Genomic DNA, 227,734 nt, shown 5'->3' with positions numbered 1-227,734 from the left:
CGCCCACCCGCACCGGCACCGCGTCGGCCTCGGGCAGCACGGCCGAGGCCTTGGCGGCGACCGCGCTGTCGGGATCCGGCTTGGGCGCCATCAGTGACGGGTCGGGGTCGATCAGGGTGCCGATCTTGGTTCCCGGCGGTGTGGCGAAGCCGTAGTCGAGTAGGTGCGCGGCCTGCTGCCACGGCGGAATCGGTTGGCGCGTACCGCGCAACAGCACCGCCACCAGCCGGCGGCCGTCGCGGTTCGCGGCGCCGACGAATGTCTGTCCCGCGTCGTCGGTGTAGCCGGTCTTGCCGCCGAGTGCGCCCGGATAGTTGTAGAGCAGCTGGTTGTCGTTCTCCAGCTCATAGGCGGGATGGTCGCCGTCCTCGCCCGGCTTGGCCGGATGCCCGGGGAAGTTGTACTTCTCGGTGGCGACGATGTTCGCGAAAGTCGGGTTCGCCCAGGCGTATCGGTAGAACAGGCCGATGTCGTAGGCCGACGTACTCATGCCCGGGCCGTCGAGGCCGGACGGTGTCGCCGCGCGGGTGTCCTGCCCGCCGAGCTTGCGGGCCAGTCCGTTGATCTTCTGCATCGCGGTGTCCCAGCCACCGACCTGCATGGCCAGCGCGTGCGCGGCGTCGTTGCCGGAGTGCATCAGCAAGCCGTGAAGGAGATCGTTGACGGTGTAGCGGCCGCCCTCGTCCACCCCCACGCGGGTGCCCTCGGCGTTGGCGTCGTCTTGGGTGCCGGTGACGATCTTGTTCAACGGCAGCTCGTTCATCGACTGCATCGCGATCAGGACCTTGATGATCGAGGCGGGGCGGTGCCGGGCATGCGGATCGCGCGCGGCGATGACGTCGCCGGTGTCCAGGTCGGCCACCAACCACGACTCGGCGGAGATGTCGTCGGGAACGGGTGGCGTACCCGCCGCGACGATCACTCCGCAGCCGGACAGCGCGTCGCCGCCCACCGGCTTTGCGGGGACGGGCAGCGGCAGCGGCGGGTCGCCGGCCTCGGGCACCTCGGAAGAGTCGACGGCCGGCGGGGTGGTCACCCGGTACGGGCAGGTGTTGGGGTCGGCCGGATCGGCCGAGGCGATCGCCGGTGTGCCGACGACGCACAGCGCCGCGGCCACTGCGGCAGCACACCGCGTGAGTAATTTCGAGCTCGCCATCGAGTCGCAGAGTAGGGGATCGGAGCCCCGAAATAGCGGAGCCGCGCTGTGACTGGAGTGGTAGTTGTTACAAATCGAGACATGCGATGGCGGACGCGCCGATGCAGCCCAACCAGAGTTTGCGGTCGTGTTCCACCAGGCCGGTGGCCAGGCCGAACCGTGGATCTTCTGCGTGCAGTTGAGCGCGGACCCGGCCGTCGAGGTCGACGGCGATCGCCCACACCACCGGCTTGGGGTTGGGCATCCAGCTGTACGGGAGCTTCCACAGCAGCCGGCGCAGCACCGGGGCGCGCGGCGCCAGCCATTCGCCGACCGCATTCCGCTCGCTGACCAGCGCCACCCAGATCCGGCCGTCTGGGGCGGTCGAGATGTTGTCCGGATAGCCGGGGAGGTTCTCGATCAGCGGCACCGGCTCCCCGATTCCGGACCCCGTCAGCGGGTACCTCGAAACCCGGCATGCGGTGGTCTCGGCGACCACCAGCGCCGACTCGTCGGCGCTCAATGTCACCCCGTTGGCGAACCGCAGCCCGGTGGCCAACGTTGTCACGGTGCCGTCGGCGTCGCGGCGGAACAGTGACCCACCCGCGCGTGCCTCCAACACCGCACCCTTGTAGTACTCGTAGTGGAAGCGTGACGTCGACTCGGTGAAAAAGATTGTGCCGTCCGATGATTCGACAACATTGCTGCAGAACCTCAGCGGTCGCCCGGCCACCTCGCTCACCAGTGTCTCGAACGTCCCGGTCGCCGGGTCCAGCCGCAGCAGCCCGCGGTGGCTGTCACAGATCAGCAGCCGCCCGTCGCGACTGACCGCCAAACCCAGCGGTCGCCCGCCGGTGTTGCCCACCATCTCGGGCGCGGAGCCGGGCCCGATTCGGATGATCGCGCCGTCGTCGGTGCCGGTCCAGATCGCGCCGTCGGCGTCGATGACGACATCCTCGGGGGCGTGCGCCGGAATGTCGATGATTTCCAGGGGTCCGGTGAGATTCGGCGGGGGCAGCGCAACCGAAGGCGGCGGCTGCCACCGCACGGGATCGACCGGAGGTTTAATGCCAGGCGTCGCCACGGGTCTGCAAGTGATCCCAGGCCTGGGTGAACACGCGGCGCAGGATCTGCTCGATCTCGTCGAAGACGGCCTGGTCGCTGATCAGCGGCGGCGCGAGCTGCACCACCGAGTCGCCGCGGTCGTCAGCGCGGCAATATAACCCGGATTCGAACAGCTCGACGGACAGGAAGCTGCGCAGCAACCATTCGGAGAGCTCGTCGTCGAGGACCGCCTTGGTGGCCTTGTCCTTGACCAGCTCGATGCCGTAGAAGAAGCCCTCGCCGCGGACGTCGCCGACGATCGGCAGGTCGAGCAACTTCTCCAGCGTCGCGCGGAACGCCGGTGCCGTGCTCTTGACGTGGTCGTTGAGGCCCTCGCGCTCGAAGACGTCGAGGTTGGCCATCGCGACCGCCGCCGCGACCGGATGCCCGCCCCAGGTGTAGCCGTGCGCGAACGTGGTCTGGCCGTCGTTGAACGGCTCGAACAGGCGGTCGGAGGCGATCATCGCGCCCAGCGGGGCGTAACCGGACGTCAGACCCTTGGCGCAGGTGATGATGTCGGGCACGTAGTTGAAGTCGTTGCAGGCGAACATCGAACCGATGCGGCCGAAGGCACAGATCGTCTCGTCGGAGACCAGCAGCACGTCGTACTCGTCACAGATCTCCCGGACCCGCTCGAAGTATCCCGGCGGCGGCGGGAAGCAGCCGCCGGCGTTCTGCACCGGCTCGAGGAAGACGGCCGCCACCGAGTCGGGGCCCTCCATCTCGATGGCCTCGGCGATACGGTTGGCCGCCCACTGTCCGAACTCCTTGATGTCGGTGTCGTGGCCTTCGGGCGCGCGGTAGAAGTTCGTGTTGGGCACCCGGAAACCACCCGGGGTGATCGGCTCGAACGGAGCCTTGAACGTGGGCAGGCCGGTGATGGCCAGCGCGCCGTGCGGGGTGCCGTGATAGGCGATGCTGCGCGAGATCGCCTTGTACTTGCCCGGCTTGCCGGTCAGCTTGAAGTACTGCTTGGCCAGCTTCCATGCCGATTCGACGGCGTCGCCGCCGCCGGTGGTGAAGAACACCCGGTTCAGGTCAGCGGGCGCGTAACCCGCCAGTCGCTCGGCCAGCTCGATGGCCGGCGGGGTGGCATAGGACCACAGCGGGAAGAAGCCGAGCGTCTCGGCCTGCTTCTTGGCGGCTTCCGCGATCTCTTCGCGGCCGTGGCCCACCTGCACCACGAACAGGCCCGACAGGCCGTCGATGTAACGCTTGCCGTTGCTGTCCCATATGTGGACACCGTCGCCGCGGGTGATGATCGGCGGCGTGATGCCGGCGCCGTGGCGGGCGAAGTGGCCCCACAGGTGCCGGTCTGCCTTCGCACCGAGTTCGGCGGTCAGGTTCTGGCTGGCGGTGGTTGTCATCGGGTACCCCAATTGTATTGTTGCTTAACTAGTTTCAAATAGACCAGCGTCTCGGTGGAGGTCACTCCCGGCACGGCGCGGATCTCGGTGTTGAGCAGCTCCAGCAGCTCTGCGTCGTCCTCGCAGACGACTTCGGCGATGGCGTCGAATGTGCCTGCGGTGAGCACCACGTAGTCCACCGCCGAGATCTGCGCCAGCTTCTCGGCCACCTTGGTGGTGTCACCTGTGCAGCGGATACCGATCATCGCCTGCCGGGTGAAACCCAGCTGCAAGGGATCGGTCACGGCGACGATCTGCATGACCCCGGAGTCGACCAGGCGCTGCACTCGCTGGCGCACCGCCGCCTCCGACAGCCCGACGGATTTACCGATCGCGGCATACGACCGCCGGCCGTCTTGCTGCAGTTTCTCGATAATGGCCTTGGACATCTCGTCCAGTTGGACGGGCCCGTTTCCACCCGCCGCAACGGTGCGGACGGGAAACCGAGTGGCCGGTACACCCGAGTCACGCATGCCCATGATTGTGCACGGAATCCGTTGTTTAAGGCAACCAGATCGATGAAATTGGTGGTCATTACCCACTCATACTGCGGGAATGCGTAGCAGTGCCTGAGCGGGTCGGTTACGGTGGGGCGGTGACAACTCTCGCTTCGAACAAGACCCGCATTGTGCCAAGTAGCTGGATCGATGGCGCCCCGGTGACCACCGGAGGCGGCCTTCACCGGGTGGTCAACCCGGCGGACGCCCACGTCGTCGCGGAGCTGGCGCTGGCCGAGCCCGCCGACGTCGACATCGCCGTGGCGTCCGCACGGGCCGCTCTGCGCGGCTGGTCGCGGGCCACTCCGGTCGAGCGGGCCACCGTGCTGGCCAAACTGGCCGAGCTCGTCGAGGCCCATTCGGACGAGATCGTCGCCGAAGAGGTCAGTCAGACCGGCAAGCCGGTGCGGCTGGCACGAGAGTTCGACGTCCCCGGCAGCATCGACAACATCGCGTTCTTCGCCGGGGCGGCCCGTCACCTGGAAGGTAAGGCCACCGGGGAGTACAGCGGCGACCACACATCGTCCATCCGGCGCGAGGCCGTTGGAGTGGTCGCGACGATCACCCCGTGGAACTACCCGCTGCAGATGGCGGTGTGGAAAGTGCTGCCCGCCTTGGCTGCCGGCTGTTCGGTGGTGATCAAGCCCGCCGAGCTGACGCCGCTGACCACGTTGACGCTGGCCCGGCTGGCCACCGAGGCGGGCCTGCCCGACGGTGTGCTCAACGTCGTGACCGGGGCCGGTGCCGATGTCGGCTCGGCGCTGGCCGGCCACCGCGATGTCGACGTCGTGACGTTCACTGGTTCCACCGCCGTCGGCCGCCGGGTGATGGCCGCCGCGGCGGTGCACGGCCACCGCACCCAGCTGGAACTCGGCGGCAAGGCGCCGTTCGTGGTGTTCGACGACGCCGACCTGGACGCCGCGATCAACGGGGCGGTGGCCGGATCGCTGATCAACACCGGGCAGGACTGCACCGCCGCGACCCGTGCGATCGTCGCCCGCGATCTCTACGACGACTTCGTCGCGGGGGTGGGCGAGCTGATGAGCAAGATGGTCGTCGGTGACCCGCAGGATCCCGACACCGACCTCGGTCCGCTGATCTCGGCCGGCCACCGCGACAAGGTCGCGGCGATGGTGGCCCGCGCGCCGGGAGAGGGCGGTCGCATCGTCACCGGCGGCGCGGCGCCGGACCGGCCGGGCTCGTTCTACCTGCCGACGCTGGTGGCCGATGTCGCCGAGACCTCCGAGATCTACCGTGACGAGGTCTTCGGCCCGGTACTGACCGTGCGCACGTTCAGCGACGACGACGATGCGCTGCGTCAGGCCAACGACACCGACTACGGGCTGGCCGCCTCGGCGTGGACCCGCGACGTCTACCGCGCCCAGCGGGCCTCGCGGGAGATCAACGCCGGCTGCGTGTGGATCAACGACCACATCCCGATCATCAGCGAGATGCCGCACGGTGGCGTCGGCGCGTCCGGGTTCGGCAAGGACATGAGCGACTACTCCTTCGAGGAGTACCTCACCATCAAGCACGTGATGAGCGATATCACCGGGGTCGCCGAAAAAGACTGGCACCGAACGATATTCAAGCTGCGGTAAGCCCTAGCTCTGCGGCCCCCTGGTGAACTCCTCACCGGTCTCGGGGTTGAGCGCCGTCTCGCCCGGCGGCAGGTTCGACAGGTCCGGGGAGATGACCGTCGGCATGTCCCCGGAGTCGGGCAGGCCGAAGTGCGCCTCGACGGCGGTCGCCGGTGTCAGCACCAGATCGGCGCTGGAGCGCCGCGAGAGGGTGCGGCCTGCGAAGAAGTCGGGCGACATCAGCCACCACACCACCATCAGGATGACGCCGAGCACCAGCGCGCCGATGCCCACCACGGCGACGGCGCCGAACCCGAAGATCGTGACGTTGTTGCCCTCGTCGTCGGTCAGCCAGTCCGGCATCGCGTACTGCATGAGGCCGTAACCGAACACGACCAACAGGATCACTCCGCCCAGCAGCGGGATCACGCCGCGCATCATGAAGTCGCGGACGGTCTTGGTGAGGTCCTTGCGGTAGAACCAGACGCACGCGAACCCGGTCAGGCCGTAGTAGAACGCGATCATCAGGCCGACCGACCCGATCAGCGCCGACAACAGGTTGGGGCTGACCAATGTGAACAACACGTAGAACACGATCGACACGACGCCCATCACGATGGTCGAGGTGGTGGGGGTCAGGTAGGTGCGGTGGATCTTGGCGAACGAGTCCGGGAGCGCCTTGTAGACGCCCATCGACAGCGTGGTCCGCGCGGTCGGCAGGATCGTCGTCTGGGTGGACGCCGATGCGGACGTCAGGATCGACGCCGCCAGGAGCAGCAGCCCGATCTTGCCGAGGACGCTGTCGCCGAACAGGTCTGGGCCGATCGCGGCGAAGGCATCCGCGGCGTTGTCCGGATTGCCGAGGCCGATGCCTTCGGTGCCGGTACCGGCGAAGGCGATGGCCGCGACGCTGACCAGCGCATAGGTGGCCAGCAGCAGGAAGGTCGAGATGACGGCGGCCCGGCCGGGGGTGGTGCCGGGGTCCTCGGACTCCTCGTTGCAGGCCACCGCGGTGTCCCAGCCCCAGTAGATGAAGATGGCGGTGAGGATGGCCGGAGCGATGACGGTGCCGAAGTCCAGTCCGGCGGGCCAGAACCAGGACAGCGACGGCATCAGCGAGTAGCTCTCGGCTTGGTGCGTGTAGACCTTGAACAGCGCGACGACCGAGAACACCAGCAGCACGACCAGCTCGATCCCGAGCAGGGCGTACTGGATTCGCGCCGACACCTCGATGCCGCGGTAGCAGATGTAGGTCATGACGACGATCCAGATGACGCCGGCCACCGTGGACCACAGAGTGCTGTTGGCCAGGCCGGCCGCCGACGACCAGCCGAGTTCGCCGACGAAGGTGAACGAGTAGGCGCCGGCGATCTGGGCCAGGTTGGCCATGACGATGACGTCGGCGGCGATGATGCCCCAGCCACCGAGCCATCCGATGAGCGGTCCGAATGCCCGCGACGCCCAGGTGAACGTCGTGCCGCAGTCCGGCTCGGCCTTGTTCAGCTCTTGGTAGGCGACGGCGATCATGTACATCGGGATGAAGGCGATGAGCACGATCGCGGGAGCTTTCTCACCCGCCAGCAGCGAGCCACCGCTGGCCACGATCAGACCCAGTGTCGCCGCCAGCGAGTAGGCCGGGGCGGTCGAGGCCATGCCGACGACGATGCTGGACAACAGTCCCAGCGCGCCGCCTTTGAGTCCCTTGCTTTCTACTGCGGTGGAATTACCGGCACCGCCGGGATCGAGCGCAAGCTCGCCTTTGCTCATGGCATCTCCTGGGTGAACGCCTGGATCTGAACGAGACGAGACTACGGTTTCAGTGGTCGAAGTGCGCAGTATCCACGGAATTGTTTTCGTGCAGGTAATAATGCAATGGAAACCGTGGCCAGATGGCCCTAGCGCTAAGAGCTGCGAGCCGCTAGGTGGCCCACGGAATGCGGCAGGCGTCGCCCGAGCTGAAGCCCTGCTCGGTGATGCCCAGCGCCGAGTTCATCCGCGACCGCATGTTCTCCACGCCGACCTGATAGGTCAGCTCCACCACGCCGGCAGCGCCGAACCGCCGCCGCAGATCGTCGATCTGTGCCTGGGTGATTGCGTGCGGATCCGTCGTCATCGCGTCGGCGTAGGCGATCGCGGCCCGCTCGTCGTCGCTGTACAGCGGCGAGGTCGCGTAGTCGTCGATATGGGAGAGCCGGTTGGAGTCCAACCCCTCCAGCCGCATCAGCATCTGCCCGAAGTCGACGCACCACGAGCAGCCGACGGTGCGAGCGGTCCAGAACACCGCGAGTTCGCGGACGCTGGTGGGCAGGGTCTTGGATGCGTTCTGCAGCAGGCCCTCGTGGGCGGCGTTGGCCACCAGCAGGCGGGTGTGATGGGCGTAGACGGCGAACGGTTCGGGAACCTCGCCGAAGCGGCGCTTCGCCCAGCGGTACATCAGGCGGGTCAGCAGCGGAGCCTGTTCCGGTGTGAGTGCTTCGAGTCGTGGGGTCATGTACTCAAGATGCTCGCGGGACGAGAAATGTGACACCCCGAAGGCCATCAATATTGGGTTGACGGACTAACTACTCGGCTAGGGTGCTCACTTGTGGATTTCGACCTCGACGCCGGACAGCGCGCCTGGTTGGCCGAGGTTCGGGAATTCCTGCGCGAGAACGTCACTGATGCCCTTCGTGCCGAGATCGCCGAACACAATCTGGAGCACCCCGGCGGGGAGGTCGCCGCGTTCCGGGCCAAGCTCGGCGCGAAGGGCTGGTTCGGCCTGAACTGGCCGGCGGAATACGGCGGGCTCGGGCTCGGCCCGGTGCACCTGCACCTCTTGATGACCGAATTCGAGTACTGGGGCGCACCCGGCCCCGATCTGACTGTCACCTCGATCGCGCCGATGATCATGCGGCACGGTACCGAGCAGAACAAGCGTGAATTCCTTCCGCTCATCGCCCGCGGTGAGATGACCTGTGCCCTGGGCTATTCCGAGCCGGACGCCGGAACGGACCTGGCCTCGCTGCGGACCAGGGCGGTGCGCGACGGCGACGAGTGGGTGATCAACGGATCCAAGATCTGGAACAGCGGCGCCCAGCGGTCTACCCACGAATGGCTGTGTGTGCGCACCGATCCGCAGGCCCAGCGGCATCGCGGTATCTCGGTGATCGTCGTTCCCGTCGACAGTCCCGGTGTCCGGATCCGCCCGTTGATCGCCTGGTCCGGCTACCGCACCAACGAGGTCTTCTTCGACGACGTGCGGGTGCCGGTCACCAACCTCATCGGCGAGGAGAACCGGGGCTGGTCCTATATCACCGGCGCCCTCGACCTGGAGCGGGGGGCGCTGACCAATGCCGGCGACCTGCGTCGGGCGCTCGACGAGCTGCAGGTGCTGGCGCGCATGCCCCGGCGCGATGGCACCGTCCCGATCGACAACGCGGGCTTCCGCCGCCGGCTGGCGCAAGCCGAGGCTGACGTCGAGGTCGCCGGGCTGATGGGCTACGAGGCCTCCTCGATGTTGTCCGACGGGGAGATCCCGACCGTGGAAGTGAGCATCGAGAAGGTGTTCAGCAGCGAATTGCGTCAGCGCATTGCCGACTTGGGCATCGACCTGCTGGCTGCCGAAGGTCTGCTGGCACACCGAAATCCCGAGGCTCCCGCAGGCGGGCGGTTCGAGAAGCTCTACCGGTTCGCTCCGCTGATGCGCTTCGGCGGCGGCACCAATGAGGTGCTCCGAGACGTCATCGCCCAGCGCGGCAACGGCATGCCCTCCTACGGACGTTGACATGAAACTCGTTGCTTCTCAAGATGATCGCGACCTGGCGGCTAGCCTTCGCGGACTACTCGGCGCGGGCCGGGCCGACCTGTGGAACGACCTCGCCGCGGCGGGTGTGATGGGACTGGGCCTGCCGGAATGCCACGGCGGAGCCGGGGGGACGTTGTCGGATCTTGGGATCTTCGCCCGCGAGGCCGGCCGGGCGCTCGGCCCGGTGCGGGTGCACAGCACCGTCATCGCCGGGTACGCGCTCTACGTCCTCGGCAGTGAAAAGTCATGGGCCAGATGGCTGCCCGATCTCACCGCCGGCCGGATCGCTGGTACCACCGCACTGTGGAACCCCAACGACGCATCCGACGTCACCGCCACCATGCGCGCCGACCAGGCCAAGGACGGCAGCTGGCGACTCACCGGCACCGCTGATTTCGTCACCGACGCCGACACCGCAGACATGGTCGTCGTGACCGGGTTCGACAAGTCCGGCAACACGGTGGCCTTCGTCGTCGGGTTGCGCAACGAAGGTGTGACGATGCGGCCCCTGGCGCTGATGGGCGGCCATCACGCCTCGGTGGTGCGTTTTGACGACGTGCCGGTCGACGAGGTGCTGGGCGACGGGGTCTTTTGCGGCCGCGACGAGCTGCGCCGGGTGGCCAACGCCGCGATGGCGTTGGCCTCGCTTGACCTCGTCGGTGTCGGGGAGGCGGTGCTCGAACGCACCGTGCGCTACACCACGATGCGCCACCAGTTCGGCCGGCCGATCGCCTCGTTCCAGGCCGCCCAGCACATCGTGGCCGATATGCACATCGCTCTCACAGCGGCCCGGCTTGCCGCCCAGTCCGCGGTGCACGCGATCGACCGGGGCCGCACCGCCATCCGCGAAACCGCCATCGCCAGAATCCAATCCGCCACCGCGGCCAAGTGGGCCACCCTCGATGCCCATCAACTGCACGGCGGTATGGGCTACGTCGTCGAGACCGATCTGTACCTGTGGTCGGAACGGGCCAGGGTGCTCTCCACGCTGGGCGGCGGGGCCGACATCGCCGCCGGCTGGCTCGACGACGACCAGATCAGTCGCACGGCGGTCGCCGATCGGTTGCGGCGCAAGGACGGCCAGTGACGGGCAGCCTCATCGACCCGGAGACGGCTGCGCGGGTGGGCACGGTCGCCGCCACCGCCACCGGCGAGGTGATCCGCCGGGACTGGCAGCGCTGGGCTGCCGCCGTCGGCGACGAGAACCCGTTGTGGTTCGACCCGGACTATGCGCGCGCCAACGGTTATCGGGACGTCATCTGCCCGCCGCTGTACCTGCAATACGCAATCCTCGGTGTCAGCCCGCTGTCGGGGCTGCGTCCCGACGGCTCGTCCGGCGCGGTCTCGGGGAGTCTCGCGTTTCCGAAGGCGCCGCGGCGGATGGCCGGCGGCGAAAGCACCACGTTCCATCTGCCTGCCTACCATCGCGACGAGATCGAGATGGTGCGCACCATCGAGTCCGTCGTTGAAAAAGAAGGTCGATCAGGGCGATTCGTTCTCGTCACCTGGCACACCGTTTATCGCAACCAGCATGACGAACTCCTCGCCGAAGCTTCCACATCGATGATTGCCCGGCCATGACCCAGCTGTTCTACGACGACGTCATGGTCGGGGACGAGCTTCCCGGGCTGACCGTCACCGTCGACGAGACGCAGATGTTCTTCTTCAGCGCGGCCACCTACAACGGTCACCGCATCCACTACGACAAGGACTACGCCCGCGGCGACGAGGGCTACGACGACATCCTGGTACAGGGTCCGCTGCAGGCCGCGCTACTGGCCCGGGCGATCACCGACTGGATCGGCGGCCGCGGCCGGCTCGTCGACTATTCGGTGCAGAACCGTGGGGTGGCGTTTCCCGGCCAGCCGCTGACCTTCGGCGGCACCGTCACCGGTAAGCGGGTGCAAGCGGGCCGAGGTCTGGTCGACTTGGACATCGCCGGCCGGCGGGAGTCCGACATCCTGATGCCCGGTACTGCGACGGTGGAACTGCCGCTCCGGCAGGGGGATTCCTGATGCGGTTGGCCGGTGAAGCGGCGATCGTCGGGATCGCCGAGCTACCCGCCGAACGCAAACCCACGGGTCCCGAACTGTTCACCCTTGACCAGTACGCGGCGCTGGCCAAGCTGGTGCTCGACGACGCGGGGCTCGATGCGGGTGTGGTCAATGGCTTGATCTCGCATGGGCTGGCCGAATCCGACATGTTTGTCCCGGCAACACTGTCCGAATATCTAGGACTGCCCATCGATTTCGGTGAGCGGGTCGACCTCGGCGGGGCGACCTCGGCGGCGATGGTGTGGCGGGGCGCCGTGGCGGTCGAGCTCGGGCTCTGCGACGCGATCCTGGCTGTGTTGCCCGGATCGCGGGCCCTGCCGCGGTCGACGCGCCGGGCAGCGTTGGCCCCGGGCTGGTTTGGGGCGTCGAGCAACAACTACGGCTCCCCGCAGGCCGAGTTCGAGATCCCGTACGGCAACGTCGGGCAGAACGCTCCCTTCGCCCAGATCGCCCAACGCTACGGCGCCCAGTACGGCTACGACCCGTCGGCGCTGGCGAAGATCGCGGTCGACCAGCGCACCAACGCCTGCGCGCATCCCGGTGCGGTGTTCCACGGAAAGCCCCTCACCGAGGCCGACGTGCTGGGAAGCCCGATGATCGCCGACCCCATCCACATGCTCGAGACCGTCATGCCGGTCCACGGTGGCACCGGCGTCCTGATCGCCAACGCTGACCTGGCGCGCAAGGCGCGCCATCGGCCGGTGTGGATCAAGGGTTTCGGTGAGCACATCTCGTTCAAGACCACGACCTACGCCAAGGACCCGATGATCACCCCGATCGCGCGCTCGGCACAGCGGGCCTTCGCAATGGCAGGGCTCACGCCCGCCGACGTCGACATCGCCTCGGTCTACGACTGCTACACCATCACGGTGCTGATGACGCTGGAGGACGCCGGCTTCTGTCCGAAGGGGCAGGGCATGGCATGGATCAAGAACCGGGACCTGACGTTCCGCGGCGACTTCCCGCTCAACACCGCGGGCGGCCAGCTGTCCTACGGGCAGGCCGGGATGTCGGGGGGAATGCACCACGTCGTCGACGCGGCCCGCCAGTTGATGGGCCGGTCCGCGGCGGCCCAGGTGCCCGAGGCCAACACCGCGTTCGTCGCCGGCACCGGAGGCATCATGAGTGAGCAGGTGGCGCTCGTGCTGGGAGGCGACTGATGGCCGAGCCGATGCCGGTGCCCGAACCCACCCCGGTGTCTCAGCCATTCTGGGATGCGTTGGCCCAGCACCGAATTCTGATCCAGTACTCCCCGTCGGCGGGTGGCTATGTTTTCTATCCACGCACGCTGGCCCCGGGAACACTGGCCGATGACCTGGAGTGGCGCGAGATCGACGGTGCCGCAACGTTGTACACCTATACGGTCGCGCGCCGCCCGACCGGTCCGCCGTGGGCAGACGCCGTGCCGCAGTTGCCTGCGGTGGTGCAGTGGGATGTCGGTCCTCGCTTCTCCACCGAGTTGGTGGACGTCGACCCCGCTGATGTGCGGATCGGGATGCGGGTCACACCGGTGTTTCACGACCTGCCCGACGCCGGCATGACTCTGCTGCGCTACCGACCGGCCGGCACATGATCGACACCGTCCAGAAGCTGTTGCGGACCCGGTGCAACGACGACACCGTCGCGGTGATCTCGGCCGAGCTCAGCTGGACATGGCGTGAGTACCTGGCCGCTGCGACTGCCGAGGCGTCGGCCTTACTGGCCATGGCCGATCCCGAGCGTCCGCTGCATATCGGTGCGCTGCTGACCAATTCACCGGCCTACGTGCGGTCGATGGCCGCTGCCGCGCTCGGCGGCTATGTGCTGTGCGGTATCAACACCACGCGCCGCGGTGAGGGGCTGGTCTCCGATATCCGTCGCTCGGACTGTCAGCTGCTGCTGGTCGACGACGACCACGCTGAGCTGCTCGAAGGACTGGACCTCTCCGGCGTCATCGTGCTGAACGTAACAGGCGTGCGCTACGCCGACGCCGTTGCCTCCGCGGAACCGCTTGTCCCGCATGAGGTTTTCGGTACCGACCCGTTCATGATGATCTTCACCTCCGGCACCAGCGGCAACCCCAAGGCCGTGCCGTTCGCCCACGCGATGAGCGTGATGTGCGGCCTGAGCCTGGTCGCGCAGTTGGAGATCACTGCAGACGACGTCTGCTATCTCGCGATGCCGCTGTTCCACTCCAACGGTGTGGCCGTGGGCTTTTCGGTGGCGATCACCGCCGGGGCGGCGATGGTGCCGGTGAAGTTCTCGGTGTCGCGGCTGCTGGACGACCTGCGCGGCTACGGCGTCACGTTCATGAACTACGTCGGCAAACCGCTGGCGTTGGTACTGGCCACCCCCGAACAGCCCGACGACGCCGACAACCCGCTGCGCATCATGTACGGCAACGAGGCCACCGACCGCGACATCGCCGAATTCTCTCGCCGATTCGGCTGCCGCGTGATCGACGGCTTCGGGTCCAGCGAGTTCGCGGTGGTCGTGGTCCGCGAGGAGGGCACACCGCAGGGTTCGATTGGCAAAGGCTGGGGCGGTGTGGCGATTTACCACCCTGACACGGTAACCAAATGTGCGACAGCGGTGTTCGACGACAACGGGGTACTGCTCAACGCCGACGAGGCCATCGGGGAACTGGTGAACGTCGCGGGCTCGGGCCCGTTCACCGGCTACTACAACGACCCGGAAGCCACTGCGGAGCGGCTCCGCCACGGCATGTACTGGACGGGTGACCTCGCCTACAGCGATGCCGATGGCTGGATCTACCTGGCCGGCCGCACATCGGACTGGATGCGGGTCGACGGTGAGAACATGGCTGCGGCTCCGATCGAGCGGATCCTGCTGCGGCTACCGCAACTCAACCAGGTCGCCGTGTACGCGGTGCCCGACGACAAAGTGGGCGATCAGGTGATGGCGGCAATCGTTCTGCGCCAAGGTGAGTCGCTGATGCCCGCGCAGTTCGAAGAATTCCTGGCCGCGCAGGCCGACCTGTCGCCGAAGGCCTGGCCCCGGTTCGTCCGCATCAACGACGACCTGCCGCAGACCGCCACCAACAAGGTCCTCAAGCGCGAACTGAGTGCGGCCGGGGTGACCGCGGGCGACGGCGTGCTGTGGGAGCGGGACGCGCGCGGGACCAGCTACCGCCAGTTAGCCCCGCGAGCAGACGCGAAACCCCCCAAATTGGGCTAATTTTGCGGGGTTTCACGTCTGCTCGGCAAGAAAAGTCAGCGCGCGAACATGAGCGCGCGCTTGACCTCCTGAATCGCCTTGGTGACCTCGATGCCGCGCGGGCAGGCGTCCGTGCAGTTGAACGTCGTGCGACAGCGCCACACCCCGTCGACCTCGTTGAGGATGTCGAGCCGCTCGGCGGCCCCCTCGTCGCGGCTGTCGAAGATGAACCGGTGCGCGTTGACGATCGCGGCAGGCCCGAAGTACGACCCCTCGCTCCAGTACACCGGGCAGCTGGTCGTGCAGCAGGCGCACAGGATGCACTTGGTGGTGTCGTCGTAGCGGGCCCGGTCGGTCGGGCTCTGGATGCGCTCCCGGGTGGGCGGGTTGCCCGACGTCATCAGGTACGGCTTGACCGCACGGTAGGCGTCGAAGAAGGGCTCCATGTTGACCACCAGGTCCTTCTCAACGGCCAGGCCCTTGATCGGCTCGATGGTGATGGTCAGCGGTTTGTCTTTCTTCGGTAGCAGATCGCGCATCAGCACCTTGCACGCGAGCCGGTTCACCCCGTTGATCCGCATCGCGTCCGAGCCGCACACGCCGTGTGCGCACGAGCGGCGGAAGGTCAGCGTGCCGTCCAGGTAGCTCTTCACGTAGATCAGCAGGTTCAACAATCGATCCGAAGGCAGGCACGGCACCCGGAAGCTCTGGTAACCGGCGGCGTCGGGATCCTCGGGGTTGAACCGCGCGATCTTCAGTGTCACCATCACCGCCCCGTCCGGGATCGGCGGCAACGCGGGTTCCTTCACCTCGGGCGCGATCGTCATCGTCAGTACTTCCGTTCCATCGGCTCATACCGCGTCTGCACCACCGGCTTGTAGTCCAGCCGGATGTCGCTGAGTAGCTCGGCACCGTCCTTGTACGCCATGGTGTGGCGCATGTAATTGGTGTCGTCGCGATTGGGGTAGTCCTCGCGGGCATGTCCGCCGCGAGACTCTTTGCGGTTCAACGCTCCGACGACGGTGACCTCGGCCAGCTCCAGCAGGAAGCCCAGCTCGATCGCCTCGAGCAGGTCGCTGTTGTAGCGCTTTCCCTTGTCATGCACCGAAATCCGGGCGTAGCGCTCCTTCAACGCGTGGATATCGGTCAACGCCTGCTTCAACGTCTCCTCGGTGCGGAACACCGCGGCGTTGTTGTCCATGGACTGCTGGAGCTCGCCGCGGATGTCGGCGACGCGCTCGTTGCCGTGCTCGGAGAGGATGTCGGCCACCCACTTGACCACCATGGTCGCCGGCTGATCGGGCAGGTCGACGAAGTCGTGGCCGAGCGCGTAGTTGGCCGCGGAAATGCCTGCACGGCGGCCGAACACGTTGATGTCCAGCAGCGAGTTGGTGCCCAGCCGGTTGGCGCCGTGCACCGACACGCACGCGCACTCACCCGCGGCGTACAGGCCGGGAACCGTTGTGGTGTTGTTGCGCAACACCTGTCCGGTGATGGTGGTCGGGATGCCGCCCATCACGTAGTGGCACGTCGGGTAGACCGGCACCAATTCCTTGACCGGATCCACACCCAGGTAGGTGCGTGCGAATTCGGTGATATCGGGCAGCTTGGCCTCGAGCACCTCCTCGCCGAGGTGTCGCACGTCGATGTAGACGTAGTCCTTGTGTGGACCGGCGCCGCGGCCTTCGAGAACTTCCAGCACCATCGAGCGGGCGACGATATCGCGTGGGGCCAGGTCGACGATCGTGGGGGCGTAGCGCTCCATGAATCGCTCACCCTCGCCGTTGAGCAGCCGGCCGCCCTCACCGCGGACGGCCTCGGAGATGAGGATGCCCAGTCCCGCCAGACCCGTTGGGTGGAACTGATGAAACTCCATGTCCTCCAGGGGAAGTCCCTTGCGGAAGACGATGCCCAGCCCGTCACCGGTCAGGGTGTGCGCATTCGAGGTGGTCTTGTACATCCGGCCCGAGCCACCGGTGGCGAAGACGATGGCCTTGGCGTGGAAGATGTGGATGTCACCGGTCGCCAGCTCGTAGGCGATGACGCCGGTGGCCACCGGACCGCTGGGCGTCTCGGTCAAACACAGGTCCAACGCGTAGAACTCGTTGAAGAACTGCACGTCATGCTTGACGCAGTTCTGGTACAGCGTCTGCAGGATCATGTGTCCGGTGCGGTCGGCGGCATAGCAGGCGCGTCGCACCGGTGCCTTGCCGTGGTCGCGGGTGTGCCCGCCGAACCGGCGCTGGTCGATGCGGCCCTCGGGGGTGCGGTTGAAGGGCATCCCCATCTTCTCGAGGTCGAGCACCGCGTCGATGGCTTCCTTGCACATGATCTCGACGGCGTCCTGGTCGGCGAGGTAGTCGCCGCCCTTGACGGTGTCGAAGGTGTGCCACTCCCAGTTGTCCTCTTCGACATTGGCCAGTGCCGCGCACATGCCGCCCTGGGCGGCACCGGTGTGCGAGCGGGTCGGGTACAGCTTGGTCAGCACCGCGGTTCGCGCCCGCGGGCCTGCCTCGACGGCGGCGCGCATGCCGGCTCCGCCTGCGCCGACGATGACCACGTCGTAGCGGTGTTCGGTAATCATTTTCGCCTCAGGAACTAGGAGATGTTCGGATCGAAGGTCAGCAGCACGTAGGTACCCACCACCAGCACGATGAGCATCGAAACCACCAGCAGTGAGTTCAGCCAGAACTTGGTGGAGTCCTTGCGGGCGTAATCGCCGATGATCGTGCGGATCCCGTTGCCGCCGTGCAGCTGTGCCAGCCACAGCAGCAACAGGTCCCAGGTCTGCCAGAACGGCGAGGCCCAGCGCTGCGCCACATAGTTGAAGTCGATGCGGTAGACGCCGCCGTCCCACATCAGCCCGATGAACAGGTGCCCGAGCGCCAGGAAGATCAGGATGACGCCGGAGAAGCGCATGAACAGCCAGGCGTACTTCTCGAAGTTGGGCATCCCGCCGCGTCGGCGCGGGGTGCGCGGATTGTCCAGACCGGCCGGCCGGTCGTGGCTGCGCTCCAGGATCGGTGCCGGCGGTCCCAGCCGGCTCTCCGGCGCGCTCACAAGAACCGCTCCGCCATGTGCATGCCGATGATCACCAGCGACGGCACCATCACCAGCAGCCAGACCCCCGCGACCGCCCACAACATCTGGCGTTGATAACGCGGTCCCTTCCACCAGAAGTCGATGAGAATGATCCGCACACCGTTGAGTGCGTGGTAGAGCAGCGCGGCCACCAGCCCGATCTCCATCAGGCCGACGATCGGCGTCTTGTAGGTCTCGACCACCTCGTTGTAGGCCTGCGGGCTGACCCGAACCAAAGCCGTGTCGAGCACGTGGACGAAGAGGAAGAAGAAGATCGTCGCGCCGGTGATGCGGTGCAACACCCACGACCACATGCCGGGGTCGCCGCGGTAGAGAGTGCGCCGTCGCCGGACTGTACTCATCAGCGCCTCCAACGCCATCGTTGCTTTTTGGTGGACTCTAACTCCGTTTGTGGGGTCGAAAGAACTACCGTGCAGAGATGAGAGGCGGCTGCGCGGCCGAATTGGCCGGGTACCCGCCGAAACGCAACTCCGGCGAGGCGGTTGGTGAATGCATTCAGTACGGGTGTGGTGAGCGACACATGACCACGAGAATCGACTGGAAATCATTGCGGGCCAAGGCTATTGAGGTAGCCGCGCAGGCGTATGCGCCCTACTCGCGGTTCCCGGTCGGGGCCGCGGCACTGGTCGATGACGGCCGGGTCGTCATCGGATGCAATGTGGAGAATGTCTCATATGGCCTAGGTCTCTGTGCCGAGTGCGCGGTGGTCTGCGCACTGGTTTCCGGCGGCGGCGGCCGCCTGCTCGCGGTGGCCGTGGTGGATGCCACCGGCGCGACGCTGATGCCCTGCGGGCGCTGTCGTCAGTTGCTTCTCGAACACGGCGGGCCGGGCCTGCTCGTCGACCACGCGCACGGGCCGCGGCCGTTGGCAGAGCTGCTGCCCGACGCTTTCGGTCCCGACGATCTGGCCCGAGTGGAACAGGAAAAGCCGTGACGCAGTTCACATTCGACGCTCCCACGATCATCAGGGCCAAGCGCGACGGCTTCCGGCTGTCCGACGAGGCCATCGACTGGGTGATCGACGCCTACACCTACGGGCGGGTGGCTGACGAGCAGATGTCGGCGCTGCTGATGGCGATCTTCCTGCGCGGGATGGACCGCGGTGAGATCTCCCGGTGGACCACGGCGATGATCGCCTCAGGCGAGCGCCTGGACTTCAGCGATCTGCGCCGCGACGGGCGTCCGCTGCGGACGGTGGACAAGCACTCGACCGGCGGTGTTGGCGACAAGATCACCATTCCGCTGGTTGCTGTCGTCGCGGCGTGTGGTGCGACGGTTCCGCAGGCTGCGGGCCGCGGTCTCGGCCACACCGGCGGCACCCTGGACAAGCTGGAGTCGATTCCCGGGTTCACCGCTGAGATCACCAAAGCCCAAGTGCGCCAGCAGCTATCGGAGATCGGTGCGGCGATCTTCGCCGCCGGTGAGCTGGCTCCCGCCGACCGCAAGATCTATGCGCTACGTGACGTCACGGGCACGGTGGAGTCCCTGCCCTTGATTGCCAGCTCGGTGATGAGCAAAAAGCTGGCCGAGGGTGCCGACGCCCTGGTGCTCGATGTGAAGGTCGGTCGGGGGGCGTTCCTGAAGACCGAGGCCGAATCGCGGGAGCTGGCCGCCACCATGGTGGAGCTGGGCCTGGCGCAGGGCATACCGACCCGGGCGGTGCTGACCGACATGGACATCCCGCTGGGCCGTACGGTCGGCAACGCCCTGGAGGTCGTCGAGTCACTCGAGGTGCTCGCCGGTGGCGGGCCTGAGGATGTCGTGGAGCTGACGGTCGCCTTGGCGGCGGAGATGCTGGATCTCGCCGGGATCGACGATCGCGATCCGGCGCAGACCTTGCGCGACGGCACCGCGATGGACAGTTTCCGCGCCCTGGTGAGTGCGCAGGGCGGTGATGTTCACGCGCAGCTTCCGATCGGTGTCCATTCCGAGACCGTGCTGGCGCCGCGAGGCGGCACAATGGGGGACATCGATGCGATGGCGATGGGGCTGACGGTATGGCGGCTCGGCGCTGGCCGGGCCACCCCGGGCGAACGTGTGCAATCCGGCGCCGGCGTTCGCATCCATCGCCGCCCCGGTGAACCGGTTTCTGCTGGTGAGCCGCTATTCACCCTCTACACCGACACCCGGGAGCGGATTCCGGCCGCCATGGGCGAACTCGAGGGTTCCTGGTCCGTCGTCGACGCTGCGCTTCCGCCGGCACGACCGCTGATCATCGATCGGATCGCCTGATGTCCACACCGCTGACGCTCGACATGATCGGCCAGGCCCCCAAAGCGCTGCTGCACGACCATCTCGACGGTGGGCTGCGGCCGGCCACCGTACTGGAGATCGCCGGGCAGATCGGCTACGACGGGCTGCCGGCCACCGACGAGGCCACGCTGGCCACGTGGTTTCGCACCGCCGCGCACAGCGGATCGCTGGTGCGTTACCTCGAACCGTTCGCCCACACCGTCGCGGTCATGCAGACGCCTCAGTCGCTCCACCGGGTGGCCTTCGAATGCGTCGAGGACCTGGCCGCCGACAACGTGGTGTACGCCGAGGTGCGGTTCGCCCCCGAACTGCACATCGACGGCGGCCTGTCCCTCGACGAGGTGGTCGACGCGGTGCTGGCCGGTTTCGCCGACGGCGAGAAGGCCGCGGCGGCTGCCGGGCGTCCCATCGTCGTGCGCTGCCTGGTTACCGCCATGCGGCATGCGGCTCGATCTCGGGAGATCGCCGAGCTGGCGATCCGGTTCCGGGACAAGGGAGTTGTCGGATTCGACATTGCCGGCGCCGAAGCCGGCTACCCGCCCACCCGTCACCTCGACGCGTTCGAATACATGCGAACCAACAACGCGCGGTTCACGATTCACGCAGGTGAGGCGTTCGGTCTGCCGTCCATTCACGAGGCCCTTGCGTTCTGCGGAGCCGATCGCCTCGGCCACGGCGTGCGCATCGTCGACGACATCAAGCTGCAGCCGGACGGGTCGATCCGGCTGGGACCGCTGGCGGCAATCCTGCGCGACAAGCGCATTCCACTCGAGCTGTGCCCGAGCTCCAATGTGCAGACCGGTGCCGTGGACAGCATCGCCAGCCATCCCTTCGACCTGCTCGCCCGGCTGCGCTTTCGGGTCACCGTCAACACCGACAACCGTCTGATGAGCGACACCACGATGAGCCAGGAGATGCTGCGGCTGGTCGAGGCGTTCGGCTACGGGTGGAGTGACCTGGAGCGCTTCACCATCAACGCGATGAAGTCGGCGTTCATCCACTTCGACGAGCGGCTGACCATCATCGACGAGGTCATCAAGCCCCGCTATGCCGTGCTGGTCGGCTGAGTGCTACGGCCCATGAATTTGGTGGGCTCGCGTTGTTTGCTCCAGCGTGGCATGCAGGTCTCCGCGGCACGCGGGGTAGCCCAATTCGGCGTACGATCCGATTCGCGGGCCACGTCTCGCCACGAATTGTGTCGCCACCTCGTGATACATGTCCGGGTGTTGGCGCGATGTAACTTGGTGTGATGTCCAAGCGCGCCGTTTTCAGGGGCGTGTCACCACATAAGCTCCTCACGGGCTTGGGTCGGGTGATCGTTCGCCACCCCCTGCTCGTGATCGCTGCTTGGCTTGTGCTGGCCGGAGCGCTGATGGTCTTCATCACTCCGTTGTCGGTCGTCGCCGCCCGCCAGACTCCGGATCTGCTTCCCAAGGACGCTCCTGTCCTGATTGTCGGCAAGCAAATGCAGGAGGCGTTCAAGGAGGCCGACGCGGGCAACTTCGCGGCCGTCATCCTCAGCAACGACGGCGGGCTCACGCCGGCCGATGAGGCCACCTACCGCAATGTCGTCGACAAACTGCGGGCCGACACCAAGAACGTCACGTCGATCCAGGATTTCGTGCACATCCCCGAGCTCCGCGACGTGATGACCAGCAAGGACCAAAAGGCCTGGAGCCTGCCGGTCAGTATGGCCGGGACCATGGGCACCCCGGAAGGTCAGGAGTCCTTCCGCAACGTCCTCAAGACCGTCCAGGACGCGGCTAAAGGTTCGTCGCTGCAGGTCAACGTGGTCGGTGGCGGCGCGACTTTCGAAGACATGAACCAGATCGGTGCGCGGGATCAGCACATGATCGAGGCCGCCACCGTGTTGCTGGTGTTCTCGATACTCCTGCTGGTGTACCGCAGCATCGTTGCGATGCTCATGCCGCTGGTGACGATCGGCATCTCGTTTTTGGTGGCGCAACAGCTGGTAGCCGGTCTCGGAGAGCTGGGCTTGGGGCTGGGCCCGCAGACGATGATGCTGATGGTCGGCATGATCATGGGCGCCGGTGTCGACTACGGCGTATTCCTGTACAGCCGCTTTCAGGAGCTGATCAAGTCCGGCATGGCCTCCGACGATGCTCTGATCGAGGCACTGCGCTCCATCGGTGAGGTGATCGCCGGCTCGGCGGGCACCGTCGCCATTACCTTCCTCGGCATTTCGTTCACGAAGCTGGCCATCTTCTCCACCGTGGGACCGGCCCTCGCGGTGACCGTCACCGTCGGCTTCCTGTCGTCGATCACGCTGCTGCCGGCCCTGATCGTGCTCGCTGCCCGGCGCAACTGGATCAAGCCGCGGCGTGATCTGACCGGACGTTTCTGGCGGCGATCCGGCGTCCACATCGTCCGTCGGCCCGTCATCTATCTGGTGACCAGCCTCGTCATCCTGGGCGCGCTCGCTGCCTGCGCGTTGCTGACCAAGTTCAATTACGACGACCGCAAGAACCTGCCCCAGGATTCGGCGAGCAACCGCGCCTACGAGGTGATGGACAAGCACTTCCCGATCAGCAGCACGCTGCAGCAGTTCCTGTTCATCCAATCGCCCAATGACTTGCGCACGCCGAAGGCGCTGGCCGATATGGAGCAGATGGCGGCGCGAATTGCCCAGCTGCCGAACATCGACATGGTCCGCGGTATCACCAGGCCCACCGGAGAAGTGCTCGAGCAGGCCAAGACCAGCTACCAGGCCGGCGAAGTCGGCAGCAAGCTCGGCGACGCATCCAACTTGATCCGCACCAACGACGACAGCCTCACCTTGTTGACCGGGGGTGCGGGGAAGATGGCCGACGTCCTGGGGCAGATCCGCGCCCAGGTGGTGGGATCGATCGCCAGCGTCCGTGGATTGACCAGCGCGCTCGACGCGATGTCGCAGAAGTTCGGTGGGTCCAAGACGCTGGATCAGATCGACAAGACGGCCACCCTGGTGACCAACATGCGGACCCTGGGCGACTCGTTGGGGGTCACCATCCTGCGCGTGACGAGCATCAGCGATTGGGCCACCCCGATGGTTCTCGCGCTGAACGTCAGTCCACAGTGCGACGCGGACCCGGCCTGCGTGGCCTCGCGGTCGGACCTGCAGAAGATCGTCGACGTCAGTAATACCGAGGCCGTGCACTCCATCGAGGCGTTTGCCCGCGAGCTGTCGGCGACCGAGGGGTCGCAGAAACTCGACGAGTCGGTCCGGGCGTTGAGTCAGAACGTTCAGAAGGCCACGGCGGCCGCTCGAGCGCTCGGGGTGGGACAACTGGGCGGTGTGGAACAACGGCTCAACGAAGCGGTCCAGGGTGCCAACCAGCTCGCCGACGGGAGCCGTCAACTCGCGCTGGGCGTTCAGACTCTCGTCGACCAGACCAGGAATCTCGGGCAAGGCCTGGATCAGGCATCGTCGTTCCTCTTGGCGATGAAACGGGAGGCAGCCGACCCACCGATGTCGGGTTTCTACATACCGCCGCAAGTCCTGACGATGGACGAGTTCAAGAAGGCCGCCAAACTGTTCGTCTCCGAGGATGGGCACTCCGCGCGATACCTCGTCCAGACCGCGCTCAATCCGTTCAGTACCGAGGCGATGGATCAGGTCCAGACGATCGTCGACACCGCGAATGCCGCACGGCCCAACACCCAGCTGGAGGGTGCCGAGATCTCGATGGTCGGCTTCTCGTCGATCAACGCGAACATCCGCGACTTCTACAACGCCGACGTCCGCTACATGATGATCATGACGTTGGTCGTGGTGTTCCTGATCCTGATCATGCTCTTGCGTGCGCTCGTCGCGCCGCTGTATCTGGTGATTTCCGTTGTCATCTCGTACGCGTCCGCACTCGGTATCGGTGTCGTGCTGTTCCAATTCATTCTCGGCCAAGAGATGTCGTGGGGGGTGCCGGGACTGTCGTTCATGGTGCTCGTCGCGGTCGGTGCCGACTACAACCTGTTGCTGATTTCCCGGATTCGCGATGAGGCGAAATATGGTGTGCGGTCGGCAGTTATCCGCACGATCGGCGCAACGGGTGGCGTGGTGACCTCGGCGGGCCTGATCTTCGCAGCATCGATGCTCGCTCTCACCGTCAGCAGCGTGCTGACCGCTGTGCAACTCGGCTTTGTCATCGGCGTAGGCCTGCTCCTCGACACCTTCCTGGTGCGGACCATCATGGTGCCGGCGGTATGCGTACTGATGGGCGACGCCAACTGGTGGCCGTCGAAGCCGCCGCGAGTGAAGATCGAGGCCGCGAAGAAGTTGGCCGCCGCGGCCGCCGCGGCGGCCACTGTATCCGCTTCTGCCGTAGCGGTTCTCGACGACGGACCGGTCGAAGAACTGCCCGAAGACGTCGTGGACTTCGACGAGATCGACGAGGACGAGCCTCCTACCGACCTCCACCTCGAAGCCGAATAGCGGCCGCCGGCAGCCACGGAATCCCGCGGGCGGCGAAGCTGACCAGGTTGTCGGAGACCGCGTCCTCGAGTCGGTAGCGGGTGTTCACCGGATCGCCGGTGTCCCACAGCGAGGCGATCACCTGGCTCAGCCCGTCGATGCGCAGCAAGTTGAACTCGGAGTCGTCCTCGAGCCCCATGGCGCTCACCGCCGCGTGATGCGGAAGGTCGATCTTCATCGGCGTTGCGAGCCCGTCGATCCCGAACCCGACCAGGCCGCCCGCGTCCTCCAGGCGAACAAGCGTGGCGCCCTTGGTATTCGGTATTTCGTGGCCCATCGGGTGTCCGGACAGGACCGCGGTGCTGCCGGTGACGGTGAACGATCCCTCGCCCTGCCGGTAGGGTTCACGCACCTCGCCGCTCTTCCCGCCCCGGAAACGGTATTCGATGTTCACCCCGCCGGACACCCGATGACTGCGGGCCGAAGTCGGCGGCAGCAGTCCCAGCCACGATCTCACCAGCGCCAACGCGTGGTAGCGATATCCCATCTCGGACATCGAGATTCGGCTGACCTCGCCAAGTGCGCCGACCCGGATGGCGTCGCCGACCAAGCGGTACTGCGGCATGTTCATCCAGTCTTCGCCGACCCGGATCTTCGACCACTTCCGGAATACGGACAGTCGGGCAAGATCGTCGAGGCGACCGATCCCGGGGGTGTCGATCACCAACGAGGCGCCGGGAGCCAAGTGGGCGATCGACTGCAACACAGCCAGGTTGTTGGTCACGGTTACCGACACCAGCGCGAGGTCGATGTCGCCGGGGCGCAAGGTCCGAGGATCCTTGATCGCCTCCACGCCCCATCGCTGCCCGGCCCGGCGCGCGTTGTCGTATGTCCGAGAATGGATTCCGACGACCTCGATGCGGGAATCCAGCAGGTTCAACGCCGGAAGGAAGGCGTTGCGGACTCGGTATCCGGAGCCGACGACAAGCGCCCGCAGCCGGTTACGGGGTTGTGTCACACAACGCCCGCGGCGGCCAGCACCCGGAAACCGACGGTCTGGGCGCGGATGTAGGTCGCCTGCGCCCGCGACAGCTCGTTGCGCGTCGTCGGCGGCAGCGGAGTGCCGGCCGGAATCTCACCCCGATCGTGCAGTGGGGTGGTGGTGCCCACCCGGCTTTCGTCGATGAGGGCAAGCAGGGCCGGATCGGTCAGGTGTGCCTTGGCGTCGGTGAACTCCTGCAGCCCGATGCGGTCGTTGGGCAGGCCGGCCGGCTGGAACGACACCTTCAGGACGCGGCGGCGCAGCGCACCGCGGTTCGGTGACGCGCGGTGGAAGTAGGAGCGATTCCACATCGCGGCCGTGCCGACCGGGCCGACCAGTTGAACCGCGTCGCCGCCGGGGCGCATTCCCTTGTTGGGGCGGTGTGGGTAGAACTCGAAGGCGCCATCGCCCTCGCCGACCGGCGACAGCAGGATGAAGATGCTGATGAACGACGGGAAATCGACGGTGTAGGCGCCGATCGTCTCGGTGTCGCGATGCCAGCCCAGCGGCTTGTCGCGGTGAATGTGCGGCCGGCCCTGATTGGCGGCGATCTCGTAGCTGTGGCAGTGGTACAGCAGCGCAGAGGGGTGAATGCCGGCGATGACCTGACGGACGGGCGCACTGAACAGTTCGGCGAAGATGCCGGTCTCGGCCAGCGCGTCGGCACTCGCGTACGACCGTCGCTCACCGTCGGTCCCAGCGAAGATGGGATCGAGTCGACGATTCCAGTCTTCGACCATGTCGACCGGCCAGAGCCCGGTCAAATCGGCGATGCCCTGGTTTGCCAGCAGATCTGTCAGGGTCAGTGTCGATGTCACCACTAATACCTCCTAAGCGATCCCACGCTACAGGCTATCGGCGCTGGCTGCGAGGGCCGGAAGTCCCGCGATCACTTGGCGAAGACGAACAGCCGGTGCTGATACCCGTCGACGTTTGCCCAGTTCTCTTCGTGCAGGCTTTCGTAGCCCCGATCCCGGAAGAGCGTCCGAATTTCTTCCTCGAGGTAGTTGTTCAGCCAGCCCCGGCTGATCCGATCGACGGCCCCGAGCTTGGTGCGCCGGAACTGATCGTTGGTGTCCGGGCAGCCGTAAGAGATGACGCAGCGCGGGACGTATGCCGACAGCCAGTCGAGCACCCCCGGCACGTCGCGAAGGTATTCCAGGACTCCCATGATCACCGCGACGTCATAGGTGTCCTTGCCCAGGTTGGGCAGCGGGGGCTCGTTGAGATCGCAGACAATCGTGCCCGGACCGCGGTCGACGAGATCGGACGGGGTGTAGGTACACGACGGGTCGAGGTGCTTCTCCAGGGTTCGGGTGCCCGCACCGAACTCGATCACCCGGCTGCCTGCCGGAATCAGCTCGGCGGCCCGCTGCGTGCGCGGCTCCCACTCCGAGTACAGATTCCGGGTATCGGCCCAGCGCTTGGTGTCCGTCTTGCGGCGTAGTGCGGCGATTATCCCCAACTTCGGGATATGGACTCGGCTCACGGGTTAGAAGGTTAGCACCCCGGCGGCTTCGGTTTGCGGGCGCGAGGCTCCAGCCGACAAAGTCCAGTCGACCCGCGCCGGGCGATGGTGCCGCGGGTTTGCCGGCGACCCCGTCGTCCCGAGCTGCAAGCTGCGGCGATGCGGCAATCACGTGGTAGCGGGCCGGGGCCGTATCGCAGCGGTCGCACGCCATCTTTCGGCGGGGCTCTCAGTCCGGGCTTTGCTGATACAGTATTTCAGGCCTAGTCGGGGGCGGGTGCGCCGGTTCGTCGTGCTCGGTGTTGGCGGGATAAGGGGAGTGGCCCGATATGCGCCTGGCAGCTCGCAGCACGGCAGTGGCGATCGCCGGACTGGCGGCGTTCCTGTCCTTCGTCCTACTGACGACCACCTCGGCTGCGCTCAAGCTTCTACTCGCCGGCACAACGGTGCTCGTGATGGGCGGCACGGGTCATTCGCTGTCTCCTGCCGAGGACACCGACGAGTTCGTCCAGAGCTACCTGGCCAGTGCGGTCGGCAATTACGTCGACCCCGCGTCGACCCTGGGTACCGGCGTCCCGTCGGGTCCCTACAACACGGTTGCCGTGATCACCCCCGAACAGTCCGCGCCGAACAACGGCACGCTGACCTTCGATCAGTCTGTCGCGCTGGGCCGGCAGAACCTGGACAACTGCATCAAGGCCACCTCGTGCAGTTACAACGATCAGGTGGGATCGGTCGCACCGACTCCCGGCGACACCTTCGTCGTCTACGGCTTCTCCCAGAGCTCGACGGTCGCCACACTCGAAAAGCGGGCATTGGCAGCCGAATACGCACCGGGAGAGGGCCCGGACGTCAGCTTCGTGCTGATCGCCAACGGCAATCGCCCCAACGGCGGATTCCTCGCCCGCGGGCCCGAAGGCGTCACCATCCCATTGGGTCTGCCCTTCGGCGGGTCGACGTTCAACGGATCCACCCCGACCGACACGCAGTACGACACCGTCGACATCGCCGCGCAGTACGACGGCTGGTCGGACTTCCCGGTGAATCCGCTGAACCTGCTGGCCGTGATGAACGCGATGATGGGCGTCGACTACCTGCATCTCGGCGGCACGTACGACGACACCACGCTCACCGATCCCGGCGTCATCGATCAGGGCCAGTACGGCGACACGCACTACTACTTGATCTCGACGCCGGTGCTGCCGCTGCTGATGCCGCTGAACAACCTCGGGCCGCTCGGCCATGCGCTGGCCGATACCCTGGACGCCCCGTTGCGGGTGATCGTCGAATCGGCCTACGACCGCACGACCAGCCCGGGCGTTCCGACGTCGTGGAACGTCCTGTACTTCCCCAACCCGGCCACGTTCGCCACCAACCTGGCCATCTCGATTCCGACCGGCCTGGACAACGGCATCCAGGACCTGTTCGGCGTCCGCCCGTTCCGGACGACGCGCCCCGGGCCCTACGGGGTCGGCGGTCCCGACGTCACCTACACCGAGTCCGACACCACCGACTCGACGAGCACGGCGGCGGCGACGGACACCACGGCCGCGGCCAAGACGCCGTCGACTGACACGGCGTCGACCGAGACCACGTCGACGGTGAAGAAGTCGACCGGTGGCTTCAAGCCGCATGTGTCTCTCGCGACGCCGACGACCACCGCGACGAAGACCGCTGCGGCGGCCGCCACCGCGAAGAACGACACCAAAAGCACCAGTGACTCGTCGAAGTCGTCGACGTCCGCGACGTCGAAGCACAACAACGGCGTCGGCGGCTCCAAGCGGGCGAAGGCCAGCGCCGGCGCGAGCTCCTAAGACGTCACTCGCGGCGTAGCCGCGACTCCACGAAGCGCTCGATCTCTTCCCACTCCTTCACCGCGGCCGCGTAGGGCCCGGCGGGACGGGAGTGCTCCTCGGGATCGAGCACGTGATCGACCAGCTTGCCCAGCGCCCGATCCTGCGCCAAAAGCTTGTCTACCACGTCCTCCTCGGAGTACTCGCCGACGTCCCGGACGAACTCGATGGCCAGCTCCAGCTGGTCGCGGTCGATCGCGTCGGGCCCGTCGGAGATGTCATCGGACAGACCGGTGAGCATGTAGATGTTTTCCTCGGTGACGTCGACCCGCAGCGAGCCGTCAGTGGCCGCGGTGTGAATGTCGTCGTATGTGCTCAGATCGGCCAGATCATGGTCGCGCTGGTCGGCCAGTGAGCGGGCCAGCGAGCGCTCCGACCCGAACACGCTGATCCTGCCGTTGCGGCCCAGGAAGATCGGGCGATCGTCGAAGTAGCAGCGCAGCGTGTACACCGTGCCCGATCCGAGCGTGATGCGCACCGGGTCGATGCCGACCTCGGTCCAGAAGTCGGCGTCGCTGCCGAGCACCACGCGGTCCTGCGGCGCCGGGTCGGCGGGCGCCTCCTCGGGGCGGTCCTCGTCGTCGCCTTCGGAGTCGGCCGTCTCTTCGGGCTCTTCGGGTTCCTCGTACGGCTGCTCGAGCTCGTCTGCCGCCGTCTTGGCGGCCCGCCCGTCGACCTCGGGGATGGAGATGACCTCGTCGATCGCGGACAGCACGCCGTCCCACCCGCGGCCGACGATCTCGCCGACGACGCTCCAGCGCTTGAGGCCCGCCTTGCCACTGAACTGTTCGAAGCCGCCGGAGAGCAGGCCCAGGTTGGGATTGCCGTTGAAGAAGCGCGTCACTGCGGGCAACTCGCACACCGAACCGATCGAGGAGACGATGGCCATGGTGTTGGCCAGCGCGGTCACCGACTCTTCGGTGGGCTTGTCCGACAGCAGCTCCTCGACGGAGATCAAGTCGACCTCGCGGTCTGCCTTGGGCTCCAGCTTGTGGGCGTTGGCCTTGGTCAGGTCCTGCCATGCCGGATGATCAGCCAGGTCGTTGTCGGTATCGGTACGCACGAACGCGGCCAGGTCCGCCACCGATTCGAAGGCGAACAGGTCCTCGTCCTTGCCGAGGAACGCCTCCCACTCGTCGCCGCCGTCGCGCCAGCGGGGCGCCCACAACGTGTACAGGTCACCTGCGGTCACGCCGATGCGGACCGGAACGAGCTCAGCAGCCATGCCGCACAGCCTAACGACGCTCGCTGGCCGGTAGCCTGCCCCCCGTGGGGACATGGGGTCGCGCGGTCGCGATCGTGGCGGCGATATGCGTGGGGACCGGTGGTGTCCTGGGGTTGGCCGGGTACGTCCTGTTCAATCGCCCGCAGGTGGACCCTCTGACCAAAGCCGACGCGATCATCGTGCTCGGAGGTGAGAACGACGGCCGGCTGCAGTATGGCCTGAGCTTGGCCGAGCAGGGCTACGCCGACACGGTCATTTTGTCCGACTCGTACTTCGACTCCGAGGTGGATTCCGCGGACTACGCTCGTGCCTGCGCGTCCGGGACCGCGACCGTCACCGTCCTCTGCTTCCGGGCGTCGCCGTACACCACTCGCGGCGAGGCGATGTATCTGGCACGACTTGCCAAGCAACACAACTGGACTCATGTGATCGTGGTGTCCTGGAACTACCACATGTTTCGGGCGCGCTACATTTTCCACCAGTGCTTCAGCGGCACCGTCACGATGCGGCCGGTACCGCGCACCTACGACTTCACCGTTGTGCGGTGGGCCAAGGAGTATGCCTACCAGTACACCGCGCTGGTCAAGGCCGCCGTGCTCGGCTGCGACAAACCCTGAAACCTCACTACAGTCTCTGCGCATGGATGTGCGTGTGATCGACCACCCGCTGGTCAAGGTCCGGCTGACCACCCTGCGCGACGAGCGCACCGACAACGCCGCCTTCCGCTGCGCCCTGCACGAACTGACCCACATGCTCGTCTACGAGGCCACGCGTGATTTGCGGTGCGACGACGTCGCCATTCACACCCCGATGGCAGGCACCACCGGCTCACGGCTGGCCGCCCCGCCGCTGTTGGTGCCGGTGCTGCGGGCCGGGCTCGGGATGGTCGACCGGGCGAGCGCGCTGATCCCCGAGGCGCAGGTCGGTTTCGTCGGTGTGGCTCGCAACGAGACCACTCATCAGCCGACGCCCTATCTGGAGTCACTGCCCGACGACTTGAGCGACCAGCCGGTCATGGTGCTCGACCCGATGCTGGCCACCGGCGGCTCGATGGTCTACACGATCGGGCTGCTGCACGACCGTGGCGCGCGCGATATCACCGTGGTGTGCGTGGTGTGCGCACCGGAAGGTATTGCCGCTCTTGAGCAAGTCGCACCCAACGCCCGCCTGTTCACCGCCACCATCGACGACGGCCTCAACGAGATCGCCTATATCGTCCCCGGTCTCGGTGACGCGGGTGACCGCCAGTTCGGACCGCGCTGACTACCAGTTACGGACGGATTCCAGCAGCTGTTCCTGTACGGCGGCCGCACGCTCGCGCGCACCGACCAGATCTGTTCCGACAGTCTGGCCGACCTCGGTGTAACACTTGACTTTCGGCTCGGTACCGGAGGGCCGCACCACCACCCGCACCGACGTCTGCCGGTCACCGCCGGTGAGGAATACGGCGTCGGCCCGCATGCTGGCTGTCACCGCAAAGCCCGCCAGCTCGGTCGGTGGCGTGGTGTGCAGGCGGGCCATCATGGCCGCGGCTTCCGCGGGGCCGGCGACCCGCCGCGACACCGCGGCAGTGCTGTGCACGCCGTGTCGCAGGGCTAGTCGGTCGAGTGCTCCTGGGATTGAATCTCCCTGCGCAGCAAGGTGTGCCACCAGATCACAGACGACTATCGCGGCGCTGATGCCGTCCTTGTCGCGGACGGCTACCGGGTCGACGCAGTGCCCGATGGCTTCCTCGTAGGCGTACGCCAGACGGCAGCCGGGCACCTCGGCGTCGGCGCGGGCGAGCCATTTGAACCCCGTCAGGGTCTCGACATGCCGGGCACCGTAATTGGCGGCGATCTTGCCGAGTAGCTGAGAAGAGACGACACTGCTGGCCACCACGCTGGCGGCGGCCTGACCCTGGGGCATCCCCGACAGGATGTAATCGCCCAGCAGCCAACCTGTTTCGTCGCCCGAGAGCATCCGCCAGCCAACGGAAGTCGGGACGCCGACGGCGCACCGGTCGGCATCGGGATCCAGTGCGACCGCGACGTCGGCGCCGACCCGGCCGGCCAGCTCCAAGAGGGCGTCGGTGGCGCCGGGTTCCTCCGGATTGGGGAAGGGCACTGTCGGGAAGTCCGGATCGGGAGCGAATTGGCTTGTCACCGTGTGCACGTCGTCGAAGCCCGCTGCGCGCAGCGTGCGGACTGCGAGCGCACCGCCGACCCCGTGCATGGCCGTCAGTGCCACCCGCGGCGTTCGGTTGGCCGTCCGCCGTAACGCCGCCGTCCGCGCGACGTACGCGTCGACCAGCGTGTCGTCCAGGGGTGACACGGCTTGGCGGAGGATCTGGTCGGCGGGCGGTGCGCCGGCGATGGCGGCCTCGATCTCACGATCGGTCGGCGAGATGATCTGCAGTCCGCCCTCGAGATACACCTTGTAGCCGTTGTCGGCCGGCGGGTTGTGCGAGGCGGTGATCTGCACCCCGGCGGCGGCGCCGACGTGCCGGACGGCGAACGCGACGATCGGAGTCGGCGCTGGGTGTTCCCAGGAGATCACCGAAAAGCCCTGGGCCGCGAATACTTCGGCAGCCGCGTTCGCGAACCGCGCCGATCCGTGCCGGGCGTCGCGGCCCACTACGACGGTCGAGCCGGCAAGGCCGCGGCGTGTCAGCACCTGGCACAGCGCCCAGCTGACCCGCAGCACCACCGCGACGTTCATCGCGTCGGGTCCGCCGCGTACCGGTCCGCGCAGTCCGGCGGTTCCGAACGTCAGCGGACGGGCGAACCGGGCGGCGAGTTCGGCGGGAGCCAGGGCGGCCAGCTCGGCGGCCGTGACCGGATCCGGGTCGTGGGCGATCCAGTCCTCGGGGGTCACGGGACCGATTGTGCCCCGGGGTCGGCGTCGGCGAGCTTGCGCAGCACCGGCGCGGTCAGCATCAGCAGATTGACCTCCAGTTCGGAGAGGTGATCGCGCATGGATTCGTACAGCCAGGCGTCGCGTTGTGCACGGTCGCGCAGCAGTAACTCCAGCCCGTCACCGGTGAGCTCGACGAGTTGCCGGCGGCGGTCGGACTCGTCGGGCCGGCGGGACAGCAACCCGCGGGATTCGAGCTCGTTGATCGAGTCGGTCAGCGACTGGACCCGCACATGCAGCCGGGCGGCGATCTCTGCCGGTGTCGTCACCCCGGCCCGGCTCACGTCACCGAGGAGCTCGAGCTGGCTGAGTGTCAGCCCGTTGTCGGGGCGGTGCCTGCGAAGTTGCCGGGCCAGCGCCATCATGGCTTCCCGCAGCTCCGTGGCCGCGGCCGAGGGTGCGATGCTTACGGTCATATTCCAAGTTATACCTTGCTAATCAGTGAGATATATCGCGTGAAATGCGGCTATCAGCGAGAAAAAGCTAAGGATATACTTGCCATATGCTGCGTTGGGTTCTGTTGGTACTGGTGACCGTCGGGGTCACCGTGCCGCTGGACCGCCTCGGCGTCCCCTCGGCGGCCCTGTTCGCCGCCCTGCTGGTCGGCATCGTCCTGGCGATCGCCCGGCTTGCGCCGGCCGGAGTGCCGCGCGTCGGGGGTCTGGCGGCGCAGGGCGTGCTCGGTGTCTACATCGGCACCATGGTGCATTCCGACGCGTTGTCGTCCCTAGGCCCGCACTGGCCGGTGGTTCTCGGCGTCGGCGTGGCCACCCTGCTGCTGAGCATCGGCGCCGGCGCTCTGCTCGGACTGCACCGGGACGTCAGCCCGCTCACCGGCACGCTCGCACTGGTCGCGGGCGGGGCGTCCGGCCTGGTGGCCATCGCACGCGAACTCGGCGGTGACGATCGGGTCGTCGCCGTCGTCCAATACCTGCGGGTGGCCGTGATCACCGCGACGATGCCCGTGGTCGTCACCCTCGTCTACCACGCCGAACGGTCGTCACACGCGGCTGCGGCGGCGACCCAATCTCATTCCGCTCCTTGGTATCTGAGCGTGATGATGATCGTGGTGCTGGTTTTCGCCGGATCGGTCGTGGGCCGGCTGGCACGGCTGCCCGGCTCCGGTCTGCTCGGCCCGATGGCGTTGACGATCATCGTCGAGCTGAGTGGCTGGTCCTTCGGGCTGACGGTGCCTGCGCTGCTGGTGGCGGTCTCGTACATGCTGATCGGCTGGCAGGCCGGGGTGGCGTTCACCCGCGAGTCATTGCGGGCGATCGAGCGGATGCTGCCCGCCGCGCTGGGGCTGATCGTGCTGCTCAACGTCGCCACCGCCGGGCTCGGTGTGGCGCTGTCCAAGATTGCCGGCGTCAGCATGCTCGACGGGTATCTCGCGACCAGTCCCGGCGGGATCTACGCCGTGCTGGCCACCGCGGTGGAAACCGGCTCCAATGTCACGTTCATCATCGCCACGCAGGTGCTGCGGGTATTGCTGATGCTGTTCGCCGCGCCCCTGCTGGCCCGTGGCTTCGTGCGACTGACCTATAGGCGCGCCAAGACCGCTGCCAGCAACGACCCCATGGCCGTCGCCGACGCCCGGCCTGCTGCCAGAACTTCGTCGTGACTCAGCGGCTGGCCGGTCATCCCGGCGGCCAGATTCGTCACCAGTGAGAACGCCAGCACTTCGGCGCCGGCCGCCCGCGCGGCGATGGTCTCGTGGACGGTCGACATACCGACCAGGTCGGCGCCCAGCGTGCGGAGCATCCGGATCTCGGCGGGCGTCTCGTAGTGCGGACCCGGCATGCCCGCGTAGACGCCTTCGGTCAAGCTCGGGTCGACGGATCGGGCCAGCTCCCGAAGCCGAGGGGAGTACGCGTCGACCAGGTCGACGAACTGCGCCCCGACCAGTGGCGAGCGAGCGGTCAGGTTGAGGTGGTCGCTGATCAGCACCGGCTGGCCGACCTGGTATTCCGGTCGCAGGCCGCCTGCCGCGTTGGTCAGTACCACGACCCTCGCGCCGGCGGCCCGTGCGGTGCGGACCGGATGGACGACGGTCGGCAGTTCATGGCCTTCGTAGGCGTGGATGCGGCCCAGTAACACCAGCACGTTGTGCGAACCGAGCGGCACCGACAACACCCGGCCGCGGTGCCCGAGTGCCGACGGGGGAGTGAAGCCGGGGATCACCGACATCGGGATCTCGGCTGCCGGTGTCCCGAGCGCCGCAGCCGCCGGTGTCCAGCCCGATCCGAGGACGACGGCGATGTCGTGCCGCGCGACGCCGGTGCGTTCGGCGATGACCGATGCGGCGTGTTCGGCGTCAGGACTCACAGCCTGCGAGCCTAGCCCCGAATGCCATACTTCGTGGATGCCAGCAGCCACTGCGTCGACCCGCGTCGAGGACGCGGTGACAGCACGTCGCGGCGACCTCGTGGAACTCTCGCACGCCATTCATGCCGAGCCGGAACTCGCCTTCGCCGAGCATCGCAGCTGCGCCAAGACCAAGGCCCTGGTGGCCGAGCGCGGATTCGAGATCAGCGCCGCGCCCGGTGGTTTGGACACGGCATTCCGCGCCGACTTCGGGTCGGGCCCGCTGGTGATCGGGATCTGCGCCGAGTACGACGCGTTGCCCGGTATCGGCCATGCGTGCGGGCACAACATCATTGCGGCGTCGGCGGTCGGCACCGCGCTGGCGCTGGCCGACGTGGCCGATGAACTCGGGCTCACCGTGGCCCTGATCGGCACGCCCGCAGAGGAGTCCGGTGGCGGCAAGGCCCTGCTGATCGACGCGGGTGTGTTCGACGACGTGGCCGCGGCCGTGATGCTGCACCCCGGACCCGTCGATATCGCCGCCGCCCGCTCACTGGCGCTGTCCGAGGTGATCGTGACCTATACCGGCCGCGAGTCACATGCCGCCGTTGCGCCGTATCTGGGCGTGAACGCCGCCGACGCGGTGACCGTCGCGCAGGTGGCGATCGGGTTGCTGCGCCAGCAGATGGCGCCCGGTCAGCTGGCCCACGGCATCGTCACCGAGGGTGGCTCGGCGACCAACATCATCCCGGGGCGGGCCCGGCTGCAGTACACCATGCGGGCGGCCGACACCGAGTCGCTGCGGGGGTTGGAGGCCAAGATGCGCGGGTGTTTCGCGGCCGGTGCCCTCGCCACCGGATGTGAGCATGAAATCGACGAAGCTGCACCGCCGTACGCCGAACTGACTCCGGACCCGTGGCTGGCCGAGGTGTTCCGTGACGAGATGACGAAGATGGGCCGCAACCCGGTTCCGGTCGAGGTGGAAGCCGGAATGCCGTTGGGGAGTACGGATATGGGCAATGTCACGCAGCTGCTGCCGGGCATCCATCCGGTGGTCGGTATCGAATCGGGCGGCGCGGTGATCCACCAGCCCGGCTTCACCGTCGCTGCGGCGGGGCCCAGTGCGGATCGCGCGGTCGTCCAGGGGGCAATCATGTTGGCGCGCACAGTCGTTCGGTTGGCTGAAACCACTGCCGAGCGCGACCGGGTGCTGGAGTTGCGGGACCGGCGGGGGGATCGGCCATGAGCATCGCGGACGCGTGTGAATCCTGGCTGGCCGGGCACTTCGACGATCTGGTGGCGTGGCGACGGCACATTCACCGTTATCCGGAACTGGGCCGCCAGGAGTTCGCCACCACCCAGTTCGTCGCCGATCGTCTGGTGGAGGCCGGGCTCAACCCGAAGGTGATGCCGGGTGGGACCGGCCTGACATGCGACTTCGGTCCCGAGCATGCGCCAAGGATCGCGTTGCGCGCCGATATGGATGCGCTGCCGATGGCCGAGCGCACCGGCGCCCCGTACAGCTCGACGATGCCGAACGTCGCGCATGCGTGCGGTCACGACGCTCACACCGCGATGCTGATCGGAGCCGCGACGGCGTTGGCCGCGGTGCCGGAACTGCCGGTCGGTGTTCGGCTGATCTTCCAGGCCGCCGAGGAGCTGATGCCCGGTGGAGCGATCGACGCGATCGCCGCCGGCGCGCTGGTGGGGGTGTCGCGAATCTTCGCGCTGCACTGCGATCCCCGGCTGGCGGTGGGCCGGGTCGCGATCATTCCGGGGCCGATCACATCGGCTGCGGACTCGATCGAGATCACCCTGCATTCGCCGGGCGGTCATACCTCGCGCCCGCACCTGACGTCGGATCTGGTCTATGGGATGGGCACCGTGATCACGGGGCTGCCCGGTGTGCTGTCTCGGCGGATCGACCCGCGGCACAGCACCGTGATGGTCTGGGGTGCGGCCAACGCCGGCGTCGCGGCCAATGCGATCCCGCAGACCGGGACGTTGGCGGGCACGGTGCGCACGGCCAGCCGTGAGACCTGGGTTGGCATGGAACAACTTGTGCGTGAGACGGTTTCGGGTCTGCTGGCGCCCTTGGGCATCGAGCACACACTGCAATACCATCGCGGTGTCCCGCCGGTGGTCAACGAGGAACGCTCGACGCAGATCATGACGCACGCGATCGAAGCCGTCGCTCCCGATGCACTGGCCGACACCCACCAATCCGGTGGCGGTGAGGACTTCTCCTGGTATCTGGAAGAGGTTCCCGGCGCGATGGGCCGGCTCGGGGTGTGGAGCGGTCGCGGGCCGCAATTGGATCTGCACCAGCCGACGTTCGACCTCGATGAGCGGGCGCTCGCGGTGGGAGTTCGGGTTCTGGTGAATATCGTCGAGCAATCCGCGGGATACTGATGAAGCTTCTCGTCACCGGCGGTGCGGGCTACGTGGGCAGTGTGTGTGCCACGGTGCTGCTCGAGCAGGGGCACGAGGTCGTGGTGGTCGACGACCTGTCGACGGGTAACGGCGACGCGGTGCCGGCCGGGGCGCGGTTCATCGAGGCCGACATGGTCGACGTCGCACCGGAACTGCTGAGCGACGGATCCTTTGACGGGGTTGTGCACTTCGCCGCGAAATCGCTGGTTGGCGAGTCGGTGGCGGAGCCGGAAAAGTACTGGAACAGCAACGTCGTCAAGACGATTCAACTGCTCGAGGCGATGCGGGCAGCCGGCACGCCACGGCTGGTGTTCTCCTCCACCGCGGCGACCTACGGTGAGCCGGAATCGGTGCCGATCACCGAGGACGCGCCGACCCGGCCGACGAATGCCTACGGCGCGACCAAACTCGCGGTCGACCACGCGATCACGTCGTACGCCACCGCGCACGGGCTGGCCGCCACGAGCCTGCGGTACTTCAACGTCGCGGGTGCCTACGGCGGCTGCGGTGAGCGTCACGGCACCGAGACGCACTTGATCCCGCTAGTGCTGCAGGTGGCGGCCGGTCAGCGCGCCGAGATCCTGGTGTTCGGCACCGACTGGCCCACCCCGGATGGCACGTGCATTCGCGACTACATCCACGTCCGCGACCTGGCCGATGCGCATCTGCTCGCACTGCAGACCTCGAAGCCGGGCGAACATCGCATCTACAACCTGGGCAACGGCACGGGCTTTTCGGTCCGTGAGGTGATCGCCTGCTGCGAGCGCGTGACCGGCGGACCGATCGCGGCGCGTGACGTCGAACGCCGCGCGGGTGACCCGGCCGTGCTGATCGCCTCGAGCGAGAAGGCGATCACCGAACTCGGCTGGCGTCCGCAACACACCACCATCGACGAGATCGTCTCCGATGCTTGGGAATTCACCCGCTCGAGCTGATCGCGAGCGTGCGTGTCGGTACGGCGACACGCCGTGTTCGTGGGCATTTCGCGCACGCTCACTATCCACAGGGCTGACTTTCCGATGTGATCGCGAGCGTGCAGCATCGCGCATGTGCGTGATGAACTGGCTGCGCTCTTCCAGAGGCAGGAGGGAGTGGCGACCGCCGAGCAGATCCTTGCCATAGTGAGTCGGCGCTACCTGGAGATGCTCGTGGAATACACGGCGGTGGAACGCATCTGGCGAGGCGTCTATTGCTGGGGTGCCGCCGACACCGCGCGCAAACTCAAGGGTCTCGACCTGGCGTGCGGTGAAACCGTCGGTATCTGCATGGCTACTGCGGCCGGTGCCTACGGTTTCGATACCGAGGGCGCCGCCGAGTTGCACGTGCTGAATCCCGTTGGGCACCAACTGCGGCCCGTTGAGGGTCTGGTCGTCCATCGTCGCGACGGTGCTCCGCTGGTCATGGTGTCAGGTCGTCCGGCGACAGCCCCGGCATGGACGGCCGTAGAGGTGGCCCGAACACTGCGTCGTCCGCGCGCACTTGCCACACTCGATGCCGCCCTGCGGTGTCTCGCGCCGCGGTGTTGCAACAAGGAAGGCGAGGGATCGTGAAGGTGCGCCACCTACTCCCGCTTGCCGACGGGCGAGCCGAGTCACCTATGGAGAGCGAGGCTCGCCTGGTCATGATTGATGGCGGTCTTCCGAGCCCGGTTCTGCAGCATGAGGTTGTCGATGCAAGAGGGCGGCTCCGCAGGCTCGATTTCGCCTGGCCGGCCCAACGGGTTGCCGCGGAGTACGACAGCGACGAATGGCATGTCGGGGCCGAAGCGCTTCGGCGCGACAGGGAAAAGCTGGCCGCCCTGCAAGACCTCGGATGGATGGTTGTGCCCGCGGTGACGGCGTGCGGACACGCACGCTCGCGGGTGGGTGCTAGCCGCTGGGGTGCCCGGGGCCGATGTTGCGCGCGGGGCGGGTGCGCAGGTCGTGCACGTACTCCGCTGGCGCACCGGCGATCTCGGCGGCGTCAGCCATCACGCCGAGGTAGCGCGCCGACGGTAGGCCACCCTCCCAAGCGTCCAGCACGTAGAGCCAGGCGAGCACGGGATCGGTTGTGGTGTCGGTGGATTCACATTCAATGCGGCATCTGATCTTCTTGTGGAAGCCCAGCTCCGAACCTTCCCAGCGATCCAGGTTCTGCTCGTCGGAGGTCGTCATGTCGTAGAGCACCACGAACACCTTCGAGTCCGGGTCTTCGACCAGCGTCGCCAGTGCGCCCTCCCAGCCGATGTCCTCGCCGGCGAAGGTCAACCGCCAGCCGTGCAACCAGCCGGTGCCGGCCATCGGGGAATGCGGCGCGCGCTCCAGCATCTGCTCGGGATGCATGTTGGACCCGTAGGCGGCATAGAGCGGCACGGGGAAAGCCTAGAGCGTCCTCTCGCAGCGAGCGCGGGGACTCCGATGATTAGGCTGATGCGCGTGACGACGCGGATCGTGATCATCGGTGGCGGGCCTGCCGGTTACGAGGCGGCACTGGTCGCAGCGGGGCGGGCCGAGGTCACCGTGGTGGACTCCGACGGCATCGGCGGGGCGTGCGTTCTCTTCGACTGCGTACCCTCCAAGACGTTCATCGCCTCGACCGGCGTGCGCACCGAGTTGCGCCGCGCGTCGGGATTGGGCTTCGACATCGGCATCGACGACGCCAAGATCTCGCTGCCGCAGATCAACAACCGCGTGAAGACGCTGGCCCGCTCGCAATCCGCCGACATCGGCACCCAGCTGCTGCGCGAGAAGGTCAACGTGGTGCAGGGTCGCGGCGAGCTGATCGACACCGTGCCGGGCATGGCGCACCATCGCGTCAAGGTCACCACGGCCAACGGGCAGGCCGGTGTCCTCAAGGCCGACGTGGTGCTGATCGCCACCGGCGCCAGCCCCCGCGTCCTGCCCAACGCGGTGCCCGACGGCGAGCGGATCCTGACCTGGCGCCAGCTCTACGACCTCCCTGAACTGCCCGAACACCTGGTGATCGTCGGTTCGGGCGTCACCGGTGCGGAGTTCTGCAACGCCTACACCGAGCTGGGCGTCGATGTCACCGTGGTGGCCAGCCGCGACCAGATCCTGCCGCACGAGGACAGCGACGCGGCCGCCGTGCTCGAAGAAACCTTCGCCGAGCGCGGCGTGACGCTGGTCAAGAACGCCAGAGCCGACTCGGTGCTGCGTAGCGCAGACGGGGTCAAGGTCACGATGGCCGACGGCCGCGTCGTCGAGGGCAGCCACGCCCTGATGACCGTCGGCTCGGTACCCAACACCGCTGGTTTGGGGCTTGAGCGGGTCGGCGTCGCCCTCGGGCCAGGCAACTACATTCCCGTCGACCGGGTGTCCCGGACGTCGGCGTCGGGCATCTACGCCGCCGGCGACTGCACCGGCTTGTTGCCGTTGGCCTCGGTCGCGGCGATGCAGGGCCGCATCGCGATGTACCACGCGCTCGGTGAGGGAGTGGCCCCGATCCGGCTGCGCACGGTGGCCTCGGCCACCTTCACCCGGCCCGAAATCGCCGCCGTCGGGGTGCCGCAAACCGCCATCGACAACGGTTCGGTGCCCGCGCGCACGATCATGTTGCCGCTGAACACCAACGCGCGGGCCAAGATGTCGTTGCTGACCCGCGGCTTCGTCAAGATCTTCTGCCGCCCCGCCACCGGCGTCGTCATCGGCGGGGTCGTGGTCGCCCCGATCGCCTCCGAGCTGATCCTGCCGATCGCCTTGGCGGTACAAAACCGCATCTCGGTGACCGATCTGGCCCAGACGCTGTCCGTTTACCCGTCGTTGTCCGGGTCGATCGTCGAGGCTGCGCGCCGCCTGATGGCGCACGACGATCTCGACTAGCCTGGGCCCATGAGCGACCCGATCCTTAGACCGGGCACCGGTCAGACCTTTCTCGGACCAACCGAGCGCGCGCGAGCCTGGGAGCGACTGGGCAGCGAACAGTTCGACGTCGTCGTCATCGGCGGGGGCGTGGTCGGTGCGGGCTGTGCACTGGATGCCGCGACCCGCGGGCTCAAGGTGGCCCTCGTCGAGGCGCGCGACTTCGCCTCGGGAACGTCGAGCCGTAGTTCGAAGATGTTCCACGGCGGCCTGCGCTACCTCGAGCAGCTGGAGTTCGGCCTGGTGCGTGAGGCGCTGCATGAGCGCGAACTGTCGCTGACCACACTGGCACCGCATCTGGTCAAGCCGCTGCCGTTCCTGTTCCCGTTGACCAAACGGGTGTGGGAGCGGCCGTACGTCGCCGCGGGCATTTTCCTCTACGACCAGCTGGGTGGCGCGAAATCCGTTCCGCCGCAAAAGCATTTGACCAAAGCCGGAGCGTTGCGATTGGCGCCTGGCCTCAAGCGCAGCTCGCTGGTCGGGGGCATCCGGTACTACGACACCGTCGTCGACGACGCCCGGCACACCATGACCGTTGCCCGCACCGCCGCCCACTACGGCGCGGTGGTGCGTACCTCGACCCAGGTGGTGAAGTTGCTGCGTGAGGGCGACCGGGTGATCGGGGTGACGATCCGGGACTCCGAAAACGGCACCGTCGAGGACGTTCGTGGGCACGTGGTGATCAACGCCACCGGGGTGTGGACCGACGAGATCCAGGCGCTGTCCAAGGAGCGCGGCCGCTTTCGGGTGCGCGCGTCCAAAGGTGTGCACATCGTCGTGCCGCGCGACCGCATCGTCTCCGAGGTGGCGATCATCCTGCGCACCGAGAAGTCGGTGCTGTTCGTGATTCCGTGGGGCACGCACTGGATCATCGGCACCACCGACACCGACTGGAACCTCGACCTGGCGCACCCCGCCGCGACCAAGGCCGACATCGACTACATCCTCGGCCACGTCAACACCGTGCTGGCCACACCGCTGACGCATGACGACATCGACGGCGTCTACGCCGGGCTGCGCCCGCTGCTGGCGGGGGAGAGCGAGGAGACGTCCAAACTGTCCCGCGAGCACGCGGTGGCGGTGCCGTCGCCTGGTCTGGTCGCGATCGCCGGCGGCAAGTACACGACGTACCGGGTGATGGCCGACGATGCTGTCGACGCTGCGGCCGAATACATCCCGGCGCGGGTGGCGCCGTCGATCACCGAGAAGGTGCCGCTGATGGGCGCCGACGGGTATTTCGCGCTGATCAACCAGACCCAGAGTGTGGGCGCACGCTATGGCCTGCATCCGTATCGGGTGCGGCATCTGCTGGACCGGTACGGCTCGTTGATCGGCGAGGTGCTGGAGCTGGCGGTCGACCGGCCGGAGCTGCTCGAGCCGATCACCGATGCACCGGTGTACCTCAAGGTCGAGGCGGCCTATGCCGCGGCCGCCGAGGGTGCGCTGCACCTCGAGGACATCCTGGCCCGCCGGATGCGGATCTCGATCGAGTATCAGCACCGCGGCGTGGACTGCGCGGCCGAGGTCGCCGACATCGTGGCGCCGATCCTGGGCTGGAGCGAGGCGGATTGCGCGCGGGAGGTGGCGACCTATATCGCGCGGGTGGAGGCGGAGGTGCTTTCCCAAGCTCAACCCGATGACGAGTCAGCCGATGCGCTGCGCGTGGCGGCGCCCGAAGCACGGGCCGAGATCCTCGAGCCGGTGCCGCTGAACTGAGCGAGCCTTGAGGCGTCCTCCTCCTCTCCCGGTCCGCGACGGACTCGGGCCGGCGCGGCTTCGGTTGGAGGGCGGTAATGTGGCCGACGAGTTCTCCCGGCGGTTCGGCCCGGACGGGCTGGCCAAGGTGCGCGACGGCGAGGTGGTCGACGCCGACGGCGCCGTGATCGATGTGTCGACGGTGCTGCCCGCCGGCACCCACGTCTACCTGTATCGGGAGCTGCCCGACGAGGTGGTGGTGCCGTTCGATATCCCGGTGCTCTACCGCGACAACGACATCGTGGTGGTCGACAAGCCGCACTTCCTGGCGACGATGCCGCGGGGCGGTCATGTGGCGCAGACGGCGTTGGTGCGGTTGCGTCGGTCGCTGGATCTACCGGAGCTGAGTCCCGCGCACCGGCTGGATCGGCTGACGGCGGGGGTGCTGGTTTTCACGGTGCGCCGCGAAGTGCGGGGGGCGTATCAGACGCTGTTCGCGCGGGGGCTGGTGTCCAAGACCTATCTGGCATGGTCCTCGGGTGTGCCGTCGGTCGCGCTGCCGACGGTTCTGCGCAGTCGAATCATCAAGCAGCGCGGCCGGTTACAGGCCTTCGAAGAGCCGGGCGAGCCGAATGCCGAGACGGTGGTCGAGTCGGTGGGTTCTGGCTGCTATCGGCTGCGTCCGCGCACGGGGCGCACGCACCAGTTACGGGTGCACATGGCCTCGCTGGGCCTGCCGATCGACAACGACCCGCTGTATCCGCGGATCGTCGAGGTGGCCGCCGACGACTTCTCCGCGCCGCTGCGGCTGGTGGCGCACCGGCTGGAGTTCGAGGACCCGTTGACCGGGGAGTTGCGGTCTTTCGTCAGTGCGGCCGGTGCCTGGAGGCCCTAGGCGTGTGGCGGGGATCACATGATGCTGATGGTATGGATGACGATCATCAGCTGGTGCTGGTAGCGGCGTACGCCGATCTTGATCAGGCGCGCACGGACTTCGACGAACTCGGAGAACGGATCAAGCACGGCATGGAGCTGCGGGCCGCCGCGCTGGTCGAAAAGGATGCCGATGGGCAGGCGAAAGTGGTCGAAGCGCACAACCGGCACGGCCGGGCCGCGGTAGGCGTCGGCGCGGGCTTTGGCCTGCTGCTGGGCCTGTTCATGCCGCCGATCGGGCTGTCGGTGGTGGTCGGCGGGGTAGCAGCGGGGTTGATCGCCGCGGTCGCCGAGCACGAACTGCGAACGGGTCTGCGCCGCGAGATCGGTGAGGCGCTCGAAGCAGGCACCGGCGTGGTGATCGCCGTGGTCTATCCGAACGGCCGGATACCGGCGGAAATCACGCTGTCGCATGCCACGAGCATCTCGGCCCTTCAAATGGACAACTCCACGATCAACAGCATCGAGAAGACGGTTGCCGACGCGATGGCCGCTGCCGGGCACCCGGTCAGCGCTGGCACGACGGACACCAGTAGGTGACGCGGTCCTCTTCGGAGGATTCGGCGCGGCGGATCGGCGTGCGGCAGCGGCGGCATGGTTCACCGGCGCGGCCGTAGACCCAGAGTTCTTGCCCGCGCCGGCTGTTGCCGGTGGTGGTGCGGTTGGTGCGGGTGCGGTTGGCCCACAACATTTTTTGGGCCTGCTTGACCACGCGGAGTGGATCGATGAGGCTGCTGACCGGGCTGGTGGGTAGCCGGCCGAAGACGAAGCACAGTTCATTGGCATAGACGTTGCCGACGCCGGCGAGGTTCCGTTGATCCAGCAGGGCGGCGGCGATGGGCCGGTCCGGGTCCTTGGTCAGGTTGGCGACGGCGCATTCGGGATCCCAGTCGCCGCCGAGAAGATCGGGGCCCAGGTGGCAGACAGCGTCGTCGTCATTGTCGCGGTCGAGGATCTCCAGCACGCCCAGGTCGATGCCGAGTGCTTGAATCTCACTGGTTTCCAGGATGATTCGGACCTTGTGCGCGTTGCGTACTGGTTTGCCCCGTGGTGCCACCTGCCAGCTGCCGTCCATCTTCAGATGTGAGTGGATGCTGGCCGGACCGACCCGGATGAACAGATGCTTGCCGCGGCTGATGACCTCGTCGACGGTGTTGCCGCTGAGATCCACCGTGGCGTAACGCGGCACGCGGACATCGCACCGGGTCAACGTCTCACCGACCAGCGCGTCGCGCAGGTTGGCCGCGGTGTGGAAGACGGTGTCGCCCTCGGGCATGGCTCCAGACTAAAAGGGCGGCGGATGGGCAGCGGCCCTCGCCTCATTGAGGCCTCGCTCCCAGCGGATTCGGTCGGCCCGTTCTTGGCTGCGGGTCCGGCGGCGGGTAGGCATCATCAACCCGCGACCAGGTGAACGAGCGTGCAGCGGTGAGGACGGCAACGTCAACTCCTGGGTGGGAGCGAACAACCGCGGAAAGAACAGTGTGCCTGCGGGTTTGGTGGTGTACGTACGACCAGACGGGGATGTCCAGATCACCGTGCCGTCGGGCAGCTGCCGGTCAGCCCAACCACCGGGGCCGGCATAGAAGGTCTTCAGGAGGTGGTGCATCCTACACAGCAGCTTCAGGTTGGACGGGTGAGTCGGACCCGCCGGGTACGGGACCGTGTGATCGATATCGGCCACTGCGGCGGGGCGGTCGCAACCGGGGAACCGGCACGTCAGATCGCGGCACCGGATGAACTCCGCCAACGCCGTCGACGGCCGGTAGCGCGGTTCGGTGCTCAGTTCCTTGCCTGCGATGACCGGCCGCAGCTTCGCCCGCGCGGCGAGGGCTCGCACGGTTTCGGCGGGTATCGCACCGTAGCCGGGCAAGAGTGCCGGGGCGTCGCCTTCACCGGTGACCGTGTCAGCCTCGGCCAGCAGGTGGATGACGATCTGTCCTGGTTCGCCGTCTGTGCGTGCGGGGCATTCGGTCGAATCGCATTCGCAGACCAGCGTCGAACTGTTTGCCCCCAAGGCGCCAACGGCGTCGGCGCGCCGCTGGCGGGCGGTGCGCGGGTCGTCACGGCATACCGTTGCGGCCAGCTGGTCCAGCCGCTGGTCGATCGCTGCTGCGTCGGCCGCGCGAACCCGGCCCCAGATCTCCGCCATGCCGTCTTGCGCCGGGCCGATCTCCACGTGACGGTCGTCGTCGGCCTTGCGCGCGACGCGCACGGCATCGGGGTCGATCTCCCTGACCAACCAGTCGAGAATCTCGGTGATCCTCTTCTGCGACAGCGTGTTCCATCCCGCCGCACTGCGGGCCAGCCGCTCGTCGACATCAGCCAGCGTGTCCGGGTCGCTGATCAGACCGGTGCGGAACACCGCCGCGATCACAATGCGATAGTCGATCGCGCCGGACGCGAACAGTGCGCCGAACTTCGGTAGCCGCTCGATCAGCTGCAGCCCGTAGTCCATTTGAGTGGACGCGCGACCTTGGCTGATGCCCAGCTCAGCTGCCACCTCGGCGGCCACGGCATCCCAGTTGTCGATACACCACTGTGCGCGATCGGCCGCGTCGATGGCACTCATCCGGCGCTGACAGAGCCGGCCGGCGGCCAGCAGGCGGTGGGCTATCGCCACTCGCTCACCGCGTTGCGACTGCCGCATCGTGTCGAGTAGGGCGGTATCGCCCGATGCTTCGAACATGTGTTCGATACTACGCGCGACCCCCGACAAGTTTTCGGCACGCCTGAACCTCAGCGCAGCCGAAGTCCCCGCGGAGTCCGGGAGAATCCGGCGTCGACCAACGCATCCGCGGTGGTCCGCCGATCGGGGTGCGCGGCCGTTTCGAGCACCGATATGCCGTCGAGCTTTTCGACCAGCACACCACCGATACGGCCGCTGCTGACCAACTCCGCCAGCGTCCCGGCCGCCGCGCGCTGCGCCTCCTCGTCGGCGCTGAAGTTCAACAGCGAACGGCCGCCTCGCTCCAAGAACCACACCAGCTCACCGTCCACCAACACCACCAGTGCACCGGCCTTACGCCCCGGTCGGTGGCTGGCGTCGGCGTCGGCCCGCGTTGGCCACGGCAACGCCGCGCCATAGGGATTGGCCGGATCGGCCGCGGCCAGCACGACCGCGCGATAGTCGCGGCGCTCGGGATCCACCTCGTCGAGGTAGGTCCGCAACCGGTCCACCGTCGATGCCACGGCGAACTGCGCCCCGCCCAGTGATTCGACGAAATAACCACGCTGGCACCGCCCGGCCTCCTCGAACCCGGTGAGCACCTTGTACATCGTGGCGAACCCGCCCGGCACCCCCTCGGCCGCCACCGCGCCCTTGGTCAGCACGCCGTGGCGATTCAGCAGCAACTCTGCCGAGAAATGCGCCCGCACAGTCGAATCCGGCTCACGTATCGGAACAGCCGACCATCGCCCGGCGACCGTCGCATCGACCGCCCGGGTCTGGGGGTGCGCCACCGAATAGCGGCTCAGCCGCGGCGCCCGGCGCTGCCGATGCGCGGGTGCGGCCGAGCGGCGGGTACCCGGCTTACGTCCACCGGCGAGCATCGCGCGCACCGGGGCGAAGGTGTCGCCGGTGACCCAGCCCGCCCAGATCAGTTCCCACAGCGCGGCTTTGGCGGTCTCCTCGGACCCGTCGACCAACTGCCGGAAGAAAAACGCCCCTCGGGCCTCGCCGGGCTCGCCCAGCACCTCGAAGATCGCCCGGTGGGCATCGGTGAAGTCGATCTCGGCCGGCTCTGCCAGCGTCAGCGGCGCGGTGTCGGCATGGTGGAACGCGATCCAGCCGTCGCTGCCCGAGATCGAGCCCACTCCCGTCCAGGTGACCTCACCGGAAGCCAGCAGTTCGTCGAGCATCGCGGGCTGGTAGTCGCGTACCCGCGGCCCGAACACCAGCGACTCGACCGCCGAGGCCGGCACCGGCACCCCGGCCAGCTGATCGATCACCGCGGCCAGCCCGTCGACACCTGAGGTGGCCGAGCTGCCGACCTGCTGCCAGGCCGGCAGGAACCGGGCATACGCGGCCGGACTCACCGGTTCGACCTGCGCACGCAGCGCCGCCAGCGAACGGCGGCGCAAGATCCGCAACACCTCGGCGTCACACCACTGGTCCGCATCAGGGCCGGCGACGAACTCGCCGCGAATCAGCTTGCCGTCCAACGCCATTCGGCCCAGGACATCGGCCGCGACCCGGAGCCCGAGCCCGAACCGGGATGCGGCCTCGGCGGTGGTGAACGGCCCGCGGGTGCGGGCGAACCTGCCCATCAGCTCGCCGAGCGGGTCGGGCACCGCCTCGGTGAAACTCGTCGGAACCCCAACGGGCACCGCGACGCCGACCGCGTCGCGCAGCCGCCCGATGTCCTCGATGCCCGCCCACCACGACTGACCGGCGTACGACAGCGGCAGCACCCGCCGCGCGGCATGCAGGCCTTCCAGCCACCCGCCGACATCGGCGGCAGTGCAGCGCTCGGCGATCTCGGCCTCGGTCAGCGGGCCGAGCAGGCGCAGTAGGTCGGCCACCCCCTCGGCGTCGCGGGCCTTGCGGTCCTCGGAAAGGTGTTGCAGCTGACGCGATGTGGTGGCGATGACGTCAGGATCCAGCAGCTCCCGAAGTTCGACGCGGCCCAGCAGCTCGGCCAGCAGGGTGCTGTCCAACGACAGCGCGGCCGCGCGGCGTTCGGCCAGCGGGCTGTCGCCCTCGTACATGAAGGCCCCGACGTAACCGAACATGAGCGACGTCGCGAACGGCGACGGCATCGGCGTCTCGACCTCGACGAGCCGGACTCGCCGCTGAGCGATCCGGCTCATCAGCTCGGTCAGTGTCGGAACGTCGTACACGTCCTGCAGGCACTCGCGCACCGCTTCCAGGACGATCGGGAAATCCGGGTATTTGCGTGCCACATCCAGTAATTGGGCTGCCCGCTGGCGCTGGTGCCACAGCGGCGAGCGTTTACCCGGATGGCGTTTGGGCAACAGCAACGCGCGCGCCGCGCACTCCCGGAACCGGGACGCGAACAGCGCTGACCCGCCGACTTCCGTGGTCACCAGCGGTTCGATCTCGTCGGGGGAGAAGACGAACAGGTCAGTGCCGGGCGGGGCGTCCTCGGTATCGGGTAACCGCACCACGATCCCGTCGTCGGAGGCTGTCGGCTTCTCGTCGATTCCGTAGCGCTCCAACAGCCGCCGGCTGACCGCCAGGGCCAGCGGGCCGTGCACCTTGAGCCCGTACGGTGAATGCAGCACCACGCGCCAGTCGCCCAGTTCGTCGCGGAAACGCTCCACCAGCAAGGTGGTGTCGCTGGGTACCGTCGCGGTGGCGGTGCGCTGATCGTCGAGAAGCTGCCACAGGTTGTCGGTGGCATAGTCGGCAAACCCCAGTTCGCCGCAGCGCCTGTCGAAGTCGTCGCGGCTCAGCGCGGCCAGCTCGCCGGTGAACTTCCCGATCGCCTGCCCGAGCTCGGCGGGCCGGCCGGCGTCGTCACCGCGCCAGAACGGCAGTCGGGCCGGTTGTCCCGGCGCGGGAATGACCAGCACCCGGTCGTGGGTGATCTCGGTGATTCGCCAACTGGTCGCGCCGAGTGAGATCACGTCACCCGGACGTGACTCGTATACCATCTCCTCATCGAGTTCACCGACGCGAGAAGGCTTTTCGGAGTCAGTGGCCAGATACACCGTGAACATGCCGCGGTCGGGGATTGCCCCGCCGGACGTCACGGCCAGGCGCTGCGCACCGGGACGGGCGGTCAGTGTGCCGTTGTCACGGTCGTACACCAGCCGCGGCCGCAGTTCGGCGAAGTCGGTGGACGGGTACTTACCCGAGAGCAGGTCCAGCGTCGCCTCGAACGCGCTGCGGGGCAAGGTCGCAAACGGGGCACAGCGGCGAACGACGTCGAACCACTCATCAGCACTCACCGGCTCCAACGCGCACGCGGCGACGGTGTGCTGAGCCAGGATGTCGAGTGGATTGGTGGGCACCCGCATGGTCTCGATCTGGCCGGCGAGCATGCGCTGCACGCTGACCGCACAGCCGATCAGATCGGTGCGATGTTTGGGAAACAGCACACCACGCGAGATTTCACCGACCTGGTGGCCGGCCCGACCGATTCGCTGCAATCCGCTGGCCACCGACGGTGGGGCCTCGACCTGGATCACCAAATCGACGGCGCCCATGTCGATACCGAGTTCCAGGCTCGAGGTCGCGACGACGGCCTTGAGCCGCCCGCTCTTGAGGTCGTCCTCGACGAGGGCGCGCTGTTCCTTGGACACCGAGCCGTGGTGGGCGCGGGCCAATAACGGCTCGGCTCCGTAGGTTTGGCCGCTGCCCATGATGTGGGCCGGCGGGCCACCGGGCACCTGGCGGTTGGGCGGCGCGTCCAGTTCGATGCCAGACCGCTCGGCATGAATCTCGTTGATGCGGGCGGTGAGTCGCTCGGCCAGGCGCCGGGAGTTGGCGAACACGATCGTCGAGTTGTGCGCCTCGACGAGGTCGACGATGCGCGCCTCGACATCGGGCCAGATGGTGTTGTTCTCCAGATTGGCCATATCGGGCACCGGCACCTGCACGGTCAACTCGAACGTCTTGGCGGCCGGGGGAGCCACGATCGTGGTCGGTCGAGTCCCCGACAGGAACCGCGCCACCTCCTCGGGCGGGCGGACCGTCGCCGACAAGCCGATGCGCTGGGCCGGCCGCTCCAGCAGCGCGTCGAGCCGCTCGAGCGACAACGCCAGGTGGGCGCCGCGCTTGGTACCCGCCACCGCGTGCACCTCGTCGACGATCACGGTCCGGACACCGGTCAGCGTCTCGCGGGCCGCGGAGGTCAGCATCAAGAACAGCGACTCGGGCGTGGTGATCAGGATGTCGGGCGGTTTGGTGATCAGCTCCCGGCGACGAGCCGGCGGGGTATCGCCGGAGCGGACACCCACGGTGATCGCAGGGGCAGGCACGCCGTCACGTTCGGCGATACGGGTGATGCCGGTCAACGGGGTGCGCAGGTTGCGCTCGACGTCGACGGCCAGCGCCTTGAGCGGGGAGATGTACAGCACCCGGGTGCCGCGCGCCTGCGGCTCATGAGCCAGCCGGTCGATCGCCCACAGGAATGCCGCCAACGTCTTGCCCGACCCGGTCGGGGCGATGACCAGCGTGTTGTCGCCATCGGCAATCGCTGACCAGGCGTCGGACTGCGCCGCGGTCGGCTCGGCGAAGGTGCCCGTGAACCAGCGCCGGGTCAGCGGACTGAACCGGCCCAGCGGATCGGCGGGACTCACGACTACAGGGTGCCAGGGGGCACCGACAGGGCGGCGGAAAGCCGTTAATTGACGAATCGGCAGATCGCGTGGCCATACTGATGTCTTGGGGCGACTGTTCGGGGGTTCAGTTGACGTCGACGACGGTTACGTGCCGGTCCTGCGGGACCGAGTCATCGCAGGGCGCCCGGTTCTGCGGCGCCTGTGGTACCCGGCTGAATGCAGCCGCCGATGCCGCGGAGTACAAGCACGTGACGGTGCTGTTCGCTGACGTGGAGCGATCGATGGATATCGCGGCGGCCCTGGATATCGAGCGGTTGCGCGAGGTCATGACCGAGTTGGTGGAGCGGTCGACGGCGGTGCTACGACGTTTCGGAGGGACCGTCGAGTACAACGGCGACGGGGTCATGGCGCTGTTCGGAGCACCCGTGGCGATGGAGGATCACGCGTTTCGGGCCTGCCTGGCCGCTGTGGACCTCCAGAGCGAGGCGAGTCGGCTGGCTGCCGAGGTGAAGCAGCGTGATGGCATCGACTTCCGTGTGCGTGTGGGCCTGAACTCGGGGCGGGTGATCGCCGGGGAGATCGGCTCGGGTGCGCTGGGCTACCGCGCGATCGGCGAGACCGTCGGATTCGCTCAGCGGATGGAGTCGGTGGCACCCGCGGGCGGCGTGATGCTCTCGGAATCGACTGTCCGCCTGGTCGAGGACCGGGTGCTGCTGAGCGGCCAGGCCTGGGTGCGGGTCAAGGGCGCAGATCAGCCGGCCGCGGTGCGCCAACTGCTCGGGATCCCGCCGCGCAGTGGACGGCTGGGACGCGTCGAGTCGAGCCTGGTCGGACGGAGCGCGGAGATGACCGCCATCGGGTCGGCGCTCGATGCCACCGTCGGCGGCCGCGGCGGTGTCGTGAACGTCGTCGCCCCGCCCGGAATCGGAAAATCCCGGGTGGCCCGAGAAGCCGCCGCGCTGGCGACGGCCCGCGGGGTCGAGCCGATCTGGGTCTTCTGTGAGTCGCATGCGCGGGACATTTCGTTCGGCGTGGTCGGGCGGCTGCTGCGGGCCGCAATCGGGGTGGCGGACCTCGACAGTGCACGTGCTCGCGCGCGAGCCCGGGCTGTCATGCCTGAGGCCGACCCGCAGGATCTGCAGCTTCTTGACGACCTGCTCGGTATCGCCGACCCGGAAGCGGCATTGCCGGCCATCGACCCGGATGCACGCCGGCGGCGGCTGACCGCACTGGTCAACAGCGCATCGCTGACGCGCGATCGGCCGGTCCTGGTGATTGTCGAGGACGTGCAGTGGATCGATGCGGTGAGCGAATCGATGCTGGCCGGCTTCCTCAGCGTGGTCGACCGGTCGCCCACATTGGTGATGATCACCTCTCGCCCCGAATACGTCGGTGCTCTGCGGCCCGTGCCGAATGCTTTGGCGATACAGCTTGACCCTCTTGATCATTCGGACATTTCCGCACTGCTCGGCGAGTTACTGGGGGCGGACCCGACCGTCGACGACCTGGCTGCGGTGATCGCGGACCGGTCCGCCGGTAACCCGTTCTTTGCCGAGGAGATGGTCCGCGAGCTGGCACAGCGCGGAGTCCTCGTCGGTGAACGAGGCGACTACCGTTGTCGCGGAGCCGTTTCCGACATCAGCGTGCCCGCAACCGTGCAGGCGGCCATTGCGGCACGAATCGACCGATTGAGCCCGGCAGCGCGTCATACGTTGAACGCCGCCTCGGTGATCGGGGAGCGGTTCAGTGCGAATCTGCTTGCCGCACTCGATGTCGATGCCCAATTCGCCGAGCTGACGAACACCGAGCTGATCGATCAGGTGCAACACACGCCGAGTGCCGAATACGCCTTTCACCATCCGCTGATCCGTGCGGTGGCCTACGAGACGCAGCTGAAATCCGGCCGCAGCGAATGGCATCGGCGACTGGCCGCCGCGATTGAAGGTGGCTCACCGAACGCGGTGGAGGAGAACGCGGCGTTGATCGCCGAACACCTCGACGCCGCCGGTGATCTGCACGCCGCGTATGGCTGGATGCTGCGGTCGGCGGCGTGGTCCGCCAAGCGCGATATCATCGCCGCCCGGCTGTGCTGGGAGCGGGCATTCGGCATCGCCAAACGAGTTCCGCAGAATGGTCCCGCCGAACTGTCGATGCGGATAGCCCCACTGACCATGTTGTGCGCCAGTGACTTTCATGCCGGTGAGGCCGACAAGAGCCGGGGGCGATTCGATGAGCTCCGGGAGCTGTGCAGTGCAACCGGTGACAAGGTCTCGCTTGCGATCGGTATGACGGGGCTGGTGACCGAGTACCTATACGCGCGCCGTGCCGATGAGGCCGCGAGGCTGGCATCCGAACAGATGGCGCTGCTCGAATCCATCGGTGAACCCACCATCATGGTCGGGCTGGGATTCGTCGCATTCGCAAGTTGGTTCAATCAGGGTGACTTCGACGAGATCGTGCGCTGGACGCAGACGGTGATCGAGCTTGCTGATGGTGATGCCGCCATGGGCGCGGGTTTCGGTATGGCATCCCCACTGTCGGTCGCGATGGCCTTCCGCGGGATCTCCCGGTGGTGGCTGGGCCGGCCCGGGTGGCGCGAAGACCTCCGTGAAGCGCTTGCGATGGCCCAGAACGCCGACCCCGCGACGCTCGCGTTCATCCTGGCCTGGACGTACGGCCTGGAGATCGCGTACGGGGTGTTGCCGGCCGATGATTCCGCGCTCCGCGCAAACGAGGAGGCGATGCAAACCGCACAAAGAACCGGCAACGACAACGCGGTGACCCTGTGCGAGTACGGATTGGGCCTTGTGCTGTTGCACCGGGAGAGTGCGGTGCAGCGGCGACGCGGGCTCGAGCTGATGGAGAAAGCCCTGGCCATGTTGCGGGTGCGGATCCCCTCGCTGGTCCCCGTCACCGAGTTGTGGGTAGGTCGTGAGTGGGCGAAGCTCGGCAACGCGGATGACGCCATCACGATGATCCGTGGCGCGGTCGACCAACTGTATGAGGACGGCCGGCTCGGGTATTGCATTGCGGGCCTCGGGATTCTGACCGAGGTGCTGGTCGACCGAGGCGGTGACGACGATCTGGCGGCGGCCGAAGGGGCGATCGCACGGTTGGCGAACATGCGGGCCGATCGGGTATCGGCCATCCGAGAAATCACGCTGCTGCGGCTGCGCGCGTTGCTCGCACGCGCCAGGGCTGATCCTGTTTACCGCGACCTGCTCGACCGCTATCGCGACATGGCCGAAGAGCACGGCTACGGCGGGCATATGGCCCAGGCTCGGGCGATGGCGGAAGGTGAGCGCTAACTCCAGCCTGTCCCCCCAGCGGACCGGAGTCAGCACTCACCGGTACATCATCTCTGCCTGATGGCTCAACGGGTGCAGTAGTGCACTACTGCAATTTGCGGCCAGAGTGGCCCACCAACGCGGCGAGCTCCTCACGGCTGGTGGTCCCGGTCTTCGCCATGGCCCGCAGGACGTGACTTTCGACCGTGCGCACCGACAGGGTCAGGCGCTCGGCGATCGCCCGGTTGGACAGCCCCTGACCGATCAGCATCGCGATCTCGCGTTCCCGCTCGGTCAACGGCAACGGCTCGGCGGCTTCGCGCAGTGCGGGAGTGACCAGCGCGCCGCAGTCTTCCGCCAGCGCCGAGGCGCGAGTCGAACTTCCCAGAGCTGACCCACGCTGGCCGTGACGGCGATACGCAAGCGCCGCATGCGCGGCGGCGTCGACGGCGGCGACGCGGTCACCCAGCTCCTCGAAACCTTCTGACACCAAGGACAGTTCGCGACCATCCCCATCCCGCAGAGCGGCGGCGAAGCGCGCCGCCAGCCCGGCCCGCGGTCCTTCGACGATCGATTCCAGCTCGGCCAGCCGCGACGCTGTGGTGCGGTCCCCGAACTGGGTGGCCGTCTGCAGACAGAGCACCTCGGCACCGAATTGGCCGTTCTCGGCCGCTCGCTTCGCCGCCGCCAAGCAGCCGCCGATTGCCTCGCTGACCGCGCCTTGGCTCGCCGCCACCCACGCCGTGGCCAGACTCCGCTCGTAGTCGAGCGTCCGGAACGGACGTCGAACCTCGTCGAGTTCGGCCAGCGCGAGCTCCGCCGCGTCGGAATCGCCGAGCATCGCGAGTGCCGTCACGAGTACGACGGTGTAGCGGAACCCCCAGCCCATCGTGTGACCGGCGGCGGACAGCCCCACCGCGGCATGTTTCAACAGTCGGCACGCGGAATCGAGCTGCCCTCGGCCCAGTGCGGCCCGCCCGGCCACCGCGGCCCCCAGCAACTGTGCCTCGCCGGGTAGATCGTCGGCTTGTCGGCGCACCTCCTCGGCCACGTCGAGTGCGGCGCCCACGCGGCCGGCCAGCAGCAGTGCCGTCAAATGGGCATCGGCGATGTTGAATCGCATCTGGGGCGCATCGAACCGGCGTGTGGCGGCTTGGTAGCCGGTTTGTGCGTGAGCTTCTGCCTCGGCGGTCTGGCCGGCCTCACCCGACACCACGGTGAGCGCCCACCCGATCTCGGCACCGACAACCGGGGGCAGGTCGGCGAGCACAAGCTCGTTCGCGGCCTGCCTGGCGGCCTGGGGGTTGTCGGTGGCAAACCAGTGCACGGTACGGAAAGCGTCCAGATAGCTGCGAGCTTGTCCGGTGGTCACATCGGCCGCGTCGTCGATGATCTCGATGGCGCGATCGGGTTCGCCGATCGCCCATAGCATGTTGCTCGCCCGCAGGAAGCTGAGGCGGGCGCGGTCGACCTCGGTGAGCTCACTGGCGGCCACCCCGTCGAGGACGGCATCGGCTTCCTGCCCGCGCGACAGCCAGGACAGCGCATGCGCTCGAACAAGATTGGGCTCGGGCCCGGCTCCGGCGGCCACCGCGGCTTCGGCGAGCCGATCGGCCAGCTGCAGGTCGGCCAACCAGACCGCGCCATGGGCCGCCTGGATGAGAAGATCGGCGTCGGGTGGCAGATCGGACTCCATACTCAACGCGGCCCGCTTCACAACCGCCCGAATATCCTCGGCATCAACAGCTTTGGTCAACTCGGCGACGACGAGTCCGCGCAGCCGGCGCAATCGGGTCACCGACGCGCTCCTGCGCCGCACCTCACTGTAGATCGGGTGGGCCACCCGAGCCTGGACTCTGCCGCCGGCCGGTTCCAGCGTGACGAGATTGCGGATCTCGGCCTCTTCGATCGCTGCCGGATCGGTGATGCGCATCAGCGTGTCCAGGTCGATCGGCTCGGCGACGGCCAGGATGTCGATCACGTCGCCGACGGATCCTGACAATGTGCCGATCCGCGATTCGACCAACCCGATCAGGTCCGGTGACAGTGCCGGGTCGCCGCTCCAGTGCCATGTGTCGCGCTGTTGGACCAGCCGGCCGTCGGCGACCTCCTGCTCGACGATGTTCCGGAGGTACAGCGCGTTGCCGCCAGTCAGCTTCCAAAGTCGTTGTGCGGAACTGGGTTCCACAGGCCCGGCGAGCGTGGCGGCGAGCGCCGCCATGGTCTCGTCGAGGGATAGCGGCTGGATGTCGAGACGGTCGAACGGGGCCGACGACCAAATTTCCTGCAATGCAGTGGGAATCGGCTCACCGTCCCGAACGGTCAACAACACTTTTGCCGCGTTGCGTTGTACGAGCTGATGGACGACGAATATGGACAGATCGTCAAGCAGATGTGCGTCATCGACCGCGAGGACAACTCGACCGCGAGAACCCGGGACCACCAACGCGTCGATGACGCCCCTGACCAGCTGCACGGTCTCGGTGGCCCCGGGCCGAGCCCATGCGGTGAACGCGCCCAGCGGAATCGACCGCGCCGAGGATGCGCCGACGACCCATCTGGCTTCGAAACCCCGCGACTTCGCAAAACTCAACGCCTCGCGCGCGATCCGGCTCTTGCCGACACCGGCGGCACCCGAGACGACCGCGCCGGCGACATCGGTGGCCGCGATCGCGGACTCGATGGTTCTCATCTGCCCGGAGCGGCCGATCAAGGGCCACGACAAGCGCATTGGCAAAGCGTAGCCCTCTGCTAGGGCTCGATCGACGCGAAGTCGATCCACAGATGGCGGGGGCCGCGGAACACCTGATTGTGCCGGTAGGGCGGGGGATCGACCACCAATCGCGGGGAACGCACCCTGCGCAGGAAGATCTCCAGGGCGACGTTGATTTCCAGCCGCGCCAGCGGACCGCCGAAGCAGGTGTGGATACCGCTGCCGAAACCGAGGTGTTCGTTGTCCTCCCGCAGCGGATCGAAGCGGTCGGGATTGTCGAAACGGCGCGGATCACGGTTGGCCGCCGCCCACACCAAAAACACCGCCGAGCCGGCCGGAATCCGGGTGCCGCCGATCTCGATATCGGCGGTGGCCCAGCGGCTCGGGAAGAATTGCACCGCCCCCTGCAGCCGTTGCACCTCCTCGATGGTGCGCGGGATCAACTCCGGGTTGTTGCGCACCAGGTCCCAGGAGCCCGGGTTGCGCAACAGCGTCATCACACAATTGCTGATGGTATTGACCGTCGAGTCGTGGCCGGCGACGAGCAGAAGCTGAGCGTTGGACTCGGCGACCGGCTTTGACACCGGACCGTCCGGGCCGTCGTCGTGCAGCGCCGCCGACAGCAGTCCCGGTCCCGGTTCCCGGCTCAGACGATCGACGAGATCGTGGACGTAGGAGTTCAACTCGGCCATGCTGGCGGCTGCCTTCTCGGTGGCGGCTCGACCTTCGTCGGTGTCGCGCTCCGGCCCGACGTCGGCGCCTTGCATGAAATCGGTCACCCAGCCGTGGAATTTCGGTTCGTCCTCCATCGGCACGCCAAGTACCCGGAAGATCACCGACACCGGGATCGGGTAGGAGAAGTCGTCGACGACATCCATTCGGTTGGAGCCGCGGACCCTGGCCTTTTCAGCGACCTTGTCCAGCAGGCTGTTGGCCAAGTCGGCGACCATCCCTTCCATGCTGGGGATCAGGCCGGGGGTGTGTGGTGGCCCGAAGTGGCGCATGAACTGCCGGCGCATGCGGTCGTGCTCGGGTGGGTCGGCGACCAGCATGCTGGCGTCTCGTGTCTGAGCCGCCTCGGCGGGTTCGAGCTGGGTGTGTTTCTCGCCGAACAGGCCGGACGGACTGCGGCCGATATCGGAGCTGACCCGCGGATCATGCGACAGCGCAACCGCTTCCGGGTAGCCGGTGACCACGTAGGTCTTCTCCGAGACCTTCGCCACCGGTGTCTTGCGCAGTTCTTCGAAGTAGGGGTACGGGTTGGGGCGATTGTCGTACTTCATCGCCTCTGCCCAGGCGGTCGCGGCGTCCATGACGGCAGTCTCCTTATGCCCGCGGCCGGAACTCGGCGCTACGGTCGGTCGGGTCGTGTCCGGTGAGCACGACGTCCGGGTTGCCCGCAGGTTCGCGGGGATCCGGGAAACGTGCGGGCATCACCTCGGTGTCGGCGGGGCGGTCGTAGCCGGGAGGGGGCGGGGGAAAAGGCGCCGACTTCTCGATCAGGGAGGCGTAATACGGCAGCCACTTGCCGTGGTTGAACGTCACCGCGCCGACAATTCGGCCGCGTTTGCCGTAGGCGGCGGCGAAGCGGCGTTCCGAGGGCGATCCTTGGGTGAACACGATCTCGTCGCCGAAGGAGCACACGCCCACGCTCTTGATGTTCACCCCGAATTGCCCAGACCAGAACGATGGCAGCGGCAGGTGTGGACGTCTGCCCACCTCGAGGTGAATCATGTTGTTGGCGGCCACTTGGGCACCGAAAACGGCATTGTCCCAGTGTTCTTGGGACATGAACTCGTAGTCGTAGAGAACGTGGGGCGCTCGTGCGACGTCACCGGCGACGAAGATGTGGTCGGTCACCACACCGTTGATGTCGAAGGCCCGACAGCCGGCGTCACAGGCCAACCCCCACTGCCCGGCGGCCAGGCCGGCGCCATCGAGCCACTCCACGTTGCGGATCGAGCCCAGCGAGGCGACCACCACGTCGACGTCGAGAGCCGTGCCATCGGAGAGATGAGCTTGGCGGACCTTGCCGCTTTCGTCGCCGGAAAGGCTTTGCACCGCAACGCCGGTGCGCAGGTCCACGCCGGCATCACGCATCATGCCTGCTGCGATCTCGCTGATCACGCCGCCCAGTGCGCCCATCAGTGGCCCCTTGCCGCGCTCGGCCACCGTCACCGACAGGCCGAGATCGCGGCACACCGATGCGATTTCGGACCCGACAAAGCCCGAGCCGACGATCAGTACGCGCTTGGGGCTTGCCTTCAATGCGGCGGCCAGGGCCGCCGCGTCCTCCACGGTCCGCACCGTGAAAACACCGTGCAGGGCACCCTCAACCGGGTTCGGCCACGGTCGCGCCCGCGTTCCCGTCGCGATCAGCAGCCGGTCGTAACCGACTTCTTCGCCGTTGGCGAGCTTGACCACGTGATTGATCCGGTCCAGGCCGACGGCTGCCACCCCCAGTTTCCAGTCGGCATCCACCCGGTGCAGGCGCGGCAGCTTGGTGTGGTCGGCCGGCACCCAGCCTTTGAGTACCTGCTTGGACAGTGGTGGGCGATCGTAGGGCTCGTGCGGTTCATCGCCGATGATGGTCAGCGAGCCGCCGAAACCCTTCTCCCGCAGTGCCTCTGCCGCCCGTAGACCTGCGAGCGAGGCGCCGACAATGGCGATCCTGCCTTCGGCCCGGAACTTCGTGACGACCTCGTCGAGCGAGTACGTCCCCGTGCGTGCGGTCGTCACCGGGCGTCCCGGTCCTCGGGTGGGTCGACCTCCAGGATGATCGCCTGCACCGGGCAGGACGCGGCCGCGCGCAGCACCCGCTGGCGCTGCGCATCATCGGGGTTGGGGTCGTAGGCGAGGGCTTCCTCGCCCAACAGCGTGAACACGTCGGGCGCCAAGGGCACGCACTGGGCATAGCCCTGGCACTTGTTGAGATCGACTACCAGCCGCATGTGCGCGACATTAGACGCGGGCGTCAGATAACGCTTGCGATTTCGGCCTTCAGCGGGATGTTGCAGCGATTGCGCAGGTCGACGCCGGGTTGACGGATCGCGGTGAGCTCGTCGCGGACCTGCGGGTTGGCGGCAAGGTAGTCCTTGGTCTTCTGCTTGGCATCGGACTTCGAGAGGCCCTGCAGGCTGGTCAAGAAGTCGTTGACATCGGGATGGGTGAACAGATAGGTCGTCATCCCCGCCGAGACGCCCGTCATGACCGCGGTCACGTCGCCGGCCGTACAGCCCGGAATCGGATCGGCGCCGGCCGGCCCCGCTGCGCCGAGAAGTACCGCGCCCGTGCTCAGAACAATCGCGCCGAGAAAACGACTTGCAGGCTTCATGCGCGCAGTCTAGCTGGGTACGATTGCGCAAACCGACACAAAGGACAGCCATGTCACGGATACGCCAGTTGCTGCTTGTGCCCGCCGCGGGGATCGCTGTTGCCGCCGCCGTGATGTCGGCTCCGGCTGCCGCGGCCGACACCACGACGATCAATCCGGCGCCGCTGCCCAATTGCGAAACCTACGACGGCAGCTCGATCGCCGGCGGCCAGACCACCGAGTGCGTGACGCCCGGCAACGTCGAGCTGAACTCGACGCCGCAGCAATACCCCGGGGAGGAACCGTTCTACGGATTCCCGGCGTTCGGCTTCTGGTGAGCGATATCCGCCCGTTCCGGATCGAGGTATCCGACGACGTTCTCTCCGATCTACGCGAGCGTCTCGGCCGAACCCGTTGGCCCGAGCGGGAATGCGTCGACGACTGGAGTCAGGGCATTCCGCTGGACTACACCCGCGAGCTGGCCAGCTATTGGGCCGAGGAATACGACTGGCGCCAGCGCGAAGCCGCGCTCAACCGGTTCGACCAGTTCGTCACCGAGATCGACGGGCTGGACCTCCATTTCATTCATCAGCGCTCCTCGAATCCCGATGCGCTGCCGCTGATCATCACCCACGGCTGGCCGGGCTCGGTGGTCGAGTTCAGCAAGGTGATCGAACCGCTGACCGAGGACTTTCACGTGGTCTGCCCCTCGCTGCCGGGCTACGGCTTCTCCGGCAAGCCGAGGTCTACCGGCTGGGGGATCGAGAAGATCGCGACGGCATGGGACACGCTGATGGCGCGGCTGGGCTACCAGCGCTATGGCGCCCAGGGTGGTGACTGGGGTGCGGCGGTGACCACGCAGATCGGCCGCAACGTCGGCAACTGCATCGGCATCCACACCAACATGCCGGTGGCATTTCCCAGCGGCGGCCTGAAAGATCCCACGCCCGAGGAGAAGGACGCGCTGGCGGCGGGGGAGTATTACGCGACCTGGGATTCTGGCTATTCCAAGCAGCAGTCCACCCGCCCGCAGACACTCGGCTACGGATTGGCCGACTCTCCGGTCGGTCAGCTGGCCTGGATCGTGGAGAAGTTCTGGGCGTGGACCGACTGCGACGGGCATCCCGAGAACGCGCTCACTCGTGACGAGCTGCTCGACAACGTGATGATCTACTGGGTCACCAATGCCGCGACTTCCTCGGCGCGGCTGTACTGGGAGAGCTTCCGATTCTTCGGTGCTCAGGGCAAGGTCGAATTGCCCACGGGCATAGCGCGATTCCCGAAGGAGATCATGCGACCGCCGCGCAGTTGGTGCGAGAACAGCTACAACGTCACCCATTGGACGGACATGCCACGCGGCGGGCACTTCGGGGCGTTCGAGCAACCTGAGTTGTACGTCGGGGACGTGCGCGCGTTCTTTGCCACGCTGCGCTGATCCTCAGCGAGTCGCGCAGGCCTGCGCCAGAGCCTCCGGGATGCCCGGCACGCGCACGATCGCGTCGAGCAGGGCATGGGCGCCCGCATCGGCCAGGTGGTCGGCGTCGACGGACGGGTCGAGGACGCGCTGGCGGCACAGTTCGAAGGTGAATGCGAGCCAGGCGTAGACGATCACCCGCAGATCGCGCTCGACCTTGGAGTCCAGATCCCCGCGCACCACGTCGGTGATCGCCCCGATGATCCGCTGCATCTGGCGCTCGTTGTCGACATCGTCGATGCCGCGCAGCACGGGATCGGTGCGGCCCATCCCGATGTAGGCCGCCCACGCCCCGTGCGGGTGCTCTTCGTCGTAGCGGATATAGGCCAGTACGCCGGTGCGTAGCCGGTCGAACAGGGTCTGTCCCTCGGCCGCCGGTGTGCTGGTGGCGTCGAACAGGCGCTCGCTCTCGGCCCGCACGACCGCGGCGAAGAAGGCTCGCTTGTCGGGGAAGTAGTGGTACATCAACGCCCGCGACACCCCGGCGCGCTCGGCGATCTCGTCGATGCGGACCTCGTCGTAGGGGCGCTGGCCGAACACCTCTGCACCGAGGGCGAGCAGCTCGCTGCGCCGGTCCTCGGGAGAGAGGCGACGGCGTGCGGGTGATTCCGGCATGCCGACATACTGGCACATGTACAACAGCGCTACTGCGGTGAAGGCTCGACGGCGGGCCCTCCAAGGGGTTTGTCAGCATTCATACGGCAGGCGCGTATTGACACTCGCCATCCAGTCGGGCGTATTTTGGGACGTACAGCCCAGTCAACTGCTGGAGGTGATCACCGTGGCGGGAACGTGGGCCGTCACCGCCGCACCCGAGCTGACCCCCGATCGCGACGGCTACATCTGGCTGCCCGATCAAGCCTTCGCAACGGCCTTCGCCCCGGACGCAAGCCCTTATGGCGGGAGCTGCCCAGCTGGTATCTCGTCGCCGAGAATGATCGCATGATCAACCCTGTCAGCCAGCGCTTCATGGCCGAACGGATGGGCGCCCACACGTACTTCCACATCGCCGACCACGCACCGCTGGTCAGCAATCCCGGCATCGTCGTCAACCTCATCACCGCGGCAGCGCGCTCAGTCCTGGCGAACGCGTGATGACCCCGCGGGTGTTGGTGTTCGACGTCAACGAGACCCTGCTCGACGTCGATTCGCTGGCGCCGCAGTTCGAGCGGATTTTCGGTGACGCCGCTGTCCTGCGCACATGGTTCTCGCAGCTGGTGCTCTATTCCATGACCCTCACGCTGGCATCCCGGTACATCGACTTCTTCCGACTGGGTTCGGCGGTGCTGGCCATGCTGGGCGACATCCACGGCGTGCGCATCAGCCACCGGCAGCAGGAGGAGCTACGAGAAGCCATGCGTTGGATGCCACCTCACCCGGATGTGACGACTGGCCTACAACGATTGTCCGACTACGGATTCCGGCTCGTCACCCTGACCAATTCGCCACATCTCGCGAACGCGCCCACAGCTGTGCACAACGCGGGATTGGACCGATACTTCGAGCGCCAATTCACCGTGGACGCGGCGGGCGTGTTCAAGCCCGCTTCCGAGCTCTATCGCGGCGTCGCCGCCGAACTCGACGTTGCCGAAGCGGACTGCCTGATGGTCGCCGCCCACGCGTGGGACACCATCGGTGCGCAAAGTGCGGGCATGCAGGGCGCGCTCATCAGGCGACCAGGCCATGCGGCACTCGTCGCCGAGGGTTTACCCCAGCCGACCCTCACCGTACGTGACGTGAACGAATTGGCTTCGCAGCTCGCCAATTGAGTCTGCACAGCCACGAGCGCCATAGGTGACGGATACAGTGCAGCTCATCGATCTCGACAAAGGAGCCCGATGATCACCGACGAATTGCGTCAGCGCCGGCTCGACGTCATCAAGGTGCACATGGACACCGAGGTGACCAAGGAGTTCGATCGCACCCTGGCGACCTTCAACGGCCATCCCCGCTACGAGATCGTCCCCACCAAACAGGTCTTCGACGGCGACGACGAGGTGATGACCTATTACCTCACCACGCGCACCGCGTTTCCCGACCAGCGCCACGAGAACGCCCGCTTCCACGTCACCGACGATGCGGTGATCGTCGAGTTCGACCTGCTGGGAACCAATCTCGGCGAGTTCTACGGGCTGCCGCCGACGGGCAAGGCGTTCCGGGTGCCCGTCATCGCGGTGTTCTCGTTCTCCGGCGAGCGGATCACCAACGAGCGCATCTACTTCGACGCCGCCACCCTGGTCAACCAGATCGGCCGCAGCGAGTTGCTCAGCCTGCTCGGCGGTTAACCGAAATGCACGCCCTGGGCCAGCGGTAGCTCCGAGGAGTAGTTCACGGTGTTGGTGGCTCGGCGCATATAGGCCTTCCACGAGTCCGAGCCGGACTCGCGGCCACCGCCGGTCTGCTTCTCGCCGCCGAACGCCCCGCCGATCTCCGCACCGGAAGTGCCGATGTTGACATTGGCGATCCCGCAATCCGAGCCGTCGGCGGCCAGGAAACGCTCGGCCTCCCGAACGTCGGTGGTGAAGATTGCCGACGAGAGGCCCTGCGGCACAGCATTATTCAGTGCTATCGCCTCGTCGAGCGTCTCGTAGGTCAGTACGTAGAGGATCGGTGCGAACGTTTCGTGGTGCACGATGTCGGTCTGGGCGGGCATCCGCACCACCGCGGGCTCGACGTAGAACGCCTCGGTGGCCTCGTCGCCGCCGACGTGATGGCGCTGGCCGCCGATCACCTCACCGCCGTCGGCGCGGGCCTGCTCCAAGGCGCCGATCATGTCCCGGTAGGCGGTCTCGTGGATCAGCGGCCCGACGAGCGTACCGTCGGCCGCCGGGTCGCCGATCGGCAGCGTGCGGTAGGCGGCGGCAATCCGGTCGACCAGGATATCGGCCACCGAGGAGTGCACGATCAGCCGCCGCAAGGTGGTGCAGCGCTGGCCTGCAGTGCCAGCCGCCGAGAAGACGATGGCGCGCACAGCCAAATCCAAATCGGCAGAAGGAGTTACGACGGCAGCGTTGTTGCCGCCGAGTTCCAGCAGTGCCCGGCCGAACCGTTCGGCGACGCGGGGGCCGACCTGCCGGCCCATCCGCACCGATCCGGTGGCCGATACCAATGCCACTCGCGGATCGTCGACCAACGCCTCGCCGACTTCACGGCCGCCGATGACCAGCCGGCTCACCTGGACCGGTGCGCCTACATCAGCGGCGGCCCGTTCGATCAGTGCCTGACAGGCGAGCGCGGTCAATGGCGTGAGCTCAGAAGGCTTCCACACCACCGTGTCCCCGCACACCAGCGCCACGGCGGCGTTCCACGCCCATACCGCCACCGGGAAGTTGAACGCGGTGATCACCCCGATCACCCCGAGCGGATGCCAGGTTTCCATCAGCCGGTGCCCGGGGCGTTCGGACGCGATGGTGCGCCCGTACAACTGGCGCGACAGCCCGACCGCGAAGTCGCAGATGTCGATCATCTCCTGGACCTCGCCGAGGGCCTCGGACGTGATCTTGCCGGCCTCGACCGTGACCAGGGTGGCCAAGTCCGCCTTGTGCTCACGCAGCAGTTCACCGAGCCGTGCGACCAGCTGTCCGCGCACCGGGGCGGGGGTGGTACGCCAGGACGAAAATGCCTGAGCCGCTTGGGCAATTGCCGTCTGCGTCTGCTCGGGTGTGGTCTCGGTGACGGAGAACAGGATGTCGCCGGTCACCGGTGTGCTCGCCGGTAGACCGGGCCCGTTCGGCTCGGCGAGGTCGGCCGGCGCGCCGATGGCGTCGAACGCGGCGCGTACTGCGGTACGCAAGTCGGTCGCGGTGGGCAGCGAGGTTGTGGTGGTGGTGCTCATGCGGGGGCCTCCTGGGCGGTCGCGTCGTAGAGGTCGTAGGGGTCGTGGATCGTGCGGTCGATGGTGCCGGCCATCCATTCGATGTCGTAGCCGGATTCGTCTGCCACGGCAGCGGCTTCGGTGTCGGCGTCGAGATTGGACCGGAAGATCCCGGCCGCAGACGCCGGCAGGAAGTCCTCGTAGACCACTGGGGCCGCTGGGTCGCCGCGGTGGTAGTACGCCAGGCCTGCCGACGCCATCTCGTCGTCGGATGCGGGGAAGTAGTCGCCCCACACGGCCGCTGGATCGGCGCTTGCCATCGCGGTGTCGTAGCGTTCCCGGCCCTTGGGCGTCAGTGCTACGCCGCGCGCCTCCACCTCGCCGAAACGGACCCGCAGCGTGCCCTCGGTGACAGAACCGTCGGCTTCGCGGAAGCGGCGCGGCTCGGCGAGCGCGCGAAACGACGTCTGGCGCAACAGGACATCGGGACCGTCGCAGTGCGGTGGCCCCTGGATCGCGTCGATCATCGTGATCCCGCGTTCGCCCATCCGGCGATACAGGTCGTCGATGTCGAGCACGCGGGGGGTGAGGTGGTTGATGTGGGTGGTGGGGACCCCGGCGATGTCGGCGGCGACGGCCGAAACTGCGGTCAGTTCGGCATACCAGGCCCGGTCGACCGGCTCGCGGGACAACGCGAACGCGGCCACCGCACGCGGCACGAACTCCTCAGCGGTATCGGCGTCGCAGCCACCCTCGGTTGCGATCCGCCGGGCGTCGGCGATCAGTGCGGGGTCGAACAGTGCTCGTCTGCGCAAGAATTCGTCGACCCGGTGACGCAGATCGGTGTCGAAGAAGCGGCCGTCGCGGGTGGCCAGCATCGAGGTGAACACCCGGAACGGGTTGCGCGCCAACTCCGCGGCATCCACCGGCCGGAATGCGGTGGACACCACCGGCACCGGTGAGGCTGCCTCGCGCAGGTCGTAATAGCCGACCGGATACATGCCGAAAGCTGCGAAAAGATCTGCGACATCGGTCAATTCGGCCGGTGTGCCAACCCGGATCGCGCCGTGGCGCTCTGCGGTGACCCGAGCGATCGATCCCAGCCGTTCGGCCTGCGGATGCGCCGCCACATAGTCGCGGTTGACCGACTCGCTGACCTGCACCAGCGTGGTGTAGGCAGGAACCTCGGTGCCGTACATCGCCGATAATGCCGCGGCGAAGCGCGCCCGCAGCTGCCAGGCCGCAACGTCAGGTGTGCTCACGAAGCACCGGCCGATTCGGATAGTCTGCGGCGATGGCGGACGGCGCGGAGGCGATGCACGGTCTCGACGAGATCGATCGCACGCTGGTGCGCGAGCTCATCGCCGACGGCAGGGCAACGCTGGCGGAGCTGGCCGCCGCGACCGGTCTGTCGGTCTCGGCGGTGCAGTCGAGGGTGCGCCGTCTGGAGTCCCGCGGGGTGGTGACCGGGTACAGCGCCCGAGTGGACCCCGAAGCGTTCGGGCACATGCTGTCGGCGTTCGTGGCGATCACCCCTCTCGATCCTTCTCAACCCGATGATGCCCCCGCCCGGCTGGAACACATCACCGAAATCGAGGCGTGTTATTCGGTGGCCGGCGACGAGAGCTACGTCCTGTTCGTGCGGGTCGAGTCGCCGCGGGCGCTGGAGGTCCTGCTGCAACAGATCCGGACCGCCGCGAACGTACGTACTCGAAGCACGATCATCCTAAATACTTTTTACAGTGATCGAGTCTCGCTGCCGTAATAATTCAACCACAGCGCTAGGATATCGTAAAAATTACGATAGTCTGGTCGCATGACGGAACTCTTGTCGCGAGACGACGTGTCGGCGGTGACGCCTGCGAACGTCCGTACCGTGCTGGCCCGCAGCATTCTGGCCGACGGACTTGATCTGGTCCTCGATCTCGAACGGTCGTCGGGTTCGTGGCTGGTCGACGCCCGCGACGGCCGCCGCTACCTGGACATGTTCACGTTCTTCGCCTCGTCGGCGCTGGGCATGAACCACCCCGCGCTGGCCGGCGACGCGGCGTTTCGCGCCGAACTGGCCCAGGCTGCGATCAACAAGCCGTCCAACTCCGATGTCTACACCGTGCCGATGGCCCGCTTCGTCGAGACGTTCGCCCGGGTGCTCGGCGACCCCGCCCTCCCGCATCTGTTCTTCGTCGACGGCGGCGCGCTGGCGGTGGAGAACGCGCTGAAGGTGGCTTTCGACTGGAAGAGCCGGCACAACGAAGCGCACGGGATCGACCCCGCGCTCGGCACCCGGGTCCTGCACTTGCGCGGCGCTTTCCACGGGCGCAGCGGCTACACGCTGTCGTTGACCAACACCGACCCCGTCAAGGTGGCGCGGTTCCCCAAGTTCGACTGGCCGCGCATCGACGCACCGTATGTGCGTGCTGGCGCCGATATGGACGTCCTGGAGGCAGAATCGCTGCGCCAAGCCCGCGCGGCCTTCGACGCTCACCCGAACGACATCGCCTGCTTCATCGCCGAGCCCATCCAGGGCGAGGGTGGCGACCGGCACTTCCGCCCGCAGTTCTTCGCGGCGATGCGCGCGCTGTGTGACTCCTACGACGCGCTGATGATCGCCGACGAGGTGCAGACCGGCTGCGGCATCACCGGTAGCGCGTGGGCTTACCAACAGCTCGGCTTCACCCCGGATGTCGTCGCGTTCGGCAAGAAGACACAGGTATGCGGGGTCATGGCCGGCCGGCGGGTCGACGAGGTTCCCGACAACGTCTTCGCCGTCAGCTCCCGGATCAACTCGACCTGGGGAGGCAACCTCGTCGACATGGTCCGCTCACGACGGATCCTGGAGACCGTCGAGGCCGACAGCCTGTTCGCCAATGCCGCCGAGATGGGCGCCTACCTGCTCGCCGGGCTCGGCGACCTGGCCCGGCAGCGGCCCGATACCGTTCGCGACGTTCGGGGCCGGGGCTTGATGTGTGCCTTCAGCCTGCCCAGTCCCGAGCGCCGCGACGCCGTGCTGTCCGCCCTGTGGGAGCGCGGTGTGATCATGCTCGGCAGCGGTGCGGACAGCGTGCGGTTCCGCCCGGCGCTCACTGTGACACGCGCGGAGATCGACCGCGCGCTGGCTGCCTTGAGAGAGGTATTGCTCGCGGCGGTCTAGCATTCGGTCTCATGCGGCTGCCCGCGGTGCTCGGCGTGGCGGCGGTGGTGCTCGCCGGGTGCGCGCAGACCGTCGCAGGCAGCGCGGTGCCCAATCCGGCGCAGGGCATCACGCCGTTGCGCGCCGGCGACACCGATCAGGTGCTGATCGGCCCGGCGCAGCTGCACGACATCGTCGGGGTCAAACTGCAAACCGAGGCCGACCAGACCCGGCCGATCCCCGGATCGTCTGCGGTACCGGCCTGCTCGGCGCTAGACGCTGCCGGCATGGCCGCGTTCCTCGGCGAGAAGTGGCTGGGCCTGCACGTGATGCTGTTCACCGACGGTGACAGGCACGATCACGTCGTGGCCGAGGCCGTCGCGATCTATCCCGACGGCGCCGCTGCGGCGGCACAGTTTGCCACCGGCACCAAGAACGCCAAGGCCTGTGACGGCCAGCGGGCACTGAGCACCGGCGGGGACGCCGCGTGGAAGTTCACGGTTCCGGAGATCAACGCCGACACTGTGCGCTGGAGCAAGGAACAGCTCGGCATTCCTTTCGACTGGACCTGCTTCGCCGAGGCCAGGCTGCGCAATAACGCCATCGTGCAGGCGATGGCCTGCCAGGGCGATGACACCGGCCAGGTCACCGTGACCACGATGACCGACCGTATGTCGGCGAGCGTCTGGGAGCTGTCCGGGCGTTAACCGCACACACCGACGACAAAAGGCCCAGCCGAACGGCTGGGCCTTCGTCGTCGATTCAGCGCTACTGGTAGGACTCTTGGCGTGCCTCAGCGGCTTTGGCGCCCGCGCGGGCGGCCTCTGCTTCGGCTTCCTTCTTGGCGGCATCGCGTTGTGCCTCGGCCTTGTCCTGTTGAGCCTTGCCTTCATTCACCAAGTCGTCGCGACCTGTGACTGTGCCCACAACTTCCTTGGCCTTGCCTTTGACGTCCTCGACGACGCCCTTGATGCCCTCTTCCGGTCCGCTGTTCTTGCTGTCGGACATGAAACATCCCTTCTGTCAATAACTACGGATCAGTGAGATCAACTTTTCTTTGCTCAGGCCGGAATAGCCCGAAATCCCAAGCTGCTTGGCCCTTTTCTTGAGCTCGGCGACGGTCCAGCCTTCGTAGGCGCAGGACCGACTAGGTCGAAAGTACCGAATGTCGTCGACATCGGATCTCGCCGCAGCGGCACTCGACATTTCCTACCCCCTTTGCTGACGTTGCTTTTCCTCGGAGGGACTTGTACCCAGGGCCACCACGGACCCAAACATTGGCTAACTATCGGAACTCATCCTGATCCGATTCCTCGATGACCTGGAGTTGTTCCTGCCAATCTGATTCGTCGGCTTCCAACGGTGCGACGTCGTCGTCGGTGCGCATCCGCTCATCGGAATCGACGGCGTCCTGGTCAGCCGGTTCGGCCACCAGGCGATTTTGCTCAACGGCATCGGCGACGGGTACATCGTCGGGAAATGAATCGCGCTCAGTCATCACCAGCCAATCTACTCCTGTGGGAGGAACGTCGGCTCTGGCCCAACGGGACTTTTCGCAGCTGAAATTTACGGTGGCGCAACACATAACGTCCCCACGTCGAAGGGGTCGTCGTCGGCGGGCGGGAAGCTCCGGTGCCGTCTACTGGCAACACCACCGCGAAAGCCATTCTGCTGCAGAGAAGTCGGCTCTCAGCGATCTCGCAGCGACATTTTGACGCGCCGCTGCGCGGACCACCCCATCGGCCTTCGTGCGAAGATGCCTACAGTCGCCCGCAATTCGAGCGTGGTCTGCCGGCCGAGCGACGCGGAGTTCGGGGAGGCGAAGGCTGCGACCGACTGGGCGTGCCGTTCGACACCGGCGGCGGTGCGCGGCCCGCCGAGCAGATTCAGGTCAATCCGACGGCGAACGGCCTGGTGTAGCGGGCCTACGCACGTTTAGGTGTCCGTTCAGCGGGTAGGCGGACTCGTGTAGCTGTCTAAACACATGCAGCGGTTCTTCTCGACGACAGGAGTCGCTGATGAAAATCGCCATGGTGTCCGAATGCGCATGTCCGTTGGCGTTATCGAGCGATGACCGGGTGGGCGGCCAGGCCGTCCACGTCGCCGGACTATCTGCCGCGCTGGCGCGACAGGGCCACGAGGTCACGGTCTACACCCGCCGTCACGATCCCGATAGTCCGCAGCGGGTGATCGCCCCGCAGGGCTACACGGTGGTGCACATCGCCGCCGGGCCGGCTCAACATCTGCGCAGCGGCGACGTATTCGGCCATACGGGTGTGTTCGCAGAAGCCCTGGTTGCGAACTGGGCCACCGACCCACCGGACGTGACGCACGCGCACTTCTGGATGTCGGGCCTGGCAGCCCAACTGGCCGCGCGCGCTCTGGGCATTCCGACCGTGCAAACGTTCCGTACGCTCGGCGTCGCCGAGCGCCGTCACCATGTGCGGGGCGACAACGCCGAGGCGCGGCTGAAGCTGGAGAAGCTCGTCGCCAAGCAGGCCGACTGGGTCGTCGCGACGTGCACCGACGAACTTTTCGATTTGATCCGGTTGGGCCGGTCCCGCGCGCAGATCTCCGTTGTGCCGTGCGGTGTGGACGTCGAGACATTCACCACCGAAGGTCCGCTCGCCGAGCGGAGTAACCGTCCGCGCATCCTGACTGTCGGAAAGTTATTGCCCCGCAATGGCTTCGACACCATGATCGAGGCACTACCCGGAATGCCCGACGCAGAGTACGTGATCGTCGGGGGACCGGAGAATGGGCGTCTGGACGATGACCCGGAGGTGCGACGACTTCGTGCGCTGGCCGCACGGCTGGCCGTGTCGGACCGTGTGGTGTTCGCCGGTGCGGTCGGTCATGCCGACATGCCCGCGATGCTCCGGTCCGCCGACGTGGTGACGTGCACGCCGGCCTACGAGTCGTTCGGCCTGGTCCCCCTGGAGGCGATGGCCTGTGGTGTGCCGGTGGTCGCCTCGGCGGTCGGGGGCATGGTGGACACCGTGGTGGACGACGTCACCGGCCGGTTGGTGACGCCGCAGCGGCCCCGAGAGTGCGCCGAGGCGGTGACGCGGATCCTGCGTGATTCATTTCTGCGACGCAGCCTCGGCCTGGCCGGCCGGGACCGGGCGTGTGCTCGCTACTCGTGGGACCGCGTGGCCGAGGACACCTGCGGTGTCTATGAGCGTGTGCCGGTGACACGGGATCGCGGCCGAACCAGAATTTGCGATCGACAGGTTTGATCCATGCTGTCCGGTGGTATGTAGGTGCCACCATGACGACAACTTCCTGGGTAGTGCTGCGCACGCCGACCCGGTCCCCAGACGACCGTGGCTAGCACCTGGAGTAATGTCGGGTCGACATTGCCGGGAGGCCACATGAATGATGCCGAAAGCCGAGGCAGCGAGGCACAACGCGGTGCCAATGCTGTTGAGTTCAGGGTTGCTGCCAGGCTGGAGAACCTTGCCGTACTGCGCACCGTGGTCGGTGCAGTCGGCACGTTCGAAGACCTGGATTTCGACGCCGTCGCGGACCTGCGGCTGGCCGTCGACGAGGCCTGCACCAGGCTGATCCGCTCCGCGTCGCCCGAAGCGACGCTGGTGGTGGTAGTCGATGCACATGACGACGTGGTCGTCGTGGAGGCCTCGACCACGTGCGACACCTATGACGTGGTCACCCCCGGCAGCTTTAGCTGGCACGTGCTGAGTTCGCTGACCGACGATGTGCAGACGTTCCACAACGGTCACGAGCCCGGTAGCGATGGGCAGGTTTTCGGTATCACTCTGACCACGAGGCGGGCGGGCTCCGGGCAGTGACTTCCCGAGCCACGGATAGTTCGCCGAAACGGTCGAACTCGGAGTACGCCGACGTCCCGGACATGTTCCGGAAGCTGGCGACGCTCGAACCAGACTCCGCCGAACAGCAGCGCTACCGCGACAGCATCGTGGAGCGGTGCCTGCCGCTGGCCGACCACATCGCCCGCCGATTCGACGGCCGCGGCGAACCGCGGGACGACCTGGTTCAGGTGGCCCGCGTCGGCCTGGTCAACGCAGTCATCCGCTATGACGTCGAAACCGGTTCGGATTTCGTGTCGTTCGCGGTGCCCACGATCATGGGCGAGGTGCGGCGCCACTTCCGCGACAACAGCTGGTCGGTCAAGGTGCCGCGCCGGCTCAAGGAACTGCACCTGCGGCTCGGTGCCGCGACTTCGGAGTTGTCCCAGCGGCTCGGGCGCGCACCGACCGCCTCCGAACTCGCCGAGGAACTCGGCATGGAGCGCGAAGAGGTCGTCGAGGGCTTGGTCGCCGGCAGCTCGTACAACACCTTGTCGATCGACAGCGGTGGCAGCGGCGGTGACGAGGATGCGCCGGCGATCGTCGACACCCTGGGTGATGTCGACTTGAGCCTGGATCAGATCGAGAATCGCGAAGCGTTGCGCCCGCTGCTCGAACAATTGCCCGAGCGGGAGCGGACCGTGCTTCTGCTGCGGTTCTTCGAGTCGCTCACCCAGACTCAGATCGCCGAGCGCGTCGGCATCTCACAGATGCACGTCTCGCGGCTGCTGGCGAAGTCGCTAGCTCGGCTCCGCGACCAGCTCGAGTAGCCGTCGGGGCTCGCCGTCGAGCAATGCGACCGCCTCGGCGATGGAGTCGGCCACCGGCAGCGTGTGGTCGGGATCGCAGACCCGCAGCAGCCGGGAGACCGCCTCGCCGGCCACCATCGCCCATCGTGCGGAGGCATTGGCACATCGGACGTTGATGGTGTGCAGGGCCGAGAATCCGGCCGTTCCGAAGAATTGCAGCGGACTGAGGTCCAGGACCAGGTGCGTGCCCGCAGCCGCACACTCGTCGACATGGTCGGCGAAGGTGGCGGCATTGGATGCGTCGAGTTCGCCGTGGACGGTGATGATCCCGACATTGTCGGTGGACCATTGGGTGGTGAAGTGGATGACAGACACTAGTGACTCCATCAGTGAACGAGTATTCGTACTGTGGATCACGTCAGAGAAGCTATGCCCGTAAGGTGCGGGAGCTCATACGCCCCGCACGTCATTGACTCTTTGACGTAGTTCCGGGCGGCTGTTAACTCAACCTGTCTTGAACACTACGCCACCGCAGCGTTGCCGGGACACCGGCGGAGGCAGGTTCTAATCATCTTCTTCAGAGTGGCGTGCGCCGGGGAGTCACACTGGTGGTATGTCGAAGTCCGGCCAGATAGCCGGCGTGCTATTGGCCGCCGGCGCAGGAGTCCGCTATGGGATGCCGAAAGTTCTTGCTGCCCAAGGACTATGGTTGCGCTCAGCGGTAGAGGCGCTCGCCGGCGGTGGCTGTGAGGACGTGGTGGTGGTGCTGGGCGCGGCCGTCGTGGATGTTCCGGCGCCGGCTCGCGCGGTGTTGGCGCACGACTGGCAGCAGGGGATGGGGGCCTCATTGCGAGCGGGGTTGACGGCGGTGTCACATGCCGACTTCGCCGTTCTGCTCACCGTTGACACCCCCGACATCGGCGCCGACGTGGTCGTGCGGGTGCTCGAGGCCGCTCGCTCGTCGCAGTCCGGCATCGCGCGAGCCACCTACGGCGGGCGGCCCGGGCACCCCGTCGTCATCGCGCGTGCGCACTGGCCCGCGCTGGTCGAAACGCTGCACGGCGACGAAGGTGCACGCCGCTTCCTGGCCGGGCGGGCCGGTGTGGTGACCGTCGACTGCGCCGACCTGGCCACCGGGATGGACATCGATACGCCTACACCGTCAGGTTGAGGGCAGCCGCAGCGAAGCGGCGCACGGCGGCGGCGGCCACTTCGGCGGCATCGTCATGGCCGGGCCGGGCCCGCGTCGACAACCTCGCGCCGGCCGGGTCGATCGTGACCTCGGCCAGCAGTTCGCCGGTCGTCGGTTCGCACACCGCCCACGAGTAGCCGGTCTCGTCCGCCCACTGCGCTGTACGCGCGGCCACGTAATTCGGATCGGTTTCGCCCAGTTCGGCGAGAGCGGGCCGGTCATCGATCCGCTCGTCGGCGCGCAGCGCACGCAAATACCAAGCGCCGGCGTTGATTTCGACGGGATCCATATCAGCGGTAGAGCAGGATGCCGAGGATCGGAAGTGCCAGCCAGGCCAGCCAGCCGTGCGGTACCAGGATGGTGAATCCCAATGCGACGAGCGGGATGAGCGCCATCACGATGGCCCGCCAGTCACGCGAGCGTTCGATGCTCGAGGCCGTGGCCGCACCGGGTTTGGCCGGCAGGTCGGCGAAGATGGGTTCGAGATCGGCACGGGTCACCGCGGCGGCGATCGCGGCGCTGCGCTCGGAGAACTCGTCGGGGTTGAGCCGGCCTTCGGAGAACTGCCTGCCGAGCAACGCCATCGCCCCTTCACGTTCGGCAGTGCCAAGCCGAACCCGGTCTGGATCCTCAGTCACGAGAACATCATGCTGGATGGCATGCGCATAGCGGTGTTTGGAGCGAGCGGGCAGATCGGGCGGCAGGTCGTGGACCTGCTGACCGCTGAGGGGCACGAGGTGATGGCGGCGTCGCGGACGTCGGGTGTCGACGTGCTGACGGGGGAGGGGGTCGCCGACGCACTGCGCGACACGCATGTCCTTGTCGATGTGCTGAATTCGCCGTCGTACGAGGACGAACCGGTGCTGGAGTTCTTCAGCACCGCCACCCGCACTCTCGTCGGGGCGGCCAGGGCCGCGGGGGTGGCGCACTATGTCGCGCTGTCGATCGTCGGGGTGACCCGGCTGCAGATGAGCGGCTACATGCGCGCCAAGGTGGCGCAAGAGACGCTGATCGAAGCCGCCGGGCTGCCCTACACGATCCTGCGTGCGACCCAGTTCGACGAGTTCGCGGACATGATCGTGGCGAGCATGACCGAGGGCGACGTGGTGCGGGTGCCCGATGCGCGGATCCAGCCGATCGCGGCCGCGGAAGTCGCCGAACACGTGGCACGTGCCGCGGTCGGATCGCCGATGGGAATCGTGGAACTCGGCGGGCCCGACAAGATCACTTTCGCCGAACTGGCCCGCATCGTGCTGGCCCGCAAGGGCGAGCACCGCACGATCGTCGTCGACCCCGAGGTGACCTACTTCGGCGCCCGGGTGGACGCCGACAGCCTGGTCACCGGGAACGGCGCGGTGCTGGGAACAGCCCGCTTTACTTGATCTCGGCCAGGACCGTGCCCTGGGTGATCGCGGCACCTGCCTCGACTGCCAGCCCGGTGATGACACCGTCCTTGTGGGCGGTCACCGGGTTCTCCATCTTCATGGCCTCGAGCACCACCACGAGATCACCGGTGGCCACCGTCTGACCTTCTTCGACGGCGACCTTCACCACGGTGCCCTGCATCGGCGCGGTCACCGCGTCACCGGACGCGGCGGCGCCGGCGTGGGCGCCACGCTTGCGGGCCTTCGGCTTCTTCCGGATGGCACCGGACTCGGCCGGGCCGGAGCCGTTGCCGAGCGCCAGGTCACCGGGCAGCGAAACCTCGACGCGGCGGCCGCCGACCTCCACGACGACTTTCTGCCGCGGCTGGGCTTCTTCCTCATCGACCGGGCCACCGCCGGTGAACGGCTCGACGGTGTTGTTCCACTCGGTCTCGATCCAGCGGGTGTGCACGTCGAAGCTCTCGCCGTCGCCGATGAAGGCCGGGTCGCTGACCACCGCGCGGTGGAACGGGATGACGGTCGCCAGACCTTCGACGTGGAACTCGTCGAGCGCACGCCGAGACCGCGCCAGCGCCTCCTCGCGGGTGGCGCCGTACACGATCAACTTGGACAGCATCGAGTCGAACTGGCCGCCGATGACCGAGCCGGCCTCCACACCGGAATCCAGCCGGACGCCGGGACCGGTGGGGATGTCGTAACGGGTGACCGGACCGGGAGCCGGCAGGAAGCCGCGGCCGGCGTCCTCGCCGTTGATGCGGAACTCGATGGCGTGCCCACGCGGGGTGGGATCCTCAGTGATGTCCAGCTTTTCGCCGTTGGCGATCTTGAATTGCTGCTGCACCAGGTCGATGCCCGCGGTCTCTTCGGTGACCGGGTGTTCCACCTGCAGGCGGGTGTTCACCTCGAGGAAGGAGATCAGGCCGTCCTGGCCGACCAGGTACTCGACCGTGCCCGCGCCGTAATAGCCGGCTTCCTTGCAGATGCGCTTGGCGGACTCGTGGATCTCCTTGCGCTGCGCGTCGGTCAGGAAGGGGGCGGGAGCCTCTTCCACCAGCTTCTGGAAGCGGCGTTGCAGCGAGCAGTCGCGGGTGCCGGCGACCACGACATTGCCGTGGGTGTCGGCGATGACCTGAGCTTCGACGTGGCGCGGCTTGTCCAGGTAGCGCTCGACGAAGCATTCGCCGCGCCCGAATGCGGCGACGGCCTCGCGGGTCGCGGACTCGAACAGCTCGGGGATCTCTTCGATGGTGCGGGCCACCTTCATGCCGCGGCCGCCGCCGCCGAACGCCGCCTTGATCGCGACCGGCACGCCGTACTCCTTGGCGAAGGCGACGACCTCGTCGGCGTCCTTGACCGGGTCGGGGGTGCCGGGCACCAGCGGCGCCTGGGCGCGCGCGGCGATGTGGCGGGCGGTGACCTTGTCACCGAGGTCGCGGATGGACTGCGGGCTCGGCCCGATCCAGATCAGCCCGGCGTCGAGGACGGCCTGGGCGAAGTCGGCGTTCTCGCTCAAGAAGCCGTAGCCGGGATGGATCGCGTTGGCACCGGACTTGGCCGCGGCGTCGAGGATCTTGCCGAAGTCCAGGTAGGACTCCGCGGAGGTCTGACCGCCCAGGGCGAAGGCCTCATCGGCCAGCCGGACGTGCGGTGCCTCGGCGTCGGGCTCGGCGTACACCGCCACGCTGGCCAGTCCCGCATCCCGGGCCGCCCGGATCACCCGGACCGCGATTTCTCCACGGTTGGCGACGAGGACTTTGGAGATGGTCTGACTGGGCACCGCGCCTCCTGCTTTGCGTGATCTTAAGAACGTTCTTTAAAAATAGGTTCGCACGGCAGTGTAAGCGCCGCTCGTTAGACACGAATCAGCTGGTACCCCTACTAATGAGTAAGTTCGTCTCTATCTGAGCAATCGGATCGGGTCTGTGCGGATCACCTCGGCGGCTTCCTGCAGGAGACGACTGTCGTGCACGTCGTCGTGGTAGGACACCGTGATGCTGCGTTCGCGGCCGATCGTGCCGCTGAACACCGAAATATCCGCCGGCGCCCACGGCTGCAGGGCCGCATTGATCGACCGGGGGCGGTCGGGGAGCCATGGCAGGTGCTCGAACGGGGACAGCCTGCCGACGTCTGAGTAGGCCAGCTCGACGGGGGTGTCGGCGGGCGCGCGCTGCGCGCGTGTCGCGCTGAGCGGCGCGGCCAGGTTTCGGGCCGACGTGGAAGTCAGCGCGAGCAGCGGCAAGGCCGCATCCAGGCGCGCTTTCACCGCGGCGTCGATGGCGCCGACCGGTGCGTCCAGCCCGGCCTGGACGCTGAGTCCTGAGATGAAGTTCGCGTTGACGCGGTCATGGGGCCGCAGATAGCGGCGGCAGTCGACGACGAGTCGCAGCGCGTCGGTGAGGGGCAGTCCGGCCTGGGCCAATGCCGTGCGGACGATGACGAGCCAGGCGACCGCTCGGCTGACGCCGGCGCCGTCGGCCGCTCGCCAGTCGTCCACTTCGCGCTCGGTGGCGGCGTCGACGTGGATCACCTGCACCGCTGCCGAGGGCGGCGGGGCTGCGGGTGCACCGGCGGCGGATCGGCTTCGGACGGGAGTGGCGCGCTGCCTGGCTTCGGTCCACGCGCTGCGCAGCCGGCTCGGGTTCGCGAAGGTGTGGGCCAGCGCGTGGATGACCGGGATCGGGGTGTCCCGATCCCGCAACCAACTCGAGCCCGCTCCTCGAATGAGTTCGAAAAGTGTTGTCACACAATCGATGTAGAGGCGCGCATCGCCGAGGCCATGATCGATGTCGAATGCGATGTGGCGGTCGGAGAGGTAGACGTCGACCGGACCGCGGGGGACCATGAGGTTGCGGATGTACTCGAGTACCGCGGTGGTTCCACGATCGGCGACCTCACTGGGCAGCTCGCGTATCTCGGGCGCGGACTCGGCTGCCCAGCTCCACCGCCATGCCCGCGCATCGGGGGTCAACCCGAGCCGGGTGTGCGGTCCGGATCGGGTGATGATGTCCAGCGCTGCGGCCACCAGATCGCGCTGCGGGACGACGACGTTCTCGAGGCAACCCACATACCGTGTGCCCGCCATCAGCCGATCGAGGCCGCTGGCGTTACTCCGGCGAAGCAAACCGACCTCCGCTACGCCGTGGCCCGCAGACGGCGCTTGATCCGGGCCAGCATCGCCGACATGCCGCGCAGCCGTAGCGGACTGATCAGCGCCGCAAGGCCCAGCTCGGAGTAGAAGTCGTCGGGCACGGCCAAGATGTCGGCCTTCGACTGGCCATCGAGCCCGGTGGCCAGGATCGAGGCGAACCCACGCGTGGTCGGCGCCTCCGCGGGCGCACTGAAGAACAGCCGCACATGATCGGCATCGGAGGCGTCGACGTGGAGGAACAACGGCGACTGGCATTCCGGCACCGGCTCCATGGCCGACTCTTCGAGGTCGGCGGGCAGCGCGGGCAACTCGTCGGCGAACTCCAGCAGCAGCTTGAGCTTGTCCTGGCCCTGCACGTCGCCGAAGTCAGAGACGACCTCGGCCAGCGGCGCGGGCATCGTCACAGGCTGCCCGGTTGCTCACCGGCCACGACGGGCACCCGGACCGTGTTGCCCCATTCCGTCCAGGAGCCGTCGTAGTTGCGGACACCGGGAATGCCGAGCAGGTAGGTCAGCACGAACCAGGTGTGGCTGGACCGCTCGCCGATGCGGCAGTAGGCGATGATGTCGTCCCCGGGCTCGACGAAGGAGTAGACCTCTTCCAGCTCGGCGCGGTTGCGGAACCGGCCGCTGTCGTCGGCGGCCCTGGCCCACGGCACCGACACCGCGGTGGGGATGTGGCCGCCGCGCAGGGCACCCTCCTCCGGGTAGTCGGGCATGTGGGTGCGCTCGCCGGTGTATTCCTGGGGGGAGCGAACGTCGATCAGCGTCGAATGGCCAAGGGAGCCAAGCACGTCGTCCTTGAAGGCGCGAATGGCGGCGTCGTTGCGCTCGACGACCGGGTACCCGGAACCGGTCTTTGCGGGCACATCGAGCGTGGTGTCGCGGCCGTCGGAGATCCACAGATCGCGTCCGCCGTTGAGCAGCCGGACATCCTGATGGCCGAACAGCGTGAACACCCACAGCGCGTAGGCCGCCCACCAGTTGCTCTTGTCGCCGTAGATCACGACGGTGTCATCGCGGGAGATGCCCTTGCGGTTCATCAGCTCGGCGAACTGCTCGCCGTTGATGTAGTCACGCACGTGCGGGTCGTTGAGGTCGGTGTGCCAGTCGACCTTCACCGCGCCGGGGATATGGCCGATGTCGTAGAGCAACACGTCCTCATCGGACTCGACGATGGCCAGCCCGGGGGTACCGAGGTGCGCCGACAGCCAGTCGGCGGTGACAAGGCGCTCCGGGTGGGCGTAGTCCTTGAGGGTGGGGCTGGGATCTGCGGGAAGCGGCACGACGACGAGCCTACCGCTGATCAGCTAACCGGATTGGCCGCCCATAGATCGCCGATCGCCAGGCCGACGTCCTTGAACAGCCGATGCGTCACCGACAGCCCCAGGCCCACCACGTTGGACGGATCGCCGTCGATGCCGTCGACGAACCAGCCGCCGAGCCCGTCGAGGGTGAACGCACCGGCAACCTGAAGCGGCTCACCGGTGGCCAGATAAGCCGCGAGGTCGGTAGGACCGGGGGAGGCGAATCGCACCCGGGTGACCTCGGCCGCAGTGGCGGTGTGGACGGCGCCGCCGTGCAGGACCCGGATGACGCAGTGGCCGGTGTAGAGCAGACCGTCGTGCCCGGCCATCGAATCCCATTGCAGCGCGGCCTGTTCGGGCGTTTCCGGCTTGCCTGATAAGCGGCCGTCGACATAGAGCATCGAATCGCAGCCGATCACAACGCAATCCGAGGTGACGCCGCCGTCCAGGACCTGGTGGACCGCGCGGGCTTTGGCCTTGGCAAGGGCGGTGACGACGTCACCGGGTTCGGCCTCGGTTCCCAGGTGCTCGACGATCGCGTCCTCGTCCACACCCGAGACCACGACCAGCGGGTCGATACCGGCGTTGCGCAGCACGCGAAGCCGGCCGGATGACGCCGAGCCGAGAACGACCCGGGTCACCTGCGGAGGTGCATGCGCTCCAAGAGCGTGACCCGCTGCCAGCTCGAGATGCCGTAGCGCAGCTTGTCGACGGGGTGGCCCCACAGGTTGAGTTCCTGCGGGCCGGGTGCGGGATTGCCGCCACTGGCGGCAGCCAGCACGGTGACCAGGGCGGCGATATCTACGTCGCTCGGGTTGCCCTTCTCGATGCGGATCTCGGCGGGCAGCGGTTCCGGGTTGTCCAGCGTGATGTCCCGGGGATCACTGAGTTCGGTGATGTCCTCGTGCTTGCTCACGGGTGTAGCCCCTTGCTCACAGTGGAATGTTCCCGTGCTTCTTCGGTGGCACCTGAGCGATCTTGCGCTCGAGCAGCCGCAGTGCGGTCGAGATGTAGCCGCGGGTGTGCGACGGCGGGATCACCGCGTCGACGTAACCGCGCTCGGCGGCGATGTAGGGATTCACCAACGTGTCTTCGTAGGTCTGCTGCAGTTCCAGGCGCAGGGCGTCGACATCCTTGCCGTCATTGGCCGCATCCTTGAGCTCCTTGCGGTAGACGAACCCGACCGCACCCGAGGCACCCATGACCGCGATCTGGGCCGTCGGCCAGGCGATGTTGACGTCGCAGCCCATGTCCTTGGAACCCATGACGCAGTAGGCGCCGCCGTAGGCCTTGCGGGTGATGACCGTGACCTTGGCGACGGTGGCCTCGCCGTAGGCGTAGAGCAGCTTCGCGCCGCGCCGGATGATGCCGTTGTACTCCTGCTCGGTGCCGGGCAGGAAGCCCGGCACGTCGACCAGCATCACGATCGGGATGTTGAAACAGTCGCAGGTGCGCACGAACCGGGCGGCCTTCTCGGAGGCGTTGATGTCCAGGCAGCCGGCGAACTGGGTGGGCTGGTTGGCCACGATCCCGACCGGGCGGCCGTCGATGCGGCCGAAGCCGACGACGATGTTCTGCGCGTAGCCCGCCTGGACCTCGAGGAACTCGTCGTCGTCGAGGATGCGTGTGATGACCTCGTGCATGTCGTACGGCTGGTTCGGCGAATCTGGGATCAGCGTGTCCAGCTCGAGGTCTTCGTCGGTGAGGTTGTCCTCGATGGCGCCCGGGTGCGGCGGCGCCGGGTAGCGCGGCGGCTCGGCGTAGTTGTTGGGCGGCAGGTAGCTCAGCAGATCGCGGACGTAATCCAGGGCGTCCTGCTCGCCGGAGGCGACGTAGTGCACGGTGCCCGACTTGGCCATGTGGGTGTGGGCGCCGCCCAGATCCTCCATGGTGACGTCCTCACCGGTGACGGTCTTGATGACGTCGGGGCCGGTGATGAACATCTGGCTGGTCTGGTCGACCATGATCACGAAGTCGGTCAGCGCCGGGGAGTACACATGACCGCCCGCGGCAGCGCCCATGATCAGCGAGATCTGCGGGATCACGCCCGAGGCCTTGATGTTGTTGTGGAAGATCCGGCTGTAGAGGCCGAGCGACACCACACCCTCCTGGATGCGGGCGCCGGCGCCGTCGTTGATGCCGATCAGGGGGCGGCCGGTCTTGATGGCCAGCTCCTGGACCTTGACGATCTTCTCGCCATAGACCTCGCCGAGGCTGCCGCCGAACACGGTGGCGTCCTGGCTGAAGATACAGACCTCGCGGCCGTCGATCGTGCCGTAACCGGTCACCACGCCGTCGCCGACGGGCCGGTTCTCGGCCAGCCCGAAATTGGTGCTGCGGTGCCGGGCGAGGGCGTCGAGTTCGACGAACGAGCCATCGTCGAGGAGCGCGAGGATGCGTTCCCGAGCGGTGAGCTTGCCCTTGGCGTGGACCTTCTCCACAGCAGTCTCGCCGACGGGATGCAGCGACTCCTCGGCACGCTGACGCAGATCGGCCAGCTTGCCTGCGGTGGTGTGGATGTCGATCGTGTGGCCGGCGGCCGGTTCGGTAACGCTCGTCATGGGTGACGATCGTATCGGCAACCTTAAGAAGGCGCTAAGGGGCCCGTCGGCGCGGCGAGTCCGGCCTTCCTGCCTGGCGCGCTAAAACCGTGCGGATTGGCTTCCCCGTCAATTTCCCGCTAATTCTCTTTGATGATGCTGGAGTCCCAATTCTGGGAACCTTCACGCTTAGCTGGGTCCCGTTGTGAGGCGCGTTGCCATGCAGGCGCGGGAAAAGATGGCAAATCTTCGAATCAGGTGTGAGGACGCAGTTAACAGGCTGTATACCCAACTACGGCAAGGTTTTACACATCAATGGTTAATAATCATGGGCCAGCTTATGTTTTAGGTCACACGACGCTGCCAATCGCCTGACATCTGTTGCCGCTTCTAACTAAACGTAGCTACAGTACGTCCGAGCGAACAACTGCCGGTTACTGTCACAACCGGCAAGGCGAATCGATGCACCGCCGCCGCGGGGAGCGGAGTGCGGGACTGAATCGAGGGTGCGTGCTTTGTCGTCTGTGCGGTTCCGACCGGCTGGTGAGTGTCCTCGACCTGGGGGCGACGCCGCCGTGTGAACGGTTTTTGAGCGCCGACGAGCTCGACGCGCCTGAGCCGACGTATCCGCTTCATCTGCGACTGTGCGACGAGTGCCTGCTTCTGCAGATCCCGGCACTGATCACCCCCGAGGACACCTTCACCGAGTACGCGTACTTCTCCTCGTTCTCCGACAGCTGGGTCCGGCACGCGGAGTCATTTGTCGACGATGCCGCGGCCCGCCTGGACCTGGGGCCGGACTCCTTTGTGGTCGAAGTGGCCAGCAATGACGGATACCTGCTCCAGCACGTGGTCGCGGCCGGCATCCCGTGCCTGGGGATCGAGCCATCGCAGAACGTGGGTGCTGTCGCCCGCGACCGCGGAGTTCCGACCCGGACCGACTTCCTCGGCGAGGACGTCGCCGGCGCCGTGGTCGCCGAGCACGGCCCCGCCGACCTGGTGGTCGCCAACAACGTGTACGCACACGTCCCCGACATCGTCGGATTCGGAAAGGCGTTGCGGGCGTTGGTAGCCGACGACGGCTGGGTGAGCATCGAGGTCCACCATGCGCTGAACCTGGTGACGCTCGGACAGTTCGACACCATCTACCACGAGCATTTCCAGTACTACACCGTGCTTTCGGCGACCCGGGCGCTCGCCGCCGCCGGCCTGTCCGTCGTCGATGCCGAACTCGTTGCCACCCACGGTGGGTCGATCCGGCTGTGGGCCCGCCCCGACAGCCTTGGGCCCGAGCCGACTTCGCGGTTCTTCGACGTCATGGCCGCGGAGAAGCGCGCGGGGCTGCACGACATCACGGGTTATCTGGGCCTGAGATCACGGACCGAGGCGTTGCGCCACGAACTCTTGCGATTCCTCCTCGAGTGCAAGGCGGCCGGCCGGCGTGTGGTCGGATACGGCGCTCCCGGTAAGGGCAACACCTTGCTCAACTATTGCGGAATTCGCAGCGATCTCCTGGAGTACACGGTCGACCGCAACCCGTACAAGCACGGTCGTTTCACGCCGGGCACCCGCATTCCCATCCTGGATCCGGCTGCGATCGCGCAGGACCGCCCCGACGTCGTTCTGGTGCTGCCCTGGAATCTGGAAACCGAGATCACCGAACAGCTCTCGTATGTCGCGGACTGGGGCGGCGAACTGGTCTACCCGTTGCCGACCTTGCACACAGTAAGTAAGAAACCGGAAGTCGTTGGGAGTCAAGCCAGATGAAAGTGGTCTTGTTCTGCGGTGGGTACGGCATGCGGATGCGTAACACCATTCACGACGACATCCCCAAGCCGATGCAGATGGTCGGGCCCCGCCCGCTGCTGTGGCATGTGATGCGCTACTACGCGCATTTCGGGCACAAGGAGTTCATCCTGTGCCTGGGCTACGGCGCATCCCGTATCAAGGAGTACTTCCTTCAGTACCGGGAGACGGAGTCGAACGACTTCGTCATGCGCGACGGTGAGGTTCACCTGCTCGACAACGACATCAGCGACTGGACGATCACGTTCGTCGACACCGGGCTGGAATCGCCGATCGGGGAACGTCTGCGGCGCGTGCGCGAGCACCTCGACGGCGACGAGTACTTCCTGGCCAACTATGCCGACGTGCTGACCGACGCCCGCCTCGACGACATCGTGGAGAAGTTTCATGCCTCCGGGGCCGCGGTGTCGATGATGCTGGTCCCGCCGCAGCAGTCGTTCCACTGCGTCGAGGTGAAGGACTCCGGCGAGGTCAAGGACATCGTTCCGGTCGCCAACTTCCCGATCTGGATCAACGGCGGCTTTTTCGTGCTCTCCCAGGAGGTTTTCGACCATCTGCCGCCGGGCGGGGATCTGGTTGCCGACGCCTGCGAGGCGCTGGCCGCTCACGGCCGGTTGTACGGCTACCGGCACGAGGGCTTCTGGAAACCCGCCGACACCTTCAAGGAACGAGCCGAACTCGACGAGGGGTATCGCCACGGCGATCGACCGTGGGCGTTGTGGGAGCCCGCGCATGCGTGAATTGATGACCGGCGCGGTGGACGAGATCGCGGTGCTCGGCGCGCATTGCGACGACATCGCGATCGGGATGGGCGGCACCTTGTTGTCGCTGCCCGTCTCACGGGTGCATGCGCTGGTGCTCTCGGGCGGTGGTGGCGAACGCGAAGCGGAGGAACGCGCGGCGCTCCGTGCGTTCTGCCCGGGCGCCTCGGTGCACGTGACCGTCTTGGACATCCCCGACGGCCGGGCCCCGGCGTACTGGCAGCAGGTGAAGGAAGGACTGCACGACTTCCGCCGATCATGTGATCCAGCAGTGGTTTTCGGGCCGCAGCGCCACGATGCCCACCAGGATCACCGGCTGCTCGCCGAATTGGTTCCCACCGAATTCCGCGATCACCTGATCCTCGGCTACGAGATCGTGAAGTGGGAGACCGATACTCCCCGGCCGACCGTGTTCCATCCGCTGCCGCTGGGGGTGGCCGAAGAGAAGGCACGGCTGCTGCACAAGCACTATCCGTCGCAGTCGTCACACGACTGGTTCGACGAAGAGGCGTTCCTGGGCTTGTCCCGGTTGCGCGGTGTGCAGTGCCGGAGCAGGCATGCGGAGGCGTTCACCGCGGAGAAGATCTCGCTGCGATTCTCGTCGGGATCGGGGGGCCGCTGACATGCTGGTACTCGTCACTGGCCACCAGGGCTACCTCGGCTCGGTCATGGTCGGCGTTCTGCGCGCCGCCGGCCATCAGGTGATCGGGCTCGACTCAGGCTATTTCGCCGATTGCGTGCTGGGGCCGACGCCGCACGACCCACCCCAGATCGGCGGTGGCGGGCCGGTGGATCTTCGCGACATCACCGCCGGCGATCTGGTGGGCGTCGACGCCGTCGTCCACCTGGCGGCGCTGTCCAACGACCCACTCGGCGACCTCGCCCCGGACGTCACCTACGAGATCAATCACCGGGCATCGGTTCAGCTGGCCAACGCGGCGAAGGCCGCCGGGGTCTCGCGCTTCCTGTACGCCTCGACATGTTCGGTGTACGGGTCGGCGGGCGACGACCTGGTCGACGAGCAGGCACCGCTTCGACCGCTGACGCCCTATGCGGAGAGCAAGGTGTGGGTGGAGGACGATCTGGTGAAGATCGCCGATTCGGGGTTCGCACCGGTATTCCTGCGCAACGCCACGGCTTTCGGGTTCTCGCCGCGGCTTCGCGCCGACATCGTGCTGAACAACCTCGTCGGCCACGCCGTGCTCAGCGGTGTCGTGAAGGTGCTCTCCGACGGCACCCCGTGGCGGCCGCTGGTGCATGCCGAGGACATCGCCCGGGCCTTCGCGACCTGCCTGACCGCGCCGGTCGAGGCGATCTGGTGCCAGGCCTTCAACGTCGGCACCGAGACCAACAACCTCACGGTGGCCGACATCGCCCGCGCGGTCACCGACGTCGTGCCCGGAGCGGAACTTCGGATCACCGGTGAGACCGGAGCCGATCCGCGTTCCTACCGAGTCGATTTCGCGAAAGCACGCGAACGCCTGGGATACGAGGCCCGATGGTCGGTGGCCGCCGGCGCCGCAGAGCTCTACGGCCGCTACACCGCGCACGGACTGACCGAATCGGCCTTCTCCGGTCAGTTCACCCGGTTGGCACGACTGAAGGAGCTTCGCCGATCGGGTGTGCTCGACGCGGCGATGTTCACCGGAGGCCGAGTTGGCTGACCAGCTCACGCCAGCTGCCCGCCGAGCGGTCTCGTTGCGAGATCACCGTGGGTGCAAGCGGCCACGAGATGTTCAGGTCGGGATCGTCGAACGCGACCCCGAGGTCCTCGCTGGGATCGTGTGGACGATCGATCCGGTAGCACACGTCGGCCGTCGGCGTGAGTGCCTGAAACCCGTGCAGGAAACCCCGGGGCACGAAGAGGTGAACAAACTCGGTGTCGTCGAGCGTGATCGACAGCTGGTGGCCGAAAGTCGGCGATTCAGGCCGGATGTCGACGACGACATCCTGCACGGCACCGTTGGCGCAGCGGATGAGCTTGGCTTCACCGCCGCCCGACCGGCCGTGCATCCCGCGGATGGTCCCCTGCACCGAACGGGACTGGGAATCCTGGATGAACGACGCGCTGGCTCCCGGCGTGCCGAGGTGGTCGTCGAAGATCTCGGCGTCGAACGTCCGGGTGAAAAGACCGCGTTCGTCGAAGTGCGGCTGGGGAACGAGAACGACGAGGCCTTCGATTTCGGTTTGCCTGATCTGCACGAGGCCATGTTGCCATGAGTCGCTGCAGAGGATGCCACAGTTTCACAGTCACGCCCGTGCTGGATCTCGGTCGCGTGCCTGCTCAGGATTTCTTCCCCGCGGCCACCGATCCCGTTGTGCCCGAGGAGTCGTCGCACCCGTTGACGATGACCCTGTGCGTATCGTGTGGTCTGGCGCAGCTGGCCGACGACGACACCGTGACCGATGAACCGCGTGGCGTCGAACCGCGCGCCCTGCAACTCCAGGCCGTCGACGCCGTGAGCAGGGTGGCCGCGGCCGGGCTCTTGCGGGGAGCGACGGTGCGGGAGTTCGGCAGTCCGCACGGCGGCAGCTGGTTGCCGTCGCTCGCCGAGCGTGGATTCGAGGAGGCCGATGTCGCCGACGTCGTTCTCGACAGCTTCGGGTTGATGCACGAGCCGGATCAGCGGGCCGCGTTCGCGTGCCGTGCCGCCGCGACCGCGGAAGATGGTGTGCTGCTCATCCAGTACCACTCACTGGCCACGATCGTCGGCAAGAATCAGTGGAACTCGCTGCGGCACGGGCACTATGCCTACTACTCGATGACGGCACTACTCGGTCTGCTGGACCAGGCCGGGATGGGCGCGGTCGACGCCTGGGAGTTCGACCTGTACGGCGGCACGGTCCTGGTGGCTGCCAGACACGGCTTTGTGCCGCCGCCTCCCGCGGTGCGTCGCATCCTCGCCGGCGAGTTGGCGATCACCGATCCCGCGGCCGTCGACAGGTTGCAGCGTGCCGCCGACCACCACCGCCGGGCCCTGCGTGATTGGCTCGAACACCAAGCAGCGCAGGGACGGCGGGTCTACGCCTATGGCGCGGCCTCGCGTGCGGTGGCGCTGTTCGCCCTCGCGGGGGTGACCAGCAGGCTCGTCGCGGCCGTCGCTGACGCTTCGCGGGCCAAGCAGGGCCGCCGCATGCCCGGAACGGACGTCCCGATCATCGCGCCGAGCGAACTCGTTGCCGCGGAACCGGATTGCGTTCTGCTCACGTTGCCGGACCTTCTGGATGAGGTGTCGGCCGCCTACCCCCAGCTCACCGGACGGTGGATCAGTGACGACCGCTTCATGACCGATGAACCAGCCCTGCAGAGTCTTGATCGAGAGGAGAGCCACCTATGACGAAGGTCGTCGGGATCTGGGAGGCGATGGCGCACCATACGCGTCGCCCGACCATATCCGTCGTCATACCCGCACTGAACGAGGAGCGCAACCTCGCCTACCTCGCCTCGCGGCTGCCCCACGATGTCGACGAGATCGTGTTCGTCGACGGGGATTCGGTGGACCGGACCGCGGCGGTGGCACGCGAACTCTGGCCGAACGGCGTGCACCTCAAGCAGACCCGCAAGGGCAAGGGCAACGCCCTGGCGTGCGGTTTCGCCGCCGCCTCCGGTGACATCGTCGTCATGATCGACGCCGACGGCAGCACCGACCCGGCCGAGATCCCCCGTTTCGTCGGCGCGCTGATCTCGGGCAAGGACTTCGCCAAGGGCTCGCGCTTCGTCCAGGGCGGCGGCAGCAGCGACATCACCCGCATACGGCGCCTTGGCAACTGGGGGCTCAACACCTTGGTCAACACGCTGTTCGCCACCAAGTACACCGACCTGTGTTACGGCTACAACGCCTTCTGGCGGGACTGCCTCGAGGTGATGGACCTGCCGGACACGCAGAAGCCGGGCGCGCAGTGGGGTGACGGATTCGAGATCGAGTCGCTGATCAATGTGCGGGTCGCCGCCAGCGGAATGCAGATCGCCGAAGTCAGCAGCTACGAGCTGGACCGGATCCACGGCGCCAGCAATCTCAATGCCGTCTCCGATGGGTTGCGAATACTGAAGACGATCCTGCAGGAATTCCGGCGGGCGCGGCGGCGAGGGTGGAAGCGTGGCACCCCGACTCCGCAGGCCGGCATCACCGCGGCGTCGCGGTACCTGCTCGATCAGTCCTTGCCCGACGTACGGCACGCCTGAGCGCGGGCAACCATTGTGAGCCAGATGATGTCGCCGGAATGCCATACCGAGCCAGGGGCGGGCTTCAAGCGTCCCAAAGTGTCCCTGTGCATCCCGGCGTTCCAGGCCGGTCCCTTCCTGCGCGACACCCTCGACAGCGTTCTGGCACAGGACTTTCCTGACCTCGAGATCGTCGTCGTCGATAACAACAGCACCGACGAAACGGCGCTGATCCTCGACCGGATCACCGACCTGCGGGTCAGGGTGGTCCGCAATCAGACCACCCTGACGGCCGAGGAGAACCACAACCTCGCGGTGAAGCTCAGCCGCGGCGAGTTCGTCAAGGTGATCAGCGCCGACGACACCCTCATGAGCAACTGCGTCGCCGCGCAGGCGGCCGTACTCGAGAACAACCCCGACGTCACCGTCGTCGCCAGCCGAACCGACTTCATCGACGACGCGGGCGCGCTGCTCTTCCCGGCCAGGGGCCTGCGCGGCATCCTGGGTCGCCAGACCGGCCAACGCGTGATCCGGCAGATCGTCCGGAGCGCGAAGAATCCGGTGGGCGCACCCGTGTCGGTCATGTTCCGGCGCAGTGATTTCGACCGATGCGGCGGTTTCCGCGGTCCCAACCTGTTCACCCTGGACATGGACCTGTGGACCCGATTGCTGCGCTTCGGTCACTTCTACGGCATGCCCGAGACGCTGGCTGCCTACCGCATCCGGGGTGGTTCGCTGACCGCGTTGACCTCAGCGCGATCACAACTGGAACAACAGGACAGGTTCACCCGCCGGCTCATCGACGATCCCCGCTGGGAGATTCCCTACGTCGATCAGCTCGTCGGCAAGCTCAACCGTTACGACGTTCTCCTCAAGCGCGCGCTGCTGTTCAAGCTGAGCAGCGTGCGCGAGGCGCGGCGACGACAGCGGACGGGCTGACATGACGCCCGAGATGAGTGTGGTCATCTGCGCTTACACCACCGAGCGTTGGGAACGACTGCGTCAGGCCGTGGAGTCTGTGCTGACCGGCAGCGGCGAGCCGGTGGACCTGATCGTGGTCATCGACCATTGCGATGAACTCCTGGACTCGGCCGAGCAGCTCTACGGTGGCGATCGACGGGTTCGGGTGATACCGAACACCGAAGCCCGGGGATTGTCGGGGGCACGCAACACCGGTGTTCGCGCCGCGCGCGGCGAGGTCGTGGCGTTCCTCGACGACGACGCGGTGGCGCAGCCCGGCTGGGCCGACGATCTGCGCAACCACTATGCCGACACGACAGTCGCGGGCGTCGGCGGGTATGCGAGCCCGGTGTGGCCCGCCGCCCGGCCGGCGTGGATGCCTGCCGAATTCGACTGGGTGGTCGGCTGCAGCTACATAGGCCAGCCGAAACAGCTTGCCCAGGTGCGCAATCCGATCGGGTGCAACATGTCGCTGCGGCGGTCGGCTTTCCTCCGGGCCGGCGGGTTCCGATCCGAGGTGGGCCGGGTGGGCGCCACCCCGGTCGGCTGCGAGGAAACCGAGTTGTTCATCCGGATCCGCGCCGACGAAGCCGCCAACCAGGTCTTGTTCGCCCCCGACATTCGGGTCGAACACCATGTGACGCAGGACCGGGCGACGCTGCGCTACTTCGTGCGCAGGTGTTATCACGAAGGCCTGTCGAAGGCCGTCGTCACTGAACTCGCCGGTGCGGCGAATGGGTTGAGCAGTGAGCGCACATACGTGAGCCGTGTTCTCCCGAGGGGCGTGGCACGAGAGCTGCTGTCGATGACGCCCCACGGGCTGGCCCGCGCATCGGCGATCTGCCTGGGTCTGGCAGCCACCGCGGCGGGCTTCGCTCGGGCGACGGCCACCCGCCTGCTGTCGAGGGGCGCAGCGTGAGCCCGCCCGATTCGGCGTGCCTGACGTTGGCACCTGTGCTGCCAAATCCGGCGCGGCCGAGTTGGAGCGGGGCGATCTGGATCGGTGAGGTATGGCTCGACGCAGTCGATTCCGCCGACCGGGCGAGCGTGAATTCCGGGCGGCCGCCGATCTGCCGGCTGCAGAATGCCGAGGGATTCTCCAGGGCGCGGTTGCTCGTCCGGGATCGCGAGCGGGCGGTCGGATTCGTCGATGTCGACGTCACCGACAGTGAGATCGAATTCGCCGATCTGCGCGATCAGGTTGGTGCTCAACGGCATTCGCCGATCCGCTTGCTGCGGGACGACAGCCGCGACGGTTCGGGCGAGGCTGAACACGTCACCGTGGTGGTGTGCACCCGGGATCGGACCGACCTGCTCAAGACGGCGTTGGAGTCGATCCTTGCCGCGACCTATCCCGACTTCGGGGTGCTGGTCGTCGACAACGCCCCACGCACCGATGACACCCGTGACTACGTGAAAAGTCTTGGCGACCCGCGAGTGCGGTTGATCACCGAGCCGGTGCCCGGACTGTCGCGGGCGCGGAACACCGGCTTGCTGGCGGCCACTGGCAACATCGTCGCCTTCGTCGACGATGATGTCGTCGTCGACCGGGACTGGCTGGGCATTCTGGTGCGCGGCTTCGGCTACGGCGACTCGGTGGGGTGCGTGTCCGGGATGGTGCCCGCCGGTGAGTTGCGCACGCCCGCACAGGCGTATTTCGAGAACCGGGCCGGGTGGAGTGAATCCGCGGACGCGCGCATGTTCGAGTGGTCGGCGGCGCCGCGGGACGTTCCGCTGTTCCCCTTCGAGGTTCGGCACTACGGAACCGGCGCCAACTTCGCCGTCGACCGCCGGGTGGTGTTGCGCCTCGGCGGTTTCGACGAACGTCTCGGTGCCGGAACCCGGGTGAGCGGTGGGGAGGACATCGACATGTTCTTCCGCATCCTGCGATCCGGGCGGCAGTTGGTCCGGGAACCGGCGGCGATCGCCTGGCATCGGCACCGGGCGACCACCGACGACCTTCGTGCCCAGACCCGCGGCTACGGATTGGGTCTGGGGGCGTGGCTGGCCAAGCTCGCCTCCGATCCGGCGATGGCGCTGCTCGCGCTCAAGACCGTCGTGCGGCGCAGCGCTGCGTTGGTCCGTCATCTGCGGTCCACCGCGCGAAGGGCGACGCCGACGACAACGGTGCGAGCGGACCTGCCACCTGATATCGGCAGCGGGACATGGCGATTCATCGCGGCGGGCGCGTGGGTGTATCTCGTGGCGCGGGCCCGCTGATGGTCACCACGGACATTCCGCCGCCGACCGCGGGCCGCAACATGACGGTGAACTCGATTTCGCTGATCGCGTCGAGTCTGCTCACCGGAATCCTCGGTCTGGTCTTCTGGGGCGCGGCTGGACGCTTGTATCCCGCGGAAGAAGTCGGTGTGGCGGCAGCCCTGATCACCTCGGCGCTGATGCTGTCCATGCTGTCGATGCTGAGCATCGACACGATCTACGAACGCTTCCTGCCGCTGGCCGGTAACCGGGCCGGCTCGCTCATCAAGCGGGGATACGTGACGGTCGCCGGCACTGCGCTGCTCGCTGGTTGGGCGCTGGTCGTTTTCGGGCCGCGCGACGAGCTGTTCACGTCGCGGTGGGCGATGGTGTGTTACCCGCTGCTGGTGATGGTGCTCGCGGTGTTCACCTTGCTGGACAAGACCGCTGTCGGTCTCGGGGTGACGAAATGGTCGGCGGTGAAGAACCTCGTTCACGCGATCGTGAAACTCGCCGTCCTGTTTGCTCTGGTGTGGACCGGTAGCGGCGCGTCGATCGTGCTCGCCTGGGGCGCGACGGCGGCCGCAGGCACGGTGTTGGTCCTGGCGGCGATGCGGCGGCGGTGGAACACACATGCCCAGTTCCGCCAGCCGTCCGAACTGCCGGCCCGCACACAGCTGTTGTCGTATGTCGGATCCTCTTTCGGGATCACGACATTGTGGATCATCGGGCCCCTGATCGTGCCGCTGGTCGTGGTGAGCCGTTTCGGTGCGGCGGCCAATGCGCACTTCGCGGTGACGTGGGCGATCATCAACGCCCTCTATTTCGCGGTGCACCTGGTGATGAGCCCGTTCGTCGCGGAGGTCGCCGCGCACCCCGACAAGGTGGCAGCACTATCCACCCGGATGGTCCAGATGATGGCGGTGGTGTCGGTCGTCGGTTCGCTCGGACTGGTGCTGGTCGGCCCGTACGCGTTGGACCTCATCGGTCCCGACTACCGGGCACAGGGCCAAGGGCTACTGGTGCTGGCGGCGGTGTTCGTACCGTTGTCCGCGGTGAGTGCGATCTACGAGGGGTTCGCGCGAGTCCGCCGCAAACTCACCCTCATGGTCGTCATGCGCTGTGTCTCAACGGCCGTCGTGGTCGTGGGCACACTGATGATCACCACCCGTAGCGGCGTGATCGGCGTCGGCTGGGCATACCTTGTGGCCGAAGCGATTCCAGCGGTGATCCTGCTACCGCTGGTGATTCGCTGGTTGCGCAGCGTGCGGACGGCCGGCGCGGCTTAGAGCGAGTACTGGCGGACCCAGTCGACCGACATGGCGGCGCCGCTGTTCAGGTCGCCGCCGAAGTTGTCGAGCTGGATGCACAAGTGCATCGGGCCCGGCGGAAGGTGCGCCGGATCCGTTGCCTGCCACCACTGGACACCGTCGACGAACACCGCGACGCGCTGGGGCGTCCATTCCACCGCCCAGCTGTGCCACTGTGTGGCATCGATCTGCACGGCACCCGACTCGCGTTCGTCGTTCGGTCCGTAGTGCAGCCAGCCTTCGACCGATTGCCGGGTGGGGTCGGCGATCTCCATGAAATCGATCTCACCGCCGACGGGCCAATTCTCGGCGTCCGGCCACAACAGCAGCAGCGAGTGGTATCCCGGTGCCGACGGCGACGATTTGACGCAGGCCTCCCAGCGGCCGTGGAGTTGTCCGGGCAACAAGGCCATCCCGCCCGAGTTGCCTTGGGAATCACCGGTGATCGTCAACGTTCCGTTGGCCGCCGATATCGCCGACGGGGTACGCCGGCCATTGCCGTCATGGCCCGGACCGTCGTAGACCGACCATTGCCGCAGCGATGCGGGGTCGGTGAAGTCGTCGGCACGATTCGGTGTTCCCCAGCCCAGTGTCGCGGCCGCAGTGTTTGCGCAATTGCCGTTACCGGACTGGGCGCCGGCGACCGGGCGCAGGAGCGCGGCGGATCCGACCGTGAGTGCGACGGTTCCTGCCGCGACGCTGGTCAGCGAGATCGCCACGCGAGCGGCCCGCGCGAGGGGGACTGGCATGAGCTCCCTATGATTCGGCCGACCCGGTAGCCGCCAGTCTACCTAGCCGTCCGGCCCACCACGCCGCTGACGTGAGGTGACCCAGTCCACGAGCATGCTGGCCAGGCCCGGCCCCCTGAAGCGGTTGCAATCGCACAACGCGCAGTCCGTTCCGCGTCGGTGATGCTCGTGCGCGGGACGGTCGTGTCCACACTTACACAGCCGATTTCGCATCAGTCCCGAACCATACGCCGCAGGTGGCGGCACTTCCCTCATTGAACGCGGTGGTGACGGCGTTTCGGGCCGATTTTTGACCCCGGCGTAACGGAGGCACCCTGGGCAAGGGGTGTATTGCCTTGTTGCTGCGAAGTATTCGCACGCGCGGATATCGCTGGAGACCGGCCATTTGTTTCCGATTTCAACTGTTACCAAAGTGATAAATGTGCTGGCTAGGAATAGTGATTGACCTGAGCCTATTGTGATTCCGCTCACTCACCTCGAGGGCGCCTACAACGCGATGGGGCCACGATGTTCCGTTTGTGCTCGGCGGTCGTCGTGGTCGCGGCCGTGCTGGCGCCGCCTGCCGGTGCGGCCGCCGGCGTGACGCCGATCGAGGCGGAAACGATGAGTCTCTCGACGACCAAGGGCGCCAAGATCATCGCCGATTCCACCGCAACGGGCGGTACGGCACTCGGCCTGACCGGCGCGGTGACGGTGGCATCGACTCTGGCACTGCCGCAATCGGTCAGCGTCGTCGTGCGTGCCCGGGGATTGCAGTGTTTCGGGGCGCCGGTCGCTGCGGTGTTCGTCGACGGCGTGATCATCGGCCGCAGCCCCATCACGGCGAGCAGGTGGACCGACTACACGGCGACCGCGAACATCCCGGCCGGAACGCACACCGTCGGAGTCAAGTTCGCCAACCCGCAGTGGTTCTTCTGCGCGCGGGCGCTCTACATCGACACCGTCAGCATCGTTGCCGCGACCGGCACCACACCCCCGAGCGATGACCTGACGGATGCGCCGGTAGCCGACCTACCGGGGTGGAAGCACATCCTCGCCGACAACTTCACCCGCGACGCCCCGCTGGGCAGCTGGGCCAACCCCGCCGACCCGAACAAGGTGGTCTACGTGGGCTCCGACGGCCAGAAATGGCTCACCTACCCGCAGACCTTCACCGACACCTATCAACATCGGCCGTATCGCCCCGATCAGGTTCTCAGTGTTTCGGGCGGCACCCTGGATTACTACCTGCACAACGTCAACGGCCAACCCGCGGGCGCGAATCCGTCCCCGATTCTGCCCAACGGCACCCAATATCAGACCTACGGGCGCTACTCGGTGCGGCTCAAGGCCGACACATCCACGCTGAGCGAGTACCACATCGCGTTCCTGTTGTGGCCGCAGTCCGAACTGTGGCCCAATGACGGAGAAGTGGACTTCCCGGAGGGCGCATTGTCGTCGACGTCGAAGGCGTTCGCCCACTATGCCCGCGCAACCGGCGGCCAGGACGGCGCCGACACCGGCAAGACGTTCACCGACTGGCACGTCTACACCGTCGAATGGCTGCCCGGCCACGTCAAGTTCTACCTGGACGACAATTTGGTGCTCGACAGCACCAAGTACGTGCCCAGCAAGCCCATGCGCTGGCAACTGCAGGTCGAGACCGACGGCAATGGGACCAACAGTGGCCACGTGCTGGTCGACTGGGTTTCCATCTGGTCCTACGCGGGCACCTGATGCCCGCGCGAGCGATGCCAGCTAATCGGTAGGCTGAGTCGGTGCTGCAACGCCGTCGGACGCCGCTGCCGATCTGGGTACCTCTGACCGTTGTCGCCTCCGCCGTCGTCGTCGCCGCATCGCTGGCCATCACCACGCTGTCCGCATTCGGTGTCGCGGGTGCCCTGCCGCCGGCGCTGCGGGCCGCTGTGGGAGTCGTGGCTGTGCTCGCGATGCCCGGGTTCCCGATCGCGGCGTTGCTTCGGCTGCCGACCAACGGGGTGTTCGCCGCCATCGGGGTTTCGTTGTCGTTGGCCGTCAATATCCTTGCCGCCCAATTGAATTACGCGGGCGGGCTGCACCAGCCGTATGCCACTCAATACGCGGTTTCGGCCATCGGTGTGGTGGCCACCGCGGCGTTGGGCCGGCAGTGGTACCGGGAGCGGCAGACCGTGACCGTCGCTGGTGTGCTGCGCTGGGTGCGCCGCGGCGTGGCGCCGACCGGTGTCCGGTGGGTCAGCGTGACCCTGCTGGTGGCGGTTGCGGCGTTGTTCTTCAGCGCGGTACGCCGGCTCGATGTCGAGGCGGCGGGCAGTCTGGGACTGTTCGGCGTGCTGGGAGTGGACTACTACGCCGGACTGGCGCTGCTGTGCGCCGTGCTCGTGATCGAATACCGCCGCGCCGTTCTCGATCGTGCGGTGGTCGCGACGTCCAACGTCGTCCTGATCGCCTACATCACCATGCCGGTCGCATGGTCGATGGGCACCGCGCCGTTCGTGACCGCATACGTGCACCGGATGATCACCAACTGGCTGATCGACGGCGGAGCACTGCCGCCACCGGTGGACGCCCGGATCAGCTGGGCCGGATTCTTCTCCGCCGCAGCCAACCTGATCACCACCACCGGACTGCACGACAGCGCGATCCTTCTGGTCAGTGCCTCGCTGGTATTCGGCATCTGCCTGATGTTCCCGGTCTACGCCATCGGCCTGGCCATCACCGGCAGCAGACGCGTCGGCTGGCTCGGTGTCACGATGCTCACGCTGTTCAACTGGTATCAGCAGGACTACTTCGCGCCACAAGCAGTCGCGATGCTCTTCTACGCCACGCTTCTGGCCGTATTGCTATGGCAGTTAAGGGCTTCCAATGTGCCGGCACTCGCCGGTAGCAGGCTGAAACGGACCGCGACCGCGTGGCGGAGAATACCGGGGCGGGTGACCGGACGGGACGGGTCGTGGACGCTGGCGATGGAGATGACGCTCGTCGTCATCCTCGCCGCGATGGTGGTCGCCCACCAGTTGACGCCGCTGGCCGCCATCGGTGTGCTGCTGATCATTTCGGCCGCCGGCCTGACGCGCTACAAGCTGTTGTGGCTGGCCGCGTTCGTGATCTTCATCGGGTGGTTCCGCTATGGGGCCGCGGCCTACTGGCAGGGGCACCTCGGCCAGGTCATCGCCGATATCGGCGGTGTGGACCAGAACCTGAATTCTTCTGTGTCGCAGAAGATCACGGGTGATCCCACCTACCGTGATCTGCAGCTGCTCCGAATCGGCTCCGCGCTGCTCCTGATGGCGCTCGCAGGCATCGGATGGCTGCGGCTGCGCCGATTGCCGAGGAGCAGGCCATGGTTGATCGCGGCGCTGGCGTTGTCGCCGTTCGTCCTGGTGATGCTACAGAGCTACGGCGGCGAGGTGGCGATCCGGGCATTCCTGTACGCGTCGCCGGTGCTCTCGCCGCTCGCCGCGATGTGCATCCTGCCGCTGCTTCGTCCGCGCACCGGCAGCGCCCTGCCGCGGCGTCTGATGGCCGTCGCGGCCGGTTGCGTGCTGCTCGTCACTGGCTTGTTGGTGACGGCAAATCGGGGCCTGAACATCTCGTTCGAACGGACGAAGCCGCACGAATTGGCCATCGCCAGTGAGCTGGTCGCGAAGATTCACGATGCCGGACTTGGGTATTGGGGCCAGGGGGCGCTCTACGGCGTGCCGCGCGACTTCGACTTGGCGGACAGCTGTTTCGAATCGGCGGAAGAGTTGGCCACCTGCACTGCGCAGCCTGACGTCGAGTACTTCTCGAATACCGAACAAGACGAGAACTTCGTTCGTCTGAGCTTGGGCGCCACCCCGGCGATAACCCAGGGGGCCCTCGAGCTTCTGCGGACCGAGAAGGGTTACCAGACGGTGTACGACTCCGGGGGAGTGCTCGTCTTGAAGCGGCCGAGCGCGCCGAACATCAGGTTGGGAGGCAATTGATGATCGCCATCGCATTGTTCGTGTTGTCCGGTGTGCTGTTTCTGATGGCGAGTCTGCGGCGGGAACGAGCCGTGTCGCCGCTCGGCGTGCGCCGCCCGGATCGCACCACCGCGGTTCTCATGCTGCAGGCCGTGTGTGCGGCCGTCGGTGCGATCGTCGTCGCGACCGTCTACATGGTGACGTTCGTCTCATGAGGTCTGGGAGGCCGGTGGCGACCTGTTCCAACGGGCACGCCAACTCCGACGGGCAGTACTTCTGCGGTCAGTGCGGTGACCTGCTCGAGTCGGGTGCCGTGATCTGCCTGGCGGGCCACGCCAACCCTGAGGACCGGCGCTTCTGCGGCGAATGCGGTGCGCCGCTGGTGGCGCCGCCCGGCGTGGAGCCGGTGGGCTCGACCGCACGCTGGTCGGTCGATCCCACCGGCCGCCACCAATGCCGCTACTGGGACGGCGCCGCGTGGACCCAGCAGGTGGCCGACGGCGGCACCCTCGGCGTCGACCGGGAATCCATGACGTCGGCGTCGCGCGCCGAGTCCTGGGTCGCACTGGCCGCGGGATTGGTCACCGTGGGACTACTCGCGACCGCCGGCGCCGACATCGCTGTGCAGCTGTCCCGCGACGCTTCCACCCCATCGAGCGCGCCGACGAGCGCCCAGCCGACACCGACGGAGGCGCCCGGTCCTCCGCCGCCCGCCGTCGTCGCGGCCCCGTGTCCGCCCGGCGGCACCGGCGTCGCCGCGGACGGTTCTGCCACTTACTGTGAGCGCCTTGCCGACACCGACCGCTATCTGTGGTCACTGACGCCAGGTGTGATCCCGATGCCCGAGGTCGGGCAGGGCACTGATCCGGCGGTCGGGGTGTGCATGGTCCAGACGGGGCGCGCCGAAACCGAGTGCGTCGAATATCTTCAAGCCACCCAGTGAACCGGGCGACTAGGTAAAGTTCGCCCGTGGGCTATCCCGAGAACGTGCTCGCCGGGGGTGAGCAGGTCGTGCTGCACCGCCACCCGCACTGGAAGCGCTTGGTGGGCCCGATCCTCGTACTACTCATCGCCACCGTCGCTGCGGCTTTCGTCGCCGCCCTCGTCAACAACACGAACTGGGACCCCACCGCCAAGAAGGTGCTTTTCGGCGTCATCGCGGCGCTCTGGCTGATCCTGGTCGGCTGGCTCACATTGTGGAAGTTCTTGAACTGGCTCACAACGCATTTCGTGATCACCGACCGGCGGGTGATGTTCCGCCACGGGCTGCTGACCCGTTCGGGCATCGATATCCCGTTGGCGCGCATCAACAGTGTGGAGTTCCGGCACGGTCTGCTCGACCGCATGTTGCGCACCGGCACCCTGATCATCGAATCGGCGAGTCAGGATCCCTTGGAATTCCACGACATACCCCGCGTGGAGCGGGTGCATTCACTGCTGTATCACGAAGTTTTCGACACCCTGGGCTCCGAAGAGTCGCCCAGCTGACGCGGTGTCCGCCGGCGCCGCAGCGGTGTGACGGTGCCGCCGGCCTCGTACTCGTCCTCCAGAGCCTCGACGAAACCGCCGCCGGTGAGCGTGGATTCGAGTCCCTTGTCATGGCTCGGGCCGAACTCGTCGGGGAATACCCAGCGGCGGAATGCCCAGAACCGGAACGCCATCTGCAGCAGGTTGCCCAGGACGTAGGCAGAGATGAAGTCGGCGATGTTCTCGATCGTCAGTGAGACGTGCGGCACCCGCAGCTCCAGCACATAACTGGAGAACCACAGCGGGGCCATGCTCAACAGCACGCCGACACCGCTGACCGCGAAGAACAGCAGTGCTTCGTGGTGTCGCTCCCGACCGCCGCGGTTGCGGAAGCTCCATTCGCGGTTCAGCACGTAGGAGGCGATCACCGCGACGATGCCCGCGATCACCTTGGCGGTGACCGGCTTGGGCTCGAGGATCGTCAGCTTCAGCGTGTAGAAGATCGCCGAGTCGATGATGAACGTCGTTGCACCGACGATCGCGAACTTGATGAGCTCGTGATGCCGCTCGGCGAAGGGCCGGATCGGTCGGGGCAGCCGAGCGATCGTGGCATCTGCGAAAGACACAAGGAGCAAGTCTACGGAAGTCACCGCACGTGTGCGTACTCGCGCAGGTCTGACACCATGATGGCCGTGTCGAAGCGCCCCACACCCCCTATCGTCGCCATGGTCGGCGGCGGCCAGCTGGCCCGGATGACCCACCAGGCCGCGATCGCGCTCGGCCAGAGCCTTCGGGTACTGGCCGTCAGCCCCGACGACCCGGCCGCCCAGGTGACCCCCGACGTCGTCATCGGTGCTCACACCGACCTCGAGGCGTTGCGCAAGGCTGCGGTGGGCGCTGCCGCGCTGACGTTCGACCACGAGCACGTGCCGACCGAGCTGCTCGACACCCTGGTCGCCGAGGGTGTCACGGTCGCGCCGCCGCCAGAAGCACTGGTGCACGCCCAGGACAAGCTGGTGATGCGGCGCAAGCTGCAGACCCTCGGCGCGCCGATCCCGCGTTTCACGGCTGTGACCAGCGTCGATGATGTCGACGCCTTCGCCGCTGAGGTCGGCGGATCAGTGGTGATCAAGACCGTCCGCGGCGGGTACGACGGTCGCGGCGTGGTGCTGGCCGACGATCTGGCGCACGCCCGCGAGGTGGTCGCCGGCTATCTGGCAGACGATGTGCCGGTGCTGCTCGAGGAACGGGTGTCGATGCGCCGAGAGCTGTCTGCACTGGTCGCGCGCTCACCGTTCGGTCAGGGCGCCGCATGGCCGATCGTGGAGACGGTGCAACGCGACGGCATCTGCGTCACCGTCGTCGCGCCGGCGCCCGGGTTGTCCGCGGAGTTGGCCGCCGACGCCGAGCAACTGGGGCTGCGGCTGGCTGCCGAGCTCGGTGTCGTCGGGGTGCTGGCGGTCGAGCTGTTCGAGACGGGAGAGGGCACGCTGCTGGTCAACGAGCTGGCGATGCGGCCACACAACTCCGGGCACTGGACCATGGACGGCGCGGTGACCAGCCAGTTCGAACAGCATCTTCGAGCCGTCCTGGACTATCCGCTCGGCGACACCAGGCCGATCGCGCCGGTGACGGTGATGGCCAACGTATTGGGAGCACCGCAGGCACCCGAGATGAGTGTCGACGAGCGGCTGCACCACCTCTTCGGCCGGATTCCCGAGGCCAAGGTGCACCTGTACGGCAAGGCGGAACGTCCCGGTCGCAAGGTCGGCCACGTCAACATCGTCGGGTCGGCCGGTTGTGACGTGAATCAGGTGCGTGAACGGGCCGAACGAGCGGCACACTGGTTGTCGCACGCAGAGTGGACGGACGGATGGGACGGGCATGCCTGACAGTGGGCCGCTGGTCGGCTTGATCATGGGTTCGGACAGCGACTGGCCGGTCATGGAGGCCGCAGCCGAGGCGCTGGCCGAGTTCGAGGTGCCCTTCGAGGTGGGCGTCGTGTCGGCGCATCGCACGCCGGGCCGGATGCTCGACTACGCCCGCGGTGCGGCCGCCCGCGACATCAGGGTGATCATCGCCGGCGCCGGCGGCGCGGCCCATCTGCCGGGGATGGTGGCCTCGGCCACGCCGTTGCCGGTGATCGGGGTTCCGGTGCCGCTGGCCAAGCTCGACGGGATCGACTCGCTGCTGTCGATCGTGCAGATGCCGGCCGGCGTGCCGGTGGCCACGGTCTCGATCGGTGGCGCCCGCAATGCCGGCCTGTTGGCCGTGCGCATCCTGGCCGCGTCGGACGAGGCGCTGCGCAAACGCATGGCGGCTTTTCAGGACGACCTGGAAGCCCAGGTCCTGGAGAAGGATCGGGCGCTGCGGGAGCGATTACTCGGCGAGTGAGGTCCCGAGTTAAAGTTACCGACGAGTAGCAAGGAGGCTGTGATGGCGGGAAATCCGGATTTCGACGTATTCAAGTTGCCCGAGGAGCACGACGAGTTGCGGGCGGCGATTCGGGCGCTGGCCGAGAAAGAGATCGCGCCGCACGCGGCCGACTGCGACGAGAACTCACGCTTTCCGCAGGAGGCGCTGGATGCGCTGAACGCCTCGGGATTCAATGCGGTTCACGTCCCTGAGGAGTACGGCGGCCAGGGTGCGGATTCGGTGGCGGCGTGCATCGTCATCGAGGAGGTCGCCCGGGTCGACGCGTCGGCCTCGCTGATCCCCGCCGTGAACAAGCTGGGCACGATGGGTCTGATCCTGCGCGGCTCCGACGAACTGAAGCACAAGGTGCTGCCGTCGATCGCCTCGGGTGAGGCGATGGCGTCCTATGCGCTCTCGGAGCGGGAGGCCGGCAGCGACGCGGCATCGATGCGCACCCGTGCCAAGGCCGACGGTGACGACTGGATCCTCAACGGCGCCAAGGCGTGGATCACCAACGGCGGCAAGTCATCCTGGTACACGGTGATGGCGGTGACCGATCCGGACAAGGGCGCCAACGGCATTTCGGCGTTCATGGTGCACATCGACGACGAGGGCTTCACGATCGGGCCCAAGGAGCGCAAGCTCGGCATCAAGGGCTCGCCGACCACCGAGCTGTACTTCGAGAACTGCCGCATCCCGGGTGACCGGATCGTCGGCGAGCCCGGCACCGGGTTCAAGACCGCGCTGGCCACCCTGGACCACACTCGCCCGACCATCGGCGCTCAGGCCGTCGGCATCGCGCAGGGGGCACTGGACGCGGCGATCGCATATACCAAGGACCGCAAGCAGTTCGGCACGTCGATCTCCGATTTCCAGGGTGTGCAGTTCATGCTCGCGGACATGGCGATGAAGGTCGAGGCGGCCCGGCTGATGGTGTACTCGGCCGCTGCCCGCGCCGAGCGGGGGGAACCCAACTTGGGGTTCATCTCGGCGGCCTCGAAGTGTTTCGCCTCCGATGTCGCCATGGAGGTGACCACCGATGCCGTCCAGCTGTTCGGCGGCGCCGGCTACACCGTCGACTTCCCAGTCGAGCGAATGATGCGCGATGCCAAGATCACTCAGATCTACGAGGGCACCAACCAGATCCAGCGGGTCGTGATGTCCCGCGCGCTGCTGCGCTGATCTAGTTGTCGGCAGGTCTCAGGTGGGTGATATCACCCGCCGAGACCGTCGCGACCTCGCTGCCGGTATCGATGTTCAACCGGCCCAGGCTGTCGATATCGACTGCGACGCCGATGATTTCATTCCCGCCGGGCATGATGGCCCGAACCTGGCTGCCCAGGGTACTGCTGCGCAGGCGATAGTCCGCGACGAGAGACGCATCGGGTCCCTTTGCGGTCCACCACTTTTCGATGCGGGTGATGAGTTCGCGCAGGATGGCCCCAGCCAACACATCGCGGTCGAGCATGTCCGCTCCCAGCATCTGCAGTGAGGTGGCTCTGGGGTCTGGCGCCTCCGCGGCGGTCAGGGTGACGTTGAGCCCGAGCCCGACCACGATGACCGGATCGGGCGCGGCGACCTCGGCCAGGATGCCTGCGAGCTTGCCACTGCCCACCAGGACATCGTTGGGCCACTTCACGCCGGCTTCGATGCCGGTGCTGTTCCGGACGGCGTCGACGAGCGCGACACCGGTCAGCAACGGGAGCCAACCCCAGCCCTCCGCGGGAACGCCCGCAGCGTCCACCCCGATGGACAGGGCGATCTGCGAGCGTGCCGGCGCCGACCAGCTGCGTCCGTTGCGGCCCCGGCCGGCGCTCTGATGCTCGGCGAGCAGCACCGCGCCGCGGATGTCCTCGCCCGCAGCGTGCCGGGCCAGCAGGTCGGCGTTGGTCGAGCCGGTCTCGTCGGCCACGTCGATGCGCTGCAACGCATCGCGGGGTCCGGTCAGAGGTCGGCGTACTGCGGAGAGGTCAAGCGGAGGGCGTTGCATGAATGGGAAACTTACTGAACACCAGGGTGAGCCGGATCGGGCCGATCCGATCGCGCAGCTCAGTGAAGGTGTGGGCACGCAGGTCGTCCTGCTCCTGAACCGACATGGTGCCGGTGTAGGCCACCCGCAGGTCCACCTCGACGGTCTTTCCCCGGCTGATGGCCAGGGCGTCGACCAGCGTCAGCTCATGGTCGAGTTCGTCGGCATGCTCGGCGGAGACCGCGGCGATCGCCGCCCGCACCGCCTCGTCCAGGGCGGGATCCGCGCGACGTCCGGACAGCCGGCCGAACTCCAGACGGATCTGGCGCACGGGTTCGCCCACCAGCAGCAGGCACAGGATCAGCACGATGATGCTGTCAGCAATGTCCTTGATGTTGAACTGCTCGGAGGTGAGAACCGTACCCTCCGGCAGGACCGCGACAACGACCAGCGAGGCACAGATACCGCCGCTGATGAAAGCCTCCATCTTCGCCGCGGTCGCCTCGACGCGCAGCAGTGCCGAGGCGCCGCCGACCGAGCGGTTGTTGCGTTCGTGATTCCACTTGAGGGTCAGGCAGATCAGCACGCACACCGCGGTATACACCGCCGCCAGCCCGAATTCCGGCTCGCTGCCCTGACGGGTGATCAGGTAGTCGACCACCTTGACGAGGTTGGTTACCAGGCCCACGATCACCACGCCGAGAATCATCAATGATCGAAACAGTCCATACAGATTCTCCAAAGCCAGTCGCCCGTAAGGACTTTCGGAGTCGGGCGGTCGGGACGCGGTGACAGCCAAGCGGGCGGCGATGAACGCGGCCGCCGCATTGATCAGCGAGATGACGCCGTCCAACTGGGTGGCCGACACCCGCGTGATGGCGTACACAGCGAAGCCGAGCACCGCCAGGCCCAGCATCGCGAACATGTAGGCATAGAGGCTGCGCCGCTCAGCCCGAAGAACGTTCGCCTCCGCGGCGTCTGTCATCTGGCCAGCCTATCGGTCGCGATTCGCCGTCAGCGAGAGCGTCACCGCGGCCACACGAGCTCAAGCCAAGACTCTGGTGCTGCGGCTACCCGGAGGAAATCACCCACATCGTGGGGTCCAGCCCGTTGGTGACGTAGACCTTGCCGGCATCGCTGATCGCAATTCCCCCTTCGAGGTTGTAGGAGGTGTTGACGATCATGGTGTCGACCACCGCGTTGGTGGCTGGGTCGATCACCTGAACGATGCCGGTCGGCGTGGTCGGGGAGGTCAGGGTGAAGTTGGCGACGTAGACGTATCCGGCCCTCGGGCCGGTGGGGCTGACCGCGACAATCCATGGGTTGTGGCCGACGTCGATGGTGGCGGTGATCGTGTTGGTCGTGGGGTCGATCACCGACACCGTGCCGCCGCCGAAGTTGGTGACGTATACGTAGCCGGCCTTGGGGCCGGTCGGGACGACTGCCACGCCGGTCGGAGCTTGACCCACGTTGACCGTGGTGGCGGTGTTGGTGGCGGGGTTGATCACCGACACGGTGTTGTCGCCTGTGTTGGCGACATAGACATAGCCCGTCTTGGGTCCGGCGGGGCTGACCGCCACCTCCGTGCCGGACGAACCCTTGCCGACGCCGACGCTGGTGACGATGGTGTTGGTGGTCGGGTCGATCACCGACACGTAGTTACCGGACGTGCCGGCAACTTCCACATAGATGTAGCCGGCGCCGACCGGACTGGCCGCAACCGCGAGGGTTACGTCGGGCGCGTACGCGATACGGTCCACAACGGTGTTGGTGGTGGGGTCGATCACCGACACTCCGTTGTATTGATCGCTGTGGGTGCCGTACCACCTGGTGCCGGTGACGTAGACATAGCCGGCCTTGGGTCCATTGGGGATGATCGCGACCCCATTCGGGATCCCGCCAACCGTGATGGTGGCGGTGACGGCGTTCGTGGCGGGGTTGATCACCGACACCGTGCCGTCGCCAAGATTGGTCGTGTAGATGTAGCCGGCCGCGGGGCCGGCGGGGCTGACCGCCACGCCGACAGGAAGCTTGCCGACGGTGACAGGGATTGCGGTGTGGCTGAAGGGCAACACCGGGACGGTGATCACCAGGTTGGTGGAGGCGACGCTGTCGGCGGCGTTGATGAGGAAGCTGTCGGTCGTCGTGGCGGTCGCAGTTTGGCGGGCCGTCTCGGTGGGCGTGTACGAATAGGTGCCGTCGGTGTACACGTGCACGGTGCCGTTGGCGGCCTGGCTGAATCCGTAGTTCAGGTCCAAGCCGGCAGGTTGAGTGAATACCCAGGTGCCGGTGACGGTGCCAGTGGTCGGGTCGGGCTGGCTGACAGTCGGTGTGCCGGCCAGCGGGACGAAGCCCAGCGCGGTGTTGATGCTTCGGAAAACTCGCCACGCCACTCCGCCCAGCGGATTGGCGGGCGGAGTAGGAGTGTTCACCCCGAACATGTTCACCAGGGCCGCCATCAACCGGGCGACGGTGTCGGTGACGGGGTTGATGTTCGCCGTCGGGGTACTCCGCAGCGCTGTGGCGATGGTTGTACCGGCCGCCGGCAGCGTGCGCGGACGTGCCGTGCCCGTCGACCGCACGGCGGTTGCTCGGATACTTGTCGTCCTCGGACGCTGCGCAGTGCGTGACGATGACGGCGATACCGAAGCGCGTGCGCTGTGGCTTGCTGATCGTGAGTTCGTCGCTCCGGTTTCGGCTTTGGCCCCATCGGCGTGGGCCACACCCGCGCCGCTCGTCAACGCCGCCCCGATACCCAACGCGATCGCACCAGTCCCCAGCCAGGTGTACGAGCGGCGGCGGCCCCGTGAGCGAACGCCTCTCCCAGTCGTCCCCGACGTTGTCTTCGCTTCACGCCTAGTGACCATGCTGGACCCCCGCCACGTTTACGTTTGTGTCTCTCATTTGACCGCGTCGTCGCGGGTAGCGACAGGCCGAACGGCAATTAACAGGAGAATTTCAGAAATCGTATCTGTGCAGTAGAGATCATCGGGTGTATGTCAGCCAGGTTTGCTGAAACTGGGCTGTCGGCCTCGATTCTCAGCAGCGGTGTCGCCGTCGTCGAACCGCATATCCGAGACGGTCCTCACAAATTTTGACAGTCGTCAAACATGACCGGCAAACTTCTGCCCCGTGGGTCGGACCAGTGAAGAAGCGCGCATAGCCCAACTCATCCAGCGACTGGCTGATGCACATCCAGAGGTGCCGCAAGACCAGGTTGCAGCGGCCGTCCATGAGGCGCTGGACTCCTTCGGTGCGGCGTCGGTGCGCGACTACATCCCGCTTCTCGTCGAGCGCCGCGCCCGTCAACTGCTCGGTGAACAGCTACCCAACTAGCCGAGGTCCCGGGTCACCTTCTCGGTGGTGCGGCGCCGCTGCAATGCTGCCGGGTCGGGATTGGCCACCTGGACCAGCGATGCGCCCGCGGCGAACACCGCCACCAGGTTGGCGACCACGTCGTCGGGGGTGGACCACGGCAACGACGACAGCACCCGGTCGTGGGCCGTCAGGCCGGCCGCAGCGGCGGATTCGGTTGCGGCGGCAAGGACCTCGTCGACCGACCGGCCAGCCAGCGCCGGACCGGGCTGCGGCTCGGTGATGAACTGGTCCCCGTGCACCCGTACCGCCGTCGCATAGTCGGTGACACCGACCGGAAGATCGGCCGCCGGCTTGCCGAACGGGTCCAGCGACAACACCGCCACCTCGCCGCCGGCCACCGCCTCGTCGGCCTCATCCAAGCGCTCGGAGGTGCACAACGCCAGATCCGCGGCGCCCGTCAGCCCGACTTCGGCACCGATCCACCAGACGCCGAGCAGTACCGCTGCCGTCTGCCAGTGCGCGGGCAACAGCACCGCGACCCGGGTGCCCGGGCCGGCGCCGAGTTCGTCGCGTAACAGGTTGGCGGTCTTGGCCGCCCAGTTGGCCAGCGTCACCGTCGACAGCTCGATGCGTTCACCGGTCGCATCGTCGTAGTAGGTGATCCGCGGACCCATCGGATCGGCCTTCAACAGTGGATCGAGCACCGCCGCAGTCAGATTGGTCATCAGTTGACGCACTTGGGGTCGTCGGACCCCGCGGTGATGATGGGCGAGGGCGGGGGAGCCATACCGTCGCCGGCCTGACCGGCTGCCTCGGTAACCGCTGCCGACGTCGGCAGCGAACCCTCCAGGCCCGACCCCGGTCCGGTGTAGTCGCTGGACAACACCACGCGCACGGTGCCCTCCGGAATCCCCTCTGCGGCCACCACCGGTAGCCCGCCAAGTTCTTTGGCGACCGCCTGGGCGCCGAGGTCGTCGTCCTTGGCGGCCTGCACCTGGCTGCGGATGACATGTTCCTTGTCGTTGTTGCCGACGTCACCTGCGCCGAAGCCCTTGGCGCTCAGGACATCCGATACCGCGCTGGCGAGTCCGTTGATATCGGTGTCGTTGATGACGTCGGCCTTCGTCTGTTCCGGCGTGTAGGCGATCTTCTCGGTCTTGCCCTCCGCCTGGTCGTGCAGCAGGCCGGCCACCCACTCCTGCACCTGAGATGGATCGACCCGGACCACCGACTGCATGCCGTCGTCGCTCCAGCCGGCCTCGTCGAGTACCGGGATGGTCGCGAATGCCACGTTGCCACCCGCGAGGTGCTCGAGCTGCTTGATGAAATCCATGATGTCCCAGCCCGATGAGAGCACCACGGAACGCTGGATCGCGTCCTGCAGTTTGTTCAGGGTCGACGGGCTGGTCAGGGTCTTACCCGAAATCACCTGGTGAGCAAGGGAAGCCATCACCACCTGTTGACGCACCACCCGGTCCAGGTCGCCGCGCGGCAGGTCGTGGCGCTGGCGCACGAAGCTCAACGCCTGGGGCCCGTCGAGCTTCTGCCAGCCGGCGGGGAAGTCGGCACCGGAAAGTGGCTCGTAGACAGCATCTTTCAAGCAGACGTCGACGCCGCCGAGTGCGTCGGTGATCAGTGAGAATCCGAGCAGGCCGATCTCCGCATAGTGGTCGACGGTCACGCCCGTCAGGTCGGCGACGGTTTTGATGAGCGCCTCGCGGCCCGCTTCGGTGGCCTTGGGTTCGGCCTCGGCGGGGTCCATGCCCTGCTGCTCGACCAGCTGCTTCATCTTCTCGAGCTTCACCTGGCCGTAGACGCCGTTGATCTTCGTCTTGTCCAGGCCCGGGGCCTTGACGTAGGAGTCGCGGGGGATCGAGATCGCCGTCGCCGACTTTCCGTTGTTGGGGATGCGGACCAGGATGATCGTGTCGGTGTTGGTCGACACGTCGTCGCCGGCGTGCAGAGCCGCGAGCTCATCCTCGGACAAGGGGTTGCCGTGCGCATCGGTACGGCTGTCCATGCCGACCAACAGGATGTCGATCGCGCCGTCCTGCCCGCCGCCACCCAGCGCGGCAGTACTCATGTGGAAGATGCCGTTCTCGAACGAGCGGATCTTGCCCCACGCGACACCGGTGCCGACCATCACCGCCACGGCGATCAACGCGAGCACGGTGCGGGCCGCCCGCCGGGCGCCCGTCAGTGCTTCGGTGTCAGCAGGCATCAGCCCAGGCTACTGGCGAGATGGGCGCAAGCCGGGTAGCGCAAACCGGCGTGCCAGACTCGTAATCGTGGCGGGCAGGATCGTGATCACGGGTGCCGGAGGCCAGGTTGGGCGCTTTCTTGCAGGTGAGGCCACCCGCCGGGGCTTCGAGGTCAGCGCGCTGACGCACCGGCAGTGCGACATTGCCGACCCGGCCGCGGCCGAGAGGTTCATCGCCGAAGGAGACCTGGTGGTCAACTGCGCGGCGATCGCGAACGTCGACACCGCCGAGGCCGACCCCGACAGCGCCTATGCCGTCAACACGACCGGGCCGGAGAACGTCGCGCACGCCTGCGCCAGGGTTGGTGCGCAACTGATCCACCTGTCCACCGACTATGTGTTTTCTGGTGAGCAGCGCCACCCCTACGAAGTCGGCGACACCGCCGCGCCGTTGGGCGTCTACGGGCGCACCAAGCTCGCCGGTGAGCTGGCCGTGCTCGCCGCGATGCCCGACGCCCACATCGTGCGAACCTCGTGGGTCTACACCGGGGCCGACGGCACCGACGTCGTCGCCGTTCTGCGCAGGCTGGCCGCCACCGACCGCACCGTCGAGGCCGTCGACGACCAGACCGGGTCGCCCACCTACGTCAAGGACCTCGTTGGCGCGCTGTTCGAAATCGGCGCCGGCGATATCCGGGAGCCGGTCCTGCACGTCGCCAATGACGGCGCGTGCACCCGGTACGACCAGGCGCGGGCGGTGTTCGAAGAACTGGGCGCCGACCCGGGGCGGGTGCGGCCGGTGAGTGCGGCGCAGTCAGCCCGCAAGGCACCCCGCCCGGCCTATTCGGCACTGTCGACGGCGATGTCGGTGCGGGCGGGCCTGACCCCGATGCGGCCGTGGCGCGAGGCGTTGGCCGAGGCGCTTGCCCAACCCATCACCGGCGGACAGTTACCCTCTACGCCGTGACGTCGAGCCGCCCCCTGACCGTGGTGACGGTGACGTACTCCCCGGGCTCACATCTGGATCGCTTTCTGTCGTCGTTGACCGTGGCCACCGAACGCCCGGTGACGGTGGTACTGGCCGACAACGGCTCGACCGACGGAGCACCCGAGGAAGCCGTCGAGCGCTATCCCGGCACCCGGCTGCTGCGCACCGGCGGCAACCTCGGCTACGGCAGTGCGGCCAACCGCGGCGTCGCCACCGCACCGGCCGACGACGAGTTCGTGATCGTCGCCAACCCCGACGTGGTGTGGGGACCGAACAGCATCGACGAACTGCTGGCCGCCGCGCAGCGGTGGCCGCGGGCCGGGACACTGGGTCCACTCGTGCGCGACCCCGACGGGGCGGTCTACCCGTCGGCGCGGCACCTGCCCAGCCTGGTGCGCGGCGGTATGCACGCCGTCGTCGGTTTCGTCTGGAAGAAGAACCCCTGGACCCGGGCCTACCGGCAGGAATACCTCGAGCCCACCGAGCGACCGGTGGATTGGCTGTCAGGATCGTGTCTGCTGATCCGGCGCGCCGCGTTCGACCAGGTCAGAGGATTCGATGAGCGCTACTTCATGTATATGGAAGACGTCGACCTCGGTGATCGAATCGGCCAGGCCGGCTGGCTGAACGTGTACGTGCCGTCGGCGGAGGTCCTGCACGACAAGGGCCATTCGACCGGCCGTGATCCGGCCAGCAACCTGCGCGCACATCACGAAAGCACCTACATTTATCTTTCCGATCGCCATTCTGGCTGGTGGCGGGCGCCTCTTCGATGGACCATGAAGAGCGCGCTGAAGGTGAGGTCGCGCGCGGCGGTACGTAAGTCCCGGCGGGAGTTGGCGAGGAAGTAGGGGGCCCCGGTGAGTGGAATTGATCCTTCGAAGGTCGACGCGGTGGTACTCGTCGGCGGAAAAGGCACCCGGCTGCGGCCGCTGACCGTATCGGCGGCCAAACCGATGCTGCCCACCGCGGGGCTGCCGTTCCTGACCCATCTGCTGTCCCGCATCGCCGAGGCCGGCATCGAACACGTCATCCTCGGCACGTCGTTCAAGGCGGCGACGTTCGAATCCGAATTCGGTGACGGGTCCAAGCTCGGCCTGCAGATCGAATACGTCGTCGAGGAACATCCGCTGGGCACCGGCGGCGGGATCGCCAACGTGGTGCCCAAGCTGCGTAATGACACCGTGATGGTGTTCAACGGCGACGTGTTGTCCGGCATGGACCTGCGCCAGATGCTGGCCAGCCATCACCAGTCGCAGGCCGATCTGACCCTGCACCTGGTGCGGGTCAGCGATCCGAGAGCGTTCGGCTGTGTGCCCACCGACGCCGACGGCCGGGTGCAGGCATTCCTGGAGAAGACCGAGGACCCGCCTTCCGACCAGATCAATGCGGGCACCTATATCTTCAAACGCGAACTCGTCGAGCAGATCCCGCGTGGGCGTGAAGTGTCGGTGGAACGCGAGGTGTTTCCGGCGCTGCTGGCCGACGGGGTGAAGGTGTGCGGCTACGTCGACTCCAGCTACTGGCGCGACATGGGTACCCCGGAGGACTTCGTGCGCGGCTCGGCCGACCTGGTCCGCGGTCTGGCGCCGTCGCCGGCGCTGGGCGGGCGGCGCGGGGAAAGCCTGGTGCACGACGGGGCGTCGGTGTCGCCGGGGGCGGTCCTGGTCGGCGGGACAGTGGTCGGCCGGGGCGCCGAGATCGGGCCCGGGGTTCGCTTGGACGGTGCGGTCATCTTCGACGGGGCGCGTATCGAGGCGGGTTCGGTGGTGGAGCGCTCGATCATCGGGTCCGGCGCCCGGATCGGGCCACGAGCATTGCTCCGCGACGCCATCATCGGCGACGGCGCCAATGTCGGGGCTCGTTGTGAATTGCTGCGCGGTGCCCGGGTGTGGCCGGGAGTTGTGATCCCGGACTGCGGAATTCGCTACTCGTCAGACATCTAGCGCGAGCGGGCGACGGCGACCAGGTGTGCCACGGCCGCATCGATGCCGTCGGGCAGTGCGTCGACGGGCCACCACCGCAGATCGAGTGATTCGTCACTGATCGCGATGACGGCGTCCGACGGTGCCCGGGCGATGAACTGCAAATCCAGGTGACGGGTCGGTACACCCAGCGAGCACGTCAGGGCGTGCACGTGAATCGCGCCCAGCGCGGCATCGATGGTCAGGCCCGCGATCCCGGATTCCTCGGTGGCCTCGCGCGTCGCGGCCGCGACGATGTCGGTATCGGCCGGCTCGCAGTGTCCGCCGAGTTGCACCCAGCGGGCCAACCGCGGATGCAGCGTCAGCAGAACTTCAGCGCCGGAATGGGAGACCACCAGCGCTGAGGCGGTGATATGGCCTGGGACGCAGGCACGTTCGCAGGCATCCTCGCGCGCGTACAAGAATGCCAGCACAGCATGGCGCAACGCGTCCTGGCCGGCGTCGGGAGCGTTCCATTCGGTGAGCAGCTCGATCGCCGATTCCCGGACACCGGCAAAGGTCATTTGCGCACCAGCAGATCGCCGACGGGTGCGGGATCGCGCGGCCCGGATTGCTCGATCGGGTAGCCGATCGCGATGGCGCCGAGTGGTTCCCAATCCGTTGGCAGATCGAGGGTTTCACGGACCAGCCCGGCGGCGAAGATGGTCGAACCGATCCAGCAGCTGCCCACGCCCCGCACGGCCAGCGCCACCAGCAACGCCTGCACCGCCGCACCGACGGCGACGGTGAACATGGCGTGCTCGGCCTCGGTGCGGGCTGGGTCCGGATAGCTATGGGCACCTTCGGGTACCAGGAACGGGATCACGACCTCCGGTGCGTCATAGAGGATCTGCCCGCGCCCGACCCGCCGCTCGACCGCGTCGGCCGGCTTGCCGTCGGCGGTCAGGTCAGCACGCCACGCGTCCTTCATCGCGTCCAGGAGAGCGATGCGACGGTCGCGGTCGGCCAGCCAGACGAACCGCACCGGACGGGTGTGGTGCGGGGCGGGGGCCGTGAGTGCCTCGGCGACCGCCTCTTCGATGAGCGCGGCATCGACGGGTTCTTGGGTGAACTGGCGCACCGAACGGCGCAGCAGCTGGGCTTGGCGGCGGCCGAGTTCGATCGACTCGGCGGTGCCCAGCCAGAACAGGTCATCATCGCCACCGCGGAGCAGACGTGCCGCAGTGGATCCGTCGTCACCGAGGTCCAGACCGCGCACCACAGCCACGGGTACCGCCGTCAGCTTGCCTTTCACCAGGTCGGCGGCGGCCGCGACTTCGTCGGCGACGGCCACCTCGGTGACCACCAGCTCGTTGCCGTGCCTGTCGACGGCGCCGGCGTAGCCGTACAGCACCGGCAGCCCGGATGAGCCGATCGCGGCGTCTGTTTGCCCGTTACGCCAGGCGCGGCCCATGGTGTCGGTGACGAGTACGGCGACGTCGACGCCCAGCCGGTCACGTAGTGCACTGCGCAGTGCGGCGGCGCTGGCGTCGGGATCGACGGGCAGCAGCGCCAATTCGGTTGCGCCGACATTGGACCCGTCGACACCGGCGGCAGCCTGCACGATGCCGTTGCGGTTCTCGGTGATCAGCGTGCGGCCCTTGCGGGCCAGCACCCGGACGGCCTCGGCGTCGATGAGGGTGCGGCGCAGCGCATCCCGCTCGTCGGGATCCGCTGGTGCCGCCACGATGCGACCCTCGCATTTGGACATGATCTTACTGGTGACGACGACGATGTCGCCGTCGCGCAGCCACGGCGCCGCCGCGGCGACGGCGCCGGCAAGATCGTCGCCGGGGCGGAACTCCGGAAGCCCGGGGACGGGCAGGATTTCGACGGGTGCGGCGCTGCCGTGGTCGCGGCTCGGGCTCACGATGTCACCCCCGCCAGTTCCAGCCCGGCGCGCACCATTTCGGCCGTGGCCGACGGCTCGGACATCAGCAGGGGTATCGACTTCACCGTCACCCCGGCTATTTCGGCGTGATCCCCTTCGGAGATCAGCCAGTAGTCCAGGATTCCGGTCGCCGACCGTGCGCCGTAGTGCCGGGCGACGGCTTGTGACGAGGATTCGACGCCGATCACCGACAGGCATTCGTCGGCCATGCCCCGCAATGGCTTTCCACCGATGATGGGGGAGTAGCCGATGACCGGGGCGGGCGTGGACCGCAGGGCGGCGCGGACGCCGGGGATGGCCAGGATCGCCCCGACGCTGACCACGGGGTTCGACGGGGCCAGCATGACGACGTCGGCATCGGTGATCGCATCGACGACACCGGGCCCGGCAGTGGCGTTTTCGGACCCCACGAAGGCGAAGCTGTGAGTGGTCACCTGCGCCCGGTAGCGCACCCACCATTCCTGGAAGTGAATAGCCTTGCGGTCGCCGGTCTCCGGATCGTCGATCACGACGTGGGTTTCGCAGCGGTCGTCACTGGCCGGCAGCAGCGTGGCGCCGGGCGTCCAGCGATCGCACAGCGCCTCGGTCACCTGGGAAAGCGGATATCCCGCCCGCAGCATTTGACTGCGCACCAAATGCGTGGCCAAATCCCGGTCGCCCAAACCGAACCAATCCGGTTGCACGCCGTAGGCAGCCAATTCCTCTTTGGCATTCCAGGTCTCGTTGCGATGTCCCCAGCCGCGCTCGGGATCGATGCCTCCACCTAAGGTGTACATACAGGTATCGAGGTCGGGGCAGATGCGCACCCCGTGCATCCACGCGTCGTCGCCGATGTTGACCACCGCCGTGAGCGCGTGATCAAGATCGCTTGTGGCTGCGGATATCTGGCCGGCGAACTGGCCGAGCCCGAGCAGTCGCTGCACGCCCAGCAGGAATCGGGCGCCTCCGACGCCGCCGACCAGAACGGTGATCTTCACACCGACCGACACTAGGCGGTCGGCCTTTTCGGCGACGCACGCGGTCACAATCGAGTCACTCCCAAGACACGCCGGTGCATCGACTCGCCGAATTGTCCAAGGAAAATGGTATTAATTTCGGTTCAATCGCTTGCGCGAAGCATCTCAGACGTGTCTAATCACATCAGTGTCATTTCCCGGTCGGACCTGCCGGTTTCGGTGTCCCAGACCGTGATTCGACCAGGTGTTCGAATTGAGTTGGGCACACTTCAATAGTGGGCGACATGCGAAAGATCTACGAAAACCAGGTGAGGAGGCGGAAATGTCCTATGAGCACGTAATCGGCGCGATGGGGTTGCCGCAGTCCATTCCCGGATCGCAGACGATGGGGGTAATGGCACGCGCTCACCTGAGTTTGGTGCCTGACCCGATCATCGATGCGACGCCGGATACGGCCGAAGACGAAGACCAGTGGCAGGAGCGCGCACTGTGCGCGCAGACCGACCCCGAGGCCTTCTTCCCTGAAAAGGGTGGTTCGACCCGTGAAGCCAAGCGCATCTGCCTGGGCTGCGAGGTGCGCGATGCGTGCCTCGATTACGCCCTGGCCCACGATGAGCGCTTCGGTATCTGGGGCGGGCTCTCCGAGCGGGAGCGTCGTCGCCTCAAGCGCGGCATCGTCTGAACCGGCTCGCGCGACTAATCCTCTTCCATACTCGGGTCGATGACTGACGGTTCGACTCCGAGGTACGTGGCCACCTGTGCCACCAATATCTCGTGCAAGAGATCCGTCAGGTCGATCGAGTCTTTGGCCCGCCGCTCGATCGGCTTGCGAAACAGCACTATTCGGGCCCGCGTGGAGTTACCGCGAACGTCAACCCCGGCCGGGATCAGGCGGGCCAGCGCGATCGGCCCGTCGGCGACGACTTCGGCCGGCCATTGCACACTGTCCGGATCCTTCGGCGCGATGCGCGGGATCTCGTCGACGGCGACGTCCAATCCGGTGAGCCGTTGTTGCCAGCGCCGCTCGATCGGCTCGTAAGCCTCCAGCACCGCCATGTCGAATCGCTCGGCGCGGCTGCGCCACCCCGGCACGGTCGGCGGCAGCAGCGGTCCCCGCATCTCGCGTCCCCGGCGTGATCCCGGGCCACCGCCAGAGCGGCCACCTCGCCGGGAGCTGCGGGAATCGGCCACGGGAGTGATCGTAACGGTTGTGAATCGGCGGCCTTGCGGCTGCGCGTGTCCGCTCCTCGCCGGTGAATGAACCGCGATAACCTCACGGACGTGAATGTTCCCCGTCGCTGCTGCCGGCCTGGGTGCCCCCATTATGCGGTGGCGACGCTGACGTTCGTCTATTCCGACTCCACCGCCGTCGTCGGCCCGCTGGCCACGTCGCGCGAACCGCACTCGTGGGACCTATGCGTCGGTCATGCCAACCGGATCACCGCGCCGATCGGCTGGGAATTGGTTCGCCATGCCGGTCCGCTGCCCGAGTACCCGGACGAGGACGACCTGGTGGCCCTTGCCGACGCCGTTCGCGAGGGTCATGACGGGTTGGCGCCGCGGTCGCCGGTCGCCGGTTTCTCCGACCCCGGCGGTGCGGCGCACGCGCCCGCCACCGGTACTTCGATGATGCCGTCGGCGGTACATCGGCCCACCACCGCCGGCCGTCGGCGTGGGCACCTGCGCGTACTGCCCGACCCGACCGACTGACGCGATAGGCGCCCTTGCCGGGGCGCACAAACAGATAGGCTGGCGGCCAAGAGTCCCTCTCGGTCAGGAGATCCGCCAATGTCGAGGCCCGCCGACGCGGTCCGCCGTGTGATCAAGGCGTATGACGTGCGAGGCCTGGTCGGCCAGGAGATCGACGAGGACTTCGTCACCGATGTCGCCGCGGCGTTCGCGCGCCTGATCCGGGCCGAGGGTGGCGAGCGGGTGGCCATCGGTTACGACATGCGGGAGAGTTCGCCGGCACTGGCCAAGGCGTTCGGCGAAGGTGTCGCCGCGCAAGGTCTCGACGTCGTGCGTATCGGGTTGGCGTCCACCGATCAGCTCTACTTCGCGTCCGGATTTCTCGGCTGCGCGGGCGCGATGTTCACCGCGAGCCACAATCCCGCCGCCTACAACGGCATCAAACTGTGTCGCGCGGGTGCCAAGCCCGTGGGCGAGGACACCGGTCTGGCGCTGATCCGCGACGAGGTCATCGCCGGTGTGCCTGGTTACGACGGCACGCCCGGCGAGATTCGCGATCAAGATGTGCTGGCCGACTACGGCGACTTCCTGCGCTCGCTGGTCGAACTGGCTGAACTGCGGCCGCTGCGGGTGGCGGTCGACGCCGGCAACGGGATGGCCGGGCACACCACGCCTGCGGTCCTCGGGCCGATCTCGGCACTGACGGTGCTGCCGCTGTACTTCGAACTGGACGGGTCGTTCCCCAACCACGAGGCCAACCCGCTGGAGCCGTCGAACCTGGTTGATCTGCAGAAGTTCGTGGTGGAGACCGGCGCCGACATCGGACTCGCATTCGACGGCGACGCCGACCGGTGCTTCGTCGTCGACGAGAAGGGCGGGCCCGTCTCGCCGTCGGCGGTCACCGCACTGGTCGCGGGGCGTGAACTCAGCCGCGAGATCGGTGCGACGGTGATCCACAACCTGATCACGTCGCGGGCGGTTCCCGAGCTGGTCATCGAGCGCGGTGGCACCCCCGTGCGTTCGCGGGTCGGCCACTCCTATATCAAGGCGCTGATGGCCGATACCGGCGCGATCTTCGGCGGCGAGCATTCCGCGCACTACTATTTCCGGGACTTCTGGGGTGCGGACTCGGGCATGCTGGCCGCCCTTCATGTGCTGGCCGCACTCGGCGAGCAGGATCGTCCGCTGTCAGAACTGATGGCGAATTATCAGCGCTACGAGGCCTCCGGCGAGATCAACTTCCGCGTAGTCGACGCGCCAGCCTGTGTCGAGTCGGTGCTGAAAACCTTTGGTAACCAGGTTGTTTCGCTGGACCACCTGGACGGCGTCACGGTCGACCTCGGTGAAGGTGCGTGGTTCAACCTGCGCACCTCCAACACCGAACCGCTGCTGCGTCTCAACGTCGAGGCCCGCAGCTCGGACGAGATCGACGAGATCGTTCGCCGGGTCTCCGACGACATCGCGGCTCAACCGGGCGAGGCGCCGTGAGCGCCGCGCACGCCACTCTCGATCTCGACGACACCGAGGGTCTGCTGGAGGCCGACCGCGACGGACTGTTGCGGGCGGCGGCAATGGCCGGCGCCCAGGTGCGCGCGACGGCGGCGGCGGTCGACGAGGGCGGGTTGGCGACGGTGGCCGGCGACCACCGGCCGCGAACCGTGATCTGGGTGGCAGGCCGGGGCGCGGCCGAGAGTGCCGGTGCGATGCTGGCTGCGACGCTCAGTGGGGTGGCTGGTGAGCCGATCGTCGTGGCGTCCGAATCTCCGCCCTGGATAGGGCCCCTGGACGTTCTCGTCGTGGCCGGCGACGATGCCGGGGATCCGGCACTGGTGACTGCGGCGGCGACCGCGGTTCGGCGTGGGGCCCGGGTCGTTGTGGCAGCACCGTACGAAGGGCCCCTGCGCGACGCTACCGCCGGACGCGCGGCGGTGCTCGAACCGCGGTTGTGGGCGCCTGACGAATTCGCGCTGAGCCGCTATCTGGCGGTCGGGCTGGCCGCGTTGCAGGCCGTGGATCCCGCTCTGCAGACCGACCTTTCGACCCTGGCCGACGAACTCGACGCCGAGGCGTTGCGCAACAGCGCCAGCCGAGAGGTGTTCACCAATCCGGCAAAGGCGTTGGCCGAGCGAATGTCCGGCCGGCAGGTGGTGCTCGCCGGCGACGGTGCCGCCACGCTGGCGCTGGCCCGCCATGCCGCGGCGGTGCTCCTGCGGCTGGCCGGCAAGGCCGTCGCAGCAGCCGGTCTGTCCGATGTACTGGTCGCCTTGCGTACCGGCGTCACAACCCAATTCGGCGACCCCGTGGACGCGCTGTTCCACGACGAGGAGCTGGACGGCCCGTTGGCCAGGGGACCGCGGGTGCTGGCGCTGGCCCTGGACACCGAGCGCGCGGTGATCGCCGCGCGGACCGGCGGATTGGACGATGTCGATCTGGTGGGGGTCGAAGACATCGGGGAGGCGGGAGCGGTTCCCGTCACCGGGCGAGCCGAGCAACAGCTCGCGACGCTTGCCGTGCGGCTGCAGATGGCGGCGGTTTACTTGAGATTGGTGGGGGGATAACTTCGGCGTGGAATTGCTACGAGGGGCGACCCGTACCTACGCGTGGGGATCTCGGACGGCCATAGCGGAATTCACCGGAGGGCCATCGCCGACGGCACACCCAGAGGCCGAGCTGTGGTTCGGCGCTCATCCCGGAGATCCGGCATGGCTGGAAACCCCGGACGGCGAGAAGTCATTGCTGGACGCCGTGCAAGCCGACCCCGACGGTCAGTTGGGCCCTGCGGTGCGGGGCCGCTTCGGCGACGTCCTGCCGTTCCTGGTGAAGGTGCTCGCGGCCGAGGAGCCGCTCTCGCTGCAGGCCCATCCGAGTGCCGCACAAGCCGTCGAAGGCTATGCCCGGGAAGACCGCGCTGGTGTGCCGCTCAATTCGCCGATCCGCAATTACCGGGACCGCAACCACAAACCCGAATTGCTGGTGGCGCTGAGCGAATTCCACGCCCTCGGCGGGTTCCGGCCCGCCGCCCGTTCGGTCGAGCTGATGCGGGCACTGGCGGTATCGGACCTCGACCCGTTCATCGCGCTGCTGTCCGGTCAGCCCGATGCCGACGGTCTGCGCGCGCTGTTCACCACCTGGATCACCGCCCCGCAACCCGACCTGGACGTGCTGATCCCTGCCGTGCTCGATGGCGCGGTGGCCTATGTGCGCTCCGGTGAAACGGAATTCGCCGCCGAGGCCAGGACGCTTCTGGAGCTGGGTGAGCGCTACCCCGGTGATGCCGGTGTGCTGGCCGCAATGCTGCTCAACCGGATCACGCTGGCCCCCGGCGAGGCATTGTTCATGCCGGCCGGCAACCTGCACAGCTACATCCACGGCATGGGTATGGAAGTAATGGCCAACTCCGACAACGTGCTTCGCGGCGGCCTGACTCCCAAGCACGTGGACGTCCCCGAGCTGCTGCGGGTGTTGGACTTCACCCCCGCCGACGAGGCGACGCTGCGTACGCCCACCCACCGTGATGGCATCGAAGTCGTGTACGACACCCCCGCCGAGGAGTTCGCCACCTGCGTCCTCTCACTCGACGGCGACAACCTTGGCCACGAGATCGATGCCCCGTCCCGCCACGACGGTCCGCAAATCCTGGTCTGCACCGAGGGCTCGGTGGTGGTGCGCGCAAAATCCGATGTGGTGGTGCTCGATCGCGGGTCCGCGGCCTGGGTGGCCGCCGACGACGGGCCGATCCGGCTGGAGGCGGCCGCGCCGTCCAAGCTGTTTCGGGCTACGGTTGGCCTTTGAAAAACCGGGCCTAGGGAGGACAACGGATGTCGACCGAGGGCAGCACCAAGGCGATCCTGGCGGCGTTGGCCGCCAACGCGGGCATCGCGGCCGCCAAGTTCGTCGGTTACCTCATCACCGGCAGCTCGTCGATGCTGGCCGAGTCGGTGCACTCGGTGGCCGACACGTCCAATCAGGGACTGCTGCTGTTCGGTCAGCGTGAGGCACGCAAGCAGCCCGACAGCCTGCATCAGTTCGGATACGGCCGGAGCCGGTACTTCTACTCGTTCGTCGTCGCCCTGGTGCTGTTCACGCTCGGCTCGATCTTCGCCCTGTACGAGGGCTATCACAAGATCAGTCACCCCGAACCGCTCACCTCACCGCTTGTCGCAGTGGTCATCCTGGTGGTGGCAATTGGGTTGGAGTCGTACAGCTTTCGCACCGCGATGGTGGAATCACGGCCGCTGAAAGGCAAGAGCACGTGGTGGCAGTTCATCCGCCGCTCGCGTAGCCCCGAGTTGCCGGTGGTGCTGCTCGAGGACACCGGGGCGCTGGTCGGTCTGGTGTTCGCGCTCGCCGGCGTCGGCTTGACGATCCTGACCGGCAATCCGGTATGGGACGGTATCGGCACGGTGTTCATCGGTGTGCTGCTCGGTGTGATCGCGGTGATCCTGATGGTCGAGATGCACAGCCTGCTGATCGGCGAGGGGGCCACCGCCGACGAAGGCCAGGCGATCCGCACCGCACTGGAGCGAACCGCTAACATCGACCGGGTGATTCACCTGCGCACGCAGTACCTCGGCCCGGAGGAGATGCTGGTCGGAGCCAAGATCGCGCTCGCCGCCCAAACAGACCTGGCCACCGTCGCGGCCACAATCGACAATGCCGAGGCGGCTGTGCGGGCAGCGGTGCCCGCCGCCCAGGTCATCTACCTCGAACCGGATCTGGACCGCGCACTGGCCCGCTAGTGCGCCGCTGCGACCACCACGCCGACATGTTGTGCCGGATCGTCCGGCCGATGATGCGTGCGGGCGGCACCATGTACAGGCTGTCGAGCAGGCTGAAGCGGCGCAGAAACCATTCCGCCAGAACAGGATCGCTTTCCGCGGCACCGAGGAACTGGTCGAACAGCGCGCCGACCGGGTGGTACCACCACGGGGCAGGGCCGTCGGTGCCGTGCAGGGTCAGGTCGCCGATCGCGTTCATCGTCCACACCGGGTACGTGGTCTTGGCGGTGGCGCGGCCGAGGTCGTAGGCCAGACGGCGGGTACCGGAGGCCAGTAGCCGGCGCAGATGACCGGCCTGCAGTGCGGTCATCGTCATGCCCTGTCCGTACGTCGGATTGAAGCTCACGACCGCATCGCCGAACGGGACAATGCCGGCGGGAAACCGCTGGAGCTTGTCGTATCGGCGCCAGCGGCTGACCGGATAGCGGTGAAAGGCAATGTCGCCCAACGGTTCAGCCTGCCGAATCGCGGCGGCCAGCGGCGCAGGCAGAACCGCGTCGGCGACAGCGCGCATCTCGTCGAGTGTCTGCGGCGTTGTGGTGTGGCCGACGGTGAACGTCGTCAACCCCCAGGTGCCGTCCTCGTAGAACAGCATGCCCAGTCCTGCGCGCTGGGTGCGCGATACCCCGGCTACGACGACCTTCTCGGCGATCAGTCCATCGGGGATGTGCAACTGCTGTGTGGCATAACCGATTCCGACGTCGACGGTCTCTTCCTCCGGCCGCGCGAACCCCCAATCATCGAGCCATGCGGGTAACCGGGTGCCCCGGCCCGAGGCGTCGACCACGAGATCGGCTGCCACGAACTCGCTCTGGCCGGACGCCGACAGCATGACGCCGGTGACCCCGTCGCGCTCCTCGTCGAAGCGTGGCGCGTTGACGTCGCGGTGCACGATCTCGACGTTCGGTAGTGCCGCGGCGCGGCGGCGAATCTGCCACTCCAACTGCTTGCGGCTGGGCACGTAGGCGGTGAACTCGCGGCGCAAGGTATGCCCGGTGCCCAGCACATGACCGGCGGCGCCGAAGTGAATGCCGTCGGGGCGGTTCTCGAGTTTGGCGACGCCGGCGGCGACCATGCCGTCGAGCAGGCCGGGAAACAAGGCCTCGAACTCCGAGGCGCCGCGGGCCATGAGGATGTGTACGTGACGGTCCTGGGGGACTGCGCTTCGGTGGCCTGGAGACTCCGGCAGTGCATCGCGGTCGTAGACCGTCACGTGGTCGTAGTGGTCGGACAGAACCCGGGCGGCACATAGTCCGGCGATGCTGGCCCCGATGACGATCGCGTGTTCGCGCAGCACGGATTCGCCGGGGTGTCGCACGTCTTCGACGTACCCTGCTCGAACACCTGCTAACCGGGGTACTAGGGGGGAATGCGGATGACCCGAAACTGGCGGACGAAGTCGGTGGAGCAATCCATTTTGGACACCGACGAGCCGGGCACCCGGCTTCGCAAGAATCTGACCTGGTGGGATCTGACGGTTTTCGGCGTGTCCGTCGTCGTCGGCGCCGGCATCTTCACCGTGACCGCGTCGACGTTCGGCAACATCACCGGCCCCGCCATCTCGGTGTCGTTCCTCATCGCCGCGGTGACCTGCGGTCTGGCCGCGCTGTGCTACGCCGAATTCGCCTCGACACTGCCGGTGGCCGGCAGTGCCTACACGTTCTCCTATGCGACGTTCGGTGAAGTCATGGCATGGATCATCGGCTGGGATCTGATCCTGGAATTCGCGGTCGGCGCGGCCGTGGTGGCCAAGGGCTGGTCGAGCTACCTCGGTACGGTCTTCGGGTTCTCCGGGGGAGTGATTACTATCGGCCCACTCGACTTCGACTGGGGCGCACTGCTCATCGTCGTGGTGGTCGCCACGCTGCTCGCGCTGGGCACGAAGCTGTCGGCGAACTTCTCGGCGGTCATCACGGCCATCAAGGTCGCGGTCGTCTTGCTCGTCGTCATCGTCGGCGCCTTCTATGTCAAGGCGGCCAACTTCTCCCCGTTCATCCCGGAGTCGGAATCCGGCAAGGGCGGGTCGGGATCCGGCATCAACCAGTCCGTGTTCTCCTTGCTGACCGGCGCCGAGAGCAGTCACTACGGGTGGTACGGCGTGCTGGCCGGCGCGTCGATCGTGTTCTTCGCGTTCATCGGATTCGACGTCGTGGCCACGACGGCCGAGGAGACCAAGAATCCGCAGCGCGATGTCGCCAGGGGCATTCTCGCGTCACTGGCCATCGTCACAGTGCTCTACGTGTCGGTGTCGGTCGTGCTGTCCGGCATGGTCAGCTATGCCGAGTTGCGGGACAAGGCGCAGGACGGCCACGCCAACCTGGCCACCGCATTCGCGCTCAACGGGGTCGATTGGGCGGCCAAGGTGATCTCGGTCGGGGCACTGGCCGGCCTGACGACCGTGGTGATGGTGCTGGTGCTGGGGCTCTCGCGGGTGCTGTTCGCGATGTCGCGGGACGGGCTGCTGCCGCGCGAGCTGGCCAAGACCGGGGACCACGGCACACCGGTGCGCATCACCGTGCTGGTTGCGGTGCTGATCGCCGTCGCGGCCACAGTCTTCCCGATCTCCAAGCTCGAGGAGATGGTCAACGTCGGGACCCTCTTCGCGTTCATCCTGGTCTCCGCCGGTGTGATCGTGCTGCGCCGCACCCGGCCGGACCTGGAACGCGGCTTCCGGGCCCCACTGGTCCCATGGCTGCCGATCCTCTCGATCGCCGCCTGCGGATGGCTGATGCTCAACCTCACGGGGCTGACCTGGATCAGGTTCGGCGTTTGGATGGCCATCGGGGTGGCGTTTTACCTGCTCTACGGCCGCCGGCATTCGGTGCTCGGCCAGCGGGAGGCGGCCACGACCCGCTGATTTACAAAACAATGCTGTTTGTCTAGACACCCGACAAAATCGCCTCTATAGTCAAGTCATCAACGTGACTTGGAGGTAACTGTCGTGACGTCTCAACTGGACGCCCCCGCCGCATCCGCGTCGTCGGCGCACTGGCGTGACAAGAAGCGCTATCTGTGGCTGATGGGCCTGATCGCGCCGACCGCGCTGTTCGTGGTGCTGCCGGTCGTCTGGGGCCTGAACCAATTCGGCTGGACCGCAGCATCGCAGGTGTTCTTCTGGGTCGGGCCGGTCCTGATCTACGTGCTGTTGCCGTCGCTGGACTTGAAGTTCGGCCGCGACGGCCAGAACCCGCCGGATGAGCTGATGGAGTACCTGGAGAACGACAAGTACTACCGGTACTGCACGTATGCGTTCATCCCGTTCCAATTCCTCAGCCTGATCTTCGGCGCCTACATGTTCACCGCGTCGAACCTGAGCTGGCTGGGCTACGAGGGTTCGCTGAGCTGGTTCGCCAAGATCGGTCTGGCGCTGTCGGTGGGCGTGCTCGGCGGAACGGGCATCAACACCGCGCACGAACTCGGACACAAGAAGGACGCCCTCGAGCGCTGGCTGTCCAAGATCACGCTTGCCCAGACCTGCTACGGCCACTTCTACATCGAGCACAACCGCGGCCATCACGTCCGCGTCGCCACCCCGGAGGATCCGGCATCGGCCCGCTTCGGGGAGACGTTCTGGGAGTTCGTGCCGCGCAGTGTGTTTGGTAGCGCGCGATCGGCACTCACACTCGAGGCGGCGCGCATCCGCCGCCTCGGCAAGAGCCCGTGGGATCCGCGCACCTGGTTGGGCAACGACGTTCTCAACGCCTGGCTGATGTCGGTGGTGCTCTTCGGTGCGCTCATCGCGGTGTTCGGCCCCGCGCTGATTCCGTTCCTGATCATCCAGGCGGTGTTCGGATTCTCGATGCTGGAATCGGTGAACTACCTGGAGCACTATGGGCTGCTGCGCCAGAAGAACGAGAACGGCCGCTACGAGCGCTGCTCACCGCAGCACAGCTGGAACTCCGACCATCTGGTGACCAACCTGTTCCTGTATCACCTGCAGCGGCACAGTGACCACCACGCCAACCCGACCCGGCGTTATCAGACGCTGCGCAGTATGTCCGAGGCGCCCGAATTGCCCAGCGGCTACGCGACTTTGATCGGCGTGACGTACTTCCCGTGGGTGTGGCGCCGGATGATGGACCACCGGGTGCTCGAGCACTACGACGGTGACATCACCAAGGTCAACGTCGATCCGCGCCGGCGGGAGAAGATCCTGGCCCGTTATGGAGCGGTGGCATGACCTCCTACCGGTGCCCGATCTGTGACTACGTGTACGACGAGGCGAAAGGTGCTGCGCGGGAGGGCTTTCCGCCCGGGACCGCCTGGACCGAAGTACCGGACGACTGGTGCTGCCCCGACTGCGGGGTGCGAGAAAAAGTTGACTTCGAAGAGATGGGTGTCAAGCAGTGAGCGAGCAGGACTACAAACTGTTCATCTGTGTGCAGTGCGGGTTTGAGTACGACGAGGCCAAGGGCTGGCCGGAGGACGGTATTGCTCCGGGCACCCGGTGGGACGACATCCCGGCGGACTGGAGTTGCCCGGACTGCGGCGCGGCGAAGTCGGACTTCGAGATGGTGGAAGTCGCGAGGCCGTGACCATTACAGTCGCGCATGTGAAGAGGCCTCGGGTTCCCTATCCCGAGGCCTCCCGCGCGTTACTACGGGAGACGGTGCTCGACGCGATGCGGGAAGAGCTGCTGACCAAGGACTGGTCGGCGATCACCCTCACCGATGTCGCGCGCACTGCGGGGATCAGCCGTCAGACCATCTACAACGAATTCGGCTCTCGCCAGGGACTCGCGCAGGGCTATGCGCTGCGACTGGCCGATCGCCTGGTGGACGCCATCGGCGATGCGATCTCCTCCAACGTCGGCAATGTCCTCGCCGCGTTCACCGAGGGGTTCCGGCTGTTCTTCACCGAGTCGGCCGCCGACCCTTTGGTCATCTCGCTACTGACCGGCGTCGCGAAACCCGACCTGCTGCAGATGATCACCACCGACAGCGCACCGATCATCACGCGGGCGTCGGCGCGCCTCACCGACGCCTTCATGACCAGCTGGGTCAGTGCCAGCGCCGAGGATGCGGGTGTGCTGGCCCGCGCGATCGTGCGGCTGGCTCTGAGTTATGTCTCGATGCCACCCGAAGCCGACCACGATGTGGCCCTAGACCTGGCCCGATTGATGACGCCGTTCGCCGAACGATACGGTGTTATCGATATTCCTTAGCTGTCAGAGCGCATCACGCGCCTGTCCCGCGAGCCCGCAGGCTGAGGGTGTCGCCAGCGCGCGTCGCGCGCTTATCGGCAATACGAACGAATAGGGGCTCTACATGTCTGAACTGACCGTCGATGTGCGCAACGGCATCGACTTCAAGGTCGCCGACCTAACGCTGGCCGAGTTCGGCCGCAAGGAGATCCGGCTCGCTGAGCACGAGATGCCCGGCTTGATGGCGCTGCGTCGCGAGTACCACGACGTCCAGCCGCTCAAAGGTGCGCGGATCTCGGGGTCGCTGCACATGACCGTGCAGACCGCTGTTCTGATCGAGACGCTGGTCGCTCTCGGTGCTCAGGTGCGCTGGGCGTCGTGCAACATCTTCTCGACCCAGGACCACGCGGCCGCGGCCGTCGTCGTCGGCCCGCACGGCACCCCCGAAGAGCCCACCGGCACCCCGGTTTTCGCCTGGAAGGGCGAGACGCTGGAGGAGTACTGGTGGGCCGCTGAGCAGATGCTCACCTGGGAGGGCGAGCCGGCCAACATGATTCTCGACGACGGCGGCGACGCCACGATGCTGGTGCTGCGCGGGGCGCAGTGGGAGAAGGCCGGCGTGGTTCCGCCCGCCGAGGACGACGACTCCGCCGAGTGGAAGGTCTTCCTGGAGCTGGTCCGCAAGAGCTTCGAGAAGGACGACAGCAAGTGGACGAAGATCGCCGAGTCGGTCAAGGGCGTGACTGAGGAGACCACCACCGGTGTGCTGCGCCTGTACCAGTTCGCCGCCGCCGGTGAGTTGGCGTTCCCGGCCATCAACGTCAACGACTCGGTCACCAAGAGCAAGTTCGACAACAAGTACGGCACCCGCCATTCGCTGATCGACGGCATCAACCGCGGCACCGACGTGTTGATCGGCGGCAAGAAGGTGCTGATCTGCGGCTATGGGGATGTGGGCAAGGGCTGCGCGGAGTCGCTGGCCGGCCAGGGCGCACGCGTGCAGGTCACCGAGATCGACCCGATCAACGCGCTGCAGGCGCTGATGGACGGCTTCGATGTGGTGACCGTCGAGCAGGCCATCGGTGACGCCGACATCGTCGTCACCTCGACCGGCAACAAGGACATCATCACTCTCGATCACATGAAGGCGATGAAGGACAAGGCCATCCTCGGCAACATCGGCCACTTCGACAACGAGATCGACATGGCCGCCCTCGAGCGCTCGGGTGCCACGCGGATCAATATCAAGCCGCAGGTCGACGAGTGGATTTTCGGTGCGGACGGCAAGTCGATCATCGTGCTGTCCGAGGGTCGGCTGCTGAACCTGGGCAACGCGACGGGCCATCCGTCGTTCGTGATGAGCAACAGCTTCTCCAACCAGGTGATCGCTCAGATCGAGCTGTGGACCAAGAACGACGAGTACGACAACGAGGTCTACCGGCTGGCCAAGCACCTCGATGAGAAGGTGGCCCGGATCCACGTCGAGGCTCTCGGTGGCACGCTGACCAAGCTCACCAAGGACCAGGCCGAGTACATCGGTGTCGACGTCGAAGGCCCGTACAAGCCGGAGCACTACCGCTACTGATCGACCGGCATCGCGCCGAGTGTGTGCTCTGTGCGCGCACTCGGCGCGGTCGTTTCCGGTGAAAACCGACCCTTCACTGGATCCCCACACATGTGGTAATTTCCCAGCTATCTCGCAGAGATTTACCAGCCGGTTAATTTGCCAGATGTCTGCCTTGGGGGCACCATGACGGAGAACAAGAACGTTCTGTGGTTCAGCGGATTGGCAGTAGCGGCCGGGCTGGGAGTGGCAGTCGGCGGTGCAGCCGCCGCCAGCGCCGACACCGGCACGGCGGGCCCCGCTAACACTTCAAAGGCGGACAACGCGCAGAGCGCGGGAACCGGCCACACCAATCGCGTCAAGGCCGGCCCCGCCAAGAGCGCTGCCAACAAGCCCAAACCCAAGCGCGTCACGGTCACGCCGCTGGCTGCCGCGAGTCTTCCGGCAAGCGTTCGCGCGGCCGCTGCGCCAGCCCCGGCCGCCGCGGTGCGTACCGCGGCGGCGAGCACGCCGAATGCGGCGGCGCTGAGCGCACCCGTCACTGCCGACGTGTCCGCCATTTCCCGCGCTACTGCGGCAGCCAATCCCATTCAGCAGCTGCTCAACGGTGTGGCAAACCTCATCAAGCAGATCCTCGCCATACCCCAGGCGATCATCAACCAGATCACCAAGCTGTTCCGTGGCCCCGGGTCGAGCCAGGGCTCCGGTGACTACAAGGTGACCGGCAGCATCCCTCTCAGCGCGGGCCATGGCGTCACCTCGCCGCCCATGACGGTCGGCCCCGACGGGCGCATCTACGCCCTGTCCCTGACCTACAGCGCCGGCGGAACCACTACTGGGGCGGAGCTCCAGATCTATCCCTCCGACGGTGCCGGCACGTACTCCACGGTCGCACTCGATCCCGCCCAGTTCACCTACGGCGAGAACAGCACCGGCACCTACAACATCGTCGCCGGCGTCGGCAGCGACACCAATGTCTACCTCACCGGTTTCTCGGGCACCGACCGCCCGGTGATCATGGTCAGCGCCACCGGCGTGGTGAAGACGATCCCGCTCGGGGCCACCTCGGACGTCTCGCTCGTGGCGACCAGCGCCGGGGTCTTCGCCTCGAGCAGCACTTTGGACGACGGCACTTACAAGCCCGCGCTGTGGACGATCAATCCCGCGACGGCCACCGCGACCAAGGCCATTCTCGGTAGCTTCATCCTCAGCACCGCGTTGGCCTACCGGGATGGCCCCGCCCTGGCGGGCGGACCCAACGGCGTGGTCTTCCTGGTCGGCTCCCTCACCAACTCCACCCAAGGGGTCGCGACGGTCGGGGCGGGCGGCGTCGTCGGCACTCCCGTCGCGATCAGCAATGGCACTTCGACGTTCTATTTGAATGGAACGCGCTTCGTGGCCGATGCCGGGCATGTCTACACACCCCGCTACGTGATCAACGCCACCACCGGTGCTGTTTCGTCAATTCCGTTGGCGCTCGGCAACAATGGCAGGGCGACTTTCAATGCGGTCGGGTCGGACGGGCTGGTTTACATCAACTCTTACGACTCTCTTCCTGAGGGCACAGCGAACGGCGCCGTGAAGGTGTACAACCCGGCGACCAACAAGGTGGTGGCCACCGTCAAGCTTGGCGATTACGTCTACACGGTGGCCGAGGCCGGCGGAAAGATCTACGCGCTGCGTAGGGATGACAGCACCGGCAAGTACTACGTCGACATCATCAGCAAGAACACCTGAGGCGTCATCGGGTCAGCGCGCAAATCTCGTTTCCGCGTGGGATCGTGAGCTGTGCGCAGACTCGGTTGTGTTGCGGCACTGGGTGTGCTGCTCGTCATCGCGGGGTGTGGTGGGAAATCGCCCGTCTCCACACAGAGTTCGCCGCCGTCGCCGGTGGCCGCCGCGATTACCCCCCTCGTCGGCTCGGTGCCGTTCGCGCCGATTCCGTTCAAGGGATCCGACCGCCTCACGCACCTCGTGTACGAGCTGTCGGTCACCAACTTCACCAGCGGTGAGCTGACGATCAAAGACGTCGCGGTGCTCGACGCCGCGAACGGCAAGCAGATCGGTGAGCGAGATACCGGGTCGCTGCAACACCGGGTGTATCCCGCCGGCGCCAAGGCCGCGACCAACGTGCTGGAGCCCGGCCAAGCCGCCACGGTGTTCATGCACGTGCCGCTGGCCGACGACAAGCAAGTCCCGCACCAACTCACGCATCGGATCGAGCTGACCGCGGCGGCGTTGCCGCCGGCCGGCCAGCAGCAGACCGAGCAGCTGGCGCCCACGACGGTGGACCGGCGCACGTTGCCGGTGCTGTCGGCGCCGCTGATCGGGGAGCGGTATGTCGGAGCCGACGGCTGCTGCGACGCGCCCCGGCATACCCGGGCGGTGCTGCCGATCAACGGCCAGCTGTACCTCGCGCAGCGCTACGCCGTCGACTTCGAGCAGGCCGACGCGCAGAACCGGATCTTCACCGGCGACCCGAAGGATCCCAGGAGCTATCAGATCTTCGGCAAGGAGATCTACGCCGTGGCCGACGGCACCGTCGTCGGCACCCGTAACGATCTGCCCGAGCAGACCCCCGGCACCTACCCCGCCGACATCGGGCTCGACGAGGCCGACGGCAACTTCGTCGTCCTCGACATCGGCAACGGCTTCTTCGTCAACTACGCCCACATGCAGCCGGGCAGCGTGCGACCGAAATCGGGGGACCGGGTCAAGCGCGGTGACGTCATCGGACTGGTCGGCAATTCCGGCAATTCGGTTGCGCCCCATCTCCATGTGCATGTGATGGACGGCCCGTCGCCGCTGGCCGCCCAGGGGTTGCCCTACCTGTACGACAAATTCACCACGACCGGCCAGGTGGCCAGCACCGGTGCCTTCGACGCGGCCGAAGCCACCGGCGTGCCGCTGGCATTGGTGGCCGATGCCACTCGTGCCGATCACACCGACGAGATGGTGCTCGACCAGAATCTGGTCACGTTCACGCGGTAGTCCCGGCGCGGTAGTCCCGGCTAGGCTGCCCGCGTGCTCATCGTCATCGAGGGACTGGACGGTGCGGGCAAGCGCACGCTGACCGTTGGTCTGCAGCGGGCCTTCGAGGCCGACGGCAGGTCCGTCACCACGCTGGCGTTCCCGCGCTACGGACAGTCGATCCACGCCGATCTCGCCAGCGAGGCGCTGCACGGCCGCCACGGTGATCTGGCCTCCTCGGTGTATGCGATGGCGACACTGTTCGCGCTCGACCGGGCCGGGGCCATCGACCAGATCGCTGCGCTGAGTCGCGAGCACGATGTGGTCATCCTGGACCGCTATGTCGCCTCCAACGCCGCCTACAGTGCGGCCCGCCTGCACCAGGACGCCTCTGGTGAGGCGGTGGCCTGGGTCGGCGACCTCGAATACGGCCGGTTCGGCCTGCCCAAGCCCGACCGGCAGATCCTGCTCGACGCCTCGGTGGAATTGGCCGCCCAGCGGGCCAGACAGCGCGCCGAGCAGGAGGCCGACCGCTCCCGCGACGCCTACGAACGTGACGACGGATTGCAGCGGCGAACCGGTGCGGTGTACGCCGAACTGGGTGCTGCTAACTGGGCCGGGCCGTGGTCGATCGTCGCTCCGGACGTCGATCCGGCGGGTTTGGCGGCCTCCCTCACGTCCTAGGGACCCCCACGCAGCGGAAATGTCGCAACTCGCCCGTGTGGTAGCCGGGGTTTGTCCCAATTCGGTGACACCATGGACACCATGAGGCAAAGGATTCTCGTAGTCGACGACGACCCATCGCTGGCCGAGATGCTCACCATCGTGTTGCGTGGCGAGGGTTTCGACACTGCGGTCATCGGCGACGGCTCGCAGGCGCTGACCGCCGTGCGAGAGCTGCGTCCCGATCTGGTGTTGCTGGACCTCATGCTGCCCGGCATGAACGGCATCGACGTGTGCCGTGTGCTGCGCGCGGACTCCGGCGTACCGATCGTCATGCTGACCGCCAAGACCGACACGGTGGACGTGGTGCTGGGCCTGGAGTCCGGCGCCGACGACTACGTGATGAAACCGTTCAAGCCCAAGGAGCTGGTGGCGCGCGTCCGCGCGAGGCTGCGGCGCAACGAGGACGAGCCGGCCGAGATGCTCTCGATCGCCGATATCGACATCGACGTGCCCGCGCACAAGGTCACGCGCGAGGGTGAGCAGATTTCGCTGACACCGCTGGAGTTCGACCTCCTGGTGGCGCTGGCACGTAAACCGCGGCAGGTGTTTACTCGTGATGTGCTGCTCGAACAGGTGTGGGGATATCGGCACCCCGCGGACACCCGTTTGGTGAACGTGCATGTCCAGCGGTTGCGGGCGAAGGTCGAAAAGGACCCGGAGAACCCGCAGGTGGTGCTGACCGTTCGAGGAGTGGGTTACAAGGCCGGACCTCCGTGATCTGGTCATGATTCGAGCTCGTGTTCGCGGTCCCTGGGGGCGTTCGGGCCCACTGGTTCGGGGCACGAGTGCGCTGAGTCGAGCGCTGGGGCTGATCTGGCGCCGCTCCCTGCAGCTACGGGTGGTCGTGCTGACATTGGGTTTGTCGGCGGCGGTCATCGTTGCGCTCGGCTTCGTGCTCACCAGCCAGATCACGAACCGGGTTCTCGACGTGAAGGTGCATGCGGCCACCGAGGAACTGGATCGGGCGCGCAACACTGTCAGCGGGACGGTCAGCGGTGAAGAGGCGCGCTCGCTGGACAGCAGCCTGCAGCTGGCCCGCAACACCCTCATCTCCAAGACCGGTCAGTCGTCAGGGGCCGCCCTGGCCGGCACCTTCGACGCGGTGCTGGTGGTCCCGGGTGATGGCCCGCGTGCGGCGACCGCCGCCGGGCCGGTGGACCAGATCCCGAAGTCGTTGCGCGACTTCGTGAAAGCGGGTCAGGTCAGCTATCAGTATTCGACGGTGCACACCGAGACCTTCAGCGGTCCGGCCCTGTTGATCGGCACGCCCGCCCCGTCGCGCGTACCGAATCTCGAGCTCTACCTCATCTTCCCGCTCAACAACGAGGAGAACACGATCACGCTGGTGCGCGGCACCATGGCCACCGGCGGGCTGGTCCTGCTGGTGCTGCTGGCCGGGATCGCCCTGCTGGTGTCGCGGCAGGTGGTCCTGCCGGTGCGCTCGGCGTCGCGGATCGCCGAACGCTTCGCCGAAGGGCACCTGTCCGAGCGGATGCCGGTGCGCGGCGAGGACGACATGGCCCGGCTGGCGGTGTCGTTCAACGACATGGCCGAAAGCCTGCAGCGCCAGATCACCAACCTCGAGGAATTCGGCAACCTGCAGCGCCGGTTCACCTCCGATGTCAGCCACGAGCTGCGTACCCCGCTCACGACGGTGCGGATGGCCGCCGATCTGATTCACGACCATTCCGAGGAGCTGGACCCCGCGCTGCGCCGCTCCACCGAATTGATGGTCAACGAACTCGACCGGTTCGAGACGCTGCTCAACGATCTGCTCGAGATTTCCCGCCACGACGCCGGCGTCGCCGAATTGTCCGTGGAGGCAGTCGATCTGCGCTCGACGGTCAACAGTGCGCTGGGCAATGTCGGTCACCTGGCCGACGAGGCGGGGATCGAGCTGGTGGTCAACCTGCCAGATCACGAGGTCATCGCCGAGGTCGACGCCCGCCGTGTCGAGCGCATCCTGCGCAACCTGATCGCCAATGCCATCGACCACGCCGAACACAAGCCGGTGCGGATCCGGATGGCCGCCGACGAGGACACTGTCGCGGTGACGGTTCGCGACTACGGTGTGGGACTGCGGCCCGGCGAGGAGAAGTTGGTGTTCAGCCGGTTCTGGCGCTCGGACCCGTCGCGGGTGCGCCGCTCCGGCGGGACGGGCCTCGGCCTGGCGATCAGCATCGAGGATGCTCGCCTGCACCAGGGCCGGCTGGAGGCGTGGGGCGAGCCCGGCAAGGGCGCGTGCTTCCGGTTGACGCTGCCGCTGGTGCGCGGACACAAGGTGACTACCAGCCCGCTACCGCTGAAACCTGTTGCGGCAGAACGCGATGATAGTCGCAAGGATCAGCGCCAGGTGCGGCAGCGGGAGCCGGCGGGGGAGAGCGTGTGACAAGCCGGCTGCTGGTCCTGTTGATGGCCGCAGTGGTGGCGTTATTGACCGGCGGATGTGCGGGCGTGCCGAATTCGTCGGCGCCGCAAGCGATCGGAACCGTCGAGCGACCCCAGCCGAAGAGCTTGCCGAAGCCGGCTCCGGGAATGGATCCCGACCAGTTGTTGCGCGAATTCCTCAAGGCCACGGCCGATCCGGCCAACCGGCACCTGGCTGCTCGCCAGTTCCTCACCGGCGCGGCGTCCAATGCCTGGGACGACCAGGGCAGCGCGTTGCTGATCGACAACGTTGTGTTCGTCGAAACCCGAACTCCCGATCGGGTTTCGGTCACGATGAAGGCCGACATGCTGGGGTCGCTGTCCGACGTCGGTGTCTTCGAGACCGCCGAGGGGCAATTGCCCGACCCGGGGCCACTGGAGATGGTCCAGACGCCGGATGGGTGGCGGATCAACAAGTTGCCCAACGGAGTGTTCCTGGACTGGCAGCAGTTCCAGGCCACCTATAAGCGCAACACCCTGTACTTCGTCGACCCGACCGGCAAGACCGTGGTTCCCGATCCGCGCTACGTCGCGGTGTCGGATGCCGACCAGTTGGCCACCGAACTGATCACCAAGCTGATCGCGGGACCCCGGCCCGAGATGGCCCGCACGGTGCGCAATCTGCTGGGACCGGTCAAGCTGATCGGCCCGGTGACCCGCGCCGACGGTGGCAAGACCGGTATCGGGCGGGGCTATGGCGGTGCCAAGGTCGATCTGGAGAACCTGACCACCACCGATCCGCATAGTCGGCAATTGCTTGCCGCCCAGATAATTTGGACACTGGCCCGGGCCGACATCAAGGGCCCCTACGTGATCAATGCCGACGGCGCAGCCCTCGACGACCGGTTCGCCGATGGCTGGAACACCACCGACGTGGCGGCCACCGACCCCGGCGCGGTCGACGGCGCTTCAGCCGGTGTTCACGCGCTGATCAATGGCTCGATGGTCTCGCTCGACGGACAGCAGGCGACACCGGTGCGCGGCATGTTCGGTCAGATGCCGGCCCAGGTGTCGGCTGCACTGTCGCGGACGGGACAGGACATCGCCTCGGTGACCGTGTTGCGGCCTGGTGCGCCGGACATGTTGTCGTCGTTGTGGATCGGCCCGAACGGTGGGGCCGCGGCGAAAGCCACCGACGCGCGTTCGTTGACCCGACCGTCGTGGGCCTTGGATGACGCGGTGTGGGTCGTGGTCGACGGCATCAGCGTCGTTCGGGTGATCCAGGAGGAGGCGTCCGGCCAGCCCGCGCGGATTCCGGTGGATTCCGCGGCGGTGACTTCCCGGTTCCCCGGTGCGATCACCGAATTGCAGCTTTCCCGTGACGGCACTCGTGCGGTGATGGTGATCAACGGGCAGGTGGTGCTGGCCGGTGTGGAAGTGACCCCGGCCGGGGAGTTCTCGCTGACGTATCCGCGCCAGATCGGCTTCGGTCTGGGCTCGTCAGTGGTGTCGCTGTCGTGGCGTACCGGCGACGACATCGTCGTCACGAGAACCGATGCCGCACACCCGGTCTCGTATGTGAATCTCGACGGCGTCAACTCCGACGGGCCCAGCGGCAACATCGTGATGCCGGTCTCGGCGGTGGCGGCCAACCCGGCGGCGGTCTATGTCTCGGATAGTCGCGGGGTGCTTCAACTGTCGGGGACCAGCGCCGACAACGGTCAATCCTGGTCCGATGTACGACCCTTCCTGGTACCCGGCGCGGTGCCGGTGCTCCCAGGCTGAGAGGAAAATTGGTGTCCGGTCCCGTACTGCCCGGCGTGATTCGCCAAATCGGTTATATCGTGCAGGATTTCGATAAGGCGCTGGCTGAGTTTCTGGCACTGGGGGTGGGCCCGTTCTATGTTCTGCGCGGTATCGAGCAGACCGGGGTTTATCGCGGCCGTGAGTGTACGGTCGAGCTGACATTGGGCCTGGCCAATAGTGGAGATCTGCAGATCGAGATCATTCACCAGGACAACGACGCTCCGTCGATCTACTCCGAGTTCACCTCGGCGGGCGGGGATGGCTTTCATCAGTGGGCGTATTGGGCCGAGGACTACGACGCCGCGCTCGCGGCCGGTCAGGCCGCGGGGTGGGAGGTCGTCTGGTCGGGCGGTGAACCCGGTACCGCCCGCTATGCCTACTTCGAGCCGCCGCCCGGCAGCGCGGCGACCATCATCGAGTTGATGGAGCTGACCCCGGCAACGGTCGGGATGGGTGAATTGGTGCGGACGGCAGCTATCGGTTGGGACGGAAGCGACCCCATCCGGACTCTGTTCGGGTAGCCGCAGAAGTTCGACTTACTCGGCATAAGTTGGATTATCTCCTGGTCAGCTGGGTGAATTGTGGGCAGCCTGTCAAGCCAGTAGCGTTTGCTGCTGTGAGCGGAGAGTTGCGGGTGGATCCGGCTGTTTTATCGGCCACGTGCCAGTCGCTGTCCGGGGCCGCCGAGCATCTGCTCGGGCGGTTGAAGGCGCTCGACGGCAACGTCACGTCGATGTTGGCCGGATGGCAGGGTACCGCCGGTGGTTCCTACGGGGAGGCGTGGAACCAGTGGCATCGCGGGGCCGACGAGGTCGAGCGGGCGTTGGAGATCATGGCCGCGCTGCTGGGCCAAGCGGGCAAGACGTTTGCCGCACAGGAGCAGACCAGTGCACAGGAACTGCGGGGGCTCCACGATGGCTGATGCATTCTCAGTGAACCTCGAAGGACTGGCCGAAGCCGTGGCTGAGATCGCAGAGTTCCAGCGCACTGCTGAAAGCCTTCTTGCCGAGATCGAGTCGACCGTGTCCAACCTGCACATCACGTGGTCCGGCGAAGCGGCATCGGCACACGCCGAGGCACACAGGTCCTGGACACACGGTGCGGGGTTGATGCAGGAAGCTCTCAACAAGTTGCACACTGTCGGGGACACCGCGCACGGCAACTACACCGGGGTGATGAGCACCAACCAGAACATGTGGTCCTAGCGGGGTTGTATGCCACCGCTTTCCGTGGATCCAAGCGCCCTTGACGGTGCGGGCTCGGCACTGATCGACGTCGGCAAGGACATCGGTCTGACGATGTCGACGCTTGAGGGTGCGTTGTCGGGCTGTGGGAGCATGTGCGGCAACGATCCCGTCGGCTCGGCAATAGGACAGAAGTACGACTCGACGGCATCAGCGGTGGTCCAAGCGATCGCCGCTGCCCGTAATGGCCTGGTGAATCTCGGTGACGGAGTGCGCGTTTCGGCGCACAACTATTCACTCGCCAACGCCCAGTCAGACGTGTCGGGTCGGGCGCAGCCGCTCCCGGTGCCACCGGCTTCGGGCAAGATCGCCGCATCGTCGCCGCCGTCGTCGGTGGGTGCTGGGGATGTCGCGCCGGCGGGATTCGGATGGGTGGCCAAATACATCGGCATGATCTGGCCGAACGGAGACTCGGCGCAGTTGCGGGCGGCCGCAGCCGCGTGGACGGTGGCTGGCACGCAGCTGTTGGTCACCGAAACGTCGGCGGCAGGACCGCTGGGAATAGTTGGTGGGCAACAGATTCCCGAGGGTGAGGCAATCGGTCAGGCGTTCGCGGCATCGATCAACGGTGCGGTGCAGATCATGTCGCAATGCACCACGATAGCCTCACAGCTGAACGCCTACGCCACCAAGATTGACGCGGTGCACGCGGCCATCATCGATCTGCTGAGCCGGATCTGCGATCCGTTGACTGGAATCAAGGAAGTCTGGGACGTCCTGACCGGCGAGGACGAGGACGAGATAGAGCAGATCGCCAATGACATCAAGACGGTGGTCGACAACTTCAAGGGCGAGGCCGCAGCGTTGGCGGTTGAGCTGGCTCCTGCGATGGCGGCAGCAGAGAACATCGCCTCGACGATGGAGCAATACGCCGACAAGGAGTGGAATCAGTTCTTGCACGGGACTGAGGTTGGGCATCTTGTCGACCTTGAATTGCGGGTCAACAAGGGCTTTTTCGGTTCAGCGGGAGATCTGCTGAAGGACAACTGGAAGTACGGTCCGCTGCGTGCCATGACCCAACCAGATCGTTGGTTCAAAGACTGGAAAGACACCATCACCGGGATGGCACCGCTGGTGGGAGCCGGCGGCGACGGTGCCCCCGGAGTGGGGGAGTCCTGGAAGAACGTCGGCAAGGGACTTCTCCACTGGGACTTGTGGACGAAGGATCCGGCGGAAGCGTTGGGCCGCAATCTGTTCGATGTCGGAACACTCCTCGTTCCGGGCGGTGAGCTCGGCGCGGCGGGGAAGGTCACCCACGGTGCGGTCGATGCGGCTGAGGCCGCTGCCAAGTCGGCACCGCGCGTTGCCGATGCCGCGCCACAAGTAGCACGTGATGTCGCAAAGGGCGCCGAGTCCGCGGTGCCGACTCCTGTGCATGCACCTGAGGTGCCAGCCGGTGGCGCACCCCGCCCGTTGCCCGATGCACCTGCCAAACCGCTCGCGCCTGATGCTGCACCGCCATCGAAGCCTGCCCCGTCAACGGCAGCGGACCCGAGGTCGGCACCTGTTCAAGGTCATGGCGCGGCCGGCCCGACGGAGCGTGCTGCCGGCGATGTGGCTACTGGCCACCCGGGTGCTTCGGACTTACTGAATGTGCCCGGCGAGTCGCGTCCTTCGGTCGTGGATGTGCCCGCCACCGCCGCTGAGCGGCAGGCGATGGCGAGTCAAGTCGCGGAGGCACCGGCGAGTGCCTCGGCCGCTGGATCCACGGGCGGGGGATCGGCGTTGCCGAGTGCCTCCTCGGCGGGATCGGTGGGCGGAGAAAGTGCTCATGCCCCGGGCGGATTGTCTTCGGGCATGGGTGATGCGGGAGACCGGGTGCCCGTGAGTGTGGGGGCGCACAGTGCAGAGGGGGCTGCCGACGGTGTGGGGCATGGGCCGCATCCGGGCGCGGGTGATGGCGGAGGTTCGCACGGTGGGTCGGGCGATCCCGGCAGGGGAGGTGATCATGGGGGCGGAAGCCATGGGACTGGTGGCGAGCGTGGCGAACCCGACGACCACGGACCAGGTGGGGATCACGATGGTGATGGAACAGGTCCACACGACGACCTGCCGGACTCTGACCCGCAGGGCATTAGTCCCGAGAAGCGCGATGAAATCCTGGCGATGGACAAGGGCGATCGACCCGACCCGTCTGAGTACTTGTCGCCCGAGTTCATCCAGCATCATTTGGAGAAGTTTGACGACGGCGCAGCCAGATTCATGCCGCTCAATAACTTCGATAAATACGGGCTTGGGCAGGTTGACGGCACCACATTCGTAATGCCCAAGCACGAGGCTGATTCACTGTCGCAGTTGTTCGTAACTGACCGCAGCGCACTAGCAAGAGCTCTCGGGCTACCTGAAGGGTTCTTCGAACGAGGGAAACTCGTCCGCATCGACATCCCTGATCCCGACGAGGTTGGTCTCCGAATTCCGTCGGGGAACGAAGCAGGTGCCAACGAACATTGGATCCCGGGTGGGTTCCTGCCCGACGGCTCGTCAGAGGCAGTTATAGATGGCGGCGGAATGCCTTCCGGCCGCTACGATGTCACCGTTGTTTCAAAGGATCCGGAGGGTTGACATGGAGGTCGAGCGATTCAAAGACACCTACGTCTCCAGGGAAGATAGATTTTCCCTTGGTTTGGACACGGAAGCGGGTAGCTATTATGCATCGTTCCCCGTGACCATCGGGATCATTGACTACGAAGAGTATTACAGACTTACACAAGAACAATATGAATCATTTATGCGGGACCATGCGGCCGCCCTCGACTTCGTCAATTCTTGTCGTCGTCACGAGCGAGACGACCTTCTCATCGAGAAGCCGGGATGGAATCGTGGCACGCCGATCTGAGGTCCGGCCATTAGCTCGGGTATCGGCTTCAGTTTGGTTCGAGATGGGCAGCGCAACAGCGGATCTCACAACCGTCCATACGTGTCCGCGGACCAACTCGTAGCGACATGGCGAAACGTTTCGAACCAACGTATTTTTCAGAAGATCGCAGGTACTCAATGGGAACGATCTGAAGACTGGCGGGCACTATCTTGCGATTCCCGTGAGTAATGGGCCTGTTGAATACGCCGAGGAATATTGGCTCAGGCCGGGGCAATATGACGAGTTTGTAACTGATCAATCTGCAGTTCTGAAGTTCGTCGACGAGTGTCGCGCCCGCCAGCACGACGACCAGTTGATCTATGTGCCAAGTGACAAACGCGGCGAGCCACTGTAGTGGTGTTGCCGCTGTGGACAATACGAGCGCGCAGGAGAGACGAACATGTCCGAAGATATTGAGGCAACGCTTTCCAAACTGCCTGCGACACCGGCGATCACATATCGAGTACGGCCGGACCAGAGCCTGGAGATCTGACAGGACCTAGTTCGCACCCGGCGGCCCTTTAGGTTCGTACGGGTTGTACCAGCGCCATTGGGCGCGTTCGCCTGTCGGTCCGGGGCATGGTGGGACATTCGGTGGTGGTCGGTTGGGTGGGCGTGCCAGTGATGCGGAGGTGAGTGGTTCGCCGTCGTAGTCGAGGACGGTGAGGTTGTTGGCGGGTCCGGTGATGGTGATGTCGCCACGGTGGTGCGCCCGGTGGTGATAGGGGCACAGCAGCACGAGATTGTGCAGTTCGGTGGGGCCGCCGTCTTCCCAGTGCTGGATGTGGTGGGCGTGCAGTCCGCGGGTTGCGTTGCAGCCGGGGACCGCGCAGGTGGCGTCGCGGTGTTCGAGCGCGCGGCGCAGTCGCCGGTTGATGGTGCGGGTGGCCCGCCCGGCGCCGATGGGTTGGCCGTCGCGTTCGAACCACACCTCACAGGTGGCATCGCAGGTCAGATATTGGCGGTCACCGTCGGAGAGCAGCGGACCCACATGCAATGCTGCGACGCGCTGCTCGACATCCACGTGCAGCACGACGGTGGTGCGTTGCCCGTGCGGGCGGCGGGCCACCTCGGTGTCCCAGCCGGCCTCGACCAGCCGCATGAACGCATCCACGGTGTTCGGGAACGGTGGTGGGTTCTTCGAGCCGTCGGAGTCGTGGTCGTTCTTGAATTCAGTGACCAGTGCATCCTTGTGGGACTGCAGGGCCGCGTCGAAGGTCGCGGCCTCGTCGTGGGGCAGGGTGATCCGCCAACTGGTCGAGTCCTCGCCATGTGACTTGGTGATCGAGCGTGGCGGATCCGGTTGGGGACCGTGGTCGGGCTTCGGGCGGGGCTGGAGTTTGATCGCTTTGCGCAGCTGGCTGACCGTGGCCACCGACGCCAGTTGGGCGTAGTGCTCATCAGAACCCTCGGCGGCGCGTTCGGCGATGACCCCGACCTGATCCACCGACAACCGACCTTCGCGCAGAGCCGTGTTGCAGCGGGGAAAGTCCGGGAGTCGGTGCGCGACAGCCGAGATCGCTTTGGCGCTCGTGGCGGAGATACCGAGTTTCCACGCCACTATTGCCGAGACCGAACGTGCGCCAGTAGCACCCCAGATCCCGTCGTGATCGATCTCGGCAACGATCTCCACGATGCGCCCATCAATCGCATTACGCTGACCCGCCAACTCGGCCAGCTCCCCGAACAACACCTCAAGACGCTCCTTGGAACTGAGCACCGCCGTCGAGGACATAACCACATCATGACAGCAGGGTCCGACAAGAACGGACCGCTCACAGATGACTCAACACCCGCTCCGCGAACACGTCCGGATGCTCGCGATGCATGAAGTGCCCGCCAGGAACTTCTTCGATGAGGTACTCGCCCTTGAACTTCCGCGCGGCACGACGGTAGTCCGCCAGCCCGGCGACCGGATCGTCCAGCCCCGCGAACACCACGGTCGGCACGGTGATCGTCGCCTTCAGTGACGCGGACGGGAGTGGGGAGAGCTTTCGGTAGTAGCCGAATGCCGCGTCCAAGCTCCCCGGGCTCGCGAAGCACTCCCGGACTGCGTCGAACTCCGAAGCCGGCGGATGCCACGTCGGCGACCACCGCCGATAGATCGCGGGCAATGCCTCGAAGTCGTTGCGGGCGAAGCGTTCCGCGGCTCCCGGCAGCTTGTACGTCACGAAATGACGAGCACCCCAGAGCTTTCGCGGAGACGGCAGCAACGTCGCAGGATGCGGGATGGCAAGAGTGATCAGCTTGGAAACCCGCTCCGGTCCGAGCCCCGCCGCGCCGTACGCCGCCGCCGCACCCCAGTCGTGCCCGATCACGACCGCGTCAGCAGCCCCCAGCGCAGCGATCAACGCCAGCGCATCCCGCGCGAGCGTCTCTTGGGAAGGATCCGCGCCCGGCACCGCCGTCGGGTGGTATCCGCGCATGAACGGCGAGACGGCACGATAGCCGCGATCGGCGATCCGGGGACGCAGGTCGTCCCACGTGTGCGCTGTGTCCGGGAAGCCGTGAAGCAATAAGACCAGCGGGCCGGAGCCCTCCTCGATATAGGCGAACGTCAGCCCGTTCGCCTCGGCGAATCCCGTCGTCCCAGCCACCCCTGTGGACAGTACTCCCGCCACATCGCCGGAAGCGGCCACACTCGAGCCATGCTCGACCTCATCCTTCCGCTCGAATGCGGAGGGTGCGGCGCGCCCTCAACCCGGTGGTGCGACACCTGCGCCGCAGCATTGACGGTCCACTCCGACGAACCCCACCTCGTGACCCCACGTATCGACCCGGGCGTGCCCGTGTTCGCCCTGGGCCGCTACGCCGGCCCGCGCCGGTCGGCCATCGTCGCGGTCAAGGAACACGGTCGCCGCGACCTCGTCGCCCCGCTGGCCCGTGCACTGGCTCTGGGCATCCACCAACTCGCCGGCTGGGGCATCCTCGACACCCCGTTCACCGTCGTCCCGGCCCCGACCCGCGCTGTGGCCGCCCGCCGGCGCGGCGGTGACCCGGTCACCCGCATCGCCACGCACGCCACCCAACAGCACCCCGAGATCACCGTCATCCAAGCGCTGCGGACCCGCCTCCTGGTCCGCGATTCCGTGGGCCTCACCATCGCCGACCGGGAACGCAATCTGGCCGGCCGCATCAAGATCACCCGATCCGTCGCAGGCGACATCCTGCTCGTCGACGACATCGTCACCACCGGTGCTACAGCCCGCGAAGCGATCCGAGTGCTGCAGAAAACTGGCGCAAAAGTTAGGGCTCTTCTAACACTTGCGCAGGCTTGACCAGGTTGGGCCACCGGTCCATGTAACAGAGGCCGAAAGAACTGAAAACAGGTGCGCAAAAAGGTGGCACCGGGGCGTGAACAACGACTACCTTCGGAGCCAACACACCGTGAACTCATCACGGGGGCGGCCTAGACCCACAGGCCCGCCACTTCGCCGATAGCGGTAGGAGGTGAGGTTTCTCGACCCCTGGCGCCGGCGGGTGAAATCTCGTGCCAAACCTGTCGGCGCAGCTACCGAAGACAGGCCGGCACGCCAGAGTGCGTGCAACCCGTAACAGAAACGAGTTGTCAAGCATGTCAATCGAATCCGTGAACACCGGTCAATTACTCGCCGATGAAGACGACCTTGCCGAAGCCGACGCCAACGCCGAAGTGCAGGTGTGCGGCCGCAATGTCGAGATTCCCGATCACTACCGCGTCTATGTCGCGCAGAAACTCGCTCGCCTCGAACGGTTCGACCGGTCGATCTACCGCTTCGACGTCGAGCTCGAGCATGAACGCAACCGTCGCCAACGCAAGAACTGTCAGCACGTAGAGATCACCGCGCGGGGGCGCGGGCCGGTCGTCCGTGGCGAAGCCTGCGCCGACAGCTTCTACGGCGCCTTCGAGGCCGCCGTTCACAAACTCGAGAATCGGCTGCGGCGCACCAAGGACCGACGCAAGGTCCACTACGGCGACAAGACGCCGGTGTCACTGCACGAGGCCACCTCCGCGACGCCGCTGATCGATGCGGCCGCGGCCTTCGCGCCCGAGCAGCCCGCAGTCCAGGAGGCACCGCTCGACGATCACGAACCAGGCCGCATCGTGCGTACCAAGGAGCACCCGGCCAAGCCGATGACCGTGGACGACGCGCTTTACGAAATGGAGCTCGTCGGCCATGACTTCTTCCTGTTCCAGGACAAGGAGACCGATCGGCCCTGCGTCGTCTATCGCCGGCACGCCTACGACTACGGGTTGATCCGCCTGAGCTGATTGCCGATGCCCGAGCCCGACCAGCGCGTCACCTAGGATGGAGAACGCTTAAGCCTCCAATCCACAGGGGAAGATGTGCTCTCTAAGTTGCTGCGCCTTGGTGAAGGTCGCATGGTCAAGCGCCTCAAGGGGGTGGCTGACTATGTCAACACCTTGTCCGACGACGTAGAGAAGCTCTCCGACGGCGAGCTGCGGGCCAAGACCGACGAGTTCAAGAAGCGCGTCGCTGACGGCGAAAGCCTCGATGACCTGTTGCCCGAGGCTTTCGCCGTCGCACGTGAGGCCGCCTGGCGGGTGCTCTCGCAGCGCCACTTCGACGTCCAGGTGATGGGCGGCGCCGCCCTGCACTTCGGCAACGTCGCGGAGATGAAGACCGGTGAGGGCAAGACCCTGACCTGTGTGCTTCCCGCCTACCTCAACGCGCTGTCCGGTGACGGCGTCCACGTCGTCACCGTCAACGACTACCTGGCCAAGCGCGACAGCGAGTGGATGGGCCGCGTGCACCGCTTCCTCGGACTCGAGGTCGGCGTGATCCTCTCGGGCCTGACCCCTGATGAACGTCGGGCGGCGTATCACTCGGACATCACCTACGGCACCAACAACGAGTTCGGCTTCGACTACCTGCGCGACAACATGGCGCACTCGGTCGAGGAGATGGTGCAGCGCGGCCACAACTACGCCATCGTCGACGAGGTCGACTCGATCCTCATCGACGAGGCCCGCACTCCGTTGATCATCTCCGGCCCGGCCGACGGCGCCTCGCACTGGTATTCCGAGTTCGCCCGGCTGGCCCCGTTGATGAAGAAAGACACCCATTACGAGGTCGACATCAAGAAGCGCACCATCGGCGTGCACGAGCTGGGTGTCGAGTTCGTCGAGGACCAGCTCGGCATCGACAACCTCTACGAGGCCGCCAACTCGCCGCTGGTCAGCTACCTCAACAACTCGCTCAAGGCCAAGGAGCTGTTCGAGCGAGACAAGGAGTACATCGTCCGCAACGGCGAAGTGCTGATCGTGGACGAGTTCACCGGCCGCGTGCTGATCGGCCGGCGCTACAACGAGGGCATGCACCAGGCCATCGAGGCCAAAGAGAACGTCGAGATCAAGGCCGAGAACCAGACCCTGGCCACGATCACGCTGCAGAACTACTTCCGGCTCTACGACAAGCTCGCCGGCATGACCGGCACCGCCGAGACCGAGGCCGCCGAGCTGCACGAGATCTACAAACTCGGTGTGGTCCCGATCCCGACGAACCGGCCGATGGTCCGTAAGGACCAGACCGACCTGATCTACAAGACCGAGGAAGCCAAGTACATCGCCGTCGTCGACGATGTCACCGAGCGCTACGAGAAGGGCCAGCCGGTCCTGATCGGCACCACCAGCGTCGAGCGCTCCGAGTACCTGTCGCGTCAGTTCACTAAGCGCCGCGTGCCGCACAACGTGCTCAATGCGAAGTTCCACGAGCAGGAGGCCGGCATCATCGCCGAGGCCGGGCGGCGCGGGGCCATCACGGTGGCCACCAACATGGCCGGCCGCGGTACCGACGTCGTGCTCGGCGGCAACGTCGACTTCCTGGTGGACCAACGTCTGCGTGAGCGGGGCCTGGATCCGGTCGAGACCCCCGACGAGTACGAGGCCGCCTGGCAGGAGGAGCTGCCCAAGGTCAAGGCGCAAGCCGCCGAGGAGGCCGAGCACGTCATCGAGGTCGGTGGTCTGTACGTGTTGGGCACCGAGCGGCACGAGTCGCGCCGTATCGACAACCAGCTGCGCGGGCGTTCCGGTCGCCAGGGCGATCCCGGCGAGTCCCGCTTCTACCTGTCGCTGGGTGACGAGCTCATGCGGCGCTTCAACGGGGCCACGCTGGAGAGCCTGTTGACCCGGCTCAACCTGCCCGACGATGTGCCGATCGAGGCCAAGATGGTCACCCGCGCGATCAAGAGCGCGCAGACCCAGGTCGAGCAGCAGAACTTCGAGATCCGCAAGAACGTCCTCAAGTACGACGAGGTGATGAACCAGCAGCGCAAGGTCATCTACGAGGAGCGCCGCCGGATTCTCGAGGGCGAGAACCTGGCCGAGCAGGCCCACGACATGCTCGTCGACGTCATCACCGCCTACGTCAACGGCGCCACATCCGAGGGTTACGCCGAAGACTGGGATCTCGAGCAGCTGTGGACCGCGCTGCGGCAGCTCTACCCGGTGGGCATCGACCATCACGACCTGGTGGACACCGACGCCGTCGGCGAGGCCGGTGAGCTGACCCGCGAGGAACTGCTCGACGCGCTGGTCCAGGACGCCGAAAAGGCTTATGCCGCACGGGAAGCGGAGATCACCGCGATGGCCGGCGAGGGCGCCATGCGCCAGCTGGAGCGCAACGTGCTGCTCAACGTCATCGACCGCAAGTGGCGCGAGCACCTCTACGAGATGGACTACCTCAAGGAAGGCATCGGTCTGCGGGCCATGGCGCAGCGCGACCCGCTGGTCGAGTACCAGCGCGAGGGCTACGACATGTTCGTCGGCATGCTCGACGGACTCAAGGAGGAGTCGGTCGGCTTCCTGTTCAATGTTCAGGTGGAGGCGGCGCCAGCGCCCGCGGTGGCCCCTGTCGATACCCCGCAGGGGTTGGCCGACCTGGCTGCCCGGCAGCAGGAACCCGCTCCGGCGGCGTTGCACGCCAAGGGAATCGACGACGAGGACTCGCGTCAGCTGACCTACTCCGGGCCCGCCGAAGACGGGTCGGCCGAGCTGCAGCGCAACGGCGGCGCCAAGCGCGCGGCACCCACGGAGGGCACCACGCGCAAGGAACGTCGCGAGGCTGCTCGTAAGCAGGCCAAGGAAGGCCGGTCGCTGCGCCGGGGTTAGGCGCCTCAACCGATGTGCAGCGCGACCACCTGCCAGCGAACCCCGGCCGCAGTCGGCACCTGTTCGACCCGGCAGGCGATGGCATGGGTGCGGCCGTCTCGGCTGTAGGCGGCCGCCACTTCCGCGGCTGAACCGGTGGTCCCGACCGGTTGAACCCGCAACCGGCGCAGCTGTGCCGCGCCGCGGCCCTCCTGGCGCGCGATCGCGGGCAGTAGCGAGTCGACCAACCCGGCTGCAAGTAGCGGCTTCAGCTGCGCCAGTGACCGACGCCGGTCGATGACCTCCAGCACCCGGCGCAGTGCGGCGTCGGCGAACCCGGCGGCGGCGCGGAGCGGAGCAGCCGGGGCCGGGGCCGGTGTGGGCCTGCGCGGCACCGCGCCGGCGCGCGGACGCAGCGGACGGACCCGTTCGGGGGCGGAGTGCAGGACGGGCGGCTCGTAGTCGACGACGGGGACGACGCAGGACATGGGCACTCTCCGGTGATCGGGCGGTAGGGCCGGCGGCCGGAGAGGGGCAAGCCGATGGCGACATGATGGCACACTCGCCGCAGCGGGGTATGCACCCGCAATGCGGCGACCCGCGACAGCCGGTTACCGTGTCGAGAAACAAGGGGCGGGGGAGTAGCCGATGAGGGGAATGTCGCGACGATGGTGACCCGGTTGTCAGCATCAGACGCGTCGTTCTACCACCTGGAGAACACCTCGACCCCGATGTACGTCGGCTCACTGTCGATCCTGCGCAAGCCCCGCTCCGGCCTCAGCTACGAATCCCTGTTGGAGACCGTCGAACGCCGGCTGCCGCAGATCCCGCGCTACCGCCAGAAGGTCCGCGAGGTCACCCTCGGCCTGGCGCGCCCGGTGTGGGTCGACGACCCCGACTTCGACATCACCTATCACGTCCGGCGTTCGGCGCTGCCGTCGCCGGGAAGCGACGCGCAGCTGCACGAACTCATCGCACGGCTGGGGTCTCGCCCGCTGGACCGCTCCCGCCCGCTGTGGGAGATGTACCTCATCGAGGGCCTGGCCAAGAACCGCCTCGCCATCTACACCAAGTCTCACCAAGCTCTCGTCAACGGGATGACGGCACTGGAGGTCGGTCACGTCATCGCCGACCGCACCCAGAAGCCGCCGACCTTTGGTGAGGACATCTGGATCCCGGGTCGCGAGCCCACCAACAACGAACTCCTGATCAGCGCGGTCGGGGAGTGGCTGGCCCGGCCGCGGGTGCAGATGCAGGCGGTCACTTCGGCTATCGGCGAGCTCGCCCGCAACAGCGGTGAAGTGGTCGATCTCGCCAGGCGGCTCACCGACGTCGCCCGGACCGTCGCGCGCGGCACCGCGCCCAACAGCCCGCTGAACACCAAGGTCTCGCGCAACCGCCGATTCACCGTGGCCACCGGCTCACTGGCGGACTACCGGCTGGTGCGCTCGCGCTACGAGTGCGACGTGAACGACGTGGTGCTGGCCGTGATCGCCGGCGCCCTGCGCAACTGGCTGCTCTCGCGCGGCGAGCCGGTCACCACGAGCTCCACGGTGCGGGCGATGGCACCGACGTCGGTGTACCCCGAGGCGGTGCTCGAGACGTCGGGCCCGGGGCAGGCCATCAGCGAGGTCGCGCCGTTCCTTGTCGACCTGCCGGTGGGCGAGGGCAACGCGGTGGTGCGGCTGTCCCAGATCGCCCACGCCACCGAATCGCATTCGGCCGCGGCCAGTCTGGTGGATGCCCGCACGATCGTCACGCTGTCCGGTTTCGCGCCGCCGACGCTGCACGCGATGGGCACCCGGGTCGCTACGCAGTTCAACGCGCGCCAGTTCAACCTGTTGATCACCAACGTGCCCGGGCCGCAATCGCAGATGTACCTGGCCGGGGCCAAGGTGCTGGAGACGTTCGCGGTGCCGCCACTGCTGCACAACCAGGTGCTGGCCATCGGCGTCACATCGTATTGCGGGATGCTGTATTTCGGCATCAACGCCGACCGCGACGCGATGAGTGATGTCGACGTGTTGCCGACGCTGCTGGCCGAATCGCTCGAGGAACTGCTCGAAGCTGCTCAGTAGCCTAGTATTCGGCGATGGGCAAGGCTAAATCCAACGGCGACAAGTCGGTTGCGAGAGTCAATCGCAAGATCCCCAAAGACGTTTACGAAGCTGAATTGTTCCGGCTACAAACGGAATTGGTGTCGCTGCAAGAGTGGGTGAAGGCCACCGGCGCTCGGGTCGTCGTCGTGTTCGAGGGCCGCGATGCGGCCGGCAAGGGCGGCACGATCAAACGCATCACCGAGTACCTCAGCCCCCGCATCGCCCGCATCGCCGCGCTGCCCGCGCCCACCGAACGCGAACGCGGGCAGTGGTATTTCCAGCGCTACGTCGAGCACCTGCCGGCCCGCGGTGAGATCGTGCTGTTCGACCGGTCCTGGTACAACCGCGCCGGGGTCGAAGTGGTGATGGGCTTCTGCACACCCGACGAGCACGAGCTGTTCTTGCGGCAGTGCCCGATCTTCGAGCAGATGCTCATCGACGACGGGATCATCGTGCGGAAGTACTGGTTCTCGGTCTCCGACGACGAGCAGCTTCGCCGATTCAAGTCCCGCCGCAAAGACCCGCTTCGGCGTTGGAAGCTCAGCCCGATGGACCTGGAGTCGGTGTACCGCTGGGAGGACTATTCGCGCGCGAAGGACCAGATGATGGCGCGCACCGACACCCCCAACAGTCCCTGGTTCGTCGTCGAGTCGGACAACAAGAAGCACGCGCGGCTCAACATGATGTCCCACCTGCTGAAGAGCATCGACTATGAGCAGGTTCGGCACCCCAAGGTCGAGTTGCCCAAACGTCCGCCGATGGGCGACTACGAACGGCCCGCACGGGAGCTGGCGACCTATGTCGATGATCACGTCTCCACCCTGCTCGGGGACGGCGGCAAGGGCAGTTAATCTGCCGTAGTGCGGGTCTACATTCCGGCCACGTTGGCCATGCTTCAGCAGCTGGTCGCCGACGATTCTTTTCAGCCGTTGAGCGGAACCGCGTTCGCCGTCACGCCGACCCTGCGGGAGTCCTACGCCGAGGGCGACGACGAGGAGCTTGCCGAGGTAGCCATCGGCGAGGCCGCGCTGGCGTCAATGCGATTGCTGGCCGCCGAGACGGGACAGGCCGGCCCATCTTCCCAGGAGCTGCCATTGCGTCGCGTGGTCGTCATCGCCGACGCGGAGGCGACCGCCCGGCCCGATCTGGACGACGCGGTGGTGCGGGTCAGCGGCCGGGTGAACCGCAATCAGGTGGTTGCCGCCTACGTCGACAATGCCGACGCCGAACCCGCGGTGCGGGCCGCGATCGCCGTCGTCGATGAGGCCGACCTGGGGGACGAGGACGCGGAGTTCATCGTGGGCGACGCTCAGGACCACGCGCTGGCCTGGTACGCCACCCAGGAGCTGCCGTTCCTGCTCGATTTGCTCTGAACGCCTGGATACGGGACCGTAAGTTACGGTACCGTAGGTTCGAGGCGGTAGGAGGTTCGTGATGGCGAAGAGCCAGGTCAAGATCAGTGCCAATGTGGTCGACACGGTTCGGCCGACGGTGGCCGGTGAGGGCCGCAACCCCGCGATCGACGCGGTTCGGGCCCTGGTCGGGCGGATCACCACGCCGTTGCTCCCTGACGATTACCTGAAGCTCGCCAACCCGTTGTGGTCGGCCCGGGAACTGCGCGGACGGGTGCTCGAGGTCCGCCGCGAGACCGAGGATTCGGCGACGCTGGTGATCAAGCCCGGCTGGGGCTTCACCTTCGACTACCAGCCCGGCCAGTACATCGGCATCGGTCTGCTGGTCGACGGGCGCTGGCGATGGCGGTCGTACTCGCTGACGTCGAGCCCGCACCGCGACGGGTTCGGCCGCTCGCGGACGATCACGATCACGGTCAAGGCGATGCCCGAGGGGTTCTTGTCCACCCACCTGGTCGGCGGAGTCACACCGGGCACGATCGTGCGGCTGGCCGCGCCGCAGGGCAACTTCGTCATGCCCGATCCGGCGCCGGCGTCGGTGCTGTTCTTGACCGGCGGCTCGGGCATCACCCCCGTGATGTCTATGTTGCGGACGCTGGAACGTCGCGACCAGATCGGCGATATCGTCCACATCCATTCCGCCCCAACCGAATCCGATGTCATGTTCGCCGCTGAGCTCGCCGGGCTGGCGCGCGAACACGACAGCTACCGGCTGACCGTGCGGGCCACCCGCGCGCAGGGGCGACTGGATCTGCGGCAGCTCGATGACGTGGTCGGAGATTGGCGGCAGCGCCAGACCTGGGCCTGTGGCCCGGAGGGGATGCTCGCCGAGGCCGAGAAGGTGTGGCAGGCGGCCGGGATCGGCGAGCAATTGCACCTGGAGCGGTTCGCGGCATCGCGGGCGGCCACGCACGGGCAGGGCGGAACGGTGACATTCGGTCGCAGCGGCAAGACCGTGGCAGCCGATGCCGCGACGTCGCTGATGGAGGCCGGGGAGCAGGCCGGAGTGCGGATGCCGTTCGGCTGCCGGATGGGCATCTGCCAGTCCTGTGTGGTGCCCCTGGTCGACGGCCACGTCCGCGACCTGCGCACCGGCGCCGAGCACGAACCGGGTACCCGGATCCAAACGTGCGTTTCGGCGGCATCGGGTGACTGCGTCGTCGATGTCTGAGGTTTACTGGCTAGTAACCTACGGGTACGTAGGTTACGGTAGCGTAGGCATGAGAAGGGAGGCGTGACTTATGGCTATTACCGACATTGACGCGTTTGCGCATCTGACCGACGCGGACATTGAAAGCCTGGCGGTCGAGCTCGACTCCATCCGCCAGGACATCGAGGATTCCCGGGGCGAGCGCGATGCGCGCTATATCCGCCGCACCATCGCCGCCCAGCGGGGGCTGGAGATCGCCGGACGGCTGATCCTGACCGCCAGCTCCAAACGATCTGCCTGGTGGGCGGGCACCGTGACGCTGGGCGTGGCCAAGATCATCGAGAACATGGAGATCGGCCACAACGTCATGCACGGCCAGTGGGATTGGATGAACGATCCCGAGATTCACTCCTCGACGTGGGAGTGGGACATGAGCGGGTCGTCCAAGCACTGGCGGTTCACCCACAACTTCATGCACCACAAGTACACCAACATCCTGGGCATGGACGACGATGTCGGCTACGGCGTCATCCGGGTCACCCGCGATCAACGCTGGAAGCCGTTCAACCTGTACGGCAACCTACTGTTCAACACCCTGCTGGCAATCGGCTTCGAATGGGGCGTCGGCCTGCAGCACCTGGAGCTCGGCAAGATCTGGCGGGGCCGCGACGACCGCAAGGCCACCCTGATCCGGGTACGCGAGTTCGGTGTCAAGGCCGGCCGGCAACTCCTCAAGGATTACGTCGCCTACCCGGCGCTGACGTCGTTGTCCCCGGGCGCCACCTACCGTTCGACGGCCACTGCCAACGCCGTGGCCAACGTGATCCGCAACGTGTGGGCCAACGCGGTGATCTTCTGCGGCCACTTCCCCGATGGCGCAGAGAAATTCACCAAGACCGACATGGTGGGTGAGAGCAAGGGCCAGTGGTACCTGCGCCAGATGCTGGGCAGCGCCAACATCGAGGGCAGCCGAGCCTTGGACTTCATGACCGGCAACCTGTCCTACCAGATCGAGCACCACCTGTATCCCGATCTGCCGAGCAATCGGCTGGCCGAGATCTCGGTGCGGGTGCGCCAGGTCTGCGACAAGTACGACCTGCCCTACACCACCGGGCCGTTCCTGGTGCAGTACGCCAAGACCTGGCGCACGATCGCCAAGCTGTCGCTGCCGGACAAGTACCTGCGCGATACCGCCGACGACGCACCCGAGACTCGCAGCGAGCGGATGTTCGCCGAGCTGGGTGATGATCAGCGGCGGGGGCTCAAGTCGGCCATCGCGGCCGTGCGGGCCAAGCGTCGTGTGAAGCGCGCGGCCAAAGCCGCGTAGCGTCCTGGGTCATTTATTCGCCAACCCCGGGAATCGTCCGTCGATCCTCAACGATAACCCGCACGCTCGGCGGTCGGGACCACTGCGAACGAACTAATGACTCGGAACGCTATCGCGTGAGCTCGCCGTGGCGGCTGCTCGGCAGCCGAGATGCCGTGCGGCTGTACGAACGTCACGGCTATCGGCCGACCTGGCTGTATCTGTCCAAGTTCGCCGGCCGGGACTGACCAGCTCAACAGGCCGATTCCGGGCGTCACCGCTATCGTGTGAACGATTGGTGACCGTTCGGCGAACAGTGCCCTCCGCCGCTGGCATCGGGGAGGCGCTGTTATCGGAAAGTATGTCGGCTACGTCCGTCGTGACGACCGGCTGCATGGTTTTCTCGGCGGCATCTGCCGGGACCACCTCGGCGTGCACACCTCATCGCCGGCGTTTCGGGCTTTCCGGCTGCGTGGCAGTAACGAGGTGTATGCCTACGAGGAGAAGCGAACTCGGGCCAGGATCATCTGCAAGTTCTACGGCGCACGGTACGGATCGGATCGTGCCAGCGGTATGGCCTACCGGGAGTTCGACAGCCTGCAGCGGCTGCGCGGCTACGACCTGGTCGGCTCGCCACACCACGTGATCCGTCCCCTGGGTGTGGACCCCGACATCAATGGCGTGATCGCGCTCGAGTTCTATCCCGGCGAGGAGTTCAGTCAGGCGATCACCCGCTGTATTCAGCGCAATGACAGCGCGCATCTGTTCTGGCGGTTGAAGGCGCTCGGATATTTCCTTGCTACCCAACATAATCGGACTGCGAACGGCAAGACGGTGGACTTCGACGACGACTGCCACTATTTCGGTGAGCTGGTGAGCAAGCTGTATCGGATCCAGCGAATCGGCCAGTGGGATGTCGATGAACTGTTGTGGCTTCAGGCGCTGTGGCGTGAGCGTCCGGCGATGTGGCAGGACCGGCAGGTCTGGCTACACGGCGACGCGACGCCAGCCAACTTCTTGTTCGGCCACGGGCTCGATGTCGCCGCGATCGACCTCGAACGGATGCGGCGGGGCGACCGGATGTTCGACGTCGGGCGGGTCGCCGGGGAGTTGCAGCACGCATTCATGCTCGGCACCGGATCGAGCAAGCGGGCCGAGCCCTTCCTCGGCCACTTCCTCTGGGAGTACAGCTGCCACTTCCCGGACCGGCGGCAGGCATTCGACTCGATCACCGCACGGCTGCCGTACTACATGGCCCTGAACCTGCTCAGAATCGCTCGCAACGACTACATTTCACAGGAATACGGCGAGAGGCTTGTCCGCAAGGCTAAGCGGCTTCTGCACGCCTCGTAGCTACAGTCCGCTCGACGTTAGGATGCCGCGCATCACCATGGAAGTCGCCGCCATCGCCTTCGACGTGAACGGCACGCTGATCCACATTCGCACCGACGACAATCGTGAGGACGCGTTTCGCGCGGTAGGCCATTTCCTGACCTACCAGGGAATCGACCTGCGCCGGAACCAAATCCGCGATCTGTACTTCCAGCGTCTCAAGAACCAGCAACGCCACAGTCGCGAGGCGCATCCCGAGTTCGACGGCCCCGGGATCTGGAGGTCGATCGTCGACGAATTCGCCAGCGACTACACCCGAACCCTGTCGCCGCAGCGGCTCGCCGAACTGCCGCTGACGCTGGCCGAGATCTATCGCGGGGTCACCAGGCGAAAGCTGAAGCTCTACCCACATGTGCGTTCCACGCTGCGGGTGCTGCGTGAGCACTTCCCGCTGGCGATCGTCAGCGATGGCCAGAGCAGTTACGCCCGCGGAGAATTGCACAAGGTCGGGTTGACCGACTTCTTCAACCCGGTCGTCGTCTCCGGCGATCACGGATTCCGCAAGCCCGACCGGCGGTTGTTTCAGTTCGCTCTCGACGGGATGGGGGTGCCGCCGGAGAAGGCGCTTTACGTCGGCAACGACATGCATCGTGACATCTTCGGTGCCCGCGAGGCGGGTATGCGCACCGTGATGTACGACTCCGATCAGGGCACCAAGCACCACCAAGACTGCGAGCCCGACTTCCGGATCAACGACTTCCGCGATCTGCTTGCGATTGTCGGACGCTGAATTAGTCCGGGATCCAGTTGAAGTCGTCGGGGTTGGGGCCCCGGCGTCCCGCCTCGCCCTTGTCGAGGGCGGTGATGGCGTCGATGTCGTCGTCGCTCAGCTCGAAGTCGAAGATCTCGAGGTTCTCCTTGATCCGTTCGGTGGTAACGGATTTGGGGAAGACGATGTCGCCGCGCTCGATGTGCCAGCGCAGCGTGACCTGAGCCGGGCTCTTGCCGAGGCGTTCGGCGATCGCGCCGATCACCGGGTCGCCGAGCACCGCGCCCTGAGCGATCGGGGACCACGCCTCGGTGAGGATGCTGTGGTCGGTGCCGTACTCGCGCAACACGTCGTTGGCGAAGTAGGGATGCACCTCGATCTGGTTGACGGCGGGCACCGTCTCGGTGTCGCGCGCGAGCTGCTCGAGGTGATGGATCTGGAAGTTGGACACCCCGATGCTGCGGGCACGGCCGTCTTTCTTGAAGTCCTCCAACGTCTTCCATGTGGAGACGAAGTCGCCGTCGTAGAGCCCCGGCAGTGGCCAGTGAATCAAGAAGAGGTCGACGTAGTCGAAGCCCAGTGCCTCGATCGTCGCGTCGAAGGCGCGGCGCGCGTCGTCGGGTTTGTGGAATCCGTTGTTCAGCTTGCTGGTGATGTACACCTCGCCGCGGTCGATCCCGGCATCCCGGATGCCCTCGCCGACCCCCTTTTCGTTCTGGTACATCTCGGCGGTGTCGATGTGCCGGTAGCCGATCTCCAGCGCGGTGCGCACCGCGGCCGCCGTCTCGTCGGGCGGGATCTGGAAGACGCCGAACCCGAGTTGGGGGATCGAAGTGCCGTCGTTCAGTGTCAAGCTCGGAATGGTGCTCATGTGTGCGGCGTGCCCTCTCGATTGGTGTTGCAAACAATTATCAATACGCTGCGCCTTCTGACAACGCGGCCAGCAGCCGCCGGGCTGCGGCAACGCGTCGCGCGGCTGCGCCGCTCAGCGCGTCGAGCGCGCATTCCGGGTCCGCCGGTGGTCCCATGTGACCGCATCCCCGGGGGCAGTCGGCGATGACGTCAGCCAGATCCGAAAACGACCGCAGCACGTCGTCGGGCTCGATGTGGGCCAGGCCGAACGATCGGATGCCCGGGGTGTCGACCACCCACCCGCCGCCCGGCAGCGGCAGCGCCACCGACTGGGTCGACGTGTGCTTGCCCTTGCCCACCCCCGACACCTCGCCGGTGGCGCGGTCTGCATGCGGCACAAGTCGATTCACCAGTGTCGATTTACCGACCCCGGAATGGCCGAGCAGCACGGTGACTTTCCCGGTGAGCAGCCGCTGCACCTCGTCGATCGGGTCGCCCCGGCCGGCGGTCAGGATGGTGAGCTCCAGATCGGCGAAGTTCTCGGCGAACGGCCCGGCCGGCGCGAGGTCGGTCTTCGTCAGGCACAGAATCGGCCGGATCCCGCCGGCGTAGGCCGCGATCAGTGCCCGGTCGACCAGTCCGGTTCGCGGCGGCGGGTCGGCCAGGGCAATCACCATGAGCAACTGGTCGGCATTGGCGACGACCACGCGTTCGGTGGGATCGGTGTCATCGGCCGTGCGGCGCAACACCGTTCGCCGTTCACGTCGGCGCACGATCCGGGCCAGGGTGTCGGGCCGCCCGGACAGGTCCCCGACGACGTCGACATGGTCGCCCACCACGATCGGCGTGCGGCCCAGTTCACGGGCGCGCATCGCGGTGACCTGCCGGTCCGGATCGCCCTGAATGACACAGCCCCACCGGCCGCGGTCGACGGTGACCACCATGGCCGACACCGCGTCGGCGTGTTCGGGACGGGTCTTGGTGCGGGGCCGCGAGCCACGGCCCGACCGGATCTTGACGTCGGACTCGTCGTACTCGCGTGGGCTCAACCGCGGCCCACCATCTCGGTCCACAGTGCCGGGAAGTCCGGCAGCGTCTTGGCGGTGGTGCCGATGTCCTCGACCTCGACACCGGGCACCCGCAGCCCGACGATCGCACCCGCCATCGCCATCCGGTGGTCGGCGTAGGAATGCCAGGTGCCGGGGTGCAGTGCGGTTGCGGTGATCACCAGGCCGTCGTCGGTTTCGGTGCAATCACCGCCCAGGCCGGTGATTTCGGCGCGTAGCGCGGCCAGCCGGTCGGTCTCGTGGCCACGAAGATGCGCGATGCCGGTCAGTCGCGACACCGAGCCCGGTTCGGCCAGCGCGGCCAGCGCCGCGACCGCCGGGGCCAGCTCGCCGACGTCGTGCAGGTCGACGTCAAAACCGGGGTAGGACTGCCGACCCTGCACCTCGAGGTCCGAATCGGTTTGGTGCACAGTCGATCCGAGAAGTTTCAGGATGCCGAGGATCGCGTCGTCGGGTTGCACGCTGACCGACGGCCAGCCGGTGATCCCCACCGTGCCGCCGGTCACCACCGCCGCGGCCAGGAACGGCACCGAATTGGACAGGTCGGGCTCGACGTCCCAGTGCCGAGCCGAGATCGGTCCCGGTTTCACCCGCCACTGGTTGGCGCCGCCGTCGTCGACGTCGACCCCGGCCTCGCGCAGCATCGCCACCGTCATCGCGATGTGCGGTGCCGACGGCACCGACGTGCCGGTGTGTTCGACCGTCAGGCCTTCGGTGAACGCAGCGCCGGACAGCAACAGGCCCGAGACGAACTGCGAAGAGCCGGAGGCATCGATCTCGACCGTGCCACCCTTGACCGCGCCTCGGCCGTGCACTCCGAACGGCAGCCCGGTGCCGTCGATGTCGACCCCCAGCCCGCGCAGCGCGTCGAGCAGGGGAGCGATCGGCCGTGCTCTGGCCTGCTCGTCACCGTCGAACTCGACGACCGCAGTGCTCAGCGCCGCCAGCGGCGGAACGAACCGCAGCACGGTGCCGGCGAGCCCGCAGTCGATACGCGCCCGCGGCGCAGGCGACAGCGCTCCGCCGACCACCAGCTCGGCGCCCTCGCCGGTGACCTCGATGCCGAGTGTCTGCAGGGCCCCGATCATCAGATCGGTGTCGCGGCTGCGCAACGCGCCGCTGATCGTGGAGTCGCCCTGGCCCTGGGCGGCGGCCAGGGCCGCGAGCACCAGGGTGCGGTTGGTCTGCGATTTCGAGCCGGGCACCGTCACGCGGGCGTGCACGGGTGACGAGGTCGACGGTGCTGCCCACAGCTCGGTGCTCACGGCTATACATCCTGCCTTGTCCGCGCGGTCGGCCTCGGCAGAGGCCGCCTATCGAACCTTGCGTCACCATGGAGTCATGTGCGGACGATTCGCGGTGACCACCGACCCGGCCCTGCTCGCCGAAAAGATCCAGGCCATCGACGAGGCTACCGAGGCGGCCAAGGAGGCCAGGGGGCCCAACTACAACGTCGCCCCGACGGCCACGATCGCCACGGTGGTATGTCGACACTCCGAGACTTCATCTTCTCCGGACACCCCGACCAGGCGGGTCCGGCTGATGCGCTGGGGCTTGGTGCCACCGTGGGTGAAGGCGACCGCCGACGGCACACCGGAGACCAAGGGCCCCTTGCTGATCAACGCGCGCGCCGAGAAGATCACCAGCTCGCCGGCGTTTCGGGCGTCGGCCAAGAGCAAGCGCTGCCTGGTCCCGATGGACGGCTACTACGAGTGGAAGCCCAACCCGGACACCCCGGCCGGCAAGAAGGCCCGCAAGACGCCGTTCTACCTGCACCGCGCCGATGACGAGCCGCTGTTCATGGCCGGGCTGTGGTCGGTCTGGAGACCAGGGAACGCGACTGACGACACTGTCCCACTGCTGACCTGCACGATCATCACCACTGACGCGGTGGGGGAGCTTGCCGAGATCCACGACCGCATGCCGCTGATCGTCGCCGAGCGCGATTGGGACCGCTGGCTGGACCCCGACCAGCCCGCCGATGCCGGGATGCTGAGCACGCCGCCGGATATCGCCGGTATCGATGTGCGCGAGGTCTCCACCCTGGTCAACGCCGTCCGCAACAACGGACCGGAGCTCATCGAGCCCGTCGATCCGCACAACCAACCGGTTGGCCTGTTCTAGCGGCTCGGCTGAGGTTAGGCTCACAGGCGAGATCCGATCAGCGAGAGGAACCGCCATGACCGCGGTCGAGCCGAAGGCCGATCAGGCCACCATCACCGTCCACAACCCCGCCGACGGCCGGGTCGTCGGCACCGTCCCGGTCGAGGGCCCGGACGCCGTCGCCGCCAAGGCCAGAGAGCTGCGGCTGTTCCAGACCGAATGGGAGTCCATCGGCCCGCGTGGGCGCAAGGTCTGGATGTACAAGTGGCAGGACTGGATCCTCGACAACGCCGACCACCTCACCGAGGTGTTGATGTCGGAAAGCGGGAAGTCGCACGGTGACGCCAGCCTCGAACCGGTGGCGCTGGCCGACTCCATCAAGTACTGGGCCGGCAACGCCGAGGTGTTCCTCGCCGACGCGCACCCCAAGCCGCACACGCTGATCTACCAGGTCAAGAAACTGACCACCGTGTACCGCCCCTATCCACTGGTCGGAATCATCGAGCCGTGGAACTTCCCGCTGGCGATGCTGGCGCTCGACGTGGTGCCTGCGCTGGCGGCCGGCGCCGCGGTATTGCTGAAACCATCTGAGGTGACGCCGCTTTCGGCCGTCGAGTTCGCACGCGGCTGGACCGAGATCGGGGCGCCCCCGGTGCTCGGGCTGGCCACCGGGTATGGCGCGACCGGCGCGGCGGTGATCGAGAACTCCGACTATGTCCACTTCACCGGATCGACGGCCACCGGCCGCAAGGTGGCGGTCGCATGCGCCGAGCGGTTGACCCCGTTCAGCCTCGAGCTCGGCGGCAAAGACCCGGCGATCGTGCTGGCCGACGCCGACATCGACCGCGCCGCCAACGGCATCGCCTGGGGTGGGATGTTCAACTCGGGGCAGGTGTGCATCTCGGTGGAGCGGGTCTACGTCGAGGCTCCGGTCTACGACGAGTTCATCGGCAAGCTCACCGAGAGTGTCCGCAATATCGCTCAGGGCCAAGAGGATTCGGGCTACAAATACGACACCGGCGCGATGGCCACCGCGGCGCAGCGCGATATCGTCGACCGCCACGTCCAGGAGGCCGTCGAGGCCGGGGCGCGGGTGCTCGCGGGCGGAAAGCCCACCGGGGTCGGCACGTTCTTCCAGCCGACGGTGCTGGCCGACGTCACCCCGACGATGTCCTGCATCGCCGAGGAGACCTTCGGGCCGACGCTGCCGGTGGTCAAGGTCGCCGATGAGGAAGAAGCCATCCGGCTGGCCAACGACTCCAAATACGGCCTGTCGGCGACGGTTTGGACCGGCGACCTCGAACGCGGCGAGCGGATCGCCCGCCGGCTGGAGTGCGGCGCGGTCAACATCAACGACGCACTGACCAACGTGTTCTGCCCGTCGCTTCCGATGGGCGGCTGGAAGGACTCCGGTATCGGCTACCGAGCCGGCGGTGCGAGTGGCCTGATCAAGTTCTGCCGCCAGCAGGCGATCACCGCCCCGCGGATCCCGACTCAGAAATCCGAACTGGTGTGGTACTCGTCGTCGCGGCGGCAGGGCCGGATCGCGCTGGCGGCGATGCGTGCCTTCGCCGGAAACGGTGTGCGGCGCTTCGGGATTCGCCCGAAGAAGTAGGCGAAGCTGGTGTAGGTCGCCCGTTCACCGGCCCTGGTCAGTCGATCAGGATGATAGTGTGCTGTATGGCCACCGCGGCGAGTAAGGACCGGACGAGCAAGGCGGGTCCTCGCCGCGCGACCGCGAACCCGAAGGTCGACGACGGCGGGACCCGCCAGCGGCTCATCGAGGCCGCGGCGCAGATCATGCACGACGAAGGCTATGCCGCGGCCACGTCACGTCGGGTCGCGACGAAGGCCGGCGTGAAGCAGGCGCTCGTCTACTACTACTTCCCGACGATGGACGACCTCTTCGTCGCGGTGTTGCGGTCCGGGGCCGAAGCCGCGCTGGAGCAGCTGCGGAAGGTGCTCACCGAGGAAGATCCGTTACGTGCGCTCTGGCGGATCAACAGCGACCCCCGGCAGACCGTCATGAGCACCGAACTGATGGCCCTGGCGAACCACCGCAAGGTGATCGGTGCCGAGTTGCGGAACTTCGCCGAACGGGTGCGTGACATCGAGACGGCGGCGGTGACGATGTCGCTGCGGTCTTACGGTGTCGACCTCGAAGCCTATCCGCCCGTGGTGATCTCCATGCTGGTTGCCCAGATCGCCCGAAGTGTCGGCAACGAGAACGCTGTTGGGCTCACACGTGGGCACGATGAGCTGCAGCGATTCGTCGAGAACCAGTTCGCGATGCTGTCCAAAGCACAGCGCTGATCGATCGAATGATCGTGTCAGTCGTCGGCGGCGATCGAGCGGCCCTGCGGTAAGCAAAGCCTGCGTGGCGCGGCAATCTACCGAGGCCCTCGTCGTCGGCGTCATGATCAAATCGGCTCGTAAGATCCTCTACTGCAACGTGTTCTAACTGCCACTCCGTGGCGCCCGGGTGTCTTCGCGTTGACGACCACTCGATTCACGCCGAAATCCTTGACACCTAATTGCCCGCCCTGTTATGAAGTTCATCACACATCAATTTGATCGATCGATCAGCAGAGATCTCAGTTCGGAGGCACGCATGTTGGACGCCGGTAAACCCCCCAACCCGCTGTTCGTTCCGGCTACGACCGCACGAACCGCGGTGAAGTTCGGCGGGTACGGCGGCATGGCCGTCGCCGTCTGGCTTTTCGGCGCGCTGGCGGCCGGGTACGGAGTGGCGTCGGCCGACTCCGGGCGCGATTCGGCCGGTGCGTCCTCGTCGTCGGCCTCGTCGTCGGATACGGCGCACTCTGGGCGGCGCGCGCCGGGTGGGGTCACGCCACCCGCCACCCGCGGCAAGTCAGCTGCTGGTCAGGTGACCAGTAGAGGTGGATCGAAATCCGGCACGCCCACCGCCGCGGCGCGTCCGGCCGCTGCGACGAAACCGTCGTCGGTACCCGCCGAGGCCACGCCCGCCGCCGCCCAGTCGCCCAGCACGCCCACCGGCACCGCGCACAGTGCGCTGGTCGTTCACCACACCGGCGCGGCCACCGCCGCGGTGGCGCCGGGCGGCTCAGCGCCGTCTGGGCCGATCGGCGTCCTGAACCACGTCATCACCTCGCTGCTCAACCCGTTCCTGAACCCGCCGCCGCCGGACACGCCAGGGCCGGTGGTGCCGTTGATCTGGTCGGTGCTCGGCGCCGTCCGGCGCGACGTGTTCAACCAGACGCCGACGATCGGGGACCCGGTCACGACGGTGCAGACCGGGCAGACCGTCACGGGCAACATCACCGCCTCTGACATCGAAGGTGACGCCCTGAAATACACCGTCACGCAAGGTCCGAAGTACGGCACGGTGACCATCGATCAGGCGACCGGCAATTACACCTACACCCCTGACGACATCAATTACACCGCTGCCCAGACGGATTCGTTCATCGTGTCGGTGTCCGACGGCAAGTTCAACATCCTGACCCCGCTCAGCTCGCACAGCGCGCAGGCCACCGAGGGCCTCACCGTGTTGAATCCCGCTGTGCAGCGCGCGATTCTGGACATGCCCGCCGGTGTGACCAAGCCGGTCAACCCGCGCTACTCCGAAGACGGCCAGTCCATCTACTTCGCGGCCATCCCGGCCGGCGCGACCCGTCAGGAGATCTATCAGATCGACATCGACGGCACGAATGCCACCTGCCTCACCTGTGGCGTGGCCCCGGGCGTGACCGCGAACCTGGGCAAGCCGGTTCCGTTCACCGACGGTTCCGGGCGGGTTGTGGTGCTCGTCGACAGCGGTGCCCAGTCGGGACCGACGTACTCGGTTCTGCAACAGGGTGAGAGCGGGGCGGAGCTGATCCCGATCGTAACGCCGGCGGGAGCGCCGGGCGTCATCTCCGTCAACGCCCAACGGGAGCTGCGGATTTCGCCCGACGGGCAGCATGTGCTGTTCAGCCGCATCATGCTCAACGGGGCCACCGGTGTCCTGCAGATCGTTCCCGTCGTCGGCGACTTGAGCTACAACGCGACGACCAACGAATACGACGTCACCGATGCGCGCGTGGTGTTCCCCACCGGTGAGGGCAAGCAGTGGACACCCGACGGCAAGGGTGTGGTGATCCTCGGCGGTTCGTACGAGCAGGGCAATGCCGACGACATCGTCGTCGACCTCGCCACTGGCAACGTGACCAGGGTGACGGCAAGCCTCGACTACGACGAGGACATGGACTACTCGCCGAATCAGCAGTGGATCGCGATCGGCAGCACGCGCAATCTCAACGCGCTGACCCCGATGACGAGGATCGTGCGCCAAAGCCTGCTGCCGGTCTACGTGGCCGCGCCCGTGTACGGCTATTACGCGACGCCGATCAACGTCTCGAATCAGGAGTGGGCAGTCGAGGTCGGCGATGAGCTCAAGCGCGAGAACGGAATTCCGTTGTTCGACACCGGCGACGGGTGGGCCGCCCGGAGCATGCCCAGCTGGAATGTCGACGGAACAGCGGTCACGTTCTGGGAGTCCAGCGTCGCTGACCCGACGCAGTCGCGGTTGGTGATCGCAAACCTGAAGTACACCACCAGCGTTGGGCAGCGGGCGGCCGATGTGACCACCCCCGACTCGTCGTCGTGGGCGCCGGCACTGACCAGCTACCATCCGTCGACGACACCGCTGGAGCCGGTCGGCACGTACAACGGCGTCGGCGGCGGCACCGCGGTGGTCACCGAGGCTCCCGACCCGAACAGTGCCGGCAAGACCATCCGCACCGTCACCTACACGAACTATGTGAACGAGGACGGGATGATCCTCAACGGCACCGAGTCGGCCGACTACCTGCCGAACCAGTCATCGGTTCACTACCTCGCCGACATCACGGTGACGGGAGCACATACCGGTTATCTGCACGCCGATGCGACCATCAACGCATTCCAGCAGTCGCTGACCGGCTACATCGTGTCCAACGTGGACGGCGACATCGAGGGGCTGCCGGATCCGGCCAAGGCCACCGACGCGCAGCAGAGCGCTTAGGGATTGGCGTAGCCGGGCGGGTTGGGGGTGTCGACCCACAGGTCCACCCCCAACTCGGAGCCCGGAATGCAGTCGTAGACCGACAGATCGGTGACGCCGGAATCCAGCAGGACGTCCTCGCACAGCAGTGTCTGCCCGGTGTATTCGCCGGCCGGCCTGCTCAGCACCGCGTAGGCGGCGTCGGCGTAGACCTCGGGCTTGCGGGAGCGGGCCATTGCCTCGTCGCCGCCCAGCAGGTTCTGCACCGCAGCGGTGGCGACCATGGTGCGCGGCCACAGCGTGTTGGAGGCAATCCCGGCGCTGCGCATCTCTTCGGCAATACCCAACGCGCACAGAGTCATTCCGAACTTCGCCATCATGTACGGAGTGGGCTTGAGCCACTGCGACTCCAGCCGGATCGGCGGCGAGAGGGTAAGGATGTGGGGATTGTCCCGGCCCTTCATGTGCGGGATGCACGCCTGCGAGACGGCGTAGGTGCCACGCACCTGGATACCGTTCATCAGATCGAAGCGCTTCAGCGGCACTTCCTCGATCGAGCCGAGGTTGATCGCCGAGGCGTTGTTGACGCAGATGTCGAGACCGCCGAACTGCTCGACGGCCTTGGCCACCGCGGCGGCCACCGAGTCGCCGTCGCGGACGTCGCCAACGATCGGCAGGGCCTGGCCGCCGGCGTCCTCGATTTCCTTGGCGGCGGTGTAGATGGTGCCCGGCAGTTTGGGGTGGGGCTCGGTGGTCTTGGCCACTAATGCGATATTGGCCCCGTCGGCCGCAACGCGTTTGGCGATGGCCAACCCGATTCCGCGGCTCGCGCCGGAGATGAACATGGTCTTGCCGGAGAAAATACTTGCCACCCGTGTCACCTTAGACCGCCCGGATGTCGGCGGTCACCGCCTGCGTCAGCCGCACCAGGTCCTGCGGTGCCAGCGCCACATCCCAGCCGCGCTTACCCGCACTGCACAACACCCGCTCGAAGCCCAGCGCCGAGCTGTCGACCACCGTGGGCAGTCGCTTGCGCTGGCCCAACGGGGAGATCCCGCCCAACACGTAGCCCGTCGCCCGTTCGGCAGCCGCCTGATCGGCCATCGCCACCTTGGCCAGCCCCAACGCCGAAGCTGCGGCCTTCAGTGACAGCTTCCACGGCACCGGCAACACGGCCACCGCCAGCACCGATCCCGCCGCGATGATCAGCGTCTTGAAGATCTGCTCCGCCACCAGCGAATCACCTGCCAGCGCCGCGACCGCCTCCTCGCCATAGGACTGCGAGCGCGGGTCGTGGTGGTAGCGCAGCACCTCATGGGGCGCACCGGCCGCCACCAGGGCGGCGATCGCCGGGGTTGCTGCACGACTCACCGGCACAGTTAACCGCGGGAAATAGCCTGGTGAGAAATCCTGTTGTGGACAGTGGTCGCCGCTATCAGGGACAGCGATCGGCCACAGCGTCGAAAAGCTGTTGGTCACAGCCTTAGGATTGGAAGGAGAGAAGTCCGGTGTCAGCTGCAGTCGCCATGATGTCGCAAGAGCAGGCACCCGCATTTCTCATCCGTCCGATACCGCTGCCGGAGTTCGTTTGGAGCACCGCGGCAGAAGGGACTGTGTCACCCACGATGACCGATATCGACACCGAGGCGCCTCAGCGCGAGGAGTCCGATGCGGAGTTGACCGCGCGCTTCGAGCGCGACGCGATCCCGCTGCTGGACCAGCTCTACGGCGGCGCGCTGCGGATGACCCGCAATCCGGCCGACGCCGAAGATCTGCTGCAAGAAACCATGGTCAAGGCCTACGCGGGGTTCCGCTCGTTCCGCGAGGGCACCAATCTCAAAGCGTGGCTGTACCGGATTCTGACGAATACCTACATCAACAGCTACCGCAAGAAGCAGCGCCAGCCGGCTGAATATCCGACCGAGGAGATCACCGACTGGCAGTTGGCGGCCAACGCCGAGCACACCTCAACGGGATTGCGCTCTGCCGAGGTCGAGGCACTCGAACTGCTGCCCGACACCGAAATCAAAGAAGCTCTTCAGGCATTGCCGGAAGAGTTCCGGATGGCGGTGTACTACGCGGACGTCGAGGGCTTCCCGTACAAGGAGATCGCCGAAATCATGGATACCCCGATCGGGACGGTGATGTCCCGGCTGCACCGAGGTAGGCGCCAGCTGCGCGCCCTGCTGGCCGATGTCGCCAAGGAACGCGGGTTTAACCGCGGCCAAGTGGAGGACACGCCGGAGGAGGTCGTCTCATGAGCGACGAGAACGTATCCGGTGACATGGAATGGCGCCCGCCGGTCGGGCCGGTGGACCCGGCCCACCCGGAGTGCGCTGCGGTGATCGCCGAGGTGTGGACCCTGCTCGACGGTGAATGCACGGCCGAGACGAAAGACCGGCTTCGCCACCACCTCGAGGAATGCCCGACGTGCCTGCAGTACTACGGGGTCGAGGAGCGGATCAAGAAGCTGGTCGCGTCGCGGTGCAGCGGAGAGACGGCTCCTAAGCACCTTCTGGAGCGGGTACGCCTGCAGATCAGTCAAACCACGATCATCCGGCGCGGATAGCAGCGCAAACAAAAGTGCCCGGCAGCTGCCGGGCACTTTGTGTATCAGGCGTTGGGACGCCTGCCGTGGTTCGCTTTGCTGTGCTTGCGATCGCGCTTCTTACGGCCACGCTTGGCCATGATGTACCTCCAGATGATTTGACGCTGCCTGGTTTAGCTCTGAATACAGTGTCTCACGGCCCCATCGCACCTTTGACCACCCGGTGTTGTGGTTCGATAGAGCCGCTAGACGAGCGAAGAGTGAGGGTGAAGATGGCCGAGGATGTTCGCGCCGAGATCGTGGCCAGTGTGCTCGAGGTCGTGGTCAGCAAGGGAGACCAGATCGGCGCGGGCGACACCCTGGTGCTTCTGGAGTCGATGAAGATGGAGATCCCGGTGCTGGCCGAAGTCGGCGGCACCGTGACCGAGGTCAGCGTCGCGGTGGGCGATGTCATCCAGGCCGGCGACCTCATTGCCGTGATCGACTAGCTTTGTCCACCCTCGGTGACCTGCTCGCCGAGCACACGGTGCTGCCGGGCAGCGCCGTGGACCACCTGCACGCGGTGGTCGGCGAATGGCAGCTTCTGGCGGACCTCTCGTTCGCCGATTACCTGATGTGGGTGCGTCGCGATGACGGCGCCCTGGTTTGCGTGGCCCAGTGCCGGCCCAACACCGCACCGACCGTCCTGCTCAAGGATGCCGTGGGCACCGTCGTCGCCGAGGGCGACCTGCCCCTGGTGACCTCGGCATTCGCCTCAGGTGCGATCGGCCGCGGCGACAGCGACCCGAAGCTGCGCGAACCCGATATCGACGTCGAAGCCGTCCCGGTCCGCTACAGCAATCACGTCGTGGCCGTCCTGACCCACCAGACCGCGCTGGCCGAGCGCCGCACGTCCTCACCGCTGGAGCGGGCCTACCTGGACTGCGCCGGCAACCTGCTGCACATGCTGAGCGAGGGCACCTTCCCCAATGTCGGCGATCTGGCGCTGTCCCGGTCGAGCCCGCGCGTCGGCGACGGATTCATCCGCCTCGACGTCGACGGTGTCGTCGTCTACGCCAGCCCCAACGCATTGTCGGCCTACCACCGCATGGGGCTGGCCGCCGAGCTCGAGGGTCACAACCTGGTCGCGATCACCCGGCCGCTGATCTCCGATCCGTTCGAGGCGCTGGAAATGGCCGAGCACGTGCGTGACTCGCTGGCCGGCGGGTCGAGCATGCGCCTCGAGGTCGACGCCGGCGGCGCCGCGGTGCTGATGCGCACACTGCCTCTCGTGGTCCACGGCGCCGCAGCCGGGGCGGCGGTGCTGATCCGGGACGTCACCGAGGTGAAGCGACGCGACCGGGCCCTGCTGTCCAAGGACGCGACGATCCGCGAGATTCACCACCGGGTCAAGAACAACCTGCAGACCGTGGCTGCGCTGCTGCGCCTTCAGTCCCGCCGCACCAGCAATGAGGAAGCCCGCGAGGCGCTGATGGAGTCGGTGCGCCGGGTGGCCTCGATCGCCCAGGTGCACGAGGCGCTGTCGATGTCGGTGGACGAGGAGGTCAACCTCGACGAGGTGATCGACCGGATCCTCCCGATCATGAACGACGTGGCCCGCGTCGATACCCCGATCCGGATCAACCGGGACGGTGCCCTGGGCGTGCTGGACGCCGACCGGGCGACCGCCCTGGTGATGGTGGTGACCGAACTGGTCCAGAACGCCATCGAGCACGCCTTCGAGCCGTCGGCCAAACAGGGCTGCGTGACCATCCGCGCCGAGCGCTCGGCCCGCTGGCTCGACGTCGTCGTGCACGACGACGGACGTGGGCTGCCCGACGGTTTCAGCCTGGAGAAGTCCGACCGGCTGGGCCTGCAGATCGTCCGCACCTTGGTCACCGCGGAGCTGGACGGCTCGCTGGGAATGCACGACGTACCCGGCGGCGGGACCGATGTGGTGTTACGTGTGCCACTCGGCCGCCGTTCAGGCGCACGAGTTCCGCAATAGCAAATGTGACGGACGCGACATTGCAAAACAAAAATCGCGGCCCCTGGCATTTGCCGGGGCCGCGATTTTAGGAACTGTGAATGCGGCCTAGACGCTGCTGCGCGCGCGGGTGCGGGCGTTGCGACGCTTGAGCGCGCGGCGCTCGTCCTCGCTCATACCGCCCCAGACGCCGGCGTCCTGTCCGGAGTCCAAAGCCCAGCTCAAGCACTCAGTCGTGACCGGGCACCGGTTGCAGACGAGCTTCGCATCGGCAATCTGGGCGAGTGCCGGACCGCTGTTCCCCACCGGGAAGAACAGTTCCGGATCCTCGTCACGACAGACTGCCTTGTGCCGCCAATCCATTTGTCGCTACTCCTTACTAAGTGCGCGACGAAGCGCGCTCGCTTTTCTTCGGCTGTTAACGCGTGCACACAAATGTTTCTGTGCTGTTGCATACGATCGTTTCACAGCCTCGACGGATGTCAATAGGACTCAGTTAACACGTGGGCAATGTCACTACAACCTCATGCTGGGGGTGGGTTACCGAACCCTCTACCCCTTTGTACTAGACTCAACTCACCTGCGCCCTCAAGCAGACCACGTGACGACATTACCGCTGGTCAGAGGGGTAGGGCACGGGCGGAGCGACCACGCTCAGCACCTCAGGAACCGCACGGAACGTCATTTCCTCGCGCAGTCCGAGAAAATCTCCGTCAATCTGGCTGGCGACCGGCTCGGAGGACTTGATCCGCACCCAGGCCACGTTGTCGTCGCGGATCAGGTGCTTGGCTTTGATGTTGTGCTTCGCCGACACCATGCGTCGCACCAGCATCAGGTTTCTCCAGACGTTCATGCTGGTCACGGCGAAAATGCCCAGGCCGGTCTCGAATGTGGTGTCCGGGTTGGTCCAGACCGGCCGGGTGTTGGCATAGGTCCAGGGGCTGGAGTTGGAGATGAACGCGAAGTAGACGCCGTCGACCGGTTCTCGGTCGGGCAATTCCAGGGTCAGGAGGGGCTCTTTGCGGGCACTGGACAGCATCTCGCGTACCGCCACCCGGATGTAGCGGCCCGCAGTTACCTTGCGGCCCTTGGCCCGCTGCGCCTCGACAGCCGCCACGACATCGCCGTCGACGCCCATCCCCGCGGTGAACACCGCCCAGCGCTCACCGCAGTCCATGAGTCCGATCCGCCGCCACAATGCGCCGTTGCGGCGCGCGCTGAGCAGGTCGACAAGCTGATTGGTGGCCTCGATCGGGTCAGGGCTGATGCCCAGCGCGCGTGCGAAGACGTTCGCCGACCCGCCGGGCACGACCGCCACGGCGGGCATGGCGTCCGACAGCGGCTCATGGCGGCTAGGCCTGCCCATCAGCCCATTGACCACCTCGTTCACCGTGCCGTCGCCGCCGTGAACGATGATCACGTCGATGCCGTCCTGCCTGGCGGCCGCGGCGATCTCGATGGCATGGCCGCGGTGATCGGTGTGGACCACGGTCAGTTCCACACGACTCTCCAGCGCATGGGCGAGCAGGTCGCGGCCGGCTGCGGTGGTGGAGGTGGCATTCGGGTTGACGATCAGGACGGCACGCACGAGCCATGAGCCTATCGGCGCGCGGCACCTGAATTCGAAGTGTTTGCCTGCGCATCACCAAGGGGTCAGCTGCCGGTGGCATGCTCGCGGCGTGGTGGTGGGGTCGGAGCAGGGGTCGGTCAGTGCCCTCGGATGGTTCCACCGGGCCTGTGAAGTGGTTGTCGCCCGGCTCCCGTTCGGTCTGAATTCCGTTGTGGCGCCGACCTTTCTGGGCTTTGTGGTAATCAATTCCGGCACCTTCGCGCTGGACCTGTTGGTCCTCACGCTGCTGCACGGCGTCTTGCATGTCCCATTCGGGGTTGCGGTGACGATCGCCTACGCATGTGCTTTCGCCGCGAGCTACGTCCTCAACCGGGTGGTGAATTTCCAGTCGCACGGCGCGGTCGGGCCGCAGGTGGCCGTCTACGTCGTCGTCGTCGTGATCAATTACCTGGCATTCATCCTCGGGGTCTCCAGCGCGCTGCGCGCCCTCGGTATCGAGTACCACGTGGCCCGGATTGCGGCCGGCGCCTGCGAGGGGATCTACATGTACTGCGCGATGCGGTGGGTGGTGTTCCGGCGCTGATTCACCGGGCGGGGGAGATGACGCGGGATGCCGCCTCGATTGCCGCCGCCCGCCGGTGCGCCAGTACGGCATCCGAGGTGGTCGCGGCCGTGGGGTCGGGAAAATGAGCCCAGGCCAGGGCGATGCCGAACAGGGTGACCAACAGGTCGTGCGGATCCCAGGACGGATCGACGTGCCCGGCGGCCTGGGCCTCGGCGATCGTGGTGATGGCCAGCTCGGGCAGGGGTTGGCCGTCGGCGGTGGGCTCTTCGAGGGTGAGTCCCTCGAGATGAGCCCACGCGACCATCCGGTGATGCTCGGGCCGGCGCACGTTGACGTCGAAGACGTCGCCGACGAACTCGGAGACCGCGTCCGGCCGCATCCGGACCGCCTGGAAGAACTCGGCGACGTCGACGGCGAGCACCTCACGGAAGAGCGCCTCCTTGTCGCCGAAGTGCGCATAGAGCCGTTCCTTGCTGGCGCTGGCCGCTGAGGCGATGCGGTCGATGCGCCCGCCCGCGAACCCGTACCGCGCGAACTCGGTGCGGGCGGCGGCCAGAATCTCCTCGCGCAGCTCTGAGGTGCTTCTCATGAGTCTGGAGTATAAAGAACGAACTAGTTCGTTTGGTAGGTGAGGAGTCGACATGGGTAGCCGAGCAGAGGTCGATCTGACCGCTGTCATGGATCATCCACCGCGGGTGCGTGCACTCAAGCGGGTACTGGGAGTGGTCGCCGACGGCATTGACCCGGTGATCGACCTGTGGCGCCCGTATATCGACGGGCTGGGCAATCTGCCCGCCGACGGTCGATTCCTGTTGGTGGGCAACCACACTCAGACGGGCAGTGCCGAATCCTTCCTCATCCCGTATGCCGTGCGCCGGGAGCTCGGGGTACGGGTGCGACCGCTGGCGGATCGTCAGTTCGGGCAAATGCGCGGACTGCCCGGCGACCTGCTGGCGGCGTTCGGTGGCGTGGTCGGCGCGCCGGAGACCGCGCGCGAGCTCATGCGGCACGACGAGACCGTGTTGGTGTTTCCCGGCGGCGGTCGGGAGATTCCGAAATTCAAAGGGGAGGAATACACCCTGCGCTGGCAGGGGCGGTCGGGGTTCGCACGGATCGCAGTCGAAACGGGTTATCCCATCGTGCCGGTCGGACTCGTCGGCGGTGACGACGTCTATCGCAGCCTCACCACCCGCGACAGCGCCTGGGGTCGCCTCAGCCAGGCCGTGAGCAGCCGGTTGGGCGGTCGCGACGATATGGCGATGCCATTGATCCGTGGCGTCGGGCCGACGCTCATTCCCCGGCCCGAGCGGATGTATCTGCGGTTCGGCGCGCCCATCGACACCACGACGCCCGTGGGAATCGACGCGACGGGTTGGGCCGACGAGGTGAAGCGGCGCACTCAGGCCGAACTGGAACAGATTCTGGACGACTTGCTGGTGTTGCGGGAGTCCGATCCGTACCGCGGGCTCAACCCGCTGGCATGGTTCCGCGCCGCGCGCCCGGACCCGGCAGCGGCCGGAAACGGCGCAGTGCGACGGGCTACCTTACGGGGGTGACCCAACCTGCCCTCCCGTCCGTGGTCCGCTACGCCGGTTTCGTGGCGGCCGCCCAAGGTGTGGTGGCCATCGTCGTGGCCGTCGTGCTGGTGGTGCGCGGGGTTGCCGGCGCCGACCAGCACATCGTCAACGGGTACGGGACGGCCGCCTGGTTCGCCGTCATGGGATCCGCCGTCCTGGCCGCCGGCTGGGCGCTGATCACCGGCCGACGATGGGGCAGAGGGATCGCGGTGTTCGCCAACCTGCTGCTGGTGCCGGTGGCCTGGTACATCGTGCAAGCGCACCATCCGGTGTATGCCCTTGCACTCGGTGGGGTGGCGATCGCGGTACTGGCGCTCTTGTTCAGCCCGCCCGCGGTGCGCTGGGCGTCGCGGGCCGACGATTAGACCTCCGCGGCCAGCGCCCGGAGTTCGGGGCCGCTCACGCGGTAGTTGAGCCATTCCGACATCTGTTTGCCGCCGACGGCGTCGTAGAGCGCGATCGCGTTGACGTTCCAGTCCAGCACCTCCCACGCCAGGCGGGTGTAGCCGTTGTCGACGCATTCCTTGGCCAGTGTCGCGAGCAGCGCACGGGCCAGCCCGCGGCGGCGGAACTTGTCGCGAACGAACAGATCTTCCAGATAGATTCCGGCCACGCCATCCCAGGTGGAGAAGGTGCGAAACCAGAGTGCCACCGCGGCGGCTTCGCCGTCGACCTCCACGAGGTGGCACGCGCCCACCGGATTGTCGCCGAAAAGTGCTGCGGTGATCTGGGTTTCGGTCACCGTGCACTGGTCGGCCGCATGTTCGAACTCGGCGAGTTCGCGGATCATCGTCACGATGTCGGCCTCGTCGCCAGGGCGGGCCAAACGGATCACGGTCATTGCTGCACCCCTAATGCGGACAGGATGGTCCTGAATTTCGTTGTGGTTTCCGCGACTTCGTCATCCGCGTCGGACTCGGCGACGATACCGCCGCCGGCTTGTGCCAGCGCTTCGCGGCGATCGGCGGACAATTGCGCGCCGCGGATCGCCACCACCCAGCGGCCGTCGCCGCGGGCATCGCACCAACCGACCGCGCCCGCGTAGAAGCCGCGGTCGCCTTCCAGTTCCGCGATCAGATCGACGGCCTCTTGCGTGGGCACACCGCCCACCGCCGGGGTGGGATGCAGCGCGAGCGCCAAATCGATTGCGGTGATGGCGGTATCGCGCAGCCGGCCCCGGATCGGGGTGGACAGGTGCCACAGCGCCGCGGTGTGGCTGAGCTGCGGTTGTGCCGCCACGTCGAGCTCGGCGCACAGCGGCGTCAACGCGGCGCGCATCGTGTCGACGACCAGCTGGTGCTCGTGGCGGTTCTTGCCCGACTCGGCCAGCGCCGCGCCATTGGCGGCGTCGGTCTGCGGATCGGCCGAGCGTGGCGCCGACCCGGCGAACGGCTGGCACGTCACCAGGTCGCCGGAGCGGGCGACCAGCAATTCGGGACTGGCGCCCACCAGCACGGACCCGGTGTAGTCACCCCCGGCGGGGGACAGGTCGGCCAGGTATGCGGTGGCCTCGGCGTCGGACGCCAGCTGCTGAAGGATCGCTCGCTCGTCCAGCGGATCGTCGGCGACCAGGCGCAGTGCGCGCGCCAAAACGACCTTCTGCAAAGCACTTTCGGGATCGGTGAGGCGCCCAAGGGCGGTGCGGATACGGGCACGGTGTTCCTCGGGCGAGGGGAGGGCCGCCGCGATCCGGACCGGCACCGGCACCGCCGCCGGCCAGGCGGGCAACTTGTCGGTGAACGTCACCGAGGTTGGTGACAGCAGGGCGGCCTTGCCCCGGATATCGAAGGGAAGCGCACCGACCACCACGTCGGCCGACCCGTCGGCCAGTGCGGCGGCAGCCGCCGCGACGTCGTCGTACCCGGTCTGGATCCCGTCGGCGACGACCGTCCCGGCGGGCCCGCTGAGCACAAAGGAAGGCTGTGCCATCACGTCCTGGTGACCGGCTCGCGGTGACTGGTCAATCCCAGCGCCGAGAGCTGTCGGAGGCCGTACTCGAAACCGCACACGGCAACCGAGGCCGCCCCGAATCCGTACCGCGCGCCTTCGCGCAGCGGCTGCTCCACCCAGCGGGTGACCACCGAGCGGGAGAAGTGGCCGTGGCCGACGAACACCACGTCCCGCTCGACCATGTTCTCCAGCGCGTAAGACACCGCCTGGTCGGCGCGCATGCTCACCTGGTCGACGCTTTCCCCGCCCGGGCAGCCGTAGGTCCACAGCAGCCAGCCGGGCGTGTCGGTGCGAATCTGGTGGGTGGTCAGGCCCTCGTAATCGCCGTAGTTCCACTCGGAGAGCAGCGGGGACACCTCGTCGACGGTCAGCCCGGCCAGTTCGGCGGTGGCCAGCGCGCGCTTACGCGGGCTGCTGACCACCAGCGGGTTGTCCAGTGCGAGGTGGTCGAGCGTGAGGGCGGCGAGCGTGGCCTGGGAGCGCCCGTGCTCGGTCAGGTCGAGGTCGGTGGTGCTGGTGTGCTGTCCGCTCTTGGACCACTCGGTTTCGCCGTGTCGAAGCAAGACCAGGCGATGCGTTCCGACACTCACGGTCATTGATTCTGCCCGATGACCAGGTGCGCCGTAACAGCCGGGACGCAACGGCGGCGAACCTGCAAGGATGGTCGGTGTGACCCGAGTATTGGCGGTGGCCAACCAAAAGGGTGGGGTGGCCAAGACAACCACGGTCGCATCCCTGGGGGCGGCGTTCGTTGATGCGGGTAAGCGTGTCCTGCTCATCGATCTCGACCCGCAGGGCTGTCTGACCTTCTCGCTGGGCACCGACCCGGACAAGTTGCCGGTGTCGGTGCATGAAGTGCTGCTCGGCGATGTCGAGCCCAGTGCCGCGCTGGTGGAAACGGCCGAGGGTATGACGCTGCTGCCGGCCAACATCGACCTCGCCGGCGCCGAGGCCATGCTGCTGATGCGGGCCGGGCGCGAGTACGCCCTCAAGCGCGCATTGGACAAGCTCGACCAGTTCGATGTGGTGATCATCGACTGTCCACCGTCGCTCGGTGTGCTGACCCTCAACGGCCTGACCGCGGCCGACGAGGTGATCGTGCCGTTGCAGTGCGAGACGCTGGCGCACCGCGGCGTCGGCCAGTTCCTGCGCACGGTGGACGACGTGCAGCAGATCACCAACCCGAACCTCAAGCTGCTGGGCGCGCTGCCGACGCTGTACGACTCGCGCACGACGCACAGCCGTGATGTTCTCCTGGACGTCGCCGACCGCTACGACCTGCCGGTGCTGGCCCCGCCGATCCCGCGGACCGTGCGCTTCGCCGAGGCCAGCGCGTCCGGGTCGTCGGTGCTGGCGGGTCGAAAGAGCAAGGGCGGCACCGCTTATCGCGATCTGGCGAGCTCGCTGCTGAAGCACTGGAAGTCCGGCAAGGCGCTGCCGACCTTCACCCCTGAGATCTAGGGATTCATGCCGAAGGCGACCAGCGCCTGACCCCGCTGCTCGATCACCTTCGAATCGGTGACCGTGGGGACCACCGGTCCCGCGCCGTCCGGGTGGGTGACGGCGATGACTCGCTCGAAAGCACCGCTGGTCGGGTCGTACACCCCGATGCCGTTGGTCAGCGGAATGAGTAGCTTGCCGGCCATCATCGCGCCCGGACCCAGCGGGCCCACCGCCTCGGCGTGGATGGCGTAGCGATAGGACAGCCGGCTGTCGAAGACCTCGACGCTGTCGCCGGTCCACCAGGTGAAAAGGTCGCCGGCACGGGTGACGGCCTGGGCCGGATTCGCAAGCACCGGAGCCTTTTTCAGCAGCCAGCTGGCGATCTTGACGCCGGTGTCGTCGTAGACGGCCATCTGGGGTTGCGGCGTGGGCAGATACACCAATGTCGTGGTGCCCGACACGGCCACCACCCGCGCTTCGGAATCGGCGCCGACGTCGGGCAGTGGGACATTCTTGGTGTCGGGTTCGTCTTCCTCTTTCGCCGGTTTCAACAGCGTCAGGCGCAGGTCCTTCTGGTCCCGACAGGCTTCCAGCACCGACACCGCCTCGTCGCTGGCCGCCGCCGACATCAGGGTGCAGCCGGTGCCGACACCCTGGTTGACCGGCTTGACCCTGGCGTCGATCTCGCCGTAGGACAGCATCCGTACCAGGTCCGAGCGCCACAGTTCCAGCCGGGTGGGGCCGGCCGAGAGGACGGCGCTGCCGTTGGAGCTGAGCACCACCTGCTTGTCGGCGTAGGCGGTGCGGGTCGGGCCGCGGCGACCGGTGCCGCCGTTGATGCCGCTGACCTGCCCGCAGCCGCGGACGTCGGGGTACACGGCGACGGCCAGGTCGTAGACGTAGGAGACCCCGCACAGATTGGTGTCACGGGCGTAGGTCCAGCGGACCTGGCCGGTCTGCGGGTCGCGGCCCTCGACAGTGGTGCCGTCGCCGGTCACCACGGTGCCGGCAACCACGATGGGGCTCAGGGTGCGCGGGCTGACCGCCGTCCACAGTTGATGCAGTGTGTCCGGAACCACCCGCGCCGGAACCGGATTGGGGGCCGGTGAGGTGGCGGGCCTGCTGATCGTGGCCCGGGCCGAACTGTTCCACCAGAACAGGACGGCAACCACGGCCACGACAAGCGCGATCGTCGCCGCCGCGATGAGATCGCCCTTCGTACGGCGCTCTGGTCTGACCATCTAGGCGACGATAGCGGTCGTCAGCTTGCTGTTGCTGGGGCCTCGGCGGCGTTGCGCGGCCGGCGCCGGCGCCGGCGCTTACGGGCCGGGCTGTCGTCGCCGCCGTCGGCTGCCGTGGCCGTGTCGTCAGAGGCCGGGGCGGTGGCGTCAGACGCCTCGACGTGACCGCTGGCTCCCTGGCCGCCGCGGGTGCGACGACGGGACCGGTTGCGGCTGGGCCGCTCCCGATTGGCGTCCGTCGAGCTGATCCGGGTGCCGTCCTGCTTCTTGGCGGTCTGCGCCGACTTGCGCGGGCCGCCGATCGTCCCGCCGGCCTCGGTCGGGATGCTCAGTTCCTCGTAGAGGTGCGGGGAGTTGGAGTAGGTCTCCGCCGGATCCGGGCAGTCGAGCTTGAGGGCCTTGTCGATCATCGACCAGCGCTCGAGCTCGTCCCAGTCGACGAGGGTGATCGCGATGCCCGTCTTGCCGGCCCGGCCGGTGCGCCCGATGCGGTGCACGTAGGCCTGCTCGTCTTCGGGGATCTGGTAGTTGATCACGTGGGTGATGTCGTCGATGTCGATACCGCGGGCGGCGACGTCGGTGGCGACCAGTACGTCGACGTCACCGGTGCGGAACGCCTTGAGCGCCTTCTCGCGGGCGATCTGGCCCAGGTCGCCGTGCACGGCGCCCACCTTGAAACCGCGCTCGCCGAGTTCGTCGGCGACCTTCTGCGCGGTGCGCTTGGTGCGGGTGAAGATCATCGTCGCGCCCCGGCCCTGAGCCTGCAGGATTCGGCTGACCATCTCGACCTTGTCCAGCGCGTGGGCACGGTAGACGAACTGCTCGGTGGTGTCGTGGGTGGCCGCCCCCTGCACGCCTTCGGCCCGGATGTGGGTGGGCTGGTTCATGAACGTGCGGGCCAGCGTGATGATCGGGTCCGGCATGGTCGCCGAGAACAGCATGGCCTGCCGCTTCTCGGGGATCTGCTTGAGGATGCGCTCGATATCGGGCAGGAAGCCCAGGTCGAGCATCTCGTCGGCCTCGTCGAGCACCAGCACCGACAGGCCGCCGAGCTGCAGGTGCCCCTGCTGGGCCAGGTCGAGGAGCCGGCCCGGGGTGCCGACGACGACGTCGACGCCCTTTTGCAGCGCCTCGATCTGCGGCTCGTAGGGGCGCCCGCCGTAGATTGCGGTGACGGTGAGCTTGCGGGTTTCGTCGGCCTGCAGGTACTTCGATGCGGCGACGAGGTCGCCGTGTACCTGGAGGCAGAGCTCGCGGGTCGGTACCACGACCAGCGCGCGCGGGATGCCGCTCAGCGGGCGCTCGGTGTCGGTGGTGATGCGGTGCAGCAGCGGCACGCCGAAGGCCAGGGTCTTGCCCATGCCGGTGCGGGCCTGGCCGATGAGGTCGTCGCCGGCCAGCGCCATCGGCAGCGTCTGCTCCTGGATGGCGAAGGCGTATTCCTTACCTTCTTCGGCGAGTGCCCGGACGATCTCGTCACGCACTCCGAGCTGGGCAAATGAAAGCTGGGGATGAGTTGTCAAAGGGGTCATGTGGTGGCGTTGTGCCTTCCGTAGTCGTTCCTCGTTGCTGTGTCCAGCGCGCACGAGTTCTGACTGTCGGAATGGAGTCGGCGTCGTCTTATCGATACCGATTCGCCGGGCCCTGCACTGAGGGAGGCGGGCCCACTGCGTGCACGCACATTTCCTTGACCACGCCTCACGGCGCTTGTCGAATGCCATTGTAGCTGGTCGCGCTTGCCGAGACTGATCGCAGCCCCGGCCGGGACTACAGTGTCGGCCATGACCGCCCCGCAGCCATCCGCCGAATCAGCGGCGCGCATAGCCGCCGATCACCCCGGCGTCAACGAGTTGTTCGCGCTGTTGGCCTACGGCGAGGTCGCGGCGTTCTACCGGCTCACCGACGAAGCGCGGATGGCGCCGGACCTGCGCGGCCGGATCAACCTGGCCAGCATGGCCGCCGCCGAGATGGCCCACTACGACCTGCTCCGCGACGCCTTGGAGGCGCGCGGTGTCGACGTCGTCCCGGCGATGTCGCGCTACGCCTCGGCGCTGGAGAACTACCACCGGCTGACCACGCCGAGCACGTGGTTGGAGGCCTTGGTCAAGACCTATGTCGGCGATGCGCTGGCCGCGGACTTCTATCTCGAGATCGCCGACGTGCTGCCCGACGAGGTGGCGTCGGTGGTGCGCGGGGTGCTCTCCGAGACGGGCCACTCGCAGTTCGTGGTCGCCGAGGTTCGCGCGGCGGTGACCACCAGCGGGCGGCAGCGCAGCCGGCTGGCGTTGTGGTCGCGCCGGCTGCTCGGGGAGGCGATCACCCAGGCCCAGTACGTGCTGGCCGACCATGACGAGCTCGTCGACCTGGTGCTGGCCGGTCCGGGCGGGCTGGGTCAGGTGGCCGATTTCTTCGACCGGTTGCAGCGCACGCACGACGACCGGATGCGCCAGCTCGGCCTGGCCTAGCGGTTGCAGGTCGCGGATATCCCGTTGTCGGTCTGCGCGGCGACGGTTTCCCCGCGGGCATCGGTGATCCAGCAGTTCAGCTGGCTTCCGTTGCTGCTGGCCGTGACGTAGTTGACCGGGACATTTGGCGTGACGGTCAGCTGCCAGGGCAGGCTCACGTTCTCCGCCGTCCGCAACGCCCCGTTCTCGTCGGCGTAGGTGACGGTCACCGAATCGTCGGGCCGCTGATTGCCGGCGACGGTGTAGACGACCTGGTTCGGATCGATCAGGCTCTGCGCCATCGGGGCCGCCGCCGGGGCGGTGGTCTGGGTGACCATGACCGGCGTCTCCAGCGGCAGGCCGGGGACCGTGACGATGACCGGAGCGGGCGGCGGCGTCGACGTCCGGGGTCCGGGGATGGCCACGACGGTTCGGGTCGGGGTGGCGCCGCCGAATTCCGGCGTCGTGGTGGCCGCGTCACCGGTGCGCACCACCAACGTCGTCGCCGAGGCGGCGACCAGCACGCCCGCGGTGGTCAGGGCCACCCGCGGCCACTGAATCAGCCGCTGTCGGCGCTTCTTGTCGCTCACGAGGCCAGGTTATGGACGTCCAGGCCGCGTTGCGGCGCGCCGCGCCTATCCGTTGCCATGCTGTTATCCCAGCTTGACGCCCTATTCGCTAACCGCGAACGGCTGCCGTCAACCGCGTCGGTGGGCGTCCACTAGCCTTCTGGGTAACGCGCAGACGACAGAAAAGGGGCCAGCGTGGAGGTCAAGATCGGTGTCACGGATAGCCCGCGCGAGCTCGTGTTCCAGAGCTCCCAGACGCCCGCCGAGGTGGAAGACCTGGTGACCGCGGCGTTCTCGAAGGGCGGCTCGGACGTGCTGAGCCTGACCGATGACAAGGGCCGCCGCTTCCTGGTGCAGACCGCCAAGATCAGCTATGTCGAGATCGGTGTCGCCGACGTGCGCCGGGTCGGCTTCGGGATCGCCGCGGGACCTGCCGGCGCGTGAGTGTCAGCCGCGGGTGAGCGGGACGTGTGACAGTCCGCCCCAGGCGAACTGCACCGTCCCGTCGACCGCGGCCTCTTTCGAGATCGGGCGGTCGGCGTGTAGCCAGTAGCGCGCGCAGTCGACGCTGAGGGCCACCAATCCGACCGCGATCATCCGGGCGCGGTGTGGATCCAGCCCGGAATCCCGGCTGATCAGGTCGAACACCGCGTCGGTGCACGATTCGGTGGCCACCTTCACCTGGGACGAGACCTGCGGTTCGGTGATGTAGTCGTTCTCGAAGATCAGCCGATAGCCCTGGCCGTCGTGCTCGATGAAATCGAAGAAGGCCTGGACCGCCGCACGCAGCCGCTGCCGGTTGTCGGTGGTGGTGCGCAGGGCCTGCCGCACGCCGGACACCAGATTCTCGACGTGCCGGTTGAGGACAGCCAGATACAGCTCAAGCTTGCTCGAGAAGTGTTGATACAGAACGGGCTTGCTCACGCCGGCGCGGTCGGCGATCTCGTCCATGCCGGCGGCGTGATAACCGCGGTCGACGAAGACCTCGCTGGCCGCCACCAGCAACTGGCCCCGTCGTTCATCACGCGGAAGCCGGCTGCCACGCCGAGGGGCGGTGGCAGGACGGTCGCCATTGGCCGTTCGAGCGGACTTCCGCGCGGCCGTGTCGGCGAGATCGCTCATCGAGTCCTCAATCTGTGTGTGGCTGGCAGCATTGCCCCCGCGCTCGCAGCCCCGTCGCCCCGACATTACTACTCGGTGCTGGTTACTCGCCCGTAGCGCGCGCGTGGCAGGTACGGGCGCGCCGGGAGTCTCGCATACCGCTGTTGTGCCATCCTGGGTCGGTGACCTACGACCCGGGGCACCGCGGCGGCGGTCGTGCGCCCGTGCTGCGCAACGAGTGGCGTGAGCCGCTGCGCGCCCTGCGCGACCCGTTGGCAGACGAGCGGGGCAGGGTCAGATCCAATCGCGATCAGCGTCGTCAATGGCGCAAACAGAGCTGGTTGGGCCGGTTCATCTCGACCTATGGCTGGCGTGCCTATGCGCTGCCGGTGCTGGTCGTGGTCACCGGCGTGGTGCTGTATCAGACCGTCACCGGAACCGCCGCCCCGGCCACCGAACCGACCGTCGCCCACGGCGGCGTCGAAGGCCCGCCCACGATCGGGTCGAGTGGCACCGCGATCATCGGCGCGCCGCCGCGCGGGCTGACCGAGTTCGACGCCAACCTGCCGACCGGGATCCTGCCCGAGGGCGGCGCGTTCACCGAGGCGGGAGCCAAGACGTGGCACGTCGTGCCGGGCACCGCGCCCAAGGTCGGCGAGGGAACGGCCAAGACCTTCACCTACACCGTCGAGATCGAGGACGGCGTCGACACCGGGTCGTTCGGCGGTGACGAGGGATTCGCGCGGATGGTCACCGAGACGCTGAGCAACCCCAAGAGCTGGATTCACAATCCGCAGTTCGCGTTCGAGCGGATCGACGACAGCAGCCCGGGTGTCAAGCCGGACTTCCGGGCGTCGCTGACGTCGCCGATGACGGTGCGCGAGGGCTGCGGGTACGAGATTCCGCTGGAATCGTCGTGCTACAACCCGGCCTATGGGCCCGACGCGCAGCCGAGGGTGTTCATCAACGAGGCCCGGTGGGTGCGCGGTGCGGTGCCGTTCCAGGGCGATATCGGCTCCTACCGGCAGTACCTGATCAACCACGAGGTGGGCCACGCGATCGGCTACCAGCATCACGAGCCGTGTGACGAGAACGGTGGCCTGGCGCCGGTGATGATGCAGCAGACGTTCTCCACCGCTGACGACGACGCGTCGCGCTTCGACCCGGAGTACGTCAAGGCCGACGGGAAGACGTGTCGGTTCAACCCCTGGCCGTATCCGATCGCCTGACGACGATGCGGGGCGAGGTACGAGCCCTGAGGAGGAGTCAGGCAATTGGGCAGCGCCTGACGTCCGGGAAGCATTCGCAGCTGTTTGCCGTTGCTCTGGCCAGCTGTTGAGATGGATGGTGAACGTCCGTCGGGCCCTGCCAATTCAAGGAGTGCCGGTGTCACCGTTGCCGCCGCTGGTCGAACCAGCAGCAGAGCTCACCCGCGAGGAGGTTGCGCGCTACAGCCGCCACCTGATCATCCCGGACCTGGGCGTGGACGGGCAGAAACGTCTGAAGAACGCCAAGGTGCTGGTGATCGGCGCGGGCGGCCTCGGTTCGCCCACTCTGCTGTACCTGGCCGCGGCCGGCGTCGGCACGATCGGCATCGTCGAGTTCGACCTGGTCGACGAGTCCAACCTGCAGCGGCAGATCATCCACGGCCAGTCCGATATCGGCCGGTCCAAGGCCGAGAGCGCCCGCGATTCGATCCTCGAGGTCAATCCGCTGGTCACCGTGAACCTGCACGAGCTGCGGCTGGAACCCGACAATGCTGTGCAGCTGTTCGAGCAGTACGACCTGATCCTCGACGGCACCGACAACTTCGCCACCCGCTACCTGGTCAATGACGCCGCGGTGCTGGCGCACAAGCCCTACGTGTGGGGCTCGATCTACCGGTTCGAAGGCCAGGCGTCGGTGTTCTGGGAGGACGCCCCCGACGGTCTGGGCTTGAACTATCGCGACCTGTACCCGGAGCCCCCGCCGCCGGGCATGGTCCCGTCCTGCGCCGAGGGCGGCGTCCTGGGCATCCTGTGCGCCTCGATCGCCTCGATCATGGGCACCGAGGCGATCAAGCTGATCACCGGAATCGGTGAAACGCTGCTGGGCCGGCTGATGATCTACGACGCGCTGGACATGACCTACCGGACGATCCGGATCCGCAAAGATCCGCAGACGCCGAAGATCACCGAACTCATCGACTACGAGTCGTTCTGCGGGGTGGTGTCCGATGCCGCGGCCGACGCCGCACAGGACTCCACGGTGACCCCCCGCGAGCTCCGTGACCTGCTTGATTCCGGCCGGAAGCTGGCCTTGATCGACGTCCGTGAGCAGGTGGAATGGGAGATCAACCACATCACCGGCGCCGAACTCATCCCGAAATCGGTGATCGAGTCCGGCGAAGGGCTGACCAAGTTGCCGCATGACCGTGTCCCGGTGCTCTACTGCAAGACCGGCGTGCGCTCCGCCGAGGCGCTGGCCGTGGTGAAAAAGGCCGGTTTCTCCGACGCATTGCACCTGCAGGGCGGGATCGTGGCCTGGGGGAAGCAAATCGAACCCGACATGGTCATGTACTGACGGCTACTTTGCGTCGCGACAATTTAGGCTGTCGGGGTGGACGGGGTGACTGATGAGCGCCCGCCTGATCATGTTCTGGCGACCTTCGGGCTGAAGGGCCAGGAGCCTGAACCGCTCGGTGCGGGTTGGGAAGGCGGCTTCAAGTGCGGCGAGGTAGTGCTGTCGGTGATCGCCGACCACGCCAGGGCCGCCTGGTCGGCGAAGGCCCGCGAGACGTTGTTCATCGACGGGGTCCGGCTGGCCCGGCCCGTTCGTTCGACTGACGGCCGCTACGTGGTGTCGGGTTGGCGGGCAGACACATTCGTCGCCGGTACCCCCGAACCCCGGCACGACGAGGTCGTCTCGGCCGGAGTGCGCCTGCACGAGGCCACCGCCAAGCTGGAACGGCCGCGCTTTCTGACCCAGGCGCCGGTCGCGCCGTGGAGCGATGTCGACGTGTTCATCGCCGCGGACCGCGCGGCCTGGGAGGAACGTCCGCTGCACTCGCTGCCGCCCGGGGCGGTGGTGGCGCCCGGCACGGCCGACGGCGAGCGCTCGGTGGACCTGATCAATCAGCTGGCCGGTTTGCGCAAGCCGACCAAGAGCCCCAACCAGCTTGTCCACGGCGACCTGTACGGCACCGTCCTGTTCGCGGGGACGGCCGCGCCGGGCATCACCGACATCACGCCGTACTGGCGGCCGGCATCGTGGGCGGCCGGGGTTGTCGTCGTCGACGCACTGGCGTGGGGCGAGGCCGACGACGGCTTGATCGAACGCTGGGATGCGCTGCCGGAGTGGCCGCAGATGTTGTTGCGCGCCTTGATGTTCCGCCTCGCCGTGCACGCACTGCATCCGCGCTCGACGGCGGCGGCATTCCCGGGTTTGGCCCGCACCGCCGCGCTGATCAGACTGGTTCTCTAGAACTCGTGCCGGGCTTGGCTCAGGTTCACCCGGCCGTCCTTGGCCAGGACACCTTCGGCGCGTAGCAGTTCCAGCTGACGTGTCACCAGATGCGCGGCCGGCCGGCCCGATGCGGTGATCACCCGATGCCACGGCAGATCCGAAGAATCGGTGCGCATGATCCAGCCGACGATCCGCGGACTGGAAAGCTCTGCCGCCGTTGCGATGTCGCCGTAGGTGGCGACCCGGCCGGCAGGTATGGACGCCACCAGTCGGCGCACCCGCTCGACCTGATCGTCGGTCACCGGGGCCATCGCTAGTCCGCTCCGAGCAGGTCCCGGATGACTTTGGCGGTCTCTTCGGGCCTGGCGTGCGGAACCATGTGCTGGCAGGCGAAGTCTACAAGAGTGAAGTCCGTGCCGAGCCGGTCGGAGAGTCCGTCGAGAAGCGCGTCGCTGACGTATGGCGGATCCGTCCACTGCGCCCGGACCAGTGTCGTCGGAGTTCCGGTGCGGGGCAGCACAATATCTCGGGCCAGCTCACTCCAATACGACATCATCGCCGGCACGCAGATCCGCCAGCCGTAGCGGCCGTTCGGCAGCGCGATCAGATGCTCGTCGAGATCTTCTTCGAGCTCGGCCGGATCCACGTCGGCCCACGACCCGCTGAACTTCTCGGTGCGGGCCTCGTCGCGGTCGGGGTAGTCCGGCGATGCCAGCATGGACTCGGAGATCTCGTGCATCCACTGCCCGTCCAGGCCGATCGCCGGGTCCAGCAGTACCAGCCCGGCCACGAGGTCGGGGCATGCCGCGGCGAGATTGAGCGCGATCGCGCCGCCGAAGGAATGTCCCACCACCAGGACTGGGCCCTCGGCCTCGTTCTCCACCAATGTTGCCAGCGCGGTGACGTTGGCTTCGATCGTCCACGGCGCCGCATACGACGAGCGGCCGTGCCCGATCAGATCGGGTGCGGCCACGGTGAATTCGGGCAAGTGCTCGGTCGCCAGCCGGCGCCAGCGATAGCCGTGGCCGGTCAGGCCGTGGATCGCCAGCACCTGGACGGGTCCGGCGGGGCCGAAGCGATGGACGTGGAGGTCGTGGGTCACGGGCTTCATGCTGCCAGTTCGCAGAACTTGTCGGTGCCCTCTGGTGACATACCGGCATGACGACCGCCCTGCTGGCCCCGGTGATCGAGCCGGCCGATGTGCTGCGCCCGGAACTGCGGGGCACGGTGCGGGTCGTCGGCGGGCCGGGGACCGGCAAGACCAGCCTGCTGGTGGCAGCGGCCGCTGCGCACATCGCTGCCGGGACCGACCCGGAATCGGTTCTGCTGCTGACGGGTTCGGGACGGCTGGCGGCCGCTACCCGTGGCAAGCTGACCGCCGAGTTGCTGGCGGCGCGCTCGTGCGAACCGTGCCGTGCGGTGGTGCGTGAGCCGCTGGTCCGCTCGCTGCACAGCTACGCGTTCGCGGTGCTGCGACAGGCCGCGGCCCGTGCGGGTGATCCGCCGCCGCGCCTGGTCACCGGGGCCGAGCAGGACGGCATCATTCGCGAGCTACTCGCCGGCGACCTCGACGACGGGGACGCATCGGCATCGCGATGGCCGCAGCTGCTGCGCCCCGCACTGACCACTGCCGGATTTGCCACCGAACTGCGCGATCTGCTGGCCCGCTGTGCCGAGCGCGGGGTGGATCCGCTGGCGCTGCAACGTATCGGCCGGCTGTCCGGGCGGCAGGAGTGGGCAGCCGCGGGCCGGTTCGCCCAGCAGTACGAACAGGTGATGCTGCTGCGCGCGGCTGTCGGTACCGCCGCGCCGCAGGCCACCGTGCCCGCGCTGGGCGCGGCCGAGCTGGTCGGCGCCGCATTGGAAGCGCTGGCGTCCGACGCCGAGCTGCTGGCCGCCGAACGGTCCCGGGTCCGGCTGTTGCTGGTCGACGACGCCCAGCACCTCGATCCGCAGGCCGCGCGGCTGGTCCGGGTGCTCGCCGCCGGTGCCGAGCGCACGCTGCTGGCCGGGGATCCCAACCAGGCGGTCTTCGGTTTCCGCGGCGCCGATCCGGCGATCCTGACCGCCGCCGACACCCCGATGGTCCAGCTGACCCGCTCGCACCGGTGCGCACCCGCGGTGGCGGCGGCGATCAGTGGGATCGCCGCGGGGCTCCCCGGCAACACGGCGTGGCGCGGGCTGGACGGCAACTCCGCTGACGACGGATCGGTACGCGTGCGGGTGGCCGGCTCGGCGCATGCCGAGGCGGCGCTGATCGCGGACACGCTGCGCCGCGCTCACCTCGTCGACGGCGTGCCGTGGTCCCAGCTGGCGGTGATCGTCCGCTCACCCTCTGCTGCCGCGGCGCTGCCCAGGGCATTGGCCGGCGCCGGTGTCCCGGTCGCCGCGGCACAGGTCGCCGGCTCGATCGCCGACCAGCCCGCGGCACGGGCGCTGCTGTCGGTACTGGCCGCGACCGCCGACGGTCTCGACGGCGAGCAGGCGGTGTCGCTGCTGACCGGTCCGATCGGCCGGGTCGACCCGGTGACGCTGCGTCAGCTGCGTCGGGCGTTGCGCCGCAACTCTTCCGGCGAGTTCGGTGAGCAATTGGTGGCGGCCCTGACCGCGGGTCCGGTCGACCTGCCGGCAACACTGGCCCGCCCGGTGAACCGGGTGCGGGCGGTGCTGGCGGCGGCCGGGCGCGGACACCGGCGACACCGCGACCCGCGCTACACGTTGTGGCAGGCCTGGGAGCGCAGCGGGCTGCAGCGGCGCTGGCTGACGGCGGCCGAGCGCGGCGGTACCGAGGGCGCGCTGGCAGACCGCAACCTCGAAGCCGTCACCGCGCTGTTCGACATTGCCGACGACTACGTCTCGCGCACCACCGGCGCGTCGCTGAGCGGTCTGCTCGATCATGTCGGGGGACTGCAGCTTCCACCGGTCAGCGCTGATTCCCCGGCGGCCGAGGCAGTCGCGGTGCTCAGCCCGCACGCGGCGCTGGACCGGGACTGGGACGTGGTGGTCATCGCCGGGCTGCAGGACGGGTTATGGCCCAACACCACACCGCGCGGCGGCGTGCTGGGCACCCAGCGGCTGCTCGACGTGCTCGACGGCTTGGGTGACGACGTGTCGGCACGGGCTCCGCTGCTGGCCGAGGAACGCCGGCTGCTGATCGCCGCGATGGGCCGCGCGCGGCGCGGCCTGCTGATCACCGCGGTCGACAGCGACGCCGGCGACGACGCTGCGCTGCCGTCGCCGTTCGTCGCTGAGCTCGCGGAGTACGCCACTGCCGATGTACAGCCTGCCGTGCCGGCCGTCGCGCCGCCGGTGCTCGCACCGGCGGCGGTCGTCGGCCGGCTGCGCGCGGTGGTCTGCGCTCCGGCTGGCACCGTGTCCGACGGTGAACGTGCCACGGCAGCACAACAATTGGCACGTCTTGCAGCCGACGGAGTTGCGGGAGCCGACCCGGCGCAGTGGTATGGCATGACGGCCGTCAGCACGGCCGAGCCGCTGTGGAGCGGTGCTGAGCACACCGTCACGCTCAGCCCGTCGACGCTGCAGACGCTCACCGACTGCCCGCTGCGCTGGCTGGCCGAGCGACACGGCGGCACCGACGCCAGGGATCTGCGCTCCACCCTCGGCTCGGTGGTGCACGCGCTGATCGCCGATTCGGCGAGCAGCGCCGAGCAGTTGTTCGCCAAGCTCGAAACACTGTGGAGCACACTCCCATTCGACTCGCCGTGGTACGCGGACAACGAGCTGGCCCGGCACCGGGCCATGCTCGCGGCGTTCGTGGCGTGGCGGGCGGGCACCCGCCACGAGCTGACCGAGATCGGCACCGAGATCGACATCGACGGCGTGATCGCGACCCCCGACGGGGACCTGCCCGGTGTTCGAGTGCGCGGGCGGGTCGACCGGCTCGAGCGGGACGCGGACGGCCGGCTGGTGATCGTCGACGTCAAGACCGGCAAGAGTCCGGTGACCAAGGATGAGGCCCAACGCCACGCCCAGCTCACGCTCTACCAGTTGGCGGTCGCCGAAGGAGCGCTTGCCCACGGCGAGCGCCCCGGTGGTGGGCGGCTGGTGTACGTCGCCAAGCCGAATGCGTCGGGCGCGACCGAGCGCGAGCAGTCGGCGTTGACGGCAGAGAGCATCGACCAGTGGCGGCAGACCGTGCAGCAGGTGGCGGGAGCCACCGCGGGTCCGCAGTTCGTGGCCCGCGTCAACGACGGGTGCACCCATTGCCCGATGCGCGCGGCCTGCCCCGCCCACACCGCACCGCGAACGGAGCAGCCATGACCTACAGTCCCACGGAATTGGCTCAGGCCCTTGGCCTTCCGACCCCCACCGACGAGCAGGCCGCGGTCATCGCCGCACCGCCGGGACCGCTGGTCGTCATCGCCGGTGCCGGTGCGGGCAAGACCGAGACCATGGCCGCACGGGTGGTCTGGTTGGTGGCCAACGGATTCGCCGACCCCGGCCAGGTCCTCGGCCTGACCTTCACCCGCAAGGCGGCCGGGCAGCTGCTGCGCAGGGTGCGGTCCCGGTTGGCCCGGCTGGCCGGCCATCTCGGCGGTCCCGCGCAGCAGGGTGCGCCGACGGTCAGCACCTATCACGCGTTCGCCGGCACCCTGCTGCGCGAGTTCGGCCCGCTGTTGCCGGTGGAGCCCGACGCCCGGCTGCTGAGCGAAACCGAGTTGTGGCAGTTGGCGTTCGAGGTGGTCAGCGGCTACCCGGGTCCGCTGGACACCGAGAAGGATCCCACGGGTGTCACCGCGATGGTGCTCAAGCTCTCCGGTGAGTTGGCCGAGCACCTCGTGGACACCGACCAACTGCTGGACACCCACTCCGAACTCGAGCGCCTGGTCCATCACCTGCCGGCCGGGCGCTACCAGCGTGACCGCGGCCCCAGTCAGTGGTTGTTGGCCATGCTGGCCACCCAGACCGAACGCACCGCGCTGGTGCCGCTGATCGACGCGCTGCACGCCCGGATGCGCGCGGACAAGGTGATGGATTTCGGCTCGCAGATGTCGGCGGCGGCGCGGCTGGCCTCGGCCTGCCCGCAGGTGGGGGAGCAGCTGCGGGCACGATTCCGGGTCGTCCTGCTCGACGAGTACCAGGATACCGGCCACGCCCAGCGGATCGCACTGTCCTCGCTGTTCGGTGCCGGCGCCGACGAGGGTCTGGCGCTGACCGCCGTCGGCGATCCGATCCAGTCCATCTACGGCTGGCGCGGGGCGTCGGCGACCAACCTGCCGCGCTTCACCACCGACTTCCCGCAGGCCGACGGTTCACCGGCACCCACCCTCGAACTGCGGACCAGCTGGCGCAACCCGCCGAGCACACTGCATGTCGCCAATGCCGTGTCGGCCGAAGCCCGCCGCCGGTCGGTGGCAGTGCGCGCGCTCGAGGCCCGCCCCGGTGCCGACCCGGGCACGGTGCGGTGCGCCCTGCTCAATGACGTGGCCGCCGAACGTGACTGGATCGCCGACCACATCGCCGAGCGGTATGCGGCGGCCGCGGCCGCCGATGACGAGCCGCCGACCGCCGCGGTTCTGGTGCGCCGCAACGCCGATGCCGGTCCCATCGCCGAGGCGTTGACCGCACGCGGTGTTCCGGCGGAAGTGGTCGGCCTGGCCGGGCTGTTGTCCATTCCGGAGGTCGCCGACGTGGTCGCGATGGTCCGGCTGGTCGCCGACCCGGCCGCCGGGGCGGCGGCCATGCGGGTGCTGACCGGGCCGCGCTGGCAGCTGGGCGCGCGTGACCTCGCGGCGCTGTGGCGCCGCGCGGTCACGCTCGACGGCTCGCGGCCCGCGTCCGCGAGTGCTGAGCAGATCATCGCCTCGGCCGCGCCGGATGCCGACACCGCGAGCCTGGCCGACGCGCTGGCCGATCCGGGCCCCGCGACGGCCTACTCGGAGCAGGGTCATCGGCGCATCATCGATCTGGCGGGCGAACTGGCAAGGCTGAGAACGCTTTTGGGTCACCCGGTCACCGAACTCGTCGGCGAGGTGCGTCGCGCCCTCGGCGTCGACGTCGAGGTTCGGGCCGCCCGGCCCGTCGCCGCCGACTGGGCCGGTGCCGAGCACCTGGACCGCTTCGCCGACGTCGTCGCCGACTACGCGGCGCGCCCGCGCGCATCTGTCGAAGGTCTGCTGGCCTATCTCGACGCGGCCGAGGTCGTGGAGAACGGGCTGGCCCCCGCCGAAGTCAGCGTGGCGACCGGGCGGGTTCAGGTGTTGACCGTCCACTCCGCGAAAGGGCTGGAGTGGCAGGTGGTGGCCGTTCCGCACTTGTCCGCCAGGGTCTTTCCGTCGACCGCCGCCAAGCGCAGCTGGCTCACCGATCCCGCCGATCTGCCGCCGCTGCTGCGCGGTGACCGGGCGGCCGAAGGTCTGCATGGGGTTCCGGTCCTCGATACCGCACACGTCAACGATCGAAAAGCGCTGTCCGACGCCATCATGGCGCACCGCAATCAGCTCGAGCAGCGCCGCCTCGACGAGGAACGCAGGCTGCTGTACGTGGCGATCACCCGCGCCGAGGACACCTTGCTGCTGTCCGGTCACCACTGGGGCGCCAGCGAGAGTAAACCCCGCGGGCCGTCGGACTTCCTGCACGAGATCAAAGACATCATCGACCGCGCGGCGAGCGCCGGTGAACCCTGCGGCGAAGTCGAGCAGTGGGCCCCGCCTCCCGCCGAAGGCGAGCGGAACCCGTTGCGCGACAGCGTCCGTGAGGCGATCTGGCCCGCCGACCCGCTCGGTAGGCAACGTGCCGACATCGAGAACGGCGCCGCGCTGGTGCGCAAAGCACTCGCCGGTGAGGTCGCCGACACCGGCGAGGATCCCGAGTGCTGGACGGCCGACGTCGACGCGCTGCTGGCCGAAAGGTCCCGCGTCGCCACACCGTCGCCGGCTGAACTGCCCGGCCAGCTGTCGGTCAGCGCGCTGGTCGAACTCGACCGCGACCCCACCGCGCTGCGCCGGCTGACCCGGCGGCTGCCGTCTCGCCCGGACCCGCACGCGATCCTGGGCACCGACTTCCACGAGTGGGTGCAGCGGTTCTATGGCGCGGAGCGGCTCTTCGACCTCGACGACCTGCCCGGTGCCGTCGACGGCACGGCCGGCGACACCGAAGAACTCGAGGATCTGCAGACCGCCTTCACCCGATCAGAATGGGCGGCGCGCACCCCGGTGGATGTGGAGGTGCCGTTCGAGATGGCGATCGGCGACACCGTCGTGCGCGGCCGCATCGACGCGGTGTTCGCCGACGCCGGCGGCGGCATGACCGTGGTCGACTGGAAGACCGGCGAACCACCGGCCGACGAGGACGCGAAACGGCATGCCGCCGTGCAGCTCGCGGTGTACCGCCTGGCGTGGGCGGCGCTGAAGGGCTGCCCGCCGGCAGAGGTGCGCGCGGCGTTCCATTATGTGCGGGCAAACACCACCGTGAGGCCGGAAAACCTGCCTGGCCCAGACGAATTGGTGGCGCTGCTGGCCCGCTCTAGTACTTCGGAGCGTTGCGCCTGATCGCGATGGCCTGGGTGATCATCGGCACCTGCAGCGGCAGCCGGGCCAGCGCCAGCAACTTCATCGGCAACGGCTTGTCCTTCCACAGCCGGCACATGTTGACGTTGGCCGGGAACACCGCCAGGTACAACGCGATCGCGAACAGCGCGGCAGCACGGCGCGTCCGCGGCACCAACAACATGGTCCCGATGCCGACCTCGGCCACGCCGGAGGCGTAGGTGTAGAACCGGGCGTCGCCCGGTAGTTCGGCGGGCACGATGTCATCGAAGGGCTTGGGCGCCACGAAATGCCCGACGCCAATGCCGATGAGCATCAGCGCGGCGCGGTAGGCGGGCAGCTGGCTGGGGCTGCGTGAAGGTTCGAGTTCGGTAGTCGTCGTCGGCATGGGTACATAATGCTGGAGTGGTGGCACTGGGGCGAGAGGGTCTGGGGCGCAGAGGGTCGGACACGATGACGGAGTCGCGTGGCCAAGGGTAGGTTGCGGCGCAGGCTCGAGGCGATCGACGAGAACCTGGCGGCCAAGCCGGACAGCGCGCTCGTCGACTATCTGCACATCCCGGAGAAGTTCGTCAGCCCGGGCCGTCGCATCGCCCGCCGGCTGATCTACGCCCTGACGGCGCTGTTCGCCGCGGTGATCATCGTCTACCTCGACCGGGACGGCTATCGCGACGTCCGCGACGGGCCGCTAACCTTCCTGGACTGCCTGTATTACGCCACGGTGTCGCTGTCGACCACCGGCTACGGCGACATCACGCCCTACACCGAGACCGCGCGCCTGGTGAACGTCCTGGTCATCACGCCGTTGCGGGTGGCGTTCCTGATCGTGTTGGTCGGTACCACCGTCGAAACCCTGACCACGGCGTCGCGGCAGGCTCTCAAGATCCAGCGTTGGAGGAACAGCGTGCGCAACCACACCGTCGTCATCGGTTACGGGACGAAGGGCAGGACGGCGGTGGCCGCGATGATCGGCGACGGCGTCGCGCCCGCCGACATCGTCGTCGTCGACACCGACCAGGCCTCACTGGACCGGGCCAACGCCGCCGGACTGGTCACCGTGCGCGGTGACGCCAACAAGTCCGATGTGCTGCGGCTGGCCGGCGCCCAGCACGCCAATTCGATCATCGTCGCCACCAACAGCGACCCGACCGCGGTGCTGGTGACGCTGACCGCGCGGGAGCTGGCGCCGAAAGCCAAGATCATCGCCTCGGTCCGGGAGGCCGAGAACCAGCACCTGCTGCGCCAGTCGGGCGCCGACTCGGTGGTGGTGTCCTCGGAGACCGCGGGCCGTCTGCTCGGCATCGCCACCAGTGCCCCGAGCGTGGTGGAAATGATCGAGGACCTACTCACACCGGACGCCGGTTTCGCGATCGCCGAGCGGGAGGTCGAGCACAAGGAGGTCGGCGGTTCCCCGCGGCACCTGCCCGACATCGTCCTGGGGGTGATGCGCGACGGCAAGCTGCTGCGCGTCGATGACCCTATTGTCGACGCGCTGGAGCCCACCGACCGGCTGCTCTACGTCCGCAGCGCCGGAGACTGACGGCGTGACATTCCGACTGCGCAACGTTCCGCTGCTGTCCCGGGTGGGTGCCGACCGTGCCGACCATCTGCGCACCGACGTCGACGCCGCGATCGCCGGCTGGGCCGATGCCGCGGTGCTGCGAGTCGACCACCGCAACCAGGTGATGATCGCCGACGGCCGGGTGCTGCTGGGGCCGGCGGCCAAGCTCGGCGACACGCCGCCGCGCGATGCGGTGTTCCTGGGCCGGCTGGCCGACGACCGCCACGTGTGGGCGGTGCGCGCCGCGCTGGAAGCCCCCGAGGACGGTGCCGAGGCCGAGGTCTCCGATCTGCGCCGCGGCGGCCAGGTGTTCGACGACGTCAGTGCCCAGCTGGTGGCCTCGGCGCTGGCCTTGCTGAACTGGCATGACCAGTCGCGGTACAGCCCACTCGACGGCTCGCCGACCAAGGCGATCAAGGGCGGCTGGTCACGGGTGAACCCGCTGACCAACCACGAGGAATTCCCCCGCATCGATCCGGCCATCATCGTGTTGATTCACGACGGCCATGACCGCGCGGTGCTGGCCCGCCAGACGGTGTGGCCGCAGCGGCTGTTCTCGTTGCTCGCCGGATTCGTCGAGGCGGGGGAGTCGTTCGAGTCGTGCGTGGTGCGCGAGGTCGCCGAGGAGGTCGGCCTGTCGGTCACCGACGTCGAATACCTGGGCAGCCAGCCGTGGCCGTTCCCGCGGTCATTGATGGTGGGTTTCCACGCGATCGGCGATCCCGAGCAGGAGTTCGTCTTTCACGACGGCGAGATCGCCGAGGCGGCGTGGTTCACCCGGGCCGAGGTGCGCGAGGCACTCGAACACGGCGACTGGAACAGCGAGTCGTCGTCGCGGCTGCTGCTGCCGGGATCGATCTCGATCGCCCGGGAGATCATCGAATCCTGGGCGGCCCAGGACTAAGACGCCAGCTTCGCCTGGACTTCTTTGAGGCTGGGGTTGGTCAGCGCGCTGCCGTCGGCGAACTTCAGCGTCGGCACGGTCTGGTTGCCGTTGTTCACCGACATCACGAATTGAGCGGCGGCCGGGTCGTGCTCGATGTCGACCTCGGCGAAGGAGATCCCCGCCGACTTCAGTGCGGTCTTCAGGCGCTTGCAGTAGCCGCACCACACGGTGGAGTACATGGTGAGCTGGGGATCGTTGCCACTCATGAGAGACGAACCTAGCGGAGCGCCGACGTGCAATGTCCCCACCCCCTGCCAAGATGGACCGCATGCCGGTGACCGTCGATCATCTGACCGGCCTCGATGACGAACAGCGCGAAGCCGTGCTGGCCGCTCGCGGGCCGTTGTGTGTGCTCGCCGGTGCCGGCACCGGTAAGACGCGCACCATCACCCACCGCATCGCGCACCTGGTCGCCAACGGTCACGTCGCCGCCGGCCAGGTGCTGGCGGTGACGTTCACGTCCCGTGCCGCCGGTGAGATGCGGGCGCGGTTGCGTGCCATGGATGCCGGTGGCGACGGAGTCGCGGTCGGCTCCGTGCAGGCGCTGACGTTCCACGCCGCGGCCCGCCGTCAGCTGCAGTATTTCTGGCCGCGGGTGGTCGGCGACACCCGCTGGGAGCTGCTGGACACCAAGTTCTCCGTCGTCGCGCAGGCCGCCAGCCGCAACCGGCTGCAGGTCAGCACCGACGACGTTCGCGATCTCGCGGGCGAAATCGAGTGGGCCAAAGCCTCGTTGATCAGTCCTGAGGGGTATGCCGCGGCGGTCGCGAAGGTTCAGCGCGACATTCCGCTGGACGCCGACAAGGTCGCCACCGTCTATGCCGGATACGAAAAACTGAAGGCCAACCGCGACGGGGTCGCACTGCTCGATTTCGATGACCTGCTGCTGCACACCGCCGGAGCGATCGAGAACGACGCGGCGGTGGCTGCCGAATTCCGGGACCGTTACCGGTGTTTCGTCGTCGACGAGTACCAGGACGTCACCCCGCTGCAGCAGCGCGTGCTCGACGCGTGGCTGGGCAACCGGGACGACCTGACCGTCGTCGGTGACGCCAACCAGACCATCTACTCGTTCACCGGTGCCTCGCCGCGCTTCCTGCTCGACTTCTCCCGGCAGTTCCCCGAGGCGACGGTGGTGCGCCTGGAGCGCGACTACCGCTCCACGCCGCAGGTGGTGTCGCTGGCCAACCGGGTGATCGCTGCCGCGCGGGGTCGGGTCGCCGGTAGCAAGCTGCATCTGATCGGTCAGCGCGAGCCCGGCCCGTCGCCGACCTTCCGTGAGCATCCCGACGAGGTCGCCGAGGCGACCGCTGTCGCGCGTTCGATCAAGCGGCTCGTCGAATCCGGAACGGCCCCAGCCGAAATCGCGGTGCTCTATCGCATCAACGCCCAATCCGAGGCGTACGAAGAGGCGCTGACCGAGGCCGGTATCCCGTTCCAGGTGCGCGGCGGCGAGGGGTTCTTCAGCCGCCAGGAGATCCGCCAGTCCCTGGTGGCGCTGCAGCGCGCCGCGGAACGCCAAACCGACAGCCCGCTGCCCGAGATCGTGCGACAGATCCTCGAACCGCTCGGGCTGACCGGCGAACCACCGGCCGGCACCAAGGCGCGGGAGCGCTGGGAGGCGCTGACCGCACTGGCCGAACTGGTCGACGACGAGGTGGCTGCGCGTCCCCAGTTGGACCTGCCCGCCTTGGTGGCCGAACTGCGAGTGCGTGCCGACGCCCGGCATCCACCCGTGGTGCAGGGGGTGACGTTGGCGTCGCTGCATGCCGCCAAGGGTTTGGAATGGGACGCGGTGTACCTGGTTGGTCTGGCCGACGGCACGCTGCCGATCTCGCACGCGCTGGCCCATGGCCCGGACAGCGAGGCGGTGGAGGAAGAGCGACGCCTGCTGTATGTCGGAATCACCCGCGCCCGAGTGCATTTGGAGCTCAGCTGGGCGCTGGCCCGCACGCCGGGTGGGCGGCAGGGTCGGCGTCCGTCACGGTTCCTCAACGGCATCGCGCCGCAGGCCCAGTCCGAGCCGACGCCGAACAAGCCGCGCCGCCAGAAGGGTGCCACCCCACGCTGCCGGGTGTGCAATGCGGTGTTGACCACCGCACCGTCAATCATGTTGCGCCGCTGCGAAACATGCTCGGTCGACGTCGACGACGAACTGCTGGCCCAGCTCAAGGACTGGCGCCTGCGCACCGCCAAGGAACTGAAAGTTCCTGCCTACGTGGTCTTCACCGACAACACGCTGATCGCGATCGCCGAGTCGTTGCCGTCGGACGACGCGGCGCTGGTGGCGATCCCCGGCATCGGAGCCCGCAAGCTCGAGCAGTTCGGCCCGGACGTGCTCGACCTGGTGCGCGCCCGCCGATAGCGGGCCGGTCAGGGGTGGCCGGGGCCGTAGTTGACCGTCCTGGTGGTGGAGTTGGTCCCGTTATCGGCGATTCCGGGGGTTCCGCCGCCGGTGTAGCTGCTGACGTCGCCGACACCGAGGCTCGCCGTGCCGCCCGGGTTGTTCACCGTGGCGCCGCCGGTGTAGCTCGACGGCCCCCCGACTCCGACCGAGGCGTTTGCGCAGATGTTGGCCGGGAAAGCGCCTGCCGATGTCGGCGACTCGCTGCACAGATTGTTCGACGTCGAACCCCCCGTATAGCTCGACGCGTCGCCGACGCCGGCGGAGGGCCCGAAGCCCGCGCCAGTCACCGCCCCGGATTCGCCGTCGGCCCACGCCGTCGCCTGGGGCAGCCCGGCGAGTGAGATCACGACGGACCCAGCTACCAGCCCGATGGTTCGAACAATTTGCCGTGTGTTCATTGTTCAGCACCCCTTCGTTAACCGTTTGTTCACCCAGGGTAGCGCTGTGAACGCCCAACCGAGTGCAAACGGGCGTCGGGGGAGCCGATCACGCAACCGCCGCAGTCAACGCGACAAAATCCGACTCCTGCCGGTAGCCGGCTGCGGTGATGAATCAGATTGTGGTTGACGTCATTTCGTACGGCCTGCCGTCAGCTCAGGCCTTCACCAGCCTCGGCGCCTGCCAGGCGCCACTCAAGGCGTCCGGCGTGGGCCAGTACAGCCGAAGGATCGCGGCGAACGGTCCCGGCGGAGCGGGCAGCCAGTTGGGTTCCTTCTCCGGGCCCGGAGACTGATTCTGCAGGTACAGCGTCAGGCTGCCGTCGGGGTTCTTCACCAGGCCGGGCAGCATCGGGGAGTTGATCAGATACCGATTGATCGGGTTGTGCACCAGCAGGCTTTCCGGAAGCTTGTACATGGTCAGCGACCAGAACGCGTTCACCGGCGGCAGCTGGCCGGCGGGGAAGGTCAGGGTGTAGCTGTTGGCCCCCGTCAGTGACTGGCCGTCGGCGTCTGTGGCGTAGATCGGGTACATGGCCTCGGCCTTGGAGTTGCCGTAGATCCCCAGTGCCGCCCCGGCCATCCGGTAGAGGTAGTTGTCCTTCAGCTCGTCCTTCGTGCCGAACAGATCACCTGAGGTCACCTGTCCGGTGTCGAGCTCGGCGGTCTTGAAGGTGTCCAGCTCGGACCAGGCGTCGGCCATGCCGTCGGTGATCGCCTTGTGCATCTCCGGGCTGAGCGAGGCGGCGTTGAAGGTGCCGTCGGGCGCGACCCCGATGCCGGTGAAGCGGTCACGCACGGCTGTGTCCGACGGCAGCGCTGGTGCATAGCGCAGCGCGAAGTTCATCAGCTCGAAAAACGTCGGCGAGGTCTTCTGGTCGTCGGGCGTCAGCGCCACCGGGAAGTCGATCGCTGGCGCGGCGGGGGGAGCGGGCTGGCCGAGGAAAGCCGACAGCGGCTGCACCGTGTAGCCGGCCTGAATGTTCTTGACGTTCTCCACGTCGTCGGGCCCGAAGAGCTGGGTGCGGTAGAGCGCCAGAACGAAGTCGGTGTCGGATCGGATCACCTCGTCGACGCCGGCCGGTTTGTCGCCGGTCCAGCCCGGGCCGGCCAAGAGGTACGTGCCGCCGCTGTTGCCAGTGGTGCGGCTGCCCAGGTAGGCGAAGTTGTAGGTGTAGCCGTCGACGAACTGCACCGAGAAGTAGCGATCCTGCGCGATCGGCGGCAGGGTCAGCACCAGCGGCTCGGCGCGCAGATCCGCGCCGAGCATCGAGTAGGGCGTGTCGGAGTTGGGCGTCTGGATGGCCGTGTCGGCCGGGGTGAAGACGCGGGCGACGCTGTGCACCTGGTTCCAGTCGCCCTTGTACTCCGGGCTGTGCGAATCGACGAAGTAGGAGTACTGCACCCGGTAGGTGTCCACCATCGGAAAGCCGTACGTGTAGGCCTGTTTCGCGATGGTCCTGACGTCTCCGAGGGTGAGCGGCTCCCCGGCCGGGGTGGCCGGGGAACCGTCGGTCCCCGAGGTCATGGTGGGCTCAGCCCAGTGCGGCCAGTGCTGCGTCGTAGTCGGGCTCCTGACCGATCTCGGGCACCAGTTCGGTGTAGGCGACCTTGCCGTCGGCGCCGACGACCACGACGGCCCGGCCGAGCAGGCCCGCCATCGGTCCGTCGGTGATCGTGATGCCGTAGTCCTCGCCGAAGCTGCTGCGGAACGCCGACGCCGTCACGACGTTCTCGATGCCCTCGGCACCACAGAACCGCTTCTGTGCGAACGGCAGATCCTTCGACACGTTCACCACCGGCGCGCCGGTGGCCGCCGCGCGCTCGTTGAACGTCCGCACGCTGGTGGCGCACACGGGGGTGTCGACCGACGGGAAGATGTTGAGCACCAAAGCTTTTCCATCGAACTGGCCGCTGCTCACGGAGCCGAGGTCGGTGCCGGTCAGGTCGAAGGCGGGGGCCTGGGTGCCGACGGCGGGCAGGTCTCCAATGGTGTTGATCGGGTTTCCACGCAGGGTTATCTGTGCCATGGCAATCAGTTTGTCAGGGCCGGTGGGGCGGCCGCTGGCCGGGTCGGTTGCCTGGCACCGTCAGAAAACCCCGCCCATGGTGGATCCGTCGATCATGCGGTCCAGTTCGGCGCGGGCCAGTTGTTTGCGGAATTCACCTGCGTGGGAGGCGTCGCCGGCGTTGTGCATCACCTCGGTGATCCACACCGCAGAGATCTGGGCGTTCCAGATGTGGCGCAGGCAGGTTTCGGAATAGCTGTCGAGCGGGCCGGGATCGCCGTGGTGCACTTGCTGGATCACGGCGCGGGCGAACACGTCGGCGTCGTGGAGGGCGAGGCTCATTCCCTTGGCGCTCATCGGCGACACGATGTGTGCCGCGTCCCCGAGGAGGAAGAGCCTTCGGTAGCTCATGGGGCTGTGCACGACGCTCCGGATCGGGACGATCTGCTTGTCCGTGAACGGTGCCCTCGCTGGAAGTGGCTCGCCGAACCGCGTCTCGAGTTCGCTCCACACGCGCTCGTCGGGCCACTGTTCGGGGCTGTCGGTCAGTGCGCACTGCAGGTAGAAGCGGCTTTTGTTCGGGCCGCGGGTGATCTGCGCGGAAAAGCCGCGGCTATGGATGGCCATGACCGCCGGAGGGTCGGCGGGGACGTCGGCGAGCATGGCCAGCCACGCGTAGCCGTGCTCATGGGAGTGGGTGGTCAGCACGCCGGCCGGGATCGACGTCTTGCTGACCCCGCGGTCGCCGTCGCAGCCGGCGATGTAGTCGCTGGTGATGGTCACTGTGGTGCCGCTGGTGTCCCGGTAGTGCAGAACACTGCGCTCGGGGTCGAGACGGGCGTCGTCGGCTCCGAAGCGAATGTCCCCGCCGTCACGCAGAAAGACGGCGATGAGGTTGCGGACCAGCACCTGCTGTGGGCAGAAGACGCCGTCGGCTTCGTCTTCGCCCAGGGTCCACTGCCGGACCTGGCCGTCGATCCGCAGCGGCGCACCCTCGGATCCACGGTCGCCGACGGCCTGGCCTTCGACGACTTCCTCAAGACCCCACTCGCCGAACAGGCCTACCGCCGAGCCGTCGAGTGCGCCGGCACGGTGGCGGCCCTCGACATGGTCGCGGCTGTGTTTCTCCACCACGATGCATGGGATTCCGTTGCGCAGCAAGAAGTTTCCCAACGAGAGTCCGGCGACGCCGGCGCCGACGATTGCGACGACCGTTCGTTCTGTTTCATCCATACGGTCCACTTTGGGATGCCGAGCAGCTGCCGCCCACCGATAAACAGCCAGCGGATACCGGAAAGTCGCCAGCTTGTGAAACTACGCGCCGTCGGTGCCCAGTCCGGCCTGGTAGCGCCCCGGAGTCTCGCCGACGACGGAGGCGAACGCCTCGATGAAGCTGGTGGGGTTAGACCACCCGCACGTGATGGCGGTGTCGGTGACGGACCCGCCGTTGCCCAGGTGGACCAGTGCGTGGTGGATGCGCAGCACGGTTCGCCAGCGGTGGAAGCTCATGCCGAGTTCGTCGTGGAACAGACGAGTCAGGGTGCGGGCGCTGGCGCCGGTACGTCGTCCGAGTTGGCTCAGGGTGGTGGACTGGGCGGGGTCGGCGCGCAGGATTTCAGTGACCGCACGCAATCGGTCGTCGCGCGGCTCGGGCAAGTGCAGTGACTCGTCGGGTGTTGCGGTGATCTCGTCGATCACCACGGCGCGCAGCCGCCGATACGCATCCGACTGTCCGTCGGGTCGGCTGGTGAGTGTCAGAAGCGCTTCTCGCAGTAGGGGATTCACGCCGAAGACGCCGGGGAACGGAGCCAGGTGTCCGCAAAGCTCGGCGGGGATCACCACGACTCGGACATCGGTGGTGCCGTAGAACCGGTGCGAGTGAGCGAATCCGGGCGGCGTCCATGTCAGCCGGTTCGCCGGGGCAACCCACGTGCCCAGCTCGGTGGTGGTGGCCAGCAATCCCGACGCTGCGTATACCAGCTGACCGTCGGTGTGGAAGTGGGCATCGATGTGAAACCCGTGCTCCATCCGGCCTGCGCCATGGGACACCCCCGGGGGAAAGATGGGAGCCGGTCCCGTGGATTGGCGAGATCCCTGCATTGCCACAAGCTACGGCCGCACACCTTTTCGTGGCGGCCCACGCGGTGGGCCGGCGTCCCGTAGCCAACAAAACCCCAGGTCAGAAAATCGCTTGTGCCGAAATCGTGTTAGGGTTTAGCCTCGATTCATCAATCCTGTGCCGATCGATGGCTACAGGGCGGCGTGACGAAAGGAGGGGCCTGAAGATGAGCACCACAACCGCTGAATTCGGCGTAGCTGGCATGGCGCATCGCGCATGGTCCTACCTGGCCGTCGCGTCCAACCCCTCGCATACCGCTCATGCCGCCGGCGCAGCTGCCGCCATTGCGGCGCAGCGTAAGCGTCGCGCCAACGCCGCCCCGACGATCGCGTCCGTGGACAGGAGCTTCATCTAGGAAAGCTCCCAGACGAGAGCCTCTGGCCACGGACCCGAAGTCAACGGATCCGTGGCCTTTCTGATTTCAGCAGAAACCTGGTCCCGGATCCCTCTCAACAGAGATAGAGCCATTCGACCAGGAAGCAGGTGAGCGAGACATGTCGACATCGACAGTCCGCCAGGAGAAGCTGCCGGTGTTGCCGTGCCACGTCGGGAATCCCGACTTGTGGTTCGCCGAGAACCCGATGGACCTGGAGCGCGCCAAGGTGCTCTGCGGGGAATGTCCGATCCGGCGGCAATGCCTTGCCGCCGCACTGGATCGCGGTGAGCCCTGGGGTGTCTGGGGCGGCGAGATCATCGAACGGGGCAGCGTCGTGGAGCGCAAGCGGCCGCGCGGGCGTCCACGCAAGGACGTGATCGCGGCCTGAGGTGTCGTCGGTCCCGAACCCGGTTAATGCACGGGTTCGGGTTCGACGAAACCTGGCACCAACTCGGCGGCGAGGGCACGGGTCGGGACGTGGGCGTCGAGCTGGCAGGAGATCGCCACGGTCGACGCGATCACCCGCAGCGGGATCGCCAGCTTCGCCGGCAGATCCATCGACCGGGCGGTCCTGATTTGCGCGGCCGAGACATTCATATTCGCCGCTGCCATCTTCTGCAGCCAGCGGCGGGTGTAGTGGAAGACCTCGACCTCGATCGGTTCCACGTATTGGCGCAGCATGTCGTCGATTTCGCTGGCCGACACCTGCTCACCCTTCTGGATGAAGCCGACCCGTTCCATCGTGGGCAGCAGTTCGTCGTAATTCTTGTCGCGGGCCAGGCAGATGATCTGGCCGATCTCGACGGGCAGCCCGTCCGGCAGCGGACCCACCGCGCCGAAGTCGATGACGCCCATCCGGCCGTCGGGCAGCATCATGAAATTCCCGGGATGCGCGTCGCCGTGCATCATGCCGAGCCGCGACGGGGCATCGAAGGTGAGCTCGATAAGCCTTGTGCCGCAAAGGTCTCGCTCGTCGGGAGTGCCGTCACGGATGATGTGCGCCATCGGCACGCCGTCGATCCACTCGGTGATCATCACCTTGGGCGCGCTGGCCACCACGTGCGGCACGACGAAGTGCGGATGCCCCTCGTAGGCCTTGGCGAAGGCGCGCTGGTTGTCGGCTTCCAGGCGGTAGTCGAGCTCCATCTCGGTGCGCTCGATGAGCTCATCGACCACGCCCTGCACGTCGGCGCCGGGAGCGAGCTGTTTGAACACACTGACCAAGCGCTGCATGGTCTTCAGGTCGGCGCGCAGAGCTTCGTCGGCGCCCGGGTACTGGATCTTGACTGCGACCTCGCGGCCATCGGACCACACGCCCTTGTGCACCTGGCCGATGCTGGCCGACGCGACCGGGGTGTCATCGAACGAGCTGAAGCGCTCACGCCACTTGGTGCCGAGCTGGCCGTCGAGCACCCGGTGCACCTTGGCCGCGGGCAGCGGCGGGGCGTCCTTCTGCAGTTTGGTCAGGGCCTCGCGGTAGGGCTCGCCGAACTCGGCGGGGATCGCGGCTTCCATCACCGACAGCGCCTGGCCGACCTTCATGGCGCCGCCCTTGAGCTCACCGAGCACGGTGAACAACTGGTTGGCGGCCTTCTCCAACAGCTCGGCCTGGACCTCGTCTTTCGACTTGCCGGTCAGTCGTTTGCCAAAGCCCAGCGCCGCCCGGCCGGCAAAGCCGACCGGGATGGACGCCAGCTTGACGTTGCGCGCCGTGCGGCCGCGCTTGATGTCTGCCACGTCCCCATCATCCCTGACGAAGCTGCGCTGGCAACCACCGATGTCAGCATTGGCAGTTCGGATGCCGCGACCAGCGACGAGCCGAGATCGTGTTGCTGTTCACATCGACCTGCAGGGTGGTGTTGAGCGTGGCCGGCGGCGCCCCGGCGGCCTCCTGCCCGCGAACCGCGGTGATGATCTGCTGTAGCTGGGCCAGCGCGACGGCCGCGGTCGCCAGCACGGTCGGCCGGTCGGCGCTGCCGATCACTTCCCGTAGCTGTGCGGCCACCGCCGGCCAGGCCCCGTCGCGGTCGGTGCGGTGCAGGTCCGCGCATGCCAGGCAGCTCGTCACACCGGGGATCACCAGCGGCCCGACCAACCCGGCGCCGTCGCGCACCCGCACCGGCAGGTGCGGCACCCCGGCGGCGTGCAGATCCCGGACCAGCCGGGGGTCGGCGACCAGATAGTCGCTGAGCACCACCATGTCCGCGGTCGCCGCCGACACCGAGGCGTTGGCGTGGCTGGTGTGCGCGAGCCGTGCTCCGGAGCGGCGCAACGCCTCGACCATCAGGTCGGTCAGCGGGCCGCGGCCGTGGACCCGGATCGACAGTGCCCGTGTCGCGGGCTGACGGGCCCGGCCGCGGACCACACCCCGGTTCACCAGGGCTTCGAGGATCTGTTCGATGTGGCCGGCGAGCCCGTGGGTGTCGGCCAGCCGGTGCAGTTCGGTGATGCCGAGCGGAACCTGCATGCCGCGCAGCAGCGCGGCCAGCGCAGCGGGTGTCGCACCATCAGGCGGGCGGACCAGCACGGCGCGGCGGGGATCCCAGCCCACCTGGACCGCGCCGTCGGGTCGCAGTAGCACCGGCATCGCCGAGTCGAGTGCGTAGAGCACCTGCCGACTGTGGCACCGCGAGGGTGCCGGGCGGCTCAGCTATCCACAGGCCCGTCGTCGTGCCCAGGCTTTTTGTCGTCCTCCCCGGACTCCGTCGACTTCTGGAATTCCTCGATCGCGGCGTCGATGTCGATCCCGCTGGTGTCACCGCCGATGATCCGGTCGATGAACCCGGCCGGCTCGTCGAGGTCCGCCGAGTTCGGCAGCAGGTCGGGGTGCTGCCAAACGGCGTCGCGCGCGTCGACGCCGACGGCGTCGGTCAGCCGCTCCCACAGCACGGCGGCTTCGCGCATCTTGCGGGGTCGCAGTTCCAGGCCGACGAGTGTTGCGAAGGTCTGCTCGGCCGGTCCGGCGGTGGCCCGCCGGCGGCGCAGCATCTCCGACAGCGCGGCGGTGCCGGGGATGCGGTCGCCGAGCGCGCCGGTGACCACGGTCTGTACCCAGCCCTCGATCAACGCGAGCAGGGTTTCCAGCCGCTCCAGCGCGGCCGTCTGCTCCGGGGTGGCCTTGGGCTCGAACATGCCCTGGCTCAGCAGCTGTTCCATCGCGGCGGGGTCGGCCAGGGCGGCCGGGTTGAAGCCCTGCGCCAGCTCCTCGATGCCGCTCATGTCGATCTTCATGCCCTTGGCGTAGGCCTCGACGGCGTTGAGCAGCTGGGTGGACAGCCACGGGACATGGCTGAACAGCCGGTGATGGGCGGCCTCGCGGGCGGCCAGGAAGGTCAGGATCTCGCTGCGCGGCTGCTCGAGCCCCTCGGAGAGTGCTTCGATGGCCTCGGGCATCAGCGCGGCGACGCCCTTGGGGCCCAGCGGCAGCCCGATGTCGGTCGAGGTGAGCACTTCGCGGGACAGCTTCCCGAGCGCCTGGCCCAGCTGCGAGCCGAAGGCCATGCCGCCCATCTGGGTCATCATCGCCATCAGCGGACCGGCCATCGCCTTGGCTTCCTCGGGCAACGACGACGCCCACACCGAGCCGATCTGCTCGGCCATCGGGTCGCACAGCCGCTTCCAGGTGTCCAGCGTGCCGTCCACCCAGTCGTTCGGTGTCCACGCGACGGCCTTCGTGGCCCCGGCGGGCAGCGCGGTCGCGCCGTCGAGCCAGGTGTCGGCCAGGTGCACGGCATCGGAGATGGCCGAGCTGGTGGCCGCCGGGATCGGCGCGACGAAACCGATGGAGCTCGAGGCCAGCTGCCGGGCCAGGTCGTAGTTCACCGGGCCCGACGAACCGCCGCCCATCATGTTGCCGCTGCCGCTGAACATCTGGCCGAGCTTGGTGAAGATCTGGCCGAGGTCAGCCATGTTGAACTCGCCGCCGCCGAAGCCGAAGGGGTCGGCGGGGCCCGAGTTGGGGTCCTTTTTCGGCTTGTCTCGGTCGGGGTCGTCTCCCGCGGAGAAGCCGAAGGGCAGGTCAGCCATGCCTCAACCGTACTCACCCCGCGTCGGGGCGGGCCAATTGGCGATCACGCTGTCAGTGAACCGGGCCGGCCGGATCTAGTCTGGGCGGCGTGAACAGGCGGATTCTGACGCTGATGACGGCCTTGGTACCAATCGTCGTCTTCGGTGTGCTGCTGGCGGTCGTGACCGTGCCCTATGTCTCGCTGGGGCCCGGGCCGACCTTCAACACCCTCGGCGAAGTCGACGGCAAGCAGGTGGTGGCCATCAACGGCACCGACACCCACCCCACCTCGGGTCACCTGAACATGACCACCGTCGCCCAACGCGACGGCCTGACGTTGGGGCAGGCGCTGACGCTGTGGGTGTCGGGCCGCGAACAGCTGGTTCCGCGCGATCTGGTGTTCCCGCCGGACAAATCGCGCGAGGAGGTCGAAAAGGATCAGGACTCCGACTTCAAGCGCTCCGAGGACAGTGCGGAGTACGCGGCGCTGGGTTTCCTGAAGTACCCCGAAGCGGTGCGGGTCGAGAACGTCAGCGATCCGGGACCGTCGGCAGGAAAGTTGCAGGCCGGGGACGCCATCGACGCCGTCGACGGTAAGCCGGTAGCGAACATCGCGGAGTTCACCGCGTTGCTCAAGGCCACCAAGCCCGGCCAGGAGATCGTCATCGACTACCGCCGCAAGAACGCCCCGGCCGGCAGTACGCGGATCACGTTGGGCACCAACGCCGACCGCGATTACGGCTATCTCGGGGTGGCCGTGCTCGATGCGCCGTGGGCACCGTTCAGCATCGACTTCAACCTGGCCAACATCGGCGGCCCGTCGGCGGGATTGATGTTCAGCCTGGCCGTCGTCGACAAACTCACCACCGGTGACCTCAACGGATCGAAGTTCATCGCGGGCACCGGAACGATCAACGCGGACGGCAAGGTCGGCCCGATCGGGGGCATCACCCACAAGATGCTGGCCGCGCAGGAAGCCGGGGCCGCGGTGTTCCTGGTGCCCGCCGAGAACTGCGACGAGGCCCGCTCGATGCGCGACGACGACATGGAGCTGGTCAAGGTGGACACCTTGGCCGGGGCCGTCGACTCGCTGCACACGCTGACCTCCGGCGGGCGTCCGCCCAGCTGCTAGCCCGTCGCCGCAGGACAGCACCCGTGCCGGGGTGCGTAGAGTTGTGGCCGTGTTGCTGCAACGGCGCGGCGCGGCCGCCCGACAAGACCCAGGAGCCTGACAGGTGAGTATGCGGCCCGGTGCCCGGATGCCGAAGCTGACCCGGCGCAGCCGGATTCTGATCGGTGTAGCGCTCGCGGTTGTGTTGCTGTTGTTGGTCGGGCCACGGGTGATCGACGCCTACGTGGACTGGTTGTGGTTCGGCGAGCTGGGGTACCGCTCGGTGTTCACCACCGTGCTGCTGACCCGCATCATCGTTTTCCTGGTGGCTGCCGTGCTGGTCGGGGCGATCGTCTTCGCCGGACTGGCGCTGGCCTACCGGACCAGGCCGGTGTTCGTTCCGACCGCGGGGCCCAACGATCCGGTCGCGCGGTACCGCACGGCGGTGATGGCGCGGCTCAAGCTGTTCGGCATCGGGGTGCCCGTGGTGATCGGCGTCTTCTCCGGTGCTATCGCGCAGAGCTACTGGCCGCGGGTGCAGATGTTCCTGCACGGCGGCGACTTCGGGATCACCGACCCGCAGTTCGGCAAGGACCTCGGCTTCTACGCGTTCGATCTGCCGTTCTACCGGCTGGTGCTGTCGTATCTGTTCGCCGCGGTGTTCCTGGCGTTCCTGGCGAACCTGGTCAGCCACTACATCTTCGGTGGCATCCGGCTGGCCGGCCGCAGCGGCGCACTGAGCCGCCCGGCGCGCATCCAGCTGGTCGCGCTGATCGGCACGCTGGTGCTGCTCAAGGCCGTCGCCTACTGGTTCGACCGCTACGAACTGTTGAGCCATACCCGCGGCGGCAAGCCGTTCACCGGCGCCGGCTACACCGACATCAACGCGGTGCTACCGGCCAAGCTGATCCTGATGGCCATCGCGCTGATCTGCGCGGCCGCGGTGTTCTCCGCTCTGGTATTGCGCGACTTGCGCATTCCCGCGATCGGCTTGGTGCTGTTGCTGCTGAGCTCGCTGATCGTCGGGGCGGGCTGGCCGCTGGTCGTCGAGCAGATCAGCGTCAAACCCAATGCGGCGCAGAAGGAAAGCGAATACATCAGTCGCAGTATCGCTGCGACCAGGCAGGCCTACGGCCTGACAAACGACCACGTCACCTACCGCGACTACACCGGAAATGCGCCGGCGACCGCGCAGCAGGTGGCTTCCGACCGGGCCACCACGTCGAATATCCGAGTGCTCGACCCGACGATCATCAGCCCGGCGTTCACCCAGTTCCAGCAGGGTAAGAACTTCTACTACTTCCCCGACCAGCTGTCGATCGACCGCTACCAGGGACCCGACGGCGAACTGCGTGACTACGTCGTCGCCGCGCGTGAACTCAACCCGGACCGGCTGATCGACAACCAGCGGGACTGGATCAACCGGCACACCGTCTATACCCACGGCAACGGCTTCATCGCCTCGCCGGCCAACACGGTGCGCGGAATCGCCAACGACCCCAACCAGAATGGCGGTTATCCGGAGTTCTTGGCCAGCGTCGTCGGCGCCAACGGCAGTGTGGTCTCGCCGGGCCCCGCCCCGCTGGATCAGCCGCGCGTCTACTTCGGCCCGGTGATCTCCAACACCTCGGCCGACTACGCGATCGTCGGCAAGAACGGCAACGACCGCGAATACGACTACGAGACCAACACCGAGACCAAGAACTACACCTACACCGGCAGCGGTGGTGTCCCGGTGGGCAATTGGCTGGCGCGCACGGTATTCGCCGCCAAGTTCGCCGAGCGGAACTTCTTGTTCTCCAACGTGATCGGCTCCAACAGCAAGATCCTGTTCAACCGGGATCCCGCGCAGCGGGTCAAGTCGGTGGCGCCGTGGCTGACCACCGACAGCAGCGTGTATCCGGCGATCGTGAACAAGAAGATGGTGTGGGTCATCGACGGCTACACCACGCTGGACAGCTATCCGTACTCGGAGCTGACGTCGCTGTCGTCGGCCACCGCGGACTCCAACGAGGTGGCGGTCAACCGGCTGGCCCCGGACAAGCAGGTGTCCTACATCCGTAACTCGGTCAAGGCCACCGTCGACGCCTACGACGGCACCGTCACGCTGTATGCGCAGGACGAGACCGACCCGGTGCTGAAGGCGTGGATGGCGGTGTTCCCGGGCACGGTGAAGCCGAAGAGTGAAATCTCGGCGGATCTTGCTGCGCACCTGCGCTATCCGGAGGATCTGTTCAAGATTCAGCGCGGGCTGCTGGCCAAGTACCACGTGGATGACCCGGTGACGTTCTTCTCCACCTCGGACTTCTGGGACGTGCCGCTGGATCCCAACCCGACCGCCAGCAGCTACCAGCCGCCGTACTACATCGTCGCCAAAGATCTTGCCCGCAACGATGATTCGGCGTCATTCCAGCTGACCTCCGCGATGAACCGGTTCCGCCGCGACTACTTGGCCGCCTACATCAGCGCGAGCTCTGATCCCGACACCTACGGCCGCATCACGGTGTTGACGATCCCCGGTCAGGTCAACGGTCCGAAGCTGGCGTTCAACGCGATCAGTACCGATACCGCGGTCAGCCAGGACCTCGGTGTGATCGGTCGCGACAACCAGAACCGAATACGGTGGGGCAATCTGTTGACTCTGCCGGTCGGGCAGGGCGGTCTGATCTACGTCTCGCCGGTGTATGCCTCGCCAGGCAGTAGCGATGCCGCGTCGTCGTATCCGCGGTTGATCCGCGTGGCGATGATGTACAACGACAAGGTCGGCTACGGTCCGACCGTGAGTGCGGCGCTGGACGGCATCTTCGGTGCCGGCGCGGGTGCCACGGCGACCGGTCCCGCCCCGGCGAACCCGCCGGGGGGTCAGCTACCGGGCACGCGTCCGCCGGCGGCTCCCGCCCCGGTGCCGGGCAGCGCCCCGGAGGTTCCGACGCCGATCGCGGCGGTGCCTCCTGCGGGCGTGGCGACAACGCTGTCGGGGCCCAAGGCTGCGGCGCTGCAGGATGTCGAAACCGCGCTGGGTGCCGTGCAGGAAGCCCAAAAGAACGGCAACTTCGCCGAATACGGCGACGCGCTGCAGCGTCTCGACGATGCGATGAAGAAGTACGAAGCCGCCAAGTAGCGCGCCATGCGTGAGTTGGTCGTGCTCGGCACTGCAAGTCAGGTGCCGACGCGCTACCGCAACCACAACGGCTATCTGCTGCGCTGGGACGACGAGGGGCTGTTGTTCGACCCCGGCGAGGGTACTCAGCGGCAGATGACGCTGGCCGGGGTGGCCAGCAGTGCGGTGAACCGGTTGTGCCTCACGCACTTTCACGGCGACCACTGCCTCGGGGTGCCGGGCGTCATCCAGCGGGCGTCGTTGGACCGGGTGGATCATCCGCTCGTCGCGCACTTTCCGGCGTCGGGCGCTGAGTACTTCGCCCGACTGCGGCACGCCTCGATCTTCTGGGACCAAGTCGACGTCCGGGAGGAGCCTGTTACCGCTTCGGGGACGGTCGCGGTCGGTGCGTTCGGAGTGCTCGAGGCGCGGGCGCTGGAGCATTCAACGGACGTGTTCGGCTACCGGCTGATCGAACCCGACGGCCGTCGCTTCGTCCCGGAGTTGTTGTCTCGCTTCGGGATCAGCGGACCTTCTGTGGGCGAGCTGGATCGGGTCGGCGTCTTGCACGTGGGGGACCGGGTCGTCAACGTGGCCGACGTCAGTGAGGTGCGGCCGGGCCAGCGGTTCGCGTTCGTGATGGACACCCGGCTGTGTCGCGGCCTGTACGAGTTGGCCGACGGTGCCGACATGTTGGTGATCGAGGCGACGTTCTTGTCCGAGGACGAGGACTTGGCGCAGCAGTACGGGCATCTGACGGCTCGGCAGGCGGCGCAGGTGGCGGCCGACTGTGGGGTGCGCACGTTGGTGCTGACGCACTTCTCGCAGCGGTATCAGGAGGCTTCTCGGCGATATGCCGACGAGGCTGCCGCGGTGTTCTCCGGCGAGATCGTGGTGGCCGAGGATCTGATGCGGGTGCCGGTGCCTGCGCGCCGTTAGGGAGTGGGCAACCCCACGCGCAGCGCGATGGCCTGCTTCTGCCCGACATTGGTGACGAAGTCGGCGTCCGCGGGCTGACCGGGCAGGCCGTCGAACTCCACCCGCGCCAACATCGAGCCCTGGGTGAACAGCAGGACGGTCACCGACTTCGTGCCGTCGGGGGAGTTGCCCGAGACGACGGTGCCGCCAGTGCCGACGATGGAGGGCCGGGGCGGTCCGGGGTTGACGGACTTGGCCAGGCTGGCCTGCGCCTCGGCGAGGGCGGACGGTCCGGCGGCGGGGCTGTCGAGCGCCACGAGCAGGATGCTGACGGCCTTGGTCTGTTCCTGGTTGACGATCAGCACTTCAGCGCCGGGGCGGCTGTCGGGGTTGGGGGTCGCCGGCTCGGCGACGTAGGCGTCCCCGGTCGCGGAGATGTCGCCGGCCTGCAGCAGCAGCCGGGTGTAGTCGGTCGTGGCGGCGGCGGGTTTGGTGCTCGTTGTCGTGGTCGCGGGCACTGACACACCGGGCAGCGCGGGGATCGAGGCGGCGGGTTTGCCTGTGTTGACGCCGGATTCGTTGTCGCAGCTGCTGATCCCGAGGGCGAGGGCGGCGATCATGGCGATCGCGCCGGCGCGGGTGGCGTGTTGTCGTTTCATCTCCAACGAGCCTGTCGACTTCTCTTGTAAGAAGCAAGTTAAAACCGCTGGCTGTGACGAACGCGATCTCGCTGTGTCGGATGCGCCCGATGGGCCGCGCCAGCGCTGTGAGCAGCCGATTTGGAGCCTCTACTCGACGACCGGTAACGTTGCGTTCACCAACGCGGGGTGGAGCAGCTCGGTAGCTCGCTGGGCTCATAACCCAGAGGTCGCAGGTTCGAATCCTGTCCCCGCTACCAGCGGAAATGGCCCTCAGAGACCTCTCTGAGGGCCATTTTCATGCCATTTGGGAACATATTTGGGAACATAAGACTGTCTAACTACCAGTCTGGAGCAGCCCAAAGGGCCGTCAACAGGCGTTGAATCAGCGGCTTCGGGCTGCGGGACGGTTGTTTGCTAGGGCGGTCAGTACACAGCTCAGCTGCCCGTTTCGGGCGTTGCCGCTGTCCGGCCATTTCCCACAGCTGTGGGTGCGCGTTCGCCTAGCGTTTCTCCATGACATCAACCGAGCAGGTTCAACCGGCAGCATCGATGCCCACGTCCCGCAAGGTGCTGTGCACCGTCTACGCGCTCATCGCGCTGGTTGCGCTGGTGGCGACGTGGAGTCAAACCGTCGCGTACACGCACAGCGGGACCGCCTTCTTCGGTACCTTCTGGCGGGACACCAGGGTCAATGCCGCGTCGCGCAATATCACCGCCGACGCTCTGATGCTCAGTATGTCCGTCGTCATCCTGATGGTGCTGGAAGCCAGGAAGCGCGGCGTGCGATTCGTGTGGCTCTACGTGCTCGGGGGCGTTTTCGTCGCCATCAGTGTGACGGTGCCGCTGTTTTTGATCGCTCGCGAGATTCGGATGGGCTCGGCAGAGCCGCCGCGCCTCCGTCTACTCGATGTGATCCTGTTGGTCGTCGCTGGATCCGGCGCTTTGGCCCTGACTTTCTGGGTCGACATGGGTTGAATGTCGCGGCTGGGATGCAGTGTTAGGCGGTCAGTTCGACGGTGTCTTCGCCGAATTCGGCGACGATGCGCAGCTGCCCGCCCAGCGCGGCGACATACGCCTGAAGCGTGCCCAACTCGGTGTGCGACAGGTCGCCGCTCTCCAGCTTCGAAACGCGGGCCTGAGAGACGCCCATAAGGGCCGCAACGTCGGCTTGGCGGGAGTGGCCCAGCGCCCTCCGGATCTCGGCCAGACGGTGCGCCTGGACGGCCTCACGCATCTCCTCACGCGCCGCTCCGGCCCGCTCGACATCCAGCGCACCCTGCGCGATCGCGTCGGCGCGAATGTCTCGCCAGTTACGCGCCATGGTCATCACCCTCCGTGCTCGGTCGCCAGCCAGCTCTCGAAGCGTGCGTCCGCGACCGGAATGTTCCTGTCGTACCAGCGCTTCCAGTCGCCCGCCTTATCGCCGCCCAGGAGCAGGATCGCCTGCCGAGCCGGGTCGAAGATGAACAGGACGCGGATGCTGGTCCCGGCCGGACGCAACTCCTTCATGCTGTGAACTTCGAGCCGTTCACCTTGTCGACGATCGGCCGGCCCAGTGTCGGCCCCTCCAGCTCCAACAGGTCGATGGCACCGGTGACCGCCGCCATCGCGTGCCTGTCGAGCGTGAAGAACCACTGTTCGACCTCGTCGAGCAGGATCACGTCCCAACGCTTCGACATCAGTATAACCTCTACGTTATATCGTGCGGAGGTAGATTGGCCGGCGCCTCGTCGTCGTCGGTCCAGCTGTCACCGAGCAGAAATGAGGCCGCTTGCTCGGCCGCTTCGCTGTCGTCGTTGTCGAGGACGTGGGCGTAGGTCTCCAGGAAGAATCCGATGTTCGCGTGGCCGATGCGCTCGCTGACGATCTTCGGGCTCACCCCGGCCCGCAGCGCGCCGGTGGCATAGGTGTGGCGTAGATCGTGAAACGTGATGCGGGACAACCCAGCCTTGGCTGTCAGGCGTTCGAAGCGCTGCCGGATCGAATCCGGGTGTGGAGGACGGCCGTCGGGGTAGGTGAACACGAAGTCACCCGGGTGGTAGGCGTCGCCGAAGAATTCCCGCTCGGTGTCCTGGTGGGCGCGCCACTGCCGCAGGGCACCTACTGTCGTCTTGTCGATGGAGATGGTTTGGTCGGCGTTGCGGGTCTTGCCCCCGGCCTTATCGACGACTTGCCCGCCGACGACCACCCGGTTGTCGTGCACGGTCACCTTTCCGGCATCTAGATCGACCGCCGACCATTTGAGTCCGCAGATCTGGCCTCGCCGGATTCCGGTGGTCAACTCCAGGAGGAACAGTGCGGCGAAGCGGTCCTCGCGTGCCGAGGCCAGGAAGGTCCGGATCTCCTCGGGTTTCCAGACTTGTCGGCGGGTGCGTGGGTTGCGGGGCGGCTTGACGTTGCTCGCCGGGTTCTCGGAGATGTATTTCCAGGCGACGGCATCGGCGAGTGCCCGGTGCAGGAACGAATGAATGTTGCGGACGGTCTTGGGGGCCAGGCCTTGCGTGAGGGTCCGGGGAGTCAGGCCCGCCTTGTAACGCCGGACGGCGTCACGCGCGGCGTGGATGGATGTACCGCACGCCGTCGACAGCTCGCGCGGAGTTGGTGGCGGCTTGCCGCTGGCGATCAGCTTCGCCCAATGGGTGTACATCACCGCATCGTTGTTCGGCTTCACCCGGCCCTTGGCCAGCAGCATCGCGTAAAACTGCAGCAGCACCGGCTCATTGAGCACCTGAAGCCGCTCGCCGCCGATGTGGGGGATGACGTACCACCGGGCATAGTCGCTCCAGCTGCGCCACGTGGAGGCGTCAAGTGCCGGTTGCACCACCGTCAGCCAGTCGGTGACGAACTCGCCGATTGTCTGTTGCGACGGCCGCACGATCCGATTGCGGTCGGCATCGCGCATGGCCTCGCGGCAGGCCTCCCATGCTTCGCGCTCGGTGTCGTGGCCGCCCTTGGTCACCCACGGGAACTGGCCGGTCGAGGGATCTCGATGCGGCAGCCGAAACTTGTAGTACCACTTCTCGCCCCGCCGATACACCGAGCCCTTCATCATGCTCCCAACTCGCGCAGGCCTGCGGTTACCACGTAGATGCGTCCGCCGAGCCGACGGACTGGCAGCTCGCCAGAGTGGACGAGCCGGTAGGCCGCGGCACGGCTGATTCCCAGAAGCTTCGCCGCGTGCGGTACCGCGAGGAGCAGGGGAAGTTCGCTGAACACGTTATCTTCCAATGTAATTCACCACCTCTCACCGTGTCGATCGATTTGACCAAGAACGCTGGCAACTGTGGATGGCGCGCGAGTTGGTGACGGTCCGCGGTCGACGGTCGCGGGGCTGGTCCTGCCGAGTTGAGGAGCGCCACGTGCCGTGGCGTGAAGTGAACCTCGCAGTCACCGGCATAACTGACAGCTAAATGCGCTCAGCACCGCTATGCGACGGTCAAATGAAATCGATTCGTAGCTCATGAATTGGTGCAATTTGGCCTGAGACGCAACGGAACTCTATGCAACAGGTCTCGATCGACTTGGGTCAACCCGCGCCGGTTCTTTTCGGTCGGCATCAAGGAACCCGCTGCGAAATCGATAGCGGATCTGCTCGATCACGAATTGTGACGGACGTGGACGATGACCGAGCGGCCCTTATCCCGGCGGACTCTGCGTGCGAATGGGCGTGCTGCCGAAGTGCTGCGACGGTTCCGGCCTGTCGGTCACGATGACGATGTGCCGACCGCCGTCTGGCCCCTCGTCGGTTCCCCGTGCGCGTGGGGGTGCGGGCGTACCTGGCGCCGCACACTGATGCGTTCGCCGGTTGGCGCCTCCGGCGTCGTGCGCGCCGCGCGCGTCACCTTAGCCCTCGCTCGGCGGATGGCTTAGTTCGACGCGAGCAGCGCATCCGGGCGCGATGACGTTCGGCGCCGCGGCACCATCTACGCACCCCTACGACTGCCATCGCCCACATTTTCACTACATCCCTGTAGTCTCAACCACCTCATCACGTTCCGCCTGCTACCGCCGTGTCTCCAAACAGATTGGCTGGCATAGCAACTCGTAGATACTCGCCTGATTTTCCTATGGCACATTTGCACAAGGATGTGCGACATTGTCGGTAGCGAACGGTGCGTTCGCCGCCCGGCGGTACTGAGCCCCGGGCGATTTCGTCCGGGCGGTGATCGACATGCTGACGATTGCCAAGCTGTCGGCCTGGTCGATCAACTACTACAACGACACCGCCCGCGCCGCAGCCGATGCCCAGAAAGTCAGCGGCGGATTGGGGGAGTACTACTCCGAACACGACACCCGCACCCCAGTCTGGTTGTGCGCCGGCGATACCCGCCGCGCGGCCGAACTCGTTGGATTGTCGGACCTCGATCGCGTGGGCGGAGACGCCGATCCCGGCGTCGTCGAGCGGTGGCTGGTCGGCGGTGAAGCACCCAACGGTGCATCGGGTCGTGGGTTCCGAAATGGAAGCGTGCATGGCTTCGATCTAACGTTCTGTGCGCCGAAATCGGTGTCGCTGATCCGCGCAATCCGAGCCGACGACGTGGCAGATAAAGCGATCTCTGACGCGCACGCCACCGCGATCTCCGAGGCGATGGAATACCTTGCGAACCATGCCGGATACACCCGAGTGCACAACCCGGCGACGGGGAAGAAAGACCTCGTTCGGCTTCCCGGCTTGGTTGCGATTGCCTACCAGCACGAGACCTCCCGGGCCGGCGATCCGCACTTGCACACTCACGTCATCGTGCCCAACCGCCAAGCCCGGGGCGACGGTCGATTGGTGTCAATCGACGGCACGTCGCTGTACCACGAAGCGAAGGCCGCCGGAGTCATCTACCAGGCGACGCTGCGCCGTGAACTGCACCTATCCTTGGGTTACGAATGGGTACCCGTCGACCCGTCAAAGGGCGTGGCCGAGGTTGCCGGCATCGACCCGATCAGCATCACCGCATGGTCGCAACGCTCCTCCCAACTGCGCGAGTGGGCAGCCGGAAACCTTGCGGTGAACGAGGGTGGCGAGCCGACGGCATCGCAGCTCGCAGCGGCTCAAAAAGCCACCCGCCCAAGCAAGCCCGAACAACTCGCCTGGGGCGAATTACGAGCCGGATGGCGCACCGACGAACGCGGTCTAGGCATCGATGCGGCAGCGCACCGCAGTGCCCGTCGCGACCGGCTCGCAGCGAGCGGGCCACGGTTCGACCGGCACCGGATCGCCCATGCAGCCGCCACAATCGAGAAGGCCGCATTCACCAGAGCCGACCTCGTCGAGGTCATCGGTGCCCAGTTACCGGTCGACACTGCCCGTGCGCCACGTGAGCTGGTCGAGGAAGCCGTTGACGAGATCGCGGTGCGGCTAACTGCGCCACGCGAGACGCATCAAAGAGAAGGACACGAGCGGTTCACCCTCGACTTGATCCTGGCCGAAGAAGCCGCCGTACTCGACCTGGTCGACGCTCAAGACTCCCGAACAATACTGTGGGGCTTGCAGAGCGACCTCGACGGCTTGTCGCCGGATCAACAACGCGCAGTGGAAAACATCGCCGTGTCGCCGTGGTTGGTACAACCGCTGAGTGCGCCTGCCGGGGCCGGCAAGACGACGTCAATGCGGGCTCTAGTGGCGATGGCGCATCGCCGCCGACACGGGCGAGTGATCGTGTTGGCGCCGACGGGCAACGCGGTCGATGTCGCGGTGCGCGAAGGCGCCGGCGACACCGGCTACACGATCGCCAAAGCACTCTGCGACATCGATAACCAGAGCCTGACACTCGGCCCCAGCGACCTGGTCATAGTCGACGAGGCAGGCATGGTGGGCACTGACGAACTACGCCGCTTGCTGACCGCCACCACGACCGCCGGGGCCAAGACGGTCTTGGTCGGTGATCAGCATCAACTCGCCCCGGTCAAAGCACGCGGCGGCATGTTCGCCCAACTCTGCTCCGATCTGCCCTGGACGCAGAAGCTGTCCGAAGTGTGGCGCATCCGCGACCCCGAAGAGCGTGGCGCCTCACTCGCACTGCGCGACGGCGGACCGGCCCCAGTGCGCCGCGCCATCGAGTGGTACCGCAAGAACGACCGCCTGCATGCCGGCGACGAAGTCACCGTGGCTGCGGAAGCTTTAGATGCCTACCGACGCGACGTCGCGGAGGGCAAAGACAGTCTCCTGGTCTGCGATACCAAGGAGATGGCCGACGCCCTGAATCAACGCGTCCATAACGAGATCATTGACATGAACTCGCCTGCGCTGACCGGAGCACGTGGGCATCAAATCGCCGTCGGCGACCTAATTATCAGCCGTCGCAACGACCCCACCATCGCCGTATTGCACCCCACCGGAATGACTCAGCATGCCGACCCGGTGCGTAACGGAAACCGCTGGCGCGTATACGCCGTTGATCCGGACAACCAGCGCATCGCCGCTTGCCGGCTCAGCGACGGTGCCCGCACGGTCTTCGCCGGTGACTACCTCCACGATCACATCGCCCTCGGCTATGCCATCACCATCCACTCGGCACAGGGAGCCACCGCCGACACCACCCACGCCGTCCTCGGCGAAAATGTCAGGCGTGGCCTCGTCTACGTTGCAATGACCCGCGGCCGAGTCGCCAACACCGCCTACCTCTATGAGCGGGTCACCGGCGATCGCGCTCACGGCCAAATCGAATTTGACCGCACTCATCTCAACGGCCGCCGGGACAGCCAGGAAGCCGCCGACCTCATCTCCGGCATGCTCGCCAGCGACCACCCAGCGATCACTGCACTTGAATATGCCGCCCGTGAGGAAACTGCAGGGCTGCCCGACCGCCTGCGCAAACATCTCGACCGACGAGCCGAGGTCGCCGCTGGCCGAATGCGCCGTTTCAGCTCCCAGACAGGCGCCGACGCCCTTGCTCAGTCAAACAGTCGGGCACGCGATCGACACAACGCCGGGGAGTGCGCGCGGGCGCAGGGAACGGAGCTGTGAGTCGGAAGATCCCTGGCGGCTCGGCCACGGCCTGCCCGGTATAACCAACAAACTGATTGTCCGGAAGGGGCGTTAGTCAGGTCGCTATGGGCGTCCTAGCCAGGCGGCAAGCCTAAAGCTCTTTGTCGCTGCGTTGCCATATCCTCGCACGCAGCTGTCTGAACGAGAGGTACCAAGTGGCAGTCGTTCGCATCCAGGGGAGGATGATGGCAGGGAACAGCCGAGGTTCCGGAACTTTGTCACGGGAGCACCATGGATCTCAGTGAGTTTCAAGAGAAGGCGCAGCAGACCAGCCTGCTGCCCTTGGGTGGCCCTCAGGCGGCCTATCAGCCGCTTCTCGGCCTAGCATTTGAGACCGGCTCTATTCTCAACGTGTACATGCGATATCTACGCGACCGCATCGATCTCGACGAGAGTATCGAACAGCTCACCGAAGAGTTGGGTGACCTGCTCTGGTACGCGGCCGCGGTCGCAACGGCTTCGGGTTTGGATCTTGGTGCAATCGCGGAAGCTAATCTCAAGAGAGCGCGAGATCGTTATCTCCCGCCGGGCCAAGAGCCTGACTTTGCTGATCTGGACCGCTATGACGACGGTTATCCCGAAACGGAGAGATTTCCGAGGCAAATCCAATTCGATTTTACGGAAGTCATAGAGAACGAATCTCCGATTGCGACAATGAAGATCACGGCCGTCGATCCGAATTCCTTTCCCACGGGCCCGGTGCCCCTGGGCGACGGCAAGATGGCCGGCTTTGAGGTGGGTGAGCAGTTGGGCGCATCTCTTACTGATAATTCACATATAGCTGATGGATATCGCTACCACGATGCAATCCATTTCGGATTCATGGCTGTTCTCGGATGGTCGCCAAATTCGCGATCCCTTTTACAACTGAAACGTAGGTCCGACGCGAAGATCGATGAGTGTGAAGATGGTGCGCGGGCGATCTTCGCCGAAGAAGGGCTTGCTGCCATTCTGTCGCGACTCGCTGGCCGACGGATGGGCTACCTAAAGGAAACGACGGTAGACGAAGAGACGGTGCAGATAGCGAGAGCGGCGACCGTTGGCCTCGAAGTCTCGTCAGCTCCAGCATGGCTCTGGAGAAGGGCGATATCGAGTGGATTCAGCGCTATGCGATCTTTGATCGACAACAAAGGAGGTTTCCTTATCGCCGATCTTGACGCCCGCACTCTTACATATTCCAAGTACCCGGCAATGTAGCAGGGCGATTGTCAGAAACATAACGTTTGAAGCGAGGCTTTAAAATGAATGTCGTTGATTTCAGCAAACTGATCGAAGATCTCGATGCGCAGCTTCTGGCGGGCGCCCAGCGTGTCGGCATTCTTGGCCTCACGCCCGAGACGCTAAAAATAGCCCGTCATCTCCACGCAACCGGTATAGCAGATGGCGTCGAATCGGTTTACGTCCCGCGCGGTCAGCTCCAACCGAGTCGCAACCTGCCATTTGCGGTGTGCGCAATAGACGAAATCGGTACTGTAGAGCACGATGTCATTGTTGTCGCCACCGATCGCGACAAAGAGGATCTGCTATTTGAAGCACTGCAATATATTAAGGGCTCGCCAAAGGTCATCGTCGCCGGGTACGGACACCTGAGCTTCCGAGATGCCAGCTTTGAGAAACTTGTCAGCGATTTGATGGTGCCTTCGCTGGCGAACGGTTACCCGAATACGCTGGTTCACTTATACCAATGTCTGGGAAATGCGGCACGCCTCAACCTCCAAGGGGTTGTTGCGGAGTTTGGCGTGTTTAAGGGCGGAACAACGATGTTTTTGTCCAAGACCATTGAGTCGCTCGGGATGAGTTGGCCGATCATCGGGTTCGATACATTCAATGGGTTCCCGCCGCGGCGAAGTCCTCTCGATATGTACGACCATCCAGACTGTGAGTTCACTGACCTAGATGCGGTTACCCAGTACCTCAGTGGCAGGAATATCGAGTTGGTGGCCGGCGACGTCGTAGAGACCGCTCAGATACTCAGCCAGCGGGACATCGTATTGACCTTTATTGATACGGACAACTACACCTCTGCAGTCGCAGCTATAAACGCAGTCAAAGATCGAACCGTTCTTGGCGGCGCGATCGTCTTTGATCATTTCACTGGGGTGGACAAGTTCAGATATACGCTCGGTGAGCGTATGGCTGGCCAACCGCTTTTGGGTGATCCACGGTATTTCAATCTTCATGGCACTGGAGTGTTTTATCGTCAACGTTGAGTGCAGATTGGATTCTAAATAATGCGGCAGCGGCAACCCTTACCAAGGGAAGGTGTTTATGAGTTTTACTGGCGGTTTGCCTATGAACGTCAGAAAGCTTTTGAGCGCCGAGTTGCGGGATGCGAGCCGCCTTGGACATCCGATCCTATTATTAGCGAATTCAAGTTCTGCAATGTTTTCCGCGCCGCCGACCGAGTGAGTCAGTACCTCATAAGTGAGGTTTGTTATCATTGTGAGCCGTGCAGCACCGCGGACAGATTATTTCAGATTGTGGCTTTTCGACTCTTCAGCAAGATCGACACTTGGGACACTGTTCGTGAGTACTTAGGCAGGCAGCCAACACTCGAAGATCTATCAACAGATCGTTTCACAAAGGCGCTTGCTGCCGCTCTTTCGCGGAACGGCAGAATTTACACCGGCGCATTTATCCTTTGCGCAAATGATTCTTACGGGAAGCCCTATAAATATCTGAACCATATCGAACTGCTTCGCCATATGTTCCTGATGGACGATCTAGCGTTTAAAATTCGCGAGTGCTGCACACTGGAAGAACTGTACTGGACGCTACATCAATACCCGCTGATTGGCGACTTTATGGCGTATCAGATTGCCATCGATCTGAATTACAGCGAATTGGTAAACTTCGACGAAGACGACTTCACGCAGCCTGGTCCTGGAGCTCTTCGCGGTATAAAAAAATGCTTCGTCGACGCCGGGGGACTGCAACCTTCCGAGATCATAATGTGGATGGTCGACCACCAGGAAGAGGAATTCGCAAAGCTAGGGTTGGAATTTTCTGGCTTGTGGGGCAGGAGACTTCATGCGATCGACTGCCAGGGCCTATTCTGTGAGACTGATAAGTACTGCAGAGTCGCGGCACCTCAACTTGAAAGCGCGCGTAAGAGAATAAAGGCGAAGTTTTTACCTCAAAGCGATGCGATAGCTTTCTTCTTTCCCCCGAAGTGGGGGTTGAATGAATCAATCTCGGCGCAGAACGCGGTGCAGAAGCCCCTGGACGTCTCGGCTTCGGTCTGCTGAAACTACGGCCGAACCGTAACGACGGCGCGTATGCATCTCTTTTCGTTCAAGCAGACATGGTGTGCATGCGACCGTCGAGCGTATCCATTTTCGACCGCAGTGCACGTGCCACGTCAACCTTCAGCACTTGGCCGATGATTGTCGTGCAGATAATTACGTCTGCTATTTCGGATGCGATGGCCGCATGGTCTAACAGCTTGTCTGGTCTCTGGTATTGGAGGCGCCCGAGGATCGCGGCGTGTAACTCTCCTACCTCTTCGGTCAGTTTGGCAGCCTGGGACAACAGGAAGAGGTCGCTCGACGCCGGCACGTTGATGAAGGCGGCGACCGCACCCGCGTGTTGCCTTGCCCAGCTCGCTAGGTCAGCGAGGCCTAAGTCATCCTCGGCAGCGCTTGCGTCGTTCCGCGGGCCTGTTTCAAGTATTCGCTTCTGTTGTGCCTGTTCGTCCGGCATCATCGGTGTCCACCCTTCGCGCCTGTTATGTTCGGTTGACCCTAAGGCAGACCGCCTGTTAGGCGCACTGTTCACAGCCCACCCGTTTCTGTGGATGGCGGGTCGGTTTTAGGCATCTTTCCTGTTAGCGAACGATCTAAACCCCGTGGTCAGCGCGCTCAGGTCAAGCTAGATGCCTGTGCATAGATTGCTTCCTAGTTACAAGACTGTAATTAGCGAGGTGGCCAATCACACGGGCGTCCATATACGCCCGTTCCCAGAGTCTCTAACCAACGGATCGTCGACTCAACGAGCTCAGTTGGGAAGGCGCAACGATGGAAGGGCCGGTCGTGGACAATATCGACGCCGTAAGAAGAACGTAGAGAGGCCGGAATCGGGGGCGCTTGGTCGCCGAAGTATACGAATTGGCGCGCGATCAGAACTCTGTCGCTCTTTGTATCGCGTCGGATATGCCCGGGGTTTGGAGTGCCGTCTGGAAAGCTGTGGCGCGAGTCGGCCTGGATCCATTTACCATCTGCGTCGTGGTGATAAATGTTGTCACCGAAGGCCCATTTTAGACTCGCGTGCATATCTGGCTTCTTGTTTAAGAAGCGGTCATCGGTCCAATATTGATCGTAGGTGACAATCTCGTCGATGCACATGGCGTATATAAGATGCCCGTCGAGCGACTTAGCCTTTGATCCTGTTCCTAACAGCCAGTCGCCGACCTTAGCTTTCGAACGTATCTCCTGCTTGCACGTCGCGAGTGTGCAGTAGCCGTGAAATGGATTTGGCGCAAACCCAATATCGAAACGAAGGATATAGCTGTAGATGGTCAAGGTATCGTGGAGTTGTCAGCACTTCGCGCGAGGAATGTTGCGCGCTGGCCGCTGGGTACCATCGGGCGTTTCCCACTTATCAGACCCATTGAGTGCGTCAATGATAGCTTGACTGTTCCAACCCACGATTGCGTCGGCATACTCTTCTAGCGCGGTTGGGACATCGCATTCAGCGGCTCCAGGCGCCCACACGCCAATTATTCGCTTGTCTGGAAATCTGTTGGCATACTCGATCTCCCAGTCTACCCACTCGTGGTTCTTGGTCTCCGGCGAAACTAGAACAATGATTTTTCCAGAACGCTGTATGCGATCCGCAAGGATGGATTTAATGTATGATTCGGCCGTCGCATTATTAGGAATTGCGCTATTGACAGAGGAGTCACGGATCGCGCATCCATTTTTGGCGAGGAGGGCCTTGAGCTCTCCCAACAAGCGGTCATCTTCATGGCGATGACTGATGAAGACGTTGTGTACTGTCGCCACGCTGTGCCTCCTTCCTGCTGCTCCAAAGCGTACATCGGAGGACCGACAGAACCTGGCTCGAAGCGTGCGTTCCGCACAGCGCTCGTAGGCTTAGGCGATGGCTCTTCCACCGATCCTCGATGTGTTTGTTGTTTGGCATCCTGACGATCCTTTGGGCGAGGTAGTGCTCGACTGGTTGACCAACCACTTTCATAGCCCGGCCTTTGCTGGCTTGGCGGGCGGTGCTGTCGAGGTTTATGGCCGATCTACCGGTTGGGATGTACCGGGATCGGCACCCAGACCACTTGGTTTAGACGGGTCTTTGGTGGGTGTATTGCCGAGTGCGCAGTTCAACGCCATAGTCCCCGTTGTCAGCACTCCGATGGCACGCGCTTACCGCGACGATCCATCGTGGACGGCATACATTGACTACATCCGATCTGCAGAGGGCTTGAAGGGTGTGGGCGTCTACCCACTACGGAGCCCTCAATCGCAAATCGCCGGCTCCGGTCTAGACGCGGCCCTAGGCTCGATCCAGGCGCTGCCGGCAGGAAGCGTAACGAGTGCAGGCGTGCTCGGACGGGAACTGAGTCAGGCCATTGCTCAGCGGATCGGGCCTAGCGACGGTCTGACAGACCGCATTCGCGTCTTCGTGAGTCACACGAAGCATGACTCGCTCGAAGAGGCGGATCAGGATGGTCCGGCTTTATTCGAAGCGGTACGCCAGGTAATTGCGGAAACCCGATTGGCAGCCTTCTTTGATGCGCAAGACCTCCAGTCGGGCTCCGATTGGGAACGAGAACTCGATGCGAATGCCGAGAACTGCGCCCTACTAATGGTGCGGACTGATAAATATTCTTCGCGTGAGTGGACGCAGAGAGAGGTATTAGCGGCGAAACGACACGACGTGCCGATTGTGGGCATGTACGCCTTGACGGTGGGTGAGGAGCGTGGATCGTTTTTGATGGACCACGTGCCTTCATTGCCGTGCAATGTGCTGCAGTCCCATTCTGATATCGAACACGCATTGAATCGTCTCGTTGATGAGGCACTTAAGCGGGTCCTTTGGTTAGCGCAGACCACGTATCTCCAGGACGATGGTTTCGACTGGACACCGGTTCACTCCCCGGAACCCGTCACGCTTGTTCCTTGGCTTGGGGCGCATAAAGTGGAGCAGCCAGACGATTGCCATCTTTGGATCATTCATCCGGACCCTCCCTTGGGGCCGAAAGAACGTGATGTTGTCATCGAGTTGTGCTCACTAGCAGGCTTTAACGAGAACGTCGATGTTCTGACTCCGCGGACGTTTGCGGCACGCGGCGGACGGCTGCACAAGTGACTGACCCCACGCTCGTTCCCGACAACGCATTAAGCGGAATTCGCGTAGCGATGTCCGTATCTGAAAGCGCGGATCTATCCCGATTGGGGTTAACGGCGGCGCACCTCAACCTGGTAGTTGCAGAGCTTTCACGTGCTGTCATCATAAGCGGCGGAATTATTGCCTACGGCGGCCGGCTTCGGCCTGGGGGTTTTACCGACGTAATTATGAATGAAGTGCGACGGTACGGTGACGGGCGTCATGCGCTCGAAATATATGTGCCTGAACCAGAGTATCGCGACATACCCGTCGATGACCTCCGCAACATCGACTCGCGTTTGGGAACCTCAGGCAGCTTAAAGCTTGTTTCATCAGATGGAAAAGTCCTGGCGGTATCAAGTCTTGATGCGGCGGAGCCTTCGGGTCTAGCGGATGCGGCGGCGCTATCGGCTATGCGCCGGAGTGTGTCCCAGTTATCAAATGCGCGGATCTTGGTGGGCGGGAAGTTGTCCGATTTCGCTGGCTCGGAGCCCGGCGTGATAGAGGAAGCCCGACTTACGCTTGAAGCCTCAAAGCCCGTCTATGTCGCGGGCGGCTTTGGCGGGGCAGCTTCTGCGATAGCTCAGGCGTTGGCATTCGACAACTTCGAATGGGCGCCGAAGGGGTTCCCATACGGCGCTGAGTCGTTCGGGGTGAATGACGCTTTGGAACGGCTCCGCGCGACGTTCGACGCGTGGACGGGCTCTGATGGCCTGACGTCGCACGAGCGAAGAGTTTTGGCTATAAGCCACCGCCCCGGTGACATTGCTTCGCTCGCTGTTCGCGGCCTTGCGCGCGTTGCGTGAACGAAGCCCCCTGAGGTCCCCCGGTCCCAGTCCGGCACTGGCGCAGCCTCTTCAGAGCCGACAGAACCTTGATATCGAGGGATTCTGGTCAACCTCTGAGAGCGGGTGGGCGCTGCGCCGTCGAGGCTTCGCGAGCCGCGGCGGCGAGGAGATTTAGCTGATCACGGACAGTAGTGGAACGTCTGCGTGAGGACCCCATCTCACAGCAAAGATTTAGTCGTGTTTGCCGGCGCCGACCGACTCTGTCCCGACTTAGGACATTTGGCTTAGTACCCCGTTTTGATCCCGAGTGAGTCGAGAATGTGGCGTTGATGTGGGGGAATGTGTGGCGGGAAGGTTTGGGTGGTGCCGTTGATGGTGATCGTGGCGCTAC

The 227,734-nt window shown here is 66.6% G+C and carries 219 protein-coding genes, 1 tRNA gene and 2 pseudogenes (1 of these 222 cut by a window edge); 129 read left to right on the top strand and 93 right to left on the bottom strand.

The features are described from left to right. The 4 genes from HPC46_RS05960 to HPC46_RS05945 all read right to left on the bottom strand — a co-directional run. On the bottom strand, positions 1-1,156 hold the 5' portion of the coding sequence (locus HPC46_RS05960; protein ID WP_179467775.1) for a D-alanyl-D-alanine carboxypeptidase family protein. Its footprint begins 83 nt before the window's first position; 1,156 of the gene's 1,239 nt are visible here — the first part of the coding sequence; its start codon is at positions 1,154-1,156; its stop codon lies off the left edge, out of view. Positions 1,157-1,223: 67 nt separating this feature from the next. Then, the gene (locus HPC46_RS05955; RefSeq protein WP_179467773.1) at positions 1,224-2,183 is read right to left on the bottom strand and encodes an SMP-30/gluconolactonase/LRE family protein; all 960 of its coding nucleotides are present in this window, start codon (positions 2,181-2,183) and stop codon (positions 1,224-1,226) included. Positions 2,184-2,199: 16 nt separating this feature from the next. Beyond that, entirely contained in the window at positions 2,200-3,606 is a 1,407-nt protein-coding gene (locus HPC46_RS05950; protein ID WP_179467771.1) for an aspartate aminotransferase family protein, read from the bottom strand. Next, positions 3,603-4,118, bottom strand: coding sequence for an Lrp/AsnC family transcriptional regulator (locus HPC46_RS05945; RefSeq protein ID WP_407665471.1), 516 nt, complete (start codon positions 4,116-4,118; stop codon positions 3,603-3,605). Before HPC46_RS05945 ends, HPC46_RS05950 begins: the two co-directional genes overlap by 4 nt. A gap of 122 nt (positions 4,119-4,240) precedes the next feature. Between HPC46_RS05945 and HPC46_RS05940 the strand changes: the two genes are divergently transcribed. Continuing rightward, entirely contained in the window at positions 4,241-5,743 is a 1,503-nt protein-coding gene (locus HPC46_RS05940; protein ID WP_179467769.1) for a gamma-aminobutyraldehyde dehydrogenase, read from the top strand. Between the two features lie 3 nt (positions 5,744-5,746). Here HPC46_RS05940 and HPC46_RS05935 read toward each other — a convergent pair whose 3' ends face one another. Together HPC46_RS05935 and HPC46_RS05930 are read right to left on the bottom strand one after the other, a co-directional pair. Further along, positions 5,747-7,489: an APC family permease gene (locus HPC46_RS05935; protein WP_179467767.1), complete on the bottom strand. Its 1,743-nt coding sequence runs from the start codon at positions 7,487-7,489 to the stop codon at positions 5,747-5,749. Positions 7,490-7,640: 151 nt separating this feature from the next. Continuing rightward, positions 7,641-8,213 carry a carboxymuconolactone decarboxylase family protein gene (locus HPC46_RS05930; RefSeq protein WP_179467765.1) on the bottom strand — a complete coding sequence of 191 codons (573 nt, stop codon included), beginning with the start codon at positions 8,211-8,213 and terminating at the stop codon, positions 7,641-7,643. Between the two features lie 93 nt (positions 8,214-8,306). Between HPC46_RS05930 and HPC46_RS05925 the strand changes: the two genes are divergently transcribed. Genes HPC46_RS05925 through fadD1 form a run of 7 tightly spaced genes read left to right on the top strand, consistent with a single transcriptional unit; the run spans position 8,307 to position 14,737 of the window. Further along, positions 8,307-9,485: an acyl-CoA dehydrogenase family protein gene (locus HPC46_RS05925; protein WP_179467763.1), complete on the top strand. Its 1,179-nt coding sequence runs from the start codon at positions 8,307-8,309 to the stop codon at positions 9,483-9,485. Position 9,486: 1 nt separating this feature from the next. Continuing rightward, positions 9,487-10,593 carry an acyl-CoA dehydrogenase family protein gene (locus HPC46_RS05920; protein ID WP_179467761.1) on the top strand — a complete coding sequence of 369 codons (1,107 nt, stop codon included), beginning with the start codon at positions 9,487-9,489 and terminating at the stop codon, positions 10,591-10,593. After that, positions 10,590-11,087, top strand: a complete 498-nt coding sequence (locus HPC46_RS05915) for a MaoC family dehydratase (RefSeq protein ID WP_179467759.1) — start codon at positions 10,590-10,592, stop codon at positions 11,085-11,087. The genes HPC46_RS05920 and HPC46_RS05915 overlap by 4 nt, the downstream gene beginning before the upstream one ends. Then, positions 11,084-11,521: a MaoC family dehydratase gene (locus HPC46_RS05910; RefSeq protein WP_179467757.1), complete on the top strand. Its 438-nt coding sequence runs from the start codon at positions 11,084-11,086 to the stop codon at positions 11,519-11,521. Before HPC46_RS05915 ends, HPC46_RS05910 begins: the two co-directional genes overlap by 4 nt. Beyond that, positions 11,518-12,720, top strand: a complete 1,203-nt coding sequence (locus HPC46_RS05905; RefSeq protein ID WP_179467864.1) for a thiolase family protein — start codon at positions 11,518-11,520, stop codon at positions 12,718-12,720. The genes HPC46_RS05910 and HPC46_RS05905 overlap by 4 nt, the downstream gene beginning before the upstream one ends. After that, positions 12,720-13,133: a Zn-ribbon domain-containing OB-fold protein gene (locus HPC46_RS05900; RefSeq protein ID WP_179467755.1), complete on the top strand. Its 414-nt coding sequence runs from the start codon at positions 12,720-12,722 to the stop codon at positions 13,131-13,133. The genes HPC46_RS05905 and HPC46_RS05900 overlap by 1 nt, the downstream gene beginning before the upstream one ends. Beyond that, the gene (gene fadD1 / locus HPC46_RS05895) at positions 13,130-14,737 is read left to right on the top strand and encodes a fatty-acid--CoA ligase FadD1 (protein ID WP_179467753.1); all 1,608 of its coding nucleotides are present in this window, start codon (positions 13,130-13,132) and stop codon (positions 14,735-14,737) included. Before HPC46_RS05900 ends, fadD1 begins: the two co-directional genes overlap by 4 nt. A 35-nt stretch (positions 14,738-14,772) precedes the next feature. Here the strand turns inward: fadD1 and HPC46_RS05890 are convergent, their stop codons facing one another. The 4 genes from HPC46_RS05890 to sdhC are packed head-to-tail and all read right to left on the bottom strand — an operon-like array spanning position 14,773 to position 18,159. Next, a complete protein-coding gene (locus tag HPC46_RS05890; protein ID WP_179467751.1) occupies positions 14,773-15,543 on the bottom strand; it encodes a succinate dehydrogenase iron-sulfur subunit in 771 nt (256 codons plus the stop codon). A gap of 2 nt (positions 15,544-15,545) precedes the next feature. Continuing rightward, a complete protein-coding gene (gene sdhA, locus HPC46_RS05885; protein WP_179467749.1) occupies positions 15,546-17,300 on the bottom strand; it encodes a succinate dehydrogenase flavoprotein subunit in 1,755 nt (584 codons plus the stop codon). Positions 17,301-17,314: 14 nt separating this feature from the next. Next, a complete protein-coding gene (locus HPC46_RS05880) occupies positions 17,315-17,776 on the bottom strand; it encodes a succinate dehydrogenase hydrophobic membrane anchor subunit (RefSeq protein WP_179467746.1) in 462 nt (153 codons plus the stop codon). Then, positions 17,773-18,159 (bottom strand): succinate dehydrogenase, cytochrome b556 subunit, encoded by a 387-nt coding sequence (gene sdhC, locus HPC46_RS05875; protein ID WP_179467744.1) that lies wholly within the window; start codon positions 18,157-18,159, stop codon positions 17,773-17,775. The genes HPC46_RS05880 and sdhC overlap by 4 nt, the downstream gene beginning before the upstream one ends. Before the next feature lie 179 nt (positions 18,160-18,338). On the opposite strand from sdhC, the gene HPC46_RS05870 reads away from it, so the two are divergent. From HPC46_RS05870 to HPC46_RS05855, 4 genes are all read left to right on the top strand, one after another. Continuing rightward, entirely contained in the window at positions 18,339-18,752 is a 414-nt protein-coding gene (locus tag HPC46_RS05870) for a cytidine deaminase (protein WP_179467742.1), read from the top strand. Further along, a complete protein-coding gene (locus HPC46_RS05865) occupies positions 18,749-20,050 on the top strand; it encodes a thymidine phosphorylase (protein ID WP_179467741.1) in 1,302 nt (433 codons plus the stop codon). Before HPC46_RS05870 ends, HPC46_RS05865 begins: the two co-directional genes overlap by 4 nt. Continuing rightward, positions 20,050-21,138 (top strand): adenosine deaminase, encoded by a 1,089-nt coding sequence (locus HPC46_RS05860; RefSeq protein WP_179467739.1) that lies wholly within the window; start codon positions 20,050-20,052, stop codon positions 21,136-21,138. The genes HPC46_RS05865 and HPC46_RS05860 overlap by 1 nt, the downstream gene beginning before the upstream one ends. Before the next feature lie 182 nt (positions 21,139-21,320). Continuing rightward, positions 21,321-24,500: an MMPL/RND family transporter gene (locus tag HPC46_RS05855; RefSeq protein ID WP_179467736.1), complete on the top strand. Its 3,180-nt coding sequence runs from the start codon at positions 21,321-21,323 to the stop codon at positions 24,498-24,500. Here HPC46_RS05855 and HPC46_RS05850 read toward each other — a convergent pair. From HPC46_RS05850 to HPC46_RS05840, 3 genes are all read right to left on the bottom strand, one after another. Continuing rightward, positions 24,472-25,497 carry a Gfo/Idh/MocA family oxidoreductase gene (locus tag HPC46_RS05850; protein WP_179467734.1) on the bottom strand — a complete coding sequence of 342 codons (1,026 nt, stop codon included), beginning with the start codon at positions 25,495-25,497 and terminating at the stop codon, positions 24,472-24,474. The genes HPC46_RS05855 and HPC46_RS05850 overlap by 29 nt on opposite strands. Next, the gene (locus HPC46_RS05845; RefSeq protein ID WP_179467732.1) at positions 25,494-26,339 is read right to left on the bottom strand and encodes a phytanoyl-CoA dioxygenase family protein; all 846 of its coding nucleotides are present in this window, start codon (positions 26,337-26,339) and stop codon (positions 25,494-25,496) included. Before HPC46_RS05845 ends, HPC46_RS05850 begins: the two co-directional genes overlap by 4 nt. Positions 26,340-26,410: 71 nt before the next feature. Continuing rightward, a complete protein-coding gene (locus tag HPC46_RS05840; RefSeq protein WP_179467730.1) occupies positions 26,411-27,010 on the bottom strand; it encodes a class I SAM-dependent methyltransferase in 600 nt (199 codons plus the stop codon). Positions 27,011-27,318: 308 nt separating this feature from the next. Here HPC46_RS05840 and HPC46_RS05835 point away from each other — a divergent pair, with 308 nt between their 5' ends. Next, positions 27,319-28,803 carry a PE-PPE domain-containing protein gene (locus tag HPC46_RS05835; protein ID WP_179467728.1) on the top strand — a complete coding sequence of 495 codons (1,485 nt, stop codon included), beginning with the start codon at positions 27,319-27,321 and terminating at the stop codon, positions 28,801-28,803. 4 nt (positions 28,804-28,807) lie between these two features. On the opposite strand, the gene satS is transcribed toward HPC46_RS05835, so the two are convergent. Continuing rightward, a complete protein-coding gene (satS, locus tag HPC46_RS05830) occupies positions 28,808-30,067 on the bottom strand; it encodes a protein export chaperone SatS (protein WP_179467726.1) in 1,260 nt (419 codons plus the stop codon). Between the two features lie 44 nt (positions 30,068-30,111). Between satS and HPC46_RS05825 the strand changes: the two genes are divergently transcribed. Both HPC46_RS05825 and upp read left to right on the top strand, forming a co-directional pair. Continuing rightward, positions 30,112-30,684 carry a YdcF family protein gene (locus tag HPC46_RS05825; protein ID WP_179467724.1) on the top strand — a complete coding sequence of 191 codons (573 nt, stop codon included), beginning with the start codon at positions 30,112-30,114 and terminating at the stop codon, positions 30,682-30,684. A gap of 22 nt (positions 30,685-30,706) precedes the next feature. Further along, a complete protein-coding gene (gene upp, locus HPC46_RS05820; RefSeq protein WP_179467722.1) occupies positions 30,707-31,330 on the top strand; it encodes a uracil phosphoribosyltransferase in 624 nt (207 codons plus the stop codon). Here the strand turns inward: upp and HPC46_RS05815 are convergent, their stop codons facing one another. Continuing rightward, entirely contained in the window at positions 31,331-32,923 is a 1,593-nt protein-coding gene (locus HPC46_RS05815; protein WP_179467720.1) for a phospho-sugar mutase, read from the bottom strand. Beyond that, positions 32,920-33,378, bottom strand: a complete 459-nt coding sequence (locus tag HPC46_RS05810) for a MarR family winged helix-turn-helix transcriptional regulator (RefSeq protein WP_179467718.1) — start codon at positions 33,376-33,378, stop codon at positions 32,920-32,922. Before HPC46_RS05810 ends, HPC46_RS05815 begins: the two co-directional genes overlap by 4 nt. Before the next feature lie 86 nt (positions 33,379-33,464). On the opposite strand from HPC46_RS05810, the gene HPC46_RS05805 reads away from it, so the two are divergent. Continuing rightward, positions 33,465-34,583, top strand: coding sequence for an AbrB family protein (locus HPC46_RS05805; protein WP_179467716.1), 1,119 nt, complete (start codon positions 33,465-33,467; stop codon positions 34,581-34,583). Here HPC46_RS05805 and HPC46_RS05800 read toward each other — a convergent pair. Next, positions 34,502-35,287 carry a purine-nucleoside phosphorylase gene (locus HPC46_RS05800; protein ID WP_179467714.1) on the bottom strand — a complete coding sequence of 262 codons (786 nt, stop codon included), beginning with the start codon at positions 35,285-35,287 and terminating at the stop codon, positions 34,502-34,504. The two genes, HPC46_RS05805 and HPC46_RS05800, sit on opposite strands and share 82 nt — an antisense overlap. Positions 35,288-35,324: 37 nt before the next feature. Between HPC46_RS05800 and HPC46_RS05795 the strand changes: the two genes are divergently transcribed. The 4 genes and pseudogenes from HPC46_RS05795 to HPC46_RS34880 form a co-directional block, all read left to right on the top strand. After that, the gene (locus tag HPC46_RS05795) at positions 35,325-36,512 is read left to right on the top strand and encodes a M20 family metallopeptidase (RefSeq protein WP_179467712.1); all 1,188 of its coding nucleotides are present in this window, start codon (positions 35,325-35,327) and stop codon (positions 36,510-36,512) included. Beyond that, a complete protein-coding gene (locus HPC46_RS05790) occupies positions 36,509-37,678 on the top strand; it encodes an amidohydrolase (protein WP_179467710.1) in 1,170 nt (389 codons plus the stop codon). The genes HPC46_RS05795 and HPC46_RS05790 overlap by 4 nt, the downstream gene beginning before the upstream one ends. Further along, complete coding sequence (gene galE / locus HPC46_RS05785; RefSeq protein ID WP_179467708.1) at positions 37,678-38,634, top strand: UDP-glucose 4-epimerase GalE; 957 nt, start codon at positions 37,678-37,680, stop codon at positions 38,632-38,634. The genes HPC46_RS05790 and galE overlap by 1 nt, the downstream gene beginning before the upstream one ends. Before the next feature lie 114 nt (positions 38,635-38,748). Beyond that, positions 38,749-39,533 (top strand): annotated as a pseudogene (locus tag HPC46_RS34880) (hypothetical protein); the annotation flags it as partial. Between the two features lie 34 nt (positions 39,534-39,567). Here HPC46_RS34880 and HPC46_RS05775 read toward each other — a convergent pair. After that, entirely contained in the window at positions 39,568-40,050 is a 483-nt protein-coding gene (locus HPC46_RS05775; protein WP_179467704.1) for a gamma-glutamylcyclotransferase family protein, read from the bottom strand. A 63-nt stretch (positions 40,051-40,113) separates the two neighbouring features. On the opposite strand from HPC46_RS05775, the gene HPC46_RS05770 reads away from it, so the two are divergent. Genes HPC46_RS05770 through HPC46_RS05755 form a run of 4 tightly spaced genes read left to right on the top strand, consistent with a single transcriptional unit; the run spans position 40,114 to position 44,724 of the window. Further along, positions 40,114-41,517 (top strand): NAD(P)H-quinone dehydrogenase, encoded by a 1,404-nt coding sequence (locus HPC46_RS05770; RefSeq protein WP_179467702.1) that lies wholly within the window; start codon positions 40,114-40,116, stop codon positions 41,515-41,517. A 9-nt stretch (positions 41,518-41,526) separates the two neighbouring features. Further along, entirely contained in the window at positions 41,527-43,272 is a 1,746-nt protein-coding gene (locus HPC46_RS05765; protein ID WP_179467700.1) for a glycerol-3-phosphate dehydrogenase/oxidase, read from the top strand. A 7-nt stretch (positions 43,273-43,279) separates the two neighbouring features. Further along, positions 43,280-44,146: a pseudouridine synthase gene (locus HPC46_RS05760; RefSeq protein WP_179467698.1), complete on the top strand. Its 867-nt coding sequence runs from the start codon at positions 43,280-43,282 to the stop codon at positions 44,144-44,146. A 32-nt stretch (positions 44,147-44,178) separates the two neighbouring features. Then, complete coding sequence (locus HPC46_RS05755) at positions 44,179-44,724, top strand: sulfatase (RefSeq protein ID WP_179467696.1); 546 nt, start codon at positions 44,179-44,181, stop codon at positions 44,722-44,724. Here HPC46_RS05755 and nei2 read toward each other — a convergent pair. Genes nei2 through HPC46_RS05740 form a run of 3 tightly spaced genes read right to left on the bottom strand, consistent with a single transcriptional unit; the run spans position 44,693 to position 51,450 of the window. Further along, positions 44,693-45,460, bottom strand: a complete 768-nt coding sequence (nei2, locus tag HPC46_RS05750) for an endonuclease VIII Nei2 (protein ID WP_179467694.1) — start codon at positions 45,458-45,460, stop codon at positions 44,693-44,695. The two genes, HPC46_RS05755 and nei2, sit on opposite strands and share 32 nt — an antisense overlap. Positions 45,461-45,469: 9 nt before the next feature. Then, entirely contained in the window at positions 45,470-46,870 is a 1,401-nt protein-coding gene (locus HPC46_RS05745; RefSeq protein WP_179467692.1) for an HNH endonuclease signature motif containing protein, read from the bottom strand. Between the two features lie 50 nt (positions 46,871-46,920). Beyond that, positions 46,921-51,450, bottom strand: coding sequence for an ATP-dependent helicase (locus tag HPC46_RS05740; RefSeq protein WP_179467690.1), 4,530 nt, complete (start codon positions 51,448-51,450; stop codon positions 46,921-46,923). Between the two features lie 80 nt (positions 51,451-51,530). Between HPC46_RS05740 and HPC46_RS05735 the strand changes: the two genes are divergently transcribed. After that, complete coding sequence (locus HPC46_RS05735; RefSeq protein ID WP_179467862.1) at positions 51,531-54,740, top strand: adenylate/guanylate cyclase domain-containing protein; 3,210 nt, start codon at positions 51,531-51,533, stop codon at positions 54,738-54,740. Between the two features lie 85 nt (positions 54,741-54,825). On the opposite strand, the gene HPC46_RS05730 is transcribed toward HPC46_RS05735, so the two are convergent. Genes HPC46_RS05730 through HPC46_RS05710 form a run of 5 tightly spaced genes read right to left on the bottom strand, consistent with a single transcriptional unit; the run spans position 54,826 to position 60,766 of the window. Then, positions 54,826-57,450 carry a helix-turn-helix transcriptional regulator gene (locus HPC46_RS05730; RefSeq protein WP_179467688.1) on the bottom strand — a complete coding sequence of 875 codons (2,625 nt, stop codon included), beginning with the start codon at positions 57,448-57,450 and terminating at the stop codon, positions 54,826-54,828. Positions 57,451-57,470: 20 nt separating this feature from the next. Next, positions 57,471-58,745 carry a cytochrome P450 gene (locus tag HPC46_RS05725; RefSeq protein ID WP_179467686.1) on the bottom strand — a complete coding sequence of 425 codons (1,275 nt, stop codon included), beginning with the start codon at positions 58,743-58,745 and terminating at the stop codon, positions 57,471-57,473. Between the two features lie 13 nt (positions 58,746-58,758). Further along, positions 58,759-60,171, bottom strand: coding sequence for an NAD(P)/FAD-dependent oxidoreductase (locus tag HPC46_RS05720; RefSeq protein ID WP_179467684.1), 1,413 nt, complete (start codon positions 60,169-60,171; stop codon positions 58,759-58,761). Further along, entirely contained in the window at positions 60,168-60,383 is a 216-nt protein-coding gene (locus tag HPC46_RS05715) for a ferredoxin (protein WP_179467682.1), read from the bottom strand. The genes HPC46_RS05720 and HPC46_RS05715 overlap by 4 nt, the downstream gene beginning before the upstream one ends. Positions 60,384-60,406: 23 nt before the next feature. Then, complete coding sequence (locus tag HPC46_RS05710) at positions 60,407-60,766, bottom strand: heme-binding protein (RefSeq protein WP_179467680.1); 360 nt, start codon at positions 60,764-60,766, stop codon at positions 60,407-60,409. A 50-nt stretch (positions 60,767-60,816) separates the two neighbouring features. Here HPC46_RS05710 and HPC46_RS05705 point away from each other — a divergent pair, with 50 nt between their 5' ends. Together HPC46_RS05705 and HPC46_RS05700 are read left to right on the top strand one after the other, a co-directional pair. Next, positions 60,817-61,083, top strand: a complete 267-nt coding sequence (locus HPC46_RS05705; RefSeq protein WP_005140324.1) for a hypothetical protein — start codon at positions 60,817-60,819, stop codon at positions 61,081-61,083. Positions 61,084-61,088: 5 nt separating this feature from the next. Then, the gene (locus HPC46_RS05700) at positions 61,089-62,180 is read left to right on the top strand and encodes an epoxide hydrolase family protein (RefSeq protein WP_179467860.1); all 1,092 of its coding nucleotides are present in this window, start codon (positions 61,089-61,091) and stop codon (positions 62,178-62,180) included. A 3-nt stretch (positions 62,181-62,183) separates the two neighbouring features. Here the strand turns inward: HPC46_RS05700 and HPC46_RS05695 are convergent, their stop codons facing one another. Then, entirely contained in the window at positions 62,184-62,834 is a 651-nt protein-coding gene (locus HPC46_RS05695; RefSeq protein WP_179467678.1) for a TetR/AcrR family transcriptional regulator, read from the bottom strand. Between the two features lie 97 nt (positions 62,835-62,931). Between HPC46_RS05695 and HPC46_RS05690 the strand changes: the two genes are divergently transcribed. The 4 genes from HPC46_RS05690 to HPC46_RS05675 all read left to right on the top strand — a co-directional run bounded on the left by HPC46_RS05690 (position 62,932) and on the right by HPC46_RS05675 (position 64,504). Continuing rightward, a complete protein-coding gene (locus HPC46_RS05690; protein ID WP_179467677.1) occupies positions 62,932-63,165 on the top strand; it encodes a hypothetical protein in 234 nt (77 codons plus the stop codon). Beyond that, on the top strand, positions 63,063-63,314 hold the full coding sequence (locus HPC46_RS35720; RefSeq protein ID WP_325096578.1) for an alpha/beta fold hydrolase: 252 nt from the start codon (positions 63,063-63,065) through the stop codon (positions 63,312-63,314). Before HPC46_RS05690 ends, HPC46_RS35720 begins: the two co-directional genes overlap by 103 nt. After that, positions 63,314-63,988, top strand: a complete 675-nt coding sequence (locus HPC46_RS05680; protein WP_179467673.1) for a haloacid dehalogenase type II — start codon at positions 63,314-63,316, stop codon at positions 63,986-63,988. The genes HPC46_RS35720 and HPC46_RS05680 overlap by 1 nt, the downstream gene beginning before the upstream one ends. Before the next feature lie 69 nt (positions 63,989-64,057). Continuing rightward, on the top strand, positions 64,058-64,504 hold the full coding sequence (locus tag HPC46_RS05675) for an ester cyclase (protein WP_179467671.1): 447 nt from the start codon (positions 64,058-64,060) through the stop codon (positions 64,502-64,504). On the opposite strand, the gene amaB is transcribed toward HPC46_RS05675, so the two are convergent. Together amaB and hglS are read right to left on the bottom strand one after the other, a co-directional pair. After that, positions 64,501-66,054 carry an L-piperidine-6-carboxylate dehydrogenase gene (amaB, locus tag HPC46_RS05670; protein ID WP_179467669.1) on the bottom strand — a complete coding sequence of 518 codons (1,554 nt, stop codon included), beginning with the start codon at positions 66,052-66,054 and terminating at the stop codon, positions 64,501-64,503. The genes HPC46_RS05675 and amaB overlap by 4 nt on opposite strands. Next, positions 66,051-67,295, bottom strand: a complete 1,245-nt coding sequence (gene hglS / locus HPC46_RS05665) for a 2-oxoadipate dioxygenase/decarboxylase (RefSeq protein WP_179467667.1) — start codon at positions 67,293-67,295, stop codon at positions 66,051-66,053. Before hglS ends, amaB begins: the two co-directional genes overlap by 4 nt. A gap of 53 nt (positions 67,296-67,348) precedes the next feature. Between hglS and HPC46_RS05660 the strand changes: the two genes are divergently transcribed. Genes HPC46_RS05660 through HPC46_RS05650 form a run of 3 tightly spaced genes read left to right on the top strand, consistent with a single transcriptional unit; the run spans position 67,349 to position 69,870 of the window. Next, complete coding sequence (locus HPC46_RS05660) at positions 67,349-67,798, top strand: Lrp/AsnC family transcriptional regulator (RefSeq protein WP_179467858.1); 450 nt, start codon at positions 67,349-67,351, stop codon at positions 67,796-67,798. Positions 67,799-67,849: 51 nt separating this feature from the next. Further along, positions 67,850-69,184, top strand: coding sequence for an L-lysine 6-transaminase (gene lat / locus HPC46_RS05655; protein ID WP_179467665.1), 1,335 nt, complete (start codon positions 67,850-67,852; stop codon positions 69,182-69,184). 11 nt (positions 69,185-69,195) lie between these two features. Beyond that, a complete protein-coding gene (locus HPC46_RS05650; RefSeq protein ID WP_179467651.1) occupies positions 69,196-69,870 on the top strand; it encodes a sensor domain-containing protein in 675 nt (224 codons plus the stop codon). Positions 69,871-69,931: 61 nt separating this feature from the next. Here the strand turns inward: HPC46_RS05650 and mbp1 are convergent, their stop codons facing one another. After that, positions 69,932-70,171: a microaggregate-binding protein 1 gene (gene mbp1 / locus HPC46_RS05645; RefSeq protein ID WP_179467649.1), complete on the bottom strand. Its 240-nt coding sequence runs from the start codon at positions 70,169-70,171 to the stop codon at positions 69,932-69,934. Between the two features lie 277 nt (positions 70,172-70,448). Then, the gene (locus HPC46_RS05640; RefSeq protein ID WP_179467647.1) at positions 70,449-70,661 is read right to left on the bottom strand and encodes a hypothetical protein; all 213 of its coding nucleotides are present in this window, start codon (positions 70,659-70,661) and stop codon (positions 70,449-70,451) included. 520 nt (positions 70,662-71,181) lie between these two features. Between HPC46_RS05640 and HPC46_RS05635 the strand changes: the two genes are divergently transcribed. From HPC46_RS05635 to HPC46_RS05625, 3 genes are all read left to right on the top strand, one after another. Then, complete coding sequence (locus HPC46_RS05635) at positions 71,182-72,402, top strand: glycosyltransferase (RefSeq protein WP_179467645.1); 1,221 nt, start codon at positions 71,182-71,184, stop codon at positions 72,400-72,402. A gap of 135 nt (positions 72,403-72,537) precedes the next feature. Then, positions 72,538-72,975, top strand: coding sequence for an ATP-binding protein (locus tag HPC46_RS05630; protein ID WP_179467643.1), 438 nt, complete (start codon positions 72,538-72,540; stop codon positions 72,973-72,975). A gap of 62 nt (positions 72,976-73,037) precedes the next feature. Beyond that, the gene (locus tag HPC46_RS05625) at positions 73,038-73,763 is read left to right on the top strand and encodes an RNA polymerase sigma factor SigF (RefSeq protein WP_233716253.1); all 726 of its coding nucleotides are present in this window, start codon (positions 73,038-73,040) and stop codon (positions 73,761-73,763) included. On the opposite strand, the gene HPC46_RS05620 is transcribed toward HPC46_RS05625, so the two are convergent. Then, positions 73,734-74,117 carry an STAS domain-containing protein gene (locus HPC46_RS05620; RefSeq protein ID WP_179467639.1) on the bottom strand — a complete coding sequence of 128 codons (384 nt, stop codon included), beginning with the start codon at positions 74,115-74,117 and terminating at the stop codon, positions 73,734-73,736. The two genes, HPC46_RS05625 and HPC46_RS05620, sit on opposite strands and share 30 nt — an antisense overlap. 238 nt (positions 74,118-74,355) lie before the next feature. Here HPC46_RS05620 and HPC46_RS05615 point away from each other — a divergent pair, with 238 nt between their 5' ends. After that, complete coding sequence (locus HPC46_RS05615) at positions 74,356-74,913, top strand: nucleotidyltransferase family protein (RefSeq protein ID WP_179467637.1); 558 nt, start codon at positions 74,356-74,358, stop codon at positions 74,911-74,913. Here HPC46_RS05615 and HPC46_RS05610 read toward each other — a convergent pair. Both HPC46_RS05610 and HPC46_RS05605 read right to left on the bottom strand, forming a co-directional pair. Next, positions 74,897-75,223, bottom strand: coding sequence for a hypothetical protein (locus HPC46_RS05610; protein WP_179467635.1), 327 nt, complete (start codon positions 75,221-75,223; stop codon positions 74,897-74,899). The two genes, HPC46_RS05615 and HPC46_RS05610, sit on opposite strands and share 17 nt — an antisense overlap. A 1-nt stretch (position 75,224) precedes the next feature. Then, positions 75,225-75,572, bottom strand: coding sequence for a DUF1707 SHOCT-like domain-containing protein (locus HPC46_RS05605; RefSeq protein WP_179467633.1), 348 nt, complete (start codon positions 75,570-75,572; stop codon positions 75,225-75,227). Between the two features lie 21 nt (positions 75,573-75,593). Between HPC46_RS05605 and HPC46_RS05600 the strand changes: the two genes are divergently transcribed. Continuing rightward, complete coding sequence (locus HPC46_RS05600; protein ID WP_179467631.1) at positions 75,594-76,316, top strand: SDR family oxidoreductase; 723 nt, start codon at positions 75,594-75,596, stop codon at positions 76,314-76,316. On the opposite strand, the gene HPC46_RS05595 is transcribed toward HPC46_RS05600, so the two are convergent. The 7 genes from HPC46_RS05595 to HPC46_RS05565 form a co-directional block, all read right to left on the bottom strand. Next, positions 76,309-78,096, bottom strand: coding sequence for an acetyl/propionyl/methylcrotonyl-CoA carboxylase subunit alpha (locus HPC46_RS05595; RefSeq protein ID WP_179467629.1), 1,788 nt, complete (start codon positions 78,094-78,096; stop codon positions 76,309-76,311). The two genes, HPC46_RS05600 and HPC46_RS05595, sit on opposite strands and share 8 nt — an antisense overlap. A gap of 120 nt (positions 78,097-78,216) precedes the next feature. After that, positions 78,217-79,401, bottom strand: a complete 1,185-nt coding sequence (locus HPC46_RS05590; RefSeq protein ID WP_179467627.1) for a hypothetical protein — start codon at positions 79,399-79,401, stop codon at positions 78,217-78,219. A 50-nt stretch (positions 79,402-79,451) separates the two neighbouring features. Then, entirely contained in the window at positions 79,452-79,865 is a 414-nt protein-coding gene (locus HPC46_RS05585; RefSeq protein WP_005140392.1) for a SufE family protein, read from the bottom strand. Positions 79,866-79,867: 2 nt separating this feature from the next. After that, on the bottom strand, positions 79,868-80,752 hold the full coding sequence (locus HPC46_RS05580; protein WP_179467625.1) for a sulfurtransferase: 885 nt from the start codon (positions 80,750-80,752) through the stop codon (positions 79,868-79,870). Positions 80,753-80,772: 20 nt separating this feature from the next. Next, positions 80,773-81,414, bottom strand: a complete 642-nt coding sequence (locus tag HPC46_RS05575) for a Maf family protein (RefSeq protein ID WP_179467623.1) — start codon at positions 81,412-81,414, stop codon at positions 80,773-80,775. Next, positions 81,411-81,689 carry an acyl-CoA carboxylase epsilon subunit gene (locus tag HPC46_RS05570; RefSeq protein ID WP_179467621.1) on the bottom strand — a complete coding sequence of 93 codons (279 nt, stop codon included), beginning with the start codon at positions 81,687-81,689 and terminating at the stop codon, positions 81,411-81,413. Before HPC46_RS05570 ends, HPC46_RS05575 begins: the two co-directional genes overlap by 4 nt. 16 nt (positions 81,690-81,705) lie before the next feature. Next, positions 81,706-83,334 carry an acyl-CoA carboxylase subunit beta gene (locus tag HPC46_RS05565; RefSeq protein ID WP_179467619.1) on the bottom strand — a complete coding sequence of 543 codons (1,629 nt, stop codon included), beginning with the start codon at positions 83,332-83,334 and terminating at the stop codon, positions 81,706-81,708. 489 nt (positions 83,335-83,823) lie between these two features. Between HPC46_RS05565 and HPC46_RS05560 the strand changes: the two genes are divergently transcribed. Genes HPC46_RS05560 through HPC46_RS05545 form a run of 4 tightly spaced genes read left to right on the top strand, consistent with a single transcriptional unit; the run spans position 83,824 to position 87,544 of the window. Continuing rightward, positions 83,824-85,080 (top strand): methyltransferase domain-containing protein, encoded by a 1,257-nt coding sequence (locus HPC46_RS05560; RefSeq protein ID WP_179467617.1) that lies wholly within the window; start codon positions 83,824-83,826, stop codon positions 85,078-85,080. Continuing rightward, on the top strand, positions 85,077-85,859 hold the full coding sequence (locus HPC46_RS05555) for a sugar phosphate nucleotidyltransferase (protein WP_179467615.1): 783 nt from the start codon (positions 85,077-85,079) through the stop codon (positions 85,857-85,859). Before HPC46_RS05560 ends, HPC46_RS05555 begins: the two co-directional genes overlap by 4 nt. Then, complete coding sequence (locus tag HPC46_RS05550) at positions 85,852-86,502, top strand: PIG-L deacetylase family protein (RefSeq protein WP_179467613.1); 651 nt, start codon at positions 85,852-85,854, stop codon at positions 86,500-86,502. The genes HPC46_RS05555 and HPC46_RS05550 overlap by 8 nt, the downstream gene beginning before the upstream one ends. Before the next feature lies 1 nt (position 86,503). Then, positions 86,504-87,544 carry an NAD-dependent epimerase/dehydratase family protein gene (locus HPC46_RS05545; RefSeq protein WP_179467611.1) on the top strand — a complete coding sequence of 347 codons (1,041 nt, stop codon included), beginning with the start codon at positions 86,504-86,506 and terminating at the stop codon, positions 87,542-87,544. On the opposite strand, the gene HPC46_RS05540 is transcribed toward HPC46_RS05545, so the two are convergent. After that, positions 87,522-88,082: a dTDP-4-dehydrorhamnose 3,5-epimerase family protein gene (locus HPC46_RS05540; protein ID WP_179467609.1), complete on the bottom strand. Its 561-nt coding sequence runs from the start codon at positions 88,080-88,082 to the stop codon at positions 87,522-87,524. The two genes, HPC46_RS05545 and HPC46_RS05540, sit on opposite strands and share 23 nt — an antisense overlap. Before the next feature lie 14 nt (positions 88,083-88,096). On the opposite strand from HPC46_RS05540, the gene HPC46_RS05535 reads away from it, so the two are divergent. The 6 genes from HPC46_RS05535 to HPC46_RS05510 are packed head-to-tail and all read left to right on the top strand — an operon-like array spanning position 88,097 to position 94,490. After that, positions 88,097-89,218 (top strand): transferase, encoded by a 1,122-nt coding sequence (locus tag HPC46_RS05535; RefSeq protein ID WP_179467607.1) that lies wholly within the window; start codon positions 88,097-88,099, stop codon positions 89,216-89,218. Next, entirely contained in the window at positions 89,215-90,063 is an 849-nt protein-coding gene (locus tag HPC46_RS05530; protein WP_179467605.1) for a glycosyltransferase family 2 protein, read from the top strand. Before HPC46_RS05535 ends, HPC46_RS05530 begins: the two co-directional genes overlap by 4 nt. A gap of 24 nt (positions 90,064-90,087) precedes the next feature. Next, a complete protein-coding gene (locus HPC46_RS05525; RefSeq protein WP_233716234.1) occupies positions 90,088-90,981 on the top strand; it encodes a glycosyltransferase family 2 protein in 894 nt (297 codons plus the stop codon). A gap of 1 nt (position 90,982) precedes the next feature. After that, on the top strand, positions 90,983-91,921 hold the full coding sequence (locus HPC46_RS05520) for a glycosyltransferase family 2 protein (RefSeq protein ID WP_179467603.1): 939 nt from the start codon (positions 90,983-90,985) through the stop codon (positions 91,919-91,921). Beyond that, complete coding sequence (locus HPC46_RS05515; RefSeq protein ID WP_179467601.1) at positions 91,918-93,222, top strand: glycosyltransferase family 2 protein; 1,305 nt, start codon at positions 91,918-91,920, stop codon at positions 93,220-93,222. The genes HPC46_RS05520 and HPC46_RS05515 overlap by 4 nt, the downstream gene beginning before the upstream one ends. Continuing rightward, entirely contained in the window at positions 93,222-94,490 is a 1,269-nt protein-coding gene (locus tag HPC46_RS05510; protein WP_179467599.1) for a lipopolysaccharide biosynthesis protein, read from the top strand. Before HPC46_RS05515 ends, HPC46_RS05510 begins: the two co-directional genes overlap by 1 nt. Here the strand turns inward: HPC46_RS05510 and HPC46_RS05505 are convergent. Further along, a complete protein-coding gene (locus tag HPC46_RS05505; protein WP_179467597.1) occupies positions 94,487-95,260 on the bottom strand; it encodes a glycoside hydrolase family 16 protein in 774 nt (257 codons plus the stop codon). The two genes, HPC46_RS05510 and HPC46_RS05505, sit on opposite strands and share 4 nt — an antisense overlap. A 507-nt stretch (positions 95,261-95,767) precedes the next feature. Here HPC46_RS05505 and HPC46_RS05495 point away from each other — a divergent pair. From HPC46_RS05495 to HPC46_RS05475, 5 genes are read left to right on the top strand one after another with little or no spacing between them, the layout of a single operon-like run. Beyond that, the gene (locus tag HPC46_RS05495) at positions 95,768-96,976 is read left to right on the top strand and encodes a family 16 glycosylhydrolase (protein WP_218893747.1); all 1,209 of its coding nucleotides are present in this window, start codon (positions 95,768-95,770) and stop codon (positions 96,974-96,976) included. Between the two features lie 41 nt (positions 96,977-97,017). Further along, positions 97,018-99,204: a hypothetical protein gene (locus tag HPC46_RS05490; protein WP_179467595.1), complete on the top strand. Its 2,187-nt coding sequence runs from the start codon at positions 97,018-97,020 to the stop codon at positions 99,202-99,204. Further along, positions 99,204-99,398: a hypothetical protein gene (locus HPC46_RS05485; RefSeq protein ID WP_179467593.1), complete on the top strand. Its 195-nt coding sequence runs from the start codon at positions 99,204-99,206 to the stop codon at positions 99,396-99,398. Before HPC46_RS05490 ends, HPC46_RS05485 begins: the two co-directional genes overlap by 1 nt. Further along, positions 99,395-100,126, top strand: a complete 732-nt coding sequence (locus HPC46_RS05480) for a DUF2510 domain-containing protein (RefSeq protein ID WP_179467591.1) — start codon at positions 99,395-99,397, stop codon at positions 100,124-100,126. The genes HPC46_RS05485 and HPC46_RS05480 overlap by 4 nt, the downstream gene beginning before the upstream one ends. A gap of 26 nt (positions 100,127-100,152) precedes the next feature. Continuing rightward, complete coding sequence (locus HPC46_RS05475; RefSeq protein ID WP_179467589.1) at positions 100,153-100,671, top strand: PH domain-containing protein; 519 nt, start codon at positions 100,153-100,155, stop codon at positions 100,669-100,671. Here HPC46_RS05475 and HPC46_RS05470 read toward each other — a convergent pair. Then, the gene (locus HPC46_RS05470) at positions 100,626-101,276 is read right to left on the bottom strand and encodes a GtrA family protein (protein WP_179467587.1); all 651 of its coding nucleotides are present in this window, start codon (positions 101,274-101,276) and stop codon (positions 100,626-100,628) included. The genes HPC46_RS05475 and HPC46_RS05470 overlap by 46 nt on opposite strands. Positions 101,277-101,375: 99 nt before the next feature. Between HPC46_RS05470 and HPC46_RS05465 the strand changes: the two genes are divergently transcribed. The 3 genes from HPC46_RS05465 to HPC46_RS05455 are packed head-to-tail and all read left to right on the top strand — an operon-like array spanning position 101,376 to position 104,247. Continuing rightward, complete coding sequence (locus tag HPC46_RS05465) at positions 101,376-102,542, top strand: 5-(carboxyamino)imidazole ribonucleotide synthase (RefSeq protein WP_233716249.1); 1,167 nt, start codon at positions 101,376-101,378, stop codon at positions 102,540-102,542. After that, positions 102,535-103,044: a 5-(carboxyamino)imidazole ribonucleotide mutase gene (gene purE / locus HPC46_RS05460; protein ID WP_179467583.1), complete on the top strand. Its 510-nt coding sequence runs from the start codon at positions 102,535-102,537 to the stop codon at positions 103,042-103,044. The genes HPC46_RS05465 and purE overlap by 8 nt, the downstream gene beginning before the upstream one ends. 42 nt (positions 103,045-103,086) lie before the next feature. Continuing rightward, entirely contained in the window at positions 103,087-104,247 is a 1,161-nt protein-coding gene (locus HPC46_RS05455; RefSeq protein ID WP_179467581.1) for an acyl-CoA dehydrogenase, read from the top strand. A 1-nt stretch (position 104,248) separates the two neighbouring features. Here HPC46_RS05455 and HPC46_RS05450 read toward each other — a convergent pair whose 3' ends face one another. From HPC46_RS05450 to HPC46_RS05440, 3 genes are all read right to left on the bottom strand, one after another. Next, positions 104,249-105,055 carry a biotin--[acetyl-CoA-carboxylase] ligase gene (locus HPC46_RS05450; protein ID WP_179467579.1) on the bottom strand — a complete coding sequence of 269 codons (807 nt, stop codon included), beginning with the start codon at positions 105,053-105,055 and terminating at the stop codon, positions 104,249-104,251. Further along, positions 105,036-106,019 carry a cation transporter gene (locus HPC46_RS05445; RefSeq protein ID WP_179467577.1) on the bottom strand — a complete coding sequence of 328 codons (984 nt, stop codon included), beginning with the start codon at positions 106,017-106,019 and terminating at the stop codon, positions 105,036-105,038. Before HPC46_RS05445 ends, HPC46_RS05450 begins: the two co-directional genes overlap by 20 nt. An 85-nt stretch (positions 106,020-106,104) precedes the next feature. Then, positions 106,105-107,616 (bottom strand): VCBS domain-containing protein, encoded by a 1,512-nt coding sequence (locus tag HPC46_RS05440; RefSeq protein ID WP_179467575.1) that lies wholly within the window; start codon positions 107,614-107,616, stop codon positions 106,105-106,107. 550 nt (positions 107,617-108,166) lie between these two features. Here HPC46_RS05440 and HPC46_RS05435 point away from each other — a divergent pair. Then, positions 108,167-108,370 (top strand): three-helix bundle dimerization domain-containing protein, encoded by a 204-nt coding sequence (locus HPC46_RS05435; RefSeq protein ID WP_179467573.1) that lies wholly within the window; start codon positions 108,167-108,169, stop codon positions 108,368-108,370. On the opposite strand, the gene HPC46_RS05430 is transcribed toward HPC46_RS05435, so the two are convergent. Together HPC46_RS05430 and HPC46_RS05425 are read right to left on the bottom strand one after the other, a co-directional pair. Continuing rightward, on the bottom strand, positions 108,367-109,077 hold the full coding sequence (locus HPC46_RS05430; protein ID WP_179467571.1) for a TIGR03089 family protein: 711 nt from the start codon (positions 109,075-109,077) through the stop codon (positions 108,367-108,369). The genes HPC46_RS05435 and HPC46_RS05430 overlap by 4 nt on opposite strands. After that, positions 109,077-110,495: an LCP family protein gene (locus tag HPC46_RS05425; RefSeq protein ID WP_233716247.1), complete on the bottom strand. Its 1,419-nt coding sequence runs from the start codon at positions 110,493-110,495 to the stop codon at positions 109,077-109,079. The genes HPC46_RS05430 and HPC46_RS05425 overlap by 1 nt, the downstream gene beginning before the upstream one ends. A 145-nt stretch (positions 110,496-110,640) precedes the next feature. On the opposite strand from HPC46_RS05425, the gene rfbD reads away from it, so the two are divergent. From rfbD to manB, 3 genes are read left to right on the top strand one after another with little or no spacing between them, the layout of a single operon-like run. Further along, a complete protein-coding gene (gene rfbD, locus HPC46_RS05420) occupies positions 110,641-111,519 on the top strand; it encodes a dTDP-4-dehydrorhamnose reductase (protein ID WP_179467569.1) in 879 nt (292 codons plus the stop codon). Next, positions 111,516-112,391: a glycosyltransferase family 2 protein gene (locus HPC46_RS05415; protein ID WP_325096574.1), complete on the top strand. Its 876-nt coding sequence runs from the start codon at positions 111,516-111,518 to the stop codon at positions 112,389-112,391. Before rfbD ends, HPC46_RS05415 begins: the two co-directional genes overlap by 4 nt. An 18-nt stretch (positions 112,392-112,409) precedes the next feature. After that, on the top strand, positions 112,410-113,486 hold the full coding sequence (gene manB / locus HPC46_RS05410) for a mannose-1-phosphate guanylyltransferase ManB (RefSeq protein WP_179467848.1): 1,077 nt from the start codon (positions 112,410-112,412) through the stop codon (positions 113,484-113,486). Here manB and HPC46_RS05405 read toward each other — a convergent pair. Genes HPC46_RS05405 through cofD form a run of 3 tightly spaced genes read right to left on the bottom strand, consistent with a single transcriptional unit; the run spans position 113,483 to position 116,372 of the window. Next, positions 113,483-114,028 carry an NUDIX hydrolase gene (locus HPC46_RS05405; RefSeq protein WP_179467567.1) on the bottom strand — a complete coding sequence of 182 codons (546 nt, stop codon included), beginning with the start codon at positions 114,026-114,028 and terminating at the stop codon, positions 113,483-113,485. The two genes, manB and HPC46_RS05405, sit on opposite strands and share 4 nt — an antisense overlap. Continuing rightward, on the bottom strand, positions 114,025-115,374 hold the full coding sequence (locus HPC46_RS05400; protein WP_179467565.1) for a coenzyme F420-0:L-glutamate ligase: 1,350 nt from the start codon (positions 115,372-115,374) through the stop codon (positions 114,025-114,027). The genes HPC46_RS05405 and HPC46_RS05400 overlap by 4 nt, the downstream gene beginning before the upstream one ends. Beyond that, complete coding sequence (gene cofD / locus HPC46_RS34875) at positions 115,371-116,372, bottom strand: 2-phospho-L-lactate transferase (RefSeq protein WP_179467563.1); 1,002 nt, start codon at positions 116,370-116,372, stop codon at positions 115,371-115,373. Before cofD ends, HPC46_RS05400 begins: the two co-directional genes overlap by 4 nt. A gap of 301 nt (positions 116,373-116,673) precedes the next feature. Between cofD and HPC46_RS05390 the strand changes: the two genes are divergently transcribed. Next, positions 116,674-117,033: a WhiB family transcriptional regulator gene (locus HPC46_RS05390; protein ID WP_325096573.1), complete on the top strand. Its 360-nt coding sequence runs from the start codon at positions 116,674-116,676 to the stop codon at positions 117,031-117,033. Positions 117,034-117,047: 14 nt separating this feature from the next. On the opposite strand, the gene HPC46_RS05385 is transcribed toward HPC46_RS05390, so the two are convergent. Beyond that, the gene (locus tag HPC46_RS05385) at positions 117,048-117,470 is read right to left on the bottom strand and encodes a metallopeptidase family protein (protein ID WP_005140443.1); all 423 of its coding nucleotides are present in this window, start codon (positions 117,468-117,470) and stop codon (positions 117,048-117,050) included. 162 nt (positions 117,471-117,632) lie between these two features. Between HPC46_RS05385 and HPC46_RS05380 the strand changes: the two genes are divergently transcribed. From HPC46_RS05380 to HPC46_RS05360, 5 genes are all read left to right on the top strand, one after another. Continuing rightward, positions 117,633-118,061, top strand: coding sequence for a DUF3499 domain-containing protein (locus HPC46_RS05380; protein WP_325096572.1), 429 nt, complete (start codon positions 117,633-117,635; stop codon positions 118,059-118,061). A gap of 78 nt (positions 118,062-118,139) precedes the next feature. Next, positions 118,140-119,528, top strand: a complete 1,389-nt coding sequence (locus HPC46_RS05375) for a phosphomannomutase/phosphoglucomutase (protein WP_179467559.1) — start codon at positions 118,140-118,142, stop codon at positions 119,526-119,528. Beyond that, complete coding sequence (locus HPC46_RS05370) at positions 119,525-120,598, top strand: TobH protein (RefSeq protein WP_179467557.1); 1,074 nt, start codon at positions 119,525-119,527, stop codon at positions 120,596-120,598. Before HPC46_RS05375 ends, HPC46_RS05370 begins: the two co-directional genes overlap by 4 nt. 7 nt (positions 120,599-120,605) lie before the next feature. Continuing rightward, complete coding sequence (gene manA / locus HPC46_RS05365; RefSeq protein WP_179467555.1) at positions 120,606-121,832, top strand: mannose-6-phosphate isomerase, class I; 1,227 nt, start codon at positions 120,606-120,608, stop codon at positions 121,830-121,832. Positions 121,833-121,858: 26 nt separating this feature from the next. Next, positions 121,859-122,779, top strand: coding sequence for a cation diffusion facilitator family transporter (locus tag HPC46_RS05360; protein WP_179467552.1), 921 nt, complete (start codon positions 121,859-121,861; stop codon positions 122,777-122,779). Here HPC46_RS05360 and HPC46_RS05355 read toward each other — a convergent pair. Continuing rightward, positions 122,736-124,136 carry an FAD-dependent oxidoreductase gene (locus HPC46_RS05355; protein WP_325096571.1) on the bottom strand — a complete coding sequence of 467 codons (1,401 nt, stop codon included), beginning with the start codon at positions 124,134-124,136 and terminating at the stop codon, positions 122,736-122,738. The genes HPC46_RS05360 and HPC46_RS05355 overlap by 44 nt on opposite strands. Positions 124,137-124,193: 57 nt before the next feature. On the opposite strand from HPC46_RS05355, the gene HPC46_RS05350 reads away from it, so the two are divergent. From HPC46_RS05350 to HPC46_RS05270, 17 genes are all read left to right on the top strand, one after another. Next, a complete protein-coding gene (locus HPC46_RS05350; protein WP_179467550.1) occupies positions 124,194-125,675 on the top strand; it encodes an amino acid permease in 1,482 nt (493 codons plus the stop codon). 162 nt (positions 125,676-125,837) lie between these two features. Further along, positions 125,838-126,998, top strand: coding sequence for an alkane 1-monooxygenase (locus HPC46_RS05345; RefSeq protein WP_233716244.1), 1,161 nt, complete (start codon positions 125,838-125,840; stop codon positions 126,996-126,998). Beyond that, entirely contained in the window at positions 126,995-127,168 is a 174-nt protein-coding gene (locus HPC46_RS05340; protein ID WP_179467546.1) for a rubredoxin, read from the top strand. The genes HPC46_RS05345 and HPC46_RS05340 overlap by 4 nt, the downstream gene beginning before the upstream one ends. After that, a complete protein-coding gene (locus tag HPC46_RS05335; protein WP_179467544.1) occupies positions 127,165-127,353 on the top strand; it encodes a rubredoxin in 189 nt (62 codons plus the stop codon). Before HPC46_RS05340 ends, HPC46_RS05335 begins: the two co-directional genes overlap by 4 nt. After that, positions 127,350-127,982, top strand: a complete 633-nt coding sequence (gene alkX / locus HPC46_RS05330; protein ID WP_179467542.1) for a TetR family transcriptional regulator AlkX — start codon at positions 127,350-127,352, stop codon at positions 127,980-127,982. The genes HPC46_RS05335 and alkX overlap by 4 nt, the downstream gene beginning before the upstream one ends. A gap of 103 nt (positions 127,983-128,085) precedes the next feature. Beyond that, complete coding sequence (gene ahcY, locus HPC46_RS05325; protein ID WP_179467540.1) at positions 128,086-129,546, top strand: adenosylhomocysteinase; 1,461 nt, start codon at positions 128,086-128,088, stop codon at positions 129,544-129,546. Between the two features lie 165 nt (positions 129,547-129,711). Beyond that, complete coding sequence (locus HPC46_RS05320; protein WP_179467538.1) at positions 129,712-131,262, top strand: hypothetical protein; 1,551 nt, start codon at positions 129,712-129,714, stop codon at positions 131,260-131,262. A gap of 51 nt (positions 131,263-131,313) precedes the next feature. Further along, positions 131,314-132,516, top strand: a complete 1,203-nt coding sequence (locus HPC46_RS05315) for a M23 family metallopeptidase (protein ID WP_179467536.1) — start codon at positions 131,314-131,316, stop codon at positions 132,514-132,516. A gap of 33 nt (positions 132,517-132,549) precedes the next feature. Then, complete coding sequence (locus tag HPC46_RS05310) at positions 132,550-133,179, top strand: dTMP kinase (RefSeq protein WP_179467534.1); 630 nt, start codon at positions 132,550-132,552, stop codon at positions 133,177-133,179. 72 nt (positions 133,180-133,251) lie between these two features. Beyond that, positions 133,252-133,938: a two-component system response regulator MtrA gene (gene mtrA, locus HPC46_RS05305; RefSeq protein WP_071947075.1), complete on the top strand. Its 687-nt coding sequence runs from the start codon at positions 133,252-133,254 to the stop codon at positions 133,936-133,938. Positions 133,939-133,945: 7 nt separating this feature from the next. Then, on the top strand, positions 133,946-135,610 hold the full coding sequence (mtrB, locus tag HPC46_RS05300; RefSeq protein ID WP_179467532.1) for an MtrAB system histidine kinase MtrB: 1,665 nt from the start codon (positions 133,946-133,948) through the stop codon (positions 135,608-135,610). A gap of 23 nt (positions 135,611-135,633) precedes the next feature. Beyond that, positions 135,634-137,373: an MtrAB system accessory lipoprotein LpqB gene (gene lpqB / locus HPC46_RS05295; RefSeq protein ID WP_179467842.1), complete on the top strand. Its 1,740-nt coding sequence runs from the start codon at positions 135,634-135,636 to the stop codon at positions 137,371-137,373. An 11-nt stretch (positions 137,374-137,384) separates the two neighbouring features. Further along, a complete protein-coding gene (locus HPC46_RS05290; protein ID WP_179467530.1) occupies positions 137,385-137,915 on the top strand; it encodes a VOC family protein in 531 nt (176 codons plus the stop codon). Between the two features lie 95 nt (positions 137,916-138,010). Further along, on the top strand, positions 138,011-138,316 hold the full coding sequence (locus HPC46_RS05285) for a WXG100 family type VII secretion target (protein ID WP_179467528.1): 306 nt from the start codon (positions 138,011-138,013) through the stop codon (positions 138,314-138,316). Next, complete coding sequence (locus HPC46_RS05280) at positions 138,309-138,599, top strand: WXG100 family type VII secretion target (protein WP_179467526.1); 291 nt, start codon at positions 138,309-138,311, stop codon at positions 138,597-138,599. Before HPC46_RS05285 ends, HPC46_RS05280 begins: the two co-directional genes overlap by 8 nt. A gap of 9 nt (positions 138,600-138,608) precedes the next feature. Next, on the top strand, positions 138,609-141,200 hold the full coding sequence (locus HPC46_RS05275) for a WXG100-like domain-containing protein (RefSeq protein WP_179467524.1): 2,592 nt from the start codon (positions 138,609-138,611) through the stop codon (positions 141,198-141,200). A 1-nt stretch (position 141,201) separates the two neighbouring features. Next, positions 141,202-141,474: a hypothetical protein gene (locus tag HPC46_RS05270; protein WP_179467522.1), complete on the top strand. Its 273-nt coding sequence runs from the start codon at positions 141,202-141,204 to the stop codon at positions 141,472-141,474. A gap of 520 nt (positions 141,475-141,994) precedes the next feature. Here HPC46_RS05270 and HPC46_RS05265 read toward each other — a convergent pair. Further along, positions 141,995-143,230 (bottom strand): HNH endonuclease signature motif containing protein, encoded by a 1,236-nt coding sequence (locus HPC46_RS05265; RefSeq protein ID WP_179467520.1) that lies wholly within the window; start codon positions 143,228-143,230, stop codon positions 141,995-141,997. A 40-nt stretch (positions 143,231-143,270) separates the two neighbouring features. Beyond that, positions 143,271-144,092, bottom strand: coding sequence for an alpha/beta fold hydrolase (locus tag HPC46_RS05260; RefSeq protein WP_179467518.1), 822 nt, complete (start codon positions 144,090-144,092; stop codon positions 143,271-143,273). A 51-nt stretch (positions 144,093-144,143) separates the two neighbouring features. Here HPC46_RS05260 and HPC46_RS05255 point away from each other — a divergent pair, with 51 nt between their 5' ends. From HPC46_RS05255 to secA, 3 genes are all read left to right on the top strand, one after another. After that, positions 144,144-144,773 carry a ComF family protein gene (locus HPC46_RS05255; protein WP_179467516.1) on the top strand — a complete coding sequence of 210 codons (630 nt, stop codon included), beginning with the start codon at positions 144,144-144,146 and terminating at the stop codon, positions 144,771-144,773. Between the two features lie 296 nt (positions 144,774-145,069). Continuing rightward, positions 145,070-145,747, top strand: a complete 678-nt coding sequence (gene hpf / locus HPC46_RS05250) for a ribosome hibernation-promoting factor, HPF/YfiA family (RefSeq protein ID WP_179467514.1) — start codon at positions 145,070-145,072, stop codon at positions 145,745-145,747. A gap of 75 nt (positions 145,748-145,822) precedes the next feature. Next, the gene (gene secA, locus HPC46_RS05245; protein WP_179467512.1) at positions 145,823-148,606 is read left to right on the top strand and encodes a preprotein translocase subunit SecA; all 2,784 of its coding nucleotides are present in this window, start codon (positions 145,823-145,825) and stop codon (positions 148,604-148,606) included. A 5-nt stretch (positions 148,607-148,611) separates the two neighbouring features. Here the strand turns inward: secA and HPC46_RS05240 are convergent, their stop codons facing one another. Beyond that, positions 148,612-149,073, bottom strand: coding sequence for an Rv3235 family protein (locus HPC46_RS05240; protein ID WP_179467510.1), 462 nt, complete (start codon positions 149,071-149,073; stop codon positions 148,612-148,614). Positions 149,074-149,253: 180 nt separating this feature from the next. Here HPC46_RS05240 and HPC46_RS05235 point away from each other — a divergent pair, with 180 nt between their 5' ends. The 7 genes from HPC46_RS05235 to HPC46_RS05205 all read left to right on the top strand — a co-directional run bounded on the left by HPC46_RS05235 (position 149,254) and on the right by HPC46_RS05205 (position 156,674). Continuing rightward, positions 149,254-150,663 (top strand): WS/DGAT/MGAT family O-acyltransferase, encoded by a 1,410-nt coding sequence (locus HPC46_RS05235; RefSeq protein ID WP_179467508.1) that lies wholly within the window; start codon positions 149,254-149,256, stop codon positions 150,661-150,663. A gap of 14 nt (positions 150,664-150,677) precedes the next feature. Beyond that, positions 150,678-151,535, top strand: a complete 858-nt coding sequence (ppk2, locus tag HPC46_RS05230; protein ID WP_179467506.1) for a polyphosphate kinase 2 — start codon at positions 150,678-150,680, stop codon at positions 151,533-151,535. A 9-nt stretch (positions 151,536-151,544) separates the two neighbouring features. Further along, complete coding sequence (locus HPC46_RS05225; protein ID WP_179467504.1) at positions 151,545-152,057, top strand: DUF6912 family protein; 513 nt, start codon at positions 151,545-151,547, stop codon at positions 152,055-152,057. A 61-nt stretch (positions 152,058-152,118) separates the two neighbouring features. Continuing rightward, positions 152,119-153,267 (top strand): ferredoxin reductase, encoded by a 1,149-nt coding sequence (locus HPC46_RS05220; RefSeq protein ID WP_179467502.1) that lies wholly within the window; start codon positions 152,119-152,121, stop codon positions 153,265-153,267. A gap of 70 nt (positions 153,268-153,337) precedes the next feature. Beyond that, the gene (locus HPC46_RS05215) at positions 153,338-154,573 is read left to right on the top strand and encodes a fatty acid desaturase family protein (RefSeq protein WP_179467500.1); all 1,236 of its coding nucleotides are present in this window, start codon (positions 153,338-153,340) and stop codon (positions 154,571-154,573) included. Between the two features lie 411 nt (positions 154,574-154,984). Next, positions 154,985-155,905, top strand: a complete 921-nt coding sequence (locus HPC46_RS05210; RefSeq protein WP_179467498.1) for a phosphotransferase — start codon at positions 154,985-154,987, stop codon at positions 155,903-155,905. Between the two features lie 22 nt (positions 155,906-155,927). Next, positions 155,928-156,674 carry an HAD family hydrolase gene (locus HPC46_RS05205; RefSeq protein WP_233716233.1) on the top strand — a complete coding sequence of 249 codons (747 nt, stop codon included), beginning with the start codon at positions 155,928-155,930 and terminating at the stop codon, positions 156,672-156,674. A 1-nt stretch (position 156,675) separates the two neighbouring features. Here the strand turns inward: HPC46_RS05205 and HPC46_RS05200 are convergent, their stop codons facing one another. From HPC46_RS05200 to aroA, 3 genes are read right to left on the bottom strand one after another with little or no spacing between them, the layout of a single operon-like run. After that, complete coding sequence (locus tag HPC46_RS05200; RefSeq protein WP_179467496.1) at positions 156,676-157,524, bottom strand: aldo/keto reductase; 849 nt, start codon at positions 157,522-157,524, stop codon at positions 156,676-156,678. Positions 157,525-157,564: 40 nt separating this feature from the next. Then, positions 157,565-158,554, bottom strand: a complete 990-nt coding sequence (gene rsgA, locus HPC46_RS05195) for a ribosome small subunit-dependent GTPase A (protein ID WP_179467493.1) — start codon at positions 158,552-158,554, stop codon at positions 157,565-157,567. Next, positions 158,551-159,837, bottom strand: coding sequence for a 3-phosphoshikimate 1-carboxyvinyltransferase (gene aroA / locus HPC46_RS05190; RefSeq protein WP_179467491.1), 1,287 nt, complete (start codon positions 159,835-159,837; stop codon positions 158,551-158,553). Before aroA ends, rsgA begins: the two co-directional genes overlap by 4 nt. 76 nt (positions 159,838-159,913) lie before the next feature. Between aroA and HPC46_RS05185 the strand changes: the two genes are divergently transcribed. From HPC46_RS05185 to HPC46_RS05170, 4 genes are all read left to right on the top strand, one after another. Next, positions 159,914-160,696: an SOS response-associated peptidase gene (locus HPC46_RS05185; protein ID WP_179467489.1), complete on the top strand. Its 783-nt coding sequence runs from the start codon at positions 159,914-159,916 to the stop codon at positions 160,694-160,696. Between the two features lie 55 nt (positions 160,697-160,751). Then, positions 160,752-162,290 (top strand): aldehyde dehydrogenase family protein, encoded by a 1,539-nt coding sequence (locus HPC46_RS05180; RefSeq protein WP_179467487.1) that lies wholly within the window; start codon positions 160,752-160,754, stop codon positions 162,288-162,290. A gap of 65 nt (positions 162,291-162,355) precedes the next feature. Further along, positions 162,356-162,988 carry a TetR/AcrR family transcriptional regulator gene (locus HPC46_RS05175; RefSeq protein ID WP_179467485.1) on the top strand — a complete coding sequence of 211 codons (633 nt, stop codon included), beginning with the start codon at positions 162,356-162,358 and terminating at the stop codon, positions 162,986-162,988. A gap of 298 nt (positions 162,989-163,286) precedes the next feature. After that, entirely contained in the window at positions 163,287-165,701 is a 2,415-nt protein-coding gene (locus HPC46_RS05170; protein ID WP_233716232.1) for a cadherin-like domain-containing protein, read from the top strand. On the opposite strand, the gene HPC46_RS05165 is transcribed toward HPC46_RS05170, so the two are convergent. Further along, positions 165,698-166,552 (bottom strand): SDR family oxidoreductase, encoded by an 855-nt coding sequence (locus HPC46_RS05165; protein WP_325096570.1) that lies wholly within the window; start codon positions 166,550-166,552, stop codon positions 165,698-165,700. The two genes, HPC46_RS05170 and HPC46_RS05165, sit on opposite strands and share 4 nt — an antisense overlap. A 10-nt stretch (positions 166,553-166,562) precedes the next feature. Further along, the gene (locus tag HPC46_RS05160) at positions 166,563-167,051 is read right to left on the bottom strand and encodes an aminoacyl-tRNA deacylase (protein ID WP_179467483.1); all 489 of its coding nucleotides are present in this window, start codon (positions 167,049-167,051) and stop codon (positions 166,563-166,565) included. A gap of 254 nt (positions 167,052-167,305) precedes the next feature. On the opposite strand from HPC46_RS05160, the gene HPC46_RS05155 reads away from it, so the two are divergent. Together HPC46_RS05155 and rsrA are read left to right on the top strand one after the other, a co-directional pair. After that, positions 167,306-167,941, top strand: a complete 636-nt coding sequence (locus tag HPC46_RS05155) for a sigma-70 family RNA polymerase sigma factor (protein ID WP_179467834.1) — start codon at positions 167,306-167,308, stop codon at positions 167,939-167,941. After that, complete coding sequence (gene rsrA / locus HPC46_RS05150) at positions 167,938-168,249, top strand: mycothiol system anti-sigma-R factor (RefSeq protein ID WP_179467481.1); 312 nt, start codon at positions 167,938-167,940, stop codon at positions 168,247-168,249. Before HPC46_RS05155 ends, rsrA begins: the two co-directional genes overlap by 4 nt. 44 nt (positions 168,250-168,293) lie before the next feature. Here rsrA and HPC46_RS35930 read toward each other — a convergent pair whose 3' ends face one another. Beyond that, on the bottom strand, positions 168,294-168,368 hold the full coding sequence (locus HPC46_RS35930) for a 50S ribosomal protein bL37 (RefSeq protein WP_085976028.1): 75 nt from the start codon (positions 168,366-168,368) through the stop codon (positions 168,294-168,296). A 132-nt stretch (positions 168,369-168,500) separates the two neighbouring features. Here HPC46_RS35930 and HPC46_RS05145 point away from each other — a divergent pair, with 132 nt between their 5' ends. Further along, positions 168,501-168,716: a biotin/lipoyl-binding carrier protein gene (locus HPC46_RS05145; RefSeq protein WP_005140556.1), complete on the top strand. Its 216-nt coding sequence runs from the start codon at positions 168,501-168,503 to the stop codon at positions 168,714-168,716. Positions 168,717-168,718: 2 nt separating this feature from the next. Then, positions 168,719-170,215, top strand: coding sequence for a two-component system sensor histidine kinase PdtaS (locus HPC46_RS05140; protein WP_179467479.1), 1,497 nt, complete (start codon positions 168,719-168,721; stop codon positions 170,213-170,215). Between the two features lie 87 nt (positions 170,216-170,302). On the opposite strand, the gene HPC46_RS05135 is transcribed toward HPC46_RS05140, so the two are convergent. After that, positions 170,303-170,557, bottom strand: a complete 255-nt coding sequence (locus HPC46_RS05135; protein WP_005140559.1) for a WhiB family transcriptional regulator — start codon at positions 170,555-170,557, stop codon at positions 170,303-170,305. 247 nt (positions 170,558-170,804) lie between these two features. Then, positions 170,805-171,782, bottom strand: a complete 978-nt coding sequence (locus HPC46_RS05130) for a diacylglycerol/lipid kinase family protein (RefSeq protein ID WP_179467477.1) — start codon at positions 171,780-171,782, stop codon at positions 170,805-170,807. A 91-nt stretch (positions 171,783-171,873) separates the two neighbouring features. On the opposite strand from HPC46_RS05130, the gene HPC46_RS05125 reads away from it, so the two are divergent. Beyond that, positions 171,874-172,347 (top strand): GtrA family protein, encoded by a 474-nt coding sequence (locus HPC46_RS05125; RefSeq protein WP_179467475.1) that lies wholly within the window; start codon positions 171,874-171,876, stop codon positions 172,345-172,347. 1 nt (position 172,348) lies between these two features. On the opposite strand, the gene HPC46_RS05120 is transcribed toward HPC46_RS05125, so the two are convergent. Beyond that, the gene (locus HPC46_RS05120) at positions 172,349-172,918 is read right to left on the bottom strand and encodes a TetR/AcrR family transcriptional regulator (RefSeq protein ID WP_179467473.1); all 570 of its coding nucleotides are present in this window, start codon (positions 172,916-172,918) and stop codon (positions 172,349-172,351) included. A gap of 52 nt (positions 172,919-172,970) precedes the next feature. Here HPC46_RS05120 and HPC46_RS05115 point away from each other — a divergent pair, with 52 nt between their 5' ends. Together HPC46_RS05115 and HPC46_RS05110 are read left to right on the top strand one after the other, a co-directional pair. After that, the gene (locus tag HPC46_RS05115; RefSeq protein ID WP_179467471.1) at positions 172,971-173,885 is read left to right on the top strand and encodes a lysophospholipid acyltransferase family protein; all 915 of its coding nucleotides are present in this window, start codon (positions 172,971-172,973) and stop codon (positions 173,883-173,885) included. After that, the gene (locus HPC46_RS05110; protein WP_179467469.1) at positions 173,882-174,271 is read left to right on the top strand and encodes a hypothetical protein; all 390 of its coding nucleotides are present in this window, start codon (positions 173,882-173,884) and stop codon (positions 174,269-174,271) included. Before HPC46_RS05115 ends, HPC46_RS05110 begins: the two co-directional genes overlap by 4 nt. Here the strand turns inward: HPC46_RS05110 and HPC46_RS05105 are convergent. The 3 genes from HPC46_RS05105 to HPC46_RS05095 are packed head-to-tail and all read right to left on the bottom strand — an operon-like array spanning position 174,268 to position 176,446. After that, positions 174,268-174,747 (bottom strand): GNAT family N-acetyltransferase, encoded by a 480-nt coding sequence (locus HPC46_RS05105; RefSeq protein WP_179467467.1) that lies wholly within the window; start codon positions 174,745-174,747, stop codon positions 174,268-174,270. The two genes, HPC46_RS05110 and HPC46_RS05105, sit on opposite strands and share 4 nt — an antisense overlap. After that, a complete protein-coding gene (locus HPC46_RS05100) occupies positions 174,744-175,835 on the bottom strand; it encodes an isochorismate synthase (RefSeq protein WP_179467465.1) in 1,092 nt (363 codons plus the stop codon). The genes HPC46_RS05105 and HPC46_RS05100 overlap by 4 nt, the downstream gene beginning before the upstream one ends. Next, a complete protein-coding gene (locus HPC46_RS05095; RefSeq protein WP_179467833.1) occupies positions 175,835-176,446 on the bottom strand; it encodes an acid phosphatase in 612 nt (203 codons plus the stop codon). Before HPC46_RS05095 ends, HPC46_RS05100 begins: the two co-directional genes overlap by 1 nt. A gap of 70 nt (positions 176,447-176,516) precedes the next feature. On the opposite strand from HPC46_RS05095, the gene HPC46_RS05090 reads away from it, so the two are divergent. Then, positions 176,517-177,317: a ParA family protein gene (locus HPC46_RS05090; protein WP_179467463.1), complete on the top strand. Its 801-nt coding sequence runs from the start codon at positions 176,517-176,519 to the stop codon at positions 177,315-177,317. Here HPC46_RS05090 and HPC46_RS05085 read toward each other — a convergent pair. Both HPC46_RS05085 and HPC46_RS05080 read right to left on the bottom strand, forming a co-directional pair. Continuing rightward, positions 177,314-178,540, bottom strand: a complete 1,227-nt coding sequence (locus tag HPC46_RS05085; RefSeq protein ID WP_179467461.1) for an Rv3212 family protein — start codon at positions 178,538-178,540, stop codon at positions 177,314-177,316. The genes HPC46_RS05090 and HPC46_RS05085 overlap by 4 nt on opposite strands. A 20-nt stretch (positions 178,541-178,560) precedes the next feature. Continuing rightward, a complete protein-coding gene (locus tag HPC46_RS05080; RefSeq protein ID WP_179467459.1) occupies positions 178,561-180,072 on the bottom strand; it encodes a DEAD/DEAH box helicase in 1,512 nt (503 codons plus the stop codon). A gap of 249 nt (positions 180,073-180,321) precedes the next feature. On the opposite strand from HPC46_RS05080, the gene HPC46_RS05075 reads away from it, so the two are divergent. After that, complete coding sequence (locus HPC46_RS05075) at positions 180,322-181,005, top strand: ferritin-like fold-containing protein (protein WP_179467457.1); 684 nt, start codon at positions 180,322-180,324, stop codon at positions 181,003-181,005. Here HPC46_RS05075 and HPC46_RS35710 read toward each other — a convergent pair. Next, on the bottom strand, positions 181,002-181,574 hold the full coding sequence (locus HPC46_RS35710; protein ID WP_179467454.1) for an MmpS family transport accessory protein: 573 nt from the start codon (positions 181,572-181,574) through the stop codon (positions 181,002-181,004). The two genes, HPC46_RS05075 and HPC46_RS35710, sit on opposite strands and share 4 nt — an antisense overlap. Before the next feature lie 174 nt (positions 181,575-181,748). On the opposite strand from HPC46_RS35710, the gene HPC46_RS05065 reads away from it, so the two are divergent. Continuing rightward, positions 181,749-181,997 (top strand): DUF3107 domain-containing protein, encoded by a 249-nt coding sequence (locus HPC46_RS05065; protein ID WP_179467452.1) that lies wholly within the window; start codon positions 181,749-181,751, stop codon positions 181,995-181,997. Positions 181,998-182,000: 3 nt separating this feature from the next. Here HPC46_RS05065 and HPC46_RS05060 read toward each other — a convergent pair whose 3' ends face one another. Further along, the gene (locus tag HPC46_RS05060; RefSeq protein WP_179467450.1) at positions 182,001-182,675 is read right to left on the bottom strand and encodes an HTH-type transcriptional activator FasR; all 675 of its coding nucleotides are present in this window, start codon (positions 182,673-182,675) and stop codon (positions 182,001-182,003) included. A 161-nt stretch (positions 182,676-182,836) separates the two neighbouring features. Here HPC46_RS05060 and HPC46_RS05055 point away from each other — a divergent pair, with 161 nt between their 5' ends. The 3 genes from HPC46_RS05055 to HPC46_RS05045 all read left to right on the top strand — a co-directional run bounded on the left by HPC46_RS05055 (position 182,837) and on the right by HPC46_RS05045 (position 186,116). Continuing rightward, positions 182,837-183,883, top strand: coding sequence for a DUF3152 domain-containing protein (locus HPC46_RS05055; RefSeq protein WP_179467448.1), 1,047 nt, complete (start codon positions 182,837-182,839; stop codon positions 183,881-183,883). A gap of 115 nt (positions 183,884-183,998) precedes the next feature. Then, on the top strand, positions 183,999-185,216 hold the full coding sequence (gene moeZ / locus HPC46_RS05050) for an adenylyltransferase/sulfurtransferase MoeZ (RefSeq protein WP_179467446.1): 1,218 nt from the start codon (positions 183,999-184,001) through the stop codon (positions 185,214-185,216). A 45-nt stretch (positions 185,217-185,261) separates the two neighbouring features. Further along, positions 185,262-186,116: a TIGR02569 family protein gene (locus HPC46_RS05045; protein WP_179467444.1), complete on the top strand. Its 855-nt coding sequence runs from the start codon at positions 185,262-185,264 to the stop codon at positions 186,114-186,116. On the opposite strand, the gene HPC46_RS05040 is transcribed toward HPC46_RS05045, so the two are convergent. Both HPC46_RS05040 and HPC46_RS05035 read right to left on the bottom strand, forming a co-directional pair. Further along, positions 186,113-186,409: an MGMT family protein gene (locus HPC46_RS05040; protein ID WP_179467442.1), complete on the bottom strand. Its 297-nt coding sequence runs from the start codon at positions 186,407-186,409 to the stop codon at positions 186,113-186,115. The genes HPC46_RS05045 and HPC46_RS05040 overlap by 4 nt on opposite strands. Before the next feature lie 2 nt (positions 186,410-186,411). Further along, the gene (locus HPC46_RS05035; RefSeq protein ID WP_179467440.1) at positions 186,412-187,200 is read right to left on the bottom strand and encodes an alpha/beta fold hydrolase; all 789 of its coding nucleotides are present in this window, start codon (positions 187,198-187,200) and stop codon (positions 186,412-186,414) included. Between the two features lie 56 nt (positions 187,201-187,256). On the opposite strand from HPC46_RS05035, the gene HPC46_RS05030 reads away from it, so the two are divergent. Next, positions 187,257-190,379, top strand: a complete 3,123-nt coding sequence (locus HPC46_RS05030; RefSeq protein WP_179467438.1) for an ATP-dependent DNA helicase — start codon at positions 187,257-187,259, stop codon at positions 190,377-190,379. Beyond that, complete coding sequence (locus tag HPC46_RS05025; RefSeq protein ID WP_179467436.1) at positions 190,376-193,609, top strand: ATP-dependent helicase; 3,234 nt, start codon at positions 190,376-190,378, stop codon at positions 193,607-193,609. The genes HPC46_RS05030 and HPC46_RS05025 overlap by 4 nt, the downstream gene beginning before the upstream one ends. Here HPC46_RS05025 and HPC46_RS05020 read toward each other — a convergent pair. After that, positions 193,584-193,994, bottom strand: a complete 411-nt coding sequence (locus HPC46_RS05020) for a DoxX family protein (RefSeq protein ID WP_179467434.1) — start codon at positions 193,992-193,994, stop codon at positions 193,584-193,586. The two genes, HPC46_RS05025 and HPC46_RS05020, sit on opposite strands and share 26 nt — an antisense overlap. 78 nt (positions 193,995-194,072) lie before the next feature. Between HPC46_RS05020 and HPC46_RS05015 the strand changes: the two genes are divergently transcribed. After that, complete coding sequence (locus HPC46_RS05015; protein ID WP_179467432.1) at positions 194,073-195,146, top strand: potassium channel family protein; 1,074 nt, start codon at positions 194,073-194,075, stop codon at positions 195,144-195,146. A gap of 4 nt (positions 195,147-195,150) precedes the next feature. Next, on the top strand, positions 195,151-196,071 hold the full coding sequence (gene nudC, locus HPC46_RS05010) for an NAD(+) diphosphatase (protein WP_179467430.1): 921 nt from the start codon (positions 195,151-195,153) through the stop codon (positions 196,069-196,071). Here nudC and HPC46_RS05005 read toward each other — a convergent pair. After that, the gene (locus HPC46_RS05005) at positions 196,068-196,319 is read right to left on the bottom strand and encodes a mycoredoxin (RefSeq protein WP_005140603.1); all 252 of its coding nucleotides are present in this window, start codon (positions 196,317-196,319) and stop codon (positions 196,068-196,070) included. The genes nudC and HPC46_RS05005 overlap by 4 nt on opposite strands. A 53-nt stretch (positions 196,320-196,372) precedes the next feature. On the opposite strand from HPC46_RS05005, the gene HPC46_RS05000 reads away from it, so the two are divergent. Then, a complete protein-coding gene (locus HPC46_RS05000; RefSeq protein WP_407665473.1) occupies positions 196,373-198,478 on the top strand; it encodes an ATP-dependent DNA helicase UvrD2 in 2,106 nt (701 codons plus the stop codon). Between the two features lie 8 nt (positions 198,479-198,486). Here the strand turns inward: HPC46_RS05000 and HPC46_RS04995 are convergent, their stop codons facing one another. The 5 genes from HPC46_RS04995 to HPC46_RS04975 all read right to left on the bottom strand — a co-directional run bounded on the left by HPC46_RS04995 (position 198,487) and on the right by HPC46_RS04975 (position 203,066). After that, positions 198,487-198,867 carry a hypothetical protein gene (locus tag HPC46_RS04995; protein WP_179467426.1) on the bottom strand — a complete coding sequence of 127 codons (381 nt, stop codon included), beginning with the start codon at positions 198,865-198,867 and terminating at the stop codon, positions 198,487-198,489. Between the two features lie 247 nt (positions 198,868-199,114). Continuing rightward, positions 199,115-200,485, bottom strand: a complete 1,371-nt coding sequence (locus HPC46_RS04990) for a DUF1254 domain-containing protein (protein ID WP_179467424.1) — start codon at positions 200,483-200,485, stop codon at positions 199,115-199,117. 7 nt (positions 200,486-200,492) lie between these two features. Then, positions 200,493-200,987: a thiol peroxidase gene (tpx, locus tag HPC46_RS04985; RefSeq protein WP_179467422.1), complete on the bottom strand. Its 495-nt coding sequence runs from the start codon at positions 200,985-200,987 to the stop codon at positions 200,493-200,495. 60 nt (positions 200,988-201,047) lie between these two features. Next, entirely contained in the window at positions 201,048-202,199 is a 1,152-nt protein-coding gene (locus HPC46_RS04980) for a 4-hydroxybenzoate 3-monooxygenase (protein ID WP_179467420.1), read from the bottom strand. Between the two features lie 81 nt (positions 202,200-202,280). Then, the gene (locus HPC46_RS04975; RefSeq protein ID WP_218893738.1) at positions 202,281-203,066 is read right to left on the bottom strand and encodes an AraC family transcriptional regulator; all 786 of its coding nucleotides are present in this window, start codon (positions 203,064-203,066) and stop codon (positions 202,281-202,283) included. A gap of 185 nt (positions 203,067-203,251) precedes the next feature. On the opposite strand from HPC46_RS04975, the gene HPC46_RS04970 reads away from it, so the two are divergent. Continuing rightward, entirely contained in the window at positions 203,252-203,440 is a 189-nt protein-coding gene (locus HPC46_RS04970) for a hypothetical protein (RefSeq protein WP_179467418.1), read from the top strand. Between the two features lie 139 nt (positions 203,441-203,579). Further along, positions 203,580-203,849, top strand: coding sequence for a WhiB family transcriptional regulator (locus tag HPC46_RS04965; RefSeq protein ID WP_179467416.1), 270 nt, complete (start codon positions 203,580-203,582; stop codon positions 203,847-203,849). 23 nt (positions 203,850-203,872) lie between these two features. Here HPC46_RS04965 and HPC46_RS04960 read toward each other — a convergent pair whose 3' ends face one another. The 3 genes from HPC46_RS04960 to HPC46_RS04950 are packed head-to-tail and all read right to left on the bottom strand — an operon-like array spanning position 203,873 to position 207,487. After that, positions 203,873-205,240 carry a macrolide-binding ATPase MABP-1 gene (locus HPC46_RS04960; RefSeq protein WP_179467828.1) on the bottom strand — a complete coding sequence of 456 codons (1,368 nt, stop codon included), beginning with the start codon at positions 205,238-205,240 and terminating at the stop codon, positions 203,873-203,875. Position 205,241: 1 nt separating this feature from the next. After that, positions 205,242-206,048 (bottom strand): TOMM precursor leader peptide-binding protein, encoded by an 807-nt coding sequence (locus HPC46_RS04955; protein WP_179467826.1) that lies wholly within the window; start codon positions 206,046-206,048, stop codon positions 205,242-205,244. Positions 206,049-206,107: 59 nt separating this feature from the next. Further along, positions 206,108-207,487, bottom strand: a complete 1,380-nt coding sequence (locus HPC46_RS04950) for a zinc-dependent metalloprotease (RefSeq protein ID WP_179467414.1) — start codon at positions 207,485-207,487, stop codon at positions 206,108-206,110. Between the two features lie 89 nt (positions 207,488-207,576). Between HPC46_RS04950 and HPC46_RS04945 the strand changes: the two genes are divergently transcribed. From HPC46_RS04945 to HPC46_RS04935, 3 genes are all read left to right on the top strand, one after another. Then, positions 207,577-208,599 carry a YlbL family protein gene (locus tag HPC46_RS04945; RefSeq protein WP_179467412.1) on the top strand — a complete coding sequence of 341 codons (1,023 nt, stop codon included), beginning with the start codon at positions 207,577-207,579 and terminating at the stop codon, positions 208,597-208,599. Between the two features lie 103 nt (positions 208,600-208,702). Further along, the gene (locus tag HPC46_RS04940; RefSeq protein ID WP_179467410.1) at positions 208,703-211,699 is read left to right on the top strand and encodes a UPF0182 family protein; all 2,997 of its coding nucleotides are present in this window, start codon (positions 208,703-208,705) and stop codon (positions 211,697-211,699) included. Between the two features lie 6 nt (positions 211,700-211,705). After that, complete coding sequence (locus tag HPC46_RS04935; protein ID WP_179467408.1) at positions 211,706-212,617, top strand: ribonuclease Z; 912 nt, start codon at positions 211,706-211,708, stop codon at positions 212,615-212,617. Here the strand turns inward: HPC46_RS04935 and HPC46_RS04930 are convergent. Further along, positions 212,614-213,255 carry a hypothetical protein gene (locus tag HPC46_RS04930; RefSeq protein WP_179467406.1) on the bottom strand — a complete coding sequence of 214 codons (642 nt, stop codon included), beginning with the start codon at positions 213,253-213,255 and terminating at the stop codon, positions 212,614-212,616. The genes HPC46_RS04935 and HPC46_RS04930 overlap by 4 nt on opposite strands. A 162-nt stretch (positions 213,256-213,417) precedes the next feature. On the opposite strand from HPC46_RS04930, the gene HPC46_RS04925 reads away from it, so the two are divergent. Beyond that, positions 213,418-213,494: transfer RNA gene (locus HPC46_RS04925), tRNA-Met, on the top strand. A 256-nt stretch (positions 213,495-213,750) separates the two neighbouring features. After that, positions 213,751-214,212 carry a DUF2834 domain-containing protein gene (locus HPC46_RS04920; protein WP_117427757.1) on the top strand — a complete coding sequence of 154 codons (462 nt, stop codon included), beginning with the start codon at positions 213,751-213,753 and terminating at the stop codon, positions 214,210-214,212. A gap of 22 nt (positions 214,213-214,234) precedes the next feature. Here HPC46_RS04920 and HPC46_RS04915 read toward each other — a convergent pair whose 3' ends face one another. From HPC46_RS04915 to HPC46_RS04900, 4 genes and pseudogenes are all read right to left on the bottom strand, one after another. Further along, complete coding sequence (locus tag HPC46_RS04915) at positions 214,235-214,564, bottom strand: type II toxin-antitoxin system RelB family anti-toxin (protein ID WP_179467404.1); 330 nt, start codon at positions 214,562-214,564, stop codon at positions 214,235-214,237. Further along, positions 214,564-214,916 (bottom strand): annotated as a pseudogene (locus tag HPC46_RS04910) (type II toxin-antitoxin system RelE/ParE family toxin). The gene HPC46_RS04915 and the pseudogene HPC46_RS04910 overlap by 1 nt, the downstream one beginning before the upstream one ends. Positions 214,917-214,927: 11 nt before the next feature. Beyond that, positions 214,928-216,289, bottom strand: a complete 1,362-nt coding sequence (locus HPC46_RS04905) for a site-specific integrase (RefSeq protein WP_233716231.1) — start codon at positions 216,287-216,289, stop codon at positions 214,928-214,930. Next, on the bottom strand, positions 216,286-216,453 hold the full coding sequence (locus tag HPC46_RS04900) for a helix-turn-helix domain-containing protein (RefSeq protein ID WP_325096577.1): 168 nt from the start codon (positions 216,451-216,453) through the stop codon (positions 216,286-216,288). The genes HPC46_RS04905 and HPC46_RS04900 overlap by 4 nt, the downstream gene beginning before the upstream one ends. Positions 216,454-217,408: 955 nt before the next feature. Between HPC46_RS04900 and mobF the strand changes: the two genes are divergently transcribed. The 4 genes from mobF (at position 217,409) to HPC46_RS04880 (ending at position 223,464) form a co-directional block, all read left to right on the top strand. Further along, complete coding sequence (gene mobF, locus HPC46_RS04895) at positions 217,409-220,195, top strand: MobF family relaxase (RefSeq protein ID WP_179467402.1); 2,787 nt, start codon at positions 217,409-217,411, stop codon at positions 220,193-220,195. A gap of 252 nt (positions 220,196-220,447) precedes the next feature. After that, complete coding sequence (locus tag HPC46_RS04890; RefSeq protein ID WP_179467400.1) at positions 220,448-221,413, top strand: nucleoside triphosphate pyrophosphohydrolase family protein; 966 nt, start codon at positions 220,448-220,450, stop codon at positions 221,411-221,413. 44 nt (positions 221,414-221,457) lie between these two features. After that, on the top strand, positions 221,458-222,426 hold the full coding sequence (locus HPC46_RS04885) for a TylF/MycF/NovP-related O-methyltransferase (protein WP_179467398.1): 969 nt from the start codon (positions 221,458-221,460) through the stop codon (positions 222,424-222,426). 21 nt (positions 222,427-222,447) lie between these two features. After that, positions 222,448-223,464, top strand: coding sequence for a nucleotide kinase domain-containing protein (locus tag HPC46_RS04880; protein WP_179467396.1), 1,017 nt, complete (start codon positions 222,448-222,450; stop codon positions 223,462-223,464). Positions 223,465-223,510: 46 nt separating this feature from the next. Here the strand turns inward: HPC46_RS04880 and HPC46_RS04875 are convergent, their stop codons facing one another. The 3 genes from HPC46_RS04875 to HPC46_RS04865 all read right to left on the bottom strand — a co-directional run bounded on the left by HPC46_RS04875 (position 223,511) and on the right by HPC46_RS04865 (position 225,219). Then, positions 223,511-223,921: a hypothetical protein gene (locus tag HPC46_RS04875; protein ID WP_179467394.1), complete on the bottom strand. Its 411-nt coding sequence runs from the start codon at positions 223,919-223,921 to the stop codon at positions 223,511-223,513. Positions 223,922-224,130: 209 nt separating this feature from the next. Then, entirely contained in the window at positions 224,131-224,736 is a 606-nt protein-coding gene (locus HPC46_RS04870) for an Nmad2 family putative nucleotide modification protein (RefSeq protein ID WP_179467392.1), read from the bottom strand. Between the two features lie 15 nt (positions 224,737-224,751). After that, positions 224,752-225,219, bottom strand: a complete 468-nt coding sequence (locus tag HPC46_RS04865; RefSeq protein WP_179467390.1) for a TIR domain-containing protein — start codon at positions 225,217-225,219, stop codon at positions 224,752-224,754. Positions 225,220-225,316: 97 nt separating this feature from the next. On the opposite strand from HPC46_RS04865, the gene HPC46_RS04860 reads away from it, so the two are divergent. Further along, the gene (locus tag HPC46_RS04860; protein ID WP_179467388.1) at positions 225,317-226,537 is read left to right on the top strand and encodes a toll/interleukin-1 receptor domain-containing protein; all 1,221 of its coding nucleotides are present in this window, start codon (positions 225,317-225,319) and stop codon (positions 226,535-226,537) included. Continuing rightward, complete coding sequence (locus HPC46_RS04855; RefSeq protein WP_179467386.1) at positions 226,534-227,361, top strand: hypothetical protein; 828 nt, start codon at positions 226,534-226,536, stop codon at positions 227,359-227,361. Before HPC46_RS04860 ends, HPC46_RS04855 begins: the two co-directional genes overlap by 4 nt. Positions 227,362-227,734 lie beyond the last annotated feature (373 nt).

The sequence above is a fragment of the Mycolicibacterium vinylchloridicum genome (assembly GCF_013404075.1).
GTDB lineage: Bacteria > Actinomycetota > Actinomycetes > Mycobacteriales > Mycobacteriaceae > Mycobacterium > Mycobacterium vinylchloridicum.
Note: the sequence above shows the minus strand (reverse complement) of the source record. Positions and strands in the feature narration are given on the sequence as shown.

Excerpts from the sequence above, each read along its gene's own strand:
- HPC46_RS05950 (WP_179467771.1), bottom strand. The coding sequence starts at position 3,606 with ATGACAACCACCGCCAGCCAGAACCTGACCGCCGAACTCGGTGCGAAG.
- HPC46_RS05945 (WP_407665471.1), bottom strand. The coding sequence starts at position 4,118 with ATGCGTGACTCGGGTGTACCGGCCACTCGGTTTCCCGTCCGCACCGTT.
- HPC46_RS05935 (WP_179467767.1), bottom strand. The coding sequence starts at position 7,489 with ATGAGCAAAGGCGAGCTTGCGCTCGATCCCGGCGGTGCCGGTAATTCC.
- HPC46_RS05930 (WP_179467765.1), bottom strand. The coding sequence starts at position 8,213 with ATGACCCCACGACTCGAAGCACTCACACCGGAACAGGCTCCGCTGCTG.
- HPC46_RS05920 (WP_179467761.1), top strand. The coding sequence starts at position 9,487 with ATGAAACTCGTTGCTTCTCAAGATGATCGCGACCTGGCGGCTAGCCTT.
- HPC46_RS05910 (WP_179467757.1), top strand. The coding sequence starts at position 11,084 with ATGACCCAGCTGTTCTACGACGACGTCATGGTCGGGGACGAGCTTCCC.
- HPC46_RS05900 (WP_179467755.1), top strand. The coding sequence starts at position 12,720 with ATGGCCGAGCCGATGCCGGTGCCCGAACCCACCCCGGTGTCTCAGCCA.
- fadD1 (WP_179467753.1), top strand. The coding sequence starts at position 13,130 with ATGATCGACACCGTCCAGAAGCTGTTGCGGACCCGGTGCAACGACGAC.
- HPC46_RS05890 (WP_179467751.1), bottom strand. The coding sequence starts at position 15,543 with ATGACGATCGCGCCCGAGGTGAAGGAACCCGCGTTGCCGCCGATCCCG.
- sdhA (WP_179467749.1), bottom strand. The coding sequence starts at position 17,300 with ATGATTACCGAACACCGCTACGACGTGGTCATCGTCGGCGCAGGCGGA.
- sdhC (WP_179467744.1), bottom strand. The coding sequence starts at position 18,159 with ATGAGTACAGTCCGGCGACGGCGCACTCTCTACCGCGGCGACCCCGGC.
- HPC46_RS05870 (WP_179467742.1), top strand. The coding sequence starts at position 18,339 with ATGACCACGAGAATCGACTGGAAATCATTGCGGGCCAAGGCTATTGAG.
- HPC46_RS05860 (WP_179467739.1), top strand. The coding sequence starts at position 20,050 with ATGTCCACACCGCTGACGCTCGACATGATCGGCCAGGCCCCCAAAGCG.
- HPC46_RS05855 (WP_179467736.1), top strand. The coding sequence starts at position 21,321 with ATGTCCAAGCGCGCCGTTTTCAGGGGCGTGTCACCACATAAGCTCCTC.
- HPC46_RS05835 (WP_179467728.1), top strand. The coding sequence starts at position 27,319 with ATGCGCCTGGCAGCTCGCAGCACGGCAGTGGCGATCGCCGGACTGGCG.
- satS (WP_179467726.1), bottom strand. The coding sequence starts at position 30,067 with ATGGCTGCTGAGCTCGTTCCGGTCCGCATCGGCGTGACCGCAGGTGAC.
- upp (WP_179467722.1), top strand. The coding sequence starts at position 30,707 with ATGGATGTGCGTGTGATCGACCACCCGCTGGTCAAGGTCCGGCTGACC.
- HPC46_RS05810 (WP_179467718.1), bottom strand. The coding sequence starts at position 33,378 with ATGACCGTAAGCATCGCACCCTCGGCCGCGGCCACGGAGCTGCGGGAA.
- HPC46_RS05805 (WP_179467716.1), top strand. The coding sequence starts at position 33,465 with ATGCTGCGTTGGGTTCTGTTGGTACTGGTGACCGTCGGGGTCACCGTG.
- HPC46_RS05795 (WP_179467712.1), top strand. The coding sequence starts at position 35,325 with ATGCCAGCAGCCACTGCGTCGACCCGCGTCGAGGACGCGGTGACAGCA.
- HPC46_RS05790 (WP_179467710.1), top strand. The coding sequence starts at position 36,509 with ATGAGCATCGCGGACGCGTGTGAATCCTGGCTGGCCGGGCACTTCGAC.
- galE (WP_179467708.1), top strand. The coding sequence starts at position 37,678 with ATGAAGCTTCTCGTCACCGGCGGTGCGGGCTACGTGGGCAGTGTGTGT.
- HPC46_RS05765 (WP_179467700.1), top strand. The coding sequence starts at position 41,527 with ATGAGCGACCCGATCCTTAGACCGGGCACCGGTCAGACCTTTCTCGGA.
- HPC46_RS05755 (WP_179467696.1), top strand. The coding sequence starts at position 44,179 with ATGGATGACGATCATCAGCTGGTGCTGGTAGCGGCGTACGCCGATCTT.
- nei2 (WP_179467694.1), bottom strand. The coding sequence starts at position 45,460 with ATGCCCGAGGGCGACACCGTCTTCCACACCGCGGCCAACCTGCGCGAC.
- HPC46_RS05745 (WP_179467692.1), bottom strand. The coding sequence starts at position 46,870 with ATGTTCGAAGCATCGGGCGATACCGCCCTACTCGACACGATGCGGCAG.
- HPC46_RS05735 (WP_179467862.1), top strand. The coding sequence starts at position 51,531 with ATGTCTTGGGGCGACTGTTCGGGGGTTCAGTTGACGTCGACGACGGTT.
- HPC46_RS05730 (WP_179467688.1), bottom strand. The coding sequence starts at position 57,450 with ATGCGCTTGTCGTGGCCCTTGATCGGCCGCTCCGGGCAGATGAGAACC.
- HPC46_RS05725 (WP_179467686.1), bottom strand. The coding sequence starts at position 58,745 with ATGGACGCCGCGACCGCCTGGGCAGAGGCGATGAAGTACGACAATCGC.
- HPC46_RS05715 (WP_179467682.1), bottom strand. The coding sequence starts at position 60,383 with ATGCGGCTGGTAGTCGATCTCAACAAGTGCCAGGGCTATGCCCAGTGC.
- HPC46_RS05710 (WP_179467680.1), bottom strand. The coding sequence starts at position 60,766 with ATGAAGCCTGCAAGTCGTTTTCTCGGCGCGATTGTTCTGAGCACGGGC.
- HPC46_RS05705 (WP_005140324.1), top strand. The coding sequence starts at position 60,817 with ATGTCACGGATACGCCAGTTGCTGCTTGTGCCCGCCGCGGGGATCGCT.
- HPC46_RS05695 (WP_179467678.1), bottom strand. The coding sequence starts at position 62,834 with ATGCCGGAATCACCCGCACGCCGTCGCCTCTCTCCCGAGGACCGGCGC.
- HPC46_RS05680 (WP_179467673.1), top strand. The coding sequence starts at position 63,314 with ATGACCCCGCGGGTGTTGGTGTTCGACGTCAACGAGACCCTGCTCGAC.
- HPC46_RS05675 (WP_179467671.1), top strand. The coding sequence starts at position 64,058 with ATGATCACCGACGAATTGCGTCAGCGCCGGCTCGACGTCATCAAGGTG.
- amaB (WP_179467669.1), bottom strand. The coding sequence starts at position 66,054 with ATGAGCACCACCACCACAACCTCGCTGCCCACCGCGACCGACTTGCGT.
- HPC46_RS05660 (WP_179467858.1), top strand. The coding sequence starts at position 67,349 with ATGCACGGTCTCGACGAGATCGATCGCACGCTGGTGCGCGAGCTCATC.
- lat (WP_179467665.1), top strand. The coding sequence starts at position 67,850 with ATGACGGAACTCTTGTCGCGAGACGACGTGTCGGCGGTGACGCCTGCG.
- HPC46_RS05650 (WP_179467651.1), top strand. The coding sequence starts at position 69,196 with ATGCGGCTGCCCGCGGTGCTCGGCGTGGCGGCGGTGGTGCTCGCCGGG.
- mbp1 (WP_179467649.1), bottom strand. The coding sequence starts at position 70,171 with ATGTCCGACAGCAAGAACAGCGGACCGGAAGAGGGCATCAAGGGCGTC.
- HPC46_RS05640 (WP_179467647.1), bottom strand. The coding sequence starts at position 70,661 with ATGACTGAGCGCGATTCATTTCCCGACGATGTACCCGTCGCCGATGCC.
- HPC46_RS05635 (WP_179467645.1), top strand. The coding sequence starts at position 71,182 with ATGAAAATCGCCATGGTGTCCGAATGCGCATGTCCGTTGGCGTTATCG.
- HPC46_RS05630 (WP_179467643.1), top strand. The coding sequence starts at position 72,538 with ATGAATGATGCCGAAAGCCGAGGCAGCGAGGCACAACGCGGTGCCAAT.
- HPC46_RS05625 (WP_233716253.1), top strand. The coding sequence starts at position 73,038 with ATGTTCCGGAAGCTGGCGACGCTCGAACCAGACTCCGCCGAACAGCAG.
- HPC46_RS05615 (WP_179467637.1), top strand. The coding sequence starts at position 74,356 with ATGTCGAAGTCCGGCCAGATAGCCGGCGTGCTATTGGCCGCCGGCGCA.
- HPC46_RS05610 (WP_179467635.1), bottom strand. The coding sequence starts at position 75,223 with ATGGATCCCGTCGAAATCAACGCCGGCGCTTGGTATTTGCGTGCGCTG.
- HPC46_RS05600 (WP_179467631.1), top strand. The coding sequence starts at position 75,594 with ATGCGCATAGCGGTGTTTGGAGCGAGCGGGCAGATCGGGCGGCAGGTC.
- HPC46_RS05590 (WP_179467627.1), bottom strand. The coding sequence starts at position 79,401 with ATGGCGGGCACACGGTATGTGGGTTGCCTCGAGAACGTCGTCGTCCCG.
- HPC46_RS05585 (WP_005140392.1), bottom strand. The coding sequence starts at position 79,865 with ATGCCCGCGCCGCTGGCCGAGGTCGTCTCTGACTTCGGCGACGTGCAG.
- HPC46_RS05565 (WP_179467619.1), bottom strand. The coding sequence starts at position 83,334 with ATGACGAGCGTTACCGAACCGGCCGCCGGCCACACGATCGACATCCAC.
- HPC46_RS05555 (WP_179467615.1), top strand. The coding sequence starts at position 85,077 with ATGAAAGTGGTCTTGTTCTGCGGTGGGTACGGCATGCGGATGCGTAAC.
- HPC46_RS05550 (WP_179467613.1), top strand. The coding sequence starts at position 85,852 with ATGCGTGAATTGATGACCGGCGCGGTGGACGAGATCGCGGTGCTCGGC.
- HPC46_RS05545 (WP_179467611.1), top strand. The coding sequence starts at position 86,504 with ATGCTGGTACTCGTCACTGGCCACCAGGGCTACCTCGGCTCGGTCATG.
- HPC46_RS05535 (WP_179467607.1), top strand. The coding sequence starts at position 88,097 with ATGAGTCGCTGCAGAGGATGCCACAGTTTCACAGTCACGCCCGTGCTG.
- HPC46_RS05530 (WP_179467605.1), top strand. The coding sequence starts at position 89,215 with ATGACGAAGGTCGTCGGGATCTGGGAGGCGATGGCGCACCATACGCGT.
- HPC46_RS05525 (WP_233716234.1), top strand. The coding sequence starts at position 90,088 with ATGATGTCGCCGGAATGCCATACCGAGCCAGGGGCGGGCTTCAAGCGT.
- HPC46_RS05520 (WP_179467603.1), top strand. The coding sequence starts at position 90,983 with ATGACGCCCGAGATGAGTGTGGTCATCTGCGCTTACACCACCGAGCGT.
- HPC46_RS05510 (WP_179467599.1), top strand. The coding sequence starts at position 93,222 with ATGGTCACCACGGACATTCCGCCGCCGACCGCGGGCCGCAACATGACG.
- HPC46_RS05505 (WP_179467597.1), bottom strand. The coding sequence starts at position 95,260 with ATGCCAGTCCCCCTCGCGCGGGCCGCTCGCGTGGCGATCTCGCTGACC.
- HPC46_RS05495 (WP_218893747.1), top strand. The coding sequence starts at position 95,768 with ATGTTCCGTTTGTGCTCGGCGGTCGTCGTGGTCGCGGCCGTGCTGGCG.
- HPC46_RS05485 (WP_179467593.1), top strand. The coding sequence starts at position 99,204 with ATGATCGCCATCGCATTGTTCGTGTTGTCCGGTGTGCTGTTTCTGATG.
- HPC46_RS05480 (WP_179467591.1), top strand. The coding sequence starts at position 99,395 with ATGAGGTCTGGGAGGCCGGTGGCGACCTGTTCCAACGGGCACGCCAAC.
- HPC46_RS05465 (WP_233716249.1), top strand. The coding sequence starts at position 101,376 with ATGGTCGGCGGCGGCCAGCTGGCCCGGATGACCCACCAGGCCGCGATC.
- purE (WP_179467583.1), top strand. The coding sequence starts at position 102,535 with ATGCCTGACAGTGGGCCGCTGGTCGGCTTGATCATGGGTTCGGACAGC.
- HPC46_RS05455 (WP_179467581.1), top strand. The coding sequence starts at position 103,087 with ATGGCGGGAAATCCGGATTTCGACGTATTCAAGTTGCCCGAGGAGCAC.
- HPC46_RS05450 (WP_179467579.1), bottom strand. The coding sequence starts at position 105,055 with ATGCAACGCCCTCCGCTTGACCTCTCCGCAGTACGCCGACCTCTGACC.
- HPC46_RS05445 (WP_179467577.1), bottom strand. The coding sequence starts at position 106,019 with ATGACAGACGCCGCGGAGGCGAACGTTCTTCGGGCTGAGCGGCGCAGC.
- HPC46_RS05430 (WP_179467571.1), bottom strand. The coding sequence starts at position 109,077 with ATGACCAATCTGACTGCGGCGGTGCTCGATCCACTGTTGAAGGCCGAT.
- HPC46_RS05425 (WP_233716247.1), bottom strand. The coding sequence starts at position 110,495 with ATGGTCGGCACCGGTGTCGCGTGGGGCAAGATCCGCTCGTTCGAGAAC.
- HPC46_RS05405 (WP_179467567.1), bottom strand. The coding sequence starts at position 114,028 with ATGACCTTTGCCGGTGTCCGGGAATCGGCGATCGAGCTGCTCACCGAA.
- HPC46_RS05390 (WP_325096573.1), top strand. The coding sequence starts at position 116,674 with ATGTCCTATGAGCACGTAATCGGCGCGATGGGGTTGCCGCAGTCCATT.
- HPC46_RS05385 (WP_005140443.1), bottom strand. The coding sequence starts at position 117,470 with ATGCGGGGACCGCTGCTGCCGCCGACCGTGCCGGGGTGGCGCAGCCGC.
- HPC46_RS05375 (WP_179467559.1), top strand. The coding sequence starts at position 118,140 with ATGTCGAGGCCCGCCGACGCGGTCCGCCGTGTGATCAAGGCGTATGAC.
- HPC46_RS05360 (WP_179467552.1), top strand. The coding sequence starts at position 121,859 with ATGTCGACCGAGGGCAGCACCAAGGCGATCCTGGCGGCGTTGGCCGCC.
- HPC46_RS05350 (WP_179467550.1), top strand. The coding sequence starts at position 124,194 with ATGACCCGAAACTGGCGGACGAAGTCGGTGGAGCAATCCATTTTGGAC.
- HPC46_RS05345 (WP_233716244.1), top strand. The coding sequence starts at position 125,838 with ATGGGCCTGATCGCGCCGACCGCGCTGTTCGTGGTGCTGCCGGTCGTC.
- HPC46_RS05340 (WP_179467546.1), top strand. The coding sequence starts at position 126,995 with ATGACCTCCTACCGGTGCCCGATCTGTGACTACGTGTACGACGAGGCG.
- ahcY (WP_179467540.1), top strand. The coding sequence starts at position 128,086 with ATGTCTGAACTGACCGTCGATGTGCGCAACGGCATCGACTTCAAGGTC.
- HPC46_RS05320 (WP_179467538.1), top strand. The coding sequence starts at position 129,712 with ATGACGGAGAACAAGAACGTTCTGTGGTTCAGCGGATTGGCAGTAGCG.
- mtrA (WP_071947075.1), top strand. The coding sequence starts at position 133,252 with ATGGACACCATGAGGCAAAGGATTCTCGTAGTCGACGACGACCCATCG.
- mtrB (WP_179467532.1), top strand. The coding sequence starts at position 133,946 with ATGATTCGAGCTCGTGTTCGCGGTCCCTGGGGGCGTTCGGGCCCACTG.
- lpqB (WP_179467842.1), top strand. The coding sequence starts at position 135,634 with ATGGCCGCAGTGGTGGCGTTATTGACCGGCGGATGTGCGGGCGTGCCG.
- HPC46_RS05280 (WP_179467526.1), top strand. The coding sequence starts at position 138,309 with ATGGCTGATGCATTCTCAGTGAACCTCGAAGGACTGGCCGAAGCCGTG.
- HPC46_RS05275 (WP_179467524.1), top strand. The coding sequence starts at position 138,609 with ATGCCACCGCTTTCCGTGGATCCAAGCGCCCTTGACGGTGCGGGCTCG.
- HPC46_RS05270 (WP_179467522.1), top strand. The coding sequence starts at position 141,202 with ATGGAGGTCGAGCGATTCAAAGACACCTACGTCTCCAGGGAAGATAGA.
- HPC46_RS05265 (WP_179467520.1), bottom strand. The coding sequence starts at position 143,230 with ATGTCCTCGACGGCGGTGCTCAGTTCCAAGGAGCGTCTTGAGGTGTTG.
- HPC46_RS05255 (WP_179467516.1), top strand. The coding sequence starts at position 144,144 with ATGCTCGACCTCATCCTTCCGCTCGAATGCGGAGGGTGCGGCGCGCCC.
- hpf (WP_179467514.1), top strand. The coding sequence starts at position 145,070 with ATGTCAATCGAATCCGTGAACACCGGTCAATTACTCGCCGATGAAGAC.
- HPC46_RS05240 (WP_179467510.1), bottom strand. The coding sequence starts at position 149,073 with ATGTCCTGCGTCGTCCCCGTCGTCGACTACGAGCCGCCCGTCCTGCAC.
- HPC46_RS05235 (WP_179467508.1), top strand. The coding sequence starts at position 149,254 with ATGGTGACCCGGTTGTCAGCATCAGACGCGTCGTTCTACCACCTGGAG.
- ppk2 (WP_179467506.1), top strand. The coding sequence starts at position 150,678 with ATGGGCAAGGCTAAATCCAACGGCGACAAGTCGGTTGCGAGAGTCAAT.
- HPC46_RS05220 (WP_179467502.1), top strand. The coding sequence starts at position 152,119 with ATGGCGAAGAGCCAGGTCAAGATCAGTGCCAATGTGGTCGACACGGTT.
- HPC46_RS05215 (WP_179467500.1), top strand. The coding sequence starts at position 153,338 with ATGGCTATTACCGACATTGACGCGTTTGCGCATCTGACCGACGCGGAC.
- HPC46_RS05205 (WP_233716233.1), top strand. The coding sequence starts at position 155,928 with ATGCCGCGCATCACCATGGAAGTCGCCGCCATCGCCTTCGACGTGAAC.
- HPC46_RS05200 (WP_179467496.1), bottom strand. The coding sequence starts at position 157,524 with ATGAGCACCATTCCGAGCTTGACACTGAACGACGGCACTTCGATCCCC.
- HPC46_RS05185 (WP_179467489.1), top strand. The coding sequence starts at position 159,914 with ATGTGCGGACGATTCGCGGTGACCACCGACCCGGCCCTGCTCGCCGAA.
- HPC46_RS05180 (WP_179467487.1), top strand. The coding sequence starts at position 160,752 with ATGACCGCGGTCGAGCCGAAGGCCGATCAGGCCACCATCACCGTCCAC.
- HPC46_RS05175 (WP_179467485.1), top strand. The coding sequence starts at position 162,356 with ATGGCCACCGCGGCGAGTAAGGACCGGACGAGCAAGGCGGGTCCTCGC.
- HPC46_RS05170 (WP_233716232.1), top strand. The coding sequence starts at position 163,287 with ATGTTGGACGCCGGTAAACCCCCCAACCCGCTGTTCGTTCCGGCTACG.
- HPC46_RS05155 (WP_179467834.1), top strand. The coding sequence starts at position 167,306 with ATGACCGATATCGACACCGAGGCGCCTCAGCGCGAGGAGTCCGATGCG.
- rsrA (WP_179467481.1), top strand. The coding sequence starts at position 167,938 with ATGAGCGACGAGAACGTATCCGGTGACATGGAATGGCGCCCGCCGGTC.
- HPC46_RS05145 (WP_005140556.1), top strand. The coding sequence starts at position 168,501 with ATGGCCGAGGATGTTCGCGCCGAGATCGTGGCCAGTGTGCTCGAGGTC.
- HPC46_RS05135 (WP_005140559.1), bottom strand. The coding sequence starts at position 170,557 with ATGGATTGGCGGCACAAGGCAGTCTGTCGTGACGAGGATCCGGAACTG.
- HPC46_RS05120 (WP_179467473.1), bottom strand. The coding sequence starts at position 172,918 with ATGAGAAGCACCTCAGAGCTGCGCGAGGAGATTCTGGCCGCCGCCCGC.
- HPC46_RS05115 (WP_179467471.1), top strand. The coding sequence starts at position 172,971 with ATGGGTAGCCGAGCAGAGGTCGATCTGACCGCTGTCATGGATCATCCA.
- HPC46_RS05105 (WP_179467467.1), bottom strand. The coding sequence starts at position 174,747 with ATGACCGTGATCCGTTTGGCCCGCCCTGGCGACGAGGCCGACATCGTG.
- HPC46_RS05100 (WP_179467465.1), bottom strand. The coding sequence starts at position 175,835 with ATGGCACAGCCTTCCTTTGTGCTCAGCGGGCCCGCCGGGACGGTCGTC.
- HPC46_RS05090 (WP_179467463.1), top strand. The coding sequence starts at position 176,517 with ATGGTCGGTGTGACCCGAGTATTGGCGGTGGCCAACCAAAAGGGTGGG.
- HPC46_RS05085 (WP_179467461.1), bottom strand. The coding sequence starts at position 178,540 with ATGGTCAGACCAGAGCGCCGTACGAAGGGCGATCTCATCGCGGCGGCG.
- HPC46_RS05080 (WP_179467459.1), bottom strand. The coding sequence starts at position 180,072 with ATGACCCCTTTGACAACTCATCCCCAGCTTTCATTTGCCCAGCTCGGA.
- HPC46_RS05075 (WP_179467457.1), top strand. The coding sequence starts at position 180,322 with ATGACCGCCCCGCAGCCATCCGCCGAATCAGCGGCGCGCATAGCCGCC.
- HPC46_RS05060 (WP_179467450.1), bottom strand. The coding sequence starts at position 182,675 with ATGAGCGATCTCGCCGACACGGCCGCGCGGAAGTCCGCTCGAACGGCC.
- moeZ (WP_179467446.1), top strand. The coding sequence starts at position 183,999 with ATGGTGAACGTCCGTCGGGCCCTGCCAATTCAAGGAGTGCCGGTGTCA.
- HPC46_RS05040 (WP_179467442.1), bottom strand. The coding sequence starts at position 186,409 with ATGGCCCCGGTGACCGACGATCAGGTCGAGCGGGTGCGCCGACTGGTG.
- HPC46_RS05030 (WP_179467438.1), top strand. The coding sequence starts at position 187,257 with ATGACGACCGCCCTGCTGGCCCCGGTGATCGAGCCGGCCGATGTGCTG.
- HPC46_RS05025 (WP_179467436.1), top strand. The coding sequence starts at position 190,376 with ATGACCTACAGTCCCACGGAATTGGCTCAGGCCCTTGGCCTTCCGACC.
- HPC46_RS05020 (WP_179467434.1), bottom strand. The coding sequence starts at position 193,994 with ATGCCGACGACGACTACCGAACTCGAACCTTCACGCAGCCCCAGCCAG.
- HPC46_RS05005 (WP_005140603.1), bottom strand. The coding sequence starts at position 196,319 with ATGAGTGGCAACGATCCCCAGCTCACCATGTACTCCACCGTGTGGTGC.
- HPC46_RS05000 (WP_407665473.1), top strand. The coding sequence starts at position 196,373 with ATGGACCGCATGCCGGTGACCGTCGATCATCTGACCGGCCTCGATGAC.
- HPC46_RS04990 (WP_179467424.1), bottom strand. The coding sequence starts at position 200,485 with ATGACCTCGGGGACCGACGGTTCCCCGGCCACCCCGGCCGGGGAGCCG.
- tpx (WP_179467422.1), bottom strand. The coding sequence starts at position 200,987 with ATGGCACAGATAACCCTGCGTGGAAACCCGATCAACACCATTGGAGAC.
- HPC46_RS04980 (WP_179467420.1), bottom strand. The coding sequence starts at position 202,199 with ATGGATGAAACAGAACGAACGGTCGTCGCAATCGTCGGCGCCGGCGTC.
- HPC46_RS04975 (WP_218893738.1), bottom strand. The coding sequence starts at position 203,066 with ATGCAGGGATCTCGCCAATCCACGGGACCGGCTCCCATCTTTCCCCCG.
- HPC46_RS04970 (WP_179467418.1), top strand. The coding sequence starts at position 203,252 with ATGAGCACCACAACCGCTGAATTCGGCGTAGCTGGCATGGCGCATCGC.
- HPC46_RS04965 (WP_179467416.1), top strand. The coding sequence starts at position 203,580 with ATGTCGACATCGACAGTCCGCCAGGAGAAGCTGCCGGTGTTGCCGTGC.
- HPC46_RS04955 (WP_179467826.1), bottom strand. The coding sequence starts at position 206,048 with ATGCCGGTGCTACTGCGACCCGACGGCGCGGTCCAGGTGGGCTGGGAT.
- HPC46_RS04950 (WP_179467414.1), bottom strand. The coding sequence starts at position 207,487 with ATGGCTGACCTGCCCTTCGGCTTCTCCGCGGGAGACGACCCCGACCGA.
- HPC46_RS04935 (WP_179467408.1), top strand. The coding sequence starts at position 211,706 with ATGCGTGAGTTGGTCGTGCTCGGCACTGCAAGTCAGGTGCCGACGCGC.
- HPC46_RS04930 (WP_179467406.1), bottom strand. The coding sequence starts at position 213,255 with ATGAAACGACAACACGCCACCCGCGCCGGCGCGATCGCCATGATCGCC.
- HPC46_RS04920 (WP_117427757.1), top strand. The coding sequence starts at position 213,751 with ATGACATCAACCGAGCAGGTTCAACCGGCAGCATCGATGCCCACGTCC.
- HPC46_RS04915 (WP_179467404.1), bottom strand. The coding sequence starts at position 214,564 with ATGACCATGGCGCGTAACTGGCGAGACATTCGCGCCGACGCGATCGCG.
- HPC46_RS04905 (WP_233716231.1), bottom strand. The coding sequence starts at position 216,289 with ATGATGAAGGGCTCGGTGTATCGGCGGGGCGAGAAGTGGTACTACAAG.
- mobF (WP_179467402.1), top strand. The coding sequence starts at position 217,409 with ATGCTGACGATTGCCAAGCTGTCGGCCTGGTCGATCAACTACTACAAC.
- HPC46_RS04890 (WP_179467400.1), top strand. The coding sequence starts at position 220,448 with ATGGATCTCAGTGAGTTTCAAGAGAAGGCGCAGCAGACCAGCCTGCTG.
- HPC46_RS04885 (WP_179467398.1), top strand. The coding sequence starts at position 221,458 with ATGAATGTCGTTGATTTCAGCAAACTGATCGAAGATCTCGATGCGCAG.
- HPC46_RS04880 (WP_179467396.1), top strand. The coding sequence starts at position 222,448 with ATGCGGCAGCGGCAACCCTTACCAAGGGAAGGTGTTTATGAGTTTTAC.
- HPC46_RS04875 (WP_179467394.1), bottom strand. The coding sequence starts at position 223,921 with ATGATGCCGGACGAACAGGCACAACAGAAGCGAATACTTGAAACAGGC.
- HPC46_RS04860 (WP_179467388.1), top strand. The coding sequence starts at position 225,317 with ATGGCTCTTCCACCGATCCTCGATGTGTTTGTTGTTTGGCATCCTGAC.